Source organism: Qipengyuania aquimaris, assembly GCF_020171965.1.
In the GTDB taxonomy this organism is placed as follows: domain Bacteria; phylum Pseudomonadota; class Alphaproteobacteria; order Sphingomonadales; family Sphingomonadaceae; genus Qipengyuania; species Qipengyuania aquimaris_A.
Window position 1 is genome coordinate 503,052 of the sequence record NZ_JAIUZK010000002.1, and the last position, 224,288, is coordinate 727,339.

Below are 224,288 nucleotides of genomic sequence, written 5' to 3' on the forward strand. Positions count from 1 at the left end.
CAGGCGATCAATGCCAGCGGGGTGGGCGATGCCGATGTCTTCGCGCTGGCGAAGAAGGGCGGGCAGATCGGCGTGCAGGCCTTCTTCATTCGCGGAGGGCAAAACTGGGGCCATCGCGCGTTCTTCCCGCGCAATACGGGCGATCTGGAGGAGGCACAGGTTCTGGCCGACGTGCTGCTCCAGTTCTACGAGGAAGTCCCGCCGCCCAAGACCATCCTGACCGATCGCGAACTGGCCGAGCAGGAGCTTATCGCCGAAGCTCTGGCGGAGAAGGCCGGCCATGCCGTCGCCATCTCGATCCCGCAACGCGGCGACCGGCGCAAGCTCATGCAGCAGGCCCAGCGCAACGCTACCGAGGCGCTCGAACGGCGGCTGGCGGAAAGCGGCACCAAGGCCCGGATCCTGCGCGAACTGGCGGAATTTCTCGAACTGGAAGAAGTGCCGCAGCGTATAGAGATCTACGACAACAGCCATATCCAGGGCGACAAGGCGCTGGGTGCGATGGTCGTCGCCGGGCCGGAAGGCTTCGAAAAGGGCCAGTATCGCAAGTTCAACATCAAGACCGCCAAGTCCAATGACGATTTCGGCATGATGCGCGAAGTCATGCAGCGCCGCTTCCGTAAGCTGGCCGAGACGGAGCGTGACGACGAGGCTTCGCAGACGGGCAAGGGGCACGAGGCGATCTGGCCCGACCTGCTGCTGATCGATGGTGGCAAGGGCCAGGTGTCGAGCGTGATGGCCGTCCTGGAAGACCTGGGCATTGCCGACGACGTGCCGGTGATCGGTATCGCCAAGGGGCCGCATCATGGCCGCGAAGGGCGCGAGGTGTTCCACTTCCCCGACGGGCGCGAGAAGACGCTGCCGGTCAATTCACAGGTGCTGTTCCATCTCCAGAACCTGCGCGACGAAGTGCACCGCTATGCCATCGGCGCCCACCGCGCCAAGCGCAGTCGCGCGATCACCGCATCGCCGCTGGACGAGATTCCGGGCATCGGCCCTGCGCGGAAACGCGCGCTCTTGCTCCATTTCGGCACCGCCGGGAAAGTAAGGGCCGCTGCGCTGGAGGACCTCATGCGCGCTCCTGGCATCAGCGAAGGCGTCGCGCAGCAGATCTACGACTTCTACCACGCAGGCGGTTGAGGCGTCCGATTGGACGGCAGCCACGCTGTCCTGCATCTTTTGGGGCGACGGCTCAAATTTGAGCCAGATCAATGAACGGCATCGCCAGAGCGCTATCCTGACTGCATCGAATCCGGAAGAATAGCCTCGGCTGCCGGACCAACGCCAAGTGGGAGATCCGCCATGAAATCCATCCTGTTCAACGCATTCGCCGACAAGGGCCATCCGCAGCGCCTCGACCTGGCGCTAGACCTCGCGCGGGCTTTCGATGGCCACCTCTCGGTGCTGAACGCCGTTCCTTACGAAGCCGCAGGCACGATCGATCCCTATGGCGCGGCGTTCGCGGCCATGGTGCCGATCTGGCGCGAGGAGGCGGCGAAGCTGAAGGCCGACACGGAGAAGGACCTCGCCAACGAAGGGGTGGCTTGGGACTGGATCGATTGCGCGGGGCCGGTGTCGCTCTCGCTCATCCGCCACTCGACGCTGGCCGACCTCATCGTGATCGGGGAAAAGGAACCGCGCAGCGGCGGCAAGTCGCCATCATTCACGGCCGGTGAAGTGGCGCTGGGCGCGGACTGCCCGGTGCTGGTCCTGCCTGACGAGTGCAAGCGGCTCGATTTCGACAAGACCGCCGTCGTAGCCTGGGATGGATCGTCGGAATCCTCCCACGCCTTGCGCGCAGCGGTGCCCCTGCTGGCGAAGATGAAGGCGGTCTATCTTGTCACGGTCGGTGAAGGGAAGAAAGCCGACAAGGACTTCGACCTGCCCGCCATTCGCGGGGCCGATTACCTATCCCGCCACGGGATCGGCTGCGAAATCGTGCAGGTCGCGGCAGACGACAAGGGGGTCGCCCACGCGATCCAGTCTGCGGCCGACACCCGTGATGCGGGCCTGATCGTGATGGGCTGCTATGGCCGCCTGCGCTTGGCCGAACGGCTGTTCGGGGGCGTGACCCGCGCCATGCTCACGGATGTAAAGGTGCCTCTCCTCCTCAAACACTGAGGCGGAGTGGACCACGCACGCCGGGTCAGCCCTGCGAGGGCTTGCCCGGCTTGCGCTTGCCCGCGAACTTCTTGCCGGCCCCCGGACCCTTCTTGAAGGGTTTGCCCGGCTTCTTTCCTCCGGGGCCCTTGCCGAAAGGCTTCGGACGCACGCGTGGACCACCGGGGCCACCGGGACCGCCACGATCGCGACGGTTCTGGCGGGCTTCAATGCGAGGACCGTCGGGCGCTTCTTCGATCAGGATTGCGTCCTGCTCGTCTTCCGAACCCGCCGTGCGAGCGACCGCATCGGCGAACTTTCCGGCCACGTTGCTGGGGATCTGGAACCACGTTTCGAACTGGCCGACGCGGATGGCACCGATCTCGTTGCGCGTGATGTGACCACGGCGGCAGAGCAGCGGCAGGATCCAGCGCGGCTCGGCGTTCTGGCGACGCCCAACGCCGATCCTGAACCAGACCACGTCCTCGAAACCGGGACGATGACGGTCGGCCTTGGCCTTCTCGCGTGCTTCGGGCGTGTTGGCGACCAGTTCCTCGGGTTCGGGAAGGCGCGCGCGGTGGGTGTTCACCAGGGCTGCGGCGATGTCTTCGGGCGGCATGCGCGAAAGCAGGTCGGCCGCCATTTCGCGATCCTCGTCGCTGAACTCGCGCGGCTCGGTTAGGCGCTCCATCAGGCGCGTGCGATCCTTCTTGCGGATCTGTTCGGGCGAGGGTGCGTCCATCCATTCCGCAGCGATCTGTGCGCCGCGCAGCATTCCTTCGACACGGCGACGACGGTTGTAGGGCACGATTATGGCCGCCGTACCCTTCTTGCCCGCACGGCCGGTGCGGCCCGAACGGTGCTGCAGGGTTTCCGCATCGCGCGGGATTTCGACGTGGATGACGAGGCTCAGCGTCGGCAAATCGATGCCGCGCGCAGCAACGTCCGTGGCAACGCAGACACGCACGCGCTTGTCGCGCAGTGCCTGGAGGGCCTGGTTGCGTTCCGACTGGGAATGCTCGCCCGAAAGCGCAACGGCGGCGAAGCCGCGTTCCTGCAGTGTCGCGTGGAAGCGGCGGACATTGTCGCGCGTGGCGCAGAACAGGATCGCCGTTTCCGCTTCGTGGAAACGCAGCAGGTTGACGACTGCGTTTTCAATTTCGGCGGGCGAGACGGTGATCGCCTGGTAGCTGATGTCGCCATGTCCGCGGTCTTCGCCGCGCAGCGAGAGACGCAGGGCGTCCTGCTGGTACCGCTCCGCCAGTCGCACGATCGGGCGCGGCATGGTGGCCGAGAACAACAGGGTCCGGCGCGTTTCGGGCGATGCGTCGAGGATTTCCTCCAGATCGTCGCGGAAACCCATGTCGAGCATCTCGTCCGCTTCGTCGAGCACCACGCCGATCAGGCCCGAAAGGTCGAGCGCGCCGCGTTCGAGGTGGTCACGCAGGCGTCCGGGGGTGCCGACGACGATGGCGGGGCCTGCACGCAGGGCGCGGCGTTCCTTGCTGGCGTCCATGCCGCCGACGCAGGTCGCGATGCGCAGTCCGGCCTTCGCATAGAGCCAGCCAAGCTCGCGGCTCACCTGCAGGGCGAGTTCGCGGGTCGGCGCGACCACGAGGGCAAGCGGCTTTTCCACCAGCGGCAGGTTGGCGGTTTCTTCGAGCAGGGCGTCGGCCAGCGCCAGACCGAAAGCGACCGTCTTGCCGGAGCCGGTCTGGGCTGACACGATCAGGTCGCGTCCCTTGGCGTCGTCTGCGATCGTTGCGGACTGGACTGGGGTGAGGTCGGTATAGCCGCGCTCGGTCAGCGCTTCGCCGATCATCGGCGGGAGGGTTTCGAAAGACATAGGGCTCACGGGCATTGGCGCGTCGTCACTTGCGACGCGCGGGGAAACAGGAATCCGGCTGCTCGCGGTCCGTAAAGGCACGTGCGCGAGAGGGAGAGCGCGGCGGAAATCGAAAAGCCGTCGGCGCGTTCAGGCGGCCCTATAGCGGGATTCGACCCGTTTGGCTTGCTTTATTTTGCACCTGCGAAATGAGAGGCGAAATCAAGCCTTGTCCTTGCCCTTCGCACGCCTGATGACGCCTTCCTGCGCGACGCTGGCCACGAGCTCTCCGTCGCGATTGAATATCCGCCCACGGTTAAATCCACGACCGCCGCCGGACCACGGGCTGTCGGTTGCATAGAGCAGCCATTCGTCGGCGCGGGCCGGACGATGGAACCAGATCGCATGGTCGAGGCTGGCGCCTTTCAATTCGCCGCGCGCCCAGGACAGGCCATGGGGCAGGGCGCTGGTGCCGAGCAGCGTGAAGTCGCTGGCATAGGCGATCACGGCGCGGTGAAGGGCCGGGTTGTCCTCGATCGCGGGCAAGGGGGCCACGGTGCGGAACCAGCTGTGCGCGGCAGGTGGCTTGGGTTCCGCATTCATCCAGTGCAGCTTGTCGGACGTGCGCATCTCGATCGGGCGCGGGCGCAGCATGAGCGCACGCTGCACGTCGGAGACGTTTTCCATCGCATCGAGGAAGCGCTTCCTCAATTCGCTGTCGGGCAGCAGGTCTTCCGGCGGGGCGACGTCGGGCATGACGCTGTTGGCGTGCTCCAGCCCCTCTTCAGGCCGCTGGAAACTCGCCGTGAGGTTCAAGATCGCGCTCGGCTCATCGTCGCCGACCTGCTGGCGCGCGACGACGCGGCGATTGGCAAAGGACCGGCCGTCGAAATCGGCTGCGACCGAATAATCGATGTCGATGCCTTCCCGGCCGCCGCGCAGGAAATAGGCGTGGAGCGAGTGGGCTTCCATTCCTTCCGGCGCGCTGGCCTGTGCCGCCTGAAGGGCCTGCGCCACGACCTGTCCGCCGAAAACCCGCCCGATGCCGCCGGGCTGCTGGCGTCCGGCGAAATGCCCATCGCCCTTGTCGGTAACGGTCAACAGCCGGATCAGTCCGGCAACGAGGTCTTCTGGGGTCTTGGTATCGGTCACGCAGCGGCTTTGCTTGGGAGTGTGCGCAGCGTCAAGCGCCCCCGGCTCCCAGTTGCCGCATTACCCGCCATGCAAAGGATTTACCGCGATTGCTGTGGGGCCACCTGCCGGGCGCTTTCGGAGCGAAGCCGCGCTGGCGCAGCGATCCGTTGAAACAGCGCGCGGCAGCTTCGGCATAGCTCCATTCGCTACGCCAGGTAATGGAGAGCGATATCGAGCTGGCAGGGCCGTTGCGCACGAAATGCGGTGCCATCACGGGGACATAGACCGCTTCCTGCGGGCCTAGTTCGAACGGGGTGCCGCCCTTCGCTAGCGTATCGTCCCACGGCAATTCGCGTGGGCCGCCGAGGTGATAGCTCTCATGCACAGTATCCGGAGCGAACGCAGGATCGCCTGCGGGAAACTGGGTCATGACCTTGGTACCGGTCAGCTGCAGCAGGATGTTGTGCTCGGGATCGAAGTGATAGGGGGTTACCGCATTCGGGCTGGATATGAAGACATAGCCTTGCGGGGTCAGCATCGGGCCCGTCCTGCTCTCGATGACGGGGCGAAGTTCCTCAAGCAGATCGACCAGAAGGTCGTGATAGGCAGGGACCTGCTCGATATTCTTGAGCACCGCCCAGCTGTCACTCTCCGCGATACGCCGGATCGTGTCTTCGATAGTCAGCCCGTTCGGCGCCGGCTTGCCGTCGACGCCGATCGGAAGGTCGCCGCGGTTGTATTCCACGCTCTCGACCGGAAGCTGCGAAGCGAGCCCTGCCAGCGCATCCAGCGTCAGGCGCGGCTCGTCTGCGAGGTAGTGGCCGAGCTTGTGCGGCACCTCTGGATAGGAACGCGCAAACAGGTCCCTGCTTTCCTGTCCGAAAACGGTCATTGCCTGGCCTCCTGCCGCTTTTCCTCGATCCACGCCATTACAGCGCCGAGCGCCCTTCGCCACCCGTGGCCTACGGGGATAGTATAATAAGCGATCTTCCTGCGCTCGGACCAGATACGTTCGATCATGGAATGACCCGGCACCGCGCAACTGTCGCACCAGCGGATGTTCTCGTCTTCAAGCAGGGTGAGATTCTCGACCTGGAGCTGGAGGCCGGGCGAATAGCGCGCAAAATCTTCATCGAAGGTCGTCTTGAATGCGTAGGATCCCGGCGGGGTAAGGAAAGTCGCCAGCATGGCGATCGGCGCGCCGTCGCAGGTGAGCGTCAGGCGCTCAAGCCGCCCGAGAGCGGCTGCACTGGCCAGCGCTTTCCCGAAGACTTCTCTCGTGCGCGGGTCGGCGGCGATGGCGGATCCGGCTTCGCCCTTCCAGCCGCGCTCTTCCAGGGAGAGGAATGCGTCGACCCAGTCGTCGATTCCTTCGGCGGAACGGTGCCTTTCGACTTGGAGCGAACCGCTCTCCGACAAACGGTTTCGTTGCCTGCGCAATTCCTTGCGCGCCTTGGTCGTCATCGAATGTGCCAGGTAGCGTTCAGGCGACTGGCTGCTCTCCAGCAGCGCACGCTCGGCGGCGTAGGCTGTGCGCATGGGCCTTTTCGCGCGATCGCACACCTGTCGAAGGCTTCGTATGACAGGATCGTCCGGCGAGACCTGGCACAGGTGGAAGAAGAGCGAGCCTCCCGCCTCCGTGTCGAAATGGTCGAGACATGCTGTCCAGAACCTGGCCTCGTAGCCGGCAATGACCAGCGGCACTCCGCAGAACATGTTGGGGTGCATCCATGCGGCGAGATGCGGGATCCGGCGCCCGTGGTAAGCGCTCGATCGCTGCACAGGCATCAGGCCGCAAAGCTGCCCGTCATCTATGAGCAGGGCCAGCGCAATGTCCCCGTCCGGATCGAACGCTTCGAGCGACGGCAGGAGAAACCATCGTTCGAAGAATGGATTGGGCGAGGCTGCGGAAACCGCCAATGAATGCCAGGCGTCCTCTGGCAGGGCGGCATTCGCTTCTTGCCACGGGACGCAATGAAAGCCGTCTGCAAGCAAGCACGGGCGCGGGGCCGCGACCGCGATGTCCGGTTCCTTGCGTAGTTCCTGCATTTTCCCCGGTCCCGTCGCCGCGCGAAGTTCCGACCCTGCGGACAAACCTAGCGCCGTCGCAGGGCGATTAAAACCACCCTGTTCGGCAAAGGAAAGGGGCGGCGACACCCGAAGATGCCGCCGCCCCGAAGTGCGTCGATGAGACCGAAGATCAGCCAGCCGCAAGCGCTGCGAGAAGCAGCAGTGCGACGATGTTGGTGATTTTGATCATCGGGTTCACGGCCGGGCCCGCGGTGTCCTTGTAGGGATCGCCCACGGTGTCGCCGGTCACGGCTGCCTTGTGGGCTTCCGAACCCTTGCCGCCGTGGTTGCCGTCTTCGATGTACTTCTTGGCGTTGTCCCATGCGCCGCCGCCGGCGGTCATGGAAAGCGCCACGAAGATACCGCCAATGATCACACCAAGGAGCAGGGCGCCGACGGCGGCAAAGGCGTTCTCCTGGCCTGCAAGGAACAGGATCGCGAAGTAGACCACGATCGGTGCCAGCAGCGGGAGCATCGAAGGCAGGATCATTTCCTTGATCGCAGCCTTGGTCACGAGGTCCACCGTGCGGGCATAGTTGGGCTTGCTGGTGCCCGCCATAATGCCCTTGTCGTTGGCGAACTGCTCGCGAACGTCGACGACCACGTCACCGGCAGCGCGGCCCACGGCGGTCATGCCCATCGCACCGAAGAGGTACGGGAGCAGTGCGCCGAGCAGCAGGCCGACGATGACATAGGGGTTCTCGAGGCTGAAATCGACGTCAGCATCCGGGAACAGCTTCGCCAGGTCGGTCGTGTAGGCGGCGAACAGCACCAGCGCGCCGAGGCCCGCCGAACCGATCGCATAGCCCTTGGTCACGGCCTTGGTCGTGTTGCCCACGGCATCGAGCATGTCGGTCTTTTCACGAACGCTGTCATCCAGACCTGCCATTTCGGCGATGCCGCCCGCATTGTCCGTCACCGGACCGTATGCGTCGAGCGCCACGACCATACCCGCCAGCGCCAGCATTGCGGTGGCTGCATAGGCGATACCCATGAGGCCTGCGAGCTGGAAGGTGGCGATGATGCCCGCAACGATGACGATCGTCGGAAGCGCGGTCGATTCAAGGCTGATTGCAAGACCCTGGATCACGTTGGTGCCGTGGCCCGTTTCCGAGCTCTTGGCGATCGAGCGGACCGGACGATAGTTCGTGCCGGTATAATACTCGGTGATCCAGATGATGAGGCCGGTGATGGCAAGGCCGATGAGCGAGCACCAGAACAGGTCCATCGCGGTAAAGCCGACTACCTGCTGCGCAGTGCCTTCTTCGGCCAGCGGAGCACCCGGGTCGATGCCAGCGACAGCACCGCCGATTTCCGTTCCCATGCCGCCCAGCGCATAGCTGATGACGACATAGATCAGCGGAATGGCGAGCACAGCCGAGACGATGAAGCCCTTGTACATCGCGCCCATCACGTTCGTGCCGCCCTTGGACAGCTTCACGAAATAGGTGCCGATGATGCTGGTGACGATACACGCGCCGCCGATCAGCAGCGGGAGCGCCATCATGGGCATCAGGAGATCGCCCAGCACTTCGCTGAAGAGCAGGGCGGTAAGGACCATGGTGACACCCACGGTGACAACATAAGTTTCGAACAGGTCGGCAGCCATGCCGGCGCAGTCGCCCACATTGTCGCCCACGTTGTCGGCGATCACGGCCGGGTTGCGCGGGTCGTCTTCGGGGATGCCCGCCTCAACCTTGCCGACGAGGTCGGCGCCGACGTCTGCGGCCTTGGTGAAGATACCGCCGCCCAGACGCGCGAAGATCGAGATCAGCGATGCACCGAAGGCAAGGCCGACGAGGCCATAGACCACTTCGTCGCTATCGGCAGCAAAGCCGCCGGGACCGACGAGGTACCAGAAGAACACCGCGATCGAGAGCAGGGCGAGGCCTGCCACGAGCATGCCGGTGATGGCGCCTGCGCGGAATGCAAGGGTCAGGCCCTGCTGCAGCCCGCTCTGCGCGGCAGCGGCCGTACGCACGTTCGAGCGCACCGAGATGTTCATCCCGATGAAACCCGCAACGCCCGACAGGACGGCGCCGATCACGAAGCCGACTGCCGGCCAGAGGCCGAGGAACACGGCGACCAGCACGGCGACGACGACGCCGACCATGCCGATGGTGGTATACTGGCGCTTCAGGTAGGCTTGTGCACCTTCCTGGATGGCCCCTGCGATTTCCTGCATTTTTTCATTGCCGGCGCCCGAATTGAGCACCTGGCGGCTGGTGACGAAGCCGTACACGACGGCCAGCAGTCCCAGCACAATTGCTAAGAGAACTAAGTCCACGAAAATTTCCCCTCCCGTTTTTTGTTTATGCTTCTCGACCTTGGGAGATGTCGGAGCACGTGGGCGAGAGGTATAAGGGCCATGTCTTGCGTGACAAGGCCCGAAATGGCGGCAAACAGCGGGTTGTGCCCCGCTATCCCGCAATATCAGTGCGTGTAGCCGAGATCGCCCTGTGGCGGCTGGTTATCGAGCACGACTGCGTGATCCCCTTGCGGTCTCACTTCGCCGATACGTGTGACCTCGAACTGGTCGTCTAGACCGGCCGGTCCGGTGCACAGGAGAACGTAATCGTCGCCCCAGCGGATGGCATCGTCGAGGCGGCCTTGCGGCGCGAGGTTCGAGAGCGGGCCACTGTCGAGGGAGAGTGTCACTCCGCTGGCGCGCGCAATGCGCGAAGCATCGAGGAGGAGGCCGTCCGATACGTCCATCATCGCCGACGCGTGAGGCGCGAGTACCTGACCGAGCGCAAGCTGCGGCACGGGGCGGCGATAGGCGCTATCGTCCTGGTCGGTGTCGTCGCGCAAGGCTTCGAGGCCAAGCATGGCATAGCCGATCCGGCCGGACAGGTAGACCGCATCCCCGGGCCTTGCGCCGCTGCGTGAAGGGACGGGGCGATGCGTTGCCCGCCCGATTGCGGTGCACCCCCAGACGCGCTCGCCGTCTCCGCGGACGGTATCTCCGCCGAGGAGCTGCACGTCGTATGTTTCGAGAACATCGCGCAAGCCGGTCACGAAGCGGTGGTCGTCATCGCCCAGCATATGCGAGATCAGGACGCCGACCGGTTTGGCGCCCTTGGCGGCAAGGTCCGACAGGTTCACGGCGACCAGCTTCCACGCGATGTCGGCAGGGTCCTGCCCCGCCAGCGTGTGGACGCCCTCGATCATGGTGTCGTGCGTGAGGACGAGCGTTTCGTCCCCGAGTTCGATGACGGCTGCGTCGTCTTCAAGTCCGCGCGCGGCGGGCGATGTCGCCAGCGCCCTTAGCGCGTCGATGAAGCCCGCTTCGTTCAGCGTCCGGTCTCTTTCGCGACGGCGTCGAGGATGCCGTTGACGAACTTTGCCTCGCGATCGTCGAAGAAGGCCTTGGCGACATCGACATATTCGCTGATCGAGGCGGCCTTGGGCACGTCGACACGGGCCAGCAGTTCGTATGTCCCGGCGCGAAGTATCTGGAGCATGGTCTTGTCGAGACGCGCGAGCGTCCAGCCCGAGGCAAGTCGCGCGGTCAGGAGGTCGTCGATCTCTTCGCGGCGGGCATCGACGCCTTTCACGACATCGTCGAAGAACGCGACATCGGCGTCGGCATATTCCTCGTCCTCGATCACCTTGCCGAGGCGGTGCTGGTGGAATTCATCGAGCAGGCGGACGGTGGAAGTGCCCTCCATCTGCTGCTGGTAGAGCGCCTGCACGGCGCCGAGACGGGCGGCGCTGCGGGCCTGGGAGCGGGGGGCTGTGTTCACGTGAGCCTCTTGGAAATGGAGAGAGCGTGGGCGGGAAGCCCTTCGGCCTCGGCCAGGCGAACGGCGGCAGGGCCGATCGCGGCGAGGGCATCGGGGCTGGCGCCAATGAAGCTGGTGCGCTTCATGAAGTCGAGCACCGACAGGCCGCTGGCAAAACGGGCGCGGCGGCCGGTCGGAAGGACGTGGTTGGGACCGGCGATGTAGTCGCCGACCGCCTCGGGCGTGTTGCGGCCAAGGAATACGCTGCCGGCATGACGGAGCTTCGCGAACAGCGGTTCGGGATCGTCGACGGCGATTTCCACGTGCTCGGCAGCCAGCCGGTCCGCAAGCGGGATCGCGTCGTCGAGCGTGTTCACGACAACGATGAGGCCGTGATCGTCCCAACTCTGCTTGGCGGTCTTTGCCGTCGGCAGTTTCATGAGGGCAATATCGACCGCATCTTCGACCTGGGCGGCAAAGCGCGCATCGTCGGTAATGAGGATCGACTGGCTGGTCGGATCGTGTTCCGCCTGGCTCAACAGGTCTGCGGCGATCCAGTCCGGGTCGTTCTTGCCGTCGGCTATGACGAGGATTTCGCTGGGTCCGGCAACCATGTCGATGCCGACCACGCCGTAAAGCTGGCGCTTGGCCTCGGCGACCCAGGCATTGCCGGGGCCGGTGATGACATCGACCCGCTCGATCCGCTGGGTGCCATAGGCAAGTGCGGCGACCGCCTGCGCCCCGCCGACGCGCCAGATTTCGTCGACGCCTGCCACGTGAGCTGCGGCGAGGACGAGTTCGTTGACTTCGCCCTTCGGCGTGGGCGTGGTCACGACCAGCCGGTCTACACCTGCAACCTTGGCGGGGATCGCATTCATCAGCAGCGAGGAGGGATAGGCTGCGCGTCCGCCGGGGACGTACAGACCCGCCGCCTCGACGGCCGTCCAGCGCGCACCAAGGCGCATGCCGATGCTATCGGTATAGTCGCGGTCTTCGGGAAGCTGGCCTTCGTGATAGGCGCGAATGCGGGCCGCTGCCGTTTCGAGGGCCTCCCGCAATTCGGCGTCAATAGAGTGATAGGCCTCTTCGCAGGCTTCCTTCGAAATCGACCAGCTGTCGTCGCCCGAAAGATTATGCCCGTCGAAACGCGTGGTGTATTCCACCAGCGCCTTGTCGCCCCGCTCGCGCACTTCGTTGAGGATACCCGCGACGTCGCGGCCGACCTGCGCATCGCTTTCGCGCCGGTCGCGCACGACGCGGGTGAACTTCGCCTCGAAATCGGCATCGGTGGTGCGCAGCAACAGCATCAGGCCGCGTTCCTCTGCTCGCTGTCGGCGCGGAAGGCCTCGACCAGTTCGGCGACGCGCGGATCGGTCTTGAGCGCGGCGCGGTTCACGATCAATCGCGCGGAGATGTCCATGATGTGGCTCGATTCCACGAGGCCGTTTTCACGCAAGGTCGTGCCTGTCGAAACGAGGTCGACGATCCGTCCGGCAAGGCCGAGCTCGGGCGCGATTTCCATCGCACCGTTCAGCTTCACGCATTCGGCCTGGATACCCATCCGCTCGAAATGGCGGCGGGTAATATTGGGATATTTGGTCGCAACGCGCAGGTGGCTGGCGCCGTTCGTCGCACTCGCACCCCTGGGTTCTGCAACGGCGAGGTGGCAGTGGCCAATATCGAGATCGACGGGCGCATAGAGTTCTGCATAATCGAACTCTTCTATTACATCAGAGCCTACAATGCCCATCTGGGCAGCGCCGTGGGCTACAAAAGTAGCCACATCGAATGCGCGCACGCGGATCAGCCGCATGTCCTCGCGTGTGGTGGCGAAGGTAAGCGAGCGGTTGCTCTTGTCGTGAAAGCCATCCTCGGGCACCACGCCGGCGCGCGCCATCACGGGCAGCGCCTCGTCGAGGATGCGCCCCTTGGGCACGGCGAAGGTCAGTCCACTAGTCATTGCGTGGCGCAAATAGGGGCGCAGGCAGGAAAGGGCAACGCATATGACCGCTGGCGGCGTAATGGATATCGTTTCGGTCCACGAAGCTATCGAGTGGCAGGCAACCCATGCCGAACAGGCGGGCGCCCCCGGGACGGCGCAGGTCGTCCGCGCGCTCCTGGCGCTGGAGGATAGCGAGGCGGCGACCGCGCGCAGGATCTTCGCATGGCAGGGATTGAGCCTGCGCGATGCGATGCCGCTGAGGATTGCCGGAGGCATTCACAACCTCCTCCTCACCGGCGACGAGCCGCGGCTGGAGGCGCTTTACGCCGGGCGCATGCCTTCGCAGGCAGATGCCGACGCCCTCATTCGCGAACTGGTAGAGACCCACGACACGCGGCTTCTTCCATGGCTCGACGGGCCGCCGCAAACCAATGAAGCGGGCCGCTCTGCAAGCTTCGCCGCGGCTTTGCTCTGGTTAGCGGACGGGAAGACTTCGCCGCAGTTCGAATGGCTTGAGATCGGCGCGAGCGCGGGCATCAACACGATGATGGGCCGCTACCGCTATGAATTGGGCGACGTGCATGCAGGTCCCCAAGGCAGCCCCATGATCATCAGTCCGGAGTGGCGCGGCAATTCCCCGCCGAATACCGGCTTCACCCTCGTGTCGGCGCGCGGAAACGACATAGCACCGGTCGACCTGACGGATAGAGCGGAGGCCTTGCGGCTCAAAAGCTTCGTCTGGCCCGAGGCGACGGGACGAATGGCGCGTATCGATGCGGCAATCATGCTCGCCGAAGACGAGCCGCCGCACATAGACAGGATGGACGCCGGCCAGTGGGTGAAGTCGGAATTGACGAAGCCTCAGGAACAAGGCGTTACTCGCGTTCTCGCCCATTCGATCATGTGGCAGTACCTGCCCGATGCGACCCAGGACCTGATCGAAGAGGCCATGCAGGACGCGGGCGAGCGGGCGAGCGCAGACAAGCCTTTCGCCCACATCTCGCTCGAAACCAACCGAGAGACCTTCGCCCATGAGTTGCGCGTCCGCTACTGGCCCGGTGGAGGCGAGGCGGTGCACTTGGCGAATGCTCATCCCCACGGTGCATGGGTGGAATGGCTGGGCGATTGAGCCCTATTTGTAGACGTGGATGACCTCGCGGCACTTGTCCTTCTTGATGCCCGACCCGACCAGATTGCAGATTGCCTGTGTATGGGCGCTCGCTGCACGATACCGCACATAGAGTTGCGTGCCCTTGACCTGCGGGTTGAGGATGTAAGGGCGACTTTCCGCGGTTGCTTCCATCAACATGGGCATCGCTGCGTTCTCGATCTGGGAGAACTGGCGATTGTCGAGCACCATCGTGAGGACCGTGCCGGCCTGGAAATCGGCACAGGCGAATGCGACGCCGCGCAGAGTGACATAGACCTGCACTCCCTTGCAGGTCATCTGCTCCTGCCCGGCCGGAATCGGACCTTGCTGCAGATCGAGCGCCGGATTGGGTGCGGGCGTGCTGCGCTGCCTCAATTGGGCTTGCTGAGCGCTGGCGCTCGATACGGCGGCAAGTGCCAGGGTTGCCGCGCCAAGCGCGCAGGCCGTCAGTTTCCTCATCATACTACCCCTCAGTCATTGCGCGACCCAAAGCGCGTCACCGAGATGGCGAGCTTGTACAGACTACCCTAGATCGCCTGCCCGTCAAAAAAGGCGTCCATGGCAGCATTTACCGCCTCGGGCGCTTCCCACGGTACGAAGTGACCGCAATCGGGCACCTCGACGAGGGTCAGCTTCTCGACATACTTGCCGAGTTCTGCCGTGTTTTCCGGCGGAAGGGCGAGGTCGTCCTGCGCCCAGATTACCAGTGTCGGTATCGTAAGCTTGGGTAGCTCGGGGGGCGACCATCCTTCGGGCGGTTCGTAAGGCGCGTCGAGCGGCGGGATGTCGATCGGACTGGCACGATACCAGTTGAGCATCGCAAACGCCGTATCGCGGTCCTGCCAGTCTTTCAGCAGGATAGCGCGCTCTTCAGGCTCCATCTTGTCGGGTGCGTCCCAGTTGATCTGGTCTGCAAGGATGCCGAACAGGCCGTGCTCTTTAACCAGCTCGTCCTTGGACGGATCGCGGAAGCCGCGCATGTACTGGCTTGCCTCTCGCTGGACGCGCGAAGTGTAGAGCAGTTTCTGGAAGACCGCATGATGCGGGGCATTGGCGATGACCGCGCGCGGGACGCGGCCCATCTGTTCGCCCGCCATGGCGACGCCCCACGCAATGGCTCCGCCCCAGTCGTGACCGACAATGGTAAACTCGCCGATCCCGAGTGCGTCGGCGAGCAGGAACACATCGCCGACCAGCTTGTCGGGCGTATAGTCCTCTACGTTTTCGGGAGTGCTAGATCCGCGATAGCCGCGCTGGTCGGGCGCCACGCAGCGGAAGCGATCCTCGAAATGCGCGATCTGGTTGCGCCAGGTGCGGTGGTTTTCCGGGAAGCCGTGCAGGAAGATGAGGGCCGGGGCATCGGCTGGTCCGGTATCGACGACGTCGAGTTCGATGCCATTCGCCAGCGCAATGCGCTTCTGCGGCCAATCCATCATTCTTCGGCCTGCATTTTTTCCATGTAGCCGGACGCGACCATCGCTGCGACCTGGTCGAACAGCGCGTCGGGCGTGCGGCGCATTTCGCCCATGGCTTCTTCCATCCCTTCGGCCACGATGATCTCGCGCTGTCCCTCCGCCACAGCATCGACGATCCGCCGGGCGGCTTCTTCGGGCCGGATACCATTGTCGATCACTTTGTCGCTGCGCCCGCGCTTGCTGCCATCGGAGGTCAGGGCGTTGCGGCTGACATCGGTCGCGACAGACCCGGGACAAACGACATGGACGCCGATATCGCTGCGGGACAATTCGCCGCGCAGAGCATCCGCATATCCGATCAACCCATGTTTCGCCGCGCAATAGGCAGTGCGCATGGGCACGCCGACCTTGCCCGCGATCGAGGAGATGAAAAGGAGGTGACCGTCGCCGCGCTCTGCGAAGTGCGGAAGCAGAGCCTGCGAGGCGGCAATTTGCGCGGTAAGATCGATTTCGATGATATCGCGATAGACCTGCATCGCTGTTTCGACCGCCGGGCTGCGCTGCGAAATGCCAGCATTGGCCACAAAAATATCGACGTTGCCCTTCCAGCCGATCGCTTTTTCAGTCGCCGACTGCATCGCCGCTTCGTCGCGAACGTCAAAGGGCAGGATCAGCGTATCTGTGCTAAGGCCAGTGGCCACTTCGGCAAGGCGAGCCTCGTCGCGGCCAGACAGGATCACATGGGCGCCGCGTGCCGCCCAGTCGCGTGCGAGCGCTGCGCCGATGCCGCTACTGGCGCCGGTGATCCAGGCGGTCTTTCCCTCGAAACTCATGGTTCTCCCTCCTCAAGGATACGTGACGGTCTTGGGTGCACCGTCGGGCAATTCGATCCGTTCTTCGCTGTCTCCGGGCACCACGGGGAAACGGCCTTCGCGCCAGTCTTCCTTGGCCTGCTGGATCCTATCGCGGCTGGAACTGACGAAATTCCACCAGGCATGGCGATTGCTGCTGAAGGCTTCACCGCCCATCAGCATCACCCGCGCACCGGACTTGCTTTCGAGCGTCATGTCGCGCCCCGGCTGGAGGACGTTGAGCGTGTATTTTTCCAGCGGGTGTCCATCCACGCTAGCCTCGCCGCCCACCAGCATGAGGGCCCGTTCGTCGGCGTCTTCTTCGATCGGTATCGCACCACCAGCTTCGAGCACGATCTCGGCATAGATGGTTTCCGCATAGGTCGTCGTCGGTGCGCGTTCGCCCCACAATTCGCCCATGATTACGATGGCCTTGGCGCGGCCGTCTTCGACGATCGGCAGGTCCTTGCGTTCTTCGAATGCGGGATCGATCTCCTCGCGGCCATCGGGCAGCGCAAGCCAGGTCTGCATCCCGTAGAGCTTGGGCCCGGCCTTCCTCTCTTCTTCCGGAGAGCGCTCGGAGTGGACGATGCCCTTGCCTGCCGTCATCAGGTTTACCTGCCCTGGCCGGATGGTCGAAAAGCTACCCAAGCTGTCGCGATGGTCGATTGCGCCTTCGAAGAGCCACGTGACTGTCGCAAGGTTTATGTGCGGGTGAGGGCGCACGTCCATGCCGCTGCCGAGGTCGAGCTGCGCAGGCCCGAACTGGTCGACGAAGATAAAGGGGCCGACCATGCTGCGTTTCTTGGCGGGGAGAACCCGTCGGACCTCGAACTGGCCGAGATCGTGGGTCGTCGGCTGAAGCGTAAGGTCGATCTGGCTCATTGCGGCTCCCCTTAACTGGTCGGTGCAGATGCCTGGATGGATAGGGCGTGGACGCGCTCGCCCGGAATGTCGCCCAGCGCCTTGTTCACCATGCGCTGGCGTTCGACGCGGCTCTTGTCGGAAAAGGCGGGCGCCTCGATCACGACAGTGAAGTGGGATTCTCCGCTACCATCGTCGCCTGCGTGGCCGTGGTGCTTGGCACTGTCGTTGATCACTTCGAGGCGTGTCGGAGCGAAAGCATCGGTCAAAAGCCGTTCCATCTCCTGTTGAACCGGGCCTGCCATCGGATCGTTTCTCCTTTTCGCCTCTTTCCATACAGGGATTCGCTCCCCATCCTAGAACGAATGCGCCAGACAAAGTTTCACGGAAGATACGAAGACACCGGAAGAGTGTGCGAACACCCGACTTGCAGTGAGGCAGGGGAGTTTCGCGCGCCGGGCGGGGCGGGGCATGGCTTTGACGGACCCGGCAAGTGGCGCTGGATGTGCCTGGAGCACGTGCGTGAATTCAACGCCGGATACGACTGGTTCGAAGGCATGACGGCGGAGGAAATCCTCGACGCGCAGGGCCCGGCCAGCGGTTGGCGAACCGAAAGTCCCAGCTTCAGGCCGACTGCGGGCGTGGACGGAATGCCGCGCTGGGCGGACTATGACGATCCGCTCGAAGCGATCTCCGCGCGGGCGAATGGCATCAAGAGCAAGGCACGGCGCCAGGCGGAAATGGCAATGGACGGCCGGTTCAGTCGCGAGGAGGCCGAGGCGCTCGACACCATGGGTCTTGGCCTCGACGTGGATCGAAAGGTCCTGCGGCGGCGGTATTCGGAACTCGTCCGGCGCTACCACCCCGACCGGAACGGCGGTGATCGCGGATACGAGACGCGGCTCAACAAGGTCGTCGAAGCATATCAGACACTGCGCAAGAGCAGGGCGATCGCCTAACCCTGCTGCTGCGAAACCAGTTGCATGTCGATTGCCTTGGCTTCCTTGTACGCTGACCGTTCGCGCAATCGCTGCGCATAGGCCTCGAATACGGGCCGCTTCGGAATCGTGCCGAATTGCAGCCCCCAGTCGACCTGGCTGCCGACATAGACATCGGCCATGGTGAAGCGATCTCCGCAGACATAGTCGCGGTCCGCCATGAGCGTCTCGAACGTATCCATCGCCCGCTCGTAGCTGCCGAAGCCGAGCATGCCCTGCTTTTGCGGATCGTCGACGCCCCAGCCCATGCTGTTGGCCATTATCGCCTGTTCGACCGGCCCGGATGCAAAGAACAACCGGCGGAAATAGGCGGCTTTCTCGTGCTGCTCGGGAAGGAGCCCGGCCTCGGGATGCATTTCGGCAAGGTAATGACAGATCGCTGCCGCTTCGGTGACCGTGTCGATGTGGTCGCCATGATGGTGGACGAGCGTCGGGACCTTGCCAAGCGGGTTGGCCTTGAGAAAAGCTTCAGACTTCGCGGCCCATTCGACCAGTTCCGTCTCGTAATCCGCGCCGACCTCGTGCAGCGCCCATCTCGCGATCTGGCCCCTGCTCATCGGGTTGGTGAAGAAGGTATACTCGGCCATCAATTCCTCCCGCTCGTGAGGATCGGTGTGAAGCCGCCCCACATCATTCGCATGCCGTCGAAGGCCATTTCACTCATTTCCTCCTGCCAGAAGGAGTCGTCCTCCATCTTGGCGTGCGCGGCATCGGCGGTGGCCTTGTCGGGCCAGATCATCCAGCTGAAGACGATTTTCTCACCCTTTTCGGCTTTCGTCGCCTTGCGAAAATCGGTCACCTTGCCGTCGCTGATATCCTCTTCCCAGGCTTCGACTATCTCGGTGACACCGTATTCGTGGAACTTTGCAGCGGCCTTTTCGGCTTGTTCGCGATAGGCGTTCTTATTGCCTTCGGGCACGGCAATCAGGAATCCCTGGATATACATTGCGGCTCTCCTCTCAGCACCGAGAGTAGCACCGCGACTTGGCGATTGCGCGTCAATTCTGGCGGAAGGCCCAACGCAGCGTCTTGCCTACGCCCCAGGTCGCCGCTCTAGCCGGAAATGCGCCTAAACCGGGCCGCTCTAGCCCGAGCATGGAGCGTGCGAAGGGCGGCAGAAGCGCCACCGCTTCCGCACCGAGCACGGACTGGACGGCCGGCGGGGCCCCTTGCGGACGCTGCGTGAGGACCAAGTCGGCAATCTCGCGCGCCTTGGGCGATGTTGCGAGATCACTGCGCAATTCGCGGAATATCTGTTCCGCCTCCCGCCTGTCGAGCGGGACCGGGTCCGCACCGAGCGCGCGAGCGATAACGGCAAACTGCCGATAATATTCGTCCTGCTCGCTGCCCGGCATATCCGGCCTCACGTGGCGCAGGTATGCTGCCAGGAAGCTCGTTGCCTCGGCGACGTGCACCCATGCGAGGGTGCGCGGATCGCTCGCAGAATAGGGTGAACCGTCGGGGAGGGTGCCGCCAACCGCTGCGTGGATGCGATTGACCCGCTCGATCGCGGCCTGTGCATCGTCGCGATGGCCGAAGGTTGTCACCGCAATAAACCGCGCGGTGCGCCGCAACCGCCCGTGCATGTCGGAGCGGAAATTGGAATGGTCGAGCACCCCCTGAAGCGCGTGCGGATGGAGCATCTGCAGCAGCAGGCCGCGAATGCCGCCGACCATCATGCCCACGATGTCAGCGTGGACCATGCGAATGGGCGTATCTTTCTCGAACAGGGCGTCGTCCGAAACGGGGACCGGCTGTTCCCCGCCCTCGACATCGTTGAACACGCCGCGCACCCGCTCGACGAGCTTCATGCGAATGCGTTCTGAAAGCGGGTCTTGGGGCATTGCTGGCCAATATAGGCTTGGCGCAGCGGAGATAAATGCCTACGTCGCCCAAGCGATGAACGAGATGACCGACAAGACCTTCGACGCGGCTGCCAAAACCGTCCTTCCCGCTCCCGATATCGAGGTGGATGTCCGCGAGACATTCGGGATCGATATCGACTGGAAAGTCCCGGCCTTTTCCAAGCCCGATGAACGCACGCCCGATCTCGACGAAAGCTATGTGTTCGATCCGGACACCACGCTCGCCATCCTGGCCGGCTTTGCCCACGACCGCCGCGTCATGGTCCAGGGCTATCACGGCACGGGTAAGTCGACCCACATCGAACAGGTCGCAGCGCGCCTTAACTGGCCGTGCATCCGCATCAACCTCGATGCGCATATCAGCCGTATTGACCTCGTCGGCCGCGATGCCATCGTGCTGCGCGACGGCTTGCAGGTGACCGAATTCCGCGAAGGCCTGCTGCCCTGGGCGCTCCAGCACCCGGTCGCGCTGGTGTTCGACGAATATGACGCGGGCCGCCCGGACGTGATGTTCGTGATCCAGCGCGTCCTCGAACAGCAGGGCAAGCTGACCCTGCTCGACCAGAACCGCGTGATCCGCCCCGACAAGCATTTCCGCCTTTTCGCTACCGCCAACACGGTCGGCCTCGGCGATACCAGCGGGCTTTATCACGGCACGCAGGCGATCAACCAGGGCCAGATGGACCGCTGGAACATCGTGGTTGGTCTCAACTACCTGCCCGCCGAGACCGAGCAGAAGATCGTCGAGGCGAAGAACCCCGACATCGATCCCAAGATCCTGGCCGACATGATCAAGGTCGCCGACCTGTCGCGGCAAGGTTTCATCAACGGCGATATCTCGACCGTGATGAGCCCGCGTACGGTCATCACTTGGGCGCAGAACTACGCCATCTTCAAGGACGTGGGCTTTGCCTTCCGCCTCTCCTTCCTCAACAAGTGCGACGAGGAAGAGCGCATGCTGGTGGCCGAATACTACCAGCGCGTCTTCGGCGAAGACCTGCCCGAAAGCGTGGTCGGCAAGAGTTAAGGTTGAGCCCCCTATGAATGACTGTGTTATTTGTGTAGCACAGTAGGTCATGGGCGTACTCGATTCCATCTTTCGCAGACGGCGCGGCGAACCGGCGATGTCTTCCCATCGCGGCTTCTATTCGCTGCACGACGGTTTCGACGACGATGCCTGGGATGCACGTTGGGATGACCTCGACGATGCACTCGCCCGGCAGGAGCAGAAACGCCTGCGGCCGTGGCAACGCAATTACTGGCGCGGCCGCCGCAAACGCTGGTGGTTCGTCCGGGCCATTGCCGGCGTGCTGGCGCTGTTCATCGTCCTTGTCGGCTGGCTGGCGATCACAGCGCCGCTGGGCAAGTCTCTGGAACCGATCGCGCCGCCGCAGATCACCCTGCTGGCGGCGGACGGGACCCCGATCGCCCGCAACGGGGCGATTACGGACGAGCCCGTCGATGTCGACCGACTTCCGCCCCATGTGATCCAGGCCTTCCTCGCGATCGAGGACCGGCGTTTTTACAGCCATTGGGGCGTCGACCCGCGCGGGATCGCCCGTGCCGCGGTGACTGGCACCGGTGGCGGCAGCACGATTACGCAGCAGCTCGCCAAATTCACCTTCCTGACTCCCGAGCGAACGCTGACCCGCAAGGCTCGCGAGGCATTGATCGCATTCTGGCTGGAAAGCTGGTTGACCAAGGACGAGATACTCGAGCGCTACCTGTCGAACGCCTATTTCGGCGACAATGTGTACGGGCTGAGAGCGGCGAGCCTCCATTATTTCTATCGCCAGCCGGAAAACCTGCGCCCCAACCAGGCAGCCATGCTGGCAGGGCTATTGCAGGCTCCCAGCGCCTATGCGCCCACCCGCCACTACGACCGTGCAGAGAAGCGCATGCGGCTGGTCATCCAGTCGATGGTTGCAGCGGGTTACATCACCGATGCGCAGGCGCGCGCGATGAAGTCTCCCGCACTCGATGTGCGCATGAAGAGCGACCTTCCCACCGGCACCTATTTCGCTGACTGGGCCTTGCCAGAAGCGCGCGAGCTGACCGAGACGGGATATTCGCGGCAGACTCTGACAACGACGCTGGATAGCCGGCTCCAGAATATCGCCCGCAACGTGACGAGCCGTGCGCCTCTGGGGAATGCGCAGGTTGCACTTGTCGCCATGCGCACCAATGGCGAGGTCGTGGCGATGATCGGCGGCAAGGATTATGCGAAATCGCCCTTCAACCGCGCCACGCAGGCAGAGCGGCAGTCGGGCTCCACGATCAAGACCTTCGTCTACCTCGCCGCGCTTCGCGACGGGTGGAGCCCCGACGACACCATCGACAATACCGAGATTACAGAGGGCAGCTATCGCCCGCGCAATGCCAACGGCCGCTATTCGCCCACCATCACCCTGCGCGATGCCCTGGCGCAGTCCAGCAATGTCGCGACGCTGCGCCTATTCAACGAAGTCGGCTCGGAAAAGGTCATCGAGACTGTCCGCGACTTCGGCATCACGGGAGATTTTACACGCGGTGATCCGAGTATTGCGCTTGGTTCGACCAGCATGAACCTGCTCGAACTGACTGCGGCCTATGCCGGAATTGCCGCAAACTCTTTCCCGATAACGCCCCACGCTTTCGCCAAGGAAGAGAAGGGCTGGTTCCAGCGCCTGTGGGACGGGAATGATAGCTTGAGCGGTTCGACACATTCCGAAATCGAGGACATGCTGCGTGCCGTGATCAACGAAGGCACCGGGCGGCGCGCTATGTTGTCCGGACCGAATTTCGGCAAGACCGGCACCAGTCAGGAGAACCGCGATGCCCTGTTTGTGGGCTATGCAGGAGATCTCGTGGTCGGTGTCTGGATCGGGAACGACGACAATACTCCGCTCGACGGTATTTCGGGTGGCGGGCTTCCGGCACAGATCTGGCGCAATTTCATGACGCAGGCGCTTGGCGCTAGCGCGGCCCCCGATCGCCCCGGTCCGCGTTCGAACGAGGATCCCGGCGGTCCGGTCGAACCGCTCGATGTGCCCGATCTGGAGGACATCCCCATCGGCGACGGTAACTCGCGCCTGCGCATCCGCGACGGCGAAGCGGTCTTCTCGACGGAAATCGATGGCATCCCGGTCGATATCCGCATTGGCGACGAAGGCGTTTCGGTATCCGAAGAAGCGATAGAGGAAGCGCGGCGCAGGGCCGAAGAACAGCGTTATGAGGCTGTCCGCGAAGAATTGGAGCGTCGTGGCGCGCTCGAGGCGAACTAGTCCTTCGCAGGCTCGGCCATCAGCACGTTCATGACCGCGGTCGCGATGGGGCGATCAGGGTTATCCTGCCACGCCTCGACCGTGATGTTTGCGCTGCGGCGACCAAGCTTCGTGACGCGCCCGCTTGCGAAAGTCTCGCGGCTCTTGCCCGCAGACAGATATTGCACGGTGATATTGATTGGCTTGAGCACCGCCTCGCGATCCTTTTGCGCCAATAAAGCTCGTAGAGCCGCGTAGCCTGCGGTCTCCAGCAAGCCGCCGGTTGCGCCCCCGTGGTAATGCTCGGGCCGCCCTTCGACGGCTTCGACGAAATCGACGCGCATGACCGGCGTATCGCCGTCCCATTCCGCCAGCTTGATGCCGAGCGAACGGGCGTAGGGAGTGAGGACGCTGATGTCGGGATGCTCAGCCATTTGGCACCTCCCGCGTGTCGGCTCCGCCGATCTTCATGAAAACGCCCTGGATGTGGGCGACGGGGTCATCGACGTCGCCATCATGGGCCAGACCCCTGACAAAGGCAGCGCTGCGGGTGAGGCGATAACACTGCGAGCGGCCGAAGACCGATGCACCTTCGCGCGCCGGGCGCACGTAATCGACCCTCAGATCGAGCGTCGCGATCGGTTCGAACCGGTCCATCGTTTTCCAGATTGCGAGCCCGCTTGCCATGTCCATGAGGCTCATGATCGGGCCCGAGGCAAGCACCCGCTGGCCATCTTCACCGAGCAGGTCCGTGCGCCAGGGGAGGGTGAGTTCAACCCAATCTTCACCGTGGTCGGAATAGGTCAGGCCCAGCCATCCCGAATGCCCCCTGCTGGTGAGGACGGGTGTGGCGGCGCGCGGATCGAATTTGGCGGTCTCGGTCATGGTTCCACGCGGCGATAGCGCCGGGTTCCCGCAAGTTACAGCCTTTTAATTCGATCCCGGCGCGCCGAAGCGCCAGCCAGTGCCTGCGCGGCGAAAGCAGGACATTGGCGTCCGGCTGCGCGCAACAGGGAGCACACAATGGATCTTCCCAAGATCGATATTTCCAGCCTGCCGGGTCTCGACACGGTGACCGGTCTCTTCGGAAGCCTTTCCGCAAGTGGCGGTCCGACCGTGGACGATCGCGTGGTCGTGATCATGGTCTACGTTTACGAGACCGTAGATCCCGAAGCCTTTCTCTGAAGCCGGGTTCTACGCAATGAGGATCGATCCGAAATTGCGCGCGCTGCGAGGTGATTCCGCCTCGCAGCGCAACGCGCAGCTGGCGCTCGAAAAAGTTCGCGACGACTGGCGCAGCGGTCAGGCATCTCAAACGCTTGGCGAACTTGAAGCCTACGGGGAAGGCGCGCTGCTGGACCAGTGCCCGACCTTGGAGGCGCTCTTCGGCGATGGCCCACATGCGCAGAACCTGGTGTCGGCACTGATGCAACCTATGCTGGCCTGCCTTGCCGAAAACCCGACGGGCCAGGTGCCGATCCGTCACCAGCATTCCGATGGTCTCAGCGTGCTCCAGCTCGCCCAGTCCGGTCGTGCGGCCCTGACGCTGCTGATGTATACCGAGCTGGACGGCGCCGAAGCGAAGTCCGCCTGTTTTGCAGGCGGTGAGCGTTTCGAGACCGTGTTGGCGGGAAGCGCCGATATCCGCTTTCTCGAATTGCTCGAAGAGCAGCGGGAAAGGGCGGCGATCGATTGCGACACCCGGCTGATCACCGCAGGCGAAGTGATGCGTTTCGCCGGGCGGGAAAACACCAAATCGATCCTGAGGGTTCATGGCAGGATGGTGGTCCTGCGTCTGTCGAGGACCGATGAGATGCCGTGCGACGCCTGCGAATATGCGCTGGACGATGGTCGCCTGCTGCACCGGGCGAGCGGCTCGCGCCACGAGAGCGGTCTGGAAATGAAGGCCGCCTTGCTCGGGCGCATGGGGCGGCGCGATGCGGCCCCGGTCCTCGCCCGGCTCACCAGCGAGGGCAGCGATCACGCCCGCTGGCAGTCTCTGCGCGAATGCCTCGCTCTAGACAGCGGAATTGGGTTCGCCGCGCTCAGCCGGATGGCCAGCGACCCCGTCGATCCCCTCGCTGCAACGGCGGGGGCGCTGCGCGCGCAGCTGCTCGAAACCTATCCCCAGCTAGCCTCACAGGAGCTTGCGGAATGCCCCGCGTAATAGATGTGGCCGACACTCACTCGCACGCTCTTGGCGAGTGTATCGAAATGCTATCGGGGGGCTTCGATCCCGAAGACGAGTGGAACCTTTCGAATGGCGCGCTTGCTTTGCGGCGGCTCGCCAACGACCGTAATTTTCTCGGCGACTTGCTGATCGAACAGCTCAAGCAGAACCACCGCGAAGGCGGCCACGAAAGCGGCTACGGGCCACAGGCGATCGTCCTGTCGCCCAACATGGGCAGCTTCTTCCTGCGCGCGAATATCTGGCCCAGTGAAGACGAGGCCTGCTTCAAGGCCAGCGGCGCCAAGACTTTCGTCTACGGTATTCCGCACGACCACAATTTCAGCTTCCTGACGGCGGGCTATTTCGGACCCGGCTACCTGAGCGATTACTACGAATACGACTACGAAAGCGTGGCGGGATATAAAAGCGAAAAGGCAGGGCTGCGCTTTGTCGAGCGGTCCGCCCTGACCGAAGGCAAGCTGATGCTCTACCGCGCCCACCGCGACGTGCACGCGCAACTGCCGCCGGAAAGCCTTTCCGTCTCGCTCAACATCATGCACGTCGACCCTGCCAAGGGCTGGTATGACCAGTACGGCTTCGACCTCGAGAACGATACCGTTACGGGCATTCTCAATCCCACTTCGACCGAGTGCTTCCTGCGCTGCGCCATCGGAATCGGGACCGAAGAAGCGCTGGATTTCGCGGAGTGGGTCGGCAATTCGCACCCCAGCGAGCGCATGCGCCTCGCCAGCTACGAGGCGAGAAGCGGGCTGCTGGACAAGGCTAGCCGGGATGCGCTGTGGCGGCAGGCAGAAGTGAGCGGCAGCATCATGCTCGCGGCCGAAGCCGCTTCGCGAAGAGCTGCGCTCTAGTGGCTTTCTACCAAAGGGTCCGGATTGTCAGGACGAAGAGCAGGGCGATCACGGCAAAGGCAAGGAGGCGCAGGATCCTGCCACGTCGGCTCGCCCTGATTTTCGTATTACCTTCGTAGACGTCGAACACGTCGAACAATCCCAGCATTTGCGACCCTCTCCCTAAAAACCCCCTCCCGCCAGCGCGTCTATGGCGCCTTGCAGGATGACCGCTGCCGCGTGGGCATCGATACGTTCGGCGCGCTTTGCCCGGCTCATATCCTGTCCGATCATCGCGGCCTCCGCACTCGCGGTCGACCAGCGTTCGTCCCACAGCAGCACGGGTAAGTCCAGCGCGGTCGCAATGTTCCGTGCATAAGCCCGGCTGGCCTGGGCGCGCGGGCCCTCCTTGCCGTCCATGTTCCGCGGCAGGCCGATGACCACGCCTTGCACCGCGCGCTCCTTCACGATTTCGCGAAGCTTGCCGCAATCCTGGGTGAACTTGCCGCGGGGCAAGGTCTTGCCCGCAGTGGCAAAGCGCCACCCGGCATCGCACGTCGCAACGCCGATGGTCTTGGTGCCGAGGTCGAGCGCGAGCAAAACCCCGCCGTCAGGCAGCAGGTCGCCGAATTCGAGCCGGTTGTCGGTTACGATTGGCGCGTCGTCCATGTCCGCACCCTGTTTAGGACGTCTTCCTGCAAGTTCTTCCAGAACAGCGGGATGTCGTAGACGTGGTAATTGCCGCCCGGCAGCACGCCGGGGCCGAGATCGGGCGCATCACCGATTCGCAGGATGCCCGCTTCGTCGCAGCGCGCAGGCACGGCTCCAGGGACCAGTTCGGCGGAACTCATGTCCGCGCTTGGCTTGAGCGTGCCGAGGTTTTCGGACGCAGGAGCAGATCCGCCGGTCATTCCGGTCAGCGGGTTGACGCACAAAACGGTGTCGTCCTGGCCACGCGGACTGCCATCCAGCCCGGGCAGGGCACTGTAACGCTGCAGCAATTGCCCCGGGTCGCCATCGTCGGTGAAGCTGATAAACGAGACGATGCAGCTCGACTGTTCACCCGTGGCGCAGGCCGGATAGGGCAGGGACGGCAGGTCGTGTTCGACCGATATCGGCCAACCCGGCGCATAGACCGCGGCGATGCGGTCTCGCAGCGGCGTGTCGGCGACCTTCTCGCGCAGAAGGCGCAGGATATGGACGGAGCCCTGGCTATGGCCTGCAAGGACGATCGGCTTGTCGGCATCCACGCTTTCAACGAAATAGTCGAACGCCTGCGCAATGTCGGCATAGGCGGCATCGATCGCGCGCGTCGCCTCGTCCTGCTCGGTCAGGAAGGCGCCCACGGCGGCCTGCCTGTATTTGGGCGCCCAGATCTCGTCGGCGCGGTTGAAGGGACTTGCGAGGCCCCTCAGGAATACACGAGCGAGCCGGTCGGTCTCGGCATCGTCCAGCGGTGCGTTCCATTCGCCCAGCGCGCCCTTGGTGTAGCTGGTGGGCGGTACGAAGAAGACTGCGAAGGACGGCGTCTCGCTGGCATCGGCAGCTTCGCCGCGCTCCGAGCCCACGGTGGCGAAAGGCGCGGGTCCATCTATGCTCTGTTCGGCGGCGGGAGCGTCGGGAGATGGCGTGCGTGTGGCAGGATCGGGTGCCAGCTGCGCGACAGCCGGTTGGTAGCGCGCCGGATCGTCGGTCCCGATGCCGGGCCGCGAATACCACATGGCGGGATCTTCATAGGCGTTGGCGGCGAGCGCTTCCTGCTCGACGAATTCACCGCGCGGGACGAAAGCGATCTCCGTCGCCTCGCGCCCATAGATCGCAAGCGCAATCGCGCCCACGATGATGATCGCGATGATGATCGCTACGAAATAGAGGAATTTGCGTGCCATTTCAGGCGTCTGCCTCCGTCATCTCTGCATCCGCGTCAAGCTTGCCCAATCGCTCCGAACGACGTTCGAGCGCGACCTTGATCATCGCCAGCATCGGGTCGGCGAGCGCGAGGCCGAGGATGCCGAAGAGGACCCCGAAGATCAGCTGGGCCGAAAGGACGAGACCGGGCGCAAGGTCGACCGTCTTCTTGGCGATCATGGGCACGAGGATATAGCCGTCGAAATTCTGGACGAGGAAATATACGAAGATCGTATAGAGACCCATGTCGACGCCGCCGGAAAAGCCGACGAGCACCATCAGCACGCCGGAGATGATCGCGCCGATATTCGGAATAAAGGCCAGGAGGCCCGTCAGCAGTCCCAGCAGGGCCGCCATCGGCACGCCGTAGAGGGCGAGCAAGGCCCAAGTGAAGATACCTTCCGCGACCATGCCGACCAACCGTCCGGCGAGAAGCCTGCGCATCGTATAGGCTTGGTAGCTGAGGGTGTCGTAGAACGCCTCGCGCTTGTTAGCGGGGACCATCCAGGCGACGCCGCGCTCGTAGATGCGCGGATCGATCGCGAAATAGACGCCGATGATGATAATCAGGACCAGCGTCGTCACGCCACCGAAAAGGCCGCCGATTGCGCGGGTCACGGTGCCGACGCCGCTCATAAGATTGCCCAACATCGATTGGATATCTTCGGTCCGCACGGCGAAGCCCTTGCCGCGCAGGTATTCCAGGAAACGCTCCAGCTGCATTTCGATGATCGAGGGGAATTCGGCCGCCTGTTGCGAAATCTGCGAGCCTGCGAAGTAGACGAGCCAGACCAGGAAGGCCGTCGCCAGAAGCAGGACGATGGCCACGCGCCAGTTGCGGCCGATGGGCAAGGCGCGACCCAACAGGCGAGAGCCGCCATCGATCAGGGCTGCAAAGACCATCGCACCGAAAATGACGAGCAGCGATTGCGACAAATGGACCGCAAGCGCGATCAGGCCAATGACGAGGCCCCAGGTCAATGCGCGGGCCGCCTCGAACCGGATGCGCGGGTCGCCTATGCGTGTAGGGCTGGCACCCGGATTGTCGTCTTCTGCCGCTAGGCCGGGACGCGCGGCTTTGTTTTCAGGCATTTATCCTTCGGGCTCCTGCGCTATGGCAGGGCGCAGAGTGGTCCAGGAACGGTTTTCGCGCAAGCTGGTAAACCAGGTCACGGGGTTGAGCGAGGTCGTGCCGTCGAGCGAGAAGGTGATGAATTCCGCACGCCCGCCAATGTTTTCCAGCGGCACGGGGCCGAGGAGCCCGCGCGAGGAATTGAGTTCGCGGCTGTCGGAAGAATGGTCGCGATTGTCGCCCATCACGAAGACTTCGCCTTCTGGAATGGTCATCGGGCCGAAATTGTCGAGCTGCGTGCGCGTGTGGTCGATGACGAGGTAGTTCGCCCCGTTCGGCAGCGTTTCGCGCAGGACCGGCACGCGGCAGACCGGCTTGCCATCATCATCGGTCACCAGGAAGCTCGGATCGCCGAAGCCCCAGCAAGTGGAGTTCGCATCGACCGGCAGATCGCGCGCGGGCTCGACTTCCTGCGGGACGGTCTGGCCGTTCAATTCGATGCGCCCGTTGACGACCGCGATCGTATCGCCGGGCAGCGCGACGACGCGCTTGATGTAATCCTCGTCGCGCTCCGGGTGGACCGGAATGACGATATCCCCGTATTCGGGCGTCGATCCGGCAACCCGCCAGTCGCCGCGCGGCGCAAGGTGGAAACTGACCGAGGACCAGTTCCAGCCATAGGGATACTTGCTCACGACCAGCCGGTCGCCGACCAGCAGGTTAGGCAGCATCGATTCTGACGGGATGTAGAACGGCTTCGCAATGAAACTGTGGAACGCGAAGACGGCGAGCAGCATCAGCCCGAGGCCGCGGATTTCCGCGAACCAGTTTACCTTCTCGTCTTGCTTGTCGGATTTTGTCACGGCCGGTGTGTCGATACTCAAGCGGGATGGGCCTCGATGATGACGAAGGCCTGTGCCCATGGATGGTCGTCGGTGAGGGTGAGATGAATGCGCGGCTCATGGCCGTGCGGGACCATTTCGGCAAGCCTTTGTGCAGCGCCGCCCTCCAGCGCCAGCGTAGGTGCGCCCGAAGGGGCGTTCACCACGCCGATATGTTTCATGAATACCCCGCGACGAAAGCCGGTCCCGACTGCTTTGGAGAAAGCTTCCTTTGCGGCAAAGCGCTTGGCGTAGGTGCCGGCGATGGTGAAGGGACGCTTGCGGGCCTTGGCTCGTTCTATCTCGGTGAAGACGCGCAGTTCGAACCGTTCGCCATAGCGGTCGAGCGAATTCTGGATACGCTCGATATTGCACAGGTCGGAGCCCATTCCGATGATCATGCTGCCCTCGAAATCATTACGGTGAGGATGATCAGCATCATCCAGTGAATGAAGACCTGGCTCTTGACCAGGGGGTGGTCGATTTCGCCCTTTGAGCGTTTGAACGCGCCAGCATAGCCGATCACCTGGATGATCGGCCAGCCGATCGCAAAGGCGAGCGCAGTCTGCTGCGAGAACGCGAAGGCCAGCAGTCCGATGCTCAAGAGAAACGGGATGACGCCTGCGAGCGCCCAAAGCTGTTCCTTGCCGGACAGCGCGGTCTTGCTCACCGAGCTTCGTCCATCAGTTCGCGCATGTGGCGTACCGCGCTTTCTAGCCCGACGAAAACGGCTTCGCCCACGAGATAGTGTCCGATGTTGAGTTCGGCGATCTGGGGAATGGCGGCGATAGGCTGGACGTTCTCGTAAGTGAGGCCGTGGCCTGCGTGCGGCTCGATGCCGTTCTTGGCAGCAAGGGCGGACATGTCGGAAATCCGCTTCAGTTCGCGGGCCATTTTCTCGCTGTCGCCGTCGAGATGGGCGTGGGCATATTCGCCGGTGTGGAATTCCACGACCGGAACGCCGAGCTTGAGCGCGGCGTCGAGCTGGCGCTCGTCCGCCTCGATGAACAGCGATACGCGGATGCCGTTGTCTTTCAGTTTCCACACGATCGGCGCGAGCGTGTTGTGCTGCCCTGCTGCATCGAGGCCGCCTTCGGTGGTGCGCTCCTCGCGCTTTTCCGGAACGATGCAGGCGGCATGCGGCTTGTGGGCCAGCGCGATCTCGAGCATTTCCTCGGTCGCTGCCATTTCCAGGTTTAGCGGGAGGTCGGTTGCCTCTTGGATTCGCCTGAGGTCGGCATCGCGGATGTGGCGCCGGTCTTCGCGCAGATGCGCCGTGATCCCGTCTCCGCCGACGCGCGCCACGATCTCCGCCGCGCGCACCGGATCGGGATGGTCGCCGCCGCGTGCATTGCGAATGGTGGCAACGTGATCGATGTTCACGCCGAGGCGGAGCGGGCGGGTCATGCCGCGCGGCTACCCGGTTTCGTTACTTCGATGGCGGCGAGCTCTTCGGGCAAATCTTCCTCGTCATAGGTCGGGAAGTTGATATCGATCAGCGGGAAGAACGGCACGCCCAGATCGGCAGAGCCGTTGCTGCGATCGACCAGCGATACTTCGGCGATCACTTCGCCGCCCTCGCGGCCCACGGCGGCAATAGCCTCCCGGCTGGAGAGGCCTGTCGTTACGACATCTTCCACCATCAGCACCTTGGCGCCCGGCTCGATCCGGAAGCCGCGGCGCAGGTGGAATTCGCCTTCGGGCCGCTCGAGGAACATTGCGTCTTTGCCCAGCGCACGTCCCATTTCCTGCCCGATAATGATGCCGCCCATCGCGGGGCTGACCACCACGTCGATTTCGTTGCGGATTTCGCGCGGGATTTTCTGGGCCAGGGCGAGTGCCAGCCTGCCTGCGCGATCCGGGTTCATGAGTACACGTGCGCATTGCAGGTAATGGCCGCTGTGCTTGCCGCTGGAGAGCTTGAAATGGCCTTCGAGCAGGGCTTCGCTGGCGCGGAATTCGGAGAGGATTTCATCTTCTGTCATGTCACCGTGGCTCAAAGCGCGTCCGGCCCGATTGCGCAAGAGGCAATGCAGGATGCACATTTTTCTGCCCCCAACGCTTGAGGCGTGCGCCATGTCTATCTATAGGGCGGCCCAACCGGGCCCTTGTTGCAGGGTCGCTTGCCCCTGCGCCGTTAGTTGAGTTTCGGCATATGCAGCGTGGGATTTGCCCGGACGATGACATGACACGAAAGAGTGCCAAGACGATGAAATTCCTCGGTTTCCACCGGATTGTCGCCAGCCTGGTAATGGCGTTCGCCCTGGTCTTCGGATCGCAGGCGGCGATTGCACAGGATGCTGCAGAAGCTACCGCCACCGAACAGCTCGAATCTGTCGATCCGGCAGAGGCAGCGGACGTTGCCGATCCGGGTGCCGTTACGGAAGGTAGCGGAGCCTACACGCCGATGAAGCCGACCGAAGGTATCGGCATGCCGGTGGACGCAGGCCTCGATATCCAGCAGCAGTTCTCGGAAACCGGCGAATTCGCCTATGGCCTGCACATCGGCCTGATCTGGGTGATGGTCGCGATCAGCCTCTTCGTGCTCGTGCTGATGCTCTACACGATTTTCCGTTTCCGCCGCTCGGCGAACCCGACGCCTTCGAAGACCAGCCATAACACGCTGATCGAAGTCATCTGGACGGTTGTTCCGGCCCTTATCCTGCTTGCCATCGCGATCCCCTCGATCACGCTAATCGCCAAGCAGTACGAGCCGATCCCCAAGGACGCCATCACCATCAAGGCGACCGGCTACCAGTGGTATTGGGGTTACACCTACCCCGACAATGGCGAGTTCGAGATTATCTCGAACATGCTCGACGACGCCGAAGCAGAGGCGCGCGGCGAACCCAAGCAGCTTGCCGTCGACAACCGCATGGTCGTTCCGGTCGGCGTTCCGATCCGCATGCAGATCACTGCTGCCGACGTGATTCACTCGTTCGCCGTACCGAGCCTGTGGTTCAAGCTCGACGCCGTTCCGGGCCGTCTCAACGAGAAGATCCTGATGGTCGAGAAGCCGGGCGTTTATTACGGCCAGTGCTCCGAACTGTGCGGGGCCCGTCACGCCTACATGCCCATCACGGTTGAGGCGCTTCCGCTGGAAGAGTACAACCAGTGGGTCCTCGCACAGGGCGGCACGATCGCCGGCGCAGAGGAAACCGGCGATCTCGACGCGGAGCTCGCTCCGGGACAGGAACCGGAAAGCACTGTCGAAGGTGCTGCCGGTGCCGGCGAATTCCCGGTCGAGAACCCGACTACCTGATTACGCTTCTAGATTTCAGTCCGCTGACGATAACGCATTCGAGAGTATAGCAAGATGGCCACTACCGCCGACAGCTTCCAGGCCCACGACGACCACCACGCGCATGATGCCGACCACAAGCCCGGCTTCTTCGCGCGCTGGTTCATGTCCACGAACCACAAGGACATCGGTACGCTCTACCTGATCTTCGCGATTATCGCGGGCATCGTCGGTGGCGCGATCTCGGGCATCATGCGCGCAGAACTCGCCGAACCCGGCATTCAGTACCTCCAGTACTGGGCGCAGCTGATGGGCGGCGCAGCCGACATCGACAGCGCGCTGCACATGTGGAACGTGTTCATCACGGCGCACGGCCTGATCATGGTCTTCTTCATGGTCATGCCTGCAATGATCGGCGGCTTCGGCAACTGGTTCGTGCCGCTCATGATCGGCGCGCCCGACATGGCCTTCCCGCGCATGAACAACATCTCGTTCTGGCTGACCGTGGCAGGCTTCCTGTCGCTGCTCTTCTCGCTCTTCGTTCCCGGCGGTATCGGCCCGGGCGCGGGCGTGGGCTGGACCGTTTACGCACCGCTTTCGACCTCCGGCTCCACCGGTCCCGCAGTCGACTTCGCGATCTTCTCGCTGCACCTTGCAGGCGCAGGCTCGATCCTGGGTGCCACCAACTTCATCACCACCATCTTCAACATGCGTGCGCCGGGCATGACCCTGCACAAGATGCCGCTGTTCGTATGGTCGGTGCTGGTCACTGCCTTCCTGCTGCTGCTGGCCTTGCCGGTTCTCGCGGCGGCTATCACCATGCTGATTACCGACCGTAACTTCGGCACGACCTTCTTCGACCCCGCAGGCGGCGGCGACCCGATCCTTTACCAGCACCTGTTCTGGTTCTTCGGTCACCCCGAAGTGTACATCATGATCCTGCCGGGCTTCGGCATGATCTCGCAGATCGTTGCGACCTTCAGCCGCAAGCCGGTCTTCGGCTACCTCGGCATGGCCTACGCCATGGTCGCGATCGGTGTTGTCGGTTTCGTCGTGTGGGCCCACCACATGTACACCGTCGGCCTCGACGTGAACACGAAGATGTACTTCACCGCGGCTACCATGGTCATCGCGGTCCCGACCGGCGTGAAGATCTTCAGCTGGATCGCTACGATGTGGGGCGGCTCGATCGAGTTCAAGTCGCCGATGGTCTGGGCGCTGGGCTTCATCTTCCTGTTCACCGTGGGCGGCGTGACCGGCGTCTATCTCGCCAATGGCGGCGTGGACGACGTGGTGCACGACACCTACTTCGTGGTTGCCCACTTCCACTACGTGCTGTCGATGGGCGCCGTGTTCTCGATGTTCGCCGGTTTCTACTACTGGTTCCCGAAGATGAGCGGCCGGATGCACTCCGAACTGCTTTCGCACCTGCACTTCTGGGGCTTCTTCATCGGCGTGAACGTGATCTTCTTCCCGCAGCACTTCCTGGGCTGGCAGGGCATGCCGCGCCGCTATCCGGACTATGCGGATGCCTACACGTATTGGAACGAGATCAGCACCTTCGGCTACATGATCATGGCAGCATCGATGGTCCTGTTCTTCGTGAACATCGTCTATGCCTTCGTGGCCGGCAAGAAGGCCGAAGCGAACTACTGGGGCGAAGGCGCGACCACGCTCGAATGGAGCCTGTCGAGCCCGCCGCCGTTCCACCAGTTCAGCGAACTTCCGGTGATCGAAGAGCATCACGACCACCACGACCACATTGGCGACGCCAAGCCCGCAACGGCCTGAGCGCAGCTATAGCTGGACATGACGAAGCGGCCGGTCCCATGAGGGATCGGCCGTTTTGTTTTGCGCGAAGGAAATGCCCGAATGTCTGAAATGCGGATGATCGATGTCGGAGAGCTGAGTCTGCGTTGTGCGCTCGAGGGCGAAGGTCCGCTCGTCATCATGGTCCATGGTTTTCCGGAAAGCTGGTACAGCTGGCGGCATCAGATCGGACCGATCGCCGAGGCAGGCTTTACCGCCTGTGCGATCGATGTGCGCGGCTATGGGGGATCGGACAAGCCGCACCCGGTCGAAGCCTACGCGCTCGAACGCATCGTCGGGGATTTGGTCGGCCTGAAGATGGCCTTGCAGCCGGACCAGCCCGCGATCCTGATCGGGCACGATTGGGGCGCGCCCATCGTGTGGAACACCGCGCTCACCCATCCGGAACACTTCCGCGCCGTGGCGGGGCTGTCGGTACCGTTTGCAGGCGTACCCCAGCGCCCCTTTACCGAAGTGTTTCACGAGCACTTCACCTCGCAGGGAAAGTACTTCTACCAAGAGTATTTCCAGGCCGAGGGCGTGGCCGAAGCGGAAGCCGAGAAGGACCCGCGCGACTGGGTGCACCGGATGATGTATTCGATCAGCGGTGACGTTCCCCCGGGCAGCTATTGGGACAAGCCCTATGGCGCCATGTTCCTCGAGGGGCTTCCCGATCCGGAACCCGTCCCCTGGCTTACCGACGAAGACCTCGATTTCTACGAGGCCGAGTTCAAGTCCTCAGGCTTTCGCGGTCCGCTCAACCGATATCGCAATCACGTGGCTGACTACGAATGGTTGCAGGGCTGGAAGGGCAAGCGCATCGAACAGCCTGCGCTCTTCATCGGCGGTACGCGCGACCCGGCGACCTTCCTGTTCGGCGCCGTGACAGATCCCGTCGGCATGATGAAATTCTTCGCCCCTAAGATCGAAGGCCACATCCTCGACAATGTTGGCCACTGGACGCAGCAGGAACGGCCGGAGGAGGTCAATCGCATCCTGCTCGAGTGGCTCGCAAGGCTATGAGTGCGCAGGAGGCGATCCGCCCTCCCGAGACGGCTTGGACAGCGCCCCCTAACAAGGTATAGGCGGCGTCAGCGAATCCCATGACCGAAGCAGCCCCCACAACCCAGCTCCCGGCGGACTGGCGCGACTTTTACGCGCTGACCAAGCCGCGCGTGATGAGCCTCGTGATTTTTACTGGCCTGTGCGGCCTGCTGGCTGCACCCGGGACGATCAATCCGGTGATCGGTTTCACCGCTATCCTGTGTATCGCGCTCGGCGCGGGCGGGGCGGCCGCTCTCAACCAGTGGTGGGAAGCGGATATCGACGCGGAAATGAAGCGCACTTCGCAGCGTCCGCTGCCGACCGGCAAGATGCAGCGCACCGACGCCCGCGACTTCGGCATCCTGATATCCGCCGCCTCGGTGGTCATCATGGGCCTGGCGGTAAACTGGCTGTCGGCAGCCATCCTGGCGCTATCGATCGTTTATTATGCGGTGATCTACACCATCTGGCTTAAGCCGCGCACGCCGCAGAATATCGTGATCGGAGGTGGGGCAGGGGCCTTCCCGCCGTTGATCGGATGGGTGGCCGTCACCGGCGACATCACCCTGATGCCGGTACTGCTCTTCGCTATTATCTTCACCTGGACGCCGCCGCATTTCTGGGCGCTCGCGCTGTTCGTGCAGAGCGATTACGCAAAGGTCGGCATTCCGATGATGCCGGTAGTGAAGGGCGCGAAATCGACGCGTCGCCAGATCCTGGCCTATTCCGTCATCCTGCTGCCCATCGCCATCGCCCCGTGGCTGATCGGCGGAACCGGCGCGATCTACGGGATTTCGGCCTCCGTCCTCTCGCTGATATTCCTCGCGCTGTCGTTCCCGGTCGCCTTTCGCGAGCCGGTAGAAGGCGACAAGATGCTCCCGGAAAAGCGCCTTTTCGGCTATAGCGTCCTCTACCTCTTCGCCCTTTTCGCGGTGCTGGTCGTGGATCGCATCGCCGCCCAATACGGAGCCGCCCTATGACCCCCGAAGAAGAAGCCGAATTCAAGCGCCGCCAGAAGAGCCGCAATCTCGTCCTTGGCGGGATCCTTCTGTTTCTTGCCGTGCTTTTCTACATGATCACGATCGTGAGGATGTGAGGATACAGTGACTGCCGCTACGCTCGAAACTCGCAAGACCCGCACCGCGTTGCTGGCCCTGCTGGGCGCTGCTGCGATGCTCGGCCTCGGTTACGCTGCGGTGCCGCTTTACGAACTGTTCTGCCAGGTCACAGGCTTCGGCGGAACGACACAGCGCGCCACCGAAAGCGAGGCGAATCTCGCCGAACGCATGGGCCAGGCCGCCGGCGGGAAGCAGATTTCGATACGTTTCGACGGTTCGGTCGCACCCGGCCTCGGATGGAGCTTCAGGCCGGAACAACCGACCGACACCGTGACCATCGGCCAGCGCGACATGGCCATCTACGTCGCGAAGAACAATTCCGACCAGCCGATCACCGGCACGGCGACGTTCAACGTCATGCCGGTCCAGGCGGGCGCATATTTCAACAAGATCCAGTGCTTCTGCTTTACCGAGCAGACGCTGCAGCCCGGTGAGGAAGTCCGCATGCCGGTGCTGTATTTCGTCGATCCCAAGGCTCTGGACGATCCCAACATGGAAGGTGTCGAGCAGATCACGCTTTCCTATACTTTCCACCGCGCGATAGATTCTGCAGAGTAGACCCTAGACCCGCGCGCCATGGCGCTTTAAGGGCAGCGCGATAACGCGAATACAGGACGCGAGTATAATGGCTGGCAACGTCAATCACGAATATCATATCCTCGAACCCGACATCTGGCCGCTGATCGGCTCTTTGTCGGCGCTTACCTTCACCAGCGGCATGGTGCTCTACATGCACGAAATGGCCAGCGCGCACCTCGTGCTCGGTCTCGGCATCGCTGGCCTGATCGCCACGTTCTTCGCGTGGTTCAGCAATATCGTGAAGGAAGCAGAGCGCGGCGATCACACGCCGGTCGTCCAGCTGCACATGCGTTACGGCATGATCCTGTTCATCGCTTCGGAAGTGATGTTCTTCGTCGGCTGGTTCTGGAGCTGGTTCGACTTCGCCCTGTTCCCCTCGGAAATCTCGGAAGTGGTGGGCGGCGTCTGGCCCCCGGCGGCGATCGAAGAGGTCATCAATCCCTTCAGCCTTCCGCTGCTCAACACCATGATCCTGCTCTGCTCGGGCACCACGGTTACCTGGGCGCACCACTCGCTGATCCACGGTGACCGCGATGGCCTGAAGAAGGGCCTGTGGCTCACGATCATCCTGGGCGCCGTCTTCACCATGATCCAGGCTTACGAGTACGGCGTCGCTCCGTTCGCGTTTGGCGGCAACACCTATAGCTCGGCCTTCTACATGGCGACCGGCTTCCACGGCTTCCACGTCCTCGTCGGCACGATCTTCCTGATCGTCTGCCTCGTGCGTACCTACAAGGGTCACTTCACGCCCCGCCAGCACTTCGGTTTCGAAGCGGCTGCGTGGTACTGGCACTTCGTCGACGTCGTGTGGCTGTTCCTCTTCGCCGTCGTCTACGTCTGGGGCGGCTGGGGAGCCGAATTCCACTAATGCCTTCCGGCTTGCCGGATATTGAAAGGGGCAGCCCGGCATTGCCGCGGCTGCCCCTTTCGCTTTCGATCGAGACAGTAACATCATGACCACCCGCATTCCCGTCATCCCCACGATCATCGTGGCCGCAGCCATTGCCGTGATGATCGCACTCGGCTTCTGGCAGTTGGGCCGGATGGACGAGAAGGAAGCGCTTATTGCGCAAGCAGAGCAATCGCTGCGCATGTCGTCTGAAGTCGGCTACCCGGACGATGCGGCAGGCATCGAGGATGTGCTCTACCGCAGGACTACAATTGCCTGCGAGGATGTGACGAACACCACGACTGTGGCTGGCACCAATAGCCGGGGTGCGAAAGGCATGGCGCACAGGGCGAGCTGCGTCCTGGCAGATGGCCGGACCATTATTGTCGATCTCGGTTTTTCGCGCAGCCCGCGACCGGTCGAATGGGAAGGCGGCGAAGTGCGCGGCACGATCGCGCCAGGCGGACGTGTGGTGTCCGCAGATGGCCTGGCAGGTCTCGAACCTCTCGCCAGCCCCGATCCGCGCAACCTCCCGAACAATCACCTCGCTTACGCCGGCCAGTGGTTCTTTTTCGCGCTCACGGCCCTGGTGATCTACATCCTCGCACTGCGTCGGCGTGGCACGCGGGCTAAAGTCGATTAAAGAGCCGCTTGCTTGCCCGGTCGGCAGCACCTCGCTAACCGCCTTCTCACGATGAAATACGTCTCCACCCGCGGCAGCGCACCAACGCTCGATTTTGCAGGCGTCACACTGGCCGGCCTCGCCAGCGACGGCGGCCTCTACGTGCCTGAAGAATGGCCGCAGTTCACCCAGGACCAGATCGCGGACATGCGCGGGCTTCCTTATGCAGAGGTCGCTGCACGGGTGATGGAGCCTTTTGTCGGCGACTGCCTGACGCCCGAGCGTCTGCGCGAGCTAACGGCCAAGGCCTACGGTCGCTTCGCTCACAAGGCCGTGACACCGCTGGTGCAGCTGGACGAGCAGCATTGGGTGCTCGAGCTTTTCCATGGCCCCACGCTCGCATTCAAGGATGTGGCGCTGCAGATGCTGGGCCTGCTGTTCGAGGAGTTCCTCGCCCGCGAAGAGGGCAGCCTGACGATCGTCGGCGCGACCAGCGGCGATACCGGCAGTGCGGCGATCGATGCCGTTGCGGGTCTCGATAATGTCGAGATTTTCATGCTGCACCCCAAGGGCCGGGTCAGCGACGTCCAGCGCCGCCAGATGACCACGGTGCGTGCACCAAACGTCCACAATATCGCCATCGATGGCAGCTTCGATGATGCGCAGGCGATGGTGAAGCGCATCTTCGCCGATGCCGATGTCACGGCGAAGCACCGGATCGGTGCGGTCAACTCGATCAACTGGGCCAGGCTGATGGCGCAAGTGGTCTATTACTTCACCTCCGCGCTGCAATTGGGCGGGCCCGAGCGCAAGGTTGCTTTCAGCGTGCCCACCGGCAATTTCGGCGACGTTTTTGCAGGTCATGTGGCGGCGCAGATGGGGCTTCCCATCGAAAAGCTGCTCGTCGCCACCAATGTAAACGACATCCTGCATCGCGCACTGGCCGACGGCGACTATTCGACCGGTACCGTAACCGCGACCGCAGCGCCGAGCATGGACATCCAGGTCAGTTCCAACTTCGAGCGCCTCCTGTTCGACGTCGGTGGGCGCGATGGTCTTGCCATGGCCGAGCAGATGGCCGGTTTCGATGCGGAAAAGGCCATGCGCCTGACCAACGCCCAGCGCGAGGGCGCAGCCGCATTGTTTGCCAGCGCACGGGCGGATGCCGACGATATGGCGCAGGCCATGCGCTGGGCGTTCGAGCAGTGCGACGAGATGCTCGATCCGCATACTGCCATCGGCCTCCACGCCGCCCGCACCGCCGGGATCGATCCTACTGTGCCAGTCGTGACACTCGCGACGGCTCATCCGGCCAAGTTCCCCGACGCCGTCGAACGGGCGACCGGGTTACGTCCTCAACTTCCTTCGCGCGTCGGCGATCTCTTCGCGCGCGAGGAAAGCTATGTCGAACTGCCCGGCACATATGAGGCCGTGCGCGCCCACATCATGGAGCACGCGGCCTGATGGCCGAACTCGTGCGGGATCCGATGCTGATGGTCGGCGAGGGCTGGGACGCCTATCGCCTGCTCGACAGCGGGCATGGGCGCAAGCTTGAGAGCTTCGGGGATTACAGTTTCATCCGTCCTGAACCGCAGGCCATGTGGTCGCCGCGCAGCGACGACTGGCAGGCCGATGGGGAGTTCATTCCCGGCGCCGACGAGGACGGCGGCGGCCGCTGGCACCTCGACGGCAGCCTGCCGGAAGCGGGCTGGACCCTGGGCTATGACGAGGTCCGCTTTACCGCGCAGCCGACGCCGTTCCGGCACTTGCAGTTCTTCCCCGACATGGCGCCGGTGTGGGACTGGATGCGGGAGCAGCTCGACGGGCGCACCGATTCCGAAACCATGAACTTGTTCGGATATACCGGCGTCGGGTCGCTTGCTCTGAGCCGCCACGGACGGGTGACGCATGTCGATGCCAGCAAGAAGTCGGTCGCGCAGGCGCGGGAGAACGCTGCGCTTTCCGGCATGGAGGACCGGCCGATCCGCTGGCTGGTCGACGATGCGATGAAGTTCGCCGCGCGCGAGGTGCGGCGAGGCAATCGCTACGACGGCATCATCCTCGATCCGCCGAAATTCGGCCGCGGTCCGAAGAACGAGACCTGGCGTCTGGAAGAGGGCCTGCCCGACCTTGTGTCCGATTGCCGCAAGCTCCTCGATGAAAACAGCCGTTTCCTATTCCTGACCGTCTATGCGGTGCGGATGAGCAGCCTCGCGCTTGGCGGGCTGCTCGAAGAAGTGTTTGCCGATCTCCCGGGCAAGATCGAGCATGGCGATCTGGCGGTGCGCGAAGCCGGCGAGAACGGACGTCACCTGCCCACTGCGATTTTCGCACGCTGGTCCAATCCGGGTTAGGGGGACCCATGAACGATTCGCTGATTCTTGAAGTCGCTGACTTCGAACATGACGTCCTCACCGGTATCTATTCGGAAGAAACCGGCAAACCGCAGCCTTTGCGCTTCACGATTCAGGTGCGGATGAAACCGCTGCCGCATTACGATGCGGATACCTCGCTCGACGATTCCAAGAACTACATGGATCTCAAGTTCGCCGCTTCGGAAGCTTTGCCCGAGGGCGTTCACTTCAAGCTGATCGAAGCCGTCGCCGACCATGTTTGCGAAACGCTGTTCTTGCAGGACAATCGCGTCGAGGCCGTGACGGTAAAGATCGTCAAGCTGGCGATTGCCGAAGCGGGCGAGAAGATCGGGATCACGCTGCACCGCGAGCGCCGCTGATGAAGCGGATCGAGGTCGAGGGCCTGCCGGAAGAACCGCTGGCCGCGGCGGGGCTGTTTCACCAGAACTGGCTCGATCCGATCGAAAGGGCGCTGTCTGGCGGGCAAGACGTTGTCGTGACCATGCCGTCAGCCGACCATACCCACAAGGAATGGCGCCGCGCCGCCGCAGCCATGCTGGCGCGCAAGTATTCGCCGCTCCGCGTCAATGTCGCGGCAGGCGAGGGCGCTGCGCTCGACGGGATCATAGAGTACCTTGCCAAAGCACCGGGCGTGACCGGGCATTATCTCGAGGCTGCAAAGTGAGCGTCCGGATCCTTTTTCTCGGACCTTTGCGGGATTTGGCAGGGCAGGACGACATGCAGGTCGAGGGCACGCTCGATTGGGATCGCCTGCTGGAGACCGTGAGCCCCCAAGTCGCCGCGCAACTCCGCGAAGAACGCGTCAACATCGCCTGCAAGGGCCGCGTCCTGGCCGACAAGACTGCACTAATGGCAGAGGACGGAGACGAGGTAGCACTCCTGCCCCCGGTGAGCGGTGGCTAGGCTTTCCCTGTCGACACCGCGTGACGTGCGCCTGCTTGATCGCGGGATGTCAATCGGCGAAGCGCTGGCAGCCTTCAACGCATCCTATCCCGACGCGGGCGGCACTGCGTCTTTTGTTGGCAAGGTCCGCAGCGACAACGACGTAAAGGCGCTGGAGCTCACTCACTACGAGCCGCTCACACTTCCGGGGATGGAAGAGCTTGCGCAAGCCGCGTCTGAAAAGTTCGCTCTTGCTGGAGTATTGGCCTGGCACCGCGTGGGCGTGATGACGCCCGGCCAACCTATCGTGCTGGTGGCCGCAGCAGCCGCCCACCGCCGCGAGGCCTTCGATGCGGTGGATTTCCTCATGGACCACCTCAAATCCGCATCCTGGTTCTGGAAGCGCGAGCGCCGCGGCGATGGCTGGCACTGGATCGAACCACGCGACCAAGACCGGCGCGACCTCGCGCGCTGGAAATAATCTCGCCGAATTGATCTCGATCAAGGAATCGGTGGGCCATGAGCGGCATCAAGTCTCCAACACAGGAGACGCACAATGGTTAAGCACTTCAGCCGCGAACTCGTTGCCGAACAGGCCCGCATCGTCGAAGCCCCCGTTAAGCATCACGAGGTCGACCGGACCTTCGAACTGCCGAAAGGCCTCTATGTCGCGACCGTCGGTCTCTATCTCGGTTTCCTGGCCGTTATGGCGACGGGCCTTCCGACGGCTGGCCTCGCCATCCCGATGGCCATTTTCGCATTCTTCATCGTAGCCGGTTTCGGTGTCCCGATGATCTGGACGCGTCTCGCGCCGGAAACGAAGTCGAAGCAGATGAACTGGAGCCGGTTTCGTTCGCAGGGCATCGCCACGCACACCGGACGCCTCCCGATGCGCGATGCGGCAGTCCAGGTCCTGATCCTGCCGGCAATCGTCTTCAGCTGGGGCATTATCGCAGTCACCATCGCATCGATCGTGCGATAGGAGAGGGGAGCGCGGGAGGCGCTGGCCTAGTTGGCCTCCCGCGTTTTCAACCTGCCGTTCTAGTCCGCACGTTCGCGTAGCTGCGCGAGCGTGCGGTCTTCTTCGCTGATCAGCTCCACGATACGGCCGCGAGCGCTCTCGATCGCGGTCACGTCCTCGGCAGCCACACTGCGCGCAGTGTAAAGCGTATCGATATCGCCAAGCGGCACCGCCGCCACGCTGCGGGCCGATTCGAGCTCGGCGAGCGCTACCTGTGCGCTGGCCCACGCAGGAGAACCTGTCGCAGTAGCCGCTGCCGCAGCGACCGTACGCTGGGCCGTGGGCGCAAGCCGCATGAACTCTGCGTGTGCCTCTTCTGCAGCGGCGACGAGTGCCGGCAGCACAACGTCGAGATCCCCTTCAAGATCGGTTTCCACTTCGGGAACCTCGATCGACTTGCGCTCGGGCGAGGCGAAACTGCCTTCGACCCGCTCCACATCCCTGATGGCCAGCGAGGGATAATCCCCGCTCGAGGCGGCACAGCCGCCGAGGGTGAGGATGAGAGCGGTAGAGAAACTTGCAATTCGCAGCATCGCGCTCACATAGCATGCGGCAGGACGCGCGCCAGCGTGAAAGGCAAAAAATGCCGGATGCCAGCGTTGACTTGATGGCGGGATTCGCCTAACGGCACGCTTCTTTCCGGGCCCGCCCTAGGTGGGTCGACGGGTGCGCCGTAGATTCGCAAGGATGCGGCACAGCAATTTGAACGAGAGATAACGACCATGTTCGCAGTAGTGCGCACGGGCGGCAAGCAATACCGGGTTGCCGCCGGAGACAAGATCGCGGTTGAGAAGCTGGCTGGCGAAGCCGGTGATACCATCACGCTGGGTGACGTCCTGCTTGCAGGCGAAGGCGACACGCTTTCGGATGCCGGCAAGGTAACCGTTTCGGCTGAAATCATCGCCCAGGCGAAGAGCGAGAAGGTCGTCGTTTTCAAGAAGCGTCGCCGCCACAACTATCGTCGCAAGAACGGCCACCGCCAGATGATGACGCTGCTGCGCATCACCGACGTGGGCACCGGCGGCGCCAAGAAGGCCGCTCCGAAGAAGGCCGAAGAAAAGAAGGCTGCTCCGAAGAAGGATTCTTCCGAAGAGAAGGCTGCGCCCAAGGCCAAGAAGGCAGCGCCCAAGAAGGCTGCTGCTACCAAGGCGGCTCCCGCCAAGAAGGCTCCTGCCAAGAAGGCAGCAGCCAAGAAGACCGAATCCAAGAAGTAAGGAACCCGGACCATGGCACATAAAAAAGCAGGCGGTTCATCGCGTAACGGTCGCGACTCAGCCGGTCGTCGTCTTGGTGTGAAGAAGTTCGGCAGCGAAAACGTCGTCGCCGGCAACATTATCGTGCGTCAGCGCGGCACGAAGTTCTACCCGGCCGTCAACGTCGGCATGGGCAAGGACCACACGCTGTTCGCGCTTACCGACGGCGTCGTCCGATTCCACTCGGGCAAGCTCGGCCGCAAATACGTATCGGTCGACCAAATGGCAGAAGCCGCAGAATAACCGGACAATCCGATAACGGGATCGTCCACACGGGACGGTCCCAGCCGGGCTAACGATCCGGCAGACGAAGAGGGAGATGGGGCCGACCCGTCTCCCTCTTGTCGTTTCTCCCTCTTCAAAACCGCATGGGCGAAAATTGCCTTTCGCCATCACGCAATTGTCACGCGTCCGGCCTAGGAGCCCGGAGCGTGGACCTGACGGGGAGTAAACGCATGTTCCATATCACCGAGAGGCTGCTGCTGCGGCCTGCATGGCCCGAAGATGCCGAGGCACTGTTTGGCGGGATCGCCGACCAGGGTGTCGTCCGCAATCTTGCCCGCGCGCCGTGGCCGTATCTCCCCCAACATGCCCGCGAATTCGTCATGCGAAAGCAGGACCCGCACTATCCGGTCTTCCTGATTACGAGGCCCGGTGACAATGGCTCCGACCTCATCGGCTGCATCGGCATCGATGCAAGCGGTGACGAGGTCGAACTTGGCTACTGGATCGCCCGCCCCTTCTGGGGCCGGGGATACGCCACCGAGGCAGCGCGCGGTGCGCTGGAAGTCGCGAAACTGCTCGGCCACGATCGGATCACAGCTGGCCACTTCGTCGACAATCCCGCTTCGGGCAAGGTGCTGAGAAAGCTCGGGTTCCGTCCGACCGGGCAGACTGCGCCGCGCCACAGCTGCGGTAGGGGCGAGGACGTCGATTGCGTCATGTACCGGCTCGAACTCGCAGCTGACAAAGGCGACACGCTCCAAGCGGCCTGACACCAAAAAGGCCCCGCGATCGCTCGCGGGGCCTTTCTTGCGACCCGATGGCTCGGGTTATTCGGCCGGGAGAAGGGCGTCTTCGAATTCGCCCTCGTACAGTCCGATCAATTCGCGATCGTCGTGATCCCACGGGTGGAAGCCGGGCTTGAAGTAGCTCAGCCACGCCGGGAAAATCCGGCGCACGACACCGGGGGATACGGTGAGGTATTTGAACAGGCCCCACTTGGCCTTCCAGCCGGTGATCCCGTCCTGCTCCAGCAGGTTGAGCGAGTCGATCCAGCGGTTCTTGAAGAAGCGTGCCGTGACGGTGATCATCACCAGGCTGCGAACCTTCCACCGGCGCCACTTCGACCAATCGCGCGTGGCGTGGTTCCAGGTGTCGTAGGCGACGCCCTTGTGCTCGATTTCCTCAGCCGAATGCCAGCGCCACATATCGCGCACTTCTGGATCGGCGTCCTTGAAATGTGCGGGATTGGCGAGGAATTCCGCTGCCATCATCGCCGTGTAATGCTCCAGCGCCATGGTGACGGCGAGGTTGGCGATAGCCGGGCGACCCTTGGTGAGTTCGAGCATTTCGGCGACACGCTTGTCGATCGCCTTGATGTCGTATCCGGCGTTTTCGGCCAGCTTGTTGAATGCGATGTGTTCGCGGGTGTGGTTGATTTCCTGGCGAACGAAGGCGCGGATTTCGGCCTCGAGCTTGGGGTTTGCACCCTCGCGATGCGCCTTGACCGCCTCGATGAAGAAGGCCTCTCCGCGCGGGAAAGTTGCGGATAGCGCATTGTGCCATGCCGTGCCGAAGGGCTCTCCGGCCCACCAGCGCCGCGGGTTGGTCCCGCGATTGAAACGCTCGTCACGCACGGTGATTGTCAGATCGGCCGGCGTCGGCGCGGTTTTGGCAGTCGCGGTATCGATAGGGAGGGGGGCGTTCATGTCCTGCTCCGTGGTTAACTTACATCAGTGTAAGTAGTGCCTACTGACACAAGTGTCAATAAGCTTCGCGGGCGGCTTCCCCTGTCCGCCGCAATGGTTTACCGGTTTGCCCCGATGGCCACCCGCAAACGACTTTCGCCCGAAGAATCGCGCCTCGCTGCCCTCGAGGCGGCGCGCGCCTTGCTGATCGAAACCGGACCGCAATCGGTGACGCTCAAGGCTGTTGCCGCGCGGATCGGGCGCACGCATGCCAACCTGCTGCACCATTTCGGCTCTGCAGCCGGTCTGCAAAAGGCGCTTGCCGCACATCTGGCCGAGACCGTCTGTTCAACGATCGCCGATGCTGTCCGCGCAAGCAGGGCGGGTCTTGGCAGCCCGCGCGAAGTCGTGGACCTGGCCTTCGATGCCTTCGACAAGGAGGGCGCAGGCGCGCTCGCCAGCTGGATGATCCTGACCGGCAACGAGGACGCGCTGACCCCGATCGTCGAGACGATCCACAATCTGGTAGACGAGATTGCCCCTTACGAGGCCGATCATGGCGATGCGACGCACGTCCACGAAGAAACACTGGCGCTCGTGCTGATGGCGATGGGCGATGCCCTGATCGGCACCGCCCTTTCCCGCTCTCTGGGATTGCCTTCGACTGCGGCGCGGGACCGTGCCGAACGGATGCTGGTCCGCAGCCTGGAAACTGCAAGCGACGCTGGCTAGTCGCGCCGGCGCGGGTCTTTCCATTGCGGAAGGACCAACTCCCCATTCGCCAGTTGCTCGGCAATCCGGTCTAGGACCTGACGCCGATCTCCCTCAGCTTCGGCACGCAAAGCCTCGGTCGCAGCGCTGAATGCCGTGTTCAGGGCCTCTTCGGCAGGGACGCTGACTTCGGGCTTCACACCGACATGCTCCCAATTCGTGCCGGTTATCGGATTGATCGCACGGCCGGTGGGAATGAAAGCGGTAAATCCATGCGCCAACGCCACAGGCCCGCCGGGATTGGCCCCGCCGCCGGTGGTTTCGCCGAACAGCGTCCCGCGCTTCTGCGTCTGGATATCGTAGGCCAGTTCCTCTCCGCCCGAAAACGTGCTGCTCGAAGTCAGGACATAGACCGGCCCCGTGAAGCGCGTTTCGACACTCTGGTCGGTCCAGAATTCGCGGGTCCGGTCCTCGGTCCGGTCGTAAATGCTGTTGAGGTGCCGAACATCGCCTTCGGCAAAGAGGTGGCTGGCGAATTGCGCCACCGCAGCCGGATCTCCGCCGCCATTGGAGCGCAGGTCGATAATCAACGCCTGGCTACCGGATACGAGTTCAATGGCCGATTCGTAGGCCCCGGCGACCGCTTCGGGAGGGCCGAAGAAACGCAGGTCGATATAACCGATATTGCCCGGCAGCATGGCGGTCCGGGCGACGCCGAAACCATGAAGAGCCATCTGACGATAGGTTTCGGCGACTTCCTCGGCACTCGGGGGTCCGTCGGTATGGTCGCCCTGCGGCACGAATTCCGGATCGTAACGCAGCTGCAGATGGCGGTCGTCGCCTGCTTCGCGCAGGTCGCTGCGCAGCGCTTCTGCAAAAGCGTTGGCGGTTTCGAAGGGGTCATACTTGCCGCTGTCTAGAAGCCTTTCCAGAGTTTGGCCGGTTTCAGTCCCCTTGTCCGGGAAGACGTAGTTCTTCTCTAATGCGTCACCCAAGGCTCTAACGACGTCTGCACGCATACCGGCGTCAATCGGCACATCGGCCATTTCCTGGGCGTTCGCCGTCAGGGGGGTTAGAGCCATCGCCGCGAGGCAAGCCAAAGATCTAATCATCGAACTCTCCCGGTCCATCGCAATTCGGAACGGGGCGAGGCTAACGAGCGACTACAACTGTAACCATCAATCTTCGACGAAGGCATCCTCAAGCCAGACGGGGGCAGTCGCGGGGTCGACGTCGGCGACGCGCAGATGGTCGACCGCCAGCTCGAGCTCGGCATACGCTGCCTTGCGCCGCTTTTCGTCGGATGTGGCGAGCGGGACCACCATCAGGCGGCGGTTGACCTTGCTGCGCCAATTCATCCGGGCGGTGTTTTCCTGGCCGATGTAGCATCCCTTGTCGAAAGCCACGCCGTGCAGCTCCACGGCATTGGTCTCCAGCCACAGGATGTCGCCCATCTCGGCGTATCCTTCGGGCACACCCAGACCGAGCCGGTGCGCGAGATACGCGTCGTCGGCGGGCTCGTCTTCGTCGGATACGGGCGCCAGCCAGCGTTGCCCCAATGACGCCAAGCGTGGGTCGGCTGCGCCGCCGTCTCCCGGCTCTTTCTGCCAATGGACGCCAAGGCTTTCATCGACACCGATGTCGATCTTGCGGCGCAGGCGATAGAGGGAAAGACGCTTGGCGAGGCTTTCCGCCTGGTCCTTCTCGCAATCGAGCAGGATCTCGCCGTCGGCGGCTGGCCAGACGAACATGTCGAACAGCATCTTGCCCTGAGGCGTCAGGAGCGCGGCGTATACCGGCAAGGCGCCCGACACGTCATTGGTCAGCAAGCCCTGGAGGAATGCCGCGACGTCCTCCTCTCCGTCGGTCGGGGCAAGGCGGATCACGGCGCGGTCGAAAAGGCGGCTTGCTGTCATGCGTGACAGATAGGCCGATGCTGGCCATAGGCAATGTCGTGGACTTCGAATTCGAACAATTGGTCTTTTCCGGAGGCGGTATTCGCTGCTTCTGGCATGGCGGTTTCCTGGCCGGAGCGGGCGATGCGCTGGCGCTTGATCCCGCGCGGGTAAGCGGCGTCTCGGGTGGAGCCTTGAGTGCAGCGACCTGGATCAGCGGCCGGGAACGCGACCTCCTGATGCTCATGACCGAGGCGTTCCGGATCAATGAGGCCAACTATGCCCGCAAGCGATCGAACTTCACTCCGCATGAAGAAATTTACCGCGCCGTGGTCGAAACCACGCTCGATGCCGAAGCGATCGAGCGGATTGCGGAAGGTCCGCAGTTCCAGGTCTATCTTTCCTGTCCGCCAGCAGGCCTTCCGCCCATGGCAGCGGCGGTCGTTTACGGCATCCTCTACAAGCTGGATCAGGCGGTGCGCTCTACGCCGCACCTGGAATGGCCGCGCCGTGCAGGCCTCACGTCCCTATGCGTCGATGCGCGCCAGGCGGCCCGCGACGGTGCTCTTGTCGATCTTATCTGCGCGGCGGCTACGATCCCCCCAGTTTTCGATGTCCCGCAGTGGGAAGGGGACCGCGTGCTCGATGGCGGGATGCTGGACAAGGCGCCGCCGCCCCAGCCGGACGAAGGCCGCACGCTCACGCTGCTTTCGAGCCGCTATGCCCGCTTCCCTGATGAGGGACGCAAAACATACGTACAGCCGAGCCGTGAAGTCGCCGCCGACAAGATCGACTTCGCCAATGCCGACAAGGTCACCCGGACATGGGAGCAAGGTGAAGAGGATGCGCGCGCATGGCTGGCAGATCAGCAAAAGCAGGGCTAAGGGAAGCGCGAACATGACCCAGACTCTCACCATCCGCCGCCCCGACGACTGGCACCTTCATTTCCGCGACGGTGCAACGATGGAAGCGGTCGTGCCGCATACCGCGCGCCAGTTCGCACGCGCGATCGTCATGCCCAACCTCTCGCCGCCGGTTACCACCAGCGCGCTGGCGAGAGAATACCGCGCCCGGATCAGTGCAGCGGTACCCGCAGGAGTCGACTTCACACCGCTTATGACCGCCTATCTCACGGACGAAACCAACCCGGCGGATTTCGCCACCGGTTACGTCGAAGGCGTGCTGACCGCTGCCAAGCTTTACCCGGCAGGTGCCACAACCAATTCCGCCCACGGCGTGACCGACGTGGCCAATATCGAGCGCGTCCTCGAGAAAATGGCGGAAATCGGGATGCCGCTTTGCGTGCATGGCGAAGTCACTCACGCCGATATCGACATCTTCGACCGCGAAGCCGTGTTCATCGACCGCGTACTTGCCCCGCTGGTCGAGCGCCTTCCCGAATTGAAGGTCATCTTCGAACACATCACGACGCGGCAGGCGGTCGAGTTCGTGGATGCGTCTGGCCCGAACATCGCGGCGACGATCACGCCGCAGCACCTCCACATCAATCGCAACGCCATTCTGGTCGGCGGTATCAGGCCGCATATGTTCTGCCTGCCGGTGGCCAAGCGGGAAGAGCATCGGCTTGCCTTGCGCAAGGCGGCGACCGGCGGTTCGGCCAAGTATTTCCTCGGGACCGACAGCGCACCGCACCATCGCCATGCCAAGGAATCGGATTGCGGCTGCGCGGGGATCTTCAACGCGCCTTTCGCGCTAGAAAGCTATGTCACGGTTTTCGACGAGGAGGACGCGCTCGACCGGTTCGAAGCCTTTGCCAGCCTGAATGGTCCGGCTTTCTATTCCCTGCCCGTCAATGAAGAGACGGTCACGCTGGAAAAGGTCTCTGTCGAAGTGCCGGACGAGGTCGATGGCGGAGAGGCGCGTATCGTCCCCTTCCATGCCGGCGAAACGCTCAACTGGCGATTGGCGTCCTAGAGCGGCTCCAAAGGTCCCAGACGAAGATCGCCGCTGCTGTCCAGATGCAGGCGAAGCAAGCGGCCTGCGCCCATTTCAGCTCTTCGCCGAATACCGTGAGGCCCAGTACGAAGACGATGCTGGGTGCAAGGAACTGGATGAAGCCCAGCGTCGAATAGGGCAGTTTGCGCGCAGCGATGGCGAACAGCAGGAGCGGGAATGCGGTCAGCGCGCCGCCCAACATGATCGCCGCGCCGAGCCCGAAGGATTGCGTGAAAGAGGACCCCGCGGGCAATCCGGCATAGTAGATCGCGACACCTGCCGCGGGCAGGCTCAGCAAGAGGGATTCGATGGTGAGACCGGGCAGGGCGCCCACGTCCACTTGCTTGCGAATTAGGCCGTAGGTGCCAAAACTCAGCGCCAGGGTAAGGCTTATCCATAGCGTGGTCAGCGCTCCGGCCAGCAGCATGGAAACACCGATCCCCGCCAGAGCGACCGCCGCCCACTGCGCGCGGCTCAATCGCTCTCCCAAGAGCAGAGTACCGAGCAGCACATTGACGAGCGGATTGATGTAATAGCCGAGGCTGGCCGCGTAGACATTGCCCTGCTGGATAGCCCAGACATAGACGACCCAGTTGATCGCGATCAGCGTGGCGCTGGTCAGCAAGAGCATCATGACTTTCGGCGTCGCAAGGGCAGCCCTCAATTGTGGCAGCTGCTTCCTCACGGCCACGATCACGAGGCACAGCGGGAGCGTCCACAATATCCGCCAGCCGACGAATTCGAAGGCCGGAACCTCTCTGACGAGCAGCAGGTACAGCGGCAGGAATCCCCATATCACATAGGCACCCAGCGCGGAGGTAAGGCCCGAACGGCGCTGGTCGGATTCTGTCGTGTCCATGAACCGCTGCCGCCTAGGCGCGCTTCAATCCGGCTGCAAGCATCAATTCGTCGCTTGTTAAGCCTCAACTCGTCGAAACTGAACAAACCTGACTGCGATGTTGCAAATCATTCAGGAAGCGAGGCGTAATCCTGAACGCCATCGACGCACCCCGAGTCGAATACGACCAAGGATTTGAACTATGGCTACCCTTCTCAAGACTGCTTCGCTGGCCCTCGCGGCCACCGGCCTCACTCTCGCTGCTCCGGCATCTGCCGCAGTTCCGGCCCATGCCGCACCGCAGGCGCATAGCGTCGCGGCATCGATCGCCGGCGACATGACCTACGAGCATGGCAAGAAGCGCAAGCACAAGAACTGGAAGCGCGGCCATCGCGGACATCACGATGATTATCGCGGTTATCGCGCACCGCGCCCCTATTACATGGGCTACGACCGCGATTACGGACAGCCGGTCTATCGCGACACTCGCATCTGGCGCGGCCGCGACGGACGTTACTATTGCGAGCGCGAGAACGGCACGACCGGCCTCCTGATCGGTGCAGGCGTAGGCGCACTGATCGGCCATGAAGTGGCCGGTCGCGGCGGTGACCGCACCCTCGGTGCGATCATCGGCGGTGCCGCAGGCGCGCTGCTCGGTCGCTCGATCGACCGGTCGAACACCCGCTGCGGCTAATCAGACAAGAGCTTGAGGCCGTGCCCACCCGCGGCTGATAGCGCGACCTTCGGGTCGTGTCGGGCGTCGTCCGCACCCTCACCAGAGGGGCGGGCGGCGCCCTTTATGCGTGGGCGAGACAGTGTCCCGCATTGAGCCATCTGCGTGCAGCGTATGGTCAATTCGGCGCGGGAAAGGCATATCGCACTGGAAATGTGCCGGAGATGCCAGAAATGAAGCTGCGCCTGATTGCCCTTGCTGCCCCCATCGCGATGCTCGCCGCCTGTTCGGGCGGCAACGGAGATGCCGAGGACGGCGATGACATGAATGCCGCCAGCGAGGGTGCGCTCAACGAAAATCTCGCGACCGATCCCGACCTTGCGAACAGCAGCGAAGAAGGCGCCGCATTGTCCGGTACGGGCAACCAGAACATCCCCAGGATCGACACCTCCGAGAGGGCGATCGAGGACGCGCGCAGCCGCGCGGTCCAGATGGTCGGCGGTAGCGCCAACATGGATGCTCTCCCGACCGCAAAGCGACTGGGGGAGGGCGCAGCGGACACGCCCGCCATGGTCCAGGCCGCACGCGCGCTGCAGGGGCCGGGCAATACCAATTGCTTCGAAAAGGTCAGCTACTCGGCCTCTTGGTCGGCCAAGCTACCAGCGGAATTCCCGATCTATCCGCGCGGCAACACCATCGAAGCTGCTGGCAGTGACGAGGGTAATTGCGCCGTTCGTGCCGTCACCTTCCGCACAGGCGTTCCGAAGAGCGATGTGCTGGCGTTCTACGCGACCCGCGCAGCCGATGCCGGCTACACGGTCGAACACGCGCTCAAGGGCGGCGAAAACGTGCTGTCCGCCATCGACGGGCAAAGCGCGATGGTCATCTATGCCCGCGACTTGCCGGGCAAAGTCACCGAAATCGACCTGGTCACCAGCAAACGCTGAGCCCGGCGGGGATCAGCCTTCCTTGAGGCCGATCCCGATGCTGGCACGCGGCTGGTCCATTTCCGTGCTGGCGACCGGATAGGCGCAGTAATCCGCTGCATAGAATGCGGCCGGGCGATGGTTGCCCGAAAGGCCCACACCGCCGAACGGGGCGGCAGACGACGCACCGTTGGTCGGGCGGTTCCAATTGAGGATGCCCGCGCGCGCTTCGAACCAGAACCGTTCGAAATCTTCGGGCTTGCCGCCCATCAGCGAGGCGGAGAGGCCGTAGCGGGTATTATTCGCCTCTGCGATTGCCGCGTCGAAATCCTGGACGCGGATGACCTGCAGCAACGGTCCGAAGAGCTCGATATCAGGGCGATCGCTCATTTCGGTGGCGTCGATGATCGACGGCGAGAGGAAGGGTAGCTGTTCGTCGGGACGCTTCATATGCATCACCGGCTTGCCGCCACGGCTGATCAGCGCAACAAAGCTTTCGGACAGCAGATCCGCCGTCTGGTTGTCGATGACACTGCCCATGAAGGGCTGCGGGTCGGCAAAGGGTTCGCCGACGATCAGCTTTTCCGCCAGTTGTTTCACCGCAGGCACGATCTTGTCGTAGACACTGTCGACCACGATCAGGCGACGCGCCGCCGTGCAACGCTGGCCGGCCGTGGTGAAGGCCGACTGGATGATTGTCGCCGCGGCATCGTCGATCTTGGGCGTATCGAGCATGACGATGGGGTTGTTGCCGCCCATCTCCAGCGCGACGATCTTGGCCGGGTTGCTGGCCAGCTTGCGGTTGATCGCAATGCCTGCACGCGCCGATCCCGTGAACAGAACACCGTCGACCATGGCGTGTTCGACCAGAGCCTTGCCTTCCTCGGCACCGCCGTGGAGGCATTGGACAACGCCTTCCGGAATGCCCGAGGCGTTGAAGCATTTCACCAGGAATTCGCCAACAGCCGGGGTCTTCTCGCTCGGCTTGAAGATCACGACGTTACCCGCGATGAGAGCGGGCACGATGTGGCCGTTCGGAAGGTGGGCAGGAAAATTGTAGGGACCCAGGACAGCCATCACGCCATGCGGCTTGTGACGCAAGGCCGCCGTACCCTGCAGCGCGCTGTCCAGCTTCTTCTGGCCAGTGCGTTCGGCATAGGCCGTGACCGAGATTTCGACCTTGCCGACAACGGCCTGCACTTCGGTCTTGGCTTCCCATAGGGGCTTGCCGGTTTCGCGTGCGATAAGCTCGGCGAAGGGATCGGCCTGCTTGCGCACTTCGTTGGCGAAGCGGCGGACCAGTTCGATACGCTGGCCGACGGGTTGGCGAGCCCATTCGGTCTTGGCCTTGAGCGCTACATCGATAGCCTGCTCGACATTCCCGGCTTCGCCCTTCCAGAGCAGTTTGCCGGTGGCCGGTTCGGTAGAAATCATTTCGGCTTGCGACACGTATCGTCCCTTCCTCTCGCTCGTGCGAGCTTCTCGCGCCGCCTATGTGACAGGCGCGCCTGCGCGTCAAATCAAGTGTGCTGCCCTAGCGCTCGTCGGGCAGGGCGGGTGCCGGACCATGGGCACAGCCCATGCGGCGAAGTGCGTCGATCTTCGCATGGAGCGGTGACCAGTCGTCGCTCCGGTCGATCGCGGCCCAGATGGCTTCGACCTCCTCGATCAGCATCGACTGCGGCGCTTCGTCGGACCAGTATTCAAGCGTATCCGCGACGGGTTCGTAACCCGCAAGCGCGATGGCAAGATCGCCTTCTGCATTTCGTCCGCCACGATGCCGGAAGAAGAATTCGTCCGGCTGTGCCTCGCTTTCCGCCATCAGTGCCTCGCACGTGCCGACCAGCCGTGCGTCGTCGTTACCGCCCTTGGGCACGACGCCAAGACGCCAGCACCAGCGCCGCGCGACCGCATCCATGTAAAGCGGACCGAAACGCTCCATCGCCGCGATCAGGGGCGGGGCGTCGCAGATCAGCCTCAGCGCAATTGCGAACTGGCCGCAATTCCAGTGCAATGCCTCGGGCTGGCGACCGAAGGCATAGAGGCCCGAGTGGTCGAAATAGGCAGCGGTGAAGCCGGGTTTCCATTGCGGCAGGAAGCGCCAGGGGCCGTAGTCGAAACTCTCGCCCGTGATGTTCATGTTGTCGGTGTTGAGTACGCCGTGGACGAAGCCTGCGACCATCCAGGCGGCGGCCAGATCGGCCAACCGCTCGACCACCTGGTGCATCAGGCGCACAGCTGGTTCGTCGCGTCCGGGCGCGTCCTCTGGCGGGGGAGGGCCGGAAAACTGCGTCAGGCAGTACTCGACCAGCGCTTCCATGTGCTCTTTCTCTTCCAGGGCAAGCAAGCGCTGGAACGTTCCGATGCGGATATGCCCGTGGCTGAGCCGCGTCATGACCGCCGAACGGGTGGGCGAGGGTTCGTCATTGCGCTGGAGTTGCTCACCGGTCTCGACCACGCTGAAGGTCTTCGACGTATTCACGCCCAGCGCTTCGAGCATTTCGGTGGCTAGGATTTCGCGCACCGCGCCTTTCAAAGTCAGGCGACCGTCGCCAGCGCGGCTCCACGGAGTCTGGCCCGATCCCTTGGTGCCGAGATCGAGCAGGCGGTCCTCCCCGTCGCGCAGCTGGGCGAACAGGAAGCCGCGCCCGTCGCCAAGTTCGGGATTGTACACACGGAACTGGTGCCCGTGATAGCGCAGGGCCAGCGGCTGGGGCAGGTTGTCCGGCAAGGGGGCGAAGCGCCCGAAATGACGTGCCCACTCCTCGTCGTCCAGGTCCGCTAGGCCAACTGCTGCCGCCCAGCGATCGTTGCGAAACCGCAATTTCGTTTCCGGAAAATCGGCCGCTTCGACCGGATCGCCAAGCCAGTCGGTAAGGGCCAGGATAGGCGTGTCGGGACGGTAGGCGGCAGGTTGTGGGGCGTCTGGCATCGCCTTGGAGATGTGGTCCCGAGACACTGCACGCAAGTCATGGCTCGAAATTTGCCGCGCTAGGCGCTACCGCGCTTTCTATGAGCACTGAATACAGCGAGCGTAGCTGGCAAAGCGCCGAGGGCCTGACCCTCTATTTCCGCGATTATGGAGAGGCGAACGATCGCCCTCCGGTGCTGTGCCTTCACGGCCTGACCCGCAACAGCAAGGATTTCGAAGGCGTCGCGGCGCATATCGCCGGGCAGGGCTGGCGGGTGATTGTGCCCGATATGCGCGGGCGCGGAAAAAGCGACTACGCAGAAGATAGCGCGACCTATGCCGTGCCGAACTATATCGGCGATGTCCTGGCGCTGCTCGAACAGGAAGGCATCGAGAAGTTCGTTTCGATCGGCACTTCGATGGGCGGGCTCATGACCATGCTGATTGCGCAGGCCATGCCGCACCGCATCGCCGCCGCGCTGCTCAACGATATCGGCCCGGTGGTCGATCCGGCGGGCATCGACAAGATTCGCACATATCTGGGTCAGGGCCGCAGCTTCCCGACCTGGATGCACGCAGCGCGCGCGCTGGAGGAAGTGCACGGGGAATCGCATCCGTCGTTCGATACGGAGGACTGGATCGCGATGGCCAAGCGCGGGATGACCGTGTGCAGCAATGGCCGCATCGCTTTCGATTACGACATGAAGATCGCGGACCCGTTTAACGACGCCGATGAAAATGCGGTCCCGCCCGACCTGTGGCCCGGCTTCGAGGCGCTGGCGAGCAATCCGCTGCTGCTGGTGCGCGGCGGACTGTCCGCGCTGCTGAGCGCCGATGCTTTCGCCGAAATGCAGAAGCGCGCGCCTAATGCCGATGTCGTCGTCGTGGAAGATGCCGGACATGCACCCACTCTGGATGAACCCGAAGTGCGCACGGCGATCGATTCCCTGCTTGCCAGCGTCAAATGAGCGCGAAATCTGGCGGTGGCGTGCCGCGTGTCCTGCACCTGCAATCGACCTTCGCTGCGGGCGGCAAGGAGCGCCGGACGGTTGAGCTGATCAACGCTTTCGGGGGCAGGCTGGCCCACACGATCGTGTCGGCGGAACCGGACCGGCTGGGTGCGGCGGATGGCATCGCCAAGGGCATTCGCATCACGCTGCAGCCGGATTTCCCGAGCCTAAAGGGCACGCCGCTGCCCGGGCGCCTGATGAAGATCGCCAAGGCCATGAAACCATACGACCTCGTGCTCACCTATAATTGGGGCGCGATGGACGCGGTGATGGCGCACACGATGTTTTCCGAAGCGCTCGACCTGCCGCCGCTGATCCATCACGAAGACGGCTTCGATGAAAGCGAACTGAAAAAGCGAAAGCGCAGCCGCACCTGGTATCGCCGGGTCGCGCTCGGCAAATCGTCGGGCCTCGTTGTGCCGTCGGAGACGCTGGAGGAGATCGCACTCGTCGAATGGCAGCAACCGCTCGGCCGTGTGAAGCGGATACCGAACGGCATCGACACCAAGGCTTTCGCCATGCGGCCCAAGCCTGACACCCTGCGCCTGATTAAGCACAAGGGAGAGCATTGGGTCGGCACCTTGGCGGGCCTTCGTACAGTGAAGAACCTGCCCCGGCTGGTCCGGGCATTCGCTTCGATGGAGGATGACTGGCACCTCGTCATCATCGGCGAAGGAAGCGAACGCGACGCAATCCAGGCCGAGATCGACCGGCTGGAATTGCATGACCGTGTCCACCTGACCGGCGCGGTCAAGGACCCGGCGCGGGTCATCGGGCTGTTCGATATTTTCGCCCTGTCGAGCGATTCAGAACAGTTTCCCCTGTCCGTTGTCGAAGCGATGGCGGCTGGCCTTCCTGTCGTCGCGCCCGATGTCGGCGATATCAAGGACATCGTGGCAGAGGAAAACCGCGAGTTCATTACACCGGCGGGCGACGAGGGCGCGCTATCGGCCTATTTGCGCGACATGGCCCGCGATCCCGTCCGCGCGGAGCGGATCGGTGCTGCCAACCAGGCCAAGGCGCGTGCCGAGTTCGATCGTGACAAAATGGTTGCGACCTATCGCCGCCTCTATTCCAGCGCCATGCGCCGGGAGTTCTAGCGCGCCAAGCGTTTCATCGCGCGTTCACCCGTCGGGGGACAGGCTTGCTCCCCGGATGGACAGGCATTGCCCTCTTATCGCGCTATGCCTAAAGACCCGGCCACAGATTTGCCTTTAACGGAGACCGAGCCGCAGTGGCCCGCAAACCCAAGACCGAACTCACCCGCGAAGAAAAGAAATCCCGCGCCGAGGCTGCCGAACAGGAAGCCCTGCTGCGCGAGGTCGACGATGCCGTCCGCCAAGGCGACATGGAAAGCTTCATGGGGACCTATGGCAAGCCGTTGCTCGGCGTCCTGATCGTCGGACTTGCGGTATTCGGCGGTTACCTGTGGTGGGACAATCGCAACGAAACGGCCACCGAAAGCCAATCGGAAGCGCTCGTGGTCGCACTCGACCAGCTTGAGGCCGGAAATACGGCGGCCGCGCTCGAGCGGCTCGACGGCGTGGAAGGCGAAGGCACTCCGGCAATCAGCGCCAAGATGCTGCGCGCAGGACTGGCCGCCGAAGATGGCAATGCCGAAGAAGCGGCCAAGCTGTTCGGGGAAGTCGCTGCCAACGAAGGTGCGCCGCAGACGCTGCGGGACATCGCGCTGATCCGACAGGTCACCGTGCAATTCGACTCCATGGCCCCGGCCGAGGTCGTTGCAAAGCTCCAGCCGCTGGCGACGCCGGGCGAGCCGTTCTTTGCGACTGCTGGCGAGCTCGTGGCCCATGCCTACCTCAAGCAGGGCAAGCGCGCGGAAGCCGGTGCGTTGTTCGGGCAGATTGCCCGCGACGATGCGACGCCGGAAGGCACCCGTGCACGCGTGCTCAACATGGCTGGCGTGCTCGGCGTCGATGCCGTGGACGATGTCGAGGAACTGCTCGACAGCCAGCGTGTCGACAATCAATCCGACGCAACCAGCGAATAATTGATCATAGACGGACCCAAGATGAGCCAGACCAAAGTCAAATCGATCACGCGCGGCATGATTGCCGCAACCATGGCCCTGGGCCTGGGTGCCTGCAGCGGCGGCCTGTTCGGGGGATCCGACGACAAGAAGACTACCCCGACCCTAGGCGACCGTGAGCCAATCCTCTCGCGTATCGAAACCGGCGCTAAGGTCGACCCTTCGCTGGCCGGCGTTTCGGTGGTCCTGCCCCCGGCGCAAGCCAATGCAGAATGGGGCCAGGCAGGCGGGACCGCCAGCAAGAGTTACGGTCACCTCGCCCTTTCGCAGACGCCGACCCGCGCATTTGGCGTGGATGTGGCCGGGGCCGACAATCGCCAGCGCCTTGGTGCTGCGCCCGTCATCGGCGGCGGCAAGCTCTTCGCAATGGGCACCGATGGCCGCGTGTCTGCTTTTGACGCGCGAAGCGGCGCGCGCCAGTGGACTTACCAGTCGCAATTGAGCGACGATACGCGCCCCTCGGCCTTCGGCGGCGGCGTCAGCTACAGCGCTGGCAAGGTCTTTGGCACGGATGGTGCGGGCAATGTCTTCGCACTCGACGCGCAGACCGGTGCCGAACAGTGGAAGGTAAAGCCGGGCGGTCCGCTGCGCGGTTCGCCGACGCTCGCCTTCGATAACGTCTTCGTGATGACGCAGGACAATCTGCTTTATGCGCTGAACGCGGCGGACGGCAGCCTGCAGTGGGACGAATCGGGTTCGACGACCATGGCCGGCGTGTTTGGCGTGGCTGCCCCGGCCGCAGGGCAGGGCACGGTGGTGGCCGGATATACGTCGGGCGAACTGATCGCCTATCGCTACGAAAACGGCCGCAGCCTGTGGGCGGACGCGCTGGCGCGTACCTCGATCTCCACGCAGGTCGGTGCGCTGTCGGACATCGACGCCGACCCCATCATCGACAATGGCCGCGTCTACGCGCTTGGCCAGGGTGGCCGCATGGCCGCCTACGAGCTCGTCACGGGCCAGCGCCTGTGGGAACTCAACGTCGCCGGCATTTCGACCCCGGCGATCGCCGGCGAGTGGATCTTCGCCCTGACCGACGATGCGCGCCTGATCTCGATCCAGCGCAGCAGCGGCAAGGTCCGCTGGCTGACGCAGATGCCGCGTTACGAGAACGAGGAAAAGAAGAAGAACCCGATCTTTTGGCAGGGTCCGGTTCTTGCCGGCGGCCAGCTGTGGGCGGTGAATTCCAATGGCGAAATCTGGCGCATCAGCACCGGTGAAGGTTCTGCCACCATGTTCACTGAACTGGACGAGGCGATCAGCCTTCCCCCCGTGGTCGCGAACGAAACGCTCTACGTCCTCGACGACAGCGGTACGATCACCGCGTTCCGCTAAGCACGCGATAGTTTTCGTGCCGTTTACCATTGCCGCGCTATAGGGTGCGGCAATGGCCACGAACGCACCTGTCCCGGACACGCGTCCAGCAAGCGATGTCTCGCCAGCCGTCGGGCTGGTGGGGCTTGCCGCATTGCTCTTGTGGGTGTGGATCGCGCGCGATTGGGCTGGAATTGCCGAATTCTGGGACCTGCCGGGCCCACGTGAGCCGATGGTTGGGCCCAATGCGGCGATTGCGGGCCTCGTTTTCATCACCATGCCCATGGTTGCGTGGTCGATCTTCGTCGACAAGGTGCACCTGCGCCCCTCGACCGGGATAGACTGGTCGCTCGCGAAGAGCCGCAAGCCCGATCTCGAGACCTCGCTGACCAAGATTGCGGGGCTGTGGGCGACGTGGGCCATCCTTGTCGCGCTTTATTGCCTGTGTCGCTGGTACTGGGCCGGGAACTACATCTACGCGCTAAAGGTGTTGGCGGTGATGGGCGCTGCGATGGTGGTGCTGTCGGTGCCCTATGTCCTGTGGCTCGACCGGGTGATGAAGAACCCGCGGGACCATGCCTGGCATTTCGGCGCCATGCTGTTCATGCGCGACGACTGGGACCGGGCGGAGGTACTGAAGCACTGGCGCGCATGGATCATCAAGGCGTTTTTCGGCGCCTTCATGATCTCGATCGTCCCGGTCAATTTCGCCAATGTCGTGAACGCGGACCTGTACGAGTTTCTCTCCAACCCCGTGGTCTTCGCCGTAGTGCTGATCAACCTTCTGTTTCTGATCGATGTGATGGTGGGCGCGGTCGGGTATATCGTGACCCTGCGTCCGCTGGATGCGCATATCCGCTCCGGCAATCCCTTCCTCGGCGGCTGGCTGGCGGCGCTGATCTGCTATCCACCCTTCGTGTGGGGTATCCTCGGCAACGGGCAGGTGATGAGCTACGAACACAATGTCGAGCAGTGGCATTACTGGCTGGCCGGAAACGAGGTAATCCTGTGGCTGTGGGCCGGATTGCTGGTCTTCCTGACCGCGATCTATGCGTGGGCGACCTTCGCCTTCGGTATCCGGTTTTCCAACCTCACTTATCGCGGTGTGCTGACCAATGGCCCGTACCGCTTCACGCGGCACCCGGCCTACCTGTCCAAGAACCTGTTCTGGTGGTGCAGCGTGATGCCGTTCCTGGTCGTCAACCAGAGCCCGGTGGATGCGATCCGCAACACCTTCTTCCTGCTGTGCGTCAACGGCATCTACTATTGGCGTGCGCGCACGGAAGAAGCGCACCTGCTGGCAGAGGACCAGAAGTACCGCGACTATTATGCGTGGATGGGGCGCAACGGCCTGATCACTGCGCCGCTGACGAGGCTCTTCGCGAAACTTGCGCCGCGCCCTGCGGCATCCGCACAGCCTGCCGAGTAGATCAGCCGAGCGGCTGGCCGTCGTCGGTTTCGTAGATCCGCAGGTCGCGCGAAACGGGCGGATTGTTCGCCATGACTTCCTGGAACGCCGCCATGTGCGCCGATTTGCCATGCGCATCGAGCGCCGCTTTGTCGCGCCACCGCTCGAACAGGACCAGCGTGTTGGGATCGGCGAGGTCGCGCGCGAAAGTGTAATCGAGGCAGCCGTCCTCGGCCCGGCTTGCGCGGACCATGGTAATGATCGCGTCCAGCGTGCTGCTGTCGATACCTTCGGCCAGTCGGATCGTGCCGTTAATCTGGATCATCGCCGTATCCTCTCAGAAGCTGTATTTGTAGACCCGCTTGATGTCGCCGCCCCATTCGCCGTGATAGCGATCGAGCAGGACCTGCGCCGGCACCTTGCCGCTGGCGACGATCTCGTCGAGCGTTTCGAGGAAGCCGGTCTCGTTATCGCCCGAAGTATTCAGCCTTCCGCGTGCCGCAAGGCCCGATCGCGCCAGCGCCAGCACGTCCTTCGCCATGTCGCGCAGCTTTCCGCCGCCGGGGATCGGCGCGTCGAGCGCAAGCTTCGGCACCGCGTTGCGCAGGTTTTCGCGCTCTTCCATCGTCCAGTCCTTGACGAGGTCCCACGCCGCATCGAGCGCGCCCTGGTCATAGAGCAGGCCGACCCAGAATGCGGGCAGGGCACAAATGCGGCTCCACGGACCGCCGTCCGCTCCGCGCATTTCGAGGAAGCTTTTCAGGCGCACTTCGGGGAATGCGGTGGAAAGGTGATCCCACCAGTCGCTTTGCGTCGGCTTTTCGCCGGGAAGAATCGACAGATTGCCTTCGAGGAAATCGCGGAAGCTCAGGCCAGCCGCATCGAGGTACTTGCCGTCGCGGAAGACAAAATACATCGGCACGTCGAGCATGTAGTCGACCCAGCGTTCGTAACCGAAGCCGTCCTCGAACACGAAGGGCAGCATGCCGGTGCGATGCGGATCGGTGTCGGACCAGATATGGCTGCGATAGGACAGGTAACCGTTCGGTTTCCCTTCCGTGAAGGGCGAATTGGCGAACAGGGCCGTTGCCAGCGGCTGGAGCGCAAGGCCGGTGCGGAATTTCTGCACCATGTCCGCTTCCGACGAATAGTCGAGGTTCACCTGGATCGTGCAGGTCCGCAGCATCATGTCGAGGCCGAGGCTGCCGACGCGCGGCATGTGGCGCATCATGATCTCGTAGCGGCCTTTGGGCATGATCGGCAGTTCTTCGCGGGTCTTGTCCGGCCACATTCCGAGGCCGAGGAAGCCCACGCCGCAATCTTCGCCGACACGCTTCACCTGGTCGAGGTGCCGTCCGGTTTCGGCGCAGGTCTGGTGCAGGTTTTCCAGCGGCGCGCCGGATAGCTCCAACTGTCCTGCGGGTTCGAGGCTGACCGTGCCGTCTTCGCCGCGCATGGCGATAACCTTGCCGCCTTCTTCCACCGGCTCCCAGCCGAACTGGCGCAGCGACATCAGGATATCGCGAATGCCGCCGGGTTCGTCATAGGAGGGCGCGCGGAAATCGTCGCGGCGGAAGACCAGCTTTTCGTGCTCGGTCCCGATGCGCCAGTCGGCCTTCGGCTTTTCGCCAGACTGCATCGGGGCGACCAGTTGGTCGCGCGATTCGATGATCGGGTCTTCCTTGGCGGAGGTGTCGCGCGTGCTCATTGGGTGGCGTTAGAAAACCCAATCCCGCTGCGCAAAGGATTTATTCCTCGTCGATCCAGTCGCCTGCTTCCGCCATCCAGACCGCTATTCCCGCAATCGCCGCGGTTTCACCGCGCAGGATACGGGGGCCGAGGCTGATAGGGCGGGCATTGGGATGGGCGCGGATCGCCTCGCGTTCGGCATCGTCGAACCCTCCTTCGGGTCCGGTGAGCAGGGCTGCAGGGCCGTCTGCATAGCAGAAGGCGTCGGCGGCCGGTTCGCCGCCTTCCTCGTCGGCGAAAAACAGCAGGCGGTCGTCGGGCCATTCGCGCAGGAGCGCATCGAGCTTCACCGGCTCTGCCACTTGGGGCAGGGCAGTGCGGGCACATTGCTCCGCCGCTTCGGTGACGATGGCAGACGCACGGTCGAGGTTGAGCTTGTCTGCGACACAGCGCCGCGTTACGACCGGCGCGATCCGGTCCACGCCGAGCTCGGTCGCCTTTTCCAGCACCATGTCGAAGCGGTCTTTCTTGAGCAGTGCGGGGCAAAGCCAAAAATCCGGCACCGGTTCGCGCGGGCGCTGGTGGTGGGTCGGCTGCAGGGTGACGTGGCGTTTACCAGCCTCGACGACCTCTGCTGCCCATTCTCCCGTCACGTCGTCGCACAGGATCACCGCATCGCCTGGCGAAACCCGCATGACCTTGGTCAGATAATGCGCCTGGTTGCCTTCTATCTGGACAGTCGTATCGCTGGAAAGCTCGGTGTCGACGAACAGGCGGGGAGCGCTCTTGGGCGGCCAGGCGGGTGTTGCAGGCATGGCTAGCCTGTTGGCGTCTCGCGCAGTAGGAAGCAAGCGATGAACGACACCTCCGCACCCCCGCAGATCGTCCCCGACAGCGAACATCGCGGCCTGGTCGAGCGCCTGCCGCAATTGCCGCGCGATCTTGCGATGCTGGCGCGGTTCGACCGGCCAATCGGCTGGTGGCTGCTGTTCTGGCCCTGCGCATGGGGCGTGTGGCTGGCAGGCGCAGGCTGGCAGTTCGCGCTGCTCGGTTGGCTATTGCTCGGCAGCATCGCCATGCGCGGCGCGGGCTGCGTCTACAACGACATCGTCGATGCCAAGCTCGACCGGCAGGTGGCGCGCACCGCCAGCCGCCCGGTGGCGAGCGGGCGCGTGTCGAAGAAACTTGCATGGGGCTGGCTGGTCACGCTGAGCCTGGTCGGGCTCGTCGTCCTGCTGCAACTGGAGCCGTTGGCGCAGATGGTCGCACTGGCCAGCCTTGCGCTGGTTGCGGCCTATCCCTTCATGAAACGGATTACCTGGTGGCCGCAGGCGTGGCTCGGCATGGTCTTCACATGGGGGCTGCTGGTCGGCTTCACCCATTTCCGTGCGGACAACCTCGACGCGCTCGCCGCCATGTATGCAGGCGCCGCGCTGTGGGTGATCGGATATGACACGATCTACGCCATGCAGGACCGGGAGGACGACGCGCTGGTCGGCATCCGTTCGTCCGCGCTGCGCCTGGGCGGCAGGGTGCGCGGGGGAGTAACGCTATTCTACGCCGGGGCCGTGGCCTTGTGGGCGCTCGCCTTCTGGCTTTACCGGGCCGACTGGATTGCTCTGCTGGCCCTGCTGCCCGCTGCGGCGCACCTCGCGTGGCAGGTCGCCACCCTCGATGGCGACGATCCGGAAAACCCGCTCGAGCGTTTCCGCGCCAACCGCTGGACCGGCGCGCTGGTTGCCGCTGCCTGTTTCGTGGTGGGCAACGCGTGAGCCGCGGCGGCCAAGCCTTGACTCACAGCCCGCAATCGCCTTGCAGCGGGTAACACCTTTTCTCGCCTTTTTGCGGAGCGCACACCCATGAAATTCTTCGTCGACACTGCCGATATCGCCGACATCAAGGAAATGGCCGACACCGGCCTGCTCGACGGGGTGACGACCAATCCCTCGCTGATCGCCAAGTCGGGTCGCGATTTCATGGAAGTGACCAAGGAAATCTGCGGTCTTACCGATGGCCCGGTCAGCGCCGAAGTCGTCGCGCTCGACCATGAAACCATGATGAAGGAAGCGGAAACCCTGCGCCGGATCGCTGACAATGTCTGCATCAAGGTTCCGCTGACGATCGACGGCCTCAAGACCTGCAAGAAGCTGACCAGCGACGGCACGATGGTCAATGTGACGCTATGCTTCTCCGCCAACCAGGCGCTGCTCGCGGCGAAGGCGGGCGCGACCTTCGTTTCGCCCTTCGTCGGCCGTCACGACGACAACGGCTTCGACGGCATGGAACTGATCGCCGATATCGCGCAGATCTATTCCAACTACGGCTTCGACACCGAAATCCTCGTCGCCTCGATCCGCAACCCCGTCCACGTGCTGCAGAGCGCTCGCATCGGTGCCGATGTTGCCACCATGCCGCCTGCCGTGATCAAGGGCCTGTTCAAGCACGTCCTGACCGACAAGGGGCTGGAAGGCTTCATCAAGGACTGGGAAAAGACTGGCCAAAGCATCCCGACGTCCTAACTAGGCTTACGTGACCGACCAGACACCCCTCGACCGCTTCAAGCAGGCATTGACCGGCACCGCCCGCGCCCTGGCGCAGGAGCCGGAGATTGAGGTTGCGTGGAGCGCGGACAGCCCGAGCCAGTCGGGCAAGAACTTCCGCGTTCCGCTGCCCGGTCGGACTCTACCCAAGGACCAGGCCACTGAGGCACGCGGTTTTGCCGACAGCTTCGCGCTGCGCCTGCGCCATCATAACGAAGCGCTGCACAACCGCGGCGCGCCGCCCGAACCGATAGCCCGCGCCTGCTACGATGCGATCGAACAGGTCCGTTACGAAGCGATCGGCAGCACGCGCTATTCCGGCATTCGCGACAATCTGGACGCGGCGGTCGAACTGCGCACGGCAAGCGATCCGATCGCGCGCGCCGATGCGGCAAACGAAGTGCCGCTGCCGACCGCGCTTTCGCTGATGCTGCGCGAGGCATTGACGGGCGAGGCGATCCCGGAACGCGCCAAGGCTGGCGTCGACATGGTGCGCGAGGATATCCTGTCGAAGATCGGCAGCGATATGGACGATCTTGCAGGCGCACTCGACGACCAGCGCGCCTTCCAGGACCTGACCATCGAAATGCTCCGGCATCTCGAACTCACTCTGCCCGACATGCCCGAAGACGAGGGTCGCGAGGACGGAGACGAAGACGAGGGCGATACACCCGAAGAAAACCAGGATACCGACGAGGAAGACGAGGGCGAGGCCCAGCCGCAGGAAACCGATGCGCGCGGCGAGGTTACCGACGGCGAGGCCGATGGCGATGCCGACCAGGATGTCGAGGGCGAACAGGAAATGTCCGACGGAGACCCCTCGGACGAAGAGGGCGAGGGCATGCAGCCCGTCCGCCCGAACCGGCCGTGGACCGACCTGCCGGAAGATTTCGACTACCGCGCCTATACCGACAAGTTCGACGAGGTGATCGAAGCGCCCGAGCTGTGCGATCACGAGGAACTGGATCGCCTCCGCGCCTATCTCGACAGCCAGCTTGCCGGATTGCAGGGCATCGTTACCCGCCTCGCGAACCGTCTCCAGCGCCGCCTCATGGCGCAGCAGAACCGTAGCTGGGATTTCGACCAGGAAGAGGGGCTGCTCGATGCCGCGCGCCTGACCCGCGTGGTCGTCAGCCCGGGGCATGCGCTGTCTTACAAGATGGAGCGCGATACCGAGTTCAAGGACACGGTCGTCACGCTGCTGATCGACAATTCCGGCTCCATGCGCGGGCGGCCGATTTCCATCGCCGCAATCAGCGCCGACATCATGGCGCGCACGCTCGAACGCTGCGGCGTGAAGACCGAAATCTTGGGCTTCACCACCCGCGCGTGGAAGGGCGGGCAGTCACGCGAGGCATGGCTCGCCGATGGCCGTCCCGTCGATCCGGGCCGCCTCAACGATTTGCGCCACATTATTTACAAGAAGGCCGACGAGCCATGGCGCCGCGCGCGCCGCAATCTCGGCCTGATGATGCGCGAGGGGCTGCTGAAGGAAAACATCGACGGCGAGGCGCTGCTTTGGGCGCACAATCGCCTGCTCGCCCGGCCCGAAGACCGCCGCATCCTCATGGTCATCAGTGATGGCGCGCCGGTCGACGACAGCACGCTGTCGGTGAACCAGGCGGGCTATCTCGAAGGGCACCTGCGCAAGGTCATCGAGTGGATCGAGAAGCAGTCTCCCGTCCAGCTCGCCGCCATCGGCATCGGCCATGACGTGACCCGCTACTACAAGCGCTCGGTGACGATCATGGACGTGGAACAGCTCGGCGGCACGATAATCGAGCAGCTTGCGGGACTTTTCGAGGTGGAGAAATAGATGGATTGGAGCCTGTTTTTCCTCGGAATTCTGCTGATTTTCGGCTCCCTTTCGGGCTTCCGCCGACCGGAAAAGGATGTCCATAGCGTCGAGGGTTGGCAGGGGCGGCTTCGCGAATTGGAATAAGGCGCTGACGAAGCCTATTTTGAGGAGCGCCGGCAATTGGAGGCATATCCTCCACCCGCTCACGCAACCGCCAGGAAGGTAAGGGTCCTCAGCATGATCGGAATAACCAGCGGCGTTGTTCTCATGATCGCGGCATTTTTCTCATGACCCCCACCGAAGCCGTCCAGTCCCGCCGCTCTGTCCGCGCCTTTACCGACCAGCCGGTCGACCGCGAAACCCTCACCCGCGTACTCGAAAAGGCACAGCGCTCGCCTTCGGGCGGCAATGTCCAGCCGTGGAATGCCGTCATTCTGACCGGCGAGCCGATGCAGGCGCTGTTCGACCGGGTGGCGCAGGAGTTTCCCAAGGGCCGCGCAGCGCTGAAGCCCGAATACGATATCTATCCCAAGGACCTCGACGGCGCTTACGAGGAGCGTCGTTTCGGCGTGGGCGAGGACATGTATGCCTCGCTCGGCATCACGCGCGAGGACAAGGCCAAGCGCCTCATGTGGTTCGCCAACAACTTCCGCGCCTTCGGTGCGCCGGTGCTGATGCTGGTCCACACGCCCAAATACATGGGCCCGCCGCAATGGAGCGATATCGGCATGTGGCTTCAGACCATCATGCTGCTGCTGCGCGAGGAAGGGCTCGACAGCTGCGCGCAGGAAGCCTGGGCCGCTTACAGCCCGCAAGTGCGCGAGATGGTCGACATTCCCGATGACCACATCTTCTTCTGCGGCATGGCCATCGGCTACCGCGATCCGGATGTGCCGGTGAACAACTTCGATGTGAAACGTGCCCCGCTGGAGGAATCCGTGCGCTGGGAGGGTTGGCAGTAAGCGCGCCGCGACCTAATGCGCACGCCATGACCGAAACGCCGCTCAAGCTGTTCAACTCGCTCACCCGCGAGATCGAGACCTTCACCCCCGTCCACCCGGGCGAAGCGCGCGTCTATTCCTGCGGCCCGACGGTCTACAATTACCAGCACATCGGCAATATGCGCGCCTACGTCTTCTCCGACACGCTGGGCCGCGTGCTGCGCTGGAAGGGCTATGACCTCACCCATGTGATCAACATCACCGATGTCGGCCACCTCACCTCCGATGCGGACGAGGGCGAGGATAAGATGGAGAAGATGGCGGCCAAGGCAGGCAAGTCCGCCTGGGATATTGCCAAATTCTACCAGGAAGATTTCGAGCGCGACCTTGCCCGGCTGAACATCACCGGCAAGCAGCACCCGCGCGCCACCGAATATGTCGAGCCGATGATCGAGTGGGGCAAGCGCATCGCCGACAAGCACTGCTACGAACTCGACAGCGGCCTCTATTTCGATGTCTCGACCGTCGACGATTACGGCCGCCTCGCCCGTGCGGTCACGGGGGAAGGCGAAGGCCGGATCAACGCCGTCGAGGGCAAGCGAAATGCCGCCGATTTCGCCATCTGGCGCAAGACGCCCAAAGGCGAGACGCGGCAGATGGAATGGGACAGCCCATGGGGCAAGGGCGCGCCCGGCTGGCATCTGGAATGCTCGGTCATGGGTGAGGCACTGCTTGGCTTCCCCTTCGACATCCACACCGGCGGCATCGACCACCGCGAGATCCATCACCCGAACGAGATCGCGCAGAACCAGGCCTATTGCTGTACCAACGGCCTCGATAATGCCGAGAACAGCGGCGCGCGCATCTGGATGCACAACAACTTCCTCGTCGAGCGCAGCGGCAAGATGTCGAAGAGCTCGGGCGAATTCCTGCGCCTGCAACTGCTGGTCGACAAAGGCTATCACCCGCTCGCCTACCGCATGATGTGTTTGCAGGCGCATTACCGCAGCGAGTTGGAGTTCAGCTGGGAAGGGCTGGGCGCGGCGCTCACCCGCCTCAAGCGGATCGTGATGGCTGTCGAGCGGTTGAAGGACGAAGCGGCAGGCGACCCCTCGCACCAGAAGTTCGCACCGATGCGTAAGAAATTTGCGAGTGCGATCTCCGACGACCTCAACACCTCCGTCGCACTGGTCGCGCTGGAAGAGGCACTGGCGGTCAAGAAGGTCGACGGCGGGGTGAAGCGTGCCGTCATCGAGGACATGGACCGTGTGCTCGGCCTCGACCTGTTCGATCTCTCTCGCGCAGACCTTCGCATCCATCCCGCCTCGGCCGAGATAACCGAGGCCGAAATCGAAGCGGAACTCATCCGCCGCAAGGAAGCCAAGGTCGCGAAGGATTATGCGACTTCCGATGCCATCCGCGCCAGCCTCGCCGCCAAGGGTGTCGAGGTGATGGACGGCGATCCGCTCGGCTGGGAGTGGAAGCTGGGCTAAGTTGCGGTTAGGGACCTATCCGCAAGAGGAGAGTTCCCCGATGACAAAAGCCGTGATGTCCGCCCTGATTCGCCCGCTGGTGGAGCCGCGCCTGCCCGAATGGGTCGAGCCGCTGTGGTTCATGACCAAGGAACAGGCGCTGGAAATGGCGCCCGAGGCCGAGATCGGCTGGTTCGACCTCAACGACAAGGAGCCGATGATCGAGATCGCGAAGGCCGCGACCAATCTCAAATGGCTGAACTCGATCTACGCTGGCCTCGACTTCATGCCGCTGGACCTCCTGCAGGAGCGCGGCGTCACGGTCACCAACGGCGTCGGCATCAACGCCATTACCATCGCCGAATATGTTGTCATGCTGATGCTCGCCCATGCCAAGGGTTACCGCGAGGTGGTGCGTGCGCAGGAGCGGCACGACTGGCTGCTCGACAGCCCCGGCAAGCGCGAGCTTTCGGGGGAGCGCGTGCTCCTGCTCGGCCTCGGCGCGATCGGCGGGCTTATCAAGACCCGGCTCGAGGCGTTCGACATGACGGTGGTGCCCGTTCGCCGCTCAGGCGGGGAAGGGAACCTGCGCCCCGGCGAATGGCGCGGGAAGCTTGGCGAGTTCGATTGGGTAATCCTGGCAGTGCCGTCCACCGACGAAACCAAGGGCATGATCGGCGCATCGGAACTCGCGGCCATGCGCCCTAACGCGGTGCTGGTGAATATTGCGCGAGGTGATGTGGTGGAACAGGATGCGCTCGTCGAGGCATTGCAGGCAAAGAAGATCGAAGCCGCCTTGCTCGACGTGACCGATCCCGAGCCGTTGCCCGAAGATCATCCGCTGTGGGATCTCGAAAATGCGCAGGTCACGATGCACCTGTCGGGCCGCGCGCAGACCAAGATGTTCCAGCGCAGCGCCGACAGGTTCGTCGAGAATCTCGAACGGTGGCACAAGGGCGAACCGGTCAGCCCGCAGATGGACCTTGCCGCCGGTTACTGATCAGGCGTCTTCGAGCAGGAGTAGCTCGCACTGAACCACCAGTCGCGGGTCGGGCATGATCCGGTGATCGACCTCGCTCACCCCGGCATCGGCAACCAGCTGTCCGGCGAGCATGAATTCATGATCGGGCAGGGCGGCGATGAAGCGCTCGCCCGCTTCCACCGCATCCTCGCCAGCAAAGAGGATGGAGAGGCTGTGCCGCGTGCCTGCGAAGGTAATGCTCGCCCACGCTTTCTCCGTGTGCGTCAGGACTTGCCCCTGGTGCTCGCCAAGCGCGATCAGGGCGTCTCGCAGGCGGTCGCCCGAACTGCGGCGCGGACGCACGGGCTTCGTGCTGGGAGGTTTGCATTCAACCGACATGCGTTGCCTCCTGCGAAAGAGCTTCGCCGCGCCCGGCCTCGAAACCCATCATGAAACCGCGAATACGCGCCTCGGTGCCACTGCGCGGCTCGCGCCCCATCCTGAGGTCGAGAACGAAGCGGGGATCGTGTGCCGCGAGCCGGCCGAACTTCGTCGGCGGCATCTCGTGGGTGCGAAGGAACTTCTCGATGGATCGAATCAGCATGTGCGGTGCTCCCCTTTGGCTGTTCGGATTGACGAATCGTTCGCCGTGTTCCCTATTCGTTCCAGCCGAAATCCTACTTGTCTAGGAAAAATCCTATGCTATAGGAATTTTCTCTGGTGAGTTCTTCGGGAAGCGCGGATGTGTGCCAATCACGAGAGTTGGCAAGGAGTTAAGAATGGCGGAAAAACTCAGCGCGGACCGGGCGCGACTGGTCGAACTGGCGGAATCGAACCGGACAAGCCTGTCGGCCCTTTCGTCGATGTTGGGCCGTAATCCCAGTTACTTGCAGCAATTCGTGCGCAAGGGCAGCCCGCGCAGGCTGGAGGAACAGGACCGACGCAAGCTGGCGGAATTCTTCGGTGTGGGCGAAGTGGAGTTGGGGGCGGATCCGGACCTTGCCCGGCCGCGCGACTCGGACGATTTTCTGGCCGTGCCCCGCCTTGCTCTCGACGCGTCTGCGGGACCTGGCGCGGTTTCGGCAGAGGAAATATCCTTCGACAGCTTCCGCTTCTCGCGCCGCTGGCTGCGCGAAATGGGTCTGGAGGGCGCCGACCTGTCTGCGATCCGCGTGGAAGGCGACAGCATGGAGCCGACTCTTCGCAGCGGGGACGAGATCTTCGTCGACCGCAACAAGCGCGCGGGCGAGGGCATCCATGTCGTGCGCATCGGCGACGTGCTGCACGTCAAACAGGTGCAGGCAAGCGCGCCTGGGCGCATCACCCTGATCAGCGCGAACGACGCCTATGCACCCATTGAACTCGCCCGCGACGAGGTCGAGGTAATCGGGCGCGTGGTTTGGAAGGGAGGCAGGGTCTAGGTCTTAGGCTTGATATAAACCGAAAGATTTTGTCGGCGAACCTCGAAAGCGCCTGATCGCTCGATAAGGCTGACAAGCTTGGGGCAGCCGTAGCTACGAGGGTCGAAGTCAGGATATAGTTTGGAAATACTCAAGCCCAATGCGCTGAGCGGATACCATCCATCACTGTCTTCAAGCGTTTCTATAGCCTTCGCGATGATAGGCATGGCATCAACTGCGGTCGTATTATCCAGCCTTGTTTTTGTGCAATCTGCACCAGCATCCTGCATCAGGTTTTCGGTAAAAATAAAACGCTTGCAGGCCTTGCGAAAGCTCTCGGGTGTCTTCTTTTCCCCGAATCCATAAACGTCCACGCCTTGCTCGCGGATCCTGGCTGCGAGCCTGGTAAAGTCGCTATCCGACGATACGAGACAGAAGGCTTCGAAGCGATCGGAGGCCAATAGGTCCATCGCATCGATGACCAGGGCAATATCCGACGCGTTCTTGCCTGAAGTAAGGGCGAAGTTTTGTTGGGGGATGATGGCAAATTGCGACAGCACATCCGCCCAGGCCTTGAGCTTCGTACCCGAAAAGTCGCCGTAGATACGGCGAACACTCGCTTCCCCGATTTTTGCAACTTCCGTGAATAGTCCGGAAACTATCTGCGAGGACGCATTGTCCGCGTCGATGAGGACTGCAAGACGCGGGGATTGATCTTGGATAGAGGCCATAAGCTGGACTAACTTCAGATGCTTAAGAAACCTTTCGCGATTTTGCTATCGTGGGGACCCTTGTCAAATCGCGTGGTCGCTTGCATCTGATGCCGTCATGACCGACGCGCCCAACCAGCCCCCGATGAAAGCCGGCATCGTCCCGGTAACGCCGCTCCAGCAGAACTGCTCGCTGATCTGGTGCACCAAGACGAACAAGGGTGCCCTGATCGATCCGGGCGGGGATCTCGACAAGCTCAAGGCCGCGGTCGCCAAGACCGGGGTGGAATTGGAAAAGATCCTCATCACGCATGGCCACATGGACCATTGCGGTGAAGCGGGCGTGCTGGCCAAGGAACTCGGCCTGCCGATCGAAGGGCCGCAGGAGGCCGACCGGTTCTGGATCAGCCGGCTGGAGGAAGACGGTGCGCGCTACGGCATGAACAGCCAGGTTTTCGAACCGGACCGCTGGTTGGAGGATGGTGACACCGTCACCGTCGGCGAACTGGAACTCGAAGTCATTCACTGTCCCGGTCACACGCCCGGCCACGTGGTCTTCTTCAACCGGCTGAGCAAGTTCGCCATCGTGGGCGACGTCCTGTTCCAGGGCAGCATCGGACGCACCGATTTCCCGATGGGCAACCATCAGGACCTGATCGACGCGATCACGAAGAAACTCTGGCCGCTGGGCGACGACGTGACGTTCATCCCGGGCCACGGGCCGACCAGCACTTTCGGTCAGGAGCGCAAAACCAACGCCTTCGTCAGCGACGCGGCGCTTGCGTAAAGAGCGGACCGGACGCACGCCCGGCCCGCCAAGTTCCTAGATAACGCGCATCGCAATCAGCGTGGCCATCACTGCGAGTCCGAGCAGGGTCAGCATCGTGATGAGCGTGCCGATCATGCGCGGCTTGGTGCCGGTTTCGGCGTCCATGCCCATGCCGTGCGCGACGCGGCCCAGCATGTAGATGCCGGCAACCCATGCGAGCCATGGTGCGCCCTTGCCGGTGATCTCGATCGCAGCGATGAGTACCAGCACGAACGGCGTGTTCTCCACGAAGTTCAGCTGCGCGCGCATCCGGCGGGTCAGCGGGCCACCCCCATCGTCGCCGTGAATTGTCTTGGTCGCGCCGCGCATCTGGCCGACGCGCACCGCCAGCCACAGGTTGATTAGCGCTGCGGCAGCCGCCGCCGTCAGAGTGACGGGTAGAAACAGGCCCATACGATCCCTCCCTTGTGATTTCTCTCGCGAACCCCATCTCGGGCTAAAGGCAAGGGCCGGACCATGCAATGTGCAGGCATGACTAACGCACAGCGCTTGCACTGAGGCGAAAAATCGCTATAGCGCGCGCCTTCACCGTCATGGTCGGGAAGTTTCGGATTTAAGCACACTTGTGCGTTGCCGGACCTTCCACTAGGGCGGCCACCGAAATTGATTGTAATTGTTTGAGGAACAGGTGCCGCCATGGCCGTCCCCAAGAGGAAAGTATCGCCCCACCGCCGCGGCAACCGTCGTGCGCACGATTCGCTCAAGGTCGAAGCTCATCACGAGTGCTCGAACTGCGGTGAACTCAAGCGTCCGCACAACCTTTGCCCGCACTGCGGTTTCTACAACGGGCGCGAAGTCATCGCCGTCGGTCTCTAAGACCGTAACCGTAAGCCGGAGATCGTCATGAGTTTGCCGCGTATCGCTATTGACGCGATGGGCGGCGACGAAGGCGTGCGCACCATGATCGACGGTGCCGCGATGGCGCGGCGCCGCCACGATCGATTCAAGTTCCTGCTGGTCGGCGATGAAGAGCGCATCAAGAAAGCGCTCGCCGATCATCCGGGCATGTCTGGCGCTTCCGAAATCCTGCATTGCGACGATTTTATCGAGGGCGACGAAAAGCCCTCCAGGGCCCTGCGCCGTGCAAAGACCACCAGCATGGGCCTGGCCGTAGACGCGGTTAAGCGCGGCGAGGCCGGTGCTGCCGTCTCTGCGGGCAATACGGGCGCGTTGATGGCAATTAGCAAGCTTGCCCTGCGCACCATGCCCGGCCTCGACCGGCCCGCCCTCGCAGCGCTGTTGCCGACGCTGGGCGACAACGACGTCATCATGCTCGACCTTGGCGCGAACCGCGAATGCGATGCGCGCAATCTCGTCCAGTTCGCCATCATGGGCGCGGCCTATTCGCGCATCGTTACCGGCCGCGAACGCCCGCGTACCCGCCTGCTGAATATCGGCACCGAAGAGACGAAGGGCACCGAGGACATTCAGAACGCAGCCGAAATCCTGCGCGGGGCCACCGGTCTCGACATGGAGTTCGAAGGCTATGTCGAAGCGGATAAGATCAATCGCGGCGATTGCGACGTGGTCGTGTGCGACGGGTTCTCCGGCAATATCGCGCTGAAGGCGATCGAAGGCACGGCGCGTTTCGTGACCGACCTGCTGCGCCGCGCTTTCACCAGCTCGATCCGCTCCAAGGTGGGCTTCCTCGTGTCGCGTCCTGCGACCGAGCTGCTCAAGCACCATCTCGACCCGAACAACCACAACGGCGCCGTATTCCTCGGTCTCAACGGCGTGGTCGTGAAAAGCCATGGCAGCGCGGACGCCACCGGCGTTGCCAATGCCGTGGAAGTCGCCGCACGCCTGCTCGAGGACGACATCCTCAACCGCATCCGCAAGGACCTTGGCGAGGTAGGCAGCGAAGGATTCGCCGCGAAATGATCCGTTCGGTCATCACCGGCAGCGGCAGCGCGCTTCCCGCCAACTGTGTGACCAATGCCGAAATGGCCGAGCGCGTCGACACCAGCGACGAATGGATCGTGGAACGCACCGGCATTCGCCAGCGCTATATCGCGGGCGAGGGCGAGACGACGTCTACCCTGGCGACCCAAGCCGCTCGCAACGCTCTTGAAAACGCAGGCGTCGATGCGAGCGAGATCGGCCTGATCGTTCTGGCGACCGCGACACCCGATCATACCTTCCCGGCAACCGCCACACAGGTCCAGCATGCACTGGGCTGCGGCGGCGGCGTGGCCTTCGACGTGCAGGCCGTATGTTCGGGCTTCCTCTACGCTCTGGCCACCGCCGACTCGATGCTGCGCACCGGCATGGCGACAAAGGCGCTGGTGATCGGCGCAGAGACTTTTAGCCGCATTCTCGACTGGGAAGACCGCACCACCTGCGTCCTTTTCGGCGATGGTGCCGGGGCCGTGGTCCTCGAAACACAGGATGTCGCCGAGGACGGCCCGGGCATCCTTTCGACCAAGCTGCATGCCGACGGTGCGCATTGCGAACTGCTCTATGTCGACGGTGGCCCCTCGACCACGGGCGAAGTCGGCAAGCTACGGATGAAGGGTCGCGAAGTCTTCCGTCATGCTGTGGTCAACCTTGCGGACGTCCTGCGCGAAGTGATTGGAAACACGGGCATTTCTGCAGAGGATATTGACTGGGTCGTGCCGCACCAGGCCAATGCCCGCATCCTCGATGCGACGGCGCGCAAGCTGAATCTCCCGGCCGAAAAGGTCATCGTCACGGTCGACAAGCACGCCAATACATCGGCTGCTTCGGTTCCCCTGGCATTCGATGTCGCACGCCGTGACGGGCGTATCAAGCAGGGCGATCTGGTCATGTTCGAGGCCATGGGCGGCGGCTTCACCTGGGGCGCTTCGCTCGCCCGGATGTGAGCATATAAACAAAGGACACATTCGGTTGTAAAACACTACCGAATACAGTATGTTGCCATTTCTAAATCGGACCCAGGGTCGCGTCTGGGGAGAGAGAAATGGACATGATGCGCTCGGTAGGAACCCTCACCCGCGCCGATCTGGCAGAAACTATCAATCGGAAGATGGGCCTCAGCAGGGCTGAGTCGCTAGATCTGGTGGAACAGGTGCTCGACAAGATGTCGCAGGCTCTGATCCAGGGTGAAAACGTCAAGATTTCCGGTTTCGGCAGCTTCGTCCTGCGCGACAAGAAAGAGCGTATTGGCCGCAACCCAAAAACCGGCGTAGAAGTTCCGATCACGCCGCGCCGCGTCATGACTTTCCGGGCAAGCCAGCTGCTGAAGGATCGCGTCGCCAACGGCTAATTGCTAAGGGGATCGCATGGCCGAGTTCGACGATCACAAGGAAAAAGGTGCGCTGCGCACCATCGGTGAAGTAGCGCGCGCGACGGGCATCAAGACCCACGTCCTGCGCTATTGGGAGCAGCAGTTCCCCAGCCTCAAGCCCCTGAAACGCAGTGGCGGACGCCGTTATTACCGGGCCGAAGACGTTGCGCTGGTCGAACGGATCAACCGGCTTGTGAACGAGGAAGGCTATACGCTGAAGGGCGCAAAAGCAGCGCTGCGCGGCGTACCGGACCAGCAGACTGCGGCGCAGGAAGCCGGGGCATCCGATAGCGGCGCAGGAGCATCCTCTTTCCTCCCGCGCCTGAAGGCGGTTCGTGACGAATTGCGGGCCGCTCTGGAAGCGGCAGCCTAACGTCACTCAGACCTTCCGATAACCAGCCGCAGAGGGCCGTCGAAGAAAGCCTGCTGCCGCAAGTGTCCGTATTTCCGGTCCCATCCACCGCTTTCCAGATCGCGGGAAAGGGCTGTGACGAACCGGTCGACCGCCTCTTCGCTCACCAGGCTCCAGCTTGAGCAGGCGAGCCGCGCGGCCGGATTGAGAAAGCGCTCGGGCCGCCCGTAATAGGCTTCGTTGAAACCGTCGCTGCACTCAAGAGGGACGGGGACCGGTTCCACTTCGACCTTGCCTCCCAAGGCGTCCACAATCCGCGAAATCTTCGGGAAGCGCGCTGCTTCGACAGCGCGCACTTCGGGAATGTAATCGCTCAGCCAGTAGTCGTGCATCAGCTCCGGATCGCACACCAAAAGGACGACCGGGCCGATCGTAACCCGGCGCATTTCCGCCAAGCCTTTCTCGAGATCGCTCCACTGGTGGACGGTAACGCTCGCCATCGAGGCATCGAAGGACTTGTCGGGAAAGGGCAGGTCTTCCGCCGTGGCATCGATCGCCTCGACCAGATGCGCAGGACGCTGTGCCCGCATGGAACGCGACGGTTCGACTGCTGTGACATCTCGATCGGTCGGCTCGTAGGACCCCGTTCCTGCGCCGACATTCAAGACGGTCTTTGCATCGCCAAGCGCGCGGTGGATTTGCGCTTCGATTATCGGGTCCGGCTGGCGGAATCGGGCGTAGGTTCCTCCGATGTCGCCGTAATCGACATCGCCCGCACTGCCATCACCTGTCCGTTGCGTCATCATTGATCCCCCGCCGCACCACGCGGCGGAAATATCCGACACGCTATTCTGCGGCCAGAAGTTCTTCCGCGCCGCCAAGGTCGACGCTGACGAGGCGGCTGATGCCTTTCTCGATCATGGTGACACCGAAAAGGCGGTGCATCCGGCTCATCGTCACGGCGTTGTGCGTAACGATCAGGTAACGCGTGTTGGTTTCGCGCACCATGGCGTCGAGCAGGTCGCAGAAGCGGTCGATATTGGCATCGTCCAGCGGCGCGTCGACTTCGTCGAGCACGCAGATCGGGGCGGGGTTCGTCAGGAACAGCGCGAAGATCAGCGCGGTGGCGGTCAGCGCCTGTTCCCCGCCGGACAGCAGAGTGAGCGACTGGAGCCGCTTGCCCGGCGGCTGGGCGAAAATTTCAAGGCCTGCTTCGAGCGGATCGTCGCTGTCGATGAGCGCTAGATGCGCTTCCCCGCCTTCGAACAGGCGCGTGAAAAGACGCTTGAAGTGGTCGTTCACCTGCTCGAATGCCTCGCGCAGGCGCTCGCGGCCTTCGCGATTGAGGCTGCCGATGGAACCGCGCAGGCGATTGACGGCTTCGCGCAGTTCTTCCTGCTCGGCCGCGTTCGAACCGTGCTCGCTCTCGATCTTCTCGAGCTCTTCGGCCGCGACGAGGTTCACGGGCCCGATACGCTCGCGGCTGGCGGTGAGGCGATCCATCTCCTCGCCTTCCTGGTCCGCCGACTTGACCTCGGTTTCCTCGAACTCGAATTTTGCAGGCAGGAGCGGCGGGGGCGACTGGAAGCGTTCGCCGGAAATCCGCGCCATCTCGATCCTGCGGCCGTCCTGGTTCTCTGCCCGTTCGGACAGGCCGGCACGATTTTCGCGGGCAGCGGCCAGCGCCTCGTTGGCGGAGGCAAAGGCGCGGTCGGCATCTGCTGCGTGCTGGTTCGCCTCGGCGACGGCCGCTTCCGCTTTGGCCAGTTCGGTGCCGAGGCGTTCGCGGACCTGGTCGCCCTGTTCAATCTCACGCATCAGCCCTTCGGGCTTGGCGGCGAAGACCGCGCGCTCTTCCTCGATTTCTTCGAACCTGCGGGCCATGTCCGAGAGGCGGCGCGTCGCCTCGCCCGAGCGGGCCTGCCAATTGGCCATGTCGCTGCGCTGCGCGGCCGTGCGTTCGCGCGCGACGGCCAGCGACTGGTCATGCGCGGCAAGCTCGGCGGCGCGTGCCTGCAGGGTGGAGCGGGCGGCCTCGTTCTTCGCCCGGGCAGCATCGAGCGAGGCGCGACCGGCTTCGGGATCCGGTAGCGCGGATTGCTTGGCCTGCGCTGCCTCCAGCTCCGACTGTGCAGCGAAGAGCAATTCGCTGTGTTCGCTTTCGGCGCGTTCCAGCTCTTCCAGCCGAGCGGCAATGCGTTCGCGTGCGGCCTCGGCCTGGTCGAGAGCGCGAAGGGCTTGGCGCTCCGCATCGGCAGCCGCGGCCAGTTCGCGATCGGCAGCGATCAGGTCCCGTTGCAGGGTACCCAATTCCTCGCTCGCGCGGGCTTCATCATCCTGCGCGGTCGAAACCGCCGATTGTAGCGCGGGGAGCTGCTGCGCCAGCTCGGTGAAGCGATTGTCCGCTTCCAGCCGGGCTGCCTCTGCTGCGCCTTCGCCTCGTACGACAAGGCCGTCCCACCGGCGAAGATGGCCATCGCGCGTGACGAGGCTTTCGCCGGGGGCGAGCGTGCGCCCGTCGTCGCCATCCGCGACATGGACGAGCGCGAGCCGCGCGCGCAATTCGTCGGGGCACTGGTCGAGGTGGTCAGCGAGACTGTCAGCCACCGGCTGCGGGGCGTCCGCACCGGTCCAATAGCGTCCTTCCGCCCCTTCTTCCGGCAGACCAAGCAGCGCCTTGCCATCGCGGCCAAGAGCGGCTGCTGCCGCCCGTTCGTAGCCCTTGGCCGCGCGTATGCCATCGATGGCCTGTTTGCGGCCCGATCGCTTGGCGGCTGCGCGCTCGCGTGCTTCGCGGTCGCGGAGGAGCGCATCGTGTTCGCGCTGGATGCCGGACAGTTCGGCCTTGGCGGAAGAGAGCGCGCTCGATGCTTCGTCGCGCGCCGCTTGTAGCTCGCTCTTGCGGGCCTGCATGGCTTCGATCGCCGCACGCTTGTCTGCCAGGGACCTGGTCGCCTTCTCGGCGGCGGTCTTGGCGCTTTCAAGCGCGCCATCGACATCTTCTCCGGCGAGCGCCTGGCGCTGTTCGGTTATGCGGCGGCCTTCCGCCTCGACCCGTTCGAGACGCATGCGGGCCTGCGAGATTTCGGCCTCGACGACGCGCCATTCGGCCTCGACACCGGCATTGTCGGCGGTGGCCTTGGCCAGCGCGAGTTCCGCCGTCCGGCTGGCGCGTTCGGCATCTTCGCTTTGTGCGACGAGCGAGGGGCGGCGTTCCTCGTTGGCGGCGAGGTCTTTCTCGCTGTTTGCGAGTTCTTTCTCCAGTCGCGCGAGCGCTTCTGCCGCGTCCTTGGTCATGCGGTCGGCATCGCCGCGATCTTCTTCCAACCGCTGTTTCTGGCGGTCGAGGTCGGCAAGGCGCTGTTCGGCAGCCTCGAGCTGGCTGGTGAGGGCGGCCATGCGGTGGCCGTGCGCACTCGCATCGTCGCGGCGGTCGGCCTGTTCCTCGCGCGCTTCGGCCAGTGCCTCGGCAGCCGCGCGCTGGGCCTTTTGCGCTTCATCGGCAGCCTTCTGCGCTTCCGTCACGCGCGCGTCGGCTGCGGCAGCGGCCTTCTTGGCCTCCTCCGCAGCAGCGGCAGCATCGCGCCAGCGGGCGAACACCAGCCGCGCCTCTGCGGTTTTGATCTGGTCGGACAGTTTCTTGTAGCGTTCGGCCTGCTTTGCCTGCCGCCGTAGCGAGGCGATCTGGCTGTCGAGCCCGGCCATCAGGTCTTCGAGCCGCGCGAGGTTGGTTTCGGTGGAGCGCAGCTTGCTCTCCGCATCCTTGCGGCGGACATGGAGGCCTGCAATCCCGGCCGCCTCTTCGAGCATCTGGCGGCGTTCGACGGGCTTTGCCGCAATGACCTGTGCGATCTTGCCCTGGCTGACGAGAGCAGGGGAGTGCGCACCGGTGGCGGCGTCGGCGAAAGTGAGGGCGACGTCCTTGGCGCGCACGTCCTTGCCGTTGACGCGGTACGCGCTGCCGGCCCCGCGTTCGATGCGGCGGATGACCTCCAGTTCGTCGCCATCGTCGCTTTCGGCGGAGAGCTGGACTTCGGCGAAGTCGCGCGGCGGGCGCGTGGCGGTGCCGGCGAAGATGACGTCTTCCATCCCGCCCGAGCGCATCGACTTGGGCGAGTTTTCGCCCATCACCCAGCGGATCGCTTCGAGGAGGTTGGATTTACCGCACCCGTTCGGGCCGACCACGCCGGTCAGCCCGGGTTCGATGCGCAGGGTGGACGGCTCGACGAAGCTCTTGAAACCGCTCAGTCTGAGCTGTTTTATGAGCATCGTCGCCGTTTCCCCCCTCTAGCCCCGGCCTTACCTGGCGCCGGCGCGTTGGAGGATTGGTTCGACCTGCGCCCACTGGTTCCCGTCGAGCCGCTGGCCGTTGAGGAAGAAGGTGGGCGTGCCGGTTACATTGAGTTCCTCCGCTGCCGTGCGCGATGCGGTCGCGATGGCCTCGATTCCCTCGGCGTTGGTCAGGCAGGTGCGGGCTTGGTCGGCGGAGAGACCGCGAGCGGCAAAGAAGTCGACAAGTCCTGCGGCCTGAGCGAGCAGGAGGAAGCGCTGTTCGGGCGCTGCCTGCATTGCCGCTTCGTAGGCAGACGGATTGGCTTCCAGGTTCTCGTAGAAGGAAGCGAGCGAGGCCCATGCCTGGTCCGACAGTGCGTGGAAGCTTTCCGGGGCGCCGCATTGCGCCAGGGTCGAGATCGTCACGTCAATCGGATCGCGCAGCAGCGGGCGGATTTCGTAGCTCACCCTGCCGGTGTCGACATAATCCTGCTGCAGGGGTGCCGAGCCGTTTTCCGCGAAGTAGGCGCAGGCGCCGCAGGTGTGGCTGGCAAATTCCACCAGCTTCAGCGGCGCATCGGGATTGCCGATCACGAACCCGCCATTGTCGGTCTTGCTGGCTACTTCGAGCCAGCTCGTGCCGTCGGGTGCGGGGATTGCGGCAATCGCGTCACCTTCGAGCGAACCGGTGCCGGCCTCCTCCGTTGTATCGCCGCACGCTGCAAGCGTAAGGGCGAATGGTGCGAGAACGGCAAGGCGCAAACTGGTTTTCATCGGAATCCTCTCTGGTGGGCAGGTAGGCTAAGCCAGGGTTTGTGCCGGGTGAAGCGCCGTAGAGCCGGTGTCCACAGGGCTATCCCCGACAAATGCAACTGCAAAGTTGCGGAATTACTTGTCGTACAGCGCGTCGAGATAGGGCTGGAGGCGGGGCCAGTCATGCGCATCGAGCGTCTCGCCGCCCATGATGAAGGTCGGAGTACCGCGTAGTCCATACTTTGCGGCATCTGCCTGGCTCTGAGCTGCAATGGCCCGTGCCCTGGTTTCGTCCTTCAGGCAGTCGTCCAGCTGGATGCGCGAATATCCGCGGGTTTCCATGATCTCGTAGAAGTCGAGATCGCTGGCAATCGCTTGAGAGCGTGCTGCGAAGCTGCCGAAATTCCACCGCGCCATTTGCGCCTGCGTCATGCTTCGGGCCTTCGCCATCCAGTCGGGATACTTCATCAGCAATGCAGTGTGGTTGGCGAAGAACTTGTCGGGTGCGCCGCATTGCGCCGCAAGGGCAGCCGTCAGATCGACCGGATCGCGGATCAGGTGCCGCACTTCGTAGGACACCTTGCCGCTCGGCACGTAGAGCAGCTTGATCGCGCTTTCGCCGGTCTTCGTGAATTCGGCGCAATGCGAGCAGGTGTAGCTCATGAACTCCACCAGCCGCGCTTCGGCGTCCGGATTGCCGAGGACGTGGCCGCCGTCGACCTCGTTGATAACCGTATTCCAGTTTCCGCGCGGCTTGTTGGTCGGAAGATCCTGTCCGGTTGCGGGGAGGGAGATAAACGAGGCCGCGGCGACAAGGGCGCTCACGGCGAATTTTGCAATGGGTTTCACGTCACTGTGTTCCGTCTTCATCCTGCGATCCGAGCCCGCGCGCGAGCGATTCCAGCACGGCGCGCAATTCCGGATCCCCGATATCGCGCAAACTGTCGCCGAGTTCCATCGGTATCGGCTTGAGCGAAGGCGGGGCTTTCGCCTTCTGCTTCGCCTCCGGAGGCTTAACCGCACCTTGCCGAAGCTTGATTCGTGCCACCGCCTTGTACCCGAAGAACCGGTTCACCCGCTCGATGATCTCGGGCAGCACCTGCTGGATCAGCGGGGCATGGGCGGGTTTGACAACCAGTTCGAGAATGCCTTCGGATTTCTCGCCCGGCGGAAAACGGATCATCTCAGGCGTGCAGACCTGCGAATGCGTATCGCCCACGATCTCAGGCCAACGGCTCACGATCGACGATTGGACGAAGCCGAAGCGCCGGAAAGCGGGCCGCCCGATCTGCGGCATGAGGTCGGAGATAGCCTTGGCCTGGCCGCCCCGCGGCCGTTCGTACGGCTTTCCCGCCTTGCCCTTGCCGGACGGTTTCTTCGGCTGGACCGGCTTGTTCGGGGATTTGGGCTTGTCGCTTTCCATTAGGCCCGCGCTCATGCCATAGGCTGCGCGTGGCCGCCAGCATCTCCGACACACTTCTCGCATGGTATGACACGCACGCCCGTGACCTGCCGTGGCGAGCGCGGCCCGGTGCGCCGCCGACCGACCCCTATCGGGTCTGGCTTTCCGAAGTGATGTTGCAACAGACGACGGTTGCTGCGGTGAAGCCCTATTTCGAAGCTTTCACCGAGCGCTGGCCGACGGTTCAGGATTTGGCGGCGGCACCGGAAGAAGACGTCATGGCGGCGTGGGCGGGGCTTGGCTATTATTCCCGCGCGAGAAACCTCGTGAAGGCATCTCGCGCCGTCGCCGCGATGAGCGGCTTCCCGAGTTCCGAGAAAGAGTTGCGCGACCTGCCCGGCCTTGGTGCCTACACGGCTGCCGCCGTCGCCGCGATCGCATTCGGGAAACGCGCGGTGGTCGTGGATGCCAATGTGGAGAGAGTGGTGTCACGGCTCTTCGCGATCGAGGAGCCGTTGCCGTCTTCCCGCAAGCTCATTCGGGAGCGCACCGACGAGATTACCCCCGAAAACCGGGCGGGGGATTTTGCCCAGGCGATGATGGATCTCGGTGCGACGATCTGCACATCGCGCGATCCGAAATGCCTGCTGTGTCCGTTATCTGCGTCGTGTGAGGGTAGGACGCACGGCGATCCGGCGCGCTATCCGGTCAAGGCACCCAAGAAGGCCAAGCCGGTGCGGCAAGGGCAGGCTTACTGGATCACGAGAGAGGATCACGTCTGGCTTGTGCGCCGTGAAGGAACGGGAATGCTGGGCGGAATGCGCGCGCTTCCCGATGACGGATGGTCGGCGAAGGGGGACGGGCACAAGAATGCTCCGACCAGCGGCCCGTGGCGCAATCTGGGGCTTGTCCGGCACACTTTCACGCATTTCGCGCTGGAATTGGCGGTGTGCGAAACGCAAGCGCCCTCCGACCCCCTGGATGAAGGGGAATGGTGGCCGCTCGACAGGCTCGACGAAGCGGGATTGCCGACGCTGTTTGCAAAGGCAGCGCGGCTGGCGCTTGCCTAGATGATGCCGCCACCCAGCGTCAGGCGCAGGGCCGCGATCAGCAGCACGATGATGTTGAAGTTGCGGCCCGAATTGCTCGACGACAGCTGGCCGACGATGATGCCGATTACGATCAGCGGCAGTGCCAGCCAGTTGGCCCAACCCAGCAAGGGGATGGTGGCCGGGATGACGATGACGAGCGAGACGATTCCGAACAGGAATGAGAGAAGGTTCAGCATGTGTCCTATATGGGTAGGACACTGACGCAATTCAAGAGTTTCAATTCGCAATTGACCGTTCAGCATCGCTTCCGCACAAAAGGCGCGAAAAGAACTTCGAGAGGATTCCCATGGCTTACCGCAATTTCGACGATGCCCAGCTTTCGCGCCGTTCGCTGCTGAGGGGCGGGGCGTGGCTGACCGCCGGTGCAGCCATTTCGGGCTTGTCGGGCGGCAGCATGGCACTGGCGCACAGCAAGTCGGCGGACTGGCCGATGGTCTCCAAGCTGGTCGACAAATACGTGTCAGAAGGCAAGGTCGCCAACATGGCGGCCGCGCTGGGCTGGGGTGACCGCGATCCCCTGCTTATTGCGCAAGGCACGCTGGCGATCGGCGGCGCAACGCCTGCCGGCATGGACAGCCTCTATCGCATCTATTCGATGACCAAGCCGGTCACCGGCATGGCGACCATGATGCTGATCGACGAGGGCAAGCTCGGCCTCGACCAGCCGCTCGCCGAAACGCTGCCCGCATTCTCCAAGATGATGGTGCAGAAGACCTATGACGGCTCGGTCACCGATCTCGTCCCGGCAGAGCGCCCGATCACGATCCGCCACCTGCTGACGCACACGGCGGGCCTTGGCTATTCGATCATCCAGAAGGGCCCGATCCGCGAACAATATGTGAAATACGGCGTGGTGCCCGGTCAGGTGACGCGACTGCCGATCCCGGGCCTCGGCCGCGAGGAAGCGATTCGCGGCCTCGACAAGTTCGCCAACAATCTCGCCCAGCTCCCGCTGGTCCTGCAGCCGGGCAGCAAGTGGAGCTATTCTGTCAGCCTCGACCTCCTGGGCCGCGTGATCGAAGTCGCCAGCGGCATGAGCTTCGACGAATATTTGCGCACCCAGATTTTCGAGCCTGCCGGCATGAACAGCACGTTCTTCCGCGTGCCGAAGAGCGAGGTTCCGCGCCTAACCACCAATTACGGCATCATGGGCGGCACGCCGCTGCCGCTCGATCCGGCAGGCGCGTCGATCTATCTCGACGATCCGGCATTCCCCTTCGGCGGGGCGGGGCTCGTCTCCAGCCCGCGCGATTACGACCGCTTCCTCAAGATGCTGCTCGGCTATGGCGAAATCGACGGCAAGCGCGTGATGAGCGAGGCTGCGGTCAAGCTCGGAACCTCGAACCTGCTGCCGGAAACCGCCGTCACGAAGGGCACCTGGATCGAAGGCCAGGGCTTCGGCGCGGGCGGCCGCGTCACCGACGGCTCGTTCGGCTGGGGCGGCGCTGCCGGAACGGTGGCTTTCGTCAATTACCCGGCGAAGCTGCGGGCAAGCCTTTACACCCAGTACATGCCGTCCGAGGCCTATCCGATCCACGAAGGTTTCCCCAACGCCGTACAGGCCGACCTTGCAGCCATGATGGGCGCGTAAGCGGGGTGCTTTCCTTTACCGGCTCGCGCCTGGATCGCGCCGACCATGTCCGCGCCGATCCGGAGCGGCTGGCCGGCTACATGAACTGGAAGGCCCGGCTGCTCGCGCTCGACGGGTTGATGCCGTCGATGGATGATGCCGGGCGCCTTTCGTGGGGCACGCTGGCGGATGCACCGGAGGATGCGGAGCTGGTGTTCCTCGGTCTCGACGAAGGCAAGGCCTGCTTTGCCGCCGTCCCGCCGCGCGGCGATGCAAGTCCGCGCATGGCGAACCCGCAGCTATGGTCGCTGATGGCCAATCTTCAGCCCGACGATCTCGCGCTCTACGGCGGCGCACGCAGCATCGTCGATTGGCATGCACGCCATAGGTTCTGCGCCCAGTGCGGCGGCGATACCAAGCTGGCCAAGGGCGGCTGGCAGCGCGATTGCACGGCCTGCGGGGCAAGCCATTTCCCGCGCACGGACCCGGTCACGATCATGCTGGTCGAATATGACGGCAAGCTCATGCTCGGCCGCGGACTGGGCTGGCCCGAGGGCAGCTTTTCCGCGCTCGCAGGCTTTGTCGAACCGGGCGAAAGCATCGAGGAAGGCGTCGCGCGCGAAGTCTTCGAGGAAAGCGGCGTGCGCGTGCGCGACGTAACCTATGTCGCCAGCCAGCCGTGGCCGTTTCCCAGCCAGCTGATGATCGGCTGCCACAGCCATGCCGATGACGACGCCCTGACCATCGACGAAACCGAGATGGCGGAAATAAACTGGTACTCGCGCGACGAGGTGAAAGCCTCGCTGGCAGGCGACGGTCCGTTCCGCGCGCCGCCACCGCATGCCATCGCCCATCACCTCATGCATTGGTGGATCCACAGATGACCCAGCCCCGCAAGATGACGATCGATATCTGGTCCGACGTGATGTGCCCCTGGTGCCTCGTCGGCTGGGGCAATCTGTCGCAGGCGCTCGAACAGCTGGAAGGCGAGATCGAGGCGGACGTGCGCTGGCACGCATTCGAACTCAATCCCGACATGCCGGAAGAAGGCGAGGAACGGACCGCCCACATCGCACGCAAATACGGGCGCACGATCGAGCAGTCGAAGGAAGTGCAGGGCCAGATGCGGCAGGCTGCCGATGCGGCTGGCGTATCGCTCGATTACGAGGGTCCGGACCCTGCGCCAGATGCGATGATGTGGAACACGTTCGAGGCACACAAGCTGCTGACCTGGACGGGCGAGGAGCACGGCGCGGCAAAGCAGACCGAACTCAAGCTCGCCCTGTTCAAGGCGCATTTCAATGCCCGCCAGCGGATCGGCGAGCGCGAAGTGCTGCTGGATGTGGCTGAGAGCATTGGCCTCGACCGCGACGCAGCGTCAGCCGCGCTCGACGACGAGCAAATCGCCCACAAGACCCGCGCCGAAGAACGCGCAGCATGGGACATGAACATCAGCGGCGTGCCCGCGATGATCCTGGAGGGCCGCTTCATGGTGCCTGGAGCACAGCCGCCGGAATCTTACGTCAACGCGCTGAGAAGGGTGGCGGAAAAGACGGCAGCGGCTGTCTAAAGGAGAGCTGGACTAGCGACCTGCCCGAAGACGTATTCTAATTGTCCCTCGAAAGTTAGTACCATCGAGACTCGCAATTCTCGTTTGGCCTTTAGCGGCCATTAGAAACCGTTAAGATGGATCGAGGCACTTCCCTTACTACAGTCTATTTTCGGTAGAAATGAGGGTTCTTGAACAATTTGGTGCCCGTCACCTTCAGGACCATCGTTCGTAGTGCGTTATCAGCTGCCATCACTAAGTCTTTGAGTCTCTCACCCGGTCGTCCCCTGAAGGAGGTGGCGTGAAAAAATTCCTTCCCGTCAACCGGGACGGTCGAAAAATAGTAATTCGAAACACAGCAACGGGTTTTTTCGGCTGTTACCTCCGAAACCCCGTGCCATGATGAGTCATTGGTCAACATCACCACCAAACGGTTGAACTGACTCACAATCGTCCGTGGCTTCTTCTTAGGACCCTCATCCCATAATTCAAAATTCCCGCCGAATTCTTTCTGCCAATTAGGTGTGACGTAAAAGAGCAGGTTCAAAGCGCGATAACGTTGCTGCTCAGCGTCATGAGAATTGTCGAGATGCGGCTTCAGATACGCGCCTTTAGGCATTGCGCTCACACCTCCCGCATACAGAAATTCATCCGGCTCCAACGTCGCAAATCCAGTAATTTCCTTGATCGCCTGAACAACTTCGGGCGCTTGAAAAGCATAAACCGCTTCCTCGAGGAGGGGGTTATACTCATTCATCTGTACTGCAATATATTTGCGCTCCTTAATCGAATTCCGGAAACGCATCCGACCTGATGGTGGAAACGCTTCAAAGACTTTTCGCGCCACCGCCTCGGGCAATAGATCGTCCACAACGAAGGAAGCAACGCCGGGTTCTGTGGCGAATTCGGCAGCTGCCCGTTCCTGAACCTCTCTCAGTCGCGAAGCAATTAGTCTTGCCAAAAACGTCCGGTCAATGTCGTCCATTTTCATTCGTTGCCCCACTGTGTTTCAACGGTACTCACAGTTAGATCGCTTAAATGAAGTAATTCTATTCTGCATGCCAATCAGAATGACTGTGCCAAAGTGAAGCAATCTCCTCAAAAATGCAAATTCTCTAAAGAAGGTCTAATCTGACGATCGAAAGATTCTTCAGTATCAAGTAAGTGAAGATATGAGATTTACGCTATCCGCATAATATCATCGATCCCCGAGGGTAATCGCGTCACCGCATAAAAAACGCCCCGCCGGTGAGGGCGGGGCGTCTCTCGCTGTAAACTGTGTAGGCAGGTTTAGCTGGAACGGCTGTCCTGCATCGCCTGCAAGGTCTTCTCGCCCTTTTGCGCGTCCTGTGCCGGATTGTCCGAGCCGACTTCCGGCTCGCGGTTGTCGGGGTCGTAGGCGCGGTTCAGTTCGCCGCGGGTGCCGACCTGGCGGTTCACTTCGCCGCCGGAACGGCTCTGCTGCGACGGCGTGTCGTACTTCGTGATCTCGTCGATGAGGTCATTGTCGGGGTGCATGGATTGGCGTTCGGGCATGTGAATGTCTCCTTTGCCAAACCAACGGGTAAGCCCTTGGCGATGTTCCGCATTTCACCGCACCTCGCGCCCGTTTTCCCGAGGGCGCGGGCAGGCAGAAGCAATCGGCAAAGAAAAAGGCGCCGCCCGTTTGGGGCAGCGCCTCTTTCGTAAGCCGATCGGCTTGGTGCGGCTTAGCAGTTGCCTTCTACGCCGTCGGCACAATCGGTTACGGATTCAACGTCTTCGCCGATGCCGTCGATCGTGTTGCAGGCCGACAGCAGGATGGCCGAGCTGCCGAACGCGAGCATTGTCAGGAACTTCTTCATAGTCACTCTCCGATAGCGCAGACCGACGGCGCGCCATGTTTTATCAGTCGGTGACGTCACAACGGCGCGGATTGCAGCCGGTTCCGGAAAGGCTTGTCTAAGTCTTTGGGAAACCGGACTAGATCAGGCCGAGGCGCTCTAGCTTGCCGGCGAGCTTGCCGGGCAAGGCATCGCCGATGTCCTCGCCTTCTTCCAAGTCGCGCGGCGGGTCGCCCTTGAGATAGCGCCAGCCCTGGTGGGCGCGCTTGGGGCGGGGCATGACGCGCACCAGCTCGGGCTTGAGGTCGATGGACCAGCGCCCGTCCTTCGTTTCGCTGAAGCCGAGGATTTCGCTGCGCGCCACGATAGAGTGCTGGTGGATCCAGAAGAGCGATCCGCCGATGCACTGTTCCCACTTCGTCGGGCGATAGCGGGTGGTCAGGTTCGGGCTGCGCCGCTGCGCATACCAGCTTTCGATGTCGCCATAGCTTTGCGCACCGAAAGCGATCTTGGTCAGGTTTAGCGGCATGGGACCGATGTAGTCTGCACGGGCCGATGCGCAATGCCGGGAAGGGGCTTTCCTACAATCGGGCGGCTGGTGCAGGCATGCCTCATGGACAGCGCTCTTCGCCCCTCATTCACGCAATCGCGCCACTTCGGGGGTGGCTTGGGCCCCGAGGATTTTTTCTCCCTGGACCGTGTTCCACCCGTTCCACTCTGTAGGAGATCAGACGACCTGCAACGCCACGGCAAGGCCGAGAAAAGCGAAGAAGCCCATCGAATCCGTGATCATGGTCACGAAGACGCTGGACGCCACTGCAGGGTCTTGGTCGAGCCGGTCGAACGCGACCGGGACCAGCACGCCGGCAAGCCCTGCGGTCACCACGTTGATGATCATGGCGAGCGCTATGACCGCGCCCAGCAGGGGTGTGAAAATGACCGCCGTCGCCGCGCCGATAAGTACCGCGATGGTAACCCCGTTGAGCAGCGCGACGCGCAGTTCGCGTGTCAGGATGCGCCGCGTGTTGCTGCGCGTCAGCTGGTTCATGGCGATCGCGCGCACGGTCACAGCCATGGTCTGCGTGCCCGCATTGCCGCCGATGCTGGCGACGATGGGCATCAGTACGGCGAGCGCGACCAGCTTCTCGATAGCGGCGCCGAACGCTGCGATAATGAGCGATGCGATGAGAGCAGTGCCGAGGTTGGCGACCAGCCAGCGCACGCGGCTGGAGTATGCCTCGCGGATCGGCTCGTTGATGTCGCCTTCGCCCGCGCCGGACATCAGCAGGGCGTCCTCGCCCGCTTCCTCGGCGATGATGTGGACGATGTCGTCGACCGTCATCTGGCCGACCAGGCGTCCGTCCTCGTCCACCACGGCGGCAGAGATGAGGCCGTACTTCTGGAACATCAGCGCGACCTCTTCCTGGTCGAGCATGGCCGGGATCAGCGTCTGGTCGCGCTTCATCACGTCGCCCAGCGCGATGTTGCGCGGCGTGCGCAGGACCCACGAGAGGTTGCAGGTGCCGACCGGGTGGTGGCGCTGGTCGACGATGAAGACCTCGAAGAAGTCCTCGGGCAATTCGCGCCCGTCGCGCAGGTAATCGATCAGGTCGCCGACGGTGATGTGTTCCGGAACCGCCACGAACTCGCGGTTCATCAGGCGGCCCGCGGTCTCTTCGGGATAGGACAGGGCCGACTGGATGGCGATCCGGTCTTCCGGTTCCAGCTCGGCGAGGATGGCCTTCTGGTCGTCCTCGTCCAGATCCTCGATCAGCTGGACGGCATCGTCGGTTTCCAGCTGTTCCGCGATCTGCGCCACCGCATCGGCGGGCAGCGCTTCCATCATCTCTTCGCGGACGTAGTCGTTGAGCTCGGCAACGACTTCGCTGGTCATCAGGTCGGTGATGGCCGCGGCAAGTGTGGCGCGGTCGTCCTTGTCGAACAATTCGAGAAGGTCGGCGACGTCGGCGGGGTGAAGCGGTTCGACGAGGTCGTAAACCGCACCGGTCTCGCCCGCCTCCAGCGCGTCCTCGACCGAGGAAACGAACTCGCGCTTCAGCGTGTTCTCCTCGTCCATGCGCTCGTCGTCGATGCGGTCGTCCGGACGTGCGCCTTCCTCCTGCTCCTCGCCGGCCAGGATCACGTCGTCATCGTCAAGGGGGCGCTCGTGCTCCGCCATGGGGCGCAACCTCTAGGCAGTGGGCCCCATAAAGCAAGCAGAGGGTGACATGAGGCTGTGAACGCCTATGTAGGCGCCAACCGATTTACAGGAGATAATACCAATGGCCGACAAGCTGACCTTCACCCTCGACACCGGCGACGGCGAAAGCAAGGACGTGGTGATCAAGCTGCGCCCCGACCTCGCACCCGGACACGTAGAGCGCATCACGACGCTGGCGGGCGAAGGCTTCTACGATGGCGTGGTCTTCCACCGCGTGATCCCCGGCTTCATGGCGCAGGGCGGCGATCCGACCGGCACCGGCATGGGCGGCAGTGACAAGCCCGACCTCAAGGCCGAATTCAACAGCGAACCGCACACCCGCGGCACCTGCTCGATGGCCCGCACCCAGGTGCCAGACAGCGCCAACAGCCAGTTCTTCATCTGCTTCGACGACGCCGAATTCCTCGACGGCCAGTACACCGTCTGGGGCCAGGTCGAGAGCGGCATGGAACACGTCGACGCCCTCCCCAAGGGCGAGCCGCCGGCAAACCCGGGCAAGATCGTGAAAGCGACTGTTGGGTGATGAAAGGCAAAGTTCAAAAGCTCTATCTGCGTCGTGCAGTGTCACCGCTTCTGGTGGTTATCGTTGCCTTGGTCGTGACGCTGCTTTTGACAGGTAGAGAAATTGGATGGCTGGTGGCAGCAATCACCACGGCTCTGCCGGCGTGGAGCCTGTGGGTACTATTGGTCTACGCTCATTATTACGCGGTAGGTCGCAAGAAACTGCTGCATGAGAGCGATTGATGAAGCTGCATGAGAGCGATTGATGAAAGAGCTGTTTTAACACTCAGGCCTATGAAACCGACCAATTCCCCCAAGACCTACAGGGTCAAGAGCTTCGGCTGCCAAATGAACGTCTATGACGGCGAGCGTATGGCCGAAATGCTGGGCGAGCAGGGCATCGTGCCCGCGCCCGAAGGCGAGGACGCCGACCTCGTTGTCCTGAACACCTGCCACATTCGCGAGAAGGCGGCGGAGAAGGTCTATTCGGACATCGGCCGTCTGACCAAGGGCAAGACGCAGACCAAGGCCCCGATGATCGCGGTGGCGGGTTGTGTTGCTCAGGCCGAGGGCGAAGAGATCATGAAGCGCTCTCCGGCGGTGAGCATGGTCGTCGGCCCGCAGGCCTATCACCGCCTGCCGGAAATGCTGGAAAAGGCAGTGAAGGGCGAGCGGGCGACCGACACCGACATGCCGGCCATCGCCAAGTTCGCCGCGCTACCCGAGCGTCGCCGCACCAATCCGGCGAGCTTCCTTACCGTGCAGGAAGGCTGCGACAAGTTCTGCACCTATTGCGTCGTGCCCTATACGCGCGGCGCGGAAATCAGCCGCCCCTATGCAGACCTCGTGACCGAAGCCAGGAAGCTGGTCGATGCGGGCGCCAAGGAGATCACGCTACTGGGCCAGAACGTATCGGCATGGTCGGGCGAGGACGGTAAGGGTCACCAGGTCGGCCTAGCAGGCCTGATCCGCGACCTTGCGAAGGTCGATGGCCTTGCGCGCATCCGCTACACAACCAGCCACCCCGCCGACATGGACGACGATTTGATCGCCGCGCACGGCGAGATCGACAAGCTCATGCCTTTCCTCCACCTGCCGGTGCAGGCGGGCAGCGACCGTGTCCTCAAAGCCATGAACCGCAGCCACACGGCGGAAAGCTATCTCAAGCTGCTCGACCGCTTCCGCGCCGCGCGGCCCGACCTTGCGCTATCGGGCGACTTCATCGTCGGCTTCCCGGGTGAAACCGATGCAGAGTTCGAGGAAACGCTCGCACTGGTGGACGAGGTCAAATACGCGCAGGCCTTCAGCTTCAAGTATTCGCCGCGCCCCGGCACGCCCGCCGCCACTATGGACGGGCAGGTCGCCAAAGACGTCATGGATGAGCGTCTGCGCCGCTTGCAGGACGCACTCAACCGCGACCAGCTTGCTTTCAACGAGGCGAGCGTAGGGAGGACGTGTGAAGTCCTCGTGGAGCGCAAGGGCAAGCATCCCGGCCAGTGGCTGGGCAAATCGCCCTGGCTGCAGAGCGTGTGGTTCGAAGGCGACGCGCAGATCGGCGATCTGGTCGAGGTGGAACTCGTGGAAGCCGGACCGAACTCTCTCGCCGGTACGCTTCGTGAAACGGCTTTGTCAGCCGCCTGAGGCTTCGACCGGCTCGAGGTCGGTGAACTCGGGTTCTTCCGCGATCACGACCGTACCGGTGGTCTCCGTCATTTCGGCCGGGGCGACCGTGGGGTTGGACGGGTAAGCCTCTCCGTCGAACTTCAAGAGTGCATTGCCGGACGCACCGCCGCCGCCGGAAACCGCGACGGTGATGTCCTTCCAGCCATTCGTGCTGCTATCCAGCACAGTCACGGGCGTGCGCGAGACGCTGATGTCGCCGACCTTTCGCCACATCGGCCCCGCAGGGGTCAGGACGAGCGTCGGACATCCGCCCGAACCGCAGAAATAGGGGGCAGCCAGGTAGACGATCGCCTCGTCCGCTCCGTCGGCATCGAGATCGCTCCATGCCAGCGCATACCGCATGGCTCCTGCATCGGGATATTCCTGGAGCAGGAAGTGACGGATGTCGTCTTCCGGGTCGGGCGCTTCCGCTTGGGTCGTCATGTCATCCGCCGCTTCGGTCTCTGCCGGATCGACCGGTGCGTCCGCTGGCGAGCATGCTGCAAGGGTCCAAATCGAGATGGCGGCGATGGTCTGGCGAAGCATTTGGTTACTCCCGATGCTGCGAGTCGGAGCGGGAGTCTGATCGCGGTCTGCTTTTGTGACAAGCCGCTTACTTTCCACGGTCATGAGACCGGGCCACTTGCACCTCGCGGAGGGAAGCCTAGATTCCGACTCGGAAACGAAAGGAGCGCATGGCTCGTAAACCCGCACCGAAGGCCCATCAGGCTTTCACACCGCCGCCCAGTCCGCAGCGTGAAGTTCGCCGCGCACAGATCGACATCAGCTTCGATAACCAGAGCCTGTTGGGCGCACTGTTCGGGCAATTCGACGCAAATCTGGTCCAGGTCGAAAACCGCCTCGGCGTCTTCATCGCGGCACGCGGCAACGATCTGCATATCGAAGGTCCCGAAGACAGCGTGGCCCGCGCCCGTGACGTTCTGAACGAGATGTACGATCGCCTGTCGCAGGGACAGGAACTCGACGCCGGCGCGATCGAATCCCTAATCTCCATGTCGAACGAACCGACGCTGGACGGCATCATGGATGCAGAGCCTAAGGGCCCGCCGATCATGATCCGCACGCGGCGCAAGACCATCGTCCCGCGCAGCGCAATGCAGGCGACCTACATGCGCTCGCTGACGCGCGACGATATCATTTTCGCGCTCGGCCCGGCGGGTACCGGCAAGACCTATCTGGCTGTGGCGCAGGCTGTGGCGCAGCTCATCAATGGCAGCGTGCAGCGCCTGATCCTGTCGCGCCCTGCGGTGGAGGCGGGCGAGAAGCTCGGCTTCCTGCCCGGTGACATGAAGGACAAGGTTGATCCCTATCTGCGCCCGCTCTACGACGCGCTTTACGACTGCATGCCGCCGGAACAGGTGGAGCGGCGGCTGGCGTCGGGAGAGATCGAGATCGCGCCCATCGCCTTCATGCGCGGCCGCACGCTGGCCGACGCTTTCGTCATTCTCGACGAAGCGCAGAACACCACGCGCGAGCAGATGAAGATGTTCCTCACCCGTTTCGGCCAGAACAGCCGCATGGTTATTTGCGGTGACCCGCGGCAGGTCGACATTCCCGGCGGCGACGGGATGAGCGGCCTAGCCGATGCGGTGGGCAAGCTGGAAGGCGTGGAGGGTTTCGGCACCATCCGCTTCACCGCCGCCGACGTCGTCCGCCATCCGATCGTGGGGCGGATCGTGGAGGCTTACGAAGGCCCGGCGGCATGATGAGACTAGCTGCGGCCTGCCTCGTGTTCACCTGCGCGACGCCGGCACATGCGGACTGGCAGGGCTTCAAATGGGGAATGAAGGAAAAGCAGGTCGAATCGGCCGGTTCGGATATCGAGGTCTATCGCCTGGAAGAACCTCGAAGCTGGCGAATGAGGCCCATTGTCTCCACTCTTGGTGGGAAGTGGGGTCTCGATGGCCATGAATACGAGCTCTTCTTCTTCTTCAATGAGAAGGGAAGGCTCGAACTGATTGAATTGGAACCGGTAGAGCTCGAATGTCGGGATACCCTTGCTGCGTTTTCCGAGCGGTTCGGAAATAGCGAGGCCGAGGTCTCGTCGATTGGCCCGGCCAAGCGGACCGTGGCCCGTTGGCAGCTTGGCAATGATGCTGTGCTCACGACGCTCGTCCTTCATTTCCCGAACAGCGAAGAGTGGACGTGCAAATCCACCATTCGAGAACCGTTCCCCAAGTGACAATGCTCGATATCGAGATTGACGGCTGGCCGAATGACGAATGGGAAATCCTGGCCGAGCGCGCGCAGAAAGCGACCAGCGAGGTGGAGCATGCGCTGGCAAATCCGCGCCTCATCGCTTCGCTACTTTTTACGAGCGACGACGAAGTTCACGACCTCAATCGCGAATGGCGCGGCAAGGACAAGCCGACTAACGTGCTGTCTTTCCCCATGCTGGAGCGTGAGGAACTGCTTGGCCTTACGCCCGACGGCCCTCCCGAAATGCTCGGCGACCTGGCTCTCGCCTACGGTACCTGCGAGCGCGAAGCAGCGGAAAAGGGCATCGCTCTGGCCGATCACGCGGCCCACCTAATCGTCCACGGACTGCTGCACCTTGCCGGTCATGACCACGTCGATTCCGACGAGCAGGCAGAAGCAATGGAAAAACTCGAGATCGAGGCGCTTGCAAAATTGGGTATAGCGGACCCATATGGGGACCGCGACAAATAGGAGTACGCACCCGGCCCATGGCCAATTCTTCCACCCCCGCCGGAGACGCGGAGAGTAGCAGCGGGCTTTGGCCCGCGATCCGTAAACTGTTCGACCCCGATAGCGGCGAGCGCTCCCTGCGCGCGCAGCTCGAAGAGGCTATCGACGAACACGAAGGCGAGAACGGCGATTCTTCGGCCGAAGACGATGCCAAGGGCGACCTGTCCGGCGTCGAACGCCAGATGCTGCGCAACCTGCTGCATTTCAGCGAGCACGATGCCGACGACGTCGCGGTGCCGCGCGGCGAAATCGTGGCCATGTCCGCCGATGCGGGCTGGGACGAGCTGGTCGAGACTTTCTCGGAGCACGGCCATTCGCGCATGCCGGTCTACCGCGGCCAGCTCGATGATGTGATCGGCATGATCCACATCAAGGACGTATTCCCCTTCCTGGCGGAGAAGAAGGAGCCGCCGGCCGACTGGACCGTGCTGATGCGGCAACCGCTCTATGTCCCGCAGACGCGCAACGCGCTCGACGTGCTGGCGGATATGCGTGCGCAGCGCATGCACCTGGCAGTCGTCATCGACGAATTTTCCGGCACGGACGGGCTCATCACCATCGAAGACCTCGTCGAGGAGATCGTCGGGGAAATCGAAGACGAGCACGACGAACTGCCGGAAGAATGGATCGTGTCGATCGGCGAAGGGATGTGGGACTGCGACGCCCGTGCCGAACTCGACGATGTCGCGCAGAAAGTGGATCCCCGTCTCGCCGAAGTCGAAGAGGCGGTCGATACGCTCGGCGGCCTGGCTTTCGTGCTGGCAGAACAGGTCCCGCCGGTCGGAAAGATTCTGGAACACGAAAGCGGCTGGCGGATTGAAATCCTCGATGGTGACGAAACGCACGTCAAACGCATGCGCCTGCATGAGCCGCCCTCAGATGCCGCCAAGGATGAGTGATCGCATTGTTGCATTAAGTTGCACATTGGTCCTCGACAGCGTCGCTGCGGCGCAATAGGCCGCACCCAGTATGGCTGTCCGCAGACTTCCTCCCTTGCGTGCCCTCGAGGCATTCGTTCGCACTGTGCGGCTGGGATCTGCCCGCGCCGCAGCGGATGAATTGGGTTTAAGCCCTTCGGCGCTGTCACGGCGGATCGGGAATCTCGAGGATTTCGTCGGCAAGAAGCTGTTCACACGGGCGCGGCAGGCGATGCAGCTGACCGACGACGGCCATGCTTTCTACGAAGCGGTCAATCCCCAGCTGGAAGCCCTGGCGAGGGCGGTGGAGAGCCAGTCCGACAATCTTTCCGTCCTGCGGCTGCACTTGGGCGTGTTGCCCCTGTTCGGAAGCCAGAGGCTCTTCCCTCGCCTGGCGGAACTGCGCGCGCGTCATCCGCTGCTTCATATCGATATCGACACTGGCCCCCATCTCGAAGACCGGGTGGGTGACACGCTGGATGCGGCAATTATTCTGTCGCGCGGGCCTGCCAGCGGCCTCCACGCCGTGCGGCTCGACTTCAACATGGTGCACGCGATCGCGAGCAAGGAACTGGCAGCGAAGCTGGGTGACAAGCCGGATCCGGAATTGCTCGGCCGCCAGACCTTCCTGATCCACAACGGATTGCCCGAAAGCTTCGTCGCCTGGAAAGACGAACTGGGCCTCAGGGATATCGAGCCGGCGGCGATCGATCACTTCGATTCGGGACAGCTCATGCTCGAGGCTGCTGCACAGGGCCTGGGTATTGCGATCATGCATGACGATCACTTACGCCGCGCAGCGGACGATCGCCTGACCGATCTCTACGGGGTCGAGGTCGAAAGCCCCTATAGCTACTGGTTCGTCTGCAAGCCCACAGCTCTGGAAGAACGGCCAGTGCGGCTGTTCCATGACTGGTTGGTCAAGGCTGAGCTTTAGCTTTCCGCTTCGGCCTGCGGCGGCTTGTATCGCACGGCATCCACAACGTGCTGGTAGTCGCGCAGCGGTCCTCCGAGGTTCGCGACAAGACGCTCCTCGATCTCCTCACGCGCCTTGGCCGCAATAGCCTTGCGACCGTGGTAATCTTCCGGACTGAAAGGTTCGAGATAGTGGAGGCGTAGCTTGAATGTCCCGCGCCGTGCCATGATGCGCATGGCGTTGTGCAAGCCGCTTTCTTCCCCGATCCAGCCGATCTCTTCCGAGTTTTCGCCATAATCGACGACGACAGGCTGGACCAGCACGCCCGGAGGAGGCGGTTCGAGAACGGAAATCATGCTCGACTTGAAGGGCAATAGCGAATGCCCGTCGGTAACCGTCCCTTCCGGGAAAACGGTGACGGACCAGTTGTCCGCCAGGGCTTCTTTCAGCGCATTGATCTGTTCAGCCACACCCATGCGGTGTTCGCGTTTGACGAAAACCGTCCGGTTGAGGCTGCACAGCCAGCCGATGACGGGAACCTGGCTCAACTCATACTTTGCGACGAAAGCGGTGCCACTGGCTCCTGCCATGGCGAGGATGTCGATCCACGATACGTGGTTTGCGATAAAGAAAACATCGCGCCGAAGGGGGGTGCCGACCACTTCGACCCGCGCTCCGACGACCCGCGCCGTGTAGCGCAGGAACAGCATGGGGAAGGGCGAGCCGTAAGCAAAAATGCGGAAGGCATAATGTAACGGCACGAAGAACAGCAGGAGCAAGACGATGCCGATTAGACGGAGGATGAAGCGGACCCATCCGATCAGTGTCAAGGGGACCTTCTCGCCGCGCGCTGCCGCTAGCCGCTTCTTGGAGTAACGCTCCAGGCGGCGCTCAGCTTTCGCGGTCGAGGCGGACGCCATAAAGCTCCATGCGATGGTCGACGAGACGATAGCCCAGTTTTTCGGCGATCTGCTTCTGCAAGGCTTCGAGTTCCGGATCGACGAACTCGACGACTTTCCCGCTTTCGACGTCGATCAGGTGATCGTGGTGCGCTTCGGGCGCCGCTTCGTAGCGAGCGCGGCCGTCACCGAAATCGTGCCGGTCGAGAATCCCGGCTTCTTCGAACAGGCGAACGGTACGATAGACCGTGGCAATGGAGATGCCCGGATCGATCTTGTTGGCGCGTTCATGCAGCATTTCCACGTCGGGATGATCGTCGCTCTCCGACAGCACTTTCGCGATAACGCGACGCTGCTCGGTAATGCGCAGTCCCTTGTCAGCACAAAGCTGCTCTAGATCGATCTTCTGGTGCAATGGGGCTCCCCGATTGAAAACGCCCCGCACCCTTATCGGGCCGGGGCGTTGTTCTCAAGAAGGCAGTGCGGATTACGCCGCTTTACGACGACCGCGCTTCTGTCCGGGCTTGCGGCCCAGACCGATTTTCTTGGCCAAGTCGCGACGGGTATCGGCGTAATCGGGCGCAACCATCGGATAATCGGCAGAAAGGTCCCACCGCTGGCGATATTCGTCCGGCGTCATGCCGTGCTCAGTCGAAAGGTGCCGCTTGAGCATCTTCATCTTCTTGCCGCAGTCGAGGCAGACGATGTGGTCTTTCTTGATCGAAGCGCGAATGGAAACGGCCGGATCCGGGCGAACTTCTTCAGCGGTAGTGCCGCCATCAAGGCCGGAAAGCGCAGCATAGACATTCGAAATCAGCGTCGGCACGTCGTCTACGGCAACACTGTTATTGCTTACGTGGGCAGCAACGATGTCCGACGTCAACGTAATGAGCGTTTCGGACATATCGGTTTCGAATTGATCCATAGTGCAAAATCTCCCTTTTCTTGTGGCTATAACCAAGACAAAGGGGTGTCTACTCAAAATTGTATAAAACCGCCACTTTTGTCGCGTGTATACAAGATTCCGGTCGTGAGCAGCGGTTCAGAGCGTCTTGCCGAAGGTGACAGCGTCGATTTTCGTGCCATCTGTGGTGCGGTAATAGTCCTTGCGCCTGCCTATCGGCTCAAATCCGGCGGATCGGTAGACCTTCTCGGCCGGGTTGTTTGCACGCACCTCAAGAAAGACGTTGGCGGCTCCCATTCGTGCCGATTTTTCCAAGAACTCGCTAATTAGTTTGCTGCCAAGGCCACGTCCCCTGTATTCCGGCCGGACCCCGATGAGCAGCAATTCTACTTCGTCGAGCACTTTGCGGGCCAAAACAAATCCCGCAGCGGGGTTAGCCTCAGAGGGATACTGCCCCGCGTCATCCACCAAGATCATGAAGCCGGAGGAAAGGGCCAGGGAATCCTCTACCTGGCGACGGGTCCACGCCTCTCGCCAATAGGGATCGAACGCGGCATCCATGACCGCCATCGCCTTGTCCAGATCGTTCATCGCGTCGGTAGTTTGGCGTCCGGCCCGCGTCCATACAAGGGTGAGAGCTGGTCGGTGAGCAAGGCTTCAGGAAGCGCACCGAAGCAAGAGGCGTCGGGGAGGGTGGTCACAACCCTGTCCTCCGGGTGACCGATCATCGCAGCCAGATCTCCTGCGCGTGAACCTGCAATCGTTGCGCGGGGCGCCCGCTGCGCCGCGTATTCCGGAGTCAAGGACGATAGCTCACACAACGGCAATCCATCGGATCCGAATTCCTGGACGAACCATTCGCCATGGCCGCCATTCATGCAGACGGTGACGTCGCTTGCACCTTGGTTGCGCGCTATTGCGGCTACGAGGGCGAGCGTCGGATAGCCGCGAACCGGCACATTCCACGCGATTCCCAAGGCGCGCGCAGTGGCGAGGCCGATCCGCACTCCGGTAAAGCTGCCGGGGCCGAGCGAAACGCAAATCATGTCGGCTCGCCCGCGGTTCTCGAAACGTGCGATCATCGGGACCAGCTTTTCGGCATGTCCACGACCGATGGTTTCGTGAAATCCCCCTATCGGGCGCCCTTCATCGAAGAGCGCGACCGAGCAGGCTTCCGTGGCTGTCTCTATTGCAAGCAATCGCATCGAAGCGCAGTGCCCCAGCCTCGCGCCAGCTTCAAGTCAGGCGATCGTATTGAACTTGTCGAAGTCCGGTCGCGGGCTGCGGTCGAAAATCGTGGTCGGATCGCCGTAACCGATCGAGCAGATGAAGTTGGTCTTGTGCTTCGGATTGTCCCCGAAGAAGGCCTTGTCGACCGCGTCGGCGTCGAAGCCCGACATCGGCCCGCAATCGAGGCCGATCGCGCGTGCTGCGATCATGAGATAAGCACCCTGCAGGGAGGAATTGCGGAACGCGCCCTCCTTGCGACCTTCTTCGTCGCCTTCGAACCAGCTCTTCGCGTCGGTATGCGGGAAGAGCCACGGAAGTTCTTCGTGGAAGTCGATATCGTATCCGATGATCGCCGTGACCGGAGCGGTCAGGATCTTGTCGGTGTTTCCTTCAGAAGCACAGTCGGCGAGCTTCTTCTTTGCATCTTCCGATTTCACCCAGATAATGCGCGAAGGCTGCATATTCGCCGATGTCGGCGCCATCTTCAGCAGTTCGTAGATCGCGTGGATCTGGTCGTCCGACACTTTTTTGTCGAGCCAGCCATTATAGCTGCGCGCCTCGCGGAATACCTGGTCGAGGGCGTCGGCGGAAAGGGTGGTGTCGTGAAACTGCTTGGTCATCGGATACTCGCGTGTCGAAATTGGAGTTCAGGCTGCGCGAACCTCAACGACCTCCGGGACATAATGTTTCAGAAGACCTTCGATCCCATGCTTGAGCGTAGCGGTGGATGAAGGGCAACCGGCGCAAGCGCCCTGAAGCTGGAGGTATACCACCCCGTCCCGGAACCCGCGATACTGGATGTCGCCGCCATCACCCGCAACTGCCGGTCGCACCCGGGTTTCCAGCAATTCGTTGATCTGGGCAACGATATCGGCGTCAGCCTCGTTTTCCTCGACGAACAGGTCTTCGTCCTCGGCCGGCACTGAAATGCCGCCTGCCGTCCCTGCGGCAAAGAGCGGGGCCTCGGACACGAAGTGATCGAGAAGGATCGAGAGGACCTGCGGCTTGAGGTCGGTCCAGCTCGCGCCCGGAGCGGCCGTGACGGTGACGAATTCGCCGCCGAAGAACACGTTCACCACCTCTCCCGTATCGAAAATCGCCTGTGCCAGAGGGCTGGCTTCAGCTGCCTCGGGCGAAGCAAATTCGCGGGTTCCCTGGCCCATGACCGGGCGGCCCGGCAAGAACTTCAGGCTGGAAGGATTCGGCGTGGTTTCGGTTTCGATGAACATGCCGGCCATGTAGTGATGCTGGCCCACAGCGGCAAGCGAAGCTATCATTTGTTCGTGTTCACTGGTCCTTCACCAGCGGCGTACCTATACATGGGTCATGACTGATTTTCCGCGCGCCTTCCGGCGTATCGCGCTTTGCTTCCCACTCTCCTTGCTCGCGGTTCAGCCGCTGGCGGCGCAAGACATGCCCGTACCGTCCTCGCTCCAGGCGGAAGGAGAAGTTCCCTGGATCTACGAAGGCAGCGACGTCCCGCGCGACGAGGAATGGCTGTTCGGGGAGCTTGAAAACGGACTGCGCTATGGCGTGCGCGAGAACGGCGTGCCGCCGGGCCAGGTGTCGATCCGGGTCAGGATCGATGCGGGTTCCCTTTACGAAGAAGATAACGAGCTCGGCTATGCTCACTTGCTGGAACACCTGCTGTTCCGCGAGAGCAAATATCTGGGCATCTCAGAGGCCATTCCGACCTGGCAGCGACTTGGCGCGACTTTCGGCAGCGATACCAATGCCGAAACCAGCCCCACGCATACGGTCTACAAATTGGACCTCCCGAGTGTAGACCCGGCGAAGCTGGAAGAGAGCATGAAGCTACTGTCCGGCATGGTTCGCGCGCCTGTCCTGTCGGATTCCAATGTCGCTACCGAAGTGCCGATCGTTCTGGCAGAGAAGCGCGAGCGTGGCGGCGTGAACGAGCGCGTTTCCGAAGCGTCCTTGCAGACGCTCTTTGCCGGTCAGCGGCTGGCCGAGCGCATTACTATCGGCACCGACGAAAGCCTCCGCGGCGCCACCGGCGCTTCGGTGCAGGCTTTCTACGACCGCTGGTATCGGCCCGAGAATACAGTGATTTCCGTCGTTGGCGATCTGGATCCGGTTCTGTTTGCCAGCCTTATCGAGAGGTATTTTTCCGATTGGGCGGTCGCGGGCGATCCTGCCCCGGCTCCGGATTTCGGCGATCCGCTACCCCCGGCAGGTGCGAGCGGTGCCAATCCCGTAGGCGATGTAGCGGTAATCGTGGAACCTTCGCTGCCGCGTGCCTTCACTTATGGATATTTCAAGCCCTGGCGACAGGTCCTGGACACTATCGTCTACAATGAAGGCCGCCTGCGCGAACAGCTTGCCGTCCAGCTGATCAATCGCCGCCTGGAAGCGCGTGCGCGGTCCGGCGGAAGCTTCCTTTACGCCCAAGCGAACGAGGCCAAGATCAGCCGCTCGACACACGCGACGCTGGTCCAATTCGCGCCGCTGACGGAAGATTGGGAGCAGGCGCTTGCCGATGTTCGCTCGGTTATCGCCGACGCTCTGGCGAATCCGCCGACGCGCGAAGAAATGGAGCGCGAACTCCAGGAAATGGAAGTCGGCTATGCGAACCTGGTAGAGCAGCGCTCGGTCCTTGCTGGATCCGGCTATGCCGACGACCTGGTCAATGCGGTCGATATCCGGGAAGCTATCGCAGCTCCCGAAACCTTCCTGATGGTTTTCAACTCGATGCGCGAAAAGGCAACGCCGGAAAACGTGCTGGAGGAAACCCGCAAGCTTTTCAGCGGCAATGTCGTTCGTGCGACGTACATCACCCCTGCTGCCGATGAGGCCACAGAGGAAAGCCTCTCGGCTGCTTTGTCGGCAAAGGTCGATGCCAGCGGAGACGCCCGTCTTGCTGCGCAGAGTATCTCTTTCGATGAGCTCCCTCCTGTCGGAGAACCCGGCACGGTTGTCGCTAGGGTTCCTCATTCCATCGGCGATGTAGAGCGGGTCGAGTTTGCCAATGGCGTCAAGGCGCTGTTGCTGGCCAACAATCACGAACCCGGCCGTGTCGCGGTGAAAGTCCGCTTCGGCGGCGGCTTGCGCGCGTTCGACGAAGACGAGGCCGCGATCATCCAGCTGGGCGAGGGAGCCCTGATCCAGTCGGGCCTCGGCGAACTGGGCCAGGAAGAGCTCGACCGCCTCGCAACGGGTCGCAAGATGGGCTTCGACTTCGCGATCGGCGAAGGCGCGTTCTCCTTCAATGCGCAGACCCGGAGGCAGGACCTTGCCGACCAGCTCTACCTGTTCGCTGCAAAGCTGGGCATGCCCCGCTGGGACACCGCCCCGCTGGAACGCGCGAAAGCCGCGGCCCGGCTCGCTTACCAGAGCTATGGAGCAAGCCCTGCCGGTATCATCAATCGTGATCTCGAATATTACCTCTACGGGCAGGACCGGCGCTTCCTTACGCCGACACCTGAAATGCTCGACGCGGTTTCCTTGGCGGAATTCAGGGATACCTGGACACCTGCCCTCCAGCAGGGTCCCATCGAAGTCCTGATCTTCGGCGATTACGATAAGGAAGCCGCCATCGAGACCCTGCGGCGCACGTTCGGTGCCCTGCCGACGCGCGCGCCGCTGCCTGCGGAGGTCGCTTCGGGCCAGTTCGGCTTCGCAACACCCGGCGAAACCCTCGTGCGCAATCATTCGGGCGAAGCCGACCAGGCTGCCGCCGTAATCGCCTGGCCGGTGGGTGCAGGCCCGGAGGAAATCCGCAAGTCACGCCAGCTCGCGATCCTGACGGAGGTGTTTAACAACCGACTTCGCGATGCAATGCGCGAACGTGCAGGGGCCAGCTATGCGCCCGTGGTTCGCCTTGATTGGCCGACAGACGTGGAAACCGGCGGCACCGTCACGGCGTTGGCACAGCTGCGCCCGACCGACGTCCCGACCTTCTTCCGCGAGGCGGATCGCATTGCCAACGAGTTGACCGTCACGCCACCGAGCGAAGACGAGCTTGCCCGTGCGACCGAGCCGCTCCGCAATTATTACGAGCGGATTTCGAGCGGTAACTACTTCTTCCTGCTCGAGCTGGAGAATTCGACTATCGATCCGCGTCGCATGATGGCCTTGCGCGGTTTGCTGAACGACTACTCCAGCACCACCCCCGAAGCTATGCTGGCCCTGGCCCAGGAATACTTTGCCGGGACGCCGGGCTGGCGCATGGCAGTGATTCCCGAAGGACAGGAACTGGCTACCGCAACTACCGCATCGGGAGCCGCTGCGACGGGTCGCTAAGACCCGATCACGGCAATCGCGCTTTTGCGCTGGCCAAGTTTATGCTGCTTGCGCGAAAAGCGCGGATGCGGTTGCGTGGACGACCGTATTTGATGGAAGAATGGAATTGTAATGGCACGCGAATGGGCACCCGATAGCTGGCAGGACTTCGAAGCACGGCACTTGCCGCGCTATGAAGACGCCGCTGCGCTGGAGGAAGCGACTACCGCGCTGTCGAGCCATCCGCCTCTCGTCTTTGCCGGTGAAGCGCGCGCGTTGAAGGCCGATCTCGCCGAGGTGGCAGAGGGCAAGGCCTTCCTGCTGCAGGGCGGCGACTGTGCCGAAAGCTTTGCAGAATTCCATCCCAACAACATCCGCGATACCTTCCGCGTACTGCTGCAGATGGCCGTCGTCATGACCTTCGCCAGCAAGAAGCCAGTCGTAAAGGTCGGGCGCATGGCGGGTCAGTTCGCCAAGCCGCGCAGCTCGGACACCGAAACGCAGGGTGACATGACTCTGCCGAGCTACTTCGGCGACAATATCAACGGGATCGACTTCAATCCCGAAAGCCGGACCAACGATCCGCAGCGCATGGTGCGCGCCTACTACCAGGCGTCGTCCACGCTGAACCTGCTGCGCGCCTTCGCAGGCGGCGGCTATGCGAACCTGCGTCAGGTCCACCAGTGGACGCTCGATTTCATGGGCCGCAGCCCGTGGGCCGACAAGTTCGGCAATCTTGCCGACCGCATTGGCGAAGCGCTCGACTTCATGGAAGCGTGCGGTGTCGATCCGGCAACCGTGCCGCAATTACAGGGCACGAGTTTCTACACCAGCCACGAAGCGCTGCTCCTGCCTTACGAGCAGGCACTGACGCGCCAAGACAGCCTGACGGGCGACTGGTACGACACCAGCGCCCATATGGTCTGGATCGGAGACCGCACCCGCTTCGAAGGCAGCGCGCACATCGAATTCGCGCGCGGTATCGGCAATCCGCTGGGCATGAAGTGCGGACCAAGCCTCGAAACGGATGCTCTGCTGAAGCTGCTCGACACGCTTAATCCTGCGCGCGAGCCCGGCCGCATCACGCTGATCAGCCGCTTCGGTCACGACAAGGTCGAAGACGGCCTTCCGCGCCTTGTTCGCGCGGTGAAGGCCGAAGGGCATCCGGTGGTCTGGAGCTGTGACCCGATGCACGGCAATGTCGTGAAATCGGACAGTGGCTACAAGACGCGGCCCTTCGACCGTATCCTGACCGAAGTGAAGGGCTTCTTCGCAGTGCACCGTGAAGAAGGCACTCATCCCGGAGGCATTCACGTCGAGATGACCGGCCAGGACGTGACAGAGTGCGTCGGCGGCGCTGTGGCCATCACCGACGAAGCGTTGAAGGATCGGTACCACACGCATTGCGACCCGCGCCTCAACGCCGCGCAGTCGCTGGAACTGGCTTTCCTGATCGCCGAAACGCTCAATGCCGAGCACGAGCAGGTTAGAGCAGACGCGGCCTAGCGCCCTTTGTCTAGGTAACTTCCCTTAGTCGCTTCCTGACCGGGACTTCGTATCCACATGTCATTCCTGCCGCAGCGGCAGGAGGCATTGCTTGGATACAGGCGCTCATATCGGCAGGACTGATTTACCCTTGGCAATCGCGGCGGCGGTCGCGTTTTGCGCTGCCGTCGCGGCGGCGCTTGTCTCTTCGGTGATTGCGCTTGCGTCGGCAGGGCTGGGGCTCGGTTTGCTACTGTTCCGCAATTCACGCCGGTCCAGGCGGCTTGCATCGCGCAATCGCCAGCTGGCCCGGAATGTGGCCCATCTGGAAGTGGCGGAAGGCCTTGCTGGCATAGGCCGCTGGTGCGTGGAGCTGCCCGAAGAACGCCATATCTGGTCGGAAGAAATGTGCCATATCGCCGGCTTGCCCAAGGAAACGGCTCCGACGCACCAATTGCTTGCCCGTCTCATGCCGGACGGTCTGTCCCAATTGCGAACCACATTGGGTGCTCACGCCATCGATCCCATGCCTTATGTCGTGGAGTTCGATGTAGTCCTGCGCACGGGAGAAGAGCGGGTATTGAGAGCCCGCGCGCGCAATGATTTTGGTCCGGACGGTGAACGCGAACGGGTATTCATGGTCGTGAGAGATGTCACGGAGGACTACGCCGTCGTCCGCCAAGTCGAGGAGGAAAAGAAGCGTGCTCTCGAACTCGCGGCCGAAGCGCAGAAGGAAGCGAATACGGACGCCCTGACCGGACTTGCCAGCAGGCGCGCGATCATGGCATCGCTGGATCGCTCCATCATCGAAGCCCAGCGATCGCAAAGCGATTATTCGATCGTCATCTTCGACATCGATCATTTCAAGCAGATCAACGATCGCCACGGACACACCGTGGGAGATCGCGTCCTCAGCCATCTTTCCGAAATCGTCGTGCGCCAGGCGCGCGGGGCCGACCATGTGGGCAGGGTCGGCGGCGAGGAGTTTTTGTGGCTACTGCCAGATTGCGACGCTAAAGCTGCCTTCGATGCTGCGGAACGTTTGCGCTGGGCGATCGAGGCGGGCACGCATTCCGCACCCATCCCTGAAATCACGATCAGTGCAGGGTACGCGACGCTTGTTCCGGGCGAGGGAGCATTGACCTTGTTCGCGCGGGCGGATGCGGCTCTATATGAGGCTAAGCGCAAAGGGCGAAACCGCGTGGCCGATGCAGCGTGACGGGGCCTAAATAATCAAAGGTTAGCCTCTTGAAAAATCATGGTTTGCCCCCCTTTCGTGCCGGATGATTTTTCGTCATGATGGCGGCGAATGCCGGAACCGGCATTGAATTGAGCTATTGGGAACACTGAACCATTTGGGGGAGCGCGCCGATTACTTCTCGCGCGGCACGACAAAACAGCAGCCCCGCAGGGCTGGCTGACAATTTCGCAGCGACCCGTTCGCTCAGCGAAGCGCTGGTCGAACCGCTTTCCGAAGCGGACGCGACCCTCCAGTCGATGGAAGATGCTTCGCCCGCAAAGTGGCACCTCGCGCATACGACGTGGTTCTGGGAAACGTTTCTCCTGCGCGACCATCTCGACGGATACAGCCTGTACGACGATAATTGGCCGTTCGTTTTCAATTCCTACTACGAGGCCGAGGGAGAGCGCATTCACCGCTTCTCGCGCGGGATGCTCTCTCGTCCCACCATGGCCGAAATCATCGACTGGCGCGCGAAGGTCGATGAGGCGATGCAGACCCTCTTCGAACGGGAAGAGCTGCGCCCACTGATCGAACTGGGAATCGCGCATGAACAGCAGCACCAGGAATTGCTGCTGACCGATATCAAGCACGCGCTTTTCCAGAACCCGCTCGGCGTGGCGATGTGGCGAGATGAGCAGAAAGCTATTTCCAAAACGCCTTCGCATGAGTGGCATTCGCATCCCGGAGGGATCGCGCGGATCGGCCATCAGGAACAAGGCTTCGCTTTCGACAATGAGGGCCCGGATCACCGCGTCCTCCTCGAACCTTTCGAGCTTTCCTCCGGCCTCGTTACGAACGGCGAATGGGCCGAATTCATCGCCGACGGGGGATATGGAGCCGCCTCGCTCTGGCTGTCCGATGGTTGGGCATGGGTAAAGGAAAACGGCATTGCAGCGCCGCTTTACTGGAACGGGGAAGAAGCGTTCACCCACTGCGGATCGCTGGTCCGTGATCCGCATGCTCCTGTGACACACATCTCTTATTTCGAGGCCGACGCATTCGCCACATGGGCCGGCAAGCGCCTGCCAACCGAGTTCGAATGGGAAGCCATCGCCAGGGGGCAGGAGGGCGAACGTGCCGCGCACGATCCGTGCGGCGGCAACCAACTCGATCTAGCTGCACCGCCTTTGCCGGTCGGAAGCGAGGGCCTGTTCGGGGACTGCTGGCAATTCACGCGTTCGGCTTACTTGCCCTATCCGCGTTTCCAGCCGGCCGAAGGCGCGGTGGGCGAATACAATGGCAAATTCATGAGCGGCCAGTTCGTCCTGAAGGGGGCAAGCTGCGCCACGGTGCGCGGACATTCGCGCGCCAGCTATCGCAATTTCTTTTATCCGCACCAGCGCTGGCAATTTACCGGCCTGAGGCTCGCGAGGGACGTATGACTGCATCACAAGGGATAGCGCTGGTCGACCGCGACGATGACGGGGTCGACAAGGCCTTCCGCAGCGACGTGCTGGCAGGCTTGCGCCAGGCGCAAAAGGCGATCCCTGCGCGCTGGCTCTACGATGATGCCGGATCGCAATTGTTCGAAGATATCACCACGCTCGAAGAATATTACCCGACCCGCGCGGAAACGCAGATACTCGAAGCGCGCGGGCCCGAGTTTCGCGACATGATCGGCAGCGATCGCGCGGTGGTCGAATTCGGGTCCGGCAGTTCCGTCAAAACGCCGCTATTGCTCAAGGCGATCGACCCTGCGGCTTACGTCCCACTCGATATTTCGGGCGATTTCCTGCGCCAATCGTCTGCCGCGCTTTCGGATAAATTCCCCGGTTTGCCGGTGTATCCCGTCGAGGCCGACTTCATGAAGCCGGTGACTTTGCCGGAAGAGGTGGAACCGATGCGGAAACTCGGCTTCTTCCCGGGATCGACGATCGGCAACATGGTCGCGCGCACTGCGGTCGACCTGTTGCGCTCGATGCGAGCGACGCTTGGCGGGACCGAAGGCGAACGCCCGCTCCTTCTGATCGGAATGGACCTGGTGAAGGAAACCGCCGTGCTCGAGGCTGCGTATGACGATGCCAAGGGTGTAACGGCCGAATTCAATCTCAATCTCGCTCGCCGGATAAATCGCGAGCTGGAAGGCACCATCCCCGTCGATGCCTTCGTTCACCGTGCGATCTGGAACGATGACTATTCGCGGATCGAGATGCACCTTGAAGCGACCCGCGATCTCGAATTCGAGGTCTGCGACGAGCATTTCGTCATGACTGCCGGTGAGACGATCCACACCGAAAACAGCCACAAATTCAGTCCCCGCAGCTCCAACCTCCTGTTGCTGGCAGGGGGCTGGACGCCAATGGCGCGGTGGACCGACGACCAAGGGCGCTTTTCCGTCATACTTGCCGAAGCAAGCGAGCATCGCAACGCGCCGTAACACTTGGCACTGCGTTCATGGACGATGAGGGATAGCGTCCCTATATCGGTTGCATGGAAGGCGAAGCGATCCTCTCGGCAATAGCGGAACTGATCCGCGCAATCCCGCGATCGGGACTGCTGGTCGGCACGATTGTCGCACTGGTCGCAGGCTGGATCGGTTCGATGATGCTACGCCGCAAGGTTGCAGGTGGAAGGCTGGTTCGTTCCGTCAGCACGCTGGCTTTGGTCGGCATTCTCGTGACCGTCTTCCTGCAAGTGGCCCGCTTCGATCCGCGGCTCGATGCGATGACGGAGATCGGCCTGCCCGAGCAGACGATCGTGGGTGCGGAAACGGTCATCCCGATGGCGGCTGACGGCCATTACTGGCTGCGGGCGAATGTGAATGGCGTGCCGACCCGCCTGATGGTCGATACCGGCGCGACGCTGACGGCATTTTCCACGCGGTCGGCAGATGCCGCAGGACTTGAGCCGAGGCCGGGCGGATTGCCGGTCATGCTGGGCACGGCCAATGGCACGGTCACGGCCGATCTCACCACGGTGGAAAGTCTGTCCTTCGGCAATATCAGGGCCGAGGGTCTGGATGCCGTCATCGCCCCTAATCTGGGCAATACCAACGTCCTGGGGATGAACTTCCTTTCCCGCCTCGAAGGGTGGCGCGTCGAGAATGGCGACCTAATCCTGACGCCGGGTTCCGCCTTTCCCCAACAGTGAGCGTTTGACGCGGCGCCACCAAACGCTAAGCACGGGGGCGATGGCCAGCCCTCTCTCGCTACCGCCTCCTCCCGAGTTTCACGACCTGCTGGCGCAGGAACGTCTCGCCCTGTTTCTCGATTTCGACGGAACTCTGGTCGAACTTGCACCCGAACCCGGCGCCATCGACGTCCCGCAAGACATGGTCGAGAGGCTTCACCGGTTGCGCGACACGCTGGACGGCAGGCTGGCGCTCGTTACCGGTCGCGCGCTCGACGATCTGGAAAGCCATCTCGACGATATCACGGTGTGCCGGGCAGGATCGCACGGCGTGTCGCGGCTGTACGCCGACGGGACGCGCCTGGGCCGCGCGCCGGAGGGTCTGCCAGCGCCGGTAGTCATGCAATTACGCGATTTCGCGGCCGAATACGGCCTTCTCTACGAGGCAAAGAGCCACGGCGGTGCGATCCACTTCCGCGGTGCTCCGGAAAAGGAGGAGCGCGCTGTCGCTTTTGCGCGCTCAGTCGCCGAGGCGCACGACCTCCAGCTCGCCACCGGCAAGTCCATTGCGGAAATCGTGCGACCGGGCGCCGACAAGGGCGGGGCTGTGCGCGCATTCCTGTCCGAAGACCTCTTCGCAGGCTCGCTGCCAGTCTTCGTGGGTGACGACACGACCGATGAAGACGGCATGGCCGCTGCAAACGAATGCGGAGGTTTTGGCATTGCCGTGGGCGAGCGCGATAGCGACAACGCCCGTTATCACCTGAGCGGCGTGGGCGCCGTGCATCAATGGCTGGAACTGTGACACAAAGCTCTCTTGAACTTTCCCCCATCGGCAATTGCCAGGTCAGCGCTTTGGTGGACGAGCGTGCTGGCTTCGTCTGGGGCTGCGTCCCGCGGGTCGATGGCGACCCGGTTTTCTGCTCGCTGTTGAATGGCGACAGGCAGGACCAGGGCGTCTGGCGGTTCGAGCTGGAAGGGCAGGTATCATTCAGCCAGCATTACGAGCGCAATACCCCTATCCTTGTCACCCGTCTTGAAGCGGAAGACGGCAGCGCGGTGGAGATCACCGATTTCGCTCCGCGATACGAAGGGTCTGGCAGGATGTACCGCCCGGTCGCCTTCACACGTATTGTCCGGCCCGTCGCCGGCGCGCCGCGCCTTCGTGTACGGCTTGCGCCGCTCCACGGCTATGGCAGCGCCGAGGCGACGACCACCAACGGCACCAACCACGTTCGCTACCGGCTCGGCGACCAGACCATGCGTCTGTCGACCGATGCACCCGTCGGCTATGTGCTCGAAGGACGCAGCTATCGGGTGGAGGCGGACCAGCATTTCTTCCTCGGCCCGGACGAACCTTTTGTCGGCAATATCCGCAGCGAAATCCGGCGGATGGAGGCGAACACGCGCAAATACTGGCAGCACTGGGTGCGTGGTCTGCACATCCCGCTTGAATGGCAGGAAGAGACTATCCGCGCGGCCATCACGCTCAAGCTTTGCCAGCACGAGGAAACGGGTGCCATCGTCGCGGCCCTGACAACCTCGATCCCCGAAGCTGCGGGGAGCGAGCGCAATTGGGACTATCGCTACTGCTGGATCAGGGACAGCTATTACACCGTTCAGGCGCTCAACCGCCTCGGCGCGCTGGATGTGCTGGAGAAATATCTCGCCTACCTGCGCAATATCATCGACCAGGCGCGGGGAGGGCAGATCCAACCGCTCTACTCCGTGATGGGCGACGCGGAACTGCACGAAAGTTTTGCAGAAAACCTGGCGGGCTATCGCGGAATGGGCCCGGTCCGCGTCGGCAACGCGGCCTATAAGCAGGTCCAGTACGATTGTTATGGCCAGATCGTCATGCCCACCGCGCAGGCTTTTTTCGATACCCGACTGCTACGAATGGCGGACGAAACGGACTTCGCCCATCTCGAGGAAGTGGGCGAGGCCGCCTGGGCCAAGCACGACAAGCCCGATGCGGGCCTTTGGGAATTCCGTACGCGGCAGGAGGTCCATACCTATTCCGCCGTCATGTGCTGGGCGGCTTGCGACCGCCTCGCCAATGTCGCCGCGCGCCTCGGCAGGGGCGACAGGGTTCGGTACTGGAAGGACCGCGCCGAGGCGATCCGCGCCAAGATCGAAGCGAACGCGTGGAGCGAGGAGGGCGGTCATTACGGCGCCAGCTTCGAAAGCGATTACCTTGACGCCAGCCTGCTGCAAATGGTGGAGTTGCGCTATCTTGCGCCCGACGACGAACGCTTCCTGAAAACCTTCGAGGCGGTAGAGCGCGACCTGCGGCGCGGCGATCATATGCTGCGCTATGCGGCCGAAGACGACTTCGGTGCGCCCGAGACCGCCTTCAACGTCTGCACCTTCTGGCTGATCGAGGCGCTGCACCTGACAGGTCGCAGCGGCGAGGCGCGCGACCTGTTCTGCGCCATGCTCAGCCACACGACGCGCTCGGGACTGCTGAGCGAGGATCTCGATTACGAGACCGGCGAACTTTGGGGGAACTTCCCCCAGACCTACTCGCTGGTTGGAATAATCAATTCAGCCGGATTGTTGTCGAAACCATGGAGTGACGTCAGGTGAGCGAAGATGCGCGTCTTGTGGTTGTCTCCAACCGGGTGGCAGTGCCCAAGGCGCGCGGTGCCGCAGGAGCCCAAGGTGGTCTCGCCGGCGCATTGAATGCAGCGCTCAAGGATCGCAGCGGGGTCTGGTTCGGCTGGTCCGGCGAAGAGACGGAAGAGCATTCGGGCGAAATTGCCACGCAAACCACCGATGGCGTGACGACCGCCACGATCGACCTCTCGAAGCGAGACGTAGACGAATACTACAACGGCTATGCCAATTCGACGCTATGGCCTCTTTTCCACTATCGCCTCGATCTTGCCGAGTACGAGCGCGAGACCGGCAAGGGGTACGAGCGCGTGAACGAACGGTTCGCGGAAACGCTGCACCCTCTGATCGAAGAGGATGATATCGTCTGGGTCCACGACTACCACCTGATCCCCCTTGGGGAGAGGCTTCGGTCTCGCGGAGTCAAAAACCGGATCGGCTTCTTCCTGCATATTCCGTGGCCGCCGACGCGCCTGTTCGTGTCGTTACCCTATCACGAGCGGCTGGTGCGCACGATGCTGCACTACGACCTGCTTGGTTTCCAGACGCAGGAATGGCTGGACAGCTTCCTCCACTACTGCCGCACCGAACTGGGCGCCGAGGTCGACGATGGCACCGGCTCGGTCACGCTGGACGGTTGGACAACGATCGCGCGGGCTTACCCCATCGGGATCGATTGGGATCATTTCACTGGCCTCGCAAACACGGGTGACGCGCGCCAGGCCGAACAGCGTTTGCTCAGCTCGACACGCCGACGTACGGCCATGATCGGCGTCGACCGGCTCGATTATTCGAAGGGGCTGCCCGAACGCCTCGATGGTATCAGTCGTTTCTTCGACCGCTTCCCTCAGCGCGTCCGCGATCTTGTGTTCATCCAGATTGCGCCGCCGAGCCGTGAGGATGTCGAAAGCTACCAGCAAATCCGCACCCTGCTCGAGCAGAAGGCCGGCCAGATCAACGGCGCGCGTAGCGAGGTCGACCTCGTGCCTGTTCGCTATGTGAACCGCGGCTACAGTCATGCCGAACTCTTCGGGTTCTTCCGGGCCGCGAAGATCGGCCTCGTCACGCCTTTGAGGGACGGGATGAACCTGGTGGCGAAAGAGTATCTGGCCGCGCAGGATCCCGAGGACCCGGGCGTACTGATCCTGTCGAGGTTTGCCGGTGCGGCAGCGCAGATGCAGGATGCGCTGCTCGTCAATCCGCACAGCCCGGACGATCTGTCTCACGCAATTGCGACTGCACTCGATATGCCGCTTGAGGAACGTCGCAGGCGCTACGACGCGCTGATTTCAACTGTGCGCGACGATAATGTGCAGGACTGGACGAACAACTTCCTTCGCGACCTGGACGCGCGTTAGGCGAGATCTAGAGCATCACCCGCTTTTCGGGTGAATCCCGCCACCGACCTGCCTTTTGCTCCAGATGCTCTATCAAGCTGCGATGCTGCGGCCGCTCGGCGCGCGCCTTCAGGACCAAATTGACCTCGTGCAGCAACATCTTGGCATTGAAAGGTTTGCGGATGAACGCCTGCGCGCCGTTGTAGTAGGCGTGACTTTCGTCTTCAGCACCCGACAAGCCAGTGAACATGATAACGGGTAGATCGTAATTTTCTGCAGAGCTGCGCAGTGAGCGAAGCACTTGCGCTCCTGTCATGCCTGGCATGTCGTGATCCAGCAACAGGAGATCGGGCCGGCGCCATCGCAGCAGGTCCAGCGCTTTCTCGCCATCGGGCACCCAGCCGCACACGTGCCCTGCTTCGAACAGTATATTGCTGGCCATGTCCGCGATAATCTCGTCATCGTCTGCGATGATAATTTTTGCCATTCCCGCTGTCCTTCGATCGCTGCCTGTTTGTTCGATGCAATAGGGCAGCAGTACGAACCCACGGTGCCCGCGCCTATACGCGTTCGCCCGTAGCGCGCATTGCGGGATGGGGGCGTGCCTGCCACACCGCGAAGCATGATTCGCGATCCTTTCATCGAAACCGACGGCATCCATAATTTCCGCGACTACGGAGGGTGGGAGACTGCCGACGGCGCGCGGGTGAAGACGGGGCTGCTGTGGCGTTCGGGCCAGCATGTCGATGCCAGCGACGAGGACCTCGAAGCGATCGGCAGGCTGCATATCCGCACCGTCATCGACCTGCGCGGCGAAAGCGAGCGAGAGCGCAATCCCTGCCGGCGTGTCGAAGGCTTCGATGGCGAAGTGGTATTCTACGAGGGCGAAACCAGCTCCAGCCCGCCGCATATGGATGTGGATGCGGAAACCACCACGGCCGAGTTCGCGCGCAAGCGCATGATGGCAGTCTACACCCGTATGCCGCGCAATCCGGCCATGACCGAGATGTTCGGCCGCTATCTCACTATCCTGGCGGACAGGGAAGGGGCCAGCCTGGTGCATTGCTTCGCCGGGAAAGATCGCACCGGTGTCGCGGCCATGCTCTTGCTGCACATACTGGGTGTCGACCGCGATCGGCAGATGGCGGAATTTCTGCGGACCAACGATGCACCGAGCATGGATGTGCTGGCTGCGCAATCGGTGCCGGGGATCGAGGCGCGGCTGGGTCGCAAGCTCGACGATGATGCGGTCAAGGCACTGCTCGGCGTGCAGGAAGACTATCTCGCGACATTCTGGAAAGAGGTGGAGGCAGACCACGGATCGCTCGATCGGTATATCGAAGGCGCCTTAGGTGTGGATGAACCCCTTCGCGAGAGGTTGCGTAGCGCCTATCTGGCGTGACTCTCGCCCGACCAATCCCCATATAGCGCCTTCGCTTCAATTCAGACGATCCAGAGACAGTTTCATGGCTACCCATCGCACCAAAATGCTCATCATCGGCTCCGGCCCGGCCGGCTATTCCGCAGCCATCTACGGCGCGCGTGCGATGATGGAGCCGATCGTGGTGCAGGGCCTCCAGCCCGGCGGCCAGCTAACGATCACGACTGATGTCGAGAATTATCCCGGCTTCCGCGACGTGGTGCAGGGCCCCTGGCTGATGGAAGAAATGAAGGCGCAGGCCGAACATGTCGGCACACGCATGATGTGGGATACGATCGTCGAGGTCGATCTCGAAAACGGCTCCCCCTTCCGCGCCGTGGGCGACAGCGGCGATGAATACATCGGCGACGTCCTGGTGATCGCTACCGGGGCACAGGCCAAATGGCTCGGCGTTCCGGGTGAACAGGAATTGGGCGGGAAGGGCGTATCGGCCTGCGCGACCTGCGACGGGTTCTTCTATCGCGGCAAGAAAGTCGCCGTCATCGGTGGCGGCAACACCGCTGTCGAAGAGGCTCTCTACCTCACTAATCATTCCGACGATGTGACGCTGATCCACCGCCGCGACGAATTGCGCGCGGAAAAGATCCTGCAGGATCGCCTGCTGAACCACCCCAAGATTTCGGTGCTGTGGAACAAGACGGTCGAAAGCTTCGAGGCGGGTGACAATGGCGCGCTCTCGCACCTGCGCCTGCGCGATACGCAGACCGGTGAAGACAGCGATTTCACCTGCGACGGCGCATTCGTCGCGATTGGCCATGCGCCCTCGACCGAACTGTTCAAGGGCAAGCTGCCCATGGACGACAGCGGCTACCTGTTGGTCGAAGCCGGTACGCCCAAGACCTCCATCCCCGGTGTGTTCGCGGCTGGCGATGTGATGGATCACACCTATCGCCAGGCGGTGACCGCAGCCGGCACAGGCTGCATGGCCGCGCTCGACGCCGAGCGGTTCCTGGCGACACTCGAAGTGGCGGAGCGCGAAGCGGCGGAGTAGGATTACCCCGCCGCTTCGCCGTTACAGGTGGATGTCGAAGGTGATGATCGCCGCGTGGAAGATCATCGCCATCAGCACGATGCTCGACAGGGCGAAAAGCACGAAACGCACGAGTACGCGGTTGCTGGTCGACTGGACCAGCGAATGCATGACCCTAAGCCCGACATAGATCCAGGCCAGCAGCGCGTTCATGCCGTCACCGTAGCCGGTAATCGCCAGCACCAGCGCGATGGCGTAGAAAATGGTCGGCGCTTCGTGCAGGTGGTTGTAATTGTCGGCCTTCCAGCTGACTTTTTCCGGTAATTCGGCCCGCAGGCTCGCTCCCGTAGAGCCAACCAGATTGGCGGCATCGATATTGGGATTGCGGCTCATCGCGGGAATGCGGGTGCCATACATCCAGCACCACATGATCATGGTCCAGATCGCCAGCGCCACCACGGGCTGGAGAATGGGCGAGTGTGCGATATCCATCCGGTCTCTCCTTAAGCGGCGAACACGGTGAGCGCGACAGCCCGCGAAGCGAGGTAGCCGAGCGCGATCGTTGCCAGCACGAACAGGGGGAAACGCACCGACACGGTGTTAACGGTTGCCTGCCAGACCGAATGGATGATGCGGAGGCCGACATAGATCCATGCCACCAGCGCATCGACGCCCGTGCCGCCCAGCAGGGCGATGATGAGGACGGCCGGGTAGAAGATGGTCGGCTGTTCCATCAGGTGCGCGTAGTTGTGCGACTTCCACTGCACCTTGTCCGGCAAAACGCCTTCCAGGTCCTGTCCGCGGCCACCGGGCTTGGCGTTGCCGAGGTCCATGCCGCTCTTCTTCATGGCCGGAAAGCGGGTGAACGCCATCCACAGCAACATGATAAGCGACCACGCGATCAGCACCGCTGCCGGTGCCAGCATTTGAGCCTGCATTGAAAGAACTCCCTCCCTTTGTGCCCGCATGGGTGGTGCGGGCCGCGCCGATTGTCAAACTCCGCGTAGCGTTTCGGCGAAGCTGTCGGCGTCTGTATTGCCGCCGGTAATCATAATGACAGTGTCTTCGTCCAGCTGAACCTTCCCGGCGAGCGCCGCCGCGAGCGCTGCCGCGCCCCCGGGTTCCACGACGAGGTTGAGCTTCGAAAAAGCGAAGCGCTGCGCCTCGCGCACCTCTTCGTCGGTCACGGTTACTCCGGGTTCGGCGCGCCCTTGCAGCACGTCGAGATTGATCGGCTTCGTAGCGTCAGGCTGCAAGGCGTCGCAAATTGTGGAAGGCGGATCATCGGCTACACGCACCACTTCGCCTGCCTCCAGCGCCTGGCCTACCATGTCCCACCCGTGCGGCTCGACCACGTGGATTGCGCTTTCAGGGCAGGCGAGGGCGAGGCCGGCTGCCAGTCCGCCGCCGCCGCAGCACACGATCAGACGTGACGGGGCCCGGCCAAGCTGCTGCTCGATCTCTATACCTGCGCTTCCCTGTCCTTCGATCACCCAGGGATCGCCGAAAGCGTGGACCAGCGTCCCGCCGCGTTCTGCAATCAGCTTGGCAGCGACCTCGTCGCGATCCTCACCTGGACGTTCGTAGAGCACTATCTCTGCACCAAGGGCGCGCGTCGCTTCCAGCTTCACCCGCGGCGCGTTGCGCGGCATGACTATGGTTGCCTCGAGACCAAGCCGCCGTGCCGCCCAGGCGACACCTTGCGCGTGATTTCCCGAAGACACCGCAATAACACCGCGTTTCCTCTCGTCCTCGGTCAAATTCGCAAGCCGCCACCAGCCGCCGCGGATCTTGAAGGCGCCGACCGCTTGGAGGCTCTCGGCCTTTACATGTACCACGACACCGCCAATTTCGACAGGAAGCAGCGGGCTAGGTGGCAGGATACCGGCAATCGAGGCAGCGGCATCGATGACGCCCTGTCTTGTCGGTTTGCGCATATCGTCTCGGATCATTTGGCTGCGATAGCGCATTTCGCTAGGGGGCAGGCAAGAATCGAATTCAGCTAAGAGGTTTTCCCATGTCGACAGTTCTGGTCATCGGCGCAGGCGGCGTCAGCAGCGTGTGCGTTCACAAGATGGCGATGAACAAGGATATCTTCACCGATATCCATCTCGCCAGCCGCACCAAGAGCAAGTGCGATACCATCGCAGCCAGCGTGAAAGAACGCACCGGCGTCGAGATCAGCACTTATGAAATCGACGCGGAAGAAGTCCCGGCGATGGTCCGCCTGATCAAGCAGGTGCAGCCGAGCTTGGTCGTCAATCTCGCGCTTCCGTACCAGGATCTGCCGATCATGGACGCCTGCCTCGAAGCGGGCGTCGACTACCTCGACACGGCAAATTACGAACCCAAGGACGAAGCCAAGTTCGAGTATCACTGGCAGTGGGCCTATCACGATCGCTTCAAGGAGGCGGGGATCATGGCGCTGCTGGGATCGGGTTTCGATCCGGGCGTGACCAGCGTCTTCACCATGTGGCTGAAGAAGCACAAGCTGAAGACCATCCGCCAACTCGACATCCTCGACTGCAATGGCGGCGACCATGGCCAGGCATTTGCCACCAACTTCAATCCGGAAATCAACATCCGCGAAGTCACCGCGCCCGCGCGCCACTGGGAAAACGGCGAATTCGTCGAAACCCCGGCAATGGGCAAGAAGGTCGAATTCGACTTCGAGGGCGTCGGCCCGAAGAACATGTACATGATGTACCACGAGGAGCTGGAAAGCCTCGCCAAGTTCAATCCTGAACTGGAGCGTGCGCGTTTCTGGATGACTTTTGGCGATGAGTACATCAAGCACCTGACCGTGCTGCAAAACGTCGGCATGACGCGCATCGATCCGGTCCGTTACCAGGGCAAGGACATCATCCCGCTTCAGTTCCTTGCAGCCGTGCTCCCCAAGCCCGAAACGCTGGGCGAAACGACCAAGGGCAACACCAATATCGGCGTCATCGCGACTGGCGAGGCGCTCGACGGTTCGGGCGAAAAGACATTCTACATCAACAATATCTGCAGCCACGAGGCGGCTTACGAGGAAACCGGCAACCAGGCGGTCTCCTATACCACTGGCGTACCCGCGATGATCGGGTCGGCCATGATGGTCACCGGCAAGTGGGAAGGCGACGGCGTCTTCAACATGGAAGAAATGGACCCCGATCCGTTCATGGAAATGCTCAATGAGCATGGCCTGCCCTGGCAGGTGAAGGAACTGGACGGCCCGGTCGAATTCTGATGCGCGTGCAAGCCGCGCTTGGCGCTATCGCACTTGTCGGCGCAGCGTCCGGCGCGGCTGTTCAGGCACAACAATCCGGGCAGCCGGTGGCGCAAGCGGCGTTCGATGCTGCTGCGGCCTGGGGGGAGTTCGAAACCCTCCTGCGCGGCAAGTACGCCTATATCGAGCGCGACGATATCGACGTCGATGCGCAGCTGGCGCGGTCCAAAGAAGTCGCCCTCAAGTCCGAGAACCCGGCCCAGTTTCGCAAGGTAATTCACCAGACTGCGCTGACATTCATGGACCCGCATCTCATCGTCGGTCCGTTCACGGATGATGATTATGCCATCGTGATGACCGCAGCGGATCTCGACCTTGCCTTCATCGACGGTGAGGCGAAGATCGTCGATGTGCGGCGGGATTCTCCGGCTTTCGAGGCAGGGCTGCGGCCTGGCGATACCATCGCCTCGATCGACGGTACGCCCGCTTCCGGTGCCGCGCGCTTGCCCTTCGGCGAAGTCCTGTCCGAACCGACGGATGCACAGCTCGACTATGGCCTTACCCTAGCTGGGAACGGAAAGCGTGCCGGTCTGCGCAAGCTCGTCGTCAGGAAGGTGGACGCCAGTGTCCATGCGATCGAACTGGCCTCGACGCGGGACTGGGCAAACAGCCTGCGTGATCGACCGACCGTGGACCTGCGCTTCATCGGCCAGGACGACAGCGTTGCCGTCATCACTCCGCTCAATTCGCTCGGAAATAATGATACCATCGCAGCTTTCGATGCGGCCATGGAGGAGGCCAAGGGAGCGAGCGCCGTGGTACTCGACATGCGCGAAACGCCGAGCGGGGGGAATACCGAGGTCGCCCGCTCGATCATCGGGCACTTCGTCAGTGAGGCGCAGCCTTACCAGATGCATCGCGTCCCTGTTTACGAACGCGAATTCACGGTCCCGCGCCAGTTCGTGGAATACGTTATGCCGCGCGAGCCATATTACGGAGGCCCCGTTTTCGTCCTGCATGGACGCTGGACCGGGAGCATGGGAGAAGGGATCGTAATCGGCATGGACGCCGCAAGTGATGCCGTGACGATCGGCTCGGACATGGGAGACTTGCTCGGCGGGCTGTGGAATTACGACCTCGAGCACAGCGATGCCAGGGTAGACCTGGGCGGCGAAGCCTTGTTCCACGTCAATGGAACGCCGCGCGAAGACTACATCGCGCAAGTAGAGATCATGCCCGCCAGTACGGCACGCGACGGAAGCGATCCGGCGATCACGCGCGTGTTCGAACTCCTCGAGAAAAGCGATTGAGAAGTCTCTGACTTAACATAGGTGAGTTCGGGCGTGGCACCGACGCCACAGCGCGAAGACTGTGTAGAGATGATCGCCAGGCAGGATTGACCGTCAATCCGTCGTATATATACCTCATGCCGTCTTTCAGGGACGCACCGGGACGGAATCATCCGCCCGGCTGATTGAGGGGTACGTAACCAATGAAAAAATCGATTGCAGCCCTCGGGCTGCTTAGCCTTGCCGCATGCGCAAATCCGTATGTGGGCACGCCCTACACTGCGCCTGCCGTGCCGGTGACATCCGTCGCCATCGTCGATGACACGCTCGGCGACGATGCGGTCGCATATGAGGCGGCCTCGACCATGGGCAACTTCGGCCTGCTCGGCGCACTTATCGACGCTGGCGTTCAGGGCTCGCGCAAGAGCCGCGTCAACGAAGCGCTGGAAAGCGTGAACCACACGCCCGAAGCAAACTTCGAAAGCTATCTTATCGCTGCATTGGCAGAAGCCGACATCGAAGCTGCGATGCTCGAAGGTCCGGACCGCGACAAGCGCGAGTTTCTGGAAGACTATCCGACTGCACCCGAAGGTGTTCAGGCGCTGATCGACTTCAACGTCACCGCCTACGGATATGTCAATTCGGGCAACCAGCTTTGGCGTCCGACCGTGGCAGCCGACGTCAGGATGATCGATGCCGGTACCGGAGCGACGCTGATGGAAAACCGGATCGTCTACAATCCGGTCGATGCGCAGGCTGGCATTGTCACTATCGCGCCGAGCCCGGAGTATGCGTTTCAGAACCGTGAAGACATGATCTCTCAGCCTGAACGCCTGGCTGAGGGCATCGACGTCGCGCTCAAGGAAGTGGCGGAAACTGCCGTCCGCCTGATGCGGTGACGGGGTTCGCGATGAAGAAAGCGACGCTTCTTCTCGCGGCGGCTTCGGCGGCTCTGGCCGGGTGTGCGACGACCACGCCCAGCTATCCCGCCACGCTGTCGTTCGACCGGACGGACTGCGCCGATACGCCGGAAACGGTCACGGCTGTCAGCCTGACGCCGGACAAGGACAAGAAGATCTGGGTGCTCGACAACGAGCTTTCGGTCAGCGGCCCGTGTCTCGTGCGCAATGGGTCGTCGGGGCCCTACATGGTCTTTGCCCTGCCGGATCCGAGCCGTGCCAAGATGGTGGAATTGGGCGCCGCGCTCGACTTCGCTCGCGTAGTGTCGCCGCAAGTGGTGCTGCTGGATGCCGATGGCGTGGAAACGCGCGCGTTTACGCGTGACCAGTACATGTTCCGTCCCGGTCTCCTGTCGGTACAGTTCGTGCCGCAAGAAAACGAACGGTACGCGCTGGTGACTGTCGATCCCGAGCCGATCGGGGAGAGCCACGACACCATCGTTGCCGGTACTGCGACGACGACCATCTATACCGGCTTCGGTGCGTCCAACTGGCGCAGCGGCCACGAAGCGATGATGTCGCGCGGGTTTTCCTACGAAGGGCCGATCCGTGCGCTGGTCTACCGTCCTGATAAGGAAAAGTAGATCCAGTCGTGATTGAAACGGGGGCGGGAAGGCGAAGTCTTCCTGCCCCTTTTCACGTTTGCCTTTGACGCGGACGGCTCGCGGCATAGTATCGCGGCCATGAGCAAGCAGATCGCCCTGGTCACTTTACTCGCAGCGGGCGCGCTTGCGTCCTGCAACGCCCAGCCGCGCGAGCAGGCGCCTCGCATCGCCATCGACAGCGACTGGCCGGAAATGCCGGAAGATACAGTTTTCGGGCAGCCGAGCGCGGTCGATGTCGATAGCCATGGCCATGTCTTCGTCCTTCACCGCGCAGGGCGAGAGTGGGTAGAGCCTTTCACCACGCAGGCTATCGCGCAGCCGACAGTCTTCATGTTTTCACCCGAAGGCGTGCTACTGGCCCGCTGGGCTGCCGATGAACTCGTCATGCCGCACGGACTTTCCATCGACGATGAGGACGATATCTGGATCACCGATGTCGCGCGCGAACAGGTCCTGCGCTTCTCGCACGATGGCATCCTGCGGTCCGAATGGGGCGTTCGCGGCGAAGCGGGGCAGGATGGCCAGCATTTCGGCCGGCCGGCCGACATCGCCTTTCTCGGCGACACGGTGCTTATCGCCGATGGCTACACGAACAACCGGATCGCGCGTTTCGACCGCGAAGGCAATTTCCTCGGCCAGTGGGGAGAAGAAGGGCAGGATGCCGGTGAACTCGACTTGCCGCATGGCATCTCCACCGATGGCGAGCGGATATTCGTGGCAGATCGGGAAAACGCGCGCATTTCCGTCCTCACAACCGATGGCGAACCGGCGGGAGAGTGGCGCGGCCTCGAACGCGGCCACACCTACAGCGTAAAACCGCTCGGCGGCGGCTGGACCTTGGCGGTCGAGGGGCGGGATATGCTCGATCGCAATGGAGCTATCGTGCGCGTCTATCGTCCGGACGGGACGGTCGAAAGATCGTTCGATCTCGGCCTCGAAGGCGACAATGCTAGCCTTGGGCACGACATCGCGCTCGATCGCGCGGGCCGTGCCTACATGATCGACGTCTACGGCAACCGGGTCATCCGCTTCGATCTGACCGGAGTCGAAACCGACCGGGACGAATAGACCTCTTCCCTCCGGGCGCGCTGCACCCTAAGTCGCGGCGCATGGAAACAAAAGCCGGCGATCCTGGGGCATTTGCCCATTTCGACCTCAACCGCGTCAGCAGCCCCGCCTTCGTGGTCGACGCAGCCAAGCTGCGCGCGAACTGCCAGATCCTGGCGGAAATCCGCGACGAGGCCGGTATCAAGGTGCTCTCTGCCCTCAAGGCGTTCTCGATGTGGGCGACCGCGCCGATCATCGGCGAATATCTTGACGGGGTATGCACATCGGGCCTGTGGGAAGCACGGTTGGCGAGCGAGTTCTACGACGGCGAGATCGCGACCTATTCGGCAGCCTACAAGCCGGAAGAGCTGGAAGAGGTCTGCCGCCTTTCGGATCACGTAATTTTCAATTCCCCCGGCCAGATGGAACGCGCGACGCTGATCCTCGATGCCGCGCGCGCGGCTGGACAGGATTTCGACGTCGGCTTGCGCATCAATCCGATGCACCCGACCGGCGAGGTTCCCCGCTACGACCCGTCCAGCCCCGGAAGCCGCCTCGGCTTTCCCATCGACCAGCTGACGCCGGAAATCATGGAAGGCGTCGACGGTATCCACTTCCACAATCTGTGCGAACAGGATTTCGAGCCGCTCCATGCCACATGGGACAAGGTTTTCGACGCGATCGAGCCTTGGTTCGGCCAGCTCAAATGGATCAACATGGGCGGCGGTCACCACATCACCCGGGCCGATTACCAGCGCGAAGAGCTGATCGAATTCCTGCGCGATGCGAAGGATGACACGGGTGCCGAAATCTATCTCGAGCCGGGCGAGGCCGTGGCGCTCGACGCAGGCATCCTCGTCGGCACGATCCTCGATACCGGCCATAACGAGCTGCCGGTCGCGGTCGCCGATATCTCAGCGACCTGCCATATGCCCGACGTGATCGAAGCCCCCTATCGGCCCGCCATGCTGGGCGAGGCGACGGACCACGAGACGCCCGAGGTCCGCATCGGCGGCCCCTCCTGTCTCGCAGGCGATGTTATCGGCGACTATCGCATTCCCGGGGGCGCACAGGTCGGCCAACGCTTCGCCTTCCTCGACCAGGCACATTATTCGATGGTGAAGACGAACACTTTCAACGGCGTCCAGCTACCCAGCATCTACCTCTGGGATAGCGAAATCGACCAGCTCGAGCTGGTGAAGGAGTTCGGCTACGATACGTTCAGGGACCGGTTGAGCTGAGCGGAGACGTCAGCACTTCGTCGACCGGAGGTAATAGATACCGCGATTGCCTTTGCTGGCTATGAGTTCCCGCTCACCATTCGCGGTCGCTTCGATCCACACAGGCTCGCGTCCAGCGACACTCTGGTAGATATAGCCGGTGGCGACCGTCTGATTGTCGACCACCTCGCATAAATAGCTTCCGCCCCGAGCGTCACTGGCGATGATCGAACCGGGATCAAAAACATCAGTCCCCGGTTGCCATTCGCTTACGTAGTCCACGGTTGTCGCTCCACCACGGTCGCGCCAACTGACCAGATAGCTCTGGCCGTCGGGAGCGACATCGATGCTTTCGAGCTCCAGCGTTTCGGAAAGGGTGGTGAACAGTGTTTGCGGCTGGCCCGAGGGGAGGTCGATCCTCAGGATATTGAAACCGCTACCGGGCAGGTTCTCGATCGCTGCGATGAACGAACCGTCGACGGCGAAATCGCACGACTGAATGCCCCCACTGAAGAAATGCTCGACGAGGGCCGGGTTGAAAATGCGTATCTTGTTGCTGGTAGTCGACGTCAGGGAATAGGCTGTCCTTCCGCCCCTGGCTGTCGCGATGCACTGAACCTTGTTCGCGCTGACCTCGCCATCGTGGAGAACTTCCCGGCTTGTTACCGAAGTCGAGCCGTCCGCATTCTGCTCGTAGCGGGTCTGGTAGAGGGTGCGGTGCTCTTCGGTGAGTACCCTACCTTCATCGGGGGCATGATCCATTCCGCGCGTCCGCCCGTCGCCCATGACGAAGGCCGTCTTGCCATTTGCGAAGTCTTTATCGAGAATTTCGATGGTAGGCTGTTTGCCTGACAGCGAATGGACATAGGTCGGATCGATGGGAGCGCTCGGCTCGTCATCCTTGCCGCCCCCGCCGCCGCCTTTGCCCTTGCCGTCGGGCGGGCCGGCTTGGGCGCCAACTGCGAAAACCAGTGCGAGAGATAGGGTGATAGTGGCTTTGCCAAGCATGGTCGATCCTCCACAGACCTGGGTGGTTCGCGACCTTGTGGGCAGATATTCTCCATGAATCCGCTGTGTGCCGATTGCACGATTGCGACATCGACGGGGCCTTGGATCACCCTGGCTGCTTTGAGGCAGACTATCCCGCGGGGCCTTTATCACTTGGTTTCAACCGGTTCAGCGCCAGAGCCAGATCGGCCAGCCGGGCAAACTGCCCGATTGTCTCGCGCACAAGGAAAGCGTCCTCGTTGTGGTCGAGCGATCCGCTTTCAAACATGTTGCTGCTCTTGATCGCCATCACCATGCTGCCGCCTGTGAACAGGACAGCGCTGTGTTTACCGCCCAACGAATGTTCCAGCGCCATGACGCGCTCGATATACTCAGGGTGCATCAGCCATCGCGCTTCGGTCTGGTCCGTGGTGTAGATGTCGAAGCGATCCTCGAATTCGGGGCTGACCATCTGAGCGCGGTCGAGGATTTGTCCGTCGATCCTGATGCTGTCCTTTGCGCCGCCGAAGAACTTGCTGAAAGCACCATCGGGGGCGAGCAGGGTGGTCCCGTGAAACGGCTGGTCGAAGCCGATCGACAGGATCACACCGCGAAACACCGTGACCCAGCGACGGTTCTTGCCCGATCCGCGGCGTTCTTCGAGATGTGCCTCGTGCAGCAACAGTGAGTGTCCGGCCGCTTCGCCCGCCCACATGTCCTCGAAACTGGCGCGGTCGTGCGAGGGGAGCATCGAATAGTCGCGCGCTTTGCCGAACGCCTCGCTGCCCTCGCAATCATGACGGTAAGCAAGGCCGAGCGCATCGGCGATCGCCTCGTTGATGCCGGTTTTTACCTGCTTTTTTGCCTTGTGCTTCGGCACCTGGCTCCACGCCCAAGCCCCGCCGGCTGCGATGGCGGTGATCCAGAACTTGGGTTCGAGGGGAAGCGGCGCGAGGATGAAGAGAAATGCTGCAAGCGGGAGCAGGACGAGGCCTGACTTGAACAAGCGGTCATGCGACTGCGCGATCGCATCCTGGCGCACCTGGCGTTGGCCCTGCAGCCATTCGCCAAGTTCGCCTGCCATCAGCCGGTCGGCGTCCGGATATTCGATCACGCGTACTTTCCCCCTTAACCCTTGTTCCCTATCATACCCGCAGACATCGAATAGGGGGTTAAGGAATGGAAGTGGTTGCAATCGTTCTGATCGCGCTCGTCGTGCTGCTCGCGCTGGTCGTCATCGGCATCTACAACCGACTGGTCGGGCTTCGCCAATCGGTGAACCAGGGCGTTGCGGATATCGATGCGCAGTTGCGCCAGCGCCACGACCTCATCCCCAATCTCGTCGAAACGGTGAAGGGCTATGCAGGACACGAGAAAGAGACGCTCGATGCCGTGATTTCCGCGCGCAACCAGGCGGCGAACGGGCCGATCTCTTCGGGGGACGAGCAGGGTTTGCGCGTCGCGCTCGACCGGCTCCTGGCCCTGGGCGAGGCCTATCCGGACCTCAAGGCAAGCGCGAACTTCCAGGAATTGCAGCGTGAGCTGACCCATGTGGAAGACAAGCTGGCAGCGGCTCGCCGGGCGCTCAACGCGGCGGTATCGCGGTACAATACGGGCCGCGAAAGCTTCCCTGCCGTTCTGTTCGCCGGACCGCTGGGCTTCCAGGAAGCGGACTTCCACCGCCTCGACGACAGCGAGAAGGGCGTGGTCGACGCCGTTCCGAAGGTCGGCTTCTGATGGCACGGCCTATCGCAGCTTAGGCCCGCTGCAACCTGCGAAGCCTTGCAATCAGGTGCGCGGTTTTCACTTGCAGTTCATGACACACGAAGTATATGCGCGCCTCCTGCTGCCCCAAGGGGACTTCCTAACCGCAAGGCAGCTTGTCGTTTCATGGCTCGCAAGAGCTGTTTAGGGGGTCCCTTGAGTTGCAGCATTTCCCTGACGCCCGGTCCGTAGTTCGCGCCCTCGCGCCGGACGAGCCCGTAATCCTCAATCGCCCGCACGCCGCTGCGCGCGCTGCCCGTTTCTTCGTCGAGAAATTTCCGGGCAAGTCGCTCTATGCGGTGAAGGCGAATCCGTCGCCCGACCTGTTCCGCATCCTGTGGGACAATGGTGTCACGCATTACGACGTCGCTTCCATTGCCGAAGTGCGGCTGACGCGTTCGGTGCTGCCCGATGCGACGCTGTGCTTCATGCACCCGGTCAAATCGCGCGGTGCCATTCGCGAAGCTTACTTCGAGCATGGCGTGAAGACCTTCAGCCTCGATTCGAGTGAAGAGCTCGCCAAGATCGTCGAAGCGACGAGCGATGCCGACGGCAATCCTGCAACCGACCTGCGGCTCTGCGTCCGCCTGCGCGTTTCCAGCGAACACGCGGCGCTTAGCCTTGCATCGAAATTCGGCTGCGATCTGACCGAAGCGCCCGCGCTGTTGCAGGAAACCCGCCAGTATGCCGACTGGCTGGGCGTGTGCTTCCATGTCGGAAGCCAGGCGATGAGCCCGTTCGCCTATGTGCAGGCGCTGGACCGTACCCGTGCCGCGATCGCCGAGGCTTCCGTGGTCATCGACATGATCGATGTGGGTGGGGGCTTCCCCAGTGTTTATCCGGGCATGGAACCGCCGCCGCTGGAAGATTACTTCACCATCATCCACCAGCACTTCTATGCGCTGCCGATCGCCTACAACGCGGAGTTGTGGTGTGAGCCCGGCCGTGCGCTGTGCGCGGAATACTCCAGCCTAGTTGTGAAGGTCGAAAAGCGCCGAGGCGAGGAACTCTACATCAACGATGGTGCCTATGGCGCTCTCTTCGATGCCGCGCATGTAGACTGGAAATTTCCGGTCCGCGCGCTGGAGGACGACCTCATCAAGCCGGAAATGGACTTCGCGTTCTATGGTCCGACCTGCGACGATGCCGACTATATGCCGGGACCGTTTAGCCTGCCGGAAGACATCCAGGCTGGCGATTATATCGAGATCGGCATGCTTGGCGCTTACGGCGCGGCGATGAAGACCGACTTCAACGGCTTCGGCTCTGCCGAACGGATCATCGTCCAGGACGAGCCGATGGCGAGCCTTTACGACGGCAGCCGCACGCGTCCCGCCGCCGACAACGTCGTCAGCCTCAGGTAACTTTTCGTCTGCTTACCCGTGCTCGGCGTGATGGCGGTCGAGCACGGAAGCGACACGTCCGAGTGCTTCCCCCACGTAATCGGGGAAGCGTTTCTCGCCGAAATCAAAAATTGCATTGTGGGCAGCGGCGATGCGCCTTGCATCGGCCCAGTCGATGCCGAGGTCGATCGCCCACTCGCGGAACTCGTCTGCCGCACCCGCGCGCGGCTCAAGTGCCTTGGCGAGCGTTGGGTGAAAAGACAGGCGCTTGATCATCGGAAGCAGGGACAGCGGGAAGCCCTTGTCCAGATAGACGAAGGTGTCGTCCACGTGGATCGTTCCGCTGGGGCGGTGCAGGGCGAGAACCGATGAAAAGTGCACGCTCTCGTCCTCGCTGACGAGCGGCACGCCGCGAGGGACTGAAAAGGTAAGGTCCGGCCCGAACCTCTCGTTCATCGCATCGTCCTCGCAGCGCATTTCCTGCCATGGAAGCGCGGGGAATTTGTCGACATGGCGCGCAGTGCCGAACAGTTCCGCTTCGGGATAGGACTCGTGCATCCATTCGCAATGAATGGTGTGAAACGGATGCAAGTTGAGGATCGCAGCGACCTTGGCATCACCGACAATGCCATCGATCTGGGCGCGGACCCCATCGTCGAGCGTATAGCTGTCGAGGAAGACGAAATCTCCGTCAGCCAGCCTGACGAGCGAACACTGGGTACCGATGTCGAGCAACCCTATCCTGAATTCGCCCCTGACGGTCCAGAAGCCGTCCCCCAAATCTACCAGTCTATCTGCCAAGTCGTCCTCCTGTTCGCCTTCATAACCTGCGAACAGGCGTTTCTTTCCCTCAGTCGAAGCCGACGAACCTCGCCGCCTCGCTCACTTCGCGGCGGGTTATCTTTACCGGATTGGCGGGGAAGTCGGGGTCCGGCCAGCCCATGGCAACCGCCTTCATGATGACCTGGTCGTCGGGAATGCTGGCGTGTTCTCGCACCACCGGTGACTGCATAATGCCTTGCGAATTGATCACGCAGCCAAGTCCGCGGCTCCAAGCGGCGTTGACGAGCGCGGTGGTGACGGCGCCGCAATCGAAAGGTGTGTCGTCGCTGCCGGACAATTCCTTGTCATACGTAATGATGACACAGACCGGTGCGTCGAACTGGCGAAAGCCGCGCAGCACCCAGTCCTGGCGCTTTTCCTTGTCGTCACGCTCGATACCCATGGCTTCGAATAACTGCACGGCGCAGCCGATCTGCCGCTCGCGATGGACGCCGCCAAAAGGCTCCCCCCGGCGGAATTCGCGGCTGTCAGGCACGCCTGCGAGGATGTTCTCGGTGTTGCCCTTGCGGATGGCGTCGAGCGGCGCACCCGTAATGACGTGGAAATGGTAGGGCTGTGTGTTCATCGAGGAGGGCGAGCGCATGGCCAGGGCCAACACTTCTTCGATCAACTCGCGCGGCACTGGCTTGTCGAGATAGCCCCGAATGCTGCGCCGTCCGAGGACTACCTCGGCGAATGTTTGGTCCGGATTGCCGCTCACATTTCTCTCCCTTCAGGCGGGAAAGGATTAGCGCAGCGAAGCGGCTCGGTAAAATCCGTTACGGCGCGGGACTTTCAGGCATCCACCCACTTTCGCGCGGATTCGCGCCGATGAGGGCAGCCGGGCCAGCAGCACGGGCGTTTCTTGCCATCGAGGATTTCTTCGCGGAGCCGGGCGCGCCGCTTTTCGCGGGTGGCTTCCTGCTCGGCCGAAATGGTCCAGCAAATCCATTCGTTGCGCGCGAGAGGGGGCAGCGCCTGCCATTTTTGCGTGAGGGCATCGCTCGCATCCAGCAAGCTCTGCAGTTCAGGGGGAGTGCGGTGGCGAAAGGCCGGGTCGGCATCTTTCGTCATCGGCTCAGGCTGCCTTGCGCAGTTCCATGTCCATGCGGTCCCAGATTTCGACCAGCGCAGCGACCAGTTCGTCCATCATCGCTTCGCTGTGAGCAGGACCGGGAGTGAAGCGCAAACGCTCCGTCCCGCGCGGGACGGTCGGGAAATTGATGGGCTGCACATAGACGCCATATTCGGCGAGCAGGATGTCGCTGATTTTCTTGGCGCGTACCGGATCGCCGACCATCAGGGGCACGATATGCGTGGTGCTGTCCATGACCGGCAGGCCTGCTTCGCGCATCTTTGCCTTGAGGCTGGCGGCAGCTGCCTGCTGGGCGTCGCGCTCCTCGCTGGAGTCCTTGAGATGACGCACGGCTGCCAGCACACCTGCGACCAGCACCGGGCTGAGCGAGGTGGTGAAGATGAAACCCGGCGCATAGGAACGAATGCAGTCGATCACGCGGGTATCGGCGGCGATATAGCCGCCCATCACGCCGAATGCCTTGCCCAGCGTGCCTTCGATAATGTCGATCCGGTCGGCCGCCTCGTCACGTTCGGTGATCCCGCCGCCGCGCTTGCCGTACATGCCTACCGCGTGGACTTCGTCGACATAGGTGAGGGCGTTGTACTTTTCAGCCAGGTCGCAGATCGCGTGGACCGGGGCGACATCGCCATCCATGGAATAAACGCTTTCGAAAGCGATCAGCTTGGGTGTCGCCTCGTCTTCCGCGGCCAGCAATTCTTCGAGATGTTCGAGATCGTTGTGGCGGAAAACGCGCTTCTCGCAGCCGGAATTGCGGATGCCGGCGATCATGCTGGCATGGTTCAACTCGTCGGAGAAAATCACGCAGCCGGGCAGCAACTTGGCCAGCGTCGAGAGCGTCGCATCGTTCGACACATATCCGCTGGTGAACAGCAGCGCGCCATCCTTGCCGTGCAGGTCGGCCAGTTCCTGTTCCAGCTCTACATGGAGGTGCGTGTTACCGCCGATATTGCGCGTGCCGCCCGATCCCGCGCCAACGTCGTGAAGCGCATTTTCCATCGCTTCGATGACCTTGGGGTGCTGGCCCATGGCGAGATAGTCGTTCGAACACCAGACGGTGATCGGCTTCGGGCCATTGTGGCCGTGGAAGCATCGCGCATTGGGGAACGCACCCTTGTTGCGCATGATGTCGATGAACACGCGATAGCGGCCTTCCGTGTGGAGGCGGTCGATCGCTTCGTCGAAGATCTGGTCGTAGTTCACGCGGGTTTGCCCGTCAGCGCCGCCCGTCAGCGGCAATTTCTGCGGGGTCACATAGTGCAAGGAACGCCGTTTCGCCACCGCGATCTTTGCGAACGATTCGCAAGGATCAGAAGTGCACCAGCCGCGAAATCCCGTGCCTCGCGAAGGCCGGAGCCAGCCGCTCGAAATCCTCCATCTCGCCGGTAGTGACCGCAAAGTCGCCGCCCGAGGCATCGAATTGCTGACCATCGACGAGATAGGCGACGCGCCGCGCAATGCCGGCAGCACCGTGGACGAAGGTTACATCCTTGCCGAAGGCTTCGCGAAGTTCCGGCTCGAGCAAGGGGAAGTGGGTGCACGCCAGCACCACGGTATCGAGATTTTCACCGCCCGCTTGCAAGACGAGACCCGATGCAGCGCGGGTAACGTCGTCCACGCTAACCTCGTCGCCGCGCAGTTTTGCTTCCCCCAAAGCGACGAGATCGTTGGCGCCGTAACGCAGCAGCGTCTTGCCGCTCGCAAATTCCTTTTCCAGGTCGTCGACATAGCGCTGGCGAACCGTGGCTTCAGTTCCCAGCAGGCCGATGGTGCCGGTCTTGGTGATGGCGGCAGCGGGCTTGATGGCGGGCACGGTACCGACGATCGGTGTTTCCAGCACGTCGCGGACCATGCCGAGCGCGATCGTGCTGGCAGTGTTGCAGGCAATGCAGATCAGGCGCGGCTCGTAGCGTTCGGCCATGCGGCCAAGCAGGCCTGCGACCCGCGCGGCGACTTCCGCCTCGCTCTTTGCGCCGTAGGGCAGCCCTGCGATGTCCGCGGCGTAGATCACCGGCGCGTCAGGAAGCACGGCGCGCAATTCGGCCAGGACGGTCAGCCCGCCCACACCGGAATCGAAGAGCAGGATGGGTGCTTTCGCGTCCAAAACCGATGATCCTTTTGCCTGTCGCCTTGTTTAGGGCGGTAGATGGAAATACACGGGCAGGACAAGCCTTTGCGTGAAGAGAGAAGGGGACCGCCAGTGCCGACCGAACTGACCATCACCGCGCTTTATGCCGCGTTGCTGGGGTATGGCTTCGGGTCGATCCCCTTCGGCCTGATCCTCGCCAAGCTGGCCGGAAAGGGCGACATCCGCCAGCAAGGCAGCGGGAATATCGGGGCCACGAACGTGCTGCGTACCGGCAGCAAGGGGCTGGCTGCCGCCACGCTGTTGCTCGATCTTGCGAAAGGGTTCGTGCCGGTCTGGCTGGCGGGAATGTGGTTCTGGCAGGACATGGGCTGGGCCGCGCTGTTCGCCGTCATCGGACATGCCTGCCCGGTCTGGCTGGGTTTCAAGGGCGGCAAGGGCGTCGCCACCAATGCCGGTGTCAGCTTCGCGCTCGCCTGGCCGATCGGTGTCGCCTACGCGATTGTGTGGATCGGCGTCATCGCGATCACGCGCATCAGCTCGGTGGCGGGGATGAGCGCGGTGGTGGCCGCTGCCGTCACGGCCTTCGTTCTCGGCATCCCCACATTCGCGAAAGTGCTGACCCTGATTGCCGTACTGGTGATCTGGCTGCACCGTGAAAACATCAAGCGGCTGGCCGCAGGCACCGAACCGAAGGTCGGCTCCTCCAAGTGAACGAGGCGGTCCGTCCGCAGGCTGCACCGCTGTCGCAGCCCGAAGCCTTCGCGCGCATTCGCCTGCTGCGGTCTCCCAATATCGGACCGGTCAGCTACGCCATGCTGCTGGCGCGTTATGGCAATGCTATGGCGGCGCTGGAGGCTTTGCCCGACTTCGGGAAGAAGGGCGGCCGGCAATATCGCGCTGCGCCGCAGGACCGGATCGAGCGCGAGGTAGAGGGCGTGCGCGCCGCGGGCGCGAAATATCTCTTCCACGACCAGCCGGATTATCCGGCCCTGCTTGCCGAAATCGATGGCGCGCCGCCGATCATCACCTATCGCGGCGACCTTTCGCTGGCGGTGAAGCCCTGCGTCGCCATGGTCGGCGCGCGCAACGCCAGCGCTGCCGCGGTGAAGCTGGCGCGGGACTTCGGGCAGGGGCTGGCAGAGGCAGGCTTTACCGTAGTGTCTGGCCTTGCACGGGGCATCGACGGCGCCGCGCACGAGGGCTCTTTCCCGAGCACCATCGGCGTGATCGCAAGCGGGATCGACATCGCCTATCCGCCGCAGCACACCGATCTGCAAGAGCGGATTGCGAGCGAAGGCCTGCTGATCGCCGAGCAACCACCCGGCACCGAACCGCGTGGTAGCCACTTCCCCAGCCGCAACCGCATCATTGCCGGGCTGGCGAGCGGGACGCTGGTGGTGGAAGCGGCGGTCAAGTCCGGCAGCCTCATCACCGCTCGGCTGGCTGGCGAGGCGGGGCGCGAGGTCATGGCGATCCCCGGTTCCCCTCTCGAAGCGCGCAGCCACGGCTGCAACCATCTCATCCGCGAAGGTGCTGTCCTGGTGCAGGCGCCTGAGGATGTGGTGGAATTGCTCACCGGCTTCGACGGCAGCCCGCGCTCGACCTTCCGGGAGCCGGTAACGCCCTTCGATTTCGAACCGGGTGAGATGGCAGGGGCCGAACCTGCCGACATCGCCTCGCTCCTGACAACCGCGCCGGTCGCCATCGACGAACTCATCCGCCAATCGGGCGAAAGCGCGGCGGCGGTTCAACTGGCTTTACTCGAGCTGGAGATTGCCGGACGGCTGGAGAGGCATGCTGCCGGACGGGTGAGCCTGTCATCATGACGATGCGCGGCTCATGTCTGTGCGGTTCGGTCACAGTCACGCTCCCCAGGCCCGAGAAGGGCGTCAATGTCTGTCACTGCGCGATGTGCCGCAAGTGGTGCAGCGGGCCGTGGATGGCGCTTCAGGTTCCCGATGCAGAGATTTCCGGCGACACGCTGAAGGTTTTCAAATCCTCGGGGTTTGCCGAGCGGGGCTTCTGCGAGGCGTGTGGCTCGAACATCTTTCATCGGCCGCAACTGGGTCCGGAACTGGCCGTATCAGCCGGACTGTTCGGCGAGGAAGGTCTCGACCTGGCCAGCGAAATATTCTCTGACCGCAAGCCCGATTTCTACGACATGACGCCGGCACCCATCAGAAAATCGTCGATCCGGATGGCTTTGGAGTGGCTCCCAAAGCTCGCGTGGCGCGTGATTGCCAGAAAATAACTTAGTCGCTTGACGACCCGCGAACCGAACTGAAAATCGCGCGTACATACACGTACACACGTAAGGGACCGTTTTTACCCCCATGCAACTGGTTATTGTTGAGTCGCCCGCAAAGGCGAAAACCATCGAGAAATACCTCGGCAAGGACTTCAAGGTTCTCGCCTCCTACGGCCATGTCCGCGACCTGCCGCCCAAGGATGGCAGCGTTCGTCCGGACGAGGATTTCGCGATGGACTGGGAGCTCTATCGCGACAAGCAGAAGCGCTTCAAGGAAATCAGCGATGCGGCCAAGCAGGCCGACCGCCTCGTCCTCGCGACCGACCCCGACCGCGAAGGGGAAGCCATCAGCTGGCACGTCCGCGAATTGCTCGCCAAGCGCAAGGCACTGCCGGAGAAGGTTGACCGCGTCACCTTCAACGCAATCACCAAGCAGGCCGTCACCGACGCGATGAAGGCCCCGCGCGAGCTCGACCAGCCGCTGATCGACGCATATCTTGCGCGCCGCGCGCTCGACTATCTTTATGGCTTCACGCTCAGCCCGGTGCTGTGGCGCCGCCTGCCCGGCGCGAAGAGCGCCGGCCGCGTCCAGTCGGTCGCGCTGCGGATCATCGTCGATCGCGAGATCGAGATCGAGCATTTCAAGGCCGACGAATACTGGTCGATCATCGCCAAACTGGAACAGGACGGGACGGAGTTCGACGCGCGCCTGGTCAAGTTCGACGGCAAGAAGCTCGACAAGCTGACGCTCGGCGATGAAGGTAGCGCCAAGGCCGCGCAAAAGGCGGTCCAGGATGCGCGCTTCACGATCGAGGAAATCGAGACCAAGCCGCTCAAGCGCAATCCTGCCCCGCCTTTCACCACCTCGACCCTGCAACAGGAAGCTGCGCGCAAGCTCGGCTTTTCGGCCAGCCACACCATGCGGCTTGCCCAGTCGCTCTACGAAGCGGGTGCGATCACCTACATGCGTACCGACGGCGTGCAGATGGACGGCAGCGCGATCGACGCCTGCCGCAAGGCCATCGCCGACCGCTACGATGCCTATTACATTCCCGACAAGCCGCGGTTCTATTCGAGCAAGGCCAAGAATGCGCAGGAAGCCCACGAGGCAATCCGCCCGACCGATTTCAAGCGCGACCGCGCAGGCTCCGGCGACGAGGGCAAGCTTTACGACCTGATCTTCAAGCGCGCGATGGCCAGCCAGATGGCTGCGGCCCAACTCGAACGCACGACCGTGACGCTGCGCGACGGGACCGGCCAGCACGAATTGCGCGCGACCGGGCAGGTCGTGAAGTTCCCGGGCTTCTTCGCCGTCTACCAGGAAGGTCGGGACGATAGCGCGGACGATGACGAGGACGGCCTGCTGCCGAACATGAGCAAGGGCGATGCCCCTGCGAAGAAGGCGGTCGAAGCGAACCAGCACTTCACCCAGCCGCCGCCGCGCTATTCGGAAGCGAGCCTGGTCAAGAAGCTGGAAGAGCTCGGCATCGGCCGCCCGTCGACCTATGCCAGCACGATCCAGACGCTGCGCGATCGCAACTATGTGCGCATGGAGAAAAACCGTTTCTTTGCGGAGGAATCGGGTCGCCTCCTCACAGCATTTCTCGAACGGTTCTTCGAGCGCTACGTGGCCTTCGAATTCACCGCCGGCATGGAAGACGAGCTGGACGAAGTTTCGGCTGGTGAAGAGGAATGGAAGGCCTTGCTGGCCGAGTTCTGGAAAGACTTCAAACCCAAGACCGAAGAGATCATGGAGAAAAAGCCTTCGGAAGTGACCGAGGTGCTGGACGACTTCCTGTCCGACTATCTTTTCCCCGAGCGCGCCGATGGCAAGGACCCGCGCCATTGCCCGCTGTGCGAGACGGAAGGCCGCGAAGGCGGTCGCCTGGCACTGCGCGGTGGCCGTTTCGGTGCTTTCGTTGCCTGCGCCAATTACCCCGAGTGCAAGTTCACCCGCCAGTTCGCCAAGCCCGGCAGCGAAGGTGACGACGGGGCCAATGATGGCGTCATGGGCGAAGACCCGGAAACGGGCCTTCCGGTAGAGCGCAAGACCGGCCGCTTCGGCCCCTACGTCCAGCTGGGCGAGGGCAAGGACGCCAAGCGCGCCAGCATCCCCAAGGACCTCGACGATTTCGATCTCGAATGGGCACTCAAGCTTTTGAGCCTTCCGCGCATTGTCGGTGCGCATCCGGAAACCGGCAAGGAAATCGAGGCGGCGATCGGGCGCTACGGCCCGTATCTGCGGCATGACGGCAAATACGGAAAGCTGCAGAACACGCGCGAAGTGTTCGAAGTCGGCATGAACCGTGCCGTCGACATCCTCGCCCAAGCTGCCAACCGCAAGGGTGGCGGACGCGGCAAGGCCGAACCGATCAAGACGCTGGGCGAACATCCCACCAGCGGCGGCGAGATGAAGGTCATGCCGGGCCGCTATGGGCCCTATGTCACCGACGGCACCACCAACGCCACAATCCCCAAGGAGATGAAACCCGAGGACGTGACCGAAGCGCAAGCCATCGAACTGATCGATGCGCGCGCCGCCAAGGGACCGGCCAAGAAAAAGCGCAAGGCCCCGGCCAAGAAGAAGGCTGCTCCGAAGAAGAAGGCGGCGGCGAAGAAGAAGGCTGACTGATGGGCAAGGAACGCTTCGAGCGTCACAAACAACCTTGGACGGGCGAGGAGGCGGGCCAACTCCGCACCCTCGCTGCCAAGGGGCAGGGACTGAAGCAGATCGCAAAGGCTCTGGGACGCAGCGAGGAGTCCACCAAGGACTTCGCGAAGAAGAACAAGATCAAGGTCGCCAAAAAGCGCTGACGGCCCTCGATTAGAGCCGGATATATCCGACTACGAGACTGGCCGCCAAGGCGACCATGCTTGCCACTAGCGCCCATGCTGCAGGGCGGGCTTCGCGCTTGCCGTACAGCAGCGTCACGCCCAGCTTCACCGACATATTGGCGAGGATGGTCCCGGCGATTGCAAGCGCGGCCAGCTGGGGAGCGATCGTCCCGGGTTCCAGGCCGCCTGCAGTCACGATTGCGGCGTCCACGTCCATGCTGCCCATGAGCAGCAGCAAGATCGCTATTCCCTGTTCGCCGAACTCCTCCTGCGCCCATCGCGCTGCAACGGCGGCAACAGCAACGAAGGTGACGAATGTCAGGGCAGGGAGCAATGCAATCGGATTGCCCGGCGGGGCGGGGCCGGTCGTGGAGGGAGCATTGCTGTAGAGGCGCCAGGCCACTGCAAAGCCGACCAGCAGGGCAGGTGCGACCACGATCACGAAATGCGGAAGCAGGCTTGTGGCAAGGACCCCGACAAGCACGATCACGCGCAGGTACATGACCGCACTGGCAAGGGCGATACCGGCGTTTTCGGCCCCGCCGCCAGAGCCTGCGCCGATCTTTTGCGAAAACGAGTGAGTCACTGCGGTCGAGCTGTAAAGACCGCCGATCACCGCGGTTGCGATCGTGCCGCGGCGTGCTCCGAACAGGCGGTTCGCCACGTAACCGGCAAAGGAAAAGCCCGTGACGATGATGACCACCAGCCACAGATTGCGCGGCTCCCACGCGTCATAGGGACCGAAGCGGCCTTCCGGCAGGAATGGGAACACCGCAAGGGCGATGACGGCGTAACGCGCGAAGGCCTTGATATCGTCTTCATCGAGTAGGCCTACCCAGCGATGCACGTCGTTTCTCAGCGCGAGGAGCAGGGTGACGAGGGCGCCGCCCGCCACCGCTAATGCGCCTTGGCCGATACCGGCCAGGAACCCGAGGCCAAGCGTGACCATGGCTGCAACTGCAGAGGTCGCATCGGGCCTGCCGTTGTCCAGCACCGAACGAGAATAGCCGATGGCAATGACGGCCGCAGCACCCGCAAGCAGGACGCCCGCGGCGATTTCATATCCGATGGCAGACAGCACTCCCGAAAGCCCTGCGGCGAGCGCAAGCAGGGTGAAGGTACGGATACCGGCAACCCTGTGCCCGTCCTGGGCTTCACGCAGTTTCCAACCGCGCTCCAGCCCGATCATCAACCCCACGGCGATCGCTGCGCCGAGATGCGGGAGGATGTCGAGCCAGTTCATCCGGAGAGCATCCTAACGGGTCCAGTCGAGGCCCATTTCCTCGAACATTTCCTTGTCCTCGCTCCAGCGTTCATCGGTCTTTACGTGCAGGAAGAGGTGGACCTTCTGGCCTAGCAATTCGGAAAGCTCTTCGCGCGCGGCCTGGCCGATCGCTTTGATCCGGCTGCCACCCTTGCCGAGAACGATGGCCCGCTGGTTGTCGCGCATCACCACGATCTGCTGGTGGATTTCCACGCTGCCATCGGGCCGCTGGATGTATTTCTCCGGACGAACGGCGCTGTCGTAGGGGAGCTCCTCGTGCAGCTGCTGATAAAGCTGTTCGCGCGTGATCTCGGTGGCGAGCATCCGCTCGCTGGCGTCGCTGACCTGGTCCTCGGGGTAGTGCCAAGGGCCCTCGGGCATCATATCGGCGAGCGCTGCCTTCATTTCGGGCACGCCGTCTCCGGTGAGGGCGGAGACGAAATAGACCGTCTCGAACTGGACCTTTTCGTTCAGCTCCTGAGCCAGCGCCAGCAGCGGCTCCTTCTTCGCGCGGTCGACCTTGTTCAGGACGAGGATCTTGCGTTCGGGCCGCGATGCGATCTGCTCGATCAGCGGGTCGAGTTCATGGCGGCGCTGCTTGATCGGATCGACCAGCAGCAGGATCGCATCCGCCGCTTCCGCACCTTCCCAGGCGGCGTTGACCATCGCGCGGTCGAGGCGGCGCTTGGGCGCGAAGATACCGGGCGTATCGACGAGGATCATCTGTGTCTCGTCGTGCAAGGCAATGCCCATCATCCGCGCACGCGTCGTCTGCGCCTTGGCGCTGGTGATGGCGACCTTTTGCCCCACAAGGTGGTTCACGAGGGTGGATTTGCCCGCATTGGGGGCGCCGATCACGGCGACGACGCCGCAGCGGGTCTGGCTGGTCTCGCTCAAGCGTATTTCTCCATGAATGCTTTTGCGGCGGCCTTTTCGGCTTCGCCCTTGCTGCCGGCGGTAGCTTCCGCTTCGCCGACCTTGTGTACCTTTACGCGCACAGTGAACTTGGCAGCGTGATCGGGCCCCGACCTGTCGATGACCTCGTATTCCGGCGGCTTGCGGCGACACCCTGCGGCCCATTCCTGCAGGGCGCTCTTGGGATGCTTGCTTTCACCGGCGCCGCTTTCGAGGGCCGGCCGCCACAGGAGGTGGACGAGCTTGCGCGCCTCTTCGAACCCATTGTCGATAAACTGCGCGCCGAGCAGCGATTCCATCACGTCGCCGAGGATATTGTCGCTGTCCCTGCCGCCGTCCGCACGCGCCTGCTTGGAGATGCGGATGTGGTCCGACAGGCCGATCCCGCGCGCGACGGTGGCGCACATTTCGCGGCTGACGATCGCGTTGAGGCGTTGGGCGAGCTTGCCTTCTGGCGCCTCGCTCTGTTCGAACAGCCAATGCGCGATGGACAGGCCAAGGACGCGGTCGCCCAAGAATTCGAGACGCTCGTAATCGCGCTTTTCGCCCATGCTGCCGTGGGTCAGCGCAGCACGCCACATCGCTTCGTCATTGACCGAAAAGCCGGTCGCTTCGAGCCATGCGCGTGCATCGGGGTCGAGACCGCTCAAATGCCTTCTCCAATCCGGTCCCAGCGTGCTGCCGTGAACCATGTCCAGGGCAGCAGCCATTCCGCGCTGCCATCGGTCGACCACAAGACCATTCCGGCGCGCCCGACGAGCAGTTCCTCGTCGATGATTCCGACGCCCTGGCCGCCAACGGCAGGATAACGGCTATCGAGCGAGTTGTCGCGATTGTCGCCCATGACGAAGATCTTGCCTGCGGGCACGACGAAGGGCGCAGTGTTGTCGGGATCGATCATGACCGGGCGGCCATTGCCATCGACCATCAGCTGGCCGTTGGCATCGCTGAGCGGACGCGCGCCGACATTGCCGAAATCGATGGTCATGTAGCTCTTGCCGGAGGGCAGCGTTTCGCGGAACTGGCGATAGCGGCACAGATTGTCGACGACCACGCCGCCATCTGCGCGACAGGCGGTGTTCGAGCTCATCGGGATTTCGGCATAACCTGCCTCTTCGCGCTGGACCGGTTGTCCGTTGAGCACCAGCTGGCCATCCCGAACCGCGATCGTGTCGCCGGGCAGGCCTATCGCGCGCTTTACGTAGTCGGTCCGGTCGACGGGATGTTTGAAGATCACGACGTCGCCCCGCTCGGGCATACTGCCGAAAATGCGTTCTTTCGGCCCGGGCAGGCCAAGCGGCAGCGAATTCTCGTTATAGCCGTACGGCCATTTTGCAGCGACGAGGTAATCGCCGATCCTCAGACCCGGAAGCATGCTTTCGGAGGGAATCGTGAAGAAGCTGGCGATCAGGGTGCGGAACAGCAGGACTGCAAGGACCAGCTTGAGACAGAACTTGAGGAAGCTGCCCCAGCTTTCCTCGTCCTTTTTCGTGTCGGTCACATTCGTATCCGCGCCGGTTTCGCTCTTTGCGGGGTTCTCAATCATCGCGGCATTCCCTAGTCGCACTAACACCGTCACGAAAGGACTTTTGCCAAGCCATGCCAAAGACTGCCGCCGACCTATGGGGCGAATTGAGCGACCTGCCCCAGCCGACCCTGCTCGAACTCTTCAGCGCGGTGCGCGACGGGGGCGAGGGGGCAGACGAGCCGGGCGGTGCAGAGCGTGTCGCCATGCTGTCCGGGCGGCTGGAACTGGCTGCGGATCGACCGGAAGACCCGATGGCACCGGGCGGTATCCTGTTCGACTGGTCCAAGACCCATCTCGACCGGGCCGTGCTCGACCGGTTCGAGGCTCTTGCGGATACGATGAATTTCACCGGCCAGCGCGAAAAACTGTTCGCCGGCGAGGTGGTCAATCCGACCGAAGGCCGCGCGGCAGACCATTCCACCCTGCGCGGTGTCGGCGACCCGGCGAAGGTCGAAGAAGCGGCTGCCCTCATCGACCGGATGGGCATGCTGGTCGAGGCCATCCACCAGGGTGCTTTCGGCGAAATCGCCCACCTCATCCATATCGGTATCGGGGGAAGTGCGCTTGGTCCGGCGCTGGGCGTCGATGCCCTCAGCCGCGACCTGTCGCTGTGCGATGTGCATGTCGTCTCGAACATCGACGGCGTCGCGCTGGAAGCGGCTTTCGCGAAATGCGATCCCGCCAAGACGCTGATCGCTGTCGCCAGCAAGACCTTCACTACGATCGAGACGATGACCAATGCGCAGAGCGCGCTGAAATGGCTGTCGGACAATGGCGTTTCCGATCCGTCGGGCAGGGTGATCGCGCTAACCGCGAACCCCGAAGGCGCCGTGGAATGGGGCGTCGACGAGACGCGCATCCTGCCGTTCCAGGAAAGCGTCGGCGGGCGCTATTCGATTTGGTCGTCGATCGGGTTCCCGATCGCGCTGGCGGTCGGCATGGACGATTTTCGCGAGATGCTGGCAGGCGCTGCGGCAGTCGATGCGCATTTCCGCGATACGGACGGACGCGAAAACCTCGTGCTGCGCGCCGCCTTTGCCGATCTCTATTACACGCGCGTCCGCGGATGCCAGACGAGGGGGGTCTTCGCCTATGACGAGCGGCTCGGCCTGTTTCCCGACTATCTCCAGCAACTGGAAATGGAGAGCAACGGCAAGCGCGTTACCGCAGACATGCAGCCCGTAGACGGCCCGACCGCGCCGATCACATGGGGCGGGGTAGGCACCGATGCGCAGCACGCGGTCTTCCAATTGCTGCACCAGGGCACGCACCTCATACCGGTGGATTTCATCGCCAGCGCGGCGCCCGGCGACGATCTCGATCCGGCGCACCACCGTATCCTTCTGATGAATTGCTTCGCACAAGGGGCGGCCCTGATGGCAGGCAAGAAGGGCGAAGATCCGGCGCGCAATTATCCGGGGGACCGGCCGAGCGCGACGATCCTGTGCGACGATCTGGATGCCGCAACGCTCGGCGCCCTGATCGCATTTCACGAGCATCGCACCTTTGCCAGCGCAGTGCTGATGGGCATCAATCCCTTCGACCAGTTCGGCGTCGAACTCGGCAAGCAAATGGCCAAGGCGATCGAGCAAGGCGGCGAAGAGTTCGACGCCAGCACCGAAGCCCTGCTCGAAGCGGCCGGTCTCGCCGAGTGACGACCTCTATCCTGCTTCTGCTGCTCGGTTTCGTCCTGTTGGTGGGCGGAGGCGAGTTACTCGTCCGCGGTGCGTCGCGCTTGGCGGAAGAGATGGGCCTGTCGCCCATGCTGGTCGGCCTTGTGATCGTCGGTCTGGGAACATCCACGCCGGAACTCGCTGCAAGCGTTCAGGCAGCGCTTGCCGGATCGCCGGGTATCGCGCTCGGCAATATCGTCGGGTCCAACCTCGCCAACACACTGCTCATTCTCGGAGCGGCGGCGCTCATTTCGCCGATCGCCGTGCGCGGCAGCGTGCTGTGGCGCGACGGCATGGTCGGTCTGGCCGGGGTGGTCGTGCTATTGCTCGCGGGCAACTCCATCGGATTGGACCGGGTTGCGGGCGCTGGAATGCTGCTGGCGCTCACCGCCTATATCGCATTCGCCTATCACCAGGAGAGGACGGGACACCAGCTACAGGCGGCAAGCCAGAGGACCGCCGCTGCGGAACATGCCGATCCGGGACTGCACGATCATCCGCGGCCCGACCGCAAAGGGCTGTTAAAATCGGTCGTCTTCTTCCTCGTCGGAATCGTCCTGATCGTCGCCGGCGGCACGGTCCTCGTCGATGGAGCCATCGAAATCGCAAGCGCGCTGGGAGTTTCCGATACGGTCATTGGACTGACTGTGGTCGCCGCCGGGACATCCGCGCCGGAACTCGCCACCACGATCATCGCTGCCTTGCGCAAGGAAAGCGACATTGCGCTCGGCAATGTGCTTGGCTCGAACATCTACAACATCTTCTTCATCGGCGGAGTTACCGGGCTGGTGGCGCCGGGCCCGATCCCGAACAGCATTCTGACGAGCGATCTCTACATTCTCCTGCTGGCGGCAATCGCAGCGATTGTCTTTTCGTGGACGGGGGGGCGGCTTGGCAGGCGCGAGGGGGGGCTCTTGCTGGCAGCTTACATCGGTTTCCTCGCCTACACCGTCAGCACGGTATAGCCCGAGTTTCATTGACTTTGTGCGGCGCAGCATCCACATGAGGCCCATCGAAGCGCGCTAGCCAGCGTGAAGCGGCGATTTGAGAGACATTCATCGCCCCGGCCGCGCCTCGGTCCATTTTCCAATGACTTCCCTTTTCACGCGGGTCGTTTGACACCCGCGCCGCGCGACAAATCCGTCTGCGCGCCGCATATTATGCGAGCATTCATGACAAAATTCACCGATCTCGGCCTGTCGCAGCCCGTTCTCCAGGCACTGGACCTCAAAGGCTATTCCGAACCGACGCCGATCCAGGCACAGGCCATCCCGCCCGTTCTCGAAGGGCGCGACCTGATGGGTATCGCCCAGACGGGCACCGGCAAGACCGCGGCCTTCATGCTGCCCAGCATTGATCGCCTGCGCGAAGCCGACAAACAGACGCCGTTCAAGTCCTGCCGCATGCTGGTGCTTGCGCCGACACGCGAGCTGGCCGGCCAGATTGCCGACAGCGCGAAAGATTACGGAGCGCTCGCGGGCCTCAAGGTCCACTCCATCGTCGGCGGCACCTCGGTCAACAAGGACCGTAACAAGCTGCACCGCGGCACCGATATCCTCGTGGCGACACCGGGCCGCCTGCTCGACCTGATCGACCAGAAGGCATTCAAGCTCGATGGCGTGGAAATCCTCGTCCTCGACGAAGCTGACCAGATGCTGGACCTCGGCTTCATCCATGCGCTTCGCCGGATCAGCCAGCTGGTACCGGAAGATCGCCAGACGCTGTTCTTCTCCGCCACCATGCCCAAGCAGATCCAGGAACTGGTCGGCAAGTACTGCCGCAACCCAGTCAAGGTCAGCGTAACGCCCGAAAGCACGACGGCAGAGCGCATCGACCAGTATCTCTTCATGGTCCAGCAGGACGAAAAGCAGACGCTGCTGGAAATGGTCCTGTCGGAACGCCACAAGGTGCCTGGCAAGTTCGAACGCGTGCTGATCTTCGCCCGCACCAAGCATGGCTGCGACCGTATCGTGAAGAAGCTTGGTCAGGCAGGCATTCCCGCAAACGCCATCCACGGTAACAAGAGCCAGCCGCAGCGCGAACGCGCGCTCGATGAATTCAAACGCGCCAAGACGCCGATCCTCATCGCTACCGACGTCGCTGCACGCGGGATCGACATTCCGGGCGTGAGCCATGTGATCAATTACGAGCTGCCCAACGTGCCGGAGCAATTCGTCCACCGCATCGGCCGTACCGCGCGTGCAGGCCGCGACGGCGTGGCGATCGCTTTCTGCGCCGAGGACGAACGCGATTACCTCAAGGACATTCGCAAGAAGACCGACGCCGAGTTCGAGCGGCTGCCGCTGCCCGACAACTTCCGCGCTGTCGTCGAAGGTGTCGGCCCGACCAAACGTGCGGCCCCCGGGCAGCGCATGGCAAAGCCCAAGGTGCGTCCGACCGGCAACGCCGCTGCCAAGAAGCCGAAGCCCAAGAACAAGCATCCCAACCGTGCCGGGGCGCCCAAGCGCGATGGTGTGCCAGGCGGGGGCAAGCCGCGTGGTGGCCGCCCCGGCGGAAATCGCAATCGCAACCGTAACCGCAACCGGTCGCGGGGCGTAAGTTAACTCGGAACTTGCCATCGCGCTCACTGTTGGCGAGAGACACGCGCAAAGCTGACAGGAGCGCCGGATGGCCGATACCGAATACGATTACGACCTCTTCACCATCGGCGCGGGCTCTGGCGGGGTGCGTGCCAGCCGCGTGTCGGCTGCACATGGCGCCAAGGTCGCGATCGCCGAGGAACACCGTGTCGGCGGTACCTGCGTCATTCGCGGCTGCGTCCCGAAGAAGATGCTCGTTTACGGCGCGCATTTTGCCGAAGACCTCGAGGACTGCCAGAAGTTCGGTTGGGAGATCGAAGGCAAGAAGTTCGACTGGAAGACGCTGCGCGACAATGTGCTGGCCGATGTCGACAGGCTCGAGGGCGCCTACACGGAAACGCTCGAAAACCACGATGTCACGATCTTTCACGAACGTGCGGAAATCACCGGTCCGCACGAGATTACCCTCGCAAGCGGGAAGAAAGTCACTGCGAAGTATATCCTGATTGCGACCGGGGCCCGTCCGCGCATGCCCGAATGCCAGGGCGCGGAGCATGCCATCAGTTCGAACGAGGCGTTCCATCTCGACGAATTGCCGAAGAAGGTGATCATCGCAGGCGGCGGTTACATCGCCAATGAATTCGCGGGTATCTTCAACGAATTCGGCAGCAAGGTCGATATCGTCAATCGCGGCGACAGGCTGCTGCGCAGCTATGACGAAGCGGTGCGCGACCGCTTGCTCCAGATTTCGACGATGAAGGGGATCAGCTTCCGCTTCAACACGACATTCGAATACATCAAGCCGTGCGAAGACGGCGGCTATTTCGTCAAACTGTCCGACTGCGAGGAAGAGCACGCGGATCTCGTCATGTTTGCGGTCGGCCGGCTTCCGAATACCGAAGGTCTGGGTCTCGACGCGGCAGGCGTTGAGCTTGGCGACGGCGGCGAGATCAAGGTCGACCGGTTCAGCAAGACCAATGTCGATCACATCTATGCCGTGGGCGACGTTACCGATCGCGTCCAGTTGACGCCGGTCGCCATTCGCGAAGGCCAGGCATTTGCCGATACCGTATTCGGAGGCGGAGATCCCGTTGCGGTCGACCATAGCTGCATCCCCAGCGCCGTATTCAGCCATCCGCCGATTGCGGCAGTCGGCATGACCGAGGGTGAAGCGAAGAACCAGCTGGGCTCGGTCAAGGTCTATCTCTCCGATTTCCGCCCGATGAAGAACGTACTCGCCGGTCGCAACGAGCGCAGCCTCATGAAGATGATCTGCGATGGCGACAGCGGGAAGATCGTCGGCATTCACATGATCGCTCCCGAAGCGCCCGAAATGATGCAGGCGGCTGCGATCGCGGTGAAGGCTGGCCTGACGAAGGCGGATTTCGACGCGACGACGGCAATCCATCCGACCATGGCGGAAGAACTTGTCCTGATGCGCTGATCCTGCGTTCAGCCGGGCGTCAGCCAAGCCCCAGCAGGATCGGGCAATGCGATATCTGCTCCCCCTTGCCGTAATCTTGGGCGCCTGCGCACCTGCGCAGGATGACAGCTCTACCGCAACCGCCGATCGCGAATACGCAACGCAGGTGGAGGCTCCGACGCCCGATTACGCGTTGCTTGTGAAGCAAACGCGGTTGGAAGGCGAAGGTTATGTCCGCCGCGACGCGACCGGGCCGATGCCGACAGACGCGAAGGCTGTCGGGCAAAGCTGGTTCGAACGCCTCGAAGCCGGAAACCTGCTCCTTGGCGCTGGGTTCGACGGAAAAGGACCTGGCGGGGCTGTCACGCATCTCGATGTGGGCATGACCGAGAGCGAGTTCCGGTCGTGGACCACGCAGAACGGGTGGGATGTTCCCGCCCATATTTCCTGGTCGTTCGTCCCTGCGATGAACCTGCCTGCGGTGTCCGAAGCGGCAAGCGAGGGCATCCGCGTATGGCCGGCATCCTCGGCGCGTACGGGCGCGCAAAACGAAGCGCTGCTGGCTGGCCGGGTAGAATTGCGCGACGGCTGTTTCTGGGCAACCGAGGGTGAAGGGGAGGCCGACAAGCTGGCTTTCTTCCATGCCGAGATCGGCCTCGATCGCGATAGCGAAGGGTATTTCATCCTCGTCGACCGCGTCGGGGGGCAGACAAGAGCGCGGCTCGGCGAAGCGATGAGTTGGGGCGGCCCTCCTTCTGCTTATATCTCGTCCGAAGCCGAACGTGACTTGTGCGCTGCATGCGGCGATGCCCCGATCCTCGTTGTCGGTTCACCCGAGAGCAGCGAACGCTTTCTGACCAATTGCCCCCATCTGAGGAACCCCGTGGCCCCACCACCGCCGCCCGGTGCAGACTAGGGCGCCGCCAGCTAGGGAAACCCCGCACGATCCCTCGAACCGTCCCGATCCGGCATGGTTCGGTGCCCCGTGTTGCCAGCAGGTGCTGGGGTGGTCACAAGGTAAACAAACGAATCGCCTGTGGGGGTTTTCGATGAACGTATTGGCTTCGCGCGGACAATTGCGCGCAAGTTTCATTCGCTGGGCGCTGTTCACAGTGCCGCTATGCGTATTGCTCGGTTTCCTTTCCGGCCAGCTTGGCGGGCCCGACAGCTACTGGTTCCAGGCGCTCGAAAAGCCCGGCATCTATCCGCCGCCTGCAGCCTTCGGCATCGTCTGGACCATCCTTTACGTGATGATCGGCCTTGCGGTCGCGCTCGTCTGCGCTGCCTGGGGGGCGCGCGGACGCGGCATCGCGTTGACGGCCTTCGTCGTGCATTTCCTGCTCAATCTGGCCTGGACGCCGGTGTTCTTCGGCATGAAGGAACTGACCTTTGCCCTCGCGGTATTGATCGCGATCGATGTCACGCTGCTGGTGGTGATCGCCCTGTTCTGGAAGGTCCGCCAACTGGCGGCGATCCTGCTGCTGCCCTATCTCGCATGGGTGCTGTTCGCGACCGTTCTCAACTGGCAGTTCCTCCAGCTCAATCCCGACGCTGATGGCGGGACGGTTTCGGGCGGTTCGGAGCGGGTGCGCATCGGCAATTGAAGCGCGCGCCTTTCGCGCCTAGATAGCTGTCATGCAGAGCCAGAACCCCATGATCGCCGACTTCGTCAAACTCGCCAATTCGGCGGCAGGCACGCTTGCGGGCATGACCCGCGAAGCGCGCGAAAGCGCCCGTGAACGCGCCAAGGAAGCATTCGGCGGAATGGATTTCGTCACGCGCGAAGAATTCGATACGGTCAAGGCGATGGCCGCCCGCGCCCGCGAAGAATGCGACAGACTGGCAGAGCGCATCGCCGCGCTCGAAGCCAAGCACAAGTGACGCTTGCCCCTGCCTTGGGGTAGGGGGCCACAATGCACCTTTCCGCGCCAGCGATAGTAATTGCCGCCCGTCCGCACGGCGAGACGGCGGTTATTGCGCGTCTGCTGACCGAAGAAAGCGGCGTGGTGGCAGCCTATGTTGCAGGTGGCCGGGGCCGACAGCTGCGCCCCGTAGTTATTCCGGGAAACCTCGTCGAAGCGGAAATTCGCGCGAAGTCCGATAGCCAGTTGCCGTTCGCCCGGCTGGAGCTGTCGCAAAGCCGCGGGCCCTGGCTCACCGAGCCGCTTCCGGCATCGGCCATCGCCTGGACCTGCGCCCTGACGGCGTCGGCCCTGCCGGAGCGCAATGCCTATCCGAGCCTCTACCATGCGCTCGTCGCCCTGCTTGACGCGATCTGCAATGCGCCCTCCGCGCGCGGCTGGGCACCTGCCTTGGCGAGCTACGAAGTGCTCCTCCTGCGCGAACTCGGCTATGGCGGCCAGCGGCCCGAGATAGCGGGGCTTGGCGAGGCCTTGGAAATTCTCGACCGTTCGGAGGGCCTCATAGCGCGCTATCTCCTTGCCGACACACGCGCCGACGTTCTAGCCGCTAGGACTGTATTGAGGCAGCGTCTGGGACGGATCGAGACATGAAGATTGCGGTATTGCCGGGTGACGGCATCGGGCCGGAAGTCACGCGTGAAGCGCTCAAGGTGCTCGATGCGCTGGCACTGCCGCAGCTCACCCTGTTCGAAGGAGACGTGGGCGGCATTGCCTACAAGCGGCATGGTCATCCGCTTCCCGCCGAAACGCTGGAAATGGCGCGCGCAGCGGACGCAGTCTTGTTCGGAGCCGTTGGCGATCCGGAATGCGACACGCTCCCGCGCGAACATCGGCCCGAACAGGCGATACTCGGACTGCGAAGCGAGCTGGGGCTATTTGCCAATTTGCGTCCTGCTGCCGGATTTCCGGGTCTCGAGGACCTGTCCCCGCTCAAGCCCGAACTGGCGCGCGGCATCGACCTTCTCGTCGTGCGCGAGCTGAACGGCGACGTCTATTTCGGCAACAAGGGGGAGCGTGACAGCGCAGGCGGCAGGGAAGGCTGGGACGACATGTCCTATAACGAGGCCGAAGTCCGCCGCATCGCCCACAGCGCCTTTCGCGCCGCGCAGAAACGCCGCAAGAAACTGACCAGCGTCGACAAGGCTAACGTGCTCGAAACCAGCCGCATCTGGCGTGAAACGGTCATCGAACTGGCTGGCGAGTATCCGGATGTCGAGCTCGATCACATGTATGTCGACAATGCCGCGATGCAGCTGGTGCGCAGCCCGGGCCAGTTCGACGTGATCGTCACGGGTAACCTTTTCGGCGATATCCTATCCGACCAGGCCAGCGCTTGCGTCGGGTCGATCGGCCTGCTCGCCAGCGCCAGCCTGGGTGAACGCACGACCGAATTCGGCACATTCGGCCTCTACGAGCCGATCCATGGCAGTGCTCCGGATATTGCGGGTCAGGGCAAGGCCAATCCAGTCGCCGCGATCCTGAGCCTCGCCATGCTACTGCGCCATTCGCTTGGCCGCGATGCGGATGCGAACCGGATCGAGCGGGCAGTCGCGGCGAGCCTTTCCAGCGAAATTCGCGGTGCCGACCTCGGCGGTAGCGCGAGCACGCAGGAGATCGGCGATGCCATACTGAGACAATTACAAGCAGTCGCTTGAGTAATAGAGCGCTCTCGCCAACAGTAGCGCAATGAATTCAACCGATATCAAAAACAATCTGCAGCTCGCCATTATACTGCCCACGCTAAACGAGCGGGATAATCTTGCGCCCCTTGTCGAACGGATCGACCGGGCCCTTGGTGAGACCGGGTGGGAAGTCTTGGTTGTCGATGACAATTCGTCGGACGGCACTGCCGAAGAAGCTCGTAGGCTGGCGCGGGCGGACCACCGCGTTCGGGTTATCCAGCGAATTGGTCGAAGGGGCCTTTCAAGTGCCGCAATAGAGGGCTTCTGCGCGACCGCCGCTCCCTATTGCGCGGTAATGGACGCCGATCACCAGCATGATCCCAAGCTGCTGGCTCCGATGCTCGAAGCGGTGCGGTCGGGCAGGGCGCAAGTCGCTGTGGCAAGCCGGTTTGCCAAAGGTGCGAGCACGGACGACTGGGGCCGTCCCGACAGAGTGCAGCTTTCCAATGTCGCTAACGCCTTGGCGCGCAAACTGACCGGCGTGAAGCTGACCGATCCGATGAGCGGATATTTCCTCCTGCCGACCGAGACGGCGCTCAAGCTGGTACCAGGCCTCTCGGGGATCGGTTTCAAGATCCTTTTGGACCTGCTGGCTACATCCGAAGAACCGCTCGTGGTCGAGGAATTCCCGCTGGATTTCGCCGCCCGTCGCTCTGGTGAAAGCAAGCTCGACCGGGCCATCGCTCTCGATTTCCTTGCCGGCCTCTACGACAAGACTTTCGGCAAGTTCATACCGACGCGTTTCGCCCTTTTCGGGACCGTCGGCGCGCTCGGCGTGCTGGTCCACATGGCGATCCTTTACCTTTTCCTGCTATTGGCAGGCGCGAACTTCGCATGGAGCCAGGCCATCGCCACGCTGGGTGCGATGACCTTCAACTTCTGGCTCAACAATTTCCTCACCTATCGTGACCGGCGCATCAAGAAGGCTGGCGAGCTGCTTCGCGGCTGGGCGAGCTTCGTGGCGGCGTGTTCGGTCGGCGCTGTGGCAAACGTGGCCATCGCCACGATGCTGTTCCAGCGCGGCTTCCATGAAGTGCTCGCCGCGCTTATCGGGATAGCGATCGCATCGGTGTGGAATTACGCCCTGTCGAGCCGCTTTGTATGGGGTCGGTTCTAGGGCGCTATCGCCAGGATTCCAGCCACGTCCAGACCGCGAAACTGTCTCGCCCTTGGAGCGGCTCTGCAGCCAAGATCGGGTAATAGAATGCGAAAAGCATGACGCTCGCCACCGGCACCGCGATCGCCAGCTTCCGCCAGCCTGCCTTCCACAGATCGTCGAGGAGGAGAGCGATGGCGATCAGCAGGAAGCTGCTCGGCAGGAAGTAGTGATAATAGAACTGCGTGGATTTCTCGGCGAGAAGCCAGAGGCCCAGGCTCACCGCGTAAAGCAGGGCGACTGCGCCATGAGCGGCTTGCCGCTTGATGATCCCGCGAAGTGCACACCACACGATGGCCGGCAAGCCAATCAGCATGGTCAATGGATTGCCCACCAGCATGACCCCTCGCTGGGCCTGGTCGACTTCCTCGTAGAGATACCAGATCGCCCGCAGGTTCAGCATCCACTCCGGCCACGTGGATTCGTAAGGATGTATGGTGAGCACCTGCGTTTGCAGGTCGAGCATGAGCCGGTGATGCGCCATGATGCCGTTCTCGATGCCGTTCACTTCGAACCGATAGCCGGGCCAGAAAGTAATCCAGTAGATGGCAAGTGGCACAAGGCCGAGCCACAGGAATGCCTCTGCAAGGGTAATTCCGGGGACCGGCATGCCGCGGCGCGATAGGACGAGGCGCCTGCGCCCGGCCTTCCAGCGCAGCGCAAGAAAGGCGAGGCCCGGCACCATGACGACGGGGACAGCATTCCACTTGCTCGCGATCGCGAGGCCGAGCGCGACACCCGCCAGCGCCAGCCTCCACCGGCCGGTCTCCGGTTCGCGCATGGCGCCAGCCAGCTGCCAGAATGCCGTTGCCTGCGCCGCAATCATGAAGATGTCGAGCATGGCGATGCGCGAATGGACGAAGAGGTGGAAACCTGTCGCGAGGAGGACACCTGACGTGATCGTGGCGAACCTGCTGAGCGTTGCGAACCATACGGCGCGCATGGCGGCGAACAGGGCGAGCATCCCGGCGATCGAGGGGAAAATGCGCCAACCCCACGAATTATCGCCCAGGATGGCAATTCCAAGCGCGATCATCTCCTTGCCGAACAAGGGATGCTCGCGGTTGTTGAACTGCTCCAGCATCAGCATCTCGCGCGCGGCAGGCACGTAATGCACTTCGTCGAAGTAAGGAGCGCTCGGGATGGCGAGGTTCCACAGGACGAGCAGCCAGAAGCCGAGGGCCAGCGCTACGCACCAGCCAAGAGGATCCAGAGGCTGCTCGGGTGCGCGCGTCATCGGGTAACCGATTAAGCGAGCGTTTCACTCGACACAACAGGCTTTGCTTGCCGCAAAAGCCGTGCATGCTATCCCGCAGGCGATGAAGAAAACCACCGGAACCGACCGCTCGATTACCTCAAACTGGCGTCCTGCCACGCAGGCCGTGCGCGGCGGCACGTGGCGCAGCGAGCATGGCGAGACGAGCGAGGCACTGTTCCTGACGTCGGGCTATACCTACGATAATGCGCAAACCGTGGCGGACCGCTTCGCGGGCGAGGCGGAAGGGATGACCTATTCCCGGCTCCAGAACCCGACCGTCGCCATGCTGGAAGAACGCATCGCGCTGATGGAGGGCGCCGAAGCCTGCCGCGCGCAGGCGAGCGGGATGGCCGCAATGACGACTGCGTTACTATGCCAAGTCTCGGCCGGCGACCATGTGGTCGGTGCGCGGGCCGCCTTCGGTTCGTGCCGCTGGCTGCTGGATCATCTCCTCCCGCGCTTCGGTATCGAGACCACCGTCGTCGACAGCGCCGATGACGACGCTTGGGAAGCGGCCATTCGCCCGAACACCAAGGTTTTCTTTTTCGAGACCCCGGCAAACCCGACGCTCGATGTGGTCGATCTTGCCCATGTCTGCGAGGTTGCGCGTGCGCACGGGATCACGACCGTTGTCGACAATGCCTTTGCTACCAGCGCGCTCCAGAGGCCCATGGATTTCGGTGCGGATGTGGTGGCTTACAGCGCGACAAAGCTGATGGACGGGCAGGGCAGGGTGCTCGCCGGGGCCGTATGCGGTTCGCAGGAATGGATCGACGAAGTCCTGCTGCCGTTCCAGCGCAACACCGGCCCCAATTGCGCGCCGTTCAATGCGTGGGTCGTGCTGAAGGGCCTGGAAACGCTGAGCCTCAGGGCACATCGGCAGAGCGAGAATGCCGTGGAACTCGGCAAATCGATCGAGGCGCGTGTGCCCAAACTGCTGCATCCCGGCCTCCCGAGCCATCCGCGCCACGAATTGGCCAAGCGCCAGATGAGCGCCACAGGCCCCATTTTCGCCTTCGATGTCGGTGACAGGAAAACCGCTTTCGCCATCCTGGATGCGCTGCGTCTGGTCGATATCTCCAACAATATCGGCGATGCGCGCAGCCTGATGTGTCACCCCGCCAGCACCACCCATGCCGGGATGACGAAGGAGGCGCGCGACGAAATGGGCGTGACCGAAGGACTGCTGCGGATCAATGTCGGCCTGGAAGACGTCGAGGACATCAAGGAAGATTTGGATCAGGCTTTGAATGCGGCCGGACTGTGAGCAAGGGTGCGGCCCTCGTCATCGGAGCGGGCGACGGGCTTGGCGGGGCAATTGCGCAAGCGTTTGCGCGTGAAGGGCTTACCGCCTGCGTGACGCGTCGGCCGCGTCACGAGGACAAATTGAATGAACTGGTCGCGACAATCGAGCGCGAGGGCGGTGAAGCCCGCGCCTTTGGAGTCGATGCGCGAGACGAGGACGAGACAGTCACGCTCTTCAAAACCATCGAGCGCGAAGTCGGCCAGCTCGAAGTTGTCGTCTTCAATATCGGGGCCAATGTACGCTTCGGAATTCGGGAGACGACCGCGCAGGTTTACCGCAAGGTCTGGGAGATGGCGGCTTTTGCCGGTTTTCTCGCCGGACGCGAGGCTTCACGGCATATGGTACCGCGCGGACAGGGGACGATCCTCTTCACAGGAGCAACCGCAAGCCTACGCGGCGGTGCGGGCTTTTCCGCCTTCGCTGGCGCCAAACATGCGCTGCGCGCCCTTGCTCAATCGATGGCGCGTGAACTCGGGCCACAGGGTATCCATGTCGGCCACGTGGTGATCGACGGCGCTGTGGACGGTGTTTTCATCCGCGGCATTTACCCGGATTGGGAAGATCGGCTTGCCGACGAGCGATTGTTGACCCCGGCTAATATCGCTGAAGAGTATGTGCGGCTCTGGAAGCAACCCCGCGATGCCTGGACGCACGAACTCGATCTGCGTCCGTGGAAGGAGCAATTCTGATGAGCAAGACCGTAGAATTCATCCTCGATCTGGGGGCGCCCAACGGTTACCTCGCCTGGTATCCGCTCAAGCAGATCGTCGCCCGAACCGGTGCGAACCTGGTGGTCGCGCCGGTATTTCTCGGCGGCATGCACAAGCTGACCGGCAATTCTCCCCCGATGATGCGCGATGCCAATGTGAAGGGCAAAGTCCCCTACGCCGCGCTCGAATTCCAGCGGTTCATCGACCGGCACGAGTTGTCGGCTTTCCGGATGCACCCGGATTTGCCGTTCAATACCATTCTGCTTCAGCGCATACTGGTTGCGTCGAGCGATCAGGACGAGATGCAAAGGTTGGTCGACCTGTTCCAGCCAGCCGTGTGGGAACGCAATATCGATTGTAGCGACGTCGAAGTGGTCGGCAGCGTCTTGGAGGAGGGCGGCTTCGATGCCGAACGTTTCCTCAAGGCGGCGCAGGATCCGGACGTCAAACAGAAGCTGGTCGATAACACCCAGTCAGCCGTCGACCGCGGCGCTTTCGGCATCCCGACATTTTTCATCGGCGAGGAAATGTGGTTCGGAAAGGAACGCCTGGAGCAGATCGAAGCCTATCTGACGGGCGGGAAGCCCTGACCGGTCAAGTCGGCAGGTAGATCGATTTCGTCTGCGTCAGCCTGATCGGGGGCAAGGGCGCAAAGGGAATGATCGGCTGGATCACGATCGACATGGTCATCGTGCCGGTCTCTGTATTGTTGACCGTTGCGCGATTGAAGGTGAGCGTCTGGACGGCATTGGGGGCCACGCCGACGAGCGACTGGCGCGTTGCGGAGATCACGTCCGCATCGCTCGCTGTGCGCTCGACCTTGGCATAGCGCAGGCCCTCACCCATCGCATTGCGCATCGAGCCGTTGGCGTTGAACACCAGGCCGAAATTGAGGATGCCGATCATCAGTGCGATCAGCACCGGCAATGCGATGGCGAATTCAACCCCGAAGGAGCCGGCGTCATCGCGGCGAATGTGCTGAACGAGCCTCTTCACTGGAGCCTCACGATGCTGTCGCCGGTTACCGTCGTGCCTTCGTAGGCAGCGACCTCGCCCGTGAACATGCCGGCGAGCCCGCGCCAGTTGAACCCGGTAGCAACCGGTTCGACGATCGAAACGCTGACGAACCGCTTGGGCACTTCGCCTGCCGCGCATGTATCGTTGAAACTGCTCATGACCGTGCCGTTGCATTCCAGGATGTAAGTCACGGTGACATCGCTCGCAGGCCGACCGCTGGCGGCCATGGCCTCGGCGACGAGGTAACTGGTGTCCGTGCTGGTCGGGCGCTTGGCAAGGGCGAGGTCCGTCGTGCGCTGCGCTGCCTGTTCCAGGTCGATGCGCGAGGCGACGATGATCGAAAGGTCGGTCATGCCAAGGAACATGAGTGCGAGCAGCGGAGCGGTCAGGGCCAGCTCGACAAAGCCGACACCCGAAATGTCGTCGCGTAGCTTGCGGAAGAAATGGAACAGCATGGCTTACTCCACTACCCGGATGGTGAATGCGGACGAGTTGATAGCGGTGAGATCGGAGTCGCAATTGTTGTCGATGTTGTTGGCCCCGCCGAAGTTGATCCGGTTCGTCACGATCAGCAGACATTGCGCCGTCTGTGCCGAATCCCCGTTGTAGGTGAGGTCACTGGTTGGGAAATAGATCGCACCGTGAAGGTTGATGTTCGACCCACCATTGATCGTATTGCTGAGATCGGACGAGATGCGGTCCTGGTAGAATAGGATGCCGCCCCACAATGGATCTTCGGCCATGGTCTGCGCCTTGAGATCGATATCGGCGCTACCGTTGATCGACAGGGTGGCCACCGTGTTGGCGCTGTTGCCCGTCAGGACGAAGGTCACGCCGCCCGTGGTGCCCGGCGCCATGCGCATCACCGCGCCCGAGTTCACAGTCAGCGTGCCGCCGTGGATCACGTAGACGCCGGGATTGAAATAGGCCGTACCCTGGATGCGCAGGCCATTGTTGTAGCGGCACGGGTTTAAGGTGAGAGTATCGCTCGGACGGACGCGGAAATTGTTCTGCGGACAGTCGTTGTGCCAGGTGAGGTTACGGTCGGCGAGCGGGTCCTCGACCGGCAAGCCGTAGGAAACGAGCGCGGCATCCGACGGAATATTGCCTGCGCCGTAGTCGATTCCACCGACGCTCAGGACAAGATTAGTGTCCAGGTAACTCGAACCCCCGAGGTCGACGGAAACACCGCCCGGAGAGTTGGACGAAACCGGACAGCCCAGGTTGACCAAGGCATTACCGAAAACATCGATGCCGGTGCCGTCTGTCGCAAGGGCGCGCACGCAGGGATTGCCCGTTGCCACCGCAGTTGCGACTGCGCGGGTGCGGATGGTCGGCGGCGTGTCGAGGAAGATCGACGAGAAGGCGAGGACCTGGCTTGTCGTGGCAACCACTTCGATGGCGCCATTATCGCCCGACCATGCACCCGAGGTGGGCGGGGTGGAGACCAATTCGATCGTGTGCGCGGTGTTGGCGGTGCGACCCACTTCGCTAGTCACTGCCGCGTTGTGATCGCGACCGAAGGACATGGCGAGTGCGCCTGCGACTGCGCCCGTGTCGACCGCCTGCTGCATCTGGCGCTTCCAGAGATACCACTGGACGGTGTCGACGCTGATCCCGGCCGCACCGATGAGGGCCGTGGTCCCGGCTCCTGCCATGAGCAGGATATTGCCCGAGACGTCTTTTCTCAGGCGCTTCAGAAATGTCCCGATACGGTTACGCATCCCTGTTTCCCCGGTCGTCGAATTCGTCACGGTCCGGGATAAAGCGGGGCTTGCTAAGAGTTTGTCGCGAAGCTCAGTAAACCAATGTTAACCATAAGCTCTTCAGGCACGGAGCAGACAGCGACCGCAACAATTTTGGAGCAGCGGAGCGTGCTCGGAGCAAAAAACGGCGGATAAATGCCGTTTTGGCGCCCTTGGAACCTTGTCCAGCGCTCGACAATTCCTAACTTGTGACTGTGATCAAGGAGCTATTTCAACACGCCGCCACGACCGACGGGATCACCGTCCGGGTCGCCGTGAATTTCCTCCCGGAACAGTCCCAGCCAGATGCCGACAAGTGGTTCTGGGTCTATCACATCCGGATCGAGAACGGCTCGCACGAAACCGTTCAGCTCAAGACCCGCCACTGGCGCATCACCGATGCCCGAGGAATGGTCGCGCATGTCGATGGCGAAGGCGTGGTCGGAGAACAGCCCTCGCTCGCACCGGGGGCAAGCCACGATTATGTATCCGGCTGCCCGCTGGAAACGGCATTTGGATCAATGGAAGGATTCTACACCTTCTACCGCGAAGACGGCTCGCCCTTCGAGGTTCGCATTCCCTTTTTCCCGCTCGCAGCACCTGCAACTGCGGACTGACCGGGGACTATTCCTCTTCATCCTCTTCTTCGAGGTCGTCCTCGAAGTGGAATTCACCCGTCTTGATCTTGGGCTTGCGGTCCAGCCATTCAGCCAGGATTTCGAAGTCCTTGGTCAGCGGCCACGTAGCCAGCGCTGCGCGGCTGTTGTCGAGGTAGAGGACCAGAGATTTCTTCTTCAGCCGTAGGCGGCTCGAGGCCAGGGCCGTTCGCGCTCCTGCGCCAAGCCTTCGGGCCAGTCGGAAGCCGAGGCCCCAGGTCACGCCCTCACGCAAATCGTCATCACTGGCCAGCACGCGCAATTTGTCCGGCACCTCAGTACGGCCCAGACTGCCGAACAGGGCCGCACAGATCATCGCCCGGTCACCCGCGTCGCAATCGATCCAGCGCTTGTCCAGCGCCCACTCGGTTGCGTGGTTCACCCGCATGTTCGGCTCTACGCGTTGCAGCGCCAGCGCAAGCTGCGCTGCGGCAAGCCTGATCCGCTCGTTCCGTTTTCCCGCGCCATCGGCAAGTTCGACGGTCCAACCCACTATTCGGGTCGCATCGACGATGGGGGCATCGCGCGGCTCGGCAAAGGCGTGGACCCCGGCAAGCAGAGGATCGAGCGAGCGGGTGATGTCCGAAAGCTGGCTGAACAGGAGCCCTTCGCGAATGCCCCAGCTGGAGAAGACCAGTTTTCCGGGCTTCAATTCGTCGAGGAGCGGGCGGAGCAGGGCTGCAGCATCGGGAAGGTAGCTGGCGCGCATCGCGGAAATACCCGAAATCTGCACCAGCTTGTCGGGATCGGCATCGATCAGGTCGCTGGCAAGCGCGTGCGCGTCTTCGACCGAAAGGCAAAATCCATGCGGGTCGGTCAAAGGGTAGTCGCTGTCGCGCATGGCGTAATGGGCCAGTGCGCGCCAGGTGCCTCCGATCATGTAAAGGGGGCCGCCATGATCCGACGTCCAGCCAACGCCCGACAGGGCCTGGTGAACGGTCCCTGCGAAATCCTCGCTCGAGGCGCGCTGGGCCGGCAGGCGCAAGGTGCCGAAAGGCAGGCTGACTGCATCCTTGCATTCGCCGTCCCCGATCGAGACCAGTTCCAGGCTGCCGCCGCCCAGGTCGGCGACCATGCCGTCGGCGCCGGGAAAGGCTCCGATGGCTCCAAAAGCAGAGGCGCATGCTTCCTCTTCGCCGGACAGCAGCCGCGGGGACAAGCCGAGGGCCTCGACGCGGGAAAGAAATTCCGCCCCGTTCTGCGCATCGCGCGCAGCAGCGGTGGCGACGGTCTGCACATTGTCTATTCCGCGATCTTCGATGATCAGGGCGTATCGCGCGAGGGCCGCAAGGGCCTCGTCCATTGCCTCGTCCGGTATGCGGCCCGTTTCGGACAGGTCACGCCCCAGGCGCGCTGCGACCTTCTCGTTCCAGACGGTTTCGGGCGCTCGCGCGGTTCCTTCGTAGAGCACCAAGCGAACGGTATTCGAGCCGATGTCGATAACCGCGCGCGGTGGATGGATTAGGCGCCGCTGCCACTTGGCGCTCCTCGACTTTACAGACGTCATTTGCGCGCTCCGCTCAGGGTCAGTCGGGGCACCTCATGGCTTTGCAGCGCCGATCCGCGACCGGATAGCGAGGGGTTCGACATGAAATATTCGTGGCAGTTGAACCCGTCCTCGCCCTTGCGCATCCGCTGGTACTGGCCGCTGGAATTGAGGCTCCAGCTCTGTTCTGTATCGAGGATGTTGGCGAGCATCACCTGGCCGAGAAGCTGGTCGTGCACGGTCTTGTTGGTGACCGGCACGAGCACCTCCACCCGACGATCGAGATTGCGGCTCATGGCGTCGGCACTGGTGAGGTAGACCTTTGCCTGGCGGCTTGGCAGCGCCTTGCCGTTGGCGAATGCCCACAGGCGCCCGTGTTCGAGGAACCGCCCGATTATCGATTTCACACTGATATTCTCGCTCATGCCCGGAATGCCCGGACGCAGCGAGCAGATGCCGCGAACGACCATGCGGATTTCCACGCCGGCCTGGCTCGCCTCGTAGAGCTTGTCGATCAGTTCGCGATTGGTGATCGAATTCATCTTCACCCAGATGCCCGACGGCTTGCCCGCCTTCGCATTGGTAATTTCCACCTCGATCAGATCATAAAGCTTTTGGCGCATCCCGATGGGCGAGACGGCAATCTTTTCCAGGGAGTCCGGCTCGATATAGCCGGTGATGAAATTGAACATCTTCGCAGCATCGCGGCCGAGGGCGGCATCGGCCGTAAAATAGCTGAGATCGGTATAGATGCGCGCATTGACCGGGTGATAGTTTCCGGTCCCGAAGTGGCAGTAGGTGCGGTATCCGTCCTCTTCGCGGCGGACGACGAGGCTGACCTTGGCGTGCGTCTTCCATTCGGTGAAGCCATAGATAACCTGGACACCTGCCCGTTCGAGTTCGTTCGCCCAGCGCAGGTTACGCTCCTCGTCGAAACGCGCCTTCAGCTCGACCACTGCGGTGACGGCCTTTCCGTTTTGCGCGGCCTCGACGAGGGCGGCGATCACGGGCGACTGGTCGCCGGCGCGGTAGAGGGTCTGCTTGATCGAGACGACGCTTGGATCGACTGCGGCCTGGTGCAGGAAATCGACCACTACTTCGAAGCTTTCATAAGGGTGGTGGATGACGATGTCCTTTTCCCTGATGGCGGAGAAGCAATCGCCATCATGGGCCAACACGCGTTCGGGATAGCGCGGGGAAAAGGGGGTGAACTTGAGGTCGGGACGCGGCTCGTTGCAGATCGAAGAGAGGTCGTGCAGCCCCAGCATTCCTCCGGTCTTCACGATCATCGCGGCATCGACATCGAAGTGCTCACGAAGGAGCGCTTCGGCCGACGCATCACATTCGTCGTCGAGCTCCAGCATGACCGCGCGGCCTCGGCGTCGCCGCTGGATGGCAGTGCGGAAATAGCGCACGAGGTCTTCTGCCTCGTCCTCTACCTCGATATCGCTGTCGCGCAGCACCCGGAAAACGCCATCCCCCAGGATCTTGAAACCGGGAAAGAGCTGGTCGGCGAACTGGGTCACCAGCTGCTCGATCGCGACGTAGATCGCCAGTTCTCCCGGCACGCGCACGAAGCGCGGCACGCCCGAAGGGATGAGCACCATTTCGACCAGTTCGCCCTTGCGCTTGCCGCGCTTGAGGCGGAACAGCACGCCCATGCCGCCGCTCGCCACGAAGGGGAAGGGGTGCGACGGGTCGATCGCCTGCGGGGTGATCAGGGGCAGGATGTCGGTCGTGAAATAGTCCTTGAGCCAGGATTGCGACTTGCGATCCAGCTGCTCGACCGTAGCGATAAGTATGCCTTCGCTGGCAAGCAGGTCTCGCAGGACTTCAAGGCTTTCCTGCTGGCGATCTTCCAGCGCAAGAACCTGTTCACGGATTGCATCGAGCTGTTGCCTGGGGCTGAGACCGTCGATGCCCGTTGTTTCGATACCGCGCTGTACCTGCCCCTCGAGACCCGCGATCCGGACGGTCGTAAACTCATCCAGATTGCTGCCGGAAATGGAAAGGAACCGGAGGCGTTCGAGGAGGGGGTAGCGTTCGTTCTCACTCTCCGCGAGAACGCGCCGGTTGAAGCTGAGCCAGGACAGTTCGCGGTTGGTGTAACGCTCTTCCGCGGCTTGCGGCTCGACCGGCGCATCCACGCCTGCATCGTGCGCTTCGGCCTCTTCGCCGGAACTGGGAGCATTGCCTAGGGTCACGAACAATCCTTCGATGGCTGCCTTGCGAATGTAGAATGAAGGTGCGCTATTTGAAACCCGTCCTTGAAGTCACCGATTGTCGGGGTTGGTCAGATCACCGTCACATTTCGGCATAGAGGCGGGCCAGATCGTCCCACAAGGCGGGGCTGGCCGCTCCGATAAGGCCGGTGCGGTCGTGTTCATCGACCCGGTAAGGCGACCCATCGGGACGGGCGGCTTTTCCGCCCGCTTCCTCGAGCCAAAGCGTGCCCGCCGCATGGTCCCACGCCAGTGTTCGCTCGAAGATCGATACATCGTTTTCGCCCAATGCCAGGCGCGGGTACTGTTCGGCTGCACAATAGGGGATGTCGACGAGTTCGTAGCTCGGCGCGATGTGACGCTTGGTCGCTTCGCGCTGGGCATCATCCATGTAGACCAGCGAGATCGCGGCGACGGGCGGTGTCCGGCCCGATGACCTGGCCATCACTTTCTCGCCATCGACGAACGCACCTTGTCCGCGATGGGCAGAGCAGAAGCGGCCGCTGAGGCAGTCGTAAATCCAGCCCGATTGCGCGAGGCCGCCGCTTGCCCGCGCGATGAGCACGCCGAAGGGAGCGTGGCCGGCAGCGAAATTGCGTGTCCCGTCGACCGGATCGACGATCCAGCAATCATCGCCCAGGCGGTCTAGCACTGCCGGATCTTCGTGTGCGGCTTCTTCGCCGACGAAGGCAATGTCCGGATCGATGGCGGAAAGACCTTCGCGCAGCCGCTTTTCGGCGTCGCGGTCGGCGATAGTCACGGGATCGTTACCGCCCTTATCCTCCACATCGCCGGAGGCAAGGTTGCGGAAGCGCGGCAGGATGGCCGCCTGCGTGACGCTTTCCATCAGCGCACGTATCTGCCGATCCAGAGCTTTCAAGAACGATAATCCGCGTTGATCGAGATGTAGCCATGCGTGAGATCGCAGGTCCACACGGTGGCCTTGCCGTCGCCTATACCGAGATCGACGTCGATCCGTATCTCATCGCCTTGCAGATGCCGCGCGACGGGCGCCTCGTCGTAATCTGCCAGCGGCTGTCCGTGTTTGGCCGCCCAAACGCCTCCGAAACCGATCGACAAACAGTCCCTGTCGGCAGGCTCCCCCGCTTTCCCCACCGCCATTACCACGCGGCCCCAATTGGCATCTCCCCCTGCAATCGCAGTCTTTACCAAGGGCGAATTGGCGATGGATAGCGCCACCCGCCGGGCGCTTTCGTCGTTCTTTGCGCCCGTAACGGCGATTTCGATGAACTTCTGTGCGCCTTCGCCGTCGCGCACGACTAGTTTGGCAAGCTCGCGACACACCTCCAGCAAGGCTGCGTAAAACGCATCCGCCCCGACATCTTCCCACGACGCCAGTTCGCCATTGCCAGCCTTGCCGGTCGCGAAAGCCAGCACCGTGTCGCTGGTCGATGTGTCGCCATCGACCGTAATGCAGGAGAAGGTTTCCGCGTTGGCCTTCGACAGCAGCTCCTGGAGGAAAGCAGGCGCGACGGCTGCATCGGTGAAGATATAGCCGAGCATGGTTGCCATATCGGGGGCGATCATGCCGCTTCCCTTGATGATACCGCACATCTCCACGCGCGTTTCGCCGAGCATGGCTGCTGCATGGGCACCCTTGGTGAAAGTGTCGGTCGTGCCGATAGCCTGTGCAGCCTCTTCCCACCCGCAGGTCGGAGCGTCGAGGACAGCAACGATGCCTTCGCGCGCCTTGTCCTTGGGCAAGGGCACCCCGATGACGCCGGTGGAAGAGACGAGGACCTCGCTCGGCTTGCAGTCGAGCGCCTCGGCGACCTGTGCCATGATCTGTTCCACCGCCTCGCGTCCGCGGATGCCGGTAAAAGCGTTGGAATTGCCCGCATTGACCACGAGCGCGCGCGCCTCGCCGAGCTTCACCTGCTCGCGCCCCAGTTCGACTTCGCTCGACGCGCAGGCGCTGCTGGTGAAAACGCCTGCCACGCTCGTGCCCTCGGCCAGCTTGGCAAAGGTAAGGTCGGCGCGGTCCCATTCCTTGTAGCGCGCGCGGGCCACGCGCAGCTCTGCGCCCGCGATGGGCGGCATGTCGGGAAAGGGCCGGGCGAGCGGAGAAGGGGGTAAATCCATAGCCTGTGGCTTATTCGCATGACGGGTTGCGTCAAGCCGTATCGCGCGATACCTCACCCAATGTATTTGCGGCGGTAAGTTCTTATCGATTTGCAGATACGGAAGGGGTCGCAATGTATAAATTCATCACGCTTCTGGCTGTAACAGTATCCGCGCCGGTGATGGCGCAAGAAAGCGATATAGTTCCGCCGGTCCGGACACTGCCGATGGAGCCTGCGGAAAAGGCGCAGCCGACGGAAAATCCCGCCAACTGGGTGACGACCGAAGATTATCCCAACTGGGCGGAACGCAGTGGTTCGCAGGGCAGAGTCGTGACGGAACTGGTCATCGAAAAGACCGGGCGCGTCAGTGCCTGCCGTATCACCGTGAGCAGCGATATTCCCGACCTCGACCGCATCGCTTGTGCGAAATTGATGCAGCGCGGCCGTTTCAAACCCGCGCGTGACGAGAAGGGAATTCCGATCGCATCGCGTTACGAACAAGCGGTCCGCTTCGTCCTTCCCGGTGCGAAGAGCTTGCCCAGGGAGCGCCGGTTCATCCTTGAATACGTCGTCGATCGCGATGGATCGGTGATCGAGTGCCGGGTCGAAGGCTTGCCCGAAGACGTAAAGAAGGACCCTTGCGACGCCCGGCCTACTTTCGAGCCTCCACGCGCCGATGATGGAACGCCCGAGCAGAGGCGTTATCGACAATCACATATCGTAGAACGTCTGCCGCTGAGCGACGAGGATTGATATCAATTCAACTTCTATTCATTAAATACTGGCAAGCATCGATTTAGGGAAAACTGGGAGTCGGGGTGGACGCCATGCAGATGAGGCATTATCTAGGTCGAACGATGACCAGACGTCTTCTCGCCTTTCTCGCACTTCTCACCGGCCTTGCAGCCATGGGTGCGCCTGTGCAGGCGGCGTTTGATGGCACGACACGGATCGGCGTCGAACAGCGCGCCGACCAGGACGATGCGAAGGACGCACAGTCCCCCTGCTCGGAAAAGCAGCGCAAACAGAAATCCCGGACCGACAAGCTGGCTCCCTGCAAGGAACAGCAACCGGTCACGATCTATATCCCCACGGTGATGTTCGGCGCTGACCGCGCTTACGAATAGCCCCTGACAATTAGATCCGGTTTCATGCCCGGCACCCTTTTTGGTGCACGGGCATTTTCTCTACATACGCCAGCATTCCAGCTCGCTCATTCGAGGCCTGCGCCCCACCATGTTCAAACTTCTCGCCAAATCCCTCTTCGGTTCGTCCAACGAACGCTACGTCAAGTCGATCGGTAAGATCGTCAATGAAATTAACGCTTTGGAGCCGCAGCTTCAGGAACTTTCGGATGACGAACTGCGCGCGCAGACGGACAAGTTCCGCGCCCAGCTGGAAGACGGCAAGACCCTGGACGACATCCTCCCCGAAGCCTTCGCAACCGTGCGCGAGGCCTCGGTCCGCGTCCTCGGCATGCGCCACTTCGACGTGCAGATGGTCGGCGGCATCGTGCTCCACCGCGGTGAAATCGCCGAAATGCGCACCGGTGAAGGTAAAACGCTGGTCGCCACGCTTGCCACCTATCTCAATGCGATCGAGGGCAAGGGCGTCCACGTCGTCACGGTCAACGATTACCTCGCCCGCCGCGACGCGGAATGGATGGGGCGTTTGCACCAGTTCCTCGGCCTGACCATCGGCGTGATCGTGCCGAATCTCAACGAAATGGAACGCCGCGACGCCTATGGCGCGGACATCACCTACGGTACGAACAACGAATTCGGGTTCGACTACCTGCGTGACAATATGAAGCACGAGCGCGGCCAGATGGTGCAGCGCCCCTTCAATTTCGCCGTGATCGACGAGGTCGACTCCATCCTGATCGACGAAGCGCGCACGCCGCTGATCATTTCGGGTCCGACCGAAGACAAGTCCGATCTCTACGTTTCGATCGACGCAATCGTGAAGGATCTCGATCCCGAATGGTACGACGCGGACGAGAAAACCAAGAACATCACCTGGACCGAAGAGGGCACCGACGCGATCGAGGAGAAGCTGAAGGAAGCCGGCCTCCTCGAAACGGACAACCTCTACGACGTCGAGAACACGCAGGTCGTCCATCACCTCGACCAGGCGCTCAAAGCCAACATCATGTTCAAGAAGGACACGGATTACATCGTGAAGGACGAGAAAGTCGTCATCATCGATGAATTCACCGGACGCATGATGGACGGTCGCCGCTGGTCGAACGGCCTCCACCAGGCGGTGGAAGCCAAGGAAGGCGTGAAGATCGAGCCGGAGAACCAGACGCTCGCCTCGATCACCTTCCAGAACTACTTCCGCATGTATCCCAAGCTGTCGGGCATGACCGGTACAGCCGCCACCGAAGCGGCGGAATTCTGGGACATCTACAAGATGAACGTGGTCGAGATCCCGACCAATGTCCCCGTCCAGCGCATCGACGAAGACGACGAGTTCTACAAGAATACGCTCGACAAATTTGCCGCGATTGCAAAGGCGATCCGCGAAAAGAACGAGATCGGCCAGCCGGTCCTCGTCGGCACGGTCTCGATCGAGAAATCCGAACTGCTCAGCCAGTTCCTCGAGAAGGAAGGCGTCGCCCACGAAGTCCTCAACGCACGCCAGCACGAACGCGAAGCACATATCGTTGCGCAGGCCGGTCGTCCCGGTGCCGTCACCATCGCTACCAACATGGCCGGTCGCGGTACGGACATCCAGCTCGGCGGCAACGTCGAATTCCGCGTCGAGGAAGAACTCGCCGATATGCCGGAAGGTCCGGAACGCGAGGCCGCGATTGCCAAGATCAAGGAAGAGGTCGCCGCCGAACGCGAGAAGGTTCTCGCATCAGGTGGCCTGTTCGTCCTCGGAACCGAACGCCACGAAAGCCGCCGCATCGACAACCAGCTGCGCGGCCGTGCCGGGCGCCAGGGCGACCCTGGCCTCAGCCGTTTCTACCTCTGCCTGGAAGACGATCTCCTTCGCATCTTCGGGCCGGACACGCTGTTCGCCCGCATGATGAATTCGAACCTCGAAGACGGCGAGGCGATCGGTTCGAAATGGCTGTCGAAGGCCATCGAGACCGCGCAGAAGAAGGTCGAGGCGCGCAATTACGAAATCCGCAAGCAGGTCGTCCAGTACGACGACGTCATGAACGACCAGCGCAAGGTCATCTACGAACAGCGCGCCGAAATTATGGACAGCGAGGCGGTGGACGATGTCGTCGTCGATATGCGTCACGATGCGATCAACGCAATCGTCGCCGAAAACTGCCCCCCGGGTTCCTATCCGGAGCAGTGGAACGTCGAAGGGCTGAAGACGCGTCTCGACGAGGCGTTCGGCATGAGCTTCCCGCTCGAAGACTGGCTCGAGGAAGATCAGATCGAGCCGGAAATCATCGAGGAGCGTATCCTTGCCGAGGCGGACGCTCGCATGGATGCCAAGATCGCCAATGCCGATCCGGGCCTGTGGCGCCGCATCGAGAAGAGCCTGCTGCTGCAGGAACTCGACCATCAGTGGAAGGAACACCTCTCCACGCTCGACGCCCTGCGCCAGGTCGTGTGGCTGCGTGCGCACGCCCAGAAGCAGCCGATCAACGAATACAAGCAGGAAGCCTTTGCGCTATTCCAGCGCATGCTCGACAACCTGCGCGAAGACGTGACTGCCAAACTGCTGCGTATCGAGCTTGCAGAGCCCGCCCCGCTGCCGGAAGTCGAACTGCCGGAATTGCCCGATTTCCTCACCGGCCATATCGATCCGCTCACCGGGGCCGACAACTCGGCTGATGGCGACGGTTCGGAAAGCCGCGCAGACCTCTTCGGCTCGCTTGCCGGAAGCCCGCGCGCGGCTGCCAGCCCTGGTGGCGCATCCTCGCACGACAATCCGTTCGCGGACATGGAAATCAGCCGCAACGCACCGTGCCCCTGCGGTTCGGGCAGCAAGTACAAGCATTGCCACGGCTCGGTCGGCGCGAAAGCCTGACCGCCCTGCCGCCCCGTCGCTATGAGCGGCGGGGCTGGCGGAGCATCGGCACCAGCGGAGGCGCGTCCGGCGTGGGCCTGATCTCGCCGACGGGCTCGAACCCGCACGAGGCATAGAACCCGGTGTTCGCCGGGTTGGAGTTTTCCAGATAAGCGGGCATCTGCGCGCGGTCGCACGCATCGAGCACGGGCTGGATCAGCATGCGGCCAAGGCCGGTGCCCTGCTTTTCGGGCCTTACGCCGATGCTGAACAGGTATGCATGGGGGAAGGTCGGATGGCTCTTCTCCATCGCTTCCCCGGTTTTCACCGCGCGCGCGATGGCCGCCGGTCCGCTGTAGACCAGCGTCGGCAGCGCGAAGAGGTAATAGTCGAGCCGGGTGAACAGCGTATCCGTTCCGGGCAGCGCCCACATGCATGCGCCGTCAGTGCCTGCGCGGTAGACGAAACCCCGGGGCACGTAGATACGCTTCGCCTGGTGGCGGAACAGGGCACTAATGGCCGGATAGCGGCCGAGCATCCAGAGATTGAAGGGATCGTTGCGGAACGCCTCGGCCGTTATGTCGCCGACGAGGCCGCCTTCTCCCGTTCTCGCGCGCACCAATCCGTCGCCCAGTTCGATATCGTCCGCTGTCATGCAATCCCCTCCCGAATTCAGAGGCTAGATGCGAACCTGCACGCGGTCTAGGTGATTGCGATGGTGCCGCTCCTCATCGCGTTTTTTGTCACAGCCTTGCTCTACGCAAGCGTCGGTTTCGGCGGCGGGTCGACCTATAATGCGCTGCTGGCGCTGTCGGGCGTCGATTACCGCATCCTCCCGATGATCGCGCTGGCGTGCAACATCGTGGTGGTGGCGGGAAGCACCATTCGCTTCGCTAAGGCGGGTGTGACGCCGTGGCGTCAGGCCGGGGTGCTCACCGCGATTGCTGCGCCTGCCGCATTGCTCGGAGGACTGACCCCGATATCGGAGACAGCGTTCCTGACGCTGCTGGGTGCTGCATTGTTGCTGACTGCGGCGACGATGCTGGTTCCGGTGCGCGATACGGAAGGGCAGTCTCAGAACCGCGGGGCGTGGGCATGGCTGTTCGCTGCGCCACTCGGGTACCTGGCAGGACTTGTGGGGATTGGCGGAGGCATCTTCCTCGCTCCGCTCCTGCACCTGATGAAATGGAATTCGGCGCGGGCCATCGCCGCGACTGCCAGCCTGTTCATCCTCGTGAACTCGCTCTTCGGATTGGCGGGCCAGATCCTGAAGGGCGGGGAGGGCAGGTTCGTTGCCGCGCTTGATATGGGCCTGCCACTGCTCGTCGCCGTGGCGATCGGGGGGCAGATCGGCAGCCTGCTCGCGCTCAAATACCTTCCCCAGCGCTGGATACGATGGGGCACGGCCGCGCTCACCGCGTGGGTGGGCGCGCGCTTACTTTTTGGATTGTAAGAGAAAAGTGGCTCCCCGAGTTGGATTCGAACCAACGACCAAGTGATTAACAGTCACCTACTCTACCGCTGAGCTATCGGGGAGCAGCCTGTACGGCAGGGGTGCGCCTATATGGGCGGGGATTTGCTTTGGCAAGCGGGGTTTTGCAAAAAATTGCGGGCGCCTTGTCCGGCGCCGCTTCTCAGACCTGAAATTGCTCCGCCACAATGCGTTCGTCGAGGGTGTGGCCAGGATCGAAGAGCAGCGTCAGGGTCTTGTCGCGCGCGATCTCCAGTCGGACTTCGGCGACGTCGCGCAGCTCGCGCTGGTCGGCCACAGCAGCCACGGGGCGCTTCTCCGATTCTAGCACGCGGAAGGTGATGCAGCTGCGATCCGGGAGGATCGCGCCCTTCCAGCGGCGCGGGCGGAACGCGGAAATCGGGGTGAGGGCGAGGAGTTGGGAATCGAGCGGCAGGATCGGCCCGTCGGCAGACAGGTTATAGGCGGTGGAGCCGGCGGGGGTCGACAGCAGGACGCCGTCGCATACCAGTTCCTTGATCCGGACCTTGTCGTCCACCAGCACTTCGATCTTCGCGGTCTGGCGGGTTTCACGCAGCAAGGACACTTCGTTGATGGCGCAGAACCGCTCCGTGCGCCCGTCCTGCGTTTTCGCCTCCATCGCCAGCGGGCTGATGTTCAACTCCTTGGCGCGCGCGAGGCGGCTCAGCAGCTTGTCCGGCTGGCGGTTGCGGTTCATCAGGAAGCCGACGGTGCCCAGGTTCACGCCATAAGCGGGAATGATCCGCCCGGAATCGAGCATGGAATGCAGGCTCTGGAGCATGAAGCCGTCGCCACCAAGGACGACAACCGCATCCGCCTCTTCGATAGGAACCCAGTCGGCAAGGGGGCGATAGACTTCCGCCGCAGCTTCCTGCGCGCGGTCCGAATCCGAAACCAAGAGTGCCAGTCGGTTATAGTCGGCCATTGCCTGTCCCGTTTTCGACCATCTTCGGACGGCCCTTGAAGCGAACCCCTATGGGCGAGCGTCCCATTTGGCAACAAATGCAGAAATTCTGGCAATATTTGCCGCGCGAGTGGATAAGCAGGTCCCATGGGTCGCGCAGATGAAACGATTATGGACGAAACGAAGGACATCCTGACGGGCCTTGCCGACCCGGCGCAGCTGCGCCGGACGGTCGCGCGCTGGCAGTCGGAATGGCCGGAACCGGGCGGGACCTGCCCGATCCACGCGATGCTGATCACGATCGGCCGGATCGACACCGTGAACGTGGCCTTCGGCGAAAGCGCGGGCGACGTGGCCCTGGTCGAAGTCGCCCAGCGCATCCGTCATTTCGCTTCGGACGAACTGGAAAGCGGCGTCTGGCTCGCCGCGCGGCTCAACGGCGGCAACTTCATGCTGCTTGCGCGCGAGGAATGCAGCCGCGAACGCTGGCAATGGCTGGCCGAGGCGCTGGCCGACGCGATTGCAGGGCCCATCGTGAACCCCGAAGGCGGATCGAACCTGCGCCTCTGGCCCCGGATCGCGCTGATGCGGGCGAGCGAGCATGACGATGCCGACACGATCCTCGACAGGTTGTCGGAACTGGCCGAACGCAGCCGTCAGTCCGCGGGGTCTCGTATCGCCTGGTCGAGCGGGATCGTGGCGCAGGGCAAGCGGTCGAGCCACGAGCTGGAGGCCGACCTGCTGGCCGCGATCGACCGCGACGAGATCGAGATTCTCTTCCAGCCGCAATTTTCCCTCTCGGATGACCGGATGATCGGCGCGGAGGCTCTGGCGCGCTGGCACCATCCGGTCATCGGCAAGGTCGGGGCAGGCGCCCTTTTCCAGATCGCGGACCGGGCCGACCAAACGGCGCAGCTATCCCGGCATATCGCAGAGCGTGCGCTGCAGGGTGCGCGCAGTTGGCCAGAAGGCCTGCGCCTGTCGCTCAACATCACGCCGGCGGACCTAGCGGTAGAGAATTTCGCACTCGACTTCGCGCGCCTGTCGGACACGGTCGGCTTCCCGATGGAGCGGGTTACGCTGGAGATTGTCGAGCAGGTCCTGCTTGGCGACCTCGACCGGGTGAAGAGTGTGCTCGACCAGCTGAAACTGCTCGATTGCCGGATTGCGCTCGACGATTTCGGCGCCGGTTTCTGCAATTTCCGCTACCTGAAAGTGCTCTCGCTGGACTGCATCAAGCTCGACCGCTCGATGGTCGATGGTGTGATCGATGACGAGCGCGACCAGGCTGTCTTCCGCGCGATCATGGGCATGGCCCGCGCGCTGGACCTCAGCGTGCTGGTGGAAGGCATTGAAACCGAGGCACAGCGGGATTTCTGCGCGCGCGAAGGCTGCGAATACTATCAGGGCTTCCTGCGGGCAGAGCCGATGACGGCGTCGGAGTTCGATCTTCTCGCCCGCAGCTAGGCCTTCTCGCGCTTGCGAGCCTTGCGCGCGATCCCGGACAGACCCTTGGTCAACTGGAACAGGCCGTTCAGCCTGCTTTCCGGCGAATTCCACGCCCTGCTGATGACCAGTTTCATGTCCGGGCGCAGCTTTGCGGTGCCCTGTAGCCGGTCGACATAGGCAATAAGGCCCGGACCGTCGGGGAAATTGTCCTGGTGGAACGTCACCAGCGTGCCTGCCGCGCCGACGTCGATCTTGGCGATGTTCGCCTCAATCGCCTGCAGCTTGATCCTGATCAGCCTGACCAGGTTTTCCGTGGCCGGGGGCAGCGGGCCGAAACGGTCGATCATCTCTGCGGCGAGCGCTTCGATCTCGGCAGCATTTTCTGCATCGTTTAGGCGGCGATAGAGCGCCATGCGAACCGCCAGGTCGGGGACGTAGTCTTCCGGGATCATGATCGGGGCATCGACCGTGATCTGCGGGCTGACGGTTTCCGGCTTGGCCTCGAGACCCATCTCGCCGGCCTTGGCCGCCAGGATCGCGTCTTCCAGCATCGACTGGTAGAGTTCGAAACCGACCTCGCGGATGTGGCCGGACTGCTCGTCGCCCAGCAGGTTACCCGCCCCGCGTATGTCGAGGTCGTGGCTGGCGAGCTGGAAGCCCGCACCGAGGCTGTCGAGATCGCCGAGGACCTTGAGGCGCTTCTCCGCGACCTCTGAAAGCTGCGTATCCTTCTCGTAAGTGAGATAGGCGTAGGCGCGCAGTTTCGACCGGCCCACGCGCCCGCGCAGCTGGTAAAGCTGGGCGAGGCCGAAAATGTCTGCGCGGTGGATGATGATGGTGTTCGCGCTCGGCAGGTCGAGCCCGCTTTCGACGATCGTTGTCGCCAGCAGCACGTCGTACTTGCCCTCGTAGAAGGCGCTCATCCGCTCTTCGATTTCGCCAGCGCTCATTTGGCCGTGCGCGGGGACGAATTTCACTTCGGGCACGTTCTCGTGGAGCCAGTCCGACACTGCTTCCATGTCGGATATGCGCGGCACGACGATGAAGCTCTGCCCGCCGCGATGGTGTTCGCGCAGAAGGGCTTCGCGCATCACCATGTCGTCCCATTCCATGACGTAGGTGCGCACGGCGAGCCGGTCGACGGGCGGGGTCTGGATGGTCGACAGCTCGCGCAGGCCCGTCATCGCCATCTGCAAGGTGCGCGGGATCGGCGTCGCGGTCAGCGTCAGCATGTGCACGTCGGCGCGCAGCTGCTTGAGCTTTTCCTTGTGCGTGACGCCGAAGCGCTGTTCTTCGTCGACGATGACGAGGCCGAGTTCCTTGAATTTGGTGTTCTTGGACAGGATCGCATGGGTGCCGACGACGATGTCGATATCGCCGCTCGCCAACCCCTCGCGCGTTTCCTTCATTTCCTTGGCGGAAACGAGGCGCGACAGGCGGCCGACCTTGAGCGGGAAGCCGTTGCAGCGCTGGCTGAAGTTCTCGAAATGCTGGCGCGCGAGGAGGGTGGTCGGGGCGACCACGGCGACCTGCTGCCCGTTCATCGCGGCGACGAAGGCGGCACGCAGCGCAACCTCGGTCTTGCCGAAACCGACATCGCCGCACACCAGCCGGTCCATCGGCCTGCCGCTTTCGAGATCGGACAGGACATCGGCGATCGCACGGTCCTGGTCGTCGGTTTCCTCATACTGGAAGCGGTCGAGGAACTGGTTGTAAGGCCCTTCCTCCACCTCCAGTACCGGCGCTTTCTTCAGCGCGCGCTGGGCTGCAACCTGCATGAGCTCGCCCGCGATCTCGCGGATACGCTCCTTCAGGCGCGCGCGGCGCTTCTGCCACGCCTCGCCGCCGAGCCGGTCGAGCTGGACCGCCTCTTCGGAAGAGCCATAGCGGCTCAGCACGTCGATATTCTCGACCGGGATGAACAGCTTGTCGCCGCCGCGATACTCGAGCTGGACGCAGTCGTGCTTGGACTTGCCCACCGCGATCGGTTCGAGGCCGAGGTATTTGCCGATGCCGTGTTCGGTATGGACGATCAGGTCGCCGACGGAGAGCGCCTGAAGCTCCGCCAGGAAGGCGTCGGCGTCCTTGCGCTTCTTCTTGCGGCGCACGAGGCGGTCGCCGAGGATGTCCTGCTCGGTAAGCAGTTCCATTTCGTCATTGGCGAAGCTGGCCTCCAGCGGCAGCACCATGGCGGCAGGCTTGCCCTTGGCCGACAGGCCAAGCGCTTCCTGCCAGCTTTCCGCCAGCGCGACCGGCTGACCCGCTTCCTCCAGGATCGAGGCGATGCGCGAACGGCTGCCTGTCGAATAGGCTGCGAGGAGGGGACGCTTGCCCGCCTTGCCGAGCGATTTCAGGTGATCGGCCAGGACCGGATAGACATTGTCGCCGCGCGCGCGCTCGGGCGCGAAATCACGTCCCGATCGGAAGCCGAAGCCGACGACCGCATCGCTCTCCGGCTCGTCGAAGGGCGTCGCGCGGTGGGCGGGGGCGTCGGCGAGGGCGGATTTGAATTCGTCCTGCGTCAGATACAGCGCCTCGGGCCTCAAGGGCCGGTAATTTCCCTTGGCCTGCCCCGTGGTCGCCGTGCGCTGCTCGTAATAATCGGACACGTCCCCGATGCGCTCTTCCGCAGCGGCGAGCGATGCCTGGTCGATCACGACGAGATCGTCTTCTCCCAGGTGATCGAAAAGCGTAGTCAGGCGCTCTTCGAACAGCGGGAGCCAGTGCTCCATCCCTGCGAGCCGCCGGCCGTCGCTAACCGCCTCATAAAGCGGGTCCTGCGTCGCATTGGCGCCGAACATCTCGCGATAACGGCTGCGAAAACGCTTGATGCTGTCTTCGTCGAGCAGGGCTTCGCTGGCGGGCAGCAACAGGTGGCTGTCGAGCCGTCCGGTGCTCATCTGCGTATTGGGATCGAAGCTGCGCAGCGATTCCAGCTCGTCGCCGAAGAAATCGAGGCGCAGCGCCTCGTCCATGCCGGAGGGGAACACGTCCACGATGGACCCGCGGATTGCGTATTCACCCTTGTCGATCACCGTGTCGGTGCGGCTGTAGCCCTGGCGCTGCAAGAGCGCGGCAAGGCTTTCGCGGCCGATCTCGGTACCGGGTTTGAATTCACGCACGCTCTCGCGAATGCGGAAAGGCGTTAGGACGCGCTGGAGCACGGCATTGGCCGTGGTGACGACCAGCTGTGCCTTCGCCTTGCCAGTCTGCAGACGATGCAGCGCGGCGAGACGCTTGGCGCTGACCGACAGGGCCGGACTGGCCCGGTCGTAGGGGAGCGAATCCCAGGCGGGGAATTCGATGACTTCCAGTTCCGGCGCGAAGAAATGTGCGGCATCCGTCACCGCTCTCATCGCGGCATCGTCGGGCGCGATCAAAACCGCGCGTCCGGTGCTGGCACGGGCGAGGTCGGCCATGACCAGCGGCTGCGCGCCGCGCGCGACCTGTGCCAGCGTCAGCGGCTGCATGGCTTTGAGGATGCGGGAAAGGTCGGGCATTGAAGGGACAGCGCGATAACGAGCCGCGTGTTCCCGTCAACGCACTATTGCGCGCTCAGCGCGGAATATCGACGTAATCGAGCTCTTGCATCTTGGCCATCAGCGCGCCTTCGAAACGCGGCGGCGTGGGCTGGGTCTTGAGCGCCCACGCCATCACGTCGACATCGTCTTCTTCCAGCAGGGCTTCGAACCAGGCCAGTTCCTCCGCGCCCCAATCCGCGTGATAGCGGTCGAAGAAGCCGCCGATCATATAATCGGCTTCGCGGGTGCCGCGGTGCCAGGCGCGAAAACGGGCGCGCTGTTTCCTGCCTTCGAAGGTGAGCAATTCTGCCATGGCTGCGCGGGTAGGGCACTCGCCAAATGCGCGCAAGCGGCTATAGCGCAAATCACTATGCGGCCCGACGTGCTCAATCCCCTGTTCGCCGAAACCGACACGCTGGACGGCGTCGGCCCGAAGCTGAAGAAGCCGCTGGAGAAACTGGGCCTCACGCGGATCAGGGACGTCGCCTATCACCTGCCCGACCGCTTCGTCACGCGGCGCGCGGTCGAAACGCTGGATGAGGCGGGCGAGGGTGAGAATATCGTCATCCGCCTGACGGTGACCGAACATCGCGGCGGCAGGTCGCCGCGCGCGCCCTATCGCGTTCTGGCGCAGGACAGCATCGGCAATGTGCTGTCGATCACCTATTTCGGCCGCGCCTCCTACACGGCAAAGAAGCAGCTGCCGGTGGGCGAGACCCGCTGGGTGGCGGGCAAGCTGGAACGGTACGGCGACATGCTCCAGATGGTCCATCCCGACCACGTGGTGGAAGAAGGCGGCGATACCCTCCAGCGCCTGTGCGAGCCGGTCTATCGCCTGTCGGAAGGCCTGACGCAGCCGAAAGTCGCAGGGCTTGTCGGGCAGGCGCTGGACCGTTGTCCCGCTCTTCCGGAATGGATCGAGCCTACACAGGTCGACAAGCACGACTGGCCCGCCTGGCAGGAGGCCATGCGCCTTGCGCACAAGGGCGAGCACAAGGCCGCGCGCGACCGGCTGGCTTACGATGAACTGCTGGCCAATGCGCTGGCGCTGATGCTGGTCCGGGCGGACAACCGCAAGCGCAAGGGCCAGACGCTGCAGGGCGATGGCAGCTATCGCGGGAAACTGGACCTGCCATTCCCGCTGACGGGCGCGCAAAAGCGGTCCATTGCCGAAATCGAGGGCGACATGGCGCAGGAAGCGCCCATGCTGCGCCTGCTCCAGGGCGATGTCGGTGCGGGCAAGACGGTCGTCGCGCTGGAAGCGATGCTGATCGCGGTGGAGGCGGGGGCACAGGCCGCCTTGCTGGCCCCGACGGAAATCCTCGCCCGCCAGCATTACGAGAGCCTGCGCCGCATGGCCGAGCCGACCGGGGCGCAGGTCGCGCTGCTCACCGGGCGCGACAAGGGCAAGGCACGCGAAGCGACACTGATGGGGCTGCTGGACGGAAGCATCGACATCGTCGTCGGCACCCATGCGATTTTCCAGGACAAGGTGGCCTATCGCAATCTCGCCATGGTCGTGATCGACGAGCAGCACCGCTTCGGGGTCGGGCAGCGGCTGATGCTGGCGAGCAAGGGCAAGCGCGCACCGCATGTGCTCGCCATGACCGCCACGCCGATCCCGCGTACGCTGACGCTCGCCCAGTATGGCGAGCTCGATGTGAGCAAGCTGGACGAGCTTCCGCCCGGTCGCCAGTCGATCGACACGGTGGTTATGGGGCAGGACAGGATCCCCGCGCTGGCGGAGCGGCTCGCCGCGCAGTTCGAACAGGGAAGGCAGGCCTTCTGGGTCTGCCCGATGGTGCGCGAGATGGACGGGCCGGAGGAAATTGCTGCGGCCGAGGCGCGCTATGCCTCGCTGAAGGAGCGGTTCAGCGACGACGTGGTGATGGTCCACGGCCAGCTGGCACCGGAAATGAAGGACGCCGCCATGGAGCGCTTTGCCCGCGGTGATGCGCGCCTGCTGGTGGCGACCACCGTCATCGAAGTCGGGGTCGACGTGCCCAACGCGACGCTCATGGTGATCGAGCAGGCCGAGCGCTTCGGACTGGCGCAACTGCACCAGCTTCGCGGACGCGTCGGGCGCGGGAGCGAGAAGAGCTTCTGCGTCCTGCTCCACGGCGAAAACCTGTCCGAAACGGCGCAGAAACGGCTGGCGTTGATGCGGGAGACGCAGGACGGCTTCCTGCTTGCCGAAGAAGACCTGCGGCTGCGCGGTGGGGGCGAATTGCTCGGCACGCGGCAATCGGGCGACACGCCGTTCACCATCGCGAGTTTCGAACAGATCACCGAACTCTTGCCCAAGGCCCATGACGATGCGCGCCTGTTGATGGAGCGCGACGGCGGGCTGGAAGGCAAGCGCGGGGAAGCGGCGCGGATCCTGCTCTATCTCTTCGAACGCGACTTCGGCGTGAAAACCCTGCGCGGAGGCTAGAAGCCCAGCTCATCGAGCTCGCGCTCGACAGCGGGCCGGTAGCTGTCGCCGAACAGCCGCACGTGGAGCAGCCACATCCAAAGCCGGTAGACCGGCTGCCTCTCGCGCCACCCTCCTTCAAGGTCGAGCGCGGCGAAGAAGCTCTCGGGCGGATGATCGAAAACGGTCAGGCTCGCCGCGTCGACTTCTCGGTCACCCCAGCAGGCGCAAGGATCGATCAGCCCGGTTATCCGGTTGCCCGATGCCAGCACATTCCCGCCCCACAAGTCGCCATGCACGAAGGAGGCGTCAGGGTTCGCCGGAATAAGTGCGTCCAGCGCACCGGCAAGTGTCTCGACCCGCCTGCCGAGCGATATTTCGAGATGCGGGACATGGCAGGCCAGACGCCGCTCGGCCCAGAAGCGCGACCAGCTGTCCGCCGGCGCGTTTTCGACCTGGACGTGACGCAGGGCATAATCCTCGTGCCAGCCGTAAGTGTCGCTCGTCAGCTCGCGCAATCCGTGGAGCGCTTCGGCAAGGCTATCCCACGCATCGCCAAACCCGCCTCGCGCTACAAGATGCTCGATAACCATTACATCATCGCGGCAGCCGATTACCCTCGGCGAGGGGGTGGAAGCTGTCTCCATCGCGAGCAGCATTCCCGCTTCTACCGAGACGACGGGGCCGGTTTTCACCACGAATTTGCGGCCATCTGCCAGTCTTACCGCAGAGGCTCCGGATATGTCGCCACCAGGAAAGCGCTCGATACTCTCGACTGCCGCGCCGCAAATCGCTTCGATCGCCGCGCGCAGTTCCTGCGTCACGCCGTTTCCGCCAGAATACGCTCGACCGTGCCGCGAACGTCGACGCGTGCTCCCAGCCTCGCGCCGAGCAGGGCAGTGCCGCTGACCTTGCGCTGGACGAAGAGGGTTTCGGGCGGAGGAAGGTGCCAACTCGCCTTGTCCTTCGCGATCGGCATGACTTCCTCGCGGATTTGCGGGACGAAAGCGCGGTCGCCGAAGTCGAGCTGTCCCTCGCGCGACATTTCCGTCACCACGATATCGATCGCGCGGTCGATGCGCTCGGGATGGCGTTCGATAGCCTGCGGCGCGATGAAGCCGGCAGCGACGGCCTCATCGCGCACGCGCGGGCGATCTTCGGCAAGGCCAGCCTCGAGCAAGCGGCGGTAATCCGCGGATATCGCGGGATCGACCTTTCGTGCCGCGCCGAAATCGAGCAGCACGATCTGCCCGGTATCCGCGCGATAGCGATAGTTGGCGAAGTTGGGATCGGTCTGCATGAAACCGAAATCGAACAACTCGCGCCCGACCAGTTCGATCAGATTGGCGAAGGCCGCATCGCGCACATCCTGCGGCTCGTCGGCCAGCGCCTCGATGGGGCGTCCTTCCTCGAAACTCATCGCCAGGATTTGCGAACGAGTAAGCGCGGGATCGAGCGTGGGAAGGGCAAAGCGATCGTCGCCTTTAAGCAATTCGGCATAGCATTGCATCATGCGGCCTTCGCGCTCGTAATCCGCTTCCTCGCGCAGCTGGGCCTTCGCCGCAGCTAGCATCGGCGCAATGTCGAGTTCCTCAGGCAGCAAACCGGTCATCCGCAGCAGTCCGGCCACGTTATCGACGTCGGATTCAATGCTCTGCGCGACGCCGGGATATTGGACCTTGATGGCCATTGTCCGCCCGTCGCGGGTGAGGGCGCGGTGGACCTGCCCGATCGATGCCGCGGCAATCGGTCTCGGCTCGAACCGCCGGAACTGCTTGCGCCAGTCCTTGCCCCATTGCTCTGCAAGAACCTTGTCGAGCTGGCGCGGCGGCATGAAATCGGCCTGTTCGCGCAAACGGGCGAGGATAGCGGCAAGCTCGGGCGGCAGGACATCGCCCGCATCCATGGAGATCATCTGGCCCAGTTTCATTGCCGCACCGCGCATATGGGCGAGCCGGTCGGCAAGGCGTCTGGCGTTGCCCGGCGTCAGCAGCATCTGGTCCATGCTGGGCCGCTCGCCCGCAGCAAGACGCCGCGCCCCTTCGCCCAGCGCGCCTGCAACCATGCCTCCGGCAAGCCCGCCGAAGCCTGCCAGCCGTCCTATGCGGGAGGAGGGAACCGAGCGCGCGCGGCGCTTGTCTTCGTCAGCCATTTTCCGACAACATCACCGCGACCAGCGCCTGGGCCCCGGCATCGACCTCGCTCCAGGTAACGGCAAATCCGTCGGCCCCGCCGTAGTAGGGATCGCCGACCTCGCGTCCTTCCTGCCCGGGCACGATATCGAGCAGCATGGCGGTTTTCGCCTTGCCATTGCCCGGATCGCGCCGTGCCATGTCCTGCATGTTCGAGCGGTCCATGCCGATGATGAAGTCGAACTCGTGGAAGTCGTCTTGCGACAACTGCCTGCCGCGATAGCCGGTGATGTCGATCCCCTCGCTTCGCGCCTGGTCGATGCTGCGCGGATCGGGCGGCTCGCCGACGTGATAGTCGGCGGTCCCGGCACTATCGACCTTCACGTCGAGGCCCGCATTTTGAGCGGCGCGCCGGAAGGCCGCTTCGGCAAGGGGGGAGCGGCAGATATTGCCGAGACAGACGAACAGAACGGATCGGGAAGCCATATCGCTTGAACGAGGCAGGCAGGCAGGGGTTTCCACCCGGCGGCGAATATCCGGTATGCCTAGGCGAAAGGTCGCAATGCGCATTCCCTCTTAGTCTGCTATGCTCGGGCGATGGCGAGCGAACTCAGCGAGATCGAGAGTTTCCTCAGGGCGACCGCTCCTTTCGACAGGCTCGGCGATGAGCAAGTTCGCGCCATCGTCCGCAAGATCACCGTGCGCTATTACCGGAACGGAGATGAAATCCTGCGCAGCGGCGAGCACAACGACTTCCTGTTCGTCGTGCGATCGGGTGCGGTGGAATTGCGGCTGGCGGGGGACGAGCTGACCGCGCGGCTGGAGCGCGGCGGATGTTTCGCTTTCCCCTCGCTGCTGCGCGGCGGCGAGGTGCGCAATACGACGACCGCGCTGGAAGACACGCTCTGTTATCTGCTTCCGGCGGACGACTTCCACGCCTTGCGGAAAAGCTCGCAAGGCTTTCGCGACTATTTCGCCGATAGCGAGCAGGAACGCATCCGCAGCGCGGTCCGCGATCTTAAACGCAATCGGTCCCAATCGCTCGAACAGATCACGATCGGCTCGCTGGTCCCGCACCGCGAGCCGGTGTCGTGCAGTCCCAATCTTTCGATAGCCGATGCCGCCTCGCTCATGAGCGACCGGGACGTCAGCACATTGGCCGTGTGTAGCGACGGGCGGCTGAAAGGCATTTTTACGGACAAGGACTTGCGAAACCGCGTGGTCGCCATGCGCAGGTCGCTTGATGCGCCGATTTCCGACGTCATGACGCCGTCTCCGCTGACACTACCGGAAGGGGCCAGCCTGTCGGAGGCGATGGGGATGATGGCGGCCGGGGGCTTTCGCCACATCCCGGCACTTGGCTCGACAGGGGAACTGCGCGCGATCCTGAGCGCGACCGACATCCTTGCGCATCTCGGAGATAGCGCGATCGACACCGGCATGCTGGTGTCCAATTCTGCCACCCCCGAGGCGCTGATCGCTGCCGCGAAACAGATCCCCGAAGGCTTTGCGCGCATGGAGGCTGGCGGCTTCCATGCCGAACATACGATGCGGTTTACCTCCGCGCTCGGCGAAGCGGTTCACAGGCGTGCAGCCCAGCTGGCAGAGGCTGAACTGGGACCACCGCCGGTCCCCTATGCCCTGCTTGCTTTCGGCTCGCTTGCCCGCGGCGAACAATTGGTGGGATCTGACCAGGATAACGGGATCGTCATGGACGATGCTGTGGACGGGGCAGGGCGGGAATATTTCGCTGCTCTGGGAGCGCGTGTCTCGGACATCCTGAACGATGCCGGGTATGTCTATTGCAACGGCGGGATCATGGCGAAAAACGCCGATCAGCGCCTCACCGTCGGCGAATGGCGGGATCGCTATTCGCGCTGGATATCCGATCCCGACGAAGACAGCATCCTGCGCGCGACGATATTCTTCGATATGCGCGCAGTCCACGGCTCTGCCGAGCTTGCGGCGAACCTGCGCGGTCCAGTGCTGGATCAGGCGAAAGCTAGTCCGCTGTTCATCAGCTATCTGGCGCGGGATGCCCAGCGCAGCCGCGTGCCACTAGGCATATTCCGCAACCTGGTGCTGGAAAAATCGGCGGACGGCGAAAAGGTTTTCGACGCCAAGGCGCAGGCCATCCTGCCGATCATCGATATCGCCCGCAGCCTTGCATTGTCCGAAGGCATTGCCGCCGTCGGCACGCTCGAGCGGCTGGATGCATTGGCCGAGGCAGGCAAGATGGCACGGGGCGATGCAGAGAGCCTGAAGGACGCATTCCTGCTCGTGAACGAACTGCGCATCGCACATCAGGCCGCGCAGGTGCGCGCCGGTATCGCGCCCGATAACCGCATCGCCCCGGCAACGCTTTCGCCCCTGGAGCGCGATTACCTGAAGGATGCATTTTCCGTCGTCCGGGCCGGGCTGGAATCGCTCAGACGCAATCTGGCGGGCGGCATTGCGTGAACGGCTGGGCCGCTGGCGTTTCGCGCGCGGTCTCAAAGCCTGCGCTGCTGCCGACGACGAAGTCCTGACCCGCTACGCCGGTGCCGCATGGCCATCGCCGGACATTCCCGCGCGCGAGGCGCCGCTGCTGGCGCTCGATTTCGAGCTCGATGGCCTGGCCCGCAATGCCCACGTCCTGCAGGCGGGTTGGATCGGTTTCGATAGCGGCGGGATTGCTCTTGCAGGAGCGCGTTCGGTCGATGTCCGCAGTCTCAGGCAGTTGGACGATAGCGCTGTCGCAGTTCACGGTATCGGCGAAGAGCGCGCGCGGCAGGGCGTGGCACTGCAAGAGGCAGCGCGCAGCTTCCTTGGCGACCTTGCGGGCAGGATACTGGTCGCCCATGGCGCATCCATCGAGCGCGACGTCATCCGGCGGATATCCAGGGCAATGTTCGGTATCGAAGCGCCGGTGCGCGCGATCTGCACGCTGCAACTGGAACGGAGGATCAGCCCCAACCTGGTGGGTAGCGATGCCTATCGCCTGGCGGCCGCGCGCAAGCGGCACAATCTGCCAAGTTACGCCCAGCACGACGCCTTGTCCGATGCGCTGGCGGCTGCCGAACTGTTCCTCGCTCAGCTATCCAGGCTGCCAGCGGACGTCAGGTTGGGATCTCTCGAAAGCTGGTAGCGCCCTATTAGACTTATGTCGCTCTCGCCCTTGTGACGCCTCTTCCATAGCCTCGTGAAGAAGCTCCCGAATCTGCGGGTGCTCGACACATAGGAGGAAGGGGGAGGCCATGGCCGAAACAAACGAAACCCATGAAACCAGCGAAGCGGAGGGCGCCTACTGGCGCGACAATATCCGCCTGCTGGTCAGTTTGATGGCGATCTGGTTCGCCTGTTCCTTCGGGGCGGGTATCCTGTTTCGCGAGTGGCTCGACCAGTTCATGCTCGGCGGATACCCGCTCGGCTTCTGGTTCGCCCAGCAGGGTTCGATCTACATCTTCATCGCGCTCATCGTCTTCTACGTCGTCAGGATGAAGAAGCTCGAGCGCAAATACGATCTCGACGATTGAGGAGGTGATCATGGACACACAGACCCTGATCTACTTGTTCGTTGGCCTCAGCTTCGCACTGTACATCGGTATCGCGATCTGGTCGCGCGCCGGTTCGACGAAGGAATTCTACGTTGCCGGCGGCGGGGTGAACCCGGTCGTCAACGGTATGGCGACAGCGGCCGACTGGATGAGCGCGGCAAGCTTCATCTCGATGGCCGGTCTCATCGCCTTCCTCGGTTATGACGCGTCGGTTTATCTGATGGGCTGGACCGGCGGCTACGTGCTGCTGGCGCTGTTGCTTGCGCCTTACCTGCGCAAGTTCGGCCAGTTCACCGTGCCCGATTTCATCGGCACGCGGTACTATTCCAAGACTGCGCGCGTGGTGGCGGTGATCTGCCTGATCTTCATCAGCTTCACCTATATCGCAGGCCAGATGCGCGGCGTGGGGATCGTGTTCTCGCGCTTCCTGGATGTGCCGATCACGCTCGGCGTGATCATCGGCATGGGCATCGTCTTCGTCTATGCGGTGCTCGGCGGGATGAAGGGCATCACCTACACGCAGGTCGCGCAATATTGCGTGCTGATCTTCGCCTATATGGTCCCGGCCTTCTTCCTGAGCTTCATGATCACAGGCAATCCGATCCCGCAGATCGGCTTGGGGTCGACGGTCGACGACGGGTCCGGGCTATACGTCCTGCAGAAACTGAACCTCGTGCTCTCGGACCTGGGCTTCGGGAATTATACCGACGGCTCCAAGAGCATGATCGACGTGTTCTGCATCACGCTGGCCCTGATGGTTGGTACGGCAGGTCTGCCGCACGTCATCGTGCGCTTCTTCACCGTGCCCAAGGCATCGGATGCACGTAAGTCGGCGGGCTGGGCGCTCGTCTTCATCGCCCTGCTGTACACCACCGCTCCTGCAGTCGGCGCTTTCGCCCGTCTCAACTTCATCGATACGGTGAACGAGACGAGCTATTCCGAAGCACCCGGCTGGTTCAAGAACTGGGAACGCAATGACCTCATCGCCTTCCAGGACAAGAACAATGACGGCGTGATGCAGTACCGCAGCGGCGACGCCTTCGAAGGCGCGCCGGAATTCGCGGAAGGCACCGGCCCCTCGGGCGAGCGTGTCGTGACCAACGCTCCGGTCGCCGACAGTGAGAACGAGGTCTATGTCGACCGCGACATCATGGTGCTGGCCAATCCCGAGATCGGCAATCTGCCAGGATGGGTGATCGCACTGGTCGCAGCCGGCGGCCTCGCTGCGGCCTTGTCTACGGCGGCAGGACTGTTGCTGGTGATTTCCAGCTCGGTCAGCCACGATCTGCTCAAGTCCACCTTCAAGCCGAATATCTCGGAGAAGGGTGAGCTGCTCGCGGCCCGTGTCGCAGCGACGGCGGCAATCGTGGTGGCGGGCTATCTCGGCATCTATCCGCCGGGATGGGTGGCACAGGTCGTGGCATTCGCCTTCGGACTTGCCGCTGCCAGCCTCTTCCCTGCGATCTTCATGGGAATTTTCTCCAAGTCCATGAACAAGGAGGGCGCCATTGCCGGCATGGTCGTGGGTCTGGTCTTCACTTTCGGCTACATCTTCTACTTCAAGTTGATGAACCCGGCGGCGAATGTCGCGGACAACTGGCTGTTCGGTATCTCGCCCGAAGGCATCGGCGTGGTCGGCATGGTGCTGAACTTCGCGGTCGCAATCGCAATCTCGAAGGTGACGGCCAGCCCGCCGGTCGAAATCCGCAAGCTGGTGGACTCGATCCGCGTGCCGCGCGGTGCAGGCGATGCCCACGCGCATTGAGCGTGACGGGTCGTAGATGGAAAGGGCGGTGCCGACAGGTGCCGCCCTTTTCGTTGCATAATCGGGCGCTTGCGATAGCTTCGATACTGGAGGGAGGAATGCGATGCTGTTCGGCGCCGCGATTGCAGCAGCGACACTGTACCTGATCGCCCTGTTCTGGCTCGCCGCGCGCCAGGACCGCCGGGCGGAAGAAGGGTACGCGCCCTCGCGCCGCCGCAGGGACTGGATCTACGGCCTCAGCCTTGCGGTCTACTGCACCAGCTGGACCTTTTTCGGCGGCGTCGGATCGGCCGCAAACAGCGGGCTCCATTACCTTCCGATCTACCTTGGCCCGATCCTGGTTTTCACCTTCGGCTTCGGCCTGGTGCGCCGCATCCTTGCCCAAGCGAAGGCCCAGCATTCGACCTCGATCGCGGATTTCCTGTCCGCTCGATACGGCAAGAGTGCGAGTGTGGCAGCACTGGTCACGATCATCGCGACGGTCGGATCACTGCCCTACATGGCTCTGCAACTGCAATCGGTCGGCAGTTCGTTGCTCGCGCTCGATCCCGAATTGCAGGCAAGCGTTTCCGCGCAAGAGCTTGTCCTGCTGGTCGCCGCCAGCATGGCGCTGTTCGCCATCCTGTTCGGTTCGCGGCGCGGAGACAGGGCAGGTGACAATGCCGGTCTCGTCCTGACGATTGCGGTGGAGTCGGTGGTGAAAATCCTGGCGCTGCTGGCAGTCGCGGCGCTGGCGGTGGCGGTCCTTGCAGGTGTCCCGGCAGAAGCCACGGTGTCTCCCTTTTCGATGGCGCAGCTGGACGCGCGTTTCGTCATCCTGACGATTATTGCCGGATGCGCGGCCCTGTGCCTGCCGCGCCAGTTCCACATGGCCTTCGTCGAAGCGCAGACCGACCGCACGACGCGAACCATGCAGTGGCTGTTTCCCGCCTATCTGGTCCTGACATCGCTGGTAATCGTTCCTATCGTGCTCGCAGGACTGGCGGTGCTGCCCCAAGGCACGCAGGCCGATATGATCGTGATGGCCTTGCCGCTTGCGACGGGCAGCGAGGCTTTGGCGCTGCTTGTGTTCATCGGCGGGTTCTCGGCGTCCACCGGGATGATCGTGGTGGCCAGCGTGGCCTTGTCGACGATGGTCACGAACGACCTTGTGTCCCCGCTGTTGTTCCGCAGGGAATTGCGCGGCACGGGCGATCGCACGCGGCTCGCCGCACGCCTCCTGATGGTGCGCCGCTTTATCATCGCGGCGCTGCTGTTCCTCGCCTACCTCTTCTATCTCGGCTTCGGAGCAGTGGCGGACCTTGCAGGGCTCGGCACTCTGGCATTTGCCGCCATGGCGCAGTTCGCACCCGGCCTCGTGCTCGGGGTGACGAGCCGCCACGGAAACAAGGGCGGCATGGTTTCCGGCCTGGTTGCAGGTTTTGCATGCTGGCTGGTCCTCCTGATCGTGCCCGCAGCAACGGGCGAACCGGCAATTTTCGCCATCCATCCCGATCCGCTGGTCTCCGGCGTATTGCTCAGCCTGGGGGTCAATATCGCGGCATACTGGATGGGGTCGGCAGTGAGCCGTGAGACACTGGTCGATGCCGCGCAGGCTGCCGCATTCGTCGGAACGACGCCGCCGGGTACGCGGCCGGGGTTCGTCACGGCCAAGCGCGTGGCCGACATCCGCCTGCTTCTCGCCCAGTTCGTCGGCCAGAAGCGCGCGAGTGCCGCGATCGAGGCGATGGGGGCGGGCCTTCGCGACAGCGATCCTGCGGACCAGGAAATGCTGGGGATGGTGGAGCGCACCATCGCGGGCGTCGTCGGCACTTCGTCCGCGCGTATGCTCTTGTCGAGTTGGTCGCAGGGCGATCCGGTGCCGCTTGAGCAGGTGGTCGCCATGTTCGACGAGACCAACCGGCGTCTCACCTTCAGCGGCGACCTGTTGCAGCTCGCGATCGAGAACATCGACCAAGGCGTGGCTCTGGTGGACAAGGACATGAACCTTGTCGCCTGGAACAGCCGCTACCAGGAGATGTTCGCCCTGCCGGATGAATTGGCGAGTGTTGGCACCCCAATTGCCGACCTGATCCGCTTCAACCTGCGGCAAAGCGGTACACCCGACGCGGAAATCGAGCTCCAGGTCTCTCGCAGGCTCGAGCATATGCGGGCGGGACGCCAGCACCGGATGGAGCGCGAACAGCATGACGGGCGCATAATGCGGATCGTCGGCAATCCGGCGCCCGGCGGCGGCTATGTGACCAGCTACAGCGACGTGACGGCCGACCGCAGGGCAGAGCAGGCGCTCGAATCCAAGGTGGCAGAGCGCACGCAGCAATTGAGCGAGGCCAATGCGGCGCTCGAAGCGGCAACACGCTCCAAGACGCGCTTTCTCGCGGCTGCCAGCCATGACCTCATCCAGCCGCTCAACGCGGCCCGCCTGTTCGCCTCGGCCTTGGGCGAAGAGGTGCGAGGCAGGGACCAGCTGGTGCGGCTGGTCAAGGATCTCGACGGCTCGATCACCTCGGCCGACCGCCTGATCCGCGCCTTGCTCGATATTTCCAAGCTGGACGGTGGCGGCATCGAACCCCGCATTGAACCGGTCGCGCTGGACGACATTTTCGACGAGATCATGCGCGAGTTTGCCGTGCAGGCGCACAGCAAGGGCCTGCGCTTTGCGCGTGTGCGCAGCAGCGCCTGGATCCTGACCGACCGCGCCTTGATGGCGAGCATCGTGCGTAACCTCATGAGCAATGCGATCCGCTACACGCAAAGCGGCGGCGTGCTCCTGGGTGCGAGAAGGGTCGGTGACGGGATCGACCTATGCGTTTGCGACACAGGTCCCGGCATTCCGGAAAAAGACGTCGAGCGGTTGTTCGACGAATTCCAGCGCGGGGAGACCAGCGACCGGGAAGGGCTGGGGCTTGGCCTCGCGATCGTAAGGCGCATTGCGGCCCTGCTGGAGGTAGAGGTCGAGACGCGCTCCGTGGTCGGGCAGGGGACCACTTTTGCAGTGCGCCTACCGGTCCTGCGCTGGGGTGCGCGGACTGCGGCCGCACTTAAACGCAAGGCCTCGACGCTGGCCAATGCGCGCGTGCTAGTCGTCGATAATGATCCCGCCGCCCTCAGGGCGACCACCGCCTTGCTGAAGAGATGGGGACTGGAGGTAGTCTGCGCGCTCGGCGAGGAAGAAGCGCTTGGTGCCGCGCCCACCGCGCCTGACGTCGCGCTCATGGATTTCCGCCTCGATGGCGATGCGCGCGGCGATGGCGTCTATGAAAAGCTGTGCGCGCACTGGGGCACACGCCCTCCGGCCATATTGCTGACTGCCGAAGCGGGGGAGGAGACGGAGCAGGCCGCACGGCGCATGGGGGCCAATCGCCTGCTCAAGCCATCTTCGCCCGCCGCATTGCGAGCGCTGATCTCCGATTGCGTTGCCCGCAGCGGGACCGCCAGTCAGCCCGAGGCGGATTCCGCCGCTTCCTGATCCACGACCAGCTTCGCCGCCAGCAATACGGCCTGCGTCCGGTTCACTACGCCAAGCTTTCGGAAAATCGCGGTAATATGGGCTTTGACCGTGGCCTCGCTTATATTGAGTTCGTAAGCGATCTGCTTGTTGAGCAGGCCCTCGTTGAGCTGTGCCAGGATACGCCGCTGGGCAGGGGTGAGCGTCGCGATTTTCGCAAGGTCCTCATCCGGTTCGGCGTCGGTTTCGGGAAACCATCCATCGCCGTCCCTGACGCAGGCGAGGGCGTCGCGCATCTGCTCCAGCGGCGCGGATTTCGGGATGAAGGCCGCAGCGCCAAGCTGGCTGGCCGCCGCATAGACCCGCGGATCTTCGCTCGCCGATACGATGGCCACGGGAAGGGCGGGATAGTCCTGCCGGAAGTCCATGAGCGCGGACAAACCGCGGGAATCTTCCATGTGCAGGTCCAGAAGCAGCGCTTCCGCACCGGTTTCCACTTCCGCGCGCGCCTGTGCGGCGGAAGAGGCCTCTACGATCTCCGCTTCCGGCCAGACCTTGCCCACCGCGTGGCTCAACGCCGTGCGGAAGAGCGGGTGGTCATCGGCGATGATAATGCGCTGCGTCATGGGCGATCAGCGGTTCTGCCGCCCCTCGATCAGTCGCTCGACGAGGCTGGGATCGGCGAGGGTCGAGGTATCGCCCAGCGAACCGTAATCGTTCTCCGCGATCTTGCGCAGGATCCGGCGCATGATCTTGCCGGACCGCGTCTTGGGAAGGCCGTCGGTGAACTGGATATGGTCGGGCGAGGCGATCGGCCCGATTTCCGTCCGAACGTGATTGCGCAGTTCGGTGTACAGCGCGTCGGACCCATCCTCGCCCGCGTTGAGCGTGACATAGCAGTAGATGCCCTGGCCCTTGATATCGTGCGGGTATCCGACGACCGCGCTTTCCGCGACGAGCGGGTGCGAGACCAGCGCGCTTTCCACCTCGGCGGTCCCCATGCGGTGGCCGGACACATTGATCACATCGTCCACGCGGCCGGTGATGCGGTAATAGCCGTCCTCGTCACGCTTGCAGCCATCGCCGGTGAAGTATTTGCCGGTGTAGGTGCTGAAATAGGTCTGCACGAAGCGTTCGTGATCGCCGTAAACGGTCCGCGCCTGGCCGGGCCAGCTGTGGGTGATGCACAGATTGCCCTCGTTCGCGCCTTCCAGCACCGTGCCGTCATTGTCGACCAGCTGGAGCCGGACGCCGAAAAAGGGCAGTCCGGCGCTGCCCGGCTTCATGTCGTGCGCACCGGGTAGGGTGGTCAGCATGCAGCCGCCCGTTTCGGTCTGCCACCAGGTGTCGATGATCGGGCAGCGCTCTTCCCCGACCACTTCGAAATACCAGCGCCATGCTTCGGGGTTGATCGGCTCGCCGACGGTGCCGAGCAGGCGCAGAGACGAGCGGTCGTGCTTCGTCACGAAGTCGTCGCCTTCGCGCATGAGCGCACGGATCGCCGTGGGGGCCGTGTAGAGAATATTGACCTTGTGCTTTTCGACGACCTGCCAGAAGCGGCCATGGTCGGGGTAGTTCGGCACGCCTTCGAAGATGACCTGCGTGGCCCCGTTCAGCAGCGGCCCGTAGGCGATATAGCTGTGCCCGGTGACCCATCCGATATCGGCGGAACACCAGAAGACTTCGCCCGGCTGGTAGTCGAAAATGTAATTGAACGTCGTCGCGGTCCACACGCCATAGCCTCCGGTCGTATGCACCACACCCTTGGGCTTTCCGGTAGAACCGGAGGTGTAGAGGATGAAGAGCGGATCCTCGGCATCCATTGGCTCGCACGGGCATTCCGCGTCGGAGCGGACGTCATGGTACCAGTGGTCGCGCCCCTCGGTCATCGGGACGTCTGCGCCGGTGTGCTTGACCACCAGCATCCCGTCGAGCGGAGTGTCGTGGTCCGGCTCTGCCAGGGCGGCATCGACATTGGTCTTGAGTGGCACCCGCTTGCTACCGCGCAGGCCCTCGTCTGCGGTTACGACGAAACGGCTGCCGCAGCCCTCGATGCGCCCGGCCAGCGCCTCGGGCGAAAAACCGCCGAACACGACCGAATGGATCGCGCCGAGCCTTGCGCAGGCGAGCATGGCCAGCACACCTTCGATGATCATCGGCATGTAGATCGTCACACGATCGCCCTTCTTCACACCGATGGCCTTCAGCGCGTTCGCCATGGCGACGACTTCGGACTGCAGTTCGCGGTAGGTGAGGGTGCGTCCCGCGCTCTGGGGATCGTCCGGCTCGAAAATCAGGGCCGTCGCATCGGGGCGCGAGGCGGCATGGCGATCCACGGCATTGTGGCACAGGTTGAGCTTTCCGTCCGCGAACCACGCGATGTCGACCGGGTCGAAAGTCCACTCACCGCCCTTGGTCGGTGCCTTCACCCAGTCGAGCCGCTCCGCCTGCTCGAGCCAGAACGCATCGCTGTCTTCCACCGAACGGCGGTACATCGTTTCGTAGTCGCTGCTGGTGCAGTGCGTGGCTGCCGAGCTATGCGGGCGTTTGACGGTGTCGAGCATGAAAGTGTCTCCCTTCAGCGACGGCATAGCAGGTAAGCGGCCAGTCGCGCTTTCAGACGAAGGTCTTACGACCAATCGCCCATTTATCCAGTCCAGCCTTGCCCATCATAATCGCCCGACAAGAAAAAAGAGGGAGGTTGGAATGACTGGGAAGTCTTTGAAATTGGCGCTGCGAACCGGATTACTCGCTTCGACCTGCCTGATCGCTGTGCCAGCTTCGGCGCAGGATGCTGACGTCGAGGAACGGCTCGAGAGGCTCGAAGCGCTGGTCATGCAATTGGTGGAACGCCTCGACGCCAAGGATGGCGAAATGGATGCGGCCCGTGCGGAAACCGTCGCGGCCACACAGCAGGCGCTGGCCGAAACCCGCGCGCTGCAGCTGCGACAGGAAGAACTCGCCGCGCAGATCGACGAACCCAAGAAGCAGGAAGACAAGGGCTTCCGCGTGGGCAACACAACGGTTTCCTACGCCGGCTATGTGAAGCTCGATGCGATCAGCCAGCGCACCAGCGGCGGCCAGGTCGCCTCCGGCAGTATCGTGCGCGACTTCCTGATCCCCGGGGCCATCCCCGTCGGCGGAGACGGGTCGGGCTGGGACACCGATTTCAACGCCCGCCAATCGCGTTTCATTTTCAAGACCGCGACCGATGTCGGTGCCGAACATACGCTCAACTCGCAGATTGAGCTCGACTTCATGGTCACGCCCGACGGCGACGAGCGGATTTCGAATAGCTACACACCACGCCTACGCCAGGCATTCATCACTTATGACAACTGGCTGTTCGGCCAGGCCTGGACGACCTTCCAGAACGTCGGCGCCCTGCCGGAAAGCCTCGACTTCATCGGCACGACGCCGGGCACGATCTTCGCCCGCCAGCCGATGATCCGCTACACCGACGGCGGCTTGATGCTGGCGGTGGAACAGCCCGAGACGACCGTGACATCGAGCACGGGCGCAAGGGTGATAGCGGGCGACGATTCGCTCCCCGATATCGTTGCCCGCTATAATTTCAGCGGCGACTGGGGCTCGCTGTCGGCATCGGGCATCCTGCGCAATCTAAAGATTTCGGAAGACGATTTCGGCACCGATGGCGACAGCGCCATGGGGTACGGGGTCAGCCTGTCCGGCAAGCTCAAGCTGGGTGAACGCGACGATTTACGGTTCATGGGAACGGTGGGTGACGGGTTGGGGCGCTATATCGGCCTCAACATCGTCAATGATGCCGCGCTGGACCTCGACGGCGATCTCGACCCGATCTTCACCTATTCGGGCTTTGGCGCATACCGCCATATGTGGTCCGACAAGGTTCGCTCCAACATTGCAGCGTCCTATTTCAAGGCCGACAATCCGGTATTGCTGACCTCCGGTGCGGTGACCGACGAGAGCTGGAACGTGCTGGCGAACATCATCTATTCGCCCGTCAAACCGGTCGATATCGGGATCGAGTATATGTACGCGGAACGCACGCTGGAAAACGGCCAGTCGGGCAATCTGCAGAAGATCCAGGTTTCGACGAAATACTCGTTCTGACTTCAGCGCATGTAAACCCGCAAACGAAAACGCGCCGCTGGTGGCTGGATGTTCCCGAGGGAATGCCAGTCCGCCGCGGCGCGATTTTCGTTCGTGATCGAAATGGTCGGGGAGAGAGGATTCTTACGGCTCATGATTCTAAGCGGTTGAAGGGTTTAAGCTATTGAACCTTTGCCGGTTTTATGACCAACGGTGTTACATGACTCTGTTACATCAATGCGTGGTTTATGCCCTACGTCGTTAAGCGCTCTGACAAATCCCAAAACTGGTATTATCGCGAGACACCACCGGCTGACGTGAAGGCAATTCTCACCGAACGAGATGGGAAAGCACCCGCTGACGTCTGGAAATCCCTTCGGACCTCGGATCGGCGAGAAGCAGATCGACGGGTGGTTTCAGTTCGCGCTCAACAGCATGCGGAGTGGGACGCTATCCGAGCTTCAAGAGCACCGCTAGCTTGGTTGCCGTCTTCGCATGAGATAATCGATGCAGTGACCGCTCGTGTTCACGAGGGCTTCCTCAGAGTTCAGCGGAAGAACCTTCGGGATGAACTCGCTTCAGGCGAGGACCTGGAGCAAATCGCAGCCAAGAGACGCAAGAAGCTTGTCCAAGTCGAGCTTCTTCCATTGCCGAGCGACATAGAGGAAATGGAACGCCTAGCTGCTGCTGTGGCTCGCGCCGAGAATTGGGATCTTGCAGCAGGTTCTGGCGCACGTGGCGAACGATGGAATGACCTTGTAGCAACCGTTACGAAGGCGGTGCAGCTCGCAAGAGCTGACCTTGCTGAGATCACCGAGGGCAAGCTGCCTGATACCAGCCGCGCTTCAGTCGTTGGGCGTTTGGGAGGTTCAAAGGAATTTCGCGCAACAGCAAAATCCGGCGAAGAAATCTCATCCCTCTTTGATCGATACGTGAGCGAGAAGCTGAGAGAGGGGAAGAGGGCCGATACCCTCGAAACCGAACGCAAGATCGTTGATCATTTCGCGAGCTTCGTTGGCAAGCAATCTGCAGTGAATGCCGTCACCAGAGCGGATATTCGGGACTTCAAGCAGGCGCTATCTGACGTTCCCCATCGTTGGACCGTGAACGATGAGCTGTCCGGATTGGCCTTGAGAGAGGCCGCGGGCAAGTGGCGTGAAATTGGGGGTGCCACGCGCTCACTTCGGACGGTTAACCGGGAGCTTTCGGCTGTAAGCGCGTTCTTCGCTTGGCTGAAGGACAACGCCTATGTTGACGAGAATGTCGCCCTGGGCTTTCGATCTCGCGTAGATAAGGCAAAGCACGCCTATCCGCCTTACTCGCATTCCCAGCTTGCCCAGCTTTTCCGCACACCTTTGTTTGTTGGTTGCGATGGCAAGAGGGAGCACTTGGCAGGGACGCATCGCATACTCGATTGGCGCTACTGGCTACCCCTCTGCCTGCTGTATTCGGGCGCTAGGACAGGCGAGATCGCACAACTCCACTGCGAGGACATCCGTCAAGAGCAAGGTGTGTGGGTCTTCGACTTAGTCGAAGGAGTTGAGGGTGATGAAAAGAGGCTGAAAAACAACTCGTCGCGCCGGATCATTCCCATCCATACGGTTCTCATGCAGCTTGGGTTCTTGCAATTCGTGGAGAAGCAGCGGGCGACTGGAAGCAAACGTTTGTTTCCAGATATTAGACCGGGGCAGCGAGGTGATTGGAGCTACCAGCCGTCAAAGTTCTGGGCGAGATACCTTCAGCGAATTGAGATGAAAGTGAAGGGCTTAGGGCTTCACAGTTTCCGCCATACATTTGCAGATGAATGCCGGCGGAGTGGGGTGGATGTAGGTGTTCTTCAGGCACTCTTAGGTCATGCCGACCACTCGACGACTGGAGGCTATGGAGTAATCCCACTTGGCACCCTGCTGCAACGCAAAGAGGCCGTTGAAGCTCTGAGCTACAACAACCTCCAAAAGATCATTCTGCAGGTGGATGGCTAAATTCGAGATGGGTGGACTATCGGCACCATCCGGGTGGCGCTCCGGCAGCATTCCTAGGACTTCCTCCTAGCCCTGTTTGAGCGCTCTATATACGCTAGCGCGTCCGATCCCCATACGCCTTGCGATTGCGGTTGGTGACACTCCGTCACTCTTGAGGCGCAAAACCTCTGCGACATTAACTGAAGGCTTGCGGCCCTTGTATCGGCCAGCCGCTTTCGCTTTCTCTATCCCTTCGCGTTGGCGTTCTCTGCGAATGTCGGTTTCAAACTCGGCGACCGCTCCGAGAATGCCCAAGACCAGCTTTCCCATGCTTGTCGTAGTATTCACCGCTCCCTGCTGGAGGCACTGAAAACCGACATCCTTTGCAGAGAGCTGCGCGACAACGTCATGCAGGTCGCGGCCCGATCTCGCTAATCTGTCGAGGCGTGTGACGACGAGCGTATCACCCTCTCTAAGCCAATCTAAGCACTCTTGGAGGGCTTCGCGTTGCTTGAGTGATGTGCCAGTGACTTTCTCGGAAAAGACCTTCTCACAGCCAGCATCTCGCAGGCTCTGCAACTGAATCTCTAAATTCTGTGAGTTGCTGCTCACTCGTGCATAACCGACCTTCGTCATATCCCACCTTCATGTCTCAATAGGTTCTAGAGCTTGAGAAGGTTAGCGTCTCAAATACGGGATTGAACTCTTGTGAGACGATCCGTGGAGGCCGCGAGACGCCTCGGAAGGGTATACCTGATGGAGACAAATCCGTGAGCTAGATGGCTGATATGATGCAGTTTCAATCGATCTGTACGTAGTGGACATGAAGCCTGCATGCTTGTAGCCAAAGGCATGTTTGACGCGCTACGCGAGAGAGGTTTCGACCTAGCTATCTCCAATCACGCCGGGGCAATTTTGAGCGTCGATTATCCGGCAGTCGCCCAAGAACTTGAGCAGGCGCTTTTGGCAGTTTCCATTCCTGCCGAGGAATTAATCGGATCTGGAGGTGGCGAGGCACCCTCGACACAACGCCTTAGAAACAGCCTGTACGACGCCGGTTGGCCTAAGCACGAATTTGACTTCAAGATGATTGTGGACGGAAAGGAGACCGTCGCAAACAGTCATGAAATCGATCACGTCCGCTGGTCAGAAATTGGCAATGTGGCTCTGGAGATCGAGTGGAACAATAAAGATCCGTTCTTCGACAGGGACCTCGAAAATTTCCAAAGGCTTCACGCTCAATCCGCAATTAGCGTCGGCGTGCTCATTACGCGGGGGGCGAGTTTACAAAGCGAGATGTTTCGCATCGTGCACGACTGCATCAAGAAGTACGGGTTCATTGACGAGGCGGAACTCGTCAGAGAGTTTGGAATGAAAGATAGGACGAAGCGGCAACGCGAGGCTGTGCAAAAGCTTATGGATCGCCAGATCCCCTTCGCTGAAGCCTTCACCAAGCACTTCGTGAGCGACAAATTCGGTGCGGCGACAACTCATTGGAGTAAACTGATGGATCGAGTGAGCCGTGGTGTTGGCAACCCTTGCCCCATGCTTCTTATAGGGTTGCCAGCATCCATCATCGTTGAATGAGCTATCCGGTCGCTACCGCTCCGGAATTGTGTTTGTAGGTGCTCCAAGAGGGTTTGTAATCGTCGTCGGCTTGGTTCCCCCAGACTGTCCAGCCCTCACGACGTCCCCGACCGAAGAGTTCCAAATATGGCCCCCACGAACATGACTCTATGATGTCATACTGTTCGTCAGGCTTTCGGCTATGTTCCCGTTTTCTCGTCTTTAACAGGTCGCCATCAGGCTCACCGGCCTCAATCCAATTTACTTGCGACCGACCAGGTTGGAGCGTTCTTACGTTTTTGCCGCGCGTTCCGAATAAAAGTATTTCGGTAACATTGCGAAAATAGAAGCCCACTCCACGACCATCCGGGCCGCCGTCTTTCCGCACCTTTTGCCAGATGATGTTGCTCTTATAATCAAATCCCCAAGCTCGAAGGATCTGCAATCCCTCCGGTAGGAGGGCATTTGGAACCCAGAGGTAGCAATGAGCCCTATCCTCAAGATGTTCCGCAACAGGTAGGTCAGCTATCTCTTGCAAGTCCATTGTAGGATAGCGAGCCAACCGCTTGTGCTCTGGAGCAATCTTTCCCGTGCGGTTTTGAAAGCGCCAGGGTGGGTCAGCCATAACGGTCGAAAATTTCTCGCCGTCTAAAAAATCACGAAGGTCGTCGGATGCGGTCATTTGCTCTTTCCACGTTTTCGCGACAGTAGGGTATTACGTGCTGTCGAAGCAAACGGAGCGAAGCTCAAAATGGCCCTCTCCGACCCGAAATCCACAGTCTAATCGCCTCGCCAAGTGGCCCAATCCTCGCGGCCGGACTGCGGATGGAGGCAAACTGTCTGTGGTAAAGAAATCAACGGACTGGAGAACGAGAGAAATCCGTTGTAGCCCCCATACAAGGCAAGAATGGGTGGGCTATGATAGACTTACTGGCGAGAAATTGGAGCAAGGCCGTTTCGGAGGTCTTGGCTTCAATCGTCGGCTCGGTTGGCATCGTCTTCGTTATCGCGATGATTGTTGCTCTTCAAAAAGAGCAATCGGCCATGCTTGTCTACCAGCAATACTTCGATGGCGGTCAAATGGGGCTCTCGATCCTCGCGATTTCCGGGGGCATTTTCATTGCTCTGTTTCGACATCCTCGCCTGCACGCCATTCTGTCATTGGGGCTTTATGCAGCGTTTGTAATCCCAGTGCTCGCGACAGGGATCATAATCGGGATGAACCCCGGTTTTGAGTCGGGCGAATTGGGCTCCAGCCTGGTGAACCTCCTTTGGCTTGTATTCTGGTTCCTGCACATTCTCTGGCTGTTCGTGATGCTGCTCGAACCAAGAATTCCAACAGCACAGGAGGCGGGCGATCAGCAAGAAAACCGCGTCAACGACATTCTGACCGAGGGAGATTAACATGGCATCGGAGAATACTACGGCTATCCGCTTGCCCGTCTCGCGAGTCAGCCAACCAATCGGCGATTTCTATGTTGGCAAAATGGACGCTCGGAAACTGATCGACATTTCCTACACCGAAATCCGAGCGTTTTTGGAGGGAACACAGGATAAGATCGCCGGCATCCAACGTGAGCGGTCGGAAAAAAGAATTACTGAAATCAAGAGATATGTGAACTTGGAATATGCGACATTTCCAACGTCCGTCATTATCTCTGTCGATGCGGATTGCGCTGATGTGAATCCGTATGCGGACGATGACGATAGTATTCTCCAACTAACTCTGTCGCCGTTTGGCAAACCTGGTGAGCCGGATCATATTCCGCTCGAAAAAATCGCATTTATTATTGACGGCCAACATCGTGTAGCAGGGCTTGAAGGTCTAGAGCCTGATCGCAATTTTGATGTGAACGTTTCGGTATTCGTAGGAGCATCTGAAGCGGATAAAGCTGAGATATTTGCGCGGGTGAACCAAGCGCAGACGAAGGTGAACCAGAGCTTGGTCGTGGATTTGGCGTCCTTCTACGAAGAGAGAGGGCCGTTGAAGTTTGCTCATGAAGTCGTCCTTGCGCTGAACAAGGCACCGAAGGGTCCGTTGCATGACAAAGTGAAGCGGTTGGGGAAAGCGCAGCCGGGAAAAGGCAAGATTCAGACACTCGCTCAAGCGACGGTCGTGAAGCCAATCGTGGCATACATCACGCGCGATCCAGAAGGGGAAAGGAACAAGCGCTACAAGGGGATTTTCTCCTCGAAACGCGAACCTGACGCTTGGAGAACCTTTATCTTCCAACCATTCTATGACGATGAGAATGCGAGGGGCGTCTTTGAGATCCTGACCAACTACTTTGCAGCTGTGAAAGCTAAGTGGCCGGACTCATGGGATGATGCTCCGGCTGGCAACATCTTAAACCGCACCACCGGATACGCGGCGCTGATGCGCTTTCTGCGTCCAGTTTATCTTTCTGCGTGTGATCGGGGAGAGGTGCTCTCTCGCGAAGCTTGTGACGAAATTTTCGACAGAATTGAAATTTCAGATGAGGAACTGACCAGAGACAACTTCCTTCCGGGTAGCTCAGGCATTTCAGCGTTGTACCGGCGCTTGATGAAGGAAGCTGGTCTTTCTTGATCCTAGTTTTGGCAAGCTGAACTAAGTTGAGTGTCAACCACCGACCCAAAATCTCAGATCGCGGAAACGCGCAGAAAACAGGGATTCTCTGTCTTTCCCGGTGAAGGGCAGAAAACTTTCAGTCCGGGAGTTTTTCTCGACAGGCAGGTTGGCGCGCTGAAAAAGCCTGAATCCAGTCAACTTATGACCAACTTACGTCAACTTTCGCTTTTGCCAGCGATGTCATTCCAAAACATGTGCGCTGCTTGGTTCATCTCTTGCGAAAATACGAGGCGCCTATCATCGAGACGGGGATCAGGGCGTCGCACGAATTTGAAGAGGTAATTCGCGTATGCGGCTTGGATAATTTTGAACCAATCCTTGTGCAATGCGCGATCCTTCTTTTTGCGTCCCCTCACGTCATGACCGGCTGCTCGGCCCAACGCTGCCATTACGGTGTCAACGTCGTCCCCAGCGCGCATGGCTATCGCTCCGTGTATATGTAGATGGGTTTGAGCACCGGATCGCTTCTCGTGGCCCTCGATCACGAAGTAATACTCTCGGCGTTGTCCAACGGACCTTCTGAGGTGCTTCCTGACACGCTCAGCCAGTGCATGCCTTACATTCCCCAGAGCAACCAATTCAGACTCCAGCTGCGGATGGAGGTTAATGTTGAATGTTAGCAGGTCCCATTCAAAGCACACGATCACAGCTAGGTTGACCTTCATCCATTGAGATAGGTCTTTCCATTGGGGCATGGGTCTTCCGTTGGCCTGTAGTCCCATAGGGAACGGAGATAGTTCCCATGATGTAGGTCGATCCTCTTTCCCATAGTATACTGATAGGGGTTCAATCGGCTCATCAAATCTAACGTGCCGGTGTTCACCCTCAGTAGCCAGGAGGCGCAGTTTCGCGTAGATTTTTCGATCTCGCGCGAGGCGTTTAGCTTCTCGGTCGCGACGTCGCTGTTGGCCGGTTTTTCGATGGGGGGACTGTGCCAAGGACTTGCTGCAAACTGTTACGGAGAGGTGTTACGTCCAGATTTGATCGGACAGACCTATCCTACTGAAAAATATACAGAATGCAAAAATGGTCGGGGAGAGAGGATTCGAACCTCCGGCCCCTGCCTCCCGAAGACAGTGCTCTACCAGGCTGAGCTACTCCCCGACCGGATCGGCCCGCAGTGAACAATCGCTGCGGGTGCGAAGCAGGCGCGCCCTATAGGTGTGGATTGCGGCACACGCAAGCAGGCATTTTGCCGAAAATCGGGATAGGGCTTCCGCCGTGTCACACCAGCATTACGAACAGCAATATCTCGACCTCATGCGCCGCATCTGGCGCGAAGGCGACGAACGCCGCGATCGCACAGGCATTGGCACGCGATCCGTGTTCGGTGCGATGCTGCGCTTCGACCTTGCCGACGGCGCGATGCCGCTGATCACCACCAAGCGCGTCTACTGGAAAACCGCCACGCGCGAGATGCTGTGGTTCCTCACCGGTGACACCAACATTCGCCCTCTGGTGCAGCAGGGCGTGAAGATCTGGAACGAGTGGCCGCACGCCAAATATGTGAAGGCGACCGGGCAGGATATCTCGGTAGAGGACTTTGCCCAACGTATTGCGGACGATGCGGACTTCGCCGCGAAATGGGGCGACCTCGGCCCGGTCTACGGCAAGCAATGGGTCGACTGGCCGGTCTACACGCCCACGGGCGATGGCAGCTATGCCCGCACCGGCAGCGTCAACCAGGTCGCAGAAGTTGTCGAATCGCTTAAGGCAAATCCGGGCAGCCGGCGCCACATCATCGAGGGATGGAACGTCGCCGAACTCGATTCGATGGCGCTGCCGCCCTGTCACAAAACCTACCAGTTCCATGTCGCAGGCAACCGGCTGAATTGTCTGCTCTACCAGCGCAGCTGCGACGTCGCGCTGGGCCTCCCGTTCAACCTGTGGTCGGCGGCCCTGTTACAGCGGATGATCGCGCAGCAGGTCGACCTCGAACCGGGCGAACTCGTCTGGACCGGAGGGGATACGCACCTTTACCTCAATCACGAGCACCTGGTCGAAGAGCAGCTGTCGCGGGAACCGCAGGGGCATCCGACCTTTGAGATTCTGCGGCGTCCGGCCTCGATCTTCGACTATCGCATTGAGGATTTCGCGGTTCACGACTACACGCCGCACGGGCCTATCAAGGCGCCCGTCGCAGTGTGATCCGGCTCTCACTTGACCGTTTCACTCCTGTGAAATAAAATAACGCGCAAGCGTAAGATTGCGTCTGGAGAGAGTTTATGGCCGAACGGCCCCCCGCCGAGGGAGATCGGAATGCCGCGAGCGCGGGCGACAACCGCCCTGCGCTTTCGCTCCATGTCCCCGAACCCAAGTACCGCCCCGGCGATGCGGTGGATTTTTCGCACATCCAAGTGCCCGAGGCTGGTGCCCAGGCACGGCCGGACGAAACCGTCGATCCGAAGGACATGCTCGATCTCGCGCATGACTTGATCCGGGTGCTGGGTGACGACAACAAGGCGCATGGCCCCTGGGATCCCAAGCTCGATCCCGAGACTTTGCGCACGATGCTCGGTCACATGGCCATGACCCGCGCATTCGACGAGCGGATGTTTCGCGGCCAGCGCCAGGGCAAGACCAGCTTCTATATGAAGTGCACCGGCGAAGAGGCGACCAGCGTGTCTGCCTCCATGGCGCTTGCCGCCGACGACATGATCTTCCCCAGCTATCGCCAGCAGGGCATCCTGATCCAGCGCGGCTACCCGATGATCGAGATGATCAACCAGATCTACTCGAACCGGGGCGACAAGCTGAAAGGCCGCCAGCTGCCGATCATGTATTCCAGCCGCGAACACAGTTTCTTCTCGATTTCGGGCAATCTCGCCACGCAAACCCCGCAGGCGGTTGGCTGGGCGATGGCAAGTGCGATCAAGGGTGACAGCCGCATCGCCGCCACCTGGGTGGGCGAGGGGAGTACGGCGGAAGGCGATTTCCATTCCGCCTGCCTGTTCGCGACCGTCTATAACGCGCCGGTCATCCTCAACGTCGTCAATAACCAGTGGGCGATTTCCAGCTTCAGCGGCTTTGCCGGGGCGGAACGGTCGACTTTCGCCGCGCGCGGGGTGGGCTATGGCATCGCATCGCTGCGCGTGGACGGCAATGACCCGCTCGCTTGCTATGCGGCGGAGCAATGGGCCGCCAACCGCGCCCGCGCCAATGCCGGACCGACGCTGATCGAATTCTTCTCCTATCGCGCGGAAGGCCATTCGACCTCCGACGATCCGAGCGGCTATCGCAGCGCGCAGGAGCGCGAGGAATGGCCGCTGGGCGATCCTGTCATGCGTCTCAAGAACCACCTCATTGCCATCGGTGAATGGGACGAGGAACGGCAGGAAAAGATGGACCTCGAGGCGGCGGAATACGTCAAGAAGGTCACCAAGGAAGCGGAAGCCAACGGCATCCTCGGCCATGGCCTGCACCATCCGTTCCGCACCATGTTCGAAGACGTCTTCGAAGAGCTGCCCTGGCACCTCCAGGAACAGAGCGAACAGGCGATCCGCGAACGCGAAACCAAATTCCCCGAAGGACTCCCGAACGGAGGGAAGGGCGCATGAGCGACACCGCAACCAAAACCGCGCCCCAAGGCGAAGCGCCCGCTGAACGCCGCCTCAATATGATCGAGGCGATCAACGAGGCGCTCGACGTGACCATGTCGCGCGACGACAATATCGTCGTGATGGGCGAGGACGTCGGCTATTTCGGCGGGGTTTTCCGCTGTACCGCCGGTCTCCAGGAGAAATACGGCAAGAGCCGGGTCTTCGACACGCCGATTTCCGAATGCGGCATCATCGCTGCTGCAGTCGGTATGGGCGCTTACGGCCTGCGCCCCGTGCCCGAAATCCAGTTCGCCGATTACATCTACCCTGGCCTCGACCAACTGATCTCCGAAGCGGCGCGCCTGCGCTATCGTTCGGCAGGCGAATACACCTCTCCGATGACGGTCCGCAGCCCGTTCGGCGGCGGCATCTTCGGCGGCCAAACGCACAGCCAGAGCCCGGAGGCGATCTTCGCCCACGTGTCGGGCCTGAAAACGGTCATCCCGGCGACGCCCTACGATGCGAAGGGCCTCTTGATCTCCTGCATCGAGGACAATGACCCGGTCATCTTCTTCGAGCCGAAGCGCATCTATAACGGCCCGTTTTCCGGCTATTACGACAAGCCCGTCCAGCCGTGGAAGAAGTTCGATGCGAGCATCGTGCCCGAAGGCCACTACACAATCCCGCTCGGCAAGGCGCGCCACGCGACCGAGGGCGAGGAACTCACCATTCTCGCCTATGGCACCATGGTCCACGTGGTCGAAGCGGTCTGCGCGGAGAAAGGCATCGAAGCCGACATCCTCGACCTTCGCACGATCGTCCCGCTCGACATCGAAGCGATCGAGGAAAGCGTGAAGAAGACCGGCCGCTGCCTGATCGTCCACGAGGCGACCCGCACCGCCGGTTTCGGCGCCGAACTCTCGGCGCTGGTGACCGAACGTTGCTTCTACCATCTCGAAGCCCCGGTCGAACGCGTGACCGGCTTCGACACACCCTATCCCCACAGCCTCGAATGGGCCTATTTCCCCGGCCCGATCCGCATCGGCGAGGCTCTCGACAAGATTCTGGCGGAGTAACCGCAATGGCAAAGTTCGTATTCAACATGCCCGACATCGGCGAAGGCATTGCCGAGGCGGAAATCGTCCAGTGGCACAAGAAGGTCGGCGACACGGTTCGTGAGGACGAGGAATTCGTCGACATGATGACCGACAAGGCGACCGTCCCGATGGAAAGCCCGGTCGACGGCAAGATCGTCGAGATCGCCGGTGAAGAAGGCGACATGGTCTCGATCGGCTCCATGCTCGTCGTGATCGAAGTCGAAGGCGAAGTGCCCGAAGATGTCGCGGAAGACGTCGAACCTGCGCCCGCTCCCAAGGCCGACAAGGTCGAAGAGCGCATCGAGGTGGAAACTTCCGACGCCAGCGATGCCGACGATGCGATGGCGGCCGATCCCAGCCCGCCGCCGGCTCCGACCCCGACGCCCGCGCCCGAACCTGCTCCGGCACCGTCGGCGAAGGTTCTCGCCACGCCTGCCGTGCGCAAGCGCGCCAAGGACCTCGGCGTCGACCTTTCGCAGGTGAAGCCTGCCGAAGATGGCCGCGTGCGTCACGGCGATCTCGACCAGTTCCTCTCCTATAACTCCGGCTATTCGGCGGCTGCGCCGACCCGCCAGGACGAGGAGAAGAAGGTTATCGGCATGCGTCGCCGCATCGCCGAGAACATGGCGGCTTCCAAGCGCAACATCCCCCACTTCTCCTATGTCGAGGAAGTGGACGTCACCGATCTGGAAGTCCTGCGCGCCCAGCTGAACACCAATCGCGGCGACAAGCCGAAGCTGACGATCCTGCCGCTGCTGATCACGGCGATCTGCAAGACCTTGCCGCAGTTCCCGATGATCAACGCCCGTTATGACGACGAAGCGGGCGTGGTGACGCGCTTCGGTGCGGTCAACATGGGCATGGCGGCACAGACCGACGCGGGCCTCATGGTGCCGGTCATCAAGAATGCTCAGGGCATGAACCTGTGGCAGCTCGCCAACGAAATTTCGCGGCTAGCAGAGGCTGCCCGCAACGGGTCGGCCAAGAAGGAAGAGATGGAAGACGGCACGCTGACCGTGACGTCTCTCGGACCGCTTGGCGGCGTTGCGACCACGCCGGTCATCAACCGGCCGCAGGTCGCGATCATCGGACCGAACCGGATTATCGAGCGCCCGATGTATGTCAGCGACGGTGCTGGCGGCGAACGGATCGAGAAGCGCAAGCTGATGAACATCTCGATCAGCTGCGATCACCGGGTCGTCGATGGTTACGATGCGGCGAGTTTCATCCAGGAGCTCAAGAAGCTCCTCGAAACGCCTGCATTGATCCTGGTCGACTGATCAGGGCGCGGGCGCCTGGTAACAGTCGTACTGGATATCGATCGCCGATTTCGCGACCAGCGCGCCGCCTCCAAGCAGCGCCAGCGATGCGGCGAGTAATGCGCCCTGCAACATGCGACTTCCCCCGTTACCCCACGTGGAAATGCGTGGGTCACTGTCGCGCGCAAGTGGTTACTTTCGGGTAAATTGCGCCGCGAGAAAAAGAAGCGAAAAAAGGCGCGAAAACTGCATTGACAGGAATCGGACCGCCGCCTAGATGCGCGGCTCCCAAGAGGCACAGCGCCTAGATGCGCGGGTGTAGCTCAGTTGGTTAGAGTATCGGCCTGTCACGCCGAGGGTCGCGGGTTCGAGTCCCGTCACTCGCGCCACTTGGGACATTCTTCGAATGATGAATGCGAAAGCGGGGCTTCGGCCCCGCTTTTTCGTTTCGGCCCTATCGAGCCGCCGCGCCTTCGCGAAGGCGGCGCAGGTTCTCCTCGTGTCCGCGCTTGTCGATCTTGTAGCGCGTGACGAAGAACAGGGCCCCGAGATAAAGCACCAGCAGGGAAGGGGCGTACCAGGCGCCCAATTGCCACACGGTATCCATGTCGACGGTGCCGGGGTCCGCTCCTTCGGGGAAGCCGATGCCGGACAGGATCAGGCCTGCGGCCAGCACGCCGAGGCCTTGCGTGGTTTTCCGGGTGAAGGTCATCGCTGCGTAATAAACGCCCTCCGACCGCCGTCCCGTCTTCACCTGGTTCGCCTCGACCAGGTCGGCGATCATCGAGAAGGATACCGCCTGGACGGCAATGATCAGCGCCAGATCGATGACATTGACGCCAAGGACGATCGGGAACAGCAGCGGATCGCCGTTTTCGGGCATCATCCCCACGAGACGCAACAGGACGGGGGCGGGCTGGATCGTGAAAGCAAGCAGGCCGAGCACGATGACCGCAGGCTTCTTGCCAATCTTGCGCGTGGCCCAGGGTGCCAGCAGGAAGCCGAAGAGGGCCGAAAGGACCACCGTGCAGGTCCACAGGAAAATCTGGTAGGAAGAGAATTCCCAGAAATACGTCAGCAACAGGTAGTTTAGCGAGGCCGCAAGTCCGGTCGCGATGGCGAAAAGCACTGTCGCAAAGAACAGGGCGATAAAGCTCTTCTCGCTCAGCGTCTCGATCATCTCGCGGAAAATCCGGCCGACGCTGTATCTCTCGGACCGGGTCACGGGGCGATGCAGGTGCGGGATGCGGCTATGCGTGCCGACTGTAGAGATCATGATGAAGATAAAGATCATCGCGCTGCCGATCATGCCGTAGGTGGCGTAGGCATCCCGATCGAGGAGCCCTTGCGGACCTGTCAGCAGCGCACCGAACATGATCACGCTCATGAGGGCGCCGAAGGTCCAGCCGAAGAACAGGCGATAGGATTGGAGGCTCGTGCGTTCTTCGTAATCGGTCGTGAGCTCGGGGATCAGCGCCGAACTCGGCGTCTCGTAAAAAGTGATGAAGGTGCGGATCAGGATCGCGAGGCTGGTGAGGTACAGAAACAGCGAGGTCTGGCCCATTTCGGGCGGATTCCACAGCAGGAAATAGCTCAGCGCCACCGGTATCGCCGCCGCATACATGAACGGGTGTCGCCGGCCCCAGCGCGATTGCAGATTGTCGGACCAGTAGCCGACCAGCGGATCCGACACGGCGTCGAAGACCAGCGCGATGAGGATGGCGAGGCCGACCAATGAAGGCTCCAGCCCGATGACTGTGCCGTAAAATATCAGCAGGAAGTAATCGAAGCCGTTATTCTTGATGCCGAATGCTGCGGCTCCGGAACCATGCGCCAGCTTCAGCCAGACCGGCATCTTCTCGCTCGCGTCGACGGGCACTGCCGTCGCCGTTGTCTCTTGCGTCAAGGGGCTCTCCTCCCGTTACGGGGAGGGTAGGGCACTCGGGCGTGAGGTCAATCTTTCTCGGGCGGGGCCGACCAGCGGCCGGTTTCCATCCAGATGAGGAAATGTCGCAATGGCATCAGCCAGATCAGGCCGAGGAAGAGATATATCGCGGTCTGCACCAGCGCGTTCCAGTCACCGATCAGGCCGGGCAGGTAGCGTGCGATCAGGATGCCGTAGACGAGCAGGCCAAGCAGAAGGCCGAGCAGTCCGACGGGGATGCGCCAGGTGGGTTCGTCTCTCATGCGAAAGGTCCGTAGAAGCGGGTCGTGGTGACGATAGCGTCGAGGCGTGCGTCGTGTTCCTCGACAGGCAGGCTGTCGACGCGCTGGCAGTCCCAGGCGAGGCCGATCGTGCGGGTGTCCGGATGTGCCGCCAACCAGCGGTCGTAGTGGCCGCCGCCCTGGCCGAGCCGCTCACCGGTTTCGGTGAAGCCTATGAGGGGCACGATCAATACGTCGGGCTGCAGGACAGGTGCGTCGGCAAAGGGCTGGAGCAGTCCGAAGGGGCCGACTTCCAGGTCTTCTTCATCGAACGGGTCGGAATGGCGGGCAAATTCCATCGGCGCATTGCGGCTGGCAAACCGCGGCAGCGCGATTTCGTGGCCCCGGTCGAGAAAGAACTTGGCGTAGGATGCCGCAGGTGCCTCGAACGGGTTTGCCCGGTAGAGGCCGATCGTTGCACCTTCGGGGACAAGCTCCAGCAAAGGGGCGGGCGGACGGTGGAAGACGAGCGCACGCATGCTGTCGGGCAACGCGGCGACCTGGTCGCGGCGCGCGGTGCGCAAGTGCTTGCGAAATTCGTCCTTGGTCAAATACCCACCTGCTTTTTCGGACCAGTATTTTAAGCGCCCGTCCGCGTTCAAGCAGCGAAGCGGTAGCGCAATGAATCAGGTGACGGGACCGCCATGGGTCGTTGCCGGAAAATCCTCTGACGCCTTCACGTCAGGTGGGCGCCATATATCCAGATCGCCAGGACGAACCCGCCAATCCGGTAGGGACGGCTCCCTTGGATTGCTTATAGCCTCAGGGATGTTTCATGCGGCTCGTGCCGGGCAGCCCCGTCGCCGCCTATTTAGGAGGCCGCCGGTCCACCCTCAAGGGCCGATGCAGCGTTTTCGAATGCGGTGGCCAGGCGTTCCAGGCGCGCGGCAATGGCATCGCCCTGTCCGGCATCGGTACTGGCGGCAGCAGGCGCAGCTTCCACGGGTGCTCTCTTGCCCGCCTCGTCGACCTCGTCGGCCAGCATCAGTGCAGCGAATAGGAGGTTCTTCGCCTCGTTCGCGGTGAGGTTGCCGCCCATGGCCTTGAGCTTGGCATCGACCATGCCGGCAAGATGTTCGACATGCCGTTCCTGACCGTCCGCGCAGGAGACGGTGTAGGAGCGTTCACCCACGGTCAGCTTGACGTCGCTCATCGCTCCATCTCCGCGATCAGCGTGTCGAGTTCGGCAAGGCTGGCGGTCACCTGGTTGCGCAGTGCGTCATGCTTCGCGGCGAGATCGCCGGATTGCCCCGGACTGCCTGCAAGAGCGGCCTGCGTCTCGATTCGCGCGAGCGCTTTTTCAATCCTGTCGATGGCAGATAAGATGCGCGCTTCGCTCATGGCGTGAAGAAATACCAAGATTGGCGTTGCAGCGCAAAGGTTTGCACCGTGCTGTTGATAAATCGCTCCAAAACCGGGCGGCGGGGCATCTCTGGCGCACCGAGGTTGACCTCGCGCGCGGCGTTCGCGAAGGGTGCGCGCGCGTCGAATCGACCCCTCTCGCGGAGATACAAAGCATGACAATCGACACTGCCCGCATGGTCCAGATGGCCAACGCCATCAGGGCTCTTTCGATGGATGCGGTGCAGGCGGCGAATTCGGGGCACCCCGGCATGCCGATGGGCATGGCCGATGCCGCCACCGTGCTGTGGTCGGAATACCTCCGCCACGATCCCAAGGCGCCCGACTGGGCCGATCGCGACCGCTTCGTATTGTCGGCGGGTCACGGGTCGATGCTGATCTACTCGCTGCTCCACCTTGCCGGGTACGAACAGCCCACGATCGAAGACATCCGCAACTTCCGCCAGATCGGCAGCCCCTGCGCCGGACACCCGGAAAACTTCCTGCTGCCGGGCGTGGAATGCACCACCGGTCCGCTGGGCCAGGGCCTGGCGATGGCAGTCGGCATGGCCATTGCCGAGCGTCATCTCAACTCCGCCTTCGGCAACGCGCTGGTCGATCACAGGACCTGGGTGATCGCGGGCGACGGCTGCCTCATGGAAGGCATCAACCACGAAGCGATCGGTATCGCCGGCCATCTCAAGCTGGGCCGGATGAACGTGCTGTGGGACGACAACAACATCACCATCGACGGTTCGACGGACCTGTCGACCAGCGAAGACATCAAGGCCCGCTACGAAGCGACCGGCTGGCACGTCACCACCTGTAACGGCCACGATTTCGACGACATCCGCCGCGCGCTGGACGAAGCGCAGGCCGACGAACGCCCCTCGCTGATCGCCTGCAAGACGGTCATCGGCAAGGGTGCTCCGACCAAGCAGGGCACCAGCGCAACGCATGGTGCGCCGCTTGGCGATGAAGAGATCGCAGCTGCGCGCGAAGTGCTGGGCTGGGACGCCAAGCCCTTCGAAATTCCCGAGCAGGTCTATGCCGACTGGCGCGCGAAAAACGCCGACCATGCCAAGGCCCGCGACGAATGGCAGGATCGCCTCAATGCGAGCGGCCAGCGCAAGGAATTCGAACGCCGCATGGCCGGCGACCTGCCCGAAAGCTTCAGCCTCGATAGCTACATCCAGAAGCTGATGGCCGAACCGCAGAAGGTCGCGACCCGCAAGGCCAGCGAGATGGCTTTGGCGCAGATCAACGGCAAGCTCACAGAAACCATCGGCGGCAGCGCTGATCTCACCGGTTCGAACAACACCAAGGCTGGCGGGATTGGCCCGCTCACGGCCGACGATTACTCGGGTCGCTACATCTATTACGGCATTCGCGAATTCGGCATGGCCGCCGCGATGAACGGCATGGCGCTGCATGGCGGCGTGATTCCTTACGGCGGCACCTTCCTGGTCTTCACCGACTATTGCCGCGCCGCGATCCGCCTGTCGGCCCTGCAGCAGACCCGCGCGATCTATGTCATGACCCATGACAGCATCGGCCTTGGCGAAGACGGCCCGACGCACCAGCCGATCGAGCATGTGCAGAGCCTGCGCATGATCCCGAACCTGCTCGTCATGCGTCCGGCGGATGTTGTCGAAACGGCGGAATGCTGGGAAATCGCTCTGCGCGAAAAGGATCGCCCGACGGTCCTGGCACTGACGCGCCAGGGCCTGCCGCAACTACGCAATGCACCCGATGAAACGGACATGTGTTCGAAGGGCGCTTACCGCCTCAAGAAATCGAGCAACGCCCACAAGGTCACGCTGGTGGCCAGCGGTTCGGAAGTGCACGTCGCTCTCGAATGCGCAGAGCGGCTCGAGAAGGAAGGCATCGGCGCCAGCGTGGTTTCGATGGTCTGCACCCAGCTGTTCGACGAGCAGTCCGCAGACTATCGCGCCGACATGATCCCGGCGAACACGCTGCGCGTCAGCGTCGAGGCGGGCACCACTTTCGGCTGGGAACGCTACACCGGGACGGACGGTCTCAACATCGGTATCGACCGCTTCGGCGCATCGGCACCCGCTGGCGATCTCTTCAAGAAATTCGGTCTCACGGCGGACGATATCGTTCCGCAAATCATGAACAAATTAAACGGTTAAGCAGGAGCTTTTCGCATGGCTACCAAGGTTGCAATCAACGGTTTCGGACGCATCGGTCGCCTGGTGGCGCGCGCTATCCTGGAGCGTGACGATCACGATCTCGACCTCGTGTCGATCAACGATCTCGCCGACACCAAGTCGAACGCCCTGCTGTTCCAGTACGACAGCACGCACGGCCGCTTCCCCGGCACGGTCGAAGTCGGCGACAATGCCATCATCGTGAACGGCAAGTCGATTGCAGTCACTTCCGAACGTGAACCCGGCAAGCTGCCGCACGGCGAACAGGGCGTCGACATCGTCCTCGAATGCACCGGCTTCTTCCAGTCCGACGAAGCCTGCCGTCCGCACCTCGACGCAGGCGCGAAGCGTGTCCTGATCTCGGCCCCGGCCAAGGGTGTGTCGGCGACCATCGTATACGGCGTGAACCACGATGTGCTGACCGCCGAAGACGTGATCGTCTCGAACGCGAGCTGCACCACCAACTGCCTCTCGCCGATGGCAAAGGTGCTGCACGATACCGTCGGCATCGAACGCGGTTTCATGACCACGATCCACAGCTACACCAACGACCAGCGCATGCTCGACCAGATGCATGGCGACATGCGCCGTGCCCGCGGCGGTGCGCAGAACATGATCCCGACCACCACCGGCGCTGCCCGCGCGGTCGGCCTCGTCCTGCCCGAACTCGCCGGCAAGCTCGACGGCAGCTCGGTCCGTGTCCCGACGCCGAACGTCAGCCTCGTCGATCTCGTCTTCACGCCGGGCCGCGACACCAGCGCGGAAGAACTGAATGCTGCGCTGAAGGCCGCCGCAGAAGGTCCGATGAAGGGCGTGCTCGACTACACCGACCAGCCGCTCGTCTCGAGCGACTTCAACCACTATCCGGCAAGCTCGACCATCGACAGCCTCGAAACCAGCGTCATGGAAGGCAAGCTGGCTCGCGTGGTTTCGTGGTATGACAACGAGTGGGGCTTCTCCAACCGCATGATCGACACCGCCGGTGTCATGGCGAAGTTCCTCTAAGGAACGCGATGATGGCCAGCTTCAGGACTCTCGACGACCTCGGCGATATTGCAGGCAAAGTCGCGCTCGTGCGCGTCGATCTCAACCTGCCGATGAAGGACGGCTCCGCTACCGACGTGACGCGCGTCGAGGCGGTCAAGCCGACCATTCTCGAACTGACCGAGAAGGGCGCGAAGGTCCTGTTGCTGGCTCATTACGGCCGTCCCAAGGGGCAGCGCCATTCGACCATGTCGACTAGCTTCGTGCAGGGCGACGTGGAAGAGGTGCTGGGCAAGGAGATCATGTTCATCCCCGAGGTCATGGGCCCGGTGGTCGAACAGTCGATCGGCATCCTGCGCAATGGCGATATCGGCCTGCTGGACAACGTCCGCTTCTGGCCGGGCGAAGAAGCCAACGACCCCGAATTTGCCAAGGGCATTGCCGCCCACGGCGATTTCTACGTCAACGACGCTTTTTCCGCCGCGCACCGCGCCCATGCCTCGACCGAAGGGCTGGCGCATCATCTTCCGGCCTATGCGGGACGGGCGATGGAGGCCGAGCGCAAGGCTCTGGATGCCGCGCTCGGCAACCCGGAAACGCCGGTTGCAGCAGTGGTGGGCGGGGCCAAGGTCTCGACCAAGCTCGACGTGCTCGAAAATCTGGTCGGCCGCGTCCAGCACCTGATCATCGGCGGCGGCATGGCCAATACTTTCCTCGCCGCGCGCGGTGTGGATGTCGGCAAATCGCTGTGCGAACATGACCTGACGGCGACCGCGAACAAGATCATGGACACGGCCGATCACGCCGGTTGCACCGTGCACCTGCCCTACGATGTCGTGGTGGCGAAGGAATTCGCGGAAAACCCTGCATCGCTGCGGACCTGCAACGTCCACGAGGTCGGCCCGGACGAGATGATCCTAGACGTCGGCCCCCAGGCTGTCGAAGCGCTGGGCGATGTGCTCAAGACCTGCCGCACGCTGGTGTGGAACGGCCCGCTCGGCGCGTTCGAGACCGAGCCTTTCGATGCAGCGACCGTCGCGCTGGCGCGCACTGCGGCTGCATTGACGCAGGACGGCTCGCTCACCTCGGTCGCAGGCGGGGGCGACACAGTCGCAGCGCTTGCCCATGCCGGGGTGAAGGACGACTTCACCTTCGTTTCGACCGCAGGCGGCGCTTTCCTCGAATGGATGGAAGGCAAGGACCTTCCCGGCGTCTCTGCGCTGACGGCCTAGCGGTATTCGGGGTTCGGCGCGTCGAAGCGGCGGCCCTCGTTCCACAGATCGACCGAATTTCCGTGGCATGGGATGCCGCCTGCATCCTTCAGCATGCGCGCCATGTGCATCAGGTTCCAGGTCATGAAGGTCGTGTTACGCTTCGTAAAATCATTGTCGAAGCCGACATAGCCCGACCCGTCTTCCTTCGCGTCGCCATAGCTCGGGCCGGGCCCTGCCTCGCCGATCCAGCCCGCATCGGCTTGCGGCGGGATAGTGTAGCCGACGTGCTGCAAGGAATAGAGCACGCCCATGCCGACGTGCTTGATGCCGTCTTCATTTCCGGTGACGATGCAGCCCCCGACCTTGCCGTAGAAGATATACTGACCTCGATCGTTGCGCTGGCCGGAGTGGGCGTAAAGCCTTTCGATGAGGCGCTGGCACACGGATGATTTCTCGCCCAGCCAGATCGGCGTGCCGACCACCAGGATATCGGCGGCCTCGACCTTCTTCCAGATTGCCGGCCAGTCGTCACTCGCTGCGCCATGTTCCGTCATGTCGGGATAGACGCCCGGCGCGATGTCATGATCGACCAGTCTTACCTGCTCGAGCGAGACGTCGTTTCGCACCAGGATCGTCTCGACCACGCCAAGCAGCTTCTCCGTGTGCGAGCCGTCGGGCGATCGCTTCAGCGTGCAGTTGATTGTCAGCGCCTTGAGATCGGAAAAGTCCGTCTTTTTCTCGGCGCACAGGCGCTCTTGCGTATCGTCCAGCATTGTCTCTCCTTTGCCACTATTACGAACGAGGGCGGGTAAAGTTACCGGCAGGGCGTTGCGGCAGGGCGAAGCCCTTTGTATGGGCCGCGCATACCTATGCACGCACCAGCGAGGACGGACATGAATTTCGAGGAAATGACGGCGAAAATGCGCGACGGACAGGGCTTTATCGCGGCTCTCGACCAGTCGGGCGGTTCCACTCCCAAAGCGCTTCGGGCCTATGGCGTGGAAGACGGCGAATGGGACGGCGATGACGAGATGTTCGCCAAGATCCACGAAATGCGCTGCCGCATCGTCGATTCCCCGTCCTTCTCGAACGGCAAGGTGATCGGTGCGATCCTGTTCGAAAAGACCATGGAAGGCTGCAACGCCGAAGGTTCGCCCATTCCCGAACTGCTGAGCCGCCGCGGCGTGGTCCCTTTCCTCAAGGTCGACAAGGGCATGCACGACGTCGAGAACGGCGCGCAGCTCATGAAGCCGATCCCCGAACTCGAAGCGATGTGCAAGCGCGCCAAGGAACTGGGCGTCTTCGGCACCAAGATGCGTTCGGTCATCCACGAAGCGAACCGCGAAGGCGTTGCCGCCAACGTCGCGCAGCAGATGGATTACGGCCTCGAAATCCTGTCATTCGGACTCGTTCCGATCCTCGAGCCGGAAGTCAGCCTCGACAGTGCCAGCCGACCGCAGGCCGAAGCCCTGCTGCTCTCCAACATGCTCGACCAGCTGGAGCGCGTGCCGGAAGGCAAGCAGGTCATGCTCAAGCTCACCATCCCGAGCGAGCCGAACCTCTACAAGCCGCTGATCGACCATCCCAAGGTGCTGCGCGTGGTGGCACTGTCGGGCGGTTACAGCCGCGAGGATGCCTGCCGCGAACTGGCGAAGAACGACGGCATGATCGCCAGCTTCAGCCGCGCGCTTCTCGAAGTGCTCCAGGCCAAGATGGACGACCAGCAGTTCGACCAGGCGCTGGGCAATGCGATCGACGAGATCGCCTGCGCCAGCACTGGCGCCTGATCCGGTAGACGATCTGCTTGGCCTATCGGTCATGCGGCGATAGAGCGCGTTGCATGACCGAAACACCCTGCCAGCTTTACCTGATCTCCCCGCTCGAAACGGGCGGGGATTTTCCCAAGCGTCTCGAACGGGCGCTCGATGCCGGGAAGGGCGTCGTGACCGCGTTCCAGTTCCGCGTGAAGGGACTGGACCAGCACGATGCCGCCGCACTGGCAGAGCCGCTGCAGGAAATCTGCGCGGCGCGTGAAGTCGCGTTCATCGTCAATGACGACATTGCGCTCGCCAAGCGGCTCCGCGCCGATGGCGTCCATTTGGGGCAGGGCGACGGCGACCCGCGCGAGGCGCGCGAAGAACTGGGCCGCGATGCGCAGATCGGCGTGACCTGTCACGGCTCTCGCCACCTTGCACTGGAGGCGGGTGAAGCCGGTGCCGACTACGTTGCCTTCGGCGCCTTCTTCCCCAGCACGACCAAGGAAACCGAGCATACGGCGGGCACGGACCTGCTCGAATGGTGGCACGAGATGGTCGAGATCCCCTCGGTCGCGATCGGCGGCATCACGCCTGCCAATTGCAGGCCCCTGATCGAGGCCGGCGCAGACTTCCTGGCCGTGTCCGGCGCGGTCTGGTCGGGGGATGAAGTCGAGGCAGTTCAAGCCTTTGCGGAGCAAATCGCCGCTGCGTGAGTTGTAACTTCCGAAAGGGGCGGTCTGCGCCCCGTTTTTGGGGAGCACTCATGCGCCAATTCCTGTTTATCGCCGCCTCGTCCCTCGCTCTTGCCGCCTGCGGCATGGATGGTGCGGAGGACGAGACCGACACGAACACCGCTTCGGCAGAGACCAGCACCGCGCCCGACCAAGGCTACGAAACCTATAGCGACGAAAATTACGCCGACAGCATGGCATCGAACGACGATGCGAGCGACACGTCAGGCAATTCCGGCGCGCAGATCGAAGATCCCGAAGATCGTCCCGTAATGCAGGCGCAGGTCGTTCTCGACCGGATCGGTTTCGGTCCCGGCGTGATCGACGGCAAGATGGGCATGAGCACCGAGAACGCTCTGACCGGCTTTCAGGAAGCGAACGACCTCGAAGTGACCGGTAAGTTCGACGAACAGACCAAGAGCGCCCTCGCCGAGTGGGACCGCATTCCCGCTACGCGCGTGGTAACGATCCCGGCCAGCTGGGTCGATATCGAATTCAAGGAAATTCCCGAAGACACGGCCAAGAAGGCCGAGATGGAAAACCTCGGCTACACCTCGCTCGACGAGAAACTGGCAGAGCGTTTCCACACCACGGTCGAGGTGCTGCGCCAGCTTAACCCCAATGGTCGTCCTGCGGGTGCTTCGGATACGGGCCAGTCGGACACGGATGATGCCGAGGCCGATGCGCCCCCGACCAAGCGCCCCGGCGACGGCTATTTCCGCGCTGGTCAGCAAATCCGCGTACCGAATATCGGCGGCGATGCGATCGAGCCGGGTGCGATCACCGACAGGGGCTGGCAGCAGACGCTGGCCGCGCTCGGCGTCGGTAGCGACCAGCCCGAGGTCGATCGCATTGTCGTGAGCAAGTCGGAAGATACGCTCAAGGCCTACCAGGGCGACAAGCTGGTCGCCATGTTCACGGTCAGCTCCGGCTCCAGCCAGTTCCCCCTGCCGATCGGCGAATGGGATATCCTGGGCGAAGCCTACAACCCGCCATATTCCTACGATCCCGAGGTGCTTGGCGAAGGTGAGGGCGAAACCTACCAGCTTCCCCCCGGTCCCAATGGCCCGGTGGGTGTCGTATGGATCGACCTGTCGAAGGAACACTATGGCATCCACGGCACACCGGAGCCCGAAACCATCGGCCGCGCGCAGAGCAGCGGCTGTGTGCGCCTGACCAATTGGGACGCTGCGCGTCTTGCGAGAATGGTGTCGCCGTCGACACAGGTGATATTCGAAGCCTGATCGGCTAGGGAGGGGACATGAATATCGTTGACCGCATTCTCACCATCGTCGTCACCGCCACGATTACCAGCATCGTCTGGATCGTGGCGGGCGGGACCCTGATCGAAAACGCGACCAGCGAAAGCCAGCGCAAGAACACCCGCCCTGCTGAAGTCGCGCCGAGCCCGGAGGCAACTCCTACCGGCGATGAAACCGCGGAAGAAGTCGCCGGCCTCGATACCGCGATGCCGACATCACCGGCGCAGAATGCCAGCAACAGGCTGCTGATCCCGGTCAAGAACATCCGCGCATCCGACCTGACCGATACCTTCAGCGATTCGCGCGGTGAAGGCGTGCGCTTGCACGAAGCGATCGACATCATGGCCCCCGTCGGCACGAGTGTAGTCGCTGCGGCTCCCGGGACGGTCGAAAAGCTGTTCCGCTCGGATGCGGGCGGCAACACGATCTACGTGCGTTCCAACGATGGCGAGACGATCCATTACTACGCCCATCTCGACGAATATGCGGAAGGGCTGAAAGAAGGGCAGCGCGTGCGCCGCGGTCAGCGGCTCGGCACGGTCGGGTCGAGCGGCAATGCCTCGGAAGAGGCGCCGCATCTGCACTTTGCGGTATTGCAGACGACAGCCGATGCGGAGTGGTGGGAGCCCGCCAACGCGGTGAACCCCTATCCGCTGCTCAGCGGACAGCAGTAGCTCAGTCTTCGAGCGGGCCGGAGCGGTGACAGCGCAGGCGCCCCAGCTTTCCGTCGCGTTCCAGTTCCTGCAGCAGGCCGGATGAAAGCAGCATCATGCGATGCCCCTTCATCGGGCCGCGCGTGAATGTGACGCGCTTGCCTTCGAGCAGGTACGTGCCGACGCCCTTGTCGGTGCGATAGCTGGAGGCGCCGGTAATCGCGAAATTATGCGCTTCCATCTCCTGCCAGGCAGGCCCGGTCGCACTTCCGGGCAGGGCGCAGACATATTCGCCCTGTTCGAGCAGGCCCAAACGGCCCTGCGCCTGTCCCGTGGCGGGGACGAGCGTGCAAAGCGAAGCTGTAGCGATGCCGATAGCGATGCGGCGTATCATGACCAATTCCTCCGCCAACCCATATAGTGCGGACAAGCTGAATTTTCCATTGCCTTGCCCCTTGGCCCCGGCTCGGGTAAGGCGCGCGGCGCACGACCGCCCCGCACGAATCCGCGTGTCATCCAAGGGGCGGCGCTCTTTCACATCGAAGGCAGGTTCCTCATGAAGATCAGCGGCGTGGACATCCGTCCGGGCAACATCATCGAATACGAAGGCGGCATCTGGAAGGTCGCCAAGATCCAGCACACCCAGCCCGGCAAGGGCGGCGCCTACATGCAGGTCGAGATGAAGAACCTGCAGGATGGCCGCAAGACCAACGTCCGCTTCCGCAGCGCCGACACGGTCGAGAAGGTGCGCCTCGATACCCAGGAATACCAGTTCCTCTATGAAGACGGCGACATGCTGGTTTTCATGGACCAGAACACCTACGAGCAGATCAACCTGCCGAGCGACCTGTTGGGCGATGCCCGCCCGTTCCTCCAGGACGGCATGCAGGTGAAGCTGGAACTGTGGGAAGAAAAGCCGATCTCGGTCGAACTGCCCGCACAGATCGAAGCCGAAATCGTCGAGGCCGATGCCGTGGTGAAGGGACAGACTGCGTCCTCCAGTTACAAGCCCGCCGTGCTCGACAATGGCGTTCGCATCATGGTCCCGCCGCACATCGAAAGCGGCACGCGCATCATCGTCGACGTCTACGAACAGAGCTACGTCGGCAAGGCGTCCTGATCCGTGGGCAAGTCCATCGCCAGCCGGTTCGACAATGTCGATATCGCCAGGAGCACCCTGCGCGCGGTCATCATCAACGATGACGAACTGACGCTGGAGATGGATTTCTGCCTCGAGCCCGAGCACCCCGAATACGAGGCGCCGGGCGAGGGCGAGGAATGCTGCTTCCACCCCGGAATGCTCAAGTTCGCGGGCATTTCCAAGCTTAGCCTCGACCGCCGCGAAACCGGCGGCGAGGGCAAGCAACGCCGCTTCGCAATCGACAAATTCAACATTGAAGGCACGAAATTCGACATGGCCTGCGAGTGGGGAGACATCCACCTGCAAGCCCGTTCGATCCGCGTGCTCACAGAGTAAGAGATACCCATGGCCGCAATTTCCGGACTGATCCGCGTGATGGAGAAAGCCGCGCGCAAGGCGGGTGGCCGCCTGCGCCGCGACTTCGGCGAGATCGAACACCTCCAGGTAAGCCGCAAGGGCCCCGCCGACTTCGTGTCTAAGGCCGACATGCGCGCCGAGCGCACGATCTACGACGAACTGCTCCAGGCGCGTCCCGACTGGGGCTTCGAGATGGAAGAAGCCGGCACCATCGAAGGTGCAGACGGCATGCCGCGCTGGATCGTCGATCCGCTCGACGGCACCAGCAACTTCCTTCACGGCATCCCGCATTTTGCGATCAGCATCGCGGTGCAGGAACGCAAGCTGGGCAGCGACGACTGGGGCGATGTAACCGCTGCCGTTGTCTACAATCCCGTCACCGACGAAACTTTCTGGGCCGAAAAGAGCCGAGGTGCATGGCTGCACGATGGCCGCCTGCGCGTCTCCTCGCGCCGCAGCCCGTCGGAAGCGCTGATCGCCACCGGCATTCCCTTCCAGGGCCACGGCGACTTTTCCGAATGGTCGCGCATCTTCGGTGCGATCGGACCCAATGTCGCAGGCATCCGCCGCTTCGGCGCCGCTTCGCTCGACCTTGCATGGCTTGCTGCTGGCCGGTTCGACGGTTTCTGGGAAAGCGGCCTCAACGATTGGGACACTGCAGCCGGCTGCCTGATCGTGCGCGAAGCGGGCGGCTTCGTCTCCGACTTCCGCGGCCGTTCGCAGCCGATCCATTCGAAGCAGGTGCTTGCCGCGAACGACGTGCTGCACTCCAAATTGCACAAGATGCTGGCAGGCGCGCTCAAATAGGGCGAAAACAGCGCTTGATGGCATGGGCGAGCGGGGCTAATCCCCGCCGTCCATCATGGGCCTCCGTGGCGGAATTGGTAGACGCGCTCGACTCAAAATCGAGTTTCTTACGAAGTGCCGGTTCGAGTCCGGCCGGGGGTACCACTCTCTCTTCGCTGTAACCTTCTTGCCTGCCGGCACGAACGGTGGTGCATGAAAGCCCTCAAGGGGCGGCGAAGGGACCGATCATGAAAACACAATCACTGGTAAGCGCTGTCGGCGCAGCGCATCTGCTCACCGTGGCGAGCCAGATATTCTACATCACCGTCGTCTCGGGCTCCGAGAACGAGATGCTTCGGCCGCTCACGTGGTTCACGGAACTCTTCGCCTTTTCTGCAGTCTCGATCTTCGCGCTTTCGCTGGCGGTGCGCAGGCCCGAGCAATCGGTGTTGTGGGCCGCCATCGGTGTTTCGGGCATTCTCAACCTGCTGCAAGTGGGCATGGGCCTCTCCATGTTCGCACCGGCAATGGAAGCCAGCGAGAGTGAACCGCAATTGTTTGCGGCCATCCTGGCAGGCGCGTTCTTCCTCTATTTCCTCGCCAAGCTCATTATCGGTGCGGCGGCACTTGGCGTAGGCGCAAGCGTCGCGCGCAGCGGATCGGGATGGGGCAAGGGCCTTGGCGTACTGGCGGCAATCGCGGGGTTTGGGGCGATCGGCCTCAACCTTCTCGCGATGATGGATGCGAAGGCGTGGACTTTCCCGGCGGGCGGGGCAGGTACGGCGGCAACCGCCTTGCTGGCATTGACCCTGCTGTGGACGGAAAGATCGCGCAGCGAGGCCTGAGAAGCGCACCAAAGCGCGAAAACCCTTGATATTCCTGCGTAGCGGTGGAATTCATCGCGGCGAATGATCGGCATGCCGTCCTATCACGCGATTGCCGCAATGGCGGTTACTCTCGCCATGTTCGTCGCGTTCGCGCGCGGGCGAATGTCCATTGAGATCATCTCGCTGCTGACAATCGCCGTCATTGCGGTCGGCCTGTATTTCTTCCCGCTCGAAGGCAATGCGCCGACCGACGGGTTGCAGCTCGCATTCTCGGGCTTTGGCCATTACGCCCTGATCACGATCTGTGCGCTCATGGTGATGGGGCGCGGCCTTGTCGTCACAGGCGCGCTTGAGCCCGCAGCGCGCTTTCTCGAGCGGGTGTTCAAGGTAAACCTGCAGCTGGGACTGCTGTTCTCGCTGGTGGTGTGCTTCGTCCTTTCGATGGGCGTCAACAACACGCCTGTGCTGGTTCTGCTGATCCCGATCTTCGTCGCCTTGGCGGAACGTGGGCTGATGCCTGCATCGAAAACGCTGATCCCGCTCAATGCGGCATCGCTGCTCGGCGGTCTTGCGACCACTATCGGGACATCGACCAATATCCTTGTTGTCTCCATCGCGGTGGACCTGGGGATGGAGCGCATGGGCGTGTTCCACTTCACGCCGATCGTGATCTTCGCCTGCCTTATCGCC

Annotated in this window: 233 protein-coding genes and 4 tRNA genes (2 of these 237 cut by a window edge); 133 read left to right on the forward strand and 104 right to left on the reverse strand. The window is 62.5% G+C overall.

Annotated features, from left to right (window positions below):
- Both uvrC and LCM24_RS10110 read left to right on the forward strand, forming a co-directional pair.
- Positions 1-1,140 carry the 3' portion of an excinuclease ABC subunit UvrC gene (gene uvrC, locus LCM24_RS10105; RefSeq protein WP_224803995.1) on the forward strand. It extends 828 nt beyond the left edge of the window, so 1,140 of the gene's 1,968 nt are visible here — the last part of the coding sequence; the start codon falls outside the window, past its left edge; it ends in the stop codon at positions 1,138-1,140.
- Between the two features lie 162 nt (positions 1,141-1,302).
- Complete coding sequence (locus LCM24_RS10110; protein ID WP_224803997.1) at positions 1,303-2,121, forward strand: universal stress protein; 819 nt, start codon at positions 1,303-1,305, stop codon at positions 2,119-2,121.
- A gap of 25 nt (positions 2,122-2,146) precedes the next feature.
- Here the strand turns inward: LCM24_RS10110 and LCM24_RS10115 are convergent, their stop codons facing one another.
- The 9 genes from LCM24_RS10115 to hisG all read right to left on the reverse strand — a co-directional run bounded on the left by LCM24_RS10115 (position 2,147) and on the right by hisG (position 12,814).
- A complete protein-coding gene (locus LCM24_RS10115; protein WP_224803999.1) occupies positions 2,147-3,946 on the reverse strand; it encodes a DEAD/DEAH box helicase in 1,800 nt (599 codons plus the stop codon).
- Positions 3,947-4,147: 201 nt separating this feature from the next.
- A complete protein-coding gene (locus LCM24_RS10120) occupies positions 4,148-5,077 on the reverse strand; it encodes an acyl-CoA thioesterase (RefSeq protein WP_224804001.1) in 930 nt (309 codons plus the stop codon).
- Between the two features lie 31 nt (positions 5,078-5,108).
- Positions 5,109-5,951 carry a cupin-like domain-containing protein gene (locus LCM24_RS10125; RefSeq protein ID WP_224804003.1) on the reverse strand — a complete coding sequence of 281 codons (843 nt, stop codon included), beginning with the start codon at positions 5,949-5,951 and terminating at the stop codon, positions 5,109-5,111.
- The gene (locus LCM24_RS10130; protein WP_224804005.1) at positions 5,948-7,108 is read right to left on the reverse strand and encodes a GNAT family N-acetyltransferase; all 1,161 of its coding nucleotides are present in this window, start codon (positions 7,106-7,108) and stop codon (positions 5,948-5,950) included. Before LCM24_RS10130 ends, LCM24_RS10125 begins: the two co-directional genes overlap by 4 nt.
- A 151-nt stretch (positions 7,109-7,259) precedes the next feature.
- Positions 7,260-9,416: a sodium-translocating pyrophosphatase gene (locus LCM24_RS10135; RefSeq protein ID WP_224804007.1), complete on the reverse strand. Its 2,157-nt coding sequence runs from the start codon at positions 9,414-9,416 to the stop codon at positions 7,260-7,262.
- 146 nt (positions 9,417-9,562) lie between these two features.
- On the reverse strand, positions 9,563-10,426 hold the full coding sequence (gene thiL, locus LCM24_RS10140) for a thiamine-phosphate kinase (RefSeq protein WP_224804936.1): 864 nt from the start codon (positions 10,424-10,426) through the stop codon (positions 9,563-9,565).
- Complete coding sequence (gene nusB, locus LCM24_RS10145; protein ID WP_090482260.1) at positions 10,423-10,875, reverse strand: transcription antitermination factor NusB; 453 nt, start codon at positions 10,873-10,875, stop codon at positions 10,423-10,425. The genes thiL and nusB overlap by 4 nt, the downstream gene beginning before the upstream one ends.
- Positions 10,872-12,161, reverse strand: coding sequence for a histidinol dehydrogenase (gene hisD / locus LCM24_RS10150; protein WP_224804009.1), 1,290 nt, complete (start codon positions 12,159-12,161; stop codon positions 10,872-10,874). Before hisD ends, nusB begins: the two co-directional genes overlap by 4 nt.
- Complete coding sequence (gene hisG, locus LCM24_RS10155; RefSeq protein WP_224804011.1) at positions 12,161-12,814, reverse strand: ATP phosphoribosyltransferase; 654 nt, start codon at positions 12,812-12,814, stop codon at positions 12,161-12,163. The genes hisD and hisG overlap by 1 nt, the downstream gene beginning before the upstream one ends.
- Before the next feature lie 43 nt (positions 12,815-12,857).
- On the opposite strand from hisG, the gene LCM24_RS10160 reads away from it, so the two are divergent.
- Positions 12,858-13,925, forward strand: coding sequence for a DUF2332 domain-containing protein (locus LCM24_RS10160; protein ID WP_224804013.1), 1,068 nt, complete (start codon positions 12,858-12,860; stop codon positions 13,923-13,925).
- A gap of 3 nt (positions 13,926-13,928) precedes the next feature.
- Here the strand turns inward: LCM24_RS10160 and LCM24_RS10165 are convergent, their stop codons facing one another.
- The 5 genes from LCM24_RS10165 to LCM24_RS10185 form a co-directional block, all read right to left on the reverse strand.
- On the reverse strand, positions 13,929-14,408 hold the full coding sequence (locus tag LCM24_RS10165; RefSeq protein WP_224804015.1) for a hypothetical protein: 480 nt from the start codon (positions 14,406-14,408) through the stop codon (positions 13,929-13,931).
- 65 nt (positions 14,409-14,473) lie between these two features.
- Positions 14,474-15,382 (reverse strand): alpha/beta fold hydrolase, encoded by a 909-nt coding sequence (locus LCM24_RS10170; protein ID WP_224804017.1) that lies wholly within the window; start codon positions 15,380-15,382, stop codon positions 14,474-14,476.
- A complete protein-coding gene (locus tag LCM24_RS10175) occupies positions 15,379-16,194 on the reverse strand; it encodes an SDR family NAD(P)-dependent oxidoreductase (RefSeq protein ID WP_224804020.1) in 816 nt (271 codons plus the stop codon). Before LCM24_RS10175 ends, LCM24_RS10170 begins: the two co-directional genes overlap by 4 nt.
- Before the next feature lie 12 nt (positions 16,195-16,206).
- The gene (locus tag LCM24_RS10180; protein ID WP_224804022.1) at positions 16,207-17,097 is read right to left on the reverse strand and encodes a pirin family protein; all 891 of its coding nucleotides are present in this window, start codon (positions 17,095-17,097) and stop codon (positions 16,207-16,209) included.
- Between the two features lie 11 nt (positions 17,098-17,108).
- Positions 17,109-17,381: a BolA family protein gene (locus LCM24_RS10185; protein WP_160594492.1), complete on the reverse strand. Its 273-nt coding sequence runs from the start codon at positions 17,379-17,381 to the stop codon at positions 17,109-17,111.
- 60 nt (positions 17,382-17,441) lie between these two features.
- On the opposite strand from LCM24_RS10185, the gene LCM24_RS10190 reads away from it, so the two are divergent.
- Positions 17,442-18,035, forward strand: a complete 594-nt coding sequence (locus LCM24_RS10190; protein ID WP_224804024.1) for a J domain-containing protein — start codon at positions 17,442-17,444, stop codon at positions 18,033-18,035.
- Here the strand turns inward: LCM24_RS10190 and LCM24_RS10195 are convergent.
- Genes LCM24_RS10195 through LCM24_RS10205 form a run of 3 tightly spaced genes read right to left on the reverse strand, consistent with a single transcriptional unit; the run spans position 18,032 to position 19,885 of the window.
- Complete coding sequence (locus tag LCM24_RS10195) at positions 18,032-18,661, reverse strand: glutathione S-transferase family protein (RefSeq protein WP_224804025.1); 630 nt, start codon at positions 18,659-18,661, stop codon at positions 18,032-18,034. The two genes, LCM24_RS10190 and LCM24_RS10195, sit on opposite strands and share 4 nt — an antisense overlap.
- The gene (locus LCM24_RS10200; RefSeq protein WP_224804027.1) at positions 18,661-19,020 is read right to left on the reverse strand and encodes a DUF1428 domain-containing protein; all 360 of its coding nucleotides are present in this window, start codon (positions 19,018-19,020) and stop codon (positions 18,661-18,663) included. The genes LCM24_RS10195 and LCM24_RS10200 overlap by 1 nt, the downstream gene beginning before the upstream one ends.
- A gap of 52 nt (positions 19,021-19,072) precedes the next feature.
- Positions 19,073-19,885, reverse strand: coding sequence for an oxygenase MpaB family protein (locus LCM24_RS10205; RefSeq protein ID WP_224804029.1), 813 nt, complete (start codon positions 19,883-19,885; stop codon positions 19,073-19,075).
- A gap of 88 nt (positions 19,886-19,973) precedes the next feature.
- On the opposite strand from LCM24_RS10205, the gene LCM24_RS10210 reads away from it, so the two are divergent.
- Together LCM24_RS10210 and LCM24_RS10215 are read left to right on the forward strand one after the other, a co-directional pair.
- Positions 19,974-20,966 carry an AAA family ATPase gene (locus tag LCM24_RS10210; RefSeq protein ID WP_224804031.1) on the forward strand — a complete coding sequence of 331 codons (993 nt, stop codon included), beginning with the start codon at positions 19,974-19,976 and terminating at the stop codon, positions 20,964-20,966.
- Between the two features lie 97 nt (positions 20,967-21,063).
- Entirely contained in the window at positions 21,064-23,202 is a 2,139-nt protein-coding gene (locus tag LCM24_RS10215; RefSeq protein ID WP_224804033.1) for a transglycosylase domain-containing protein, read from the forward strand.
- Here the strand turns inward: LCM24_RS10215 and LCM24_RS10220 are convergent.
- Entirely contained in the window at positions 23,199-23,615 is a 417-nt protein-coding gene (locus LCM24_RS10220) for a PaaI family thioesterase (protein ID WP_224804035.1), read from the reverse strand. The two genes, LCM24_RS10215 and LCM24_RS10220, sit on opposite strands and share 4 nt — an antisense overlap.
- Entirely contained in the window at positions 23,608-24,066 is a 459-nt protein-coding gene (locus LCM24_RS10225; protein ID WP_090482304.1) for a PaaI family thioesterase, read from the reverse strand. Before LCM24_RS10225 ends, LCM24_RS10220 begins: the two co-directional genes overlap by 8 nt.
- Positions 24,067-24,204: 138 nt before the next feature.
- Between LCM24_RS10225 and LCM24_RS10230 the strand changes: the two genes are divergently transcribed.
- From LCM24_RS10230 to LCM24_RS10240, 3 genes are read left to right on the forward strand one after another with little or no spacing between them, the layout of a single operon-like run.
- On the forward strand, positions 24,205-24,366 hold the full coding sequence (locus LCM24_RS10230) for a hypothetical protein (RefSeq protein WP_224804037.1): 162 nt from the start codon (positions 24,205-24,207) through the stop codon (positions 24,364-24,366).
- 16 nt (positions 24,367-24,382) lie between these two features.
- Entirely contained in the window at positions 24,383-25,348 is a 966-nt protein-coding gene (locus tag LCM24_RS10235; RefSeq protein ID WP_224804039.1) for a hypothetical protein, read from the forward strand.
- Positions 25,336-26,223 (forward strand): transposase, encoded by an 888-nt coding sequence (locus LCM24_RS10240; RefSeq protein ID WP_224804040.1) that lies wholly within the window; start codon positions 25,336-25,338, stop codon positions 26,221-26,223. The genes LCM24_RS10235 and LCM24_RS10240 overlap by 13 nt, the downstream gene beginning before the upstream one ends.
- A gap of 7 nt (positions 26,224-26,230) precedes the next feature.
- Here LCM24_RS10240 and LCM24_RS10245 read toward each other — a convergent pair whose 3' ends face one another.
- From LCM24_RS10245 to pyrE, 9 genes are read right to left on the reverse strand one after another with little or no spacing between them, the layout of a single operon-like run.
- Entirely contained in the window at positions 26,231-26,371 is a 141-nt protein-coding gene (locus LCM24_RS10245) for a hypothetical protein (RefSeq protein WP_224804042.1), read from the reverse strand.
- A 14-nt stretch (positions 26,372-26,385) separates the two neighbouring features.
- Positions 26,386-26,871, reverse strand: a complete 486-nt coding sequence (gene ruvX, locus LCM24_RS10250) for a Holliday junction resolvase RuvX (RefSeq protein WP_224804044.1) — start codon at positions 26,869-26,871, stop codon at positions 26,386-26,388.
- Positions 26,850-28,091 (reverse strand): DUF3089 domain-containing protein, encoded by a 1,242-nt coding sequence (locus tag LCM24_RS10255; RefSeq protein ID WP_224804047.1) that lies wholly within the window; start codon positions 28,089-28,091, stop codon positions 26,850-26,852. The genes ruvX and LCM24_RS10255 overlap by 22 nt, the downstream gene beginning before the upstream one ends.
- A 1-nt stretch (position 28,092) precedes the next feature.
- The gene (locus LCM24_RS10260; protein WP_224804049.1) at positions 28,093-29,202 is read right to left on the reverse strand and encodes an AI-2E family transporter; all 1,110 of its coding nucleotides are present in this window, start codon (positions 29,200-29,202) and stop codon (positions 28,093-28,095) included.
- Positions 29,203-30,105, reverse strand: a complete 903-nt coding sequence (lepB, locus tag LCM24_RS10265) for a signal peptidase I (protein ID WP_412093799.1) — start codon at positions 30,103-30,105, stop codon at positions 29,203-29,205.
- Positions 30,063-30,464 carry a holo-ACP synthase gene (acpS, locus tag LCM24_RS10270; protein ID WP_090482326.1) on the reverse strand — a complete coding sequence of 134 codons (402 nt, stop codon included), beginning with the start codon at positions 30,462-30,464 and terminating at the stop codon, positions 30,063-30,065. Before acpS ends, lepB (LCM24_RS10265) begins: the two co-directional genes overlap by 43 nt.
- Entirely contained in the window at positions 30,461-30,733 is a 273-nt protein-coding gene (locus tag LCM24_RS10275; RefSeq protein ID WP_224804053.1) for a pyridoxal phosphate biosynthetic protein, read from the reverse strand. The genes acpS and LCM24_RS10275 overlap by 4 nt, the downstream gene beginning before the upstream one ends.
- Positions 30,730-31,470 (reverse strand): pyridoxine 5'-phosphate synthase, encoded by a 741-nt coding sequence (locus LCM24_RS10280; protein WP_224804055.1) that lies wholly within the window; start codon positions 31,468-31,470, stop codon positions 30,730-30,732. The genes LCM24_RS10275 and LCM24_RS10280 overlap by 4 nt, the downstream gene beginning before the upstream one ends.
- Complete coding sequence (gene pyrE / locus LCM24_RS10285; RefSeq protein ID WP_090482333.1) at positions 31,467-32,048, reverse strand: orotate phosphoribosyltransferase; 582 nt, start codon at positions 32,046-32,048, stop codon at positions 31,467-31,469. The genes LCM24_RS10280 and pyrE overlap by 4 nt, the downstream gene beginning before the upstream one ends.
- A gap of 200 nt (positions 32,049-32,248) precedes the next feature.
- Between pyrE and coxB the strand changes: the two genes are divergently transcribed.
- The 14 genes from coxB (at position 32,249) to LCM24_RS10355 (ending at position 43,604) form a co-directional block, all read left to right on the forward strand.
- A complete protein-coding gene (gene coxB / locus LCM24_RS10290) occupies positions 32,249-33,325 on the forward strand; it encodes a cytochrome c oxidase subunit II (protein WP_224804057.1) in 1,077 nt (358 codons plus the stop codon).
- 54 nt (positions 33,326-33,379) lie between these two features.
- Positions 33,380-35,095, forward strand: coding sequence for a cytochrome c oxidase subunit I (gene ctaD / locus LCM24_RS10295; protein WP_090482336.1), 1,716 nt, complete (start codon positions 33,380-33,382; stop codon positions 35,093-35,095).
- Positions 35,096-35,176: 81 nt separating this feature from the next.
- A complete protein-coding gene (locus tag LCM24_RS10300; RefSeq protein WP_224804059.1) occupies positions 35,177-36,136 on the forward strand; it encodes an alpha/beta fold hydrolase in 960 nt (319 codons plus the stop codon).
- Positions 36,137-36,216: 80 nt separating this feature from the next.
- Positions 36,217-37,137, forward strand: coding sequence for a heme o synthase (locus LCM24_RS10305; protein WP_224804061.1), 921 nt, complete (start codon positions 36,217-36,219; stop codon positions 37,135-37,137).
- A gap of 123 nt (positions 37,138-37,260) precedes the next feature.
- Positions 37,261-37,833 carry a cytochrome c oxidase assembly protein gene (locus tag LCM24_RS10310; protein WP_224804063.1) on the forward strand — a complete coding sequence of 191 codons (573 nt, stop codon included), beginning with the start codon at positions 37,261-37,263 and terminating at the stop codon, positions 37,831-37,833.
- 67 nt (positions 37,834-37,900) lie between these two features.
- On the forward strand, positions 37,901-38,722 hold the full coding sequence (locus LCM24_RS10315; RefSeq protein ID WP_090482347.1) for a cytochrome c oxidase subunit 3: 822 nt from the start codon (positions 37,901-37,903) through the stop codon (positions 38,720-38,722).
- 85 nt (positions 38,723-38,807) lie between these two features.
- On the forward strand, positions 38,808-39,386 hold the full coding sequence (locus LCM24_RS10320; RefSeq protein ID WP_224804065.1) for an SURF1 family protein: 579 nt from the start codon (positions 38,808-38,810) through the stop codon (positions 39,384-39,386).
- Positions 39,387-39,437: 51 nt separating this feature from the next.
- Positions 39,438-40,829 (forward strand): threonine synthase, encoded by a 1,392-nt coding sequence (thrC, locus tag LCM24_RS10325; RefSeq protein ID WP_224804067.1) that lies wholly within the window; start codon positions 39,438-39,440, stop codon positions 40,827-40,829.
- The gene (locus tag LCM24_RS10330; RefSeq protein WP_224804070.1) at positions 40,829-41,719 is read left to right on the forward strand and encodes a class I SAM-dependent methyltransferase; all 891 of its coding nucleotides are present in this window, start codon (positions 40,829-40,831) and stop codon (positions 41,717-41,719) included. Before thrC ends, LCM24_RS10330 begins: the two co-directional genes overlap by 1 nt.
- An 8-nt stretch (positions 41,720-41,727) precedes the next feature.
- Positions 41,728-42,099: a dihydroneopterin aldolase gene (locus LCM24_RS10335; RefSeq protein ID WP_224804072.1), complete on the forward strand. Its 372-nt coding sequence runs from the start codon at positions 41,728-41,730 to the stop codon at positions 42,097-42,099.
- Positions 42,099-42,404 carry a Rossmann fold domain-containing protein gene (locus tag LCM24_RS10340; protein ID WP_224804074.1) on the forward strand — a complete coding sequence of 102 codons (306 nt, stop codon included), beginning with the start codon at positions 42,099-42,101 and terminating at the stop codon, positions 42,402-42,404. The genes LCM24_RS10335 and LCM24_RS10340 overlap by 1 nt, the downstream gene beginning before the upstream one ends.
- A complete protein-coding gene (locus tag LCM24_RS10345) occupies positions 42,401-42,643 on the forward strand; it encodes a MoaD/ThiS family protein (protein WP_224804076.1) in 243 nt (80 codons plus the stop codon). Before LCM24_RS10340 ends, LCM24_RS10345 begins: the two co-directional genes overlap by 4 nt.
- Positions 42,636-43,103, forward strand: a complete 468-nt coding sequence (locus LCM24_RS10350) for a molybdenum cofactor biosynthesis protein MoaE (RefSeq protein WP_224804078.1) — start codon at positions 42,636-42,638, stop codon at positions 43,101-43,103. Before LCM24_RS10345 ends, LCM24_RS10350 begins: the two co-directional genes overlap by 8 nt.
- 75 nt (positions 43,104-43,178) lie before the next feature.
- Positions 43,179-43,604, forward strand: a complete 426-nt coding sequence (locus LCM24_RS10355; RefSeq protein ID WP_090482368.1) for a hypothetical protein — start codon at positions 43,179-43,181, stop codon at positions 43,602-43,604.
- 59 nt (positions 43,605-43,663) lie between these two features.
- On the opposite strand, the gene LCM24_RS10360 is transcribed toward LCM24_RS10355, so the two are convergent.
- Positions 43,664-44,185: a hypothetical protein gene (locus LCM24_RS10360; protein ID WP_224804080.1), complete on the reverse strand. Its 522-nt coding sequence runs from the start codon at positions 44,183-44,185 to the stop codon at positions 43,664-43,666.
- A gap of 180 nt (positions 44,186-44,365) precedes the next feature.
- Here LCM24_RS10360 and rplU point away from each other — a divergent pair, with 180 nt between their 5' ends.
- The 3 genes from rplU to LCM24_RS10375 all read left to right on the forward strand — a co-directional run bounded on the left by rplU (position 44,366) and on the right by LCM24_RS10375 (position 45,891).
- The gene (gene rplU / locus LCM24_RS10365) at positions 44,366-44,857 is read left to right on the forward strand and encodes a 50S ribosomal protein L21 (RefSeq protein WP_160594522.1); all 492 of its coding nucleotides are present in this window, start codon (positions 44,366-44,368) and stop codon (positions 44,855-44,857) included.
- Positions 44,858-44,869: 12 nt separating this feature from the next.
- Positions 44,870-45,139, forward strand: a complete 270-nt coding sequence (gene rpmA, locus LCM24_RS10370) for a 50S ribosomal protein L27 (RefSeq protein ID WP_006833595.1) — start codon at positions 44,870-44,872, stop codon at positions 45,137-45,139.
- Positions 45,140-45,351: 212 nt separating this feature from the next.
- The gene (locus LCM24_RS10375) at positions 45,352-45,891 is read left to right on the forward strand and encodes a GNAT family N-acetyltransferase (protein WP_224804082.1); all 540 of its coding nucleotides are present in this window, start codon (positions 45,352-45,354) and stop codon (positions 45,889-45,891) included.
- Positions 45,892-45,948: 57 nt separating this feature from the next.
- Here the strand turns inward: LCM24_RS10375 and LCM24_RS10380 are convergent, their stop codons facing one another.
- Positions 45,949-46,827, reverse strand: a complete 879-nt coding sequence (locus tag LCM24_RS10380) for a metal-dependent hydrolase (protein WP_224804084.1) — start codon at positions 46,825-46,827, stop codon at positions 45,949-45,951.
- Between the two features lie 114 nt (positions 46,828-46,941).
- On the opposite strand from LCM24_RS10380, the gene LCM24_RS10385 reads away from it, so the two are divergent.
- A complete protein-coding gene (locus tag LCM24_RS10385) occupies positions 46,942-47,538 on the forward strand; it encodes a TetR/AcrR family transcriptional regulator (protein ID WP_090482380.1) in 597 nt (198 codons plus the stop codon).
- On the opposite strand, the gene LCM24_RS10390 is transcribed toward LCM24_RS10385, so the two are convergent.
- Complete coding sequence (locus LCM24_RS10390; protein ID WP_224804086.1) at positions 47,535-48,599, reverse strand: S41 family peptidase; 1,065 nt, start codon at positions 48,597-48,599, stop codon at positions 47,535-47,537. The genes LCM24_RS10385 and LCM24_RS10390 overlap by 4 nt on opposite strands.
- A 96-nt stretch (positions 48,600-48,695) precedes the next feature.
- Positions 48,696-49,433 (reverse strand): YgfZ/GcvT domain-containing protein, encoded by a 738-nt coding sequence (locus tag LCM24_RS10395; RefSeq protein WP_224804088.1) that lies wholly within the window; start codon positions 49,431-49,433, stop codon positions 48,696-48,698.
- 2 nt (positions 49,434-49,435) lie between these two features.
- Here LCM24_RS10395 and LCM24_RS10400 point away from each other — a divergent pair, with 2 nt between their 5' ends.
- Together LCM24_RS10400 and pyrC are read left to right on the forward strand one after the other, a co-directional pair.
- Complete coding sequence (locus LCM24_RS10400; protein WP_224804090.1) at positions 49,436-50,296, forward strand: patatin-like phospholipase family protein; 861 nt, start codon at positions 49,436-49,438, stop codon at positions 50,294-50,296.
- 13 nt (positions 50,297-50,309) lie between these two features.
- The gene (gene pyrC / locus LCM24_RS10405; RefSeq protein WP_224804092.1) at positions 50,310-51,347 is read left to right on the forward strand and encodes a dihydroorotase; all 1,038 of its coding nucleotides are present in this window, start codon (positions 50,310-50,312) and stop codon (positions 51,345-51,347) included.
- On the opposite strand, the gene rarD is transcribed toward pyrC, so the two are convergent.
- The gene (gene rarD, locus LCM24_RS10410) at positions 51,325-52,227 is read right to left on the reverse strand and encodes an EamA family transporter RarD (RefSeq protein ID WP_224804094.1); all 903 of its coding nucleotides are present in this window, start codon (positions 52,225-52,227) and stop codon (positions 51,325-51,327) included. The genes pyrC and rarD overlap by 23 nt on opposite strands.
- Positions 52,228-52,408: 181 nt before the next feature.
- On the opposite strand from rarD, the gene LCM24_RS10415 reads away from it, so the two are divergent.
- Together LCM24_RS10415 and LCM24_RS10420 are read left to right on the forward strand one after the other, a co-directional pair.
- Positions 52,409-52,900, forward strand: a complete 492-nt coding sequence (locus LCM24_RS10415; RefSeq protein WP_224804096.1) for a glycine zipper 2TM domain-containing protein — start codon at positions 52,409-52,411, stop codon at positions 52,898-52,900.
- A 212-nt stretch (positions 52,901-53,112) separates the two neighbouring features.
- Entirely contained in the window at positions 53,113-53,826 is a 714-nt protein-coding gene (locus tag LCM24_RS10420) for a hypothetical protein (RefSeq protein ID WP_224804098.1), read from the forward strand.
- Between the two features lie 12 nt (positions 53,827-53,838).
- Here the strand turns inward: LCM24_RS10420 and astD are convergent, their stop codons facing one another.
- Positions 53,839-55,239 carry a succinylglutamate-semialdehyde dehydrogenase gene (gene astD / locus LCM24_RS10425; protein ID WP_224804937.1) on the reverse strand — a complete coding sequence of 467 codons (1,401 nt, stop codon included), beginning with the start codon at positions 55,237-55,239 and terminating at the stop codon, positions 53,839-53,841.
- A 100-nt stretch (positions 55,240-55,339) separates the two neighbouring features.
- Positions 55,340-56,737, reverse strand: coding sequence for a protein adenylyltransferase SelO family protein (locus tag LCM24_RS10430; protein WP_224804101.1), 1,398 nt, complete (start codon positions 56,735-56,737; stop codon positions 55,340-55,342).
- Between the two features lie 80 nt (positions 56,738-56,817).
- On the opposite strand from LCM24_RS10430, the gene LCM24_RS10435 reads away from it, so the two are divergent.
- The 5 genes from LCM24_RS10435 to LCM24_RS10455 all read left to right on the forward strand — a co-directional run bounded on the left by LCM24_RS10435 (position 56,818) and on the right by LCM24_RS10455 (position 62,519).
- Complete coding sequence (locus LCM24_RS10435; protein ID WP_224804103.1) at positions 56,818-57,684, forward strand: alpha/beta fold hydrolase; 867 nt, start codon at positions 56,818-56,820, stop codon at positions 57,682-57,684.
- On the forward strand, positions 57,681-58,826 hold the full coding sequence (locus LCM24_RS10440; protein WP_224804105.1) for a glycosyltransferase: 1,146 nt from the start codon (positions 57,681-57,683) through the stop codon (positions 58,824-58,826). The genes LCM24_RS10435 and LCM24_RS10440 overlap by 4 nt, the downstream gene beginning before the upstream one ends.
- A gap of 134 nt (positions 58,827-58,960) precedes the next feature.
- The gene (locus LCM24_RS10445; RefSeq protein ID WP_224804107.1) at positions 58,961-59,737 is read left to right on the forward strand and encodes a tetratricopeptide repeat protein; all 777 of its coding nucleotides are present in this window, start codon (positions 58,961-58,963) and stop codon (positions 59,735-59,737) included.
- Between the two features lie 21 nt (positions 59,738-59,758).
- Positions 59,759-61,111, forward strand: coding sequence for a PQQ-binding-like beta-propeller repeat protein (locus LCM24_RS10450; RefSeq protein ID WP_224804109.1), 1,353 nt, complete (start codon positions 59,759-59,761; stop codon positions 61,109-61,111).
- 52 nt (positions 61,112-61,163) lie between these two features.
- Positions 61,164-62,519, forward strand: a complete 1,356-nt coding sequence (locus LCM24_RS10455; RefSeq protein ID WP_224804110.1) for a methyltransferase family protein — start codon at positions 61,164-61,166, stop codon at positions 62,517-62,519.
- Between the two features lies 1 nt (position 62,520).
- Here the strand turns inward: LCM24_RS10455 and LCM24_RS10460 are convergent, their stop codons facing one another.
- From LCM24_RS10460 to LCM24_RS10470, 3 genes are read right to left on the reverse strand one after another with little or no spacing between them, the layout of a single operon-like run.
- A complete protein-coding gene (locus LCM24_RS10460; RefSeq protein WP_090482419.1) occupies positions 62,521-62,823 on the reverse strand; it encodes a putative quinol monooxygenase in 303 nt (100 codons plus the stop codon).
- A 12-nt stretch (positions 62,824-62,835) separates the two neighbouring features.
- Entirely contained in the window at positions 62,836-64,206 is a 1,371-nt protein-coding gene (locus tag LCM24_RS10465) for a glutamate--cysteine ligase (RefSeq protein WP_224804112.1), read from the reverse strand.
- 40 nt (positions 64,207-64,246) lie between these two features.
- A complete protein-coding gene (locus tag LCM24_RS10470; RefSeq protein WP_224804114.1) occupies positions 64,247-65,002 on the reverse strand; it encodes a 16S rRNA (uracil(1498)-N(3))-methyltransferase in 756 nt (251 codons plus the stop codon).
- A 39-nt stretch (positions 65,003-65,041) separates the two neighbouring features.
- On the opposite strand from LCM24_RS10470, the gene ubiA reads away from it, so the two are divergent.
- The 6 genes from ubiA (at position 65,042) to LCM24_RS10500 (ending at position 71,938) form a co-directional block, all read left to right on the forward strand.
- A complete protein-coding gene (gene ubiA / locus LCM24_RS10475; RefSeq protein WP_224804116.1) occupies positions 65,042-65,959 on the forward strand; it encodes a 4-hydroxybenzoate octaprenyltransferase in 918 nt (305 codons plus the stop codon).
- An 87-nt stretch (positions 65,960-66,046) separates the two neighbouring features.
- The gene (gene fsa / locus LCM24_RS10480; protein WP_090482431.1) at positions 66,047-66,706 is read left to right on the forward strand and encodes a fructose-6-phosphate aldolase; all 660 of its coding nucleotides are present in this window, start codon (positions 66,047-66,049) and stop codon (positions 66,704-66,706) included.
- 10 nt (positions 66,707-66,716) lie between these two features.
- Positions 66,717-68,543 carry a cobaltochelatase subunit CobT gene (gene cobT / locus LCM24_RS10485; protein WP_224804118.1) on the forward strand — a complete coding sequence of 609 codons (1,827 nt, stop codon included), beginning with the start codon at positions 66,717-66,719 and terminating at the stop codon, positions 68,541-68,543.
- A 269-nt stretch (positions 68,544-68,812) separates the two neighbouring features.
- Entirely contained in the window at positions 68,813-69,487 is a 675-nt protein-coding gene (locus LCM24_RS10490) for a nitroreductase (RefSeq protein ID WP_224804119.1), read from the forward strand.
- A gap of 26 nt (positions 69,488-69,513) precedes the next feature.
- Positions 69,514-70,959, forward strand: coding sequence for a cysteine--tRNA ligase (gene cysS, locus LCM24_RS10495; RefSeq protein ID WP_224804121.1), 1,446 nt, complete (start codon positions 69,514-69,516; stop codon positions 70,957-70,959).
- A 40-nt stretch (positions 70,960-70,999) separates the two neighbouring features.
- On the forward strand, positions 71,000-71,938 hold the full coding sequence (locus LCM24_RS10500) for a D-2-hydroxyacid dehydrogenase (protein WP_224804123.1): 939 nt from the start codon (positions 71,000-71,002) through the stop codon (positions 71,936-71,938).
- Here the strand turns inward: LCM24_RS10500 and LCM24_RS10505 are convergent, their stop codons facing one another.
- A complete protein-coding gene (locus tag LCM24_RS10505) occupies positions 71,939-72,298 on the reverse strand; it encodes a hypothetical protein (RefSeq protein ID WP_224804125.1) in 360 nt (119 codons plus the stop codon).
- Entirely contained in the window at positions 72,288-72,503 is a 216-nt protein-coding gene (locus LCM24_RS10510; RefSeq protein ID WP_224804126.1) for a hypothetical protein, read from the reverse strand. Before LCM24_RS10510 ends, LCM24_RS10505 begins: the two co-directional genes overlap by 11 nt.
- Positions 72,504-72,678: 175 nt before the next feature.
- On the opposite strand from LCM24_RS10510, the gene LCM24_RS10515 reads away from it, so the two are divergent.
- Positions 72,679-73,320 carry a helix-turn-helix transcriptional regulator gene (locus tag LCM24_RS10515; protein ID WP_224804128.1) on the forward strand — a complete coding sequence of 214 codons (642 nt, stop codon included), beginning with the start codon at positions 72,679-72,681 and terminating at the stop codon, positions 73,318-73,320.
- Here LCM24_RS10515 and LCM24_RS10520 read toward each other — a convergent pair.
- Positions 73,317-74,030, reverse strand: coding sequence for an NYN domain-containing protein (locus tag LCM24_RS10520; protein ID WP_224804130.1), 714 nt, complete (start codon positions 74,028-74,030; stop codon positions 73,317-73,319). The two genes, LCM24_RS10515 and LCM24_RS10520, sit on opposite strands and share 4 nt — an antisense overlap.
- A gap of 124 nt (positions 74,031-74,154) precedes the next feature.
- On the opposite strand from LCM24_RS10520, the gene LCM24_RS10525 reads away from it, so the two are divergent.
- The gene (locus LCM24_RS10525) at positions 74,155-74,796 is read left to right on the forward strand and encodes an MBL fold metallo-hydrolase (RefSeq protein WP_224804939.1); all 642 of its coding nucleotides are present in this window, start codon (positions 74,155-74,157) and stop codon (positions 74,794-74,796) included.
- Between the two features lie 36 nt (positions 74,797-74,832).
- Here LCM24_RS10525 and LCM24_RS10530 read toward each other — a convergent pair whose 3' ends face one another.
- Positions 74,833-75,231: an MAPEG family protein gene (locus LCM24_RS10530; protein ID WP_224804132.1), complete on the reverse strand. Its 399-nt coding sequence runs from the start codon at positions 75,229-75,231 to the stop codon at positions 74,833-74,835.
- A 243-nt stretch (positions 75,232-75,474) separates the two neighbouring features.
- Here LCM24_RS10530 and rpmF point away from each other — a divergent pair, with 243 nt between their 5' ends.
- From rpmF to LCM24_RS10555, 5 genes are all read left to right on the forward strand, one after another.
- Positions 75,475-75,654 (forward strand): 50S ribosomal protein L32, encoded by a 180-nt coding sequence (rpmF, locus tag LCM24_RS10535; protein ID WP_090482457.1) that lies wholly within the window; start codon positions 75,475-75,477, stop codon positions 75,652-75,654.
- Between the two features lie 27 nt (positions 75,655-75,681).
- Entirely contained in the window at positions 75,682-76,719 is a 1,038-nt protein-coding gene (plsX, locus tag LCM24_RS10540; RefSeq protein ID WP_224804134.1) for a phosphate acyltransferase PlsX, read from the forward strand.
- Positions 76,716-77,681: a beta-ketoacyl-ACP synthase III gene (locus LCM24_RS10545; RefSeq protein WP_224804136.1), complete on the forward strand. Its 966-nt coding sequence runs from the start codon at positions 76,716-76,718 to the stop codon at positions 77,679-77,681. Before plsX ends, LCM24_RS10545 begins: the two co-directional genes overlap by 4 nt.
- 104 nt (positions 77,682-77,785) lie before the next feature.
- Complete coding sequence (locus LCM24_RS10550; protein WP_090482821.1) at positions 77,786-78,085, forward strand: integration host factor subunit alpha; 300 nt, start codon at positions 77,786-77,788, stop codon at positions 78,083-78,085.
- Between the two features lie 16 nt (positions 78,086-78,101).
- Positions 78,102-78,479 carry a MerR family transcriptional regulator gene (locus LCM24_RS10555; protein WP_224804139.1) on the forward strand — a complete coding sequence of 126 codons (378 nt, stop codon included), beginning with the start codon at positions 78,102-78,104 and terminating at the stop codon, positions 78,477-78,479.
- A gap of 2 nt (positions 78,480-78,481) precedes the next feature.
- Here the strand turns inward: LCM24_RS10555 and LCM24_RS10560 are convergent, their stop codons facing one another.
- From LCM24_RS10560 to LCM24_RS10580, 5 genes are all read right to left on the reverse strand, one after another.
- On the reverse strand, positions 78,482-79,261 hold the full coding sequence (locus LCM24_RS10560; protein ID WP_224804141.1) for a class I SAM-dependent methyltransferase: 780 nt from the start codon (positions 79,259-79,261) through the stop codon (positions 78,482-78,484).
- A 43-nt stretch (positions 79,262-79,304) separates the two neighbouring features.
- A complete protein-coding gene (gene smc, locus LCM24_RS10565; protein ID WP_224804142.1) occupies positions 79,305-82,727 on the reverse strand; it encodes a chromosome segregation protein SMC in 3,423 nt (1,140 codons plus the stop codon).
- Positions 82,728-82,757: 30 nt separating this feature from the next.
- The gene (locus LCM24_RS10570; protein ID WP_224804145.1) at positions 82,758-83,504 is read right to left on the reverse strand and encodes a thioredoxin domain-containing protein; all 747 of its coding nucleotides are present in this window, start codon (positions 83,502-83,504) and stop codon (positions 82,758-82,760) included.
- A 114-nt stretch (positions 83,505-83,618) separates the two neighbouring features.
- Positions 83,619-84,332, reverse strand: coding sequence for a thioredoxin domain-containing protein (locus LCM24_RS10575; protein WP_224804147.1), 714 nt, complete (start codon positions 84,330-84,332; stop codon positions 83,619-83,621).
- A 1-nt stretch (position 84,333) separates the two neighbouring features.
- Entirely contained in the window at positions 84,334-84,921 is a 588-nt protein-coding gene (locus LCM24_RS10580; RefSeq protein WP_090482486.1) for a DUF721 domain-containing protein, read from the reverse strand.
- 14 nt (positions 84,922-84,935) lie between these two features.
- On the opposite strand from LCM24_RS10580, the gene mutY reads away from it, so the two are divergent.
- Positions 84,936-85,955 (forward strand): A/G-specific adenine glycosylase, encoded by a 1,020-nt coding sequence (gene mutY / locus LCM24_RS10585; protein WP_224804149.1) that lies wholly within the window; start codon positions 84,936-84,938, stop codon positions 85,953-85,955.
- Here the strand turns inward: mutY and LCM24_RS10590 are convergent.
- Positions 85,952-86,173 (reverse strand): hypothetical protein, encoded by a 222-nt coding sequence (locus LCM24_RS10590; RefSeq protein WP_090482492.1) that lies wholly within the window; start codon positions 86,171-86,173, stop codon positions 85,952-85,954. The two genes, mutY and LCM24_RS10590, sit on opposite strands and share 4 nt — an antisense overlap.
- 110 nt (positions 86,174-86,283) lie before the next feature.
- Between LCM24_RS10590 and LCM24_RS10595 the strand changes: the two genes are divergently transcribed.
- From LCM24_RS10595 to LCM24_RS10605, 3 genes are all read left to right on the forward strand, one after another.
- The gene (locus LCM24_RS10595) at positions 86,284-87,588 is read left to right on the forward strand and encodes a serine hydrolase domain-containing protein (protein WP_224804151.1); all 1,305 of its coding nucleotides are present in this window, start codon (positions 86,284-86,286) and stop codon (positions 87,586-87,588) included.
- Positions 87,589-87,668: 80 nt separating this feature from the next.
- Positions 87,669-88,451, forward strand: coding sequence for an NAD(+) diphosphatase (gene nudC / locus LCM24_RS10600; RefSeq protein WP_224804941.1), 783 nt, complete (start codon positions 87,669-87,671; stop codon positions 88,449-88,451).
- On the forward strand, positions 88,448-89,137 hold the full coding sequence (locus tag LCM24_RS10605; RefSeq protein ID WP_224804153.1) for a DsbA family oxidoreductase: 690 nt from the start codon (positions 88,448-88,450) through the stop codon (positions 89,135-89,137). Before nudC ends, LCM24_RS10605 begins: the two co-directional genes overlap by 4 nt.
- Before the next feature lie 145 nt (positions 89,138-89,282).
- Here LCM24_RS10605 and LCM24_RS10610 read toward each other — a convergent pair whose 3' ends face one another.
- From LCM24_RS10610 to mgtE, 5 genes are all read right to left on the reverse strand, one after another.
- Entirely contained in the window at positions 89,283-90,107 is an 825-nt protein-coding gene (locus LCM24_RS10610; RefSeq protein ID WP_224804155.1) for a 2OG-Fe(II) oxygenase, read from the reverse strand.
- 299 nt (positions 90,108-90,406) lie between these two features.
- Positions 90,407-90,652 carry a hypothetical protein gene (locus LCM24_RS10615; protein WP_224804157.1) on the reverse strand — a complete coding sequence of 82 codons (246 nt, stop codon included), beginning with the start codon at positions 90,650-90,652 and terminating at the stop codon, positions 90,407-90,409.
- A 173-nt stretch (positions 90,653-90,825) separates the two neighbouring features.
- Complete coding sequence (locus tag LCM24_RS10620; RefSeq protein WP_224804159.1) at positions 90,826-90,960, reverse strand: entericidin EcnA/B family protein; 135 nt, start codon at positions 90,958-90,960, stop codon at positions 90,826-90,828.
- A 118-nt stretch (positions 90,961-91,078) separates the two neighbouring features.
- Positions 91,079-91,468: a DUF1489 family protein gene (locus LCM24_RS10625; protein ID WP_224804162.1), complete on the reverse strand. Its 390-nt coding sequence runs from the start codon at positions 91,466-91,468 to the stop codon at positions 91,079-91,081.
- A gap of 198 nt (positions 91,469-91,666) precedes the next feature.
- Positions 91,667-93,118, reverse strand: coding sequence for a magnesium transporter (gene mgtE / locus LCM24_RS10630; protein ID WP_224804164.1), 1,452 nt, complete (start codon positions 93,116-93,118; stop codon positions 91,667-91,669).
- Between the two features lie 103 nt (positions 93,119-93,221).
- Between mgtE and LCM24_RS10635 the strand changes: the two genes are divergently transcribed.
- Genes LCM24_RS10635 through miaB form a run of 3 tightly spaced genes read left to right on the forward strand, consistent with a single transcriptional unit; the run spans position 93,222 to position 95,302 of the window.
- Positions 93,222-93,683 carry a peptidylprolyl isomerase gene (locus tag LCM24_RS10635; RefSeq protein ID WP_224804166.1) on the forward strand — a complete coding sequence of 154 codons (462 nt, stop codon included), beginning with the start codon at positions 93,222-93,224 and terminating at the stop codon, positions 93,681-93,683.
- Positions 93,683-93,904, forward strand: coding sequence for a hypothetical protein (locus LCM24_RS10640; protein WP_224804168.1), 222 nt, complete (start codon positions 93,683-93,685; stop codon positions 93,902-93,904). Before LCM24_RS10635 ends, LCM24_RS10640 begins: the two co-directional genes overlap by 1 nt.
- A gap of 51 nt (positions 93,905-93,955) precedes the next feature.
- Positions 93,956-95,302, forward strand: a complete 1,347-nt coding sequence (gene miaB / locus LCM24_RS10645) for a tRNA (N6-isopentenyl adenosine(37)-C2)-methylthiotransferase MiaB (RefSeq protein WP_224804170.1) — start codon at positions 93,956-93,958, stop codon at positions 95,300-95,302.
- Here the strand turns inward: miaB and LCM24_RS10650 are convergent.
- Positions 95,291-95,869 carry a hypothetical protein gene (locus LCM24_RS10650; RefSeq protein WP_224804171.1) on the reverse strand — a complete coding sequence of 193 codons (579 nt, stop codon included), beginning with the start codon at positions 95,867-95,869 and terminating at the stop codon, positions 95,291-95,293. The two genes, miaB and LCM24_RS10650, sit on opposite strands and share 12 nt — an antisense overlap.
- Before the next feature lie 149 nt (positions 95,870-96,018).
- Here LCM24_RS10650 and LCM24_RS10655 point away from each other — a divergent pair, with 149 nt between their 5' ends.
- From LCM24_RS10655 to LCM24_RS10675, 5 genes are all read left to right on the forward strand, one after another.
- Complete coding sequence (locus tag LCM24_RS10655; protein ID WP_224804173.1) at positions 96,019-97,050, forward strand: PhoH family protein; 1,032 nt, start codon at positions 96,019-96,021, stop codon at positions 97,048-97,050.
- Positions 97,047-97,526, forward strand: coding sequence for a hypothetical protein (locus LCM24_RS10660; RefSeq protein ID WP_224804176.1), 480 nt, complete (start codon positions 97,047-97,049; stop codon positions 97,524-97,526). The genes LCM24_RS10655 and LCM24_RS10660 overlap by 4 nt, the downstream gene beginning before the upstream one ends.
- A gap of 2 nt (positions 97,527-97,528) precedes the next feature.
- A complete protein-coding gene (gene ybeY / locus LCM24_RS10665; protein ID WP_224804943.1) occupies positions 97,529-98,014 on the forward strand; it encodes an rRNA maturation RNase YbeY in 486 nt (161 codons plus the stop codon).
- Positions 98,015-98,031: 17 nt separating this feature from the next.
- A complete protein-coding gene (locus LCM24_RS10670) occupies positions 98,032-98,952 on the forward strand; it encodes a hemolysin family protein (protein ID WP_224804177.1) in 921 nt (306 codons plus the stop codon).
- Between the two features lie 70 nt (positions 98,953-99,022).
- A complete protein-coding gene (locus tag LCM24_RS10675) occupies positions 99,023-99,907 on the forward strand; it encodes a LysR substrate-binding domain-containing protein (protein ID WP_160594572.1) in 885 nt (294 codons plus the stop codon).
- On the opposite strand, the gene LCM24_RS10680 is transcribed toward LCM24_RS10675, so the two are convergent.
- The 7 genes from LCM24_RS10680 to LCM24_RS10710 all read right to left on the reverse strand — a co-directional run bounded on the left by LCM24_RS10680 (position 99,904) and on the right by LCM24_RS10710 (position 104,148).
- A complete protein-coding gene (locus LCM24_RS10680; RefSeq protein ID WP_224804180.1) occupies positions 99,904-100,806 on the reverse strand; it encodes a lysophospholipid acyltransferase family protein in 903 nt (300 codons plus the stop codon). The two genes, LCM24_RS10675 and LCM24_RS10680, sit on opposite strands and share 4 nt — an antisense overlap.
- Complete coding sequence (locus LCM24_RS10685) at positions 100,778-101,200, reverse strand: Fur family transcriptional regulator (protein WP_090482542.1); 423 nt, start codon at positions 101,198-101,200, stop codon at positions 100,778-100,780. The genes LCM24_RS10680 and LCM24_RS10685 overlap by 29 nt, the downstream gene beginning before the upstream one ends.
- Positions 101,201-101,272: 72 nt before the next feature.
- A complete protein-coding gene (locus LCM24_RS10690; protein ID WP_224804182.1) occupies positions 101,273-101,710 on the reverse strand; it encodes a MucR family transcriptional regulator in 438 nt (145 codons plus the stop codon).
- 117 nt (positions 101,711-101,827) lie between these two features.
- Positions 101,828-102,280 carry a GNAT family N-acetyltransferase gene (locus LCM24_RS10695; protein ID WP_224804185.1) on the reverse strand — a complete coding sequence of 151 codons (453 nt, stop codon included), beginning with the start codon at positions 102,278-102,280 and terminating at the stop codon, positions 101,828-101,830.
- Positions 102,277-102,894 (reverse strand): tRNA (adenosine(37)-N6)-threonylcarbamoyltransferase complex dimerization subunit type 1 TsaB, encoded by a 618-nt coding sequence (gene tsaB / locus LCM24_RS10700; RefSeq protein ID WP_224804186.1) that lies wholly within the window; start codon positions 102,892-102,894, stop codon positions 102,277-102,279. The genes LCM24_RS10695 and tsaB overlap by 4 nt, the downstream gene beginning before the upstream one ends.
- A 36-nt stretch (positions 102,895-102,930) precedes the next feature.
- Entirely contained in the window at positions 102,931-103,539 is a 609-nt protein-coding gene (locus LCM24_RS10705) for a malonic semialdehyde reductase (RefSeq protein WP_224804188.1), read from the reverse strand.
- 27 nt (positions 103,540-103,566) lie between these two features.
- The gene (locus tag LCM24_RS10710; RefSeq protein ID WP_224804945.1) at positions 103,567-104,148 is read right to left on the reverse strand and encodes a NifU family protein; all 582 of its coding nucleotides are present in this window, start codon (positions 104,146-104,148) and stop codon (positions 103,567-103,569) included.
- Positions 104,149-104,245: 97 nt separating this feature from the next.
- Here LCM24_RS10710 and LCM24_RS10715 point away from each other — a divergent pair, with 97 nt between their 5' ends.
- The 9 genes from LCM24_RS10715 (at position 104,246) to LCM24_RS10755 (ending at position 116,932) form a co-directional block, all read left to right on the forward strand.
- Positions 104,246-107,182 (forward strand): M16 family metallopeptidase, encoded by a 2,937-nt coding sequence (locus LCM24_RS10715; protein WP_224804190.1) that lies wholly within the window; start codon positions 104,246-104,248, stop codon positions 107,180-107,182.
- Between the two features lie 111 nt (positions 107,183-107,293).
- Complete coding sequence (locus LCM24_RS10720; protein WP_224804192.1) at positions 107,294-108,667, forward strand: class II 3-deoxy-7-phosphoheptulonate synthase; 1,374 nt, start codon at positions 107,294-107,296, stop codon at positions 108,665-108,667.
- A 91-nt stretch (positions 108,668-108,758) separates the two neighbouring features.
- Positions 108,759-109,865, forward strand: a complete 1,107-nt coding sequence (locus tag LCM24_RS10725; RefSeq protein WP_224804194.1) for a sensor domain-containing diguanylate cyclase — start codon at positions 108,759-108,761, stop codon at positions 109,863-109,865.
- Between the two features lie 152 nt (positions 109,866-110,017).
- A complete protein-coding gene (gene egtB / locus LCM24_RS10730) occupies positions 110,018-111,271 on the forward strand; it encodes an ergothioneine biosynthesis protein EgtB (protein WP_412093802.1) in 1,254 nt (417 codons plus the stop codon).
- Complete coding sequence (egtD, locus tag LCM24_RS10735; protein ID WP_224804196.1) at positions 111,268-112,266, forward strand: L-histidine N(alpha)-methyltransferase; 999 nt, start codon at positions 111,268-111,270, stop codon at positions 112,264-112,266. Before egtB ends, egtD begins: the two co-directional genes overlap by 4 nt.
- A 53-nt stretch (positions 112,267-112,319) precedes the next feature.
- Positions 112,320-112,979 carry a TIGR02281 family clan AA aspartic protease gene (locus LCM24_RS10740; protein WP_224804198.1) on the forward strand — a complete coding sequence of 220 codons (660 nt, stop codon included), beginning with the start codon at positions 112,320-112,322 and terminating at the stop codon, positions 112,977-112,979.
- A gap of 40 nt (positions 112,980-113,019) precedes the next feature.
- Positions 113,020-113,763, forward strand: a complete 744-nt coding sequence (gene otsB, locus LCM24_RS10745; protein WP_224804207.1) for a trehalose-phosphatase — start codon at positions 113,020-113,022, stop codon at positions 113,761-113,763.
- Positions 113,748-115,547 (forward strand): glycoside hydrolase family 15 protein, encoded by a 1,800-nt coding sequence (locus LCM24_RS10750; protein WP_224804209.1) that lies wholly within the window; start codon positions 113,748-113,750, stop codon positions 115,545-115,547. Before otsB ends, LCM24_RS10750 begins: the two co-directional genes overlap by 16 nt.
- Positions 115,544-116,932 carry an alpha,alpha-trehalose-phosphate synthase (UDP-forming) gene (locus LCM24_RS10755; RefSeq protein WP_224804210.1) on the forward strand — a complete coding sequence of 463 codons (1,389 nt, stop codon included), beginning with the start codon at positions 115,544-115,546 and terminating at the stop codon, positions 116,930-116,932. The genes LCM24_RS10750 and LCM24_RS10755 overlap by 4 nt, the downstream gene beginning before the upstream one ends.
- Positions 116,933-116,939: 7 nt before the next feature.
- Here the strand turns inward: LCM24_RS10755 and LCM24_RS10760 are convergent, their stop codons facing one another.
- Entirely contained in the window at positions 116,940-117,398 is a 459-nt protein-coding gene (locus LCM24_RS10760) for a response regulator (RefSeq protein WP_224804212.1), read from the reverse strand.
- Positions 117,399-117,533: 135 nt separating this feature from the next.
- Here LCM24_RS10760 and LCM24_RS10765 point away from each other — a divergent pair, with 135 nt between their 5' ends.
- Both LCM24_RS10765 and trxB read left to right on the forward strand, forming a co-directional pair.
- Positions 117,534-118,313, forward strand: a complete 780-nt coding sequence (locus LCM24_RS10765; RefSeq protein WP_224804214.1) for a tyrosine-protein phosphatase — start codon at positions 117,534-117,536, stop codon at positions 118,311-118,313.
- Positions 118,314-118,377: 64 nt separating this feature from the next.
- Positions 118,378-119,343: a thioredoxin-disulfide reductase gene (trxB, locus tag LCM24_RS10770; RefSeq protein WP_224804216.1), complete on the forward strand. Its 966-nt coding sequence runs from the start codon at positions 118,378-118,380 to the stop codon at positions 119,341-119,343.
- Between the two features lie 21 nt (positions 119,344-119,364).
- Here trxB and LCM24_RS10775 read toward each other — a convergent pair whose 3' ends face one another.
- From LCM24_RS10775 to LCM24_RS10785, 3 genes are read right to left on the reverse strand one after another with little or no spacing between them, the layout of a single operon-like run.
- Positions 119,365-119,814, reverse strand: a complete 450-nt coding sequence (locus LCM24_RS10775; protein WP_224804218.1) for an MAPEG family protein — start codon at positions 119,812-119,814, stop codon at positions 119,365-119,367.
- An 11-nt stretch (positions 119,815-119,825) separates the two neighbouring features.
- Positions 119,826-120,260 (reverse strand): MAPEG family protein, encoded by a 435-nt coding sequence (locus LCM24_RS10780; protein WP_224804220.1) that lies wholly within the window; start codon positions 120,258-120,260, stop codon positions 119,826-119,828.
- Between the two features lie 54 nt (positions 120,261-120,314).
- Positions 120,315-121,274 (reverse strand): threonine/serine dehydratase, encoded by a 960-nt coding sequence (locus LCM24_RS10785; RefSeq protein WP_224804222.1) that lies wholly within the window; start codon positions 121,272-121,274, stop codon positions 120,315-120,317.
- Between the two features lie 65 nt (positions 121,275-121,339).
- Between LCM24_RS10785 and LCM24_RS10790 the strand changes: the two genes are divergently transcribed.
- The 6 genes from LCM24_RS10790 to LCM24_RS10815 all read left to right on the forward strand — a co-directional run bounded on the left by LCM24_RS10790 (position 121,340) and on the right by LCM24_RS10815 (position 127,671).
- Positions 121,340-122,551 carry a saccharopine dehydrogenase family protein gene (locus tag LCM24_RS10790; protein WP_224804224.1) on the forward strand — a complete coding sequence of 404 codons (1,212 nt, stop codon included), beginning with the start codon at positions 121,340-121,342 and terminating at the stop codon, positions 122,549-122,551.
- Positions 122,551-123,840: a S41 family peptidase gene (locus LCM24_RS10795; RefSeq protein ID WP_224804226.1), complete on the forward strand. Its 1,290-nt coding sequence runs from the start codon at positions 122,551-122,553 to the stop codon at positions 123,838-123,840. Before LCM24_RS10790 ends, LCM24_RS10795 begins: the two co-directional genes overlap by 1 nt.
- A 182-nt stretch (positions 123,841-124,022) precedes the next feature.
- A complete protein-coding gene (locus LCM24_RS10800; protein WP_224804228.1) occupies positions 124,023-124,718 on the forward strand; it encodes a hypothetical protein in 696 nt (231 codons plus the stop codon).
- Between the two features lie 11 nt (positions 124,719-124,729).
- Positions 124,730-125,362 (forward strand): hypothetical protein, encoded by a 633-nt coding sequence (locus LCM24_RS10805; RefSeq protein WP_224804230.1) that lies wholly within the window; start codon positions 124,730-124,732, stop codon positions 125,360-125,362.
- Between the two features lie 99 nt (positions 125,363-125,461).
- Positions 125,462-126,451, forward strand: a complete 990-nt coding sequence (locus tag LCM24_RS10810; protein ID WP_224804232.1) for a peptidyl-alpha-hydroxyglycine alpha-amidating lyase family protein — start codon at positions 125,462-125,464, stop codon at positions 126,449-126,451.
- Between the two features lie 41 nt (positions 126,452-126,492).
- A complete protein-coding gene (locus LCM24_RS10815) occupies positions 126,493-127,671 on the forward strand; it encodes a carboxynorspermidine decarboxylase (protein ID WP_224804234.1) in 1,179 nt (392 codons plus the stop codon).
- Positions 127,672-127,680: 9 nt separating this feature from the next.
- Here LCM24_RS10815 and LCM24_RS10820 read toward each other — a convergent pair whose 3' ends face one another.
- On the reverse strand, positions 127,681-128,658 hold the full coding sequence (locus LCM24_RS10820; protein ID WP_224804236.1) for a hypothetical protein: 978 nt from the start codon (positions 128,656-128,658) through the stop codon (positions 127,681-127,683).
- Between the two features lie 130 nt (positions 128,659-128,788).
- Positions 128,789-129,751 (reverse strand): DUF3137 domain-containing protein, encoded by a 963-nt coding sequence (locus LCM24_RS13105; RefSeq protein ID WP_224804238.1) that lies wholly within the window; start codon positions 129,749-129,751, stop codon positions 128,789-128,791.
- A gap of 65 nt (positions 129,752-129,816) precedes the next feature.
- Between LCM24_RS13105 and LCM24_RS10830 the strand changes: the two genes are divergently transcribed.
- Both LCM24_RS10830 and LCM24_RS10835 read left to right on the forward strand, forming a co-directional pair.
- Complete coding sequence (locus LCM24_RS10830; protein ID WP_090482627.1) at positions 129,817-130,374, forward strand: LemA family protein; 558 nt, start codon at positions 129,817-129,819, stop codon at positions 130,372-130,374.
- 188 nt (positions 130,375-130,562) lie between these two features.
- Positions 130,563-131,765 carry a type III PLP-dependent enzyme gene (locus LCM24_RS10835; RefSeq protein ID WP_224804241.1) on the forward strand — a complete coding sequence of 401 codons (1,203 nt, stop codon included), beginning with the start codon at positions 130,563-130,565 and terminating at the stop codon, positions 131,763-131,765.
- A gap of 12 nt (positions 131,766-131,777) precedes the next feature.
- Here LCM24_RS10835 and LCM24_RS10840 read toward each other — a convergent pair whose 3' ends face one another.
- The 5 genes from LCM24_RS10840 to murI form a co-directional block, all read right to left on the reverse strand.
- Positions 131,778-132,545 (reverse strand): hypothetical protein, encoded by a 768-nt coding sequence (locus LCM24_RS10840; protein ID WP_224804243.1) that lies wholly within the window; start codon positions 132,543-132,545, stop codon positions 131,778-131,780.
- Between the two features lie 49 nt (positions 132,546-132,594).
- Positions 132,595-133,287, reverse strand: a complete 693-nt coding sequence (locus LCM24_RS10845; protein WP_224804245.1) for a nitroreductase — start codon at positions 133,285-133,287, stop codon at positions 132,595-132,597.
- A gap of 74 nt (positions 133,288-133,361) precedes the next feature.
- Positions 133,362-133,640 (reverse strand): YdeI/OmpD-associated family protein, encoded by a 279-nt coding sequence (locus tag LCM24_RS10850; RefSeq protein ID WP_224804247.1) that lies wholly within the window; start codon positions 133,638-133,640, stop codon positions 133,362-133,364.
- 4 nt (positions 133,641-133,644) lie between these two features.
- Positions 133,645-134,865: a 5-aminolevulinate synthase gene (gene hemA, locus LCM24_RS10855; protein WP_224804949.1), complete on the reverse strand. Its 1,221-nt coding sequence runs from the start codon at positions 134,863-134,865 to the stop codon at positions 133,645-133,647.
- 106 nt (positions 134,866-134,971) lie between these two features.
- Positions 134,972-135,766: a glutamate racemase gene (gene murI, locus LCM24_RS10860; RefSeq protein WP_224804249.1), complete on the reverse strand. Its 795-nt coding sequence runs from the start codon at positions 135,764-135,766 to the stop codon at positions 134,972-134,974.
- Positions 135,767-135,862: 96 nt separating this feature from the next.
- On the opposite strand from murI, the gene plsY reads away from it, so the two are divergent.
- The 5 genes from plsY to LCM24_RS10885 all read left to right on the forward strand — a co-directional run bounded on the left by plsY (position 135,863) and on the right by LCM24_RS10885 (position 140,813).
- Complete coding sequence (gene plsY / locus LCM24_RS10865) at positions 135,863-136,462, forward strand: glycerol-3-phosphate 1-O-acyltransferase PlsY (protein ID WP_224804251.1); 600 nt, start codon at positions 135,863-135,865, stop codon at positions 136,460-136,462.
- Positions 136,459-137,577, forward strand: coding sequence for a DNA-processing protein DprA (dprA, locus tag LCM24_RS10870; protein ID WP_224804254.1), 1,119 nt, complete (start codon positions 136,459-136,461; stop codon positions 137,575-137,577). Before plsY ends, dprA begins: the two co-directional genes overlap by 4 nt.
- The gene (locus LCM24_RS10875) at positions 137,574-138,002 is read left to right on the forward strand and encodes a GFA family protein (RefSeq protein WP_224804256.1); all 429 of its coding nucleotides are present in this window, start codon (positions 137,574-137,576) and stop codon (positions 138,000-138,002) included. The genes dprA and LCM24_RS10875 overlap by 4 nt, the downstream gene beginning before the upstream one ends.
- A gap of 82 nt (positions 138,003-138,084) precedes the next feature.
- Positions 138,085-140,631, forward strand: a complete 2,547-nt coding sequence (topA, locus tag LCM24_RS10880; protein ID WP_224804258.1) for a type I DNA topoisomerase — start codon at positions 138,085-138,087, stop codon at positions 140,629-140,631.
- Positions 140,631-140,813, forward strand: coding sequence for a hypothetical protein (locus tag LCM24_RS10885; RefSeq protein ID WP_160594611.1), 183 nt, complete (start codon positions 140,631-140,633; stop codon positions 140,811-140,813). The genes topA and LCM24_RS10885 overlap by 1 nt, the downstream gene beginning before the upstream one ends.
- A gap of 10 nt (positions 140,814-140,823) precedes the next feature.
- Here LCM24_RS10885 and LCM24_RS10890 read toward each other — a convergent pair whose 3' ends face one another.
- From LCM24_RS10890 to lepB (LCM24_RS10905), 4 genes are read right to left on the reverse strand one after another with little or no spacing between them, the layout of a single operon-like run.
- Positions 140,824-142,077, reverse strand: coding sequence for an MgtC/SapB family protein (locus LCM24_RS10890; RefSeq protein ID WP_224804260.1), 1,254 nt, complete (start codon positions 142,075-142,077; stop codon positions 140,824-140,826).
- Positions 142,078-142,089: 12 nt separating this feature from the next.
- Entirely contained in the window at positions 142,090-142,995 is a 906-nt protein-coding gene (era, locus tag LCM24_RS10895) for a GTPase Era (RefSeq protein ID WP_224804262.1), read from the reverse strand.
- On the reverse strand, positions 142,992-143,663 hold the full coding sequence (gene rnc / locus LCM24_RS10900; protein ID WP_224804264.1) for a ribonuclease III: 672 nt from the start codon (positions 143,661-143,663) through the stop codon (positions 142,992-142,994). The genes era and rnc overlap by 4 nt, the downstream gene beginning before the upstream one ends.
- Positions 143,660-144,559, reverse strand: coding sequence for a signal peptidase I (gene lepB, locus LCM24_RS10905; RefSeq protein ID WP_224804266.1), 900 nt, complete (start codon positions 144,557-144,559; stop codon positions 143,660-143,662). Before lepB (LCM24_RS10905) ends, rnc begins: the two co-directional genes overlap by 4 nt.
- A 53-nt stretch (positions 144,560-144,612) precedes the next feature.
- Between lepB (LCM24_RS10905) and pgi the strand changes: the two genes are divergently transcribed.
- The 10 genes from pgi to LCM24_RS10955 all read left to right on the forward strand — a co-directional run bounded on the left by pgi (position 144,613) and on the right by LCM24_RS10955 (position 154,898).
- Complete coding sequence (gene pgi / locus LCM24_RS10910) at positions 144,613-146,196, forward strand: glucose-6-phosphate isomerase (protein WP_224804268.1); 1,584 nt, start codon at positions 144,613-144,615, stop codon at positions 146,194-146,196.
- Entirely contained in the window at positions 146,193-147,179 is a 987-nt protein-coding gene (locus tag LCM24_RS10915) for a calcium/sodium antiporter (RefSeq protein ID WP_224804270.1), read from the forward strand. Before pgi ends, LCM24_RS10915 begins: the two co-directional genes overlap by 4 nt.
- A gap of 207 nt (positions 147,180-147,386) precedes the next feature.
- Positions 147,387-148,778, forward strand: a complete 1,392-nt coding sequence (locus tag LCM24_RS10920; protein WP_224804272.1) for a DEAD/DEAH box helicase — start codon at positions 147,387-147,389, stop codon at positions 148,776-148,778.
- A 64-nt stretch (positions 148,779-148,842) separates the two neighbouring features.
- Positions 148,843-150,198 (forward strand): glutathione-disulfide reductase, encoded by a 1,356-nt coding sequence (gene gorA, locus LCM24_RS10925; RefSeq protein ID WP_224804274.1) that lies wholly within the window; start codon positions 148,843-148,845, stop codon positions 150,196-150,198.
- A 46-nt stretch (positions 150,199-150,244) separates the two neighbouring features.
- The gene (locus tag LCM24_RS10930) at positions 150,245-151,093 is read left to right on the forward strand and encodes a hypothetical protein (RefSeq protein ID WP_224804276.1); all 849 of its coding nucleotides are present in this window, start codon (positions 150,245-150,247) and stop codon (positions 151,091-151,093) included.
- Between the two features lie 133 nt (positions 151,094-151,226).
- The gene (locus LCM24_RS10935; protein WP_224804278.1) at positions 151,227-151,781 is read left to right on the forward strand and encodes a TspO/MBR family protein; all 555 of its coding nucleotides are present in this window, start codon (positions 151,227-151,229) and stop codon (positions 151,779-151,781) included.
- 31 nt (positions 151,782-151,812) lie between these two features.
- Positions 151,813-152,058, forward strand: a complete 246-nt coding sequence (locus LCM24_RS10940; protein WP_224804280.1) for an accessory factor UbiK family protein — start codon at positions 151,813-151,815, stop codon at positions 152,056-152,058.
- 32 nt (positions 152,059-152,090) lie between these two features.
- On the forward strand, positions 152,091-152,690 hold the full coding sequence (recO, locus tag LCM24_RS10945; protein WP_221562015.1) for a DNA repair protein RecO: 600 nt from the start codon (positions 152,091-152,093) through the stop codon (positions 152,688-152,690).
- Positions 152,687-153,754, forward strand: coding sequence for a 3-isopropylmalate dehydrogenase (leuB, locus tag LCM24_RS10950; protein ID WP_224804282.1), 1,068 nt, complete (start codon positions 152,687-152,689; stop codon positions 153,752-153,754). The genes recO and leuB overlap by 4 nt, the downstream gene beginning before the upstream one ends.
- Before the next feature lie 31 nt (positions 153,755-153,785).
- A complete protein-coding gene (locus tag LCM24_RS10955; RefSeq protein WP_224804284.1) occupies positions 153,786-154,898 on the forward strand; it encodes a glycosyltransferase in 1,113 nt (370 codons plus the stop codon).
- A 4-nt stretch (positions 154,899-154,902) separates the two neighbouring features.
- Here LCM24_RS10955 and LCM24_RS10960 read toward each other — a convergent pair whose 3' ends face one another.
- Positions 154,903-156,174, reverse strand: coding sequence for a phospholipid carrier-dependent glycosyltransferase (locus tag LCM24_RS10960; protein WP_224804294.1), 1,272 nt, complete (start codon positions 156,172-156,174; stop codon positions 154,903-154,905).
- A gap of 82 nt (positions 156,175-156,256) precedes the next feature.
- Between LCM24_RS10960 and LCM24_RS10965 the strand changes: the two genes are divergently transcribed.
- The 3 genes from LCM24_RS10965 to LCM24_RS10975 are packed head-to-tail and all read left to right on the forward strand — an operon-like array spanning position 156,257 to position 158,801.
- Entirely contained in the window at positions 156,257-157,462 is a 1,206-nt protein-coding gene (locus tag LCM24_RS10965) for a trans-sulfuration enzyme family protein (RefSeq protein ID WP_224804296.1), read from the forward strand.
- Positions 157,459-158,190, forward strand: coding sequence for an SDR family NAD(P)-dependent oxidoreductase (locus LCM24_RS10970; RefSeq protein WP_224804298.1), 732 nt, complete (start codon positions 157,459-157,461; stop codon positions 158,188-158,190). Before LCM24_RS10965 ends, LCM24_RS10970 begins: the two co-directional genes overlap by 4 nt.
- Positions 158,190-158,801, forward strand: a complete 612-nt coding sequence (locus LCM24_RS10975; RefSeq protein WP_224804300.1) for a 2-hydroxychromene-2-carboxylate isomerase — start codon at positions 158,190-158,192, stop codon at positions 158,799-158,801. The genes LCM24_RS10970 and LCM24_RS10975 overlap by 1 nt, the downstream gene beginning before the upstream one ends.
- 4 nt (positions 158,802-158,805) lie before the next feature.
- Here the strand turns inward: LCM24_RS10975 and LCM24_RS10980 are convergent, their stop codons facing one another.
- Genes LCM24_RS10980 through LCM24_RS10990 form a run of 3 tightly spaced genes read right to left on the reverse strand, consistent with a single transcriptional unit; the run spans position 158,806 to position 160,952 of the window.
- The gene (locus LCM24_RS10980) at positions 158,806-159,207 is read right to left on the reverse strand and encodes a TadE/TadG family type IV pilus assembly protein (RefSeq protein ID WP_224804302.1); all 402 of its coding nucleotides are present in this window, start codon (positions 159,205-159,207) and stop codon (positions 158,806-158,808) included.
- Complete coding sequence (locus LCM24_RS10985; RefSeq protein WP_090482707.1) at positions 159,204-159,683, reverse strand: TadE/TadG family type IV pilus assembly protein; 480 nt, start codon at positions 159,681-159,683, stop codon at positions 159,204-159,206. Before LCM24_RS10985 ends, LCM24_RS10980 begins: the two co-directional genes overlap by 4 nt.
- Positions 159,684-159,686: 3 nt before the next feature.
- Positions 159,687-160,952, reverse strand: a complete 1,266-nt coding sequence (locus LCM24_RS10990; RefSeq protein ID WP_224804304.1) for a TadE/TadG family type IV pilus assembly protein — start codon at positions 160,950-160,952, stop codon at positions 159,687-159,689.
- A 239-nt stretch (positions 160,953-161,191) separates the two neighbouring features.
- Between LCM24_RS10990 and apaG the strand changes: the two genes are divergently transcribed.
- Entirely contained in the window at positions 161,192-161,590 is a 399-nt protein-coding gene (gene apaG / locus LCM24_RS10995) for a Co2+/Mg2+ efflux protein ApaG (RefSeq protein WP_224804951.1), read from the forward strand.
- A gap of 7 nt (positions 161,591-161,597) precedes the next feature.
- On the opposite strand, the gene LCM24_RS11000 is transcribed toward apaG, so the two are convergent.
- The 4 genes from LCM24_RS11000 to argJ form a co-directional block, all read right to left on the reverse strand.
- Complete coding sequence (locus LCM24_RS11000) at positions 161,598-163,136, reverse strand: Ppx/GppA family phosphatase (protein WP_224804306.1); 1,539 nt, start codon at positions 163,134-163,136, stop codon at positions 161,598-161,600.
- Positions 163,133-165,262, reverse strand: coding sequence for an RNA degradosome polyphosphate kinase (locus tag LCM24_RS11005; RefSeq protein ID WP_224804953.1), 2,130 nt, complete (start codon positions 165,260-165,262; stop codon positions 163,133-163,135). The genes LCM24_RS11000 and LCM24_RS11005 overlap by 4 nt, the downstream gene beginning before the upstream one ends.
- A gap of 157 nt (positions 165,263-165,419) precedes the next feature.
- Positions 165,420-166,184, reverse strand: coding sequence for an inositol monophosphatase family protein (locus LCM24_RS11010; protein WP_224804955.1), 765 nt, complete (start codon positions 166,182-166,184; stop codon positions 165,420-165,422).
- 29 nt (positions 166,185-166,213) lie between these two features.
- Complete coding sequence (gene argJ / locus LCM24_RS11015) at positions 166,214-167,440, reverse strand: bifunctional glutamate N-acetyltransferase/amino-acid acetyltransferase ArgJ (RefSeq protein ID WP_224804308.1); 1,227 nt, start codon at positions 167,438-167,440, stop codon at positions 166,214-166,216.
- A gap of 113 nt (positions 167,441-167,553) precedes the next feature.
- On the opposite strand from argJ, the gene LCM24_RS11020 reads away from it, so the two are divergent.
- From LCM24_RS11020 to secA, 3 genes are all read left to right on the forward strand, one after another.
- Positions 167,554-168,174 carry an energy transducer TonB gene (locus LCM24_RS11020; protein ID WP_224804310.1) on the forward strand — a complete coding sequence of 207 codons (621 nt, stop codon included), beginning with the start codon at positions 167,554-167,556 and terminating at the stop codon, positions 168,172-168,174.
- Between the two features lie 104 nt (positions 168,175-168,278).
- Entirely contained in the window at positions 168,279-168,548 is a 270-nt protein-coding gene (locus LCM24_RS11025) for a hypothetical protein (protein WP_100260971.1), read from the forward strand.
- Between the two features lie 109 nt (positions 168,549-168,657).
- Positions 168,658-171,420: a preprotein translocase subunit SecA gene (gene secA / locus LCM24_RS11030; protein WP_224804312.1), complete on the forward strand. Its 2,763-nt coding sequence runs from the start codon at positions 168,658-168,660 to the stop codon at positions 171,418-171,420.
- A gap of 19 nt (positions 171,421-171,439) precedes the next feature.
- Here secA and LCM24_RS11035 read toward each other — a convergent pair whose 3' ends face one another.
- Positions 171,440-172,054 (reverse strand): GNAT family N-acetyltransferase, encoded by a 615-nt coding sequence (locus LCM24_RS11035; protein WP_224804314.1) that lies wholly within the window; start codon positions 172,052-172,054, stop codon positions 171,440-171,442.
- Between the two features lie 60 nt (positions 172,055-172,114).
- On the opposite strand from LCM24_RS11035, the gene LCM24_RS11040 reads away from it, so the two are divergent.
- A complete protein-coding gene (locus LCM24_RS11040; protein ID WP_224804316.1) occupies positions 172,115-172,852 on the forward strand; it encodes a sulfite exporter TauE/SafE family protein in 738 nt (245 codons plus the stop codon).
- Positions 172,853-172,860: 8 nt separating this feature from the next.
- Here the strand turns inward: LCM24_RS11040 and LCM24_RS11045 are convergent.
- A tRNA-Asn gene (locus tag LCM24_RS11045) sits at positions 172,861-172,935 on the reverse strand.
- Positions 172,936-173,033: 98 nt separating this feature from the next.
- The gene (locus LCM24_RS11050; RefSeq protein ID WP_224804318.1) at positions 173,034-173,816 is read right to left on the reverse strand and encodes an NAD kinase; all 783 of its coding nucleotides are present in this window, start codon (positions 173,814-173,816) and stop codon (positions 173,034-173,036) included.
- A gap of 126 nt (positions 173,817-173,942) precedes the next feature.
- Here LCM24_RS11050 and LCM24_RS11055 point away from each other — a divergent pair, with 126 nt between their 5' ends.
- Positions 173,943-175,262, forward strand: coding sequence for a bifunctional diguanylate cyclase/phosphodiesterase (locus tag LCM24_RS11055; protein WP_224804320.1), 1,320 nt, complete (start codon positions 173,943-173,945; stop codon positions 175,260-175,262).
- On the opposite strand, the gene mfd is transcribed toward LCM24_RS11055, so the two are convergent.
- Together mfd and LCM24_RS11065 are read right to left on the reverse strand one after the other, a co-directional pair.
- On the reverse strand, positions 175,259-178,744 hold the full coding sequence (gene mfd / locus LCM24_RS11060) for a transcription-repair coupling factor (RefSeq protein WP_224804322.1): 3,486 nt from the start codon (positions 178,742-178,744) through the stop codon (positions 175,259-175,261). The genes LCM24_RS11055 and mfd overlap by 4 nt on opposite strands.
- 55 nt (positions 178,745-178,799) lie before the next feature.
- Positions 178,800-179,078 (reverse strand): succinate dehydrogenase assembly factor 2, encoded by a 279-nt coding sequence (locus tag LCM24_RS11065; protein WP_090480114.1) that lies wholly within the window; start codon positions 179,076-179,078, stop codon positions 178,800-178,802.
- Between the two features lie 57 nt (positions 179,079-179,135).
- Between LCM24_RS11065 and recG the strand changes: the two genes are divergently transcribed.
- On the forward strand, positions 179,136-181,199 hold the full coding sequence (gene recG, locus LCM24_RS11070; protein ID WP_224804324.1) for an ATP-dependent DNA helicase RecG: 2,064 nt from the start codon (positions 179,136-179,138) through the stop codon (positions 181,197-181,199).
- Here recG and LCM24_RS11075 read toward each other — a convergent pair.
- The 3 genes from LCM24_RS11075 to LCM24_RS11085 are packed head-to-tail and all read right to left on the reverse strand — an operon-like array spanning position 181,196 to position 183,796.
- Entirely contained in the window at positions 181,196-182,002 is an 807-nt protein-coding gene (locus LCM24_RS11075) for a fructosamine kinase family protein (RefSeq protein WP_224804326.1), read from the reverse strand. The two genes, recG and LCM24_RS11075, sit on opposite strands and share 4 nt — an antisense overlap.
- A complete protein-coding gene (locus LCM24_RS11080; protein WP_224804328.1) occupies positions 181,999-183,330 on the reverse strand; it encodes an ABC1 kinase family protein in 1,332 nt (443 codons plus the stop codon). Before LCM24_RS11080 ends, LCM24_RS11075 begins: the two co-directional genes overlap by 4 nt.
- Positions 183,323-183,796: a low molecular weight protein-tyrosine-phosphatase gene (locus LCM24_RS11085; RefSeq protein ID WP_224804330.1), complete on the reverse strand. Its 474-nt coding sequence runs from the start codon at positions 183,794-183,796 to the stop codon at positions 183,323-183,325. Before LCM24_RS11085 ends, LCM24_RS11080 begins: the two co-directional genes overlap by 8 nt.
- A 111-nt stretch (positions 183,797-183,907) precedes the next feature.
- Between LCM24_RS11085 and LCM24_RS11090 the strand changes: the two genes are divergently transcribed.
- From LCM24_RS11090 to LCM24_RS11110, 5 genes are all read left to right on the forward strand, one after another.
- Positions 183,908-185,770, forward strand: a complete 1,863-nt coding sequence (locus LCM24_RS11090; RefSeq protein ID WP_224804332.1) for a putative nucleotidyltransferase substrate binding domain-containing protein — start codon at positions 183,908-183,910, stop codon at positions 185,768-185,770.
- Positions 185,763-186,437, forward strand: a complete 675-nt coding sequence (locus LCM24_RS11095; protein WP_224804334.1) for an exonuclease domain-containing protein — start codon at positions 185,763-185,765, stop codon at positions 186,435-186,437. The genes LCM24_RS11090 and LCM24_RS11095 overlap by 8 nt, the downstream gene beginning before the upstream one ends.
- Before the next feature lie 109 nt (positions 186,438-186,546).
- Complete coding sequence (locus LCM24_RS11100; RefSeq protein WP_090480089.1) at positions 186,547-186,825, forward strand: DUF4212 domain-containing protein; 279 nt, start codon at positions 186,547-186,549, stop codon at positions 186,823-186,825.
- Positions 186,826-186,835: 10 nt separating this feature from the next.
- Positions 186,836-188,611 carry a sodium:solute symporter family protein gene (locus tag LCM24_RS11105; protein WP_224804336.1) on the forward strand — a complete coding sequence of 592 codons (1,776 nt, stop codon included), beginning with the start codon at positions 186,836-186,838 and terminating at the stop codon, positions 188,609-188,611.
- A 103-nt stretch (positions 188,612-188,714) separates the two neighbouring features.
- The gene (locus LCM24_RS11110) at positions 188,715-192,080 is read left to right on the forward strand and encodes a PAS-domain containing protein (protein ID WP_224804338.1); all 3,366 of its coding nucleotides are present in this window, start codon (positions 188,715-188,717) and stop codon (positions 192,078-192,080) included.
- Here the strand turns inward: LCM24_RS11110 and LCM24_RS11115 are convergent.
- Entirely contained in the window at positions 192,050-192,685 is a 636-nt protein-coding gene (locus LCM24_RS11115) for a response regulator transcription factor (protein WP_224804340.1), read from the reverse strand. The genes LCM24_RS11110 and LCM24_RS11115 overlap by 31 nt on opposite strands.
- A gap of 6 nt (positions 192,686-192,691) precedes the next feature.
- Positions 192,692-194,623 (reverse strand): acetate--CoA ligase, encoded by a 1,932-nt coding sequence (acs, locus tag LCM24_RS11120; RefSeq protein WP_224804342.1) that lies wholly within the window; start codon positions 194,621-194,623, stop codon positions 192,692-192,694.
- Positions 194,624-194,765: 142 nt separating this feature from the next.
- Between acs and LCM24_RS11125 the strand changes: the two genes are divergently transcribed.
- Positions 194,766-196,154, forward strand: a complete 1,389-nt coding sequence (locus LCM24_RS11125; RefSeq protein WP_224804343.1) for a DcaP family trimeric outer membrane transporter — start codon at positions 194,766-194,768, stop codon at positions 196,152-196,154.
- Positions 196,155-196,381: 227 nt separating this feature from the next.
- Positions 196,382-198,115 carry a site-specific integrase gene (locus tag LCM24_RS11130; RefSeq protein ID WP_224804345.1) on the forward strand — a complete coding sequence of 578 codons (1,734 nt, stop codon included), beginning with the start codon at positions 196,382-196,384 and terminating at the stop codon, positions 198,113-198,115.
- Between the two features lie 66 nt (positions 198,116-198,181).
- On the opposite strand, the gene LCM24_RS11135 is transcribed toward LCM24_RS11130, so the two are convergent.
- Positions 198,182-198,730 (reverse strand): recombinase family protein, encoded by a 549-nt coding sequence (locus LCM24_RS11135; protein ID WP_224804347.1) that lies wholly within the window; start codon positions 198,728-198,730, stop codon positions 198,182-198,184.
- Between the two features lie 198 nt (positions 198,731-198,928).
- Here LCM24_RS11135 and LCM24_RS11140 point away from each other — a divergent pair, with 198 nt between their 5' ends.
- Positions 198,929-199,681 (forward strand): BglII/BstYI family type II restriction endonuclease, encoded by a 753-nt coding sequence (locus LCM24_RS11140; protein WP_224804349.1) that lies wholly within the window; start codon positions 198,929-198,931, stop codon positions 199,679-199,681.
- A 1-nt stretch (position 199,682) separates the two neighbouring features.
- Here LCM24_RS11140 and LCM24_RS11145 read toward each other — a convergent pair whose 3' ends face one another.
- Entirely contained in the window at positions 199,683-200,342 is a 660-nt protein-coding gene (locus tag LCM24_RS11145; RefSeq protein WP_224804351.1) for an MT-A70 family methyltransferase, read from the reverse strand.
- 284 nt (positions 200,343-200,626) lie between these two features.
- On the opposite strand from LCM24_RS11145, the gene LCM24_RS11150 reads away from it, so the two are divergent.
- On the forward strand, positions 200,627-201,064 hold the full coding sequence (locus LCM24_RS11150) for a hypothetical protein (RefSeq protein WP_224804352.1): 438 nt from the start codon (positions 200,627-200,629) through the stop codon (positions 201,062-201,064).
- Between the two features lies 1 nt (position 201,065).
- A complete protein-coding gene (locus tag LCM24_RS11155; protein WP_224804354.1) occupies positions 201,066-202,229 on the forward strand; it encodes a DGQHR domain-containing protein in 1,164 nt (387 codons plus the stop codon).
- Between the two features lie 1,069 nt (positions 202,230-203,298).
- On the opposite strand, the gene LCM24_RS11160 is transcribed toward LCM24_RS11155, so the two are convergent.
- A tRNA-Pro gene (locus LCM24_RS11160) sits at positions 203,299-203,375 on the reverse strand.
- Positions 203,376-203,492: 117 nt separating this feature from the next.
- Here LCM24_RS11160 and thyA point away from each other — a divergent pair.
- The 5 genes from thyA (at position 203,493) to LCM24_RS11185 (ending at position 208,555) form a co-directional block, all read left to right on the forward strand.
- Positions 203,493-204,419, forward strand: coding sequence for a thymidylate synthase (gene thyA, locus LCM24_RS11165; RefSeq protein WP_224804356.1), 927 nt, complete (start codon positions 203,493-203,495; stop codon positions 204,417-204,419).
- A gap of 77 nt (positions 204,420-204,496) precedes the next feature.
- A complete protein-coding gene (locus LCM24_RS11170) occupies positions 204,497-205,828 on the forward strand; it encodes a 3-methyl-2-oxobutanoate dehydrogenase (2-methylpropanoyl-transferring) subunit alpha (RefSeq protein ID WP_224804358.1) in 1,332 nt (443 codons plus the stop codon).
- Positions 205,825-206,886, forward strand: coding sequence for an alpha-ketoacid dehydrogenase subunit beta (locus tag LCM24_RS11175; protein ID WP_224804360.1), 1,062 nt, complete (start codon positions 205,825-205,827; stop codon positions 206,884-206,886). Before LCM24_RS11170 ends, LCM24_RS11175 begins: the two co-directional genes overlap by 4 nt.
- A gap of 5 nt (positions 206,887-206,891) precedes the next feature.
- Complete coding sequence (locus LCM24_RS11180) at positions 206,892-208,187, forward strand: dihydrolipoamide acetyltransferase family protein (protein WP_224804378.1); 1,296 nt, start codon at positions 206,892-206,894, stop codon at positions 208,185-208,187.
- A 291-nt stretch (positions 208,188-208,478) separates the two neighbouring features.
- Positions 208,479-208,555: transfer RNA gene (locus LCM24_RS11185), tRNA-Asp, on the forward strand.
- 65 nt (positions 208,556-208,620) lie between these two features.
- On the opposite strand, the gene LCM24_RS11190 is transcribed toward LCM24_RS11185, so the two are convergent.
- The 5 genes from LCM24_RS11190 to LCM24_RS11210 form a co-directional block, all read right to left on the reverse strand.
- The gene (locus LCM24_RS11190) at positions 208,621-210,072 is read right to left on the reverse strand and encodes an MFS transporter (protein ID WP_224804380.1); all 1,452 of its coding nucleotides are present in this window, start codon (positions 210,070-210,072) and stop codon (positions 208,621-208,623) included.
- Between the two features lie 47 nt (positions 210,073-210,119).
- Positions 210,120-210,353 carry a DUF2842 domain-containing protein gene (locus LCM24_RS11195; RefSeq protein WP_224804382.1) on the reverse strand — a complete coding sequence of 78 codons (234 nt, stop codon included), beginning with the start codon at positions 210,351-210,353 and terminating at the stop codon, positions 210,120-210,122.
- Positions 210,350-210,922: a 5-formyltetrahydrofolate cyclo-ligase gene (locus LCM24_RS11200; RefSeq protein WP_224804383.1), complete on the reverse strand. Its 573-nt coding sequence runs from the start codon at positions 210,920-210,922 to the stop codon at positions 210,350-210,352. The genes LCM24_RS11195 and LCM24_RS11200 overlap by 4 nt, the downstream gene beginning before the upstream one ends.
- Before the next feature lie 260 nt (positions 210,923-211,182).
- Positions 211,183-211,524, reverse strand: a complete 342-nt coding sequence (locus tag LCM24_RS11205; protein ID WP_224804385.1) for a cell division protein ZapA — start codon at positions 211,522-211,524, stop codon at positions 211,183-211,185.
- Positions 211,521-211,712 (reverse strand): hypothetical protein, encoded by a 192-nt coding sequence (locus LCM24_RS11210; RefSeq protein WP_224804387.1) that lies wholly within the window; start codon positions 211,710-211,712, stop codon positions 211,521-211,523. The genes LCM24_RS11205 and LCM24_RS11210 overlap by 4 nt, the downstream gene beginning before the upstream one ends.
- A gap of 176 nt (positions 211,713-211,888) precedes the next feature.
- On the opposite strand from LCM24_RS11210, the gene tkt reads away from it, so the two are divergent.
- From tkt to LCM24_RS11225, 3 genes are read left to right on the forward strand one after another with little or no spacing between them, the layout of a single operon-like run.
- Positions 211,889-213,868, forward strand: a complete 1,980-nt coding sequence (gene tkt / locus LCM24_RS11215) for a transketolase (protein WP_224804389.1) — start codon at positions 211,889-211,891, stop codon at positions 213,866-213,868.
- A gap of 15 nt (positions 213,869-213,883) precedes the next feature.
- Positions 213,884-214,891 (forward strand): type I glyceraldehyde-3-phosphate dehydrogenase, encoded by a 1,008-nt coding sequence (gene gap / locus LCM24_RS11220; protein ID WP_090479986.1) that lies wholly within the window; start codon positions 213,884-213,886, stop codon positions 214,889-214,891.
- An 11-nt stretch (positions 214,892-214,902) separates the two neighbouring features.
- Positions 214,903-216,102, forward strand: coding sequence for a phosphoglycerate kinase (locus LCM24_RS11225; RefSeq protein WP_224804391.1), 1,200 nt, complete (start codon positions 214,903-214,905; stop codon positions 216,100-216,102).
- Here LCM24_RS11225 and LCM24_RS11230 read toward each other — a convergent pair.
- A complete protein-coding gene (locus tag LCM24_RS11230) occupies positions 216,099-216,857 on the reverse strand; it encodes a flavodoxin family protein (RefSeq protein WP_224804393.1) in 759 nt (252 codons plus the stop codon). The two genes, LCM24_RS11225 and LCM24_RS11230, sit on opposite strands and share 4 nt — an antisense overlap.
- A gap of 120 nt (positions 216,858-216,977) precedes the next feature.
- Between LCM24_RS11230 and LCM24_RS11235 the strand changes: the two genes are divergently transcribed.
- From LCM24_RS11235 to LCM24_RS11250, 4 genes are read left to right on the forward strand one after another with little or no spacing between them, the layout of a single operon-like run.
- Positions 216,978-217,871, forward strand: coding sequence for a fructose bisphosphate aldolase (locus LCM24_RS11235; protein WP_224804396.1), 894 nt, complete (start codon positions 216,978-216,980; stop codon positions 217,869-217,871).
- Between the two features lie 53 nt (positions 217,872-217,924).
- Complete coding sequence (gene thiE, locus LCM24_RS11240; protein WP_224804398.1) at positions 217,925-218,554, forward strand: thiamine phosphate synthase; 630 nt, start codon at positions 217,925-217,927, stop codon at positions 218,552-218,554.
- Positions 218,555-218,604: 50 nt separating this feature from the next.
- Positions 218,605-219,816 carry a L,D-transpeptidase family protein gene (locus tag LCM24_RS11245; RefSeq protein WP_224804399.1) on the forward strand — a complete coding sequence of 404 codons (1,212 nt, stop codon included), beginning with the start codon at positions 218,605-218,607 and terminating at the stop codon, positions 219,814-219,816.
- 17 nt (positions 219,817-219,833) lie between these two features.
- Positions 219,834-220,508, forward strand: coding sequence for a M23 family metallopeptidase (locus LCM24_RS11250; protein ID WP_224804401.1), 675 nt, complete (start codon positions 219,834-219,836; stop codon positions 220,506-220,508).
- Position 220,509: 1 nt separating this feature from the next.
- Here LCM24_RS11250 and LCM24_RS11255 read toward each other — a convergent pair whose 3' ends face one another.
- Complete coding sequence (locus LCM24_RS11255; RefSeq protein WP_224804403.1) at positions 220,510-220,881, reverse strand: elongation factor P; 372 nt, start codon at positions 220,879-220,881, stop codon at positions 220,510-220,512.
- 162 nt (positions 220,882-221,043) lie between these two features.
- Between LCM24_RS11255 and efp the strand changes: the two genes are divergently transcribed.
- From efp to LCM24_RS11285, 6 genes are all read left to right on the forward strand, one after another.
- Positions 221,044-221,607 (forward strand): elongation factor P, encoded by a 564-nt coding sequence (efp, locus tag LCM24_RS11260; RefSeq protein WP_090480322.1) that lies wholly within the window; start codon positions 221,044-221,046, stop codon positions 221,605-221,607.
- A gap of 3 nt (positions 221,608-221,610) precedes the next feature.
- A complete protein-coding gene (locus tag LCM24_RS11265; RefSeq protein WP_160594671.1) occupies positions 221,611-221,964 on the forward strand; it encodes a hypothetical protein in 354 nt (117 codons plus the stop codon).
- 9 nt (positions 221,965-221,973) lie between these two features.
- The gene (locus LCM24_RS11270) at positions 221,974-222,792 is read left to right on the forward strand and encodes an inositol monophosphatase family protein (RefSeq protein ID WP_090479967.1); all 819 of its coding nucleotides are present in this window, start codon (positions 221,974-221,976) and stop codon (positions 222,790-222,792) included.
- 59 nt (positions 222,793-222,851) lie between these two features.
- A tRNA-Leu gene (locus LCM24_RS11275) sits at positions 222,852-222,936 on the forward strand.
- An 83-nt stretch (positions 222,937-223,019) separates the two neighbouring features.
- Complete coding sequence (locus tag LCM24_RS11280) at positions 223,020-223,616, forward strand: hypothetical protein (protein ID WP_224804405.1); 597 nt, start codon at positions 223,020-223,022, stop codon at positions 223,614-223,616.
- A 63-nt stretch (positions 223,617-223,679) separates the two neighbouring features.
- On the forward strand, positions 223,680-224,288 hold the 5' portion of the coding sequence (locus LCM24_RS11285) for an SLC13 family permease (RefSeq protein WP_224804407.1). It continues 1,227 nt past the right edge of the window; the window shows 609 of its 1,836 coding nt (coding positions 1-609); the start codon lies at positions 223,680-223,682; the stop codon falls past the right edge of the window.

Bases quoted from the DNA above. Each gene is read 5' to 3' on its own strand.
- LCM24_RS10110 (WP_224803997.1), top strand. From the start codon at position 1,303: ATGAAATCCATCCTGTTCAACGCATTCGCCGACAAGGGCCATCCGCAG.
- LCM24_RS10115 (WP_224803999.1), bottom strand. From the start codon at position 3,946: ATGTCTTTCGAAACCCTCCCGCCGATGATCGGCGAAGCGCTGACCGAG.
- LCM24_RS10125 (WP_224804003.1), bottom strand. From the start codon at position 5,951: ATGACCGTTTTCGGACAGGAAAGCAGGGACCTGTTTGCGCGTTCCTAT.
- LCM24_RS10130 (WP_224804005.1), bottom strand. From the start codon at position 7,108: ATGCAGGAACTACGCAAGGAACCGGACATCGCGGTCGCGGCCCCGCGC.
- hisD (WP_224804009.1), bottom strand. From the start codon at position 12,161: ATGCTGTTGCTGCGCACCACCGATGCCGATTTCGAGGCGAAGTTCACC.
- hisG (WP_224804011.1), bottom strand. From the start codon at position 12,814: ATGACTAGTGGACTGACCTTCGCCGTGCCCAAGGGGCGCATCCTCGAC.
- LCM24_RS10160 (WP_224804013.1), top strand. From the start codon at position 12,858: ATGACCGCTGGCGGCGTAATGGATATCGTTTCGGTCCACGAAGCTATC.
- LCM24_RS10165 (WP_224804015.1), bottom strand. From the start codon at position 14,408: ATGATGAGGAAACTGACGGCCTGCGCGCTTGGCGCGGCAACCCTGGCA.
- LCM24_RS10170 (WP_224804017.1), bottom strand. From the start codon at position 15,382: ATGATGGATTGGCCGCAGAAGCGCATTGCGCTGGCGAATGGCATCGAA.
- LCM24_RS10175 (WP_224804020.1), bottom strand. From the start codon at position 16,194: ATGAGTTTCGAGGGAAAGACCGCCTGGATCACCGGCGCCAGTAGCGGC.
- LCM24_RS10180 (WP_224804022.1), bottom strand. From the start codon at position 17,097: ATGAGCCAGATCGACCTTACGCTTCAGCCGACGACCCACGATCTCGGC.
- LCM24_RS10185 (WP_160594492.1), bottom strand. From the start codon at position 17,381: ATGGCAGGCCCGGTTCAACAGGAGATGGAACGGCTTTTGACCGATGCT.
- LCM24_RS10190 (WP_224804024.1), top strand. From the start codon at position 17,442: ATGCGCCAGACAAAGTTTCACGGAAGATACGAAGACACCGGAAGAGTG.
- LCM24_RS10195 (WP_224804025.1), bottom strand. From the start codon at position 18,661: ATGGCCGAGTATACCTTCTTCACCAACCCGATGAGCAGGGGCCAGATC.
- LCM24_RS10200 (WP_224804027.1), bottom strand. From the start codon at position 19,020: ATGTATATCCAGGGATTCCTGATTGCCGTGCCCGAAGGCAATAAGAAC.
- LCM24_RS10205 (WP_224804029.1), bottom strand. From the start codon at position 19,885: ATGAAGCTCGTCGAGCGGGTGCGCGGCGTGTTCAACGATGTCGAGGGC.
- LCM24_RS10210 (WP_224804031.1), top strand. From the start codon at position 19,974: ATGAACGAGATGACCGACAAGACCTTCGACGCGGCTGCCAAAACCGTC.
- LCM24_RS10215 (WP_224804033.1), top strand. From the start codon at position 21,064: ATGTCTTCCCATCGCGGCTTCTATTCGCTGCACGACGGTTTCGACGAC.
- LCM24_RS10220 (WP_224804035.1), bottom strand. From the start codon at position 23,615: ATGGCTGAGCATCCCGACATCAGCGTCCTCACTCCCTACGCCCGTTCG.
- LCM24_RS10225 (WP_090482304.1), bottom strand. From the start codon at position 24,066: ATGACCGAGACCGCCAAATTCGATCCGCGCGCCGCCACACCCGTCCTC.
- LCM24_RS10230 (WP_224804037.1), top strand. From the start codon at position 24,205: ATGGATCTTCCCAAGATCGATATTTCCAGCCTGCCGGGTCTCGACACG.
- LCM24_RS10235 (WP_224804039.1), top strand. From the start codon at position 24,383: ATGAGGATCGATCCGAAATTGCGCGCGCTGCGAGGTGATTCCGCCTCG.
- LCM24_RS10240 (WP_224804040.1), top strand. From the start codon at position 25,336: ATGCCCCGCGTAATAGATGTGGCCGACACTCACTCGCACGCTCTTGGC.
- LCM24_RS10245 (WP_224804042.1), bottom strand. From the start codon at position 26,371: ATGCTGGGATTGTTCGACGTGTTCGACGTCTACGAAGGTAATACGAAA.
- ruvX (WP_224804044.1), bottom strand. From the start codon at position 26,871: ATGGACGACGCGCCAATCGTAACCGACAACCGGCTCGAATTCGGCGAC.
- LCM24_RS10255 (WP_224804047.1), bottom strand. From the start codon at position 28,091: ATGGCACGCAAATTCCTCTATTTCGTAGCGATCATCATCGCGATCATC.
- LCM24_RS10260 (WP_224804049.1), bottom strand. From the start codon at position 29,202: ATGCCTGAAAACAAAGCCGCGCGTCCCGGCCTAGCGGCAGAAGACGAC.
- lepB (WP_412093799.1), bottom strand. From the start codon at position 30,105: ATGGGCACAGGCCTTCGTCATCATCGAGGCCCATCCCGCTTGAGTATC.
- acpS (WP_090482326.1), bottom strand. From the start codon at position 30,464: ATGATCATCGGAATGGGCTCCGACCTGTGCAATATCGAGCGTATCCAG.
- LCM24_RS10280 (WP_224804055.1), bottom strand. From the start codon at position 31,470: ATGACCCGCCCGCTCCGCCTCGGCGTGAACATCGATCACGTTGCCACC.
- pyrE (WP_090482333.1), bottom strand. From the start codon at position 32,048: ATGACAGAAGATGAAATCCTCTCCGAATTCCGCGCCAGCGAAGCCCTG.
- coxB (WP_224804057.1), top strand. From the start codon at position 32,249: ATGACACGAAAGAGTGCCAAGACGATGAAATTCCTCGGTTTCCACCGG.
- ctaD (WP_090482336.1), top strand. From the start codon at position 33,380: ATGGCCACTACCGCCGACAGCTTCCAGGCCCACGACGACCACCACGCG.
- LCM24_RS10300 (WP_224804059.1), top strand. From the start codon at position 35,177: ATGTCTGAAATGCGGATGATCGATGTCGGAGAGCTGAGTCTGCGTTGT.
- LCM24_RS10305 (WP_224804061.1), top strand. From the start codon at position 36,217: ATGACCGAAGCAGCCCCCACAACCCAGCTCCCGGCGGACTGGCGCGAC.
- LCM24_RS10315 (WP_090482347.1), top strand. From the start codon at position 37,901: ATGGCTGGCAACGTCAATCACGAATATCATATCCTCGAACCCGACATC.
- LCM24_RS10320 (WP_224804065.1), top strand. From the start codon at position 38,808: ATGACCACCCGCATTCCCGTCATCCCCACGATCATCGTGGCCGCAGCC.
- thrC (WP_224804067.1), top strand. From the start codon at position 39,438: ATGAAATACGTCTCCACCCGCGGCAGCGCACCAACGCTCGATTTTGCA.
- LCM24_RS10330 (WP_224804070.1), top strand. From the start codon at position 40,829: ATGGCCGAACTCGTGCGGGATCCGATGCTGATGGTCGGCGAGGGCTGG.
- LCM24_RS10335 (WP_224804072.1), top strand. From the start codon at position 41,728: ATGAACGATTCGCTGATTCTTGAAGTCGCTGACTTCGAACATGACGTC.
- LCM24_RS10340 (WP_224804074.1), top strand. From the start codon at position 42,099: ATGAAGCGGATCGAGGTCGAGGGCCTGCCGGAAGAACCGCTGGCCGCG.
- LCM24_RS10355 (WP_090482368.1), top strand. From the start codon at position 43,179: ATGGTTAAGCACTTCAGCCGCGAACTCGTTGCCGAACAGGCCCGCATC.
- rplU (WP_160594522.1), top strand. From the start codon at position 44,366: ATGTTCGCAGTAGTGCGCACGGGCGGCAAGCAATACCGGGTTGCCGCC.
- rpmA (WP_006833595.1), top strand. From the start codon at position 44,870: ATGGCACATAAAAAAGCAGGCGGTTCATCGCGTAACGGTCGCGACTCA.
- LCM24_RS10375 (WP_224804082.1), top strand. From the start codon at position 45,352: ATGTTCCATATCACCGAGAGGCTGCTGCTGCGGCCTGCATGGCCCGAA.
- LCM24_RS10380 (WP_224804084.1), bottom strand. From the start codon at position 46,827: ATGAACGCCCCCCTCCCTATCGATACCGCGACTGCCAAAACCGCGCCG.
- LCM24_RS10385 (WP_090482380.1), top strand. From the start codon at position 46,942: ATGGCCACCCGCAAACGACTTTCGCCCGAAGAATCGCGCCTCGCTGCC.
- LCM24_RS10390 (WP_224804086.1), bottom strand. From the start codon at position 48,599: ATGGCTCTAACCCCCCTGACGGCGAACGCCCAGGAAATGGCCGATGTG.
- LCM24_RS10395 (WP_224804088.1), bottom strand. From the start codon at position 49,433: ATGACAGCAAGCCGCCTTTTCGACCGCGCCGTGATCCGCCTTGCCCCG.
- pyrC (WP_224804092.1), top strand. From the start codon at position 50,310: ATGACCCAGACTCTCACCATCCGCCGCCCCGACGACTGGCACCTTCAT.
- rarD (WP_224804094.1), bottom strand. From the start codon at position 52,227: ATGGACACGACAGAATCCGACCAGCGCCGTTCGGGCCTTACCTCCGCG.
- LCM24_RS10415 (WP_224804096.1), top strand. From the start codon at position 52,409: ATGGCTACCCTTCTCAAGACTGCTTCGCTGGCCCTCGCGGCCACCGGC.
- LCM24_RS10420 (WP_224804098.1), top strand. From the start codon at position 53,113: ATGAAGCTGCGCCTGATTGCCCTTGCTGCCCCCATCGCGATGCTCGCC.
- astD (WP_224804937.1), bottom strand. From the start codon at position 55,239: ATGATTTCTACCGAACCGGCCACCGGCAAACTGCTCTGGAAGGGCGAA.
- LCM24_RS10430 (WP_224804101.1), bottom strand. From the start codon at position 56,737: ATGCCAGACGCCCCACAACCTGCCGCCTACCGTCCCGACACGCCTATC.
- LCM24_RS10435 (WP_224804103.1), top strand. From the start codon at position 56,818: ATGAGCACTGAATACAGCGAGCGTAGCTGGCAAAGCGCCGAGGGCCTG.
- LCM24_RS10440 (WP_224804105.1), top strand. From the start codon at position 57,681: ATGAGCGCGAAATCTGGCGGTGGCGTGCCGCGTGTCCTGCACCTGCAA.
- LCM24_RS10450 (WP_224804109.1), top strand. From the start codon at position 59,759: ATGAGCCAGACCAAAGTCAAATCGATCACGCGCGGCATGATTGCCGCA.
- LCM24_RS10455 (WP_224804110.1), top strand. From the start codon at position 61,164: ATGGCCACGAACGCACCTGTCCCGGACACGCGTCCAGCAAGCGATGTC.
- LCM24_RS10460 (WP_090482419.1), bottom strand. From the start codon at position 62,823: ATGATCCAGATTAACGGCACGATCCGACTGGCCGAAGGTATCGACAGC.
- LCM24_RS10465 (WP_224804112.1), bottom strand. From the start codon at position 64,206: ATGAGCACGCGCGACACCTCCGCCAAGGAAGACCCGATCATCGAATCG.
- LCM24_RS10470 (WP_224804114.1), bottom strand. From the start codon at position 65,002: ATGCCTGCAACACCCGCCTGGCCGCCCAAGAGCGCTCCCCGCCTGTTC.
- ubiA (WP_224804116.1), top strand. From the start codon at position 65,042: ATGAACGACACCTCCGCACCCCCGCAGATCGTCCCCGACAGCGAACAT.
- fsa (WP_090482431.1), top strand. From the start codon at position 66,047: ATGAAATTCTTCGTCGACACTGCCGATATCGCCGACATCAAGGAAATG.
- LCM24_RS10490 (WP_224804119.1), top strand. From the start codon at position 68,813: ATGACCCCCACCGAAGCCGTCCAGTCCCGCCGCTCTGTCCGCGCCTTT.
- cysS (WP_224804121.1), top strand. From the start codon at position 69,514: ATGACCGAAACGCCGCTCAAGCTGTTCAACTCGCTCACCCGCGAGATC.
- LCM24_RS10500 (WP_224804123.1), top strand. From the start codon at position 71,000: ATGACAAAAGCCGTGATGTCCGCCCTGATTCGCCCGCTGGTGGAGCCG.
- LCM24_RS10505 (WP_224804125.1), bottom strand. From the start codon at position 72,298: ATGTCGGTTGAATGCAAACCTCCCAGCACGAAGCCCGTGCGTCCGCGC.
- LCM24_RS10510 (WP_224804126.1), bottom strand. From the start codon at position 72,503: ATGCTGATTCGATCCATCGAGAAGTTCCTTCGCACCCACGAGATGCCG.
- LCM24_RS10515 (WP_224804128.1), top strand. From the start codon at position 72,679: ATGGCGGAAAAACTCAGCGCGGACCGGGCGCGACTGGTCGAACTGGCG.
- LCM24_RS10520 (WP_224804130.1), bottom strand. From the start codon at position 74,030: ATGGCCTCTATCCAAGATCAATCCCCGCGTCTTGCAGTCCTCATCGAC.
- LCM24_RS10525 (WP_224804939.1), top strand. From the start codon at position 74,155: ATGAAAGCCGGCATCGTCCCGGTAACGCCGCTCCAGCAGAACTGCTCG.
- LCM24_RS10530 (WP_224804132.1), bottom strand. From the start codon at position 75,231: ATGGGCCTGTTTCTACCCGTCACTCTGACGGCGGCGGCTGCCGCAGCG.
- rpmF (WP_090482457.1), top strand. From the start codon at position 75,475: ATGGCCGTCCCCAAGAGGAAAGTATCGCCCCACCGCCGCGGCAACCGT.
- plsX (WP_224804134.1), top strand. From the start codon at position 75,682: ATGAGTTTGCCGCGTATCGCTATTGACGCGATGGGCGGCGACGAAGGC.
- LCM24_RS10545 (WP_224804136.1), top strand. From the start codon at position 76,716: ATGATCCGTTCGGTCATCACCGGCAGCGGCAGCGCGCTTCCCGCCAAC.
- LCM24_RS10550 (WP_090482821.1), top strand. From the start codon at position 77,786: ATGATGCGCTCGGTAGGAACCCTCACCCGCGCCGATCTGGCAGAAACT.
- LCM24_RS10555 (WP_224804139.1), top strand. From the start codon at position 78,102: ATGGCCGAGTTCGACGATCACAAGGAAAAAGGTGCGCTGCGCACCATC.
- LCM24_RS10560 (WP_224804141.1), bottom strand. From the start codon at position 79,261: ATGACGCAACGGACAGGTGATGGCAGTGCGGGCGATGTCGATTACGGC.
- smc (WP_224804142.1), bottom strand. From the start codon at position 82,727: ATGCTCATAAAACAGCTCAGACTGAGCGGTTTCAAGAGCTTCGTCGAG.
- LCM24_RS10570 (WP_224804145.1), bottom strand. From the start codon at position 83,504: ATGAAAACCAGTTTGCGCCTTGCCGTTCTCGCACCATTCGCCCTTACG.
- LCM24_RS10580 (WP_090482486.1), bottom strand. From the start codon at position 84,921: ATGAGCGCGGGCCTAATGGAAAGCGACAAGCCCAAATCCCCGAACAAG.
- LCM24_RS10590 (WP_090482492.1), bottom strand. From the start codon at position 86,173: ATGCTGAACCTTCTCTCATTCCTGTTCGGAATCGTCTCGCTCGTCATC.
- LCM24_RS10595 (WP_224804151.1), top strand. From the start codon at position 86,284: ATGGCTTACCGCAATTTCGACGATGCCCAGCTTTCGCGCCGTTCGCTG.
- nudC (WP_224804941.1), top strand. From the start codon at position 87,669: ATGAACTGGAAGGCCCGGCTGCTCGCGCTCGACGGGTTGATGCCGTCG.
- LCM24_RS10605 (WP_224804153.1), top strand. From the start codon at position 88,448: ATGACCCAGCCCCGCAAGATGACGATCGATATCTGGTCCGACGTGATG.
- LCM24_RS10610 (WP_224804155.1), bottom strand. From the start codon at position 90,107: ATGAAAATGGACGACATTGACCGGACGTTTTTGGCAAGACTAATTGCT.
- LCM24_RS10615 (WP_224804157.1), bottom strand. From the start codon at position 90,652: ATGCCCGAACGCCAATCCATGCACCCCGACAATGACCTCATCGACGAG.
- LCM24_RS10620 (WP_224804159.1), bottom strand. From the start codon at position 90,960: ATGAAGAAGTTCCTGACAATGCTCGCGTTCGGCAGCTCGGCCATCCTG.
- LCM24_RS10625 (WP_224804162.1), bottom strand. From the start codon at position 91,468: ATGCCGCTAAACCTGACCAAGATCGCTTTCGGTGCGCAAAGCTATGGC.
- mgtE (WP_224804164.1), bottom strand. From the start codon at position 93,118: ATGGCGGAGCACGAGCGCCCCCTTGACGATGACGACGTGATCCTGGCC.
- LCM24_RS10635 (WP_224804166.1), top strand. From the start codon at position 93,222: ATGGCCGACAAGCTGACCTTCACCCTCGACACCGGCGACGGCGAAAGC.
- LCM24_RS10640 (WP_224804168.1), top strand. From the start codon at position 93,683: ATGAAAGGCAAAGTTCAAAAGCTCTATCTGCGTCGTGCAGTGTCACCG.
- miaB (WP_224804170.1), top strand. From the start codon at position 93,956: ATGAAACCGACCAATTCCCCCAAGACCTACAGGGTCAAGAGCTTCGGC.
- LCM24_RS10650 (WP_224804171.1), bottom strand. From the start codon at position 95,869: ATGCTTCGCCAGACCATCGCCGCCATCTCGATTTGGACCCTTGCAGCA.
- LCM24_RS10655 (WP_224804173.1), top strand. From the start codon at position 96,019: ATGGCTCGTAAACCCGCACCGAAGGCCCATCAGGCTTTCACACCGCCG.
- LCM24_RS10660 (WP_224804176.1), top strand. From the start codon at position 97,047: ATGATGAGACTAGCTGCGGCCTGCCTCGTGTTCACCTGCGCGACGCCG.
- ybeY (WP_224804943.1), top strand. From the start codon at position 97,529: ATGCTCGATATCGAGATTGACGGCTGGCCGAATGACGAATGGGAAATC.
- LCM24_RS10670 (WP_224804177.1), top strand. From the start codon at position 98,032: ATGGCCAATTCTTCCACCCCCGCCGGAGACGCGGAGAGTAGCAGCGGG.
- LCM24_RS10675 (WP_160594572.1), top strand. From the start codon at position 99,023: ATGGCTGTCCGCAGACTTCCTCCCTTGCGTGCCCTCGAGGCATTCGTT.
- LCM24_RS10680 (WP_224804180.1), bottom strand. From the start codon at position 100,806: ATGGCGTCCGCCTCGACCGCGAAAGCTGAGCGCCGCCTGGAGCGTTAC.
- LCM24_RS10690 (WP_224804182.1), bottom strand. From the start codon at position 101,710: ATGGATCAATTCGAAACCGATATGTCCGAAACGCTCATTACGTTGACG.
- LCM24_RS10695 (WP_224804185.1), bottom strand. From the start codon at position 102,280: ATGAACGATCTGGACAAGGCGATGGCGGTCATGGATGCCGCGTTCGAT.
- tsaB (WP_224804186.1), bottom strand. From the start codon at position 102,894: ATGCGATTGCTTGCAATAGAGACAGCCACGGAAGCCTGCTCGGTCGCG.
- LCM24_RS10705 (WP_224804188.1), bottom strand. From the start codon at position 103,539: ATGACCAAGCAGTTTCACGACACCACCCTTTCCGCCGACGCCCTCGAC.
- LCM24_RS10710 (WP_224804945.1), bottom strand. From the start codon at position 104,148: ATGTTCATCGAAACCGAAACCACGCCGAATCCTTCCAGCCTGAAGTTC.
- LCM24_RS10715 (WP_224804190.1), top strand. From the start codon at position 104,246: ATGACTGATTTTCCGCGCGCCTTCCGGCGTATCGCGCTTTGCTTCCCA.
- LCM24_RS10720 (WP_224804192.1), top strand. From the start codon at position 107,294: ATGGCACGCGAATGGGCACCCGATAGCTGGCAGGACTTCGAAGCACGG.
- egtD (WP_224804196.1), top strand. From the start codon at position 111,268: ATGACTGCATCACAAGGGATAGCGCTGGTCGACCGCGACGATGACGGG.
- LCM24_RS10740 (WP_224804198.1), top strand. From the start codon at position 112,320: ATGGAAGGCGAAGCGATCCTCTCGGCAATAGCGGAACTGATCCGCGCA.
- otsB (WP_224804207.1), top strand. From the start codon at position 113,020: ATGGCCAGCCCTCTCTCGCTACCGCCTCCTCCCGAGTTTCACGACCTG.
- LCM24_RS10750 (WP_224804209.1), top strand. From the start codon at position 113,748: ATGGCTGGAACTGTGACACAAAGCTCTCTTGAACTTTCCCCCATCGGC.
- LCM24_RS10760 (WP_224804212.1), bottom strand. From the start codon at position 117,398: ATGGCAAAAATTATCATCGCAGACGATGACGAGATTATCGCGGACATG.
- LCM24_RS10765 (WP_224804214.1), top strand. From the start codon at position 117,534: ATGATTCGCGATCCTTTCATCGAAACCGACGGCATCCATAATTTCCGC.
- trxB (WP_224804216.1), top strand. From the start codon at position 118,378: ATGGCTACCCATCGCACCAAAATGCTCATCATCGGCTCCGGCCCGGCC.
- LCM24_RS10775 (WP_224804218.1), bottom strand. From the start codon at position 119,814: ATGGATATCGCACACTCGCCCATTCTCCAGCCCGTGGTGGCGCTGGCG.
- LCM24_RS10780 (WP_224804220.1), bottom strand. From the start codon at position 120,260: ATGCAGGCTCAAATGCTGGCACCGGCAGCGGTGCTGATCGCGTGGTCG.
- LCM24_RS10785 (WP_224804222.1), bottom strand. From the start codon at position 121,274: ATGATCCGAGACGATATGCGCAAACCGACAAGACAGGGCGTCATCGAT.
- LCM24_RS10790 (WP_224804224.1), top strand. From the start codon at position 121,340: ATGTCGACAGTTCTGGTCATCGGCGCAGGCGGCGTCAGCAGCGTGTGC.
- LCM24_RS10795 (WP_224804226.1), top strand. From the start codon at position 122,551: ATGCGCGTGCAAGCCGCGCTTGGCGCTATCGCACTTGTCGGCGCAGCG.
- LCM24_RS10800 (WP_224804228.1), top strand. From the start codon at position 124,023: ATGAAAAAATCGATTGCAGCCCTCGGGCTGCTTAGCCTTGCCGCATGC.
- LCM24_RS10805 (WP_224804230.1), top strand. From the start codon at position 124,730: ATGAAGAAAGCGACGCTTCTTCTCGCGGCGGCTTCGGCGGCTCTGGCC.
- LCM24_RS10810 (WP_224804232.1), top strand. From the start codon at position 125,462: ATGAGCAAGCAGATCGCCCTGGTCACTTTACTCGCAGCGGGCGCGCTT.
- LCM24_RS10815 (WP_224804234.1), top strand. From the start codon at position 126,493: ATGGAAACAAAAGCCGGCGATCCTGGGGCATTTGCCCATTTCGACCTC.
- LCM24_RS10820 (WP_224804236.1), bottom strand. From the start codon at position 128,658: ATGCTTGGCAAAGCCACTATCACCCTATCTCTCGCACTGGTTTTCGCA.
- LCM24_RS10830 (WP_090482627.1), top strand. From the start codon at position 129,817: ATGGAAGTGGTTGCAATCGTTCTGATCGCGCTCGTCGTGCTGCTCGCG.
- LCM24_RS10850 (WP_224804247.1), bottom strand. From the start codon at position 133,640: ATGACGAAAGATGCCGACCCGGCCTTTCGCCACCGCACTCCCCCTGAA.
- LCM24_RS10875 (WP_224804256.1), top strand. From the start codon at position 137,574: ATGACGATGCGCGGCTCATGTCTGTGCGGTTCGGTCACAGTCACGCTC.
- topA (WP_224804258.1), top strand. From the start codon at position 138,085: ATGCAACTGGTTATTGTTGAGTCGCCCGCAAAGGCGAAAACCATCGAG.
- LCM24_RS10885 (WP_160594611.1), top strand. From the start codon at position 140,631: ATGGGCAAGGAACGCTTCGAGCGTCACAAACAACCTTGGACGGGCGAG.
- LCM24_RS10890 (WP_224804260.1), bottom strand. From the start codon at position 142,077: ATGAACTGGCTCGACATCCTCCCGCATCTCGGCGCAGCGATCGCCGTG.
- lepB (WP_224804266.1), bottom strand. From the start codon at position 144,559: ATGATTGAGAACCCCGCAAAGAGCGAAACCGGCGCGGATACGAATGTG.
- pgi (WP_224804268.1), top strand. From the start codon at position 144,613: ATGCCAAAGACTGCCGCCGACCTATGGGGCGAATTGAGCGACCTGCCC.
- LCM24_RS10920 (WP_224804272.1), top strand. From the start codon at position 147,387: ATGACAAAATTCACCGATCTCGGCCTGTCGCAGCCCGTTCTCCAGGCA.
- gorA (WP_224804274.1), top strand. From the start codon at position 148,843: ATGGCCGATACCGAATACGATTACGACCTCTTCACCATCGGCGCGGGC.
- LCM24_RS10930 (WP_224804276.1), top strand. From the start codon at position 150,245: ATGCGATATCTGCTCCCCCTTGCCGTAATCTTGGGCGCCTGCGCACCT.
- LCM24_RS10935 (WP_224804278.1), top strand. From the start codon at position 151,227: ATGAACGTATTGGCTTCGCGCGGACAATTGCGCGCAAGTTTCATTCGC.
- LCM24_RS10940 (WP_224804280.1), top strand. From the start codon at position 151,813: ATGCAGAGCCAGAACCCCATGATCGCCGACTTCGTCAAACTCGCCAAT.
- recO (WP_221562015.1), top strand. From the start codon at position 152,091: ATGCACCTTTCCGCGCCAGCGATAGTAATTGCCGCCCGTCCGCACGGC.
- leuB (WP_224804282.1), top strand. From the start codon at position 152,687: ATGAAGATTGCGGTATTGCCGGGTGACGGCATCGGGCCGGAAGTCACG.
- LCM24_RS10955 (WP_224804284.1), top strand. From the start codon at position 153,786: ATGAATTCAACCGATATCAAAAACAATCTGCAGCTCGCCATTATACTG.
- LCM24_RS10960 (WP_224804294.1), bottom strand. From the start codon at position 156,174: ATGACGCGCGCACCCGAGCAGCCTCTGGATCCTCTTGGCTGGTGCGTA.
- LCM24_RS10965 (WP_224804296.1), top strand. From the start codon at position 156,257: ATGAAGAAAACCACCGGAACCGACCGCTCGATTACCTCAAACTGGCGT.
- LCM24_RS10975 (WP_224804300.1), top strand. From the start codon at position 158,190: ATGAGCAAGACCGTAGAATTCATCCTCGATCTGGGGGCGCCCAACGGT.
- LCM24_RS10985 (WP_090482707.1), bottom strand. From the start codon at position 159,683: ATGCTGTTCCATTTCTTCCGCAAGCTACGCGACGACATTTCGGGTGTC.
- LCM24_RS10990 (WP_224804304.1), bottom strand. From the start codon at position 160,952: ATGCGTAACCGTATCGGGACATTTCTGAAGCGCCTGAGAAAAGACGTC.
- LCM24_RS11000 (WP_224804306.1), bottom strand. From the start codon at position 163,136: ATGACGTCTGTAAAGTCGAGGAGCGCCAAGTGGCAGCGGCGCCTAATC.
- LCM24_RS11010 (WP_224804955.1), bottom strand. From the start codon at position 166,184: ATGGAAAGCGTCACGCAGGCGGCCATCCTGCCGCGCTTCCGCAACCTT.
- argJ (WP_224804308.1), bottom strand. From the start codon at position 167,440: ATGGATTTACCCCCTTCTCCGCTCGCCCGGCCCTTTCCCGACATGCCG.
- LCM24_RS11020 (WP_224804310.1), top strand. From the start codon at position 167,554: ATGTATAAATTCATCACGCTTCTGGCTGTAACAGTATCCGCGCCGGTG.
- LCM24_RS11025 (WP_100260971.1), top strand. From the start codon at position 168,279: ATGACCAGACGTCTTCTCGCCTTTCTCGCACTTCTCACCGGCCTTGCA.
- secA (WP_224804312.1), top strand. From the start codon at position 168,658: ATGTTCAAACTTCTCGCCAAATCCCTCTTCGGTTCGTCCAACGAACGC.
- LCM24_RS11035 (WP_224804314.1), bottom strand. From the start codon at position 172,054: ATGACAGCGGACGATATCGAACTGGGCGACGGATTGGTGCGCGCGAGA.
- LCM24_RS11040 (WP_224804316.1), top strand. From the start codon at position 172,115: ATGGTGCCGCTCCTCATCGCGTTTTTTGTCACAGCCTTGCTCTACGCA.
- LCM24_RS11050 (WP_224804318.1), bottom strand. From the start codon at position 173,816: ATGGCCGACTATAACCGACTGGCACTCTTGGTTTCGGATTCGGACCGC.
- LCM24_RS11055 (WP_224804320.1), top strand. From the start codon at position 173,943: ATGGGTCGCGCAGATGAAACGATTATGGACGAAACGAAGGACATCCTG.
- mfd (WP_224804322.1), bottom strand. From the start codon at position 178,744: ATGCCCGACCTTTCCCGCATCCTCAAAGCCATGCAGCCGCTGACGCTG.
- LCM24_RS11065 (WP_090480114.1), bottom strand. From the start codon at position 179,078: ATGGCAGAATTGCTCACCTTCGAAGGCAGGAAACAGCGCGCCCGTTTT.
- recG (WP_224804324.1), top strand. From the start codon at position 179,136: ATGCGGCCCGACGTGCTCAATCCCCTGTTCGCCGAAACCGACACGCTG.
- LCM24_RS11080 (WP_224804328.1), bottom strand. From the start codon at position 183,330: ATGGCTGACGAAGACAAGCGCCGCGCGCGCTCGGTTCCCTCCTCCCGC.
- LCM24_RS11085 (WP_224804330.1), bottom strand. From the start codon at position 183,796: ATGGCTTCCCGATCCGTTCTGTTCGTCTGTCTCGGCAATATCTGCCGC.
- LCM24_RS11090 (WP_224804332.1), top strand. From the start codon at position 183,908: ATGGCGAGCGAACTCAGCGAGATCGAGAGTTTCCTCAGGGCGACCGCT.
- LCM24_RS11100 (WP_090480089.1), top strand. From the start codon at position 186,547: ATGGCCGAAACAAACGAAACCCATGAAACCAGCGAAGCGGAGGGCGCC.
- LCM24_RS11105 (WP_224804336.1), top strand. From the start codon at position 186,836: ATGGACACACAGACCCTGATCTACTTGTTCGTTGGCCTCAGCTTCGCA.
- LCM24_RS11110 (WP_224804338.1), top strand. From the start codon at position 188,715: ATGCTGTTCGGCGCCGCGATTGCAGCAGCGACACTGTACCTGATCGCC.
- LCM24_RS11115 (WP_224804340.1), bottom strand. From the start codon at position 192,685: ATGACGCAGCGCATTATCATCGCCGATGACCACCCGCTCTTCCGCACG.
- acs (WP_224804342.1), bottom strand. From the start codon at position 194,623: ATGCTCGACACCGTCAAACGCCCGCATAGCTCGGCAGCCACGCACTGC.
- LCM24_RS11125 (WP_224804343.1), top strand. From the start codon at position 194,766: ATGACTGGGAAGTCTTTGAAATTGGCGCTGCGAACCGGATTACTCGCT.
- LCM24_RS11130 (WP_224804345.1), top strand. From the start codon at position 196,382: ATGCCCTACGTCGTTAAGCGCTCTGACAAATCCCAAAACTGGTATTAT.
- LCM24_RS11135 (WP_224804347.1), bottom strand. From the start codon at position 198,730: ATGACGAAGGTCGGTTATGCACGAGTGAGCAGCAACTCACAGAATTTA.
- LCM24_RS11140 (WP_224804349.1), top strand. From the start codon at position 198,929: ATGCTTGTAGCCAAAGGCATGTTTGACGCGCTACGCGAGAGAGGTTTC.
- LCM24_RS11145 (WP_224804351.1), bottom strand. From the start codon at position 200,342: ATGACCGCATCCGACGACCTTCGTGATTTTTTAGACGGCGAGAAATTT.
- LCM24_RS11155 (WP_224804354.1), top strand. From the start codon at position 201,066: ATGGCATCGGAGAATACTACGGCTATCCGCTTGCCCGTCTCGCGAGTC.
- LCM24_RS11170 (WP_224804358.1), top strand. From the start codon at position 204,497: ATGGCCGAACGGCCCCCCGCCGAGGGAGATCGGAATGCCGCGAGCGCG.
- LCM24_RS11175 (WP_224804360.1), top strand. From the start codon at position 205,825: ATGAGCGACACCGCAACCAAAACCGCGCCCCAAGGCGAAGCGCCCGCT.
- LCM24_RS11180 (WP_224804378.1), top strand. From the start codon at position 206,892: ATGGCAAAGTTCGTATTCAACATGCCCGACATCGGCGAAGGCATTGCC.
- LCM24_RS11195 (WP_224804382.1), bottom strand. From the start codon at position 210,353: ATGAGAGACGAACCCACCTGGCGCATCCCCGTCGGACTGCTCGGCCTT.
- LCM24_RS11205 (WP_224804385.1), bottom strand. From the start codon at position 211,524: ATGAGCGACGTCAAGCTGACCGTGGGTGAACGCTCCTACACCGTCTCC.
- LCM24_RS11210 (WP_224804387.1), bottom strand. From the start codon at position 211,712: ATGAGCGAAGCGCGCATCTTATCTGCCATCGACAGGATTGAAAAAGCG.
- tkt (WP_224804389.1), top strand. From the start codon at position 211,889: ATGACAATCGACACTGCCCGCATGGTCCAGATGGCCAACGCCATCAGG.
- gap (WP_090479986.1), top strand. From the start codon at position 213,884: ATGGCTACCAAGGTTGCAATCAACGGTTTCGGACGCATCGGTCGCCTG.
- LCM24_RS11225 (WP_224804391.1), top strand. From the start codon at position 214,903: ATGGCCAGCTTCAGGACTCTCGACGACCTCGGCGATATTGCAGGCAAA.
- LCM24_RS11230 (WP_224804393.1), bottom strand. From the start codon at position 216,857: ATGCTGGACGATACGCAAGAGCGCCTGTGCGCCGAGAAAAAGACGGAC.
- LCM24_RS11235 (WP_224804396.1), top strand. From the start codon at position 216,978: ATGAATTTCGAGGAAATGACGGCGAAAATGCGCGACGGACAGGGCTTT.
- thiE (WP_224804398.1), top strand. From the start codon at position 217,925: ATGACCGAAACACCCTGCCAGCTTTACCTGATCTCCCCGCTCGAAACG.
- LCM24_RS11245 (WP_224804399.1), top strand. From the start codon at position 218,605: ATGCGCCAATTCCTGTTTATCGCCGCCTCGTCCCTCGCTCTTGCCGCC.
- LCM24_RS11250 (WP_224804401.1), top strand. From the start codon at position 219,834: ATGAATATCGTTGACCGCATTCTCACCATCGTCGTCACCGCCACGATT.
- LCM24_RS11255 (WP_224804403.1), bottom strand. From the start codon at position 220,881: ATGATACGCCGCATCGCTATCGGCATCGCTACAGCTTCGCTTTGCACG.
- efp (WP_090480322.1), top strand. From the start codon at position 221,044: ATGAAGATCAGCGGCGTGGACATCCGTCCGGGCAACATCATCGAATAC.
- LCM24_RS11270 (WP_090479967.1), top strand. From the start codon at position 221,974: ATGGCCGCAATTTCCGGACTGATCCGCGTGATGGAGAAAGCCGCGCGC.
- LCM24_RS11280 (WP_224804405.1), top strand. From the start codon at position 223,020: ATGAAAACACAATCACTGGTAAGCGCTGTCGGCGCAGCGCATCTGCTC.